This window comes from Thalassospira sp. A40-3 (assembly GCF_015871485.1).
In the GTDB taxonomy this organism is placed as follows: domain Bacteria; phylum Pseudomonadota; class Alphaproteobacteria; order Rhodospirillales; family Thalassospiraceae; genus Thalassospira; species Thalassospira tepidiphila.
Window position 1 is genome coordinate 2,657,402 of the sequence record NZ_CP065428.1, and the last position, 230,686, is coordinate 2,888,087.

Consider the following 230,686-nt stretch of genomic DNA (forward strand, 5'->3'; position numbering starts at 1 on the left):
CCGGACCCTCTCGAAGTCAATTTAGGCTTATTCTGCGGATTCTGCAGCAGCGACCGGAGCAAGAACCTTGACCGAACCACCAGCTTTCTCGACAGCTTCGACAGCTGCTTTGGAAGCACCGGAGATTTCGATGTTCAGTTTCGCTTTCAGTTCGCCTTTGGCAAGAAGACGCAGACCGTCTTTCTGCGGACGAGCCAGACCTTTTTCCGCAAGAACAGCGACGGTGACATTTGCACCTTCTTCAAGAACGCCGTTATCAACGGCAGTCTGAAGGGTACCAAGGTTCACAACGCCGAACTGTTTCTTGAACGGGTTTTTGAAGCCGCGTTTCGGAAGACGGCGATAGATAGGCATCTGCCCACCTTCGAAGCCATTGATGGCTACACCCGAACGGGACTTCTGACCCTTCTGACCTGCGCCAGAAGTTTTGCCTTTGCCCGAACCGATGCCGCGACCGACGCGGGTGCGCGCCTTGCGGGCACCCGGGTTATCGGCGAGTTCGTTGAGTTTCATCGTTCAACACCTTTTCGATCTGGGGTCAATCAAGCCTCGTCCACACGGACGAGGTGTTTGACCTTTGCGATCATACCGCGAACAGCCGGAGTATCTTCCAGCTCACGAGTCCGGTGCAGTTTGTTCAGGCCAAGACCAACGAGGGTCTGGCGCTGATCAGCCGGACGTCCGATCGGCGAACCCGTCTGGGTAACGCGTACGGTCGCTTTTTTCTTAGCAGCCATATCGAATTACTCCTTTTCGAGAACGGCGGCAGCAGCCGAACCGCTATCGCGACGGGCAACGACGTCACCGACTTTCAGGCCACGCTTAGCAGCGACCTGACGCGGGGAAGCACCGTTGACCAGAGCGTCAAGGGTTGCGCGGATCACGTTGTGCGGGTTGTTCGAACCGGTGCATTTGGACACAACGTCCTGAACGCCCATGGTTTCGAAAACCGCACGCATCGCACCGCCTGCGATGATACCGGTACCAGCCGGAGCGGAGCGAAGGATAACCTTGCCTGCGCCGAAATGGCCCTGCGTATCATGGTGAAGGGTACGGCCTTCACGCAGCGGAACGCGGATCATGTTACGTTTAGCAGCTTCGGTGGCCTTACGGATCGCTTCTGGAACTTCACGGGCTTTACCCGTGCCGTATCCGACGCGACCGCGCTGGTCACCGACAACTACCATTGCGGAGAAAGCAAAGCGACGGCCGCCCTTAACGACTTTCGCGACGCGGTTGATACCAACCAGCTTGTCGACGAGTTCGTTTTCTTCACGGGCTTTCGGCGCCTGCTGCTGTTGATTCTGGTTACGTGCCATGGTCGTGCTCCTTAGAAGTCCAGACCGCCCTCACGGGCGGCATCGGCCAGAGCTTTCACCCGGCCATGGAACAGATACCCGCCACGATCGAAAACGACCGTTTTCACACCAGCTTTGACTGCGCGCTCGGCAATTGCCTTGCCAACCAGAGCAGCGGCGTCGGCATTGCTGCCTTTCGCCTTCAGATCTTTCTCCATCGTCGAGGCAGCCACCAGGGTGGTGCCTTTGACGTCGTCGATGATCTGAGCATAGATGTGGGCGTTCGAACGGTGCACGCTGAGGCGCGGGCGACCGGCCGCTTTCTGGCGGATCGCAAAACGAACGCGACGCTTGCGGCGTTCGAATAGGCTTCTCACGTTTTTCATCGTGCCTGTCCTTACTTCTTCTTGCCTTCTTTGCGCAAGATATACTCGCCTTCGTAGCGGACACCCTTGCCTTTGTAAGGCTCCGGACCGCGCCAGCCGCGTGCATTCGCAGCGAACTGACCAACGAGTTGTTTATCTGCGCCAGAAATGGCGACGAGGGTCGGCTTTTCAGCAACGACGTTAAGACCCGCAGGGATCTCCATTTCTACGTCATGTGAGAAGCCAAGCTGCAGAACCAGGTTTTTGCCCTGAACCTGCGCACGGTAACCAACACCGGTGATTTCCAGTTTCTTGGTGAACCCTTCCGAAACCCCGGTAACGAGGTTCGCGATATTGGCACGGGTGGTACCCCAAAGGGCACGTGCGCGCTTGCTATCGTTTTTAGGTTTCACGAAGATCTGGTTATCTTCCTGAGTGACGGATACGTCCGAGGTCAAAGCCAGGTTAAGCTCACCGAGCTTGCCTTTTGCGCTGATCTGCTCTTCGGTCAAGGTGATGGTAACGCCGTTAGGCACGACCACCGGGTTTTTTCCTACTCGCGACATCGTTGGCCCTCCTTAGAATACCTTGCAGAGGATTTCGCCGCCGACATTCTGCTCGCGAGCCTCCTGATCCGATAGAACCCCTCGCGGAGTGGACAGGACTGCGATGCCCAGACCGTTATATACCTTCGGAAGATCTTTGATCTTCGAATATACACGACGACCCGGGGTCGAGACGCGGTCGATCTGCTTAATCACGCCATCACCCTCAAAATATTTGAGTTCGATGGTGATTTCGCTGACGCCCTTGCGAATTTCATTAACATTGTAACCGCGGATATAACCTTCGCGCTGGAGAACATCCAGCACACCGGTACGCAGTTTCGAAGCCGGCGAAACGACGCTGGATTTACCAACGCGCTGGCCGTTACGGATACGCGTGAGCATATCACCGACTGGATCAGTCATCGACATGTGATGTCCTCCTTACCAGCTCGACTTCACCATGCCCGGGATCTGACCACGTGAAGCAAGTTCACGAAGCGCGATACGGGACAGGCGGAATTTGCGATAGACACCACGCGGACGACCGGTGATCTGGCAGCGAATACGCTGACGGATACGAGCCGAGTTACGCGGCAGCTGGGCGAGTTTCATCACAGCAACGATACGATCCTCAGGGGTCGTCTCGCGATTTGCGATAACCGCTTTAAGGGCGGCACGCTTGGCAGCATATTTTTTTGCCAGGCGTTCACGTTTGAGTTCACGCTCTACAGCGCTTTTCTTGGCCATGGGCCAACCTCCGTTAGTTTCCGAACGGAAGATCAAAGCCCTTAAGAAGGGCGAGAGCTTCATCGTCGGACTTAGCCGTGGTACAAATGATGATATCCATCCCGCGAACAGAGTCGACTTTGTCGTACTCTACCTCAGGAAAGACGAACTGTTCTTTCAAGCCCATGGCAAAGTTGCCACGACCATCGAAAGATTTTTTGTTCAGGCCGCGGAAGTCACGAACGCGCGGCAGCGCGATGGTGACCAGGCGGTCCAAGAACTCAAACATACGGTCGCGACGCAAGGTCACTTTACAACCGATGTTCATACCTTCACGCAGCTTGAAAGCCGCAACGGACTTTTTCGCCTTGGTGAAGACAGGCTTCTGACCGGTGATAGCAGCGAGATCCGCAGCAGCACCTTCCAGCTTCTTACGATCCTGGGTGGCGTCGCCGACACCCATGTTGATCACGATTTTCTCGAGGCGCGGAATCTCCATGGTGTTCTCGTAGGAGAACTCCTTCTGGAGTGCGTCACGCACCACTTCTTTGTAATGTTCGCGCAGGCGCGTCATTTTTCCGTCCCTCAGTTGTCGATGACTTCGCCGCTGAGCTTCGCTACGCGAACCTTGCGACCATCATCGAGGGTCTTGAAACCGACGCGGGTCGGCTTGTTTTCTTTCGGGTCAACAATCGCGACGTTGGAAACAGCAATTTTTGCTTCCTTTTCGACGATGCCACCAGCATCAGCACCGGTCGGGCGCTGGTGACGTTTCACCAGGTTAATGCCCGAAACCAGAACTTTGTTCTCGGTCGGGAAAGCGGCGAGAACTTCGCCGGTTTTCCCTTTGTCTTTACCCGTCAGAACAACGACGCGATCGCCCTTTTTAATCTTGGCAGCCATTACAGCACCTCCGGAGCGAGCGAAATGATCTTCATGTAACCTTTAGAACGAAGTTCACGGGTTACCGGGCCAAAAATACGCGTGCCGATCGGCTCGCCGTTCGCATTAATGAGAACGGCAGCGTTGCGGTCAAAGCGGATCGCCGAGCCATCGGCACGACGAATTTCCTTTGCGGTGCGAACGATGACAGCTTTGTGAACTGCACCCTTCTTTACGCGACCGCGCGGAATGGCTTCCTTGACGGAAACCACGATAACATCACCAACGTTGGCGGTTTTGCGCTTCGAGCCGCCCAGCACCTTGATGCACTGGACGCGGCGAGCGCCGCTGTTGTCGGCGACGTCCAGATTGGACTGCATCTGGATCATGGGTTTACCCCTTGACTATGATTGGGCTGAGGACTCACTCCTCGACCACTACTTCCCAAGACTTCAACTTCGAGATCGGTTTGCATTCGCGAATGCGAACAACGTCACCCGTTTTGAAGCGGTTCTCTTCATCGTGCGCGTGGAATTTCTTCGACTTACGCACGTACTTTTTATACAGCGGGTGCATGACCTGGCGCTCCACTCGGACCACCACGGTCTTGTCGTTTTTGGTCGAAACGACTGTCCCCTGCAATACACGCCTCGGCATGTGTGTCTACTCCTCTGCGTGTCCAGTTAGGCCGCGGTTGCACCCTTCTCGTTACCGAGAAGGGTTTTAATGCGGGCAATATCACGACGGACCTGGCGGACCCGCGCAGTGTTCTCGAACTGCCCCGAAGCCTGCTGGAAACGCATATTGAACGATTCCTTACGCAGGTCCAGAAGCAGCTGCTTCAGTTCGTCAGCGCTTTTAGCGCGGAGATCAGCAATTTTCATCACTAATTACTCCCCTTCACCAAGACGGGTGACAAACTTGGTCTTGATCGGCAGTTTTGCCGACGCCAGCTCGAAAGCCCGGCGTGCAAGATCCAACGGAACACCGTCGAGTTCAAACATGATCCGACCCGGTTTAACGCGTGCCGCCCAATATTCAGGCGAGCCTTTACCTTTACCCTGACGGACTTCGGCAGGCTTCTGCGAGACCGGGAGATCCGGGAAAACGCGAATCCACACACGGCCTTGACGGCGCATGTGGCGGGTGATCGCGCGGCGAGCCGCTTCGATCTGACGCGCCGTTATACGCTCCGGCTCCATGGCTTTCAAGCCATAAGCGCCGAAATTAAGTTCAGTACCCCCTTTGGCTTCCCCTTTGAGGCGGCCTTTGTGGGCTTTACGGAACTTTGTACGTTTCGGAGAAAGCATATCAGGATCTCCTTACTTACGACCGGAACCAGCCGACTCGAGAGCGCGACGCTCAGAAGCCAACGGATCATGTGCCATGATTTCGCCCTTGAAGATCCAGACCTTCAGACCGCAAACACCGTAGGTGGTGTGTGCTTCCGAAGTGCCATAATCAACGTCCGCACGCAGGGTATGCAGCGGAACGCGACCTTCACGGTACCATTCGGTACGGGCGATTTCTGCGCCACCAAGACGACCAGCAGCATTAATACGAATGCCACCGGCACCGAGACGCATTGCGTTCTGAACCGAGCGCTTCATAGCGCGACGGAACGAAACACGGCGCTCAAGCTGCTGGGCGATGTTGTCAGCGACCAGCTTGGCATCGAGTTCCGGCTTGCGGATCTCGATGATGTTAACCTGCACTTCGGCATTTGCCAGTTTCTGCAGATCGTTCTTGAGCTTCTCGATGTCCTGGCCTTTTTTCCCGATCACAACGCCCGGACGAGCGGTGTGGATCGAAATGCGGGCTTTCTTCGCCGGACGTTCGATAATCACCTTCGATACACCCGCCTGTTTCAGACGGTCGAAGATGAAATTGCGGATCGCGAGATCTTCGTGAAGAAGACCAGCGAAATCGGCCTTGTTGGCGTACCAGCGGGAATCCCAGGTACGGTTAATGCCAACGCGCAGACCGATCGGATTAATTTTCTGACCCATTACTCGGCCTCCTCACGTTCGCAAACGACGATGCGCATGTTGGAGAACGGCTTAATGATTTTGCCAACACGACCGCGTGCACGGGCGCGCCAGCGCTTCATTACGAAGGCCTTACCAACAGATGCCTCTTTAATATAGAGACGGTCAACATCGAGCTGATGGTTGTTTTCGGCATTAGCAATTGCCGATTCCAGCAGCTTTTTGACGTCCTGCGAAATGCGTTTATTGGAGAAGGTCAGTTCTGCCAAAGCAGCTTCTGCCTTCATACCACGAATCGACTCGGCGACGAGGTTGAGCTTACGCGGGGAAATGCGTACTGCCCGGAGCGAAGCCGCGGCCTCGTTATCCGCCAGCCGACGGATGTCAGCTTTCTTACCCATCGTTACTTCCTCTTCGCCTTTTTGTCGGCCGCGTGACCATAGTAGGTACGGGTCGGCGAGAATTCACCGAACTTGTGACCAATCATATCTTCGGTCACGAGCACCGGCAGGAATTTCTGGCCATTGTAAACCCCAAAGGTGAGGCCTACGAATTGCGGCAGAATCGTCGAACGCCGCGACCAGGTCTTAATTACCTCATTCCGGCCTGAGGCACGGACAGTATCGGCTTTCTTAAGAAGGTATCCGTCAACAAACGGACCCTTCCAAACGGAACGCGCCATAGTCTAGCCTCCTCCGTTAGCTCTTGTGACGACGGCGCATGATGAGCGCGTCGGTCTTTTTGTTCGAGCGGGTACGTTTGCCCTTGGTAGGCTTGCCCCACGGCGTAACCGGGTGACGACCACCCGACGTACGACCTTCACCACCACCATGCGGGTGATCGATCGGGTTCATGGCAACGCCACGAACCGAAGGACGCTTGCCAAGCCAGCGATTACGGCCGGCTTTACCAAGGTTCGAGTTCTGATGGTCCGGGTTGGACACGGCACCGATGGTAGCCATGCATTCACCACGAACCAAACGTACCTCACCGGAGGACAGCTTAAGCTGGGCGTAACCCTGGTCCTTACCAACAAGCTGTACATACGAGCCTGCTGAACGTGCGACCTGACCACCTTTACCGGCTTTCAGTTCGACGTTATGGACAATGGTACCGACCGGAATATTCTTCAGCGGTGCGGCGTTACCCGGCTTAATGTCTACGCGTTCAGCGGCAACAACGTTGTCGCCGACAGCGAGACGCTGCGGTGCGAGGATGTAGGCCAGCTCGTCGTCGGAATAGCGAACCAGTGCGATAAACGCGGTACGGTTCGGATCATATTCCAAACGCTCGACGGTACCGACGACGTCAAACTTGGTACGTTTGAAGTCGATGAGACGGTAACGACGTTTGTGACCACCACCAATACGGCGGGCGGTGATACGACCAGTGTTGTTACGGCCACCTTTCTTGCGAAGACCTTCGGTCAACGCTTTGATCGGCTTGCCCTTGTGGAGATCAGAACGATCCACGAGAACCAGCTGACGGCGACCAGGAGAGGTTGGTTTAAACTTCTTCAAAGCCATTGTCTTAGATTCCCGTAGTCACATCGATGGACTGGCCCTCTTCGAGGGTCACCATCGCTTTCTTGAAATCGCTCCGACGACCGGAAATACCGCGAAAACGCTTGGTCTTTCCTTTTACCACAGAGGTATTGACCGCCTTGACCTTCACCCCGAACAGACCTTCCACAGCAGCCTTAATCTCCGGCTTGGTGGCGTCGATCGCAACTTTGAACGCAACTGCGTTGTGTTCAGAAATCAGCGTCGACTTTTCAGTGATATGCGGGGCGCGGATGACTTCGTACATCCGCTCTTTGCTGATGATCGTCATTTGAGACGTGCCTCCAACGCTTCGACCGCACCCTTGGTCAGCACCAGGGTGTCACGGCGCAGGATGTCATAGACGTTAGCACCAATCTGCGGGAGCACATCAACCTGCGGGATGTTGCGCGCTGCGCGTGCAAAACCTTCGTTGACCTGCGCACCGTCGATGATCAGTGCAGACTTCCAGCCGAGTTTATTGAAAACTGCGACCAGATTCTTGGTTTTGGCGTCCGAGAATTCCGCATTATCAAGAACGATAAGCTTACCGTCTTTTGCCTTGGCCGACAGAGCGGTTTTCAGCGCGAGTTTACGGAACTTCTTGGTCAGATCGTGTGCGTGGTCGCGAACGCGCGGACCGTGCACGGTACCACCACCACGGAACTGTGCGGCTTTACGGGAACCGTGACGTGCACCGCCACTACCCTTCTGACGCACGAATTTTTTCGTGGTTGCGGAAACTTCGGACTTTTCCTTTACCTTGTGGGTACCGGCACGGCGTTTTGCCAGCTGCCAGTTCACCATGCGGTGCAGGACGTCACGACGTACTTCCAGACCAAAGATGTCTTCTGCAAGATCAATCTTACCGGACTTGGAAGCGTCAAGTTTGAGAATGTCGAGCTTCATGATGCTTATTCCTTATCCTCGGCGACAGCTTCTTCAGCGGCCGGGGCAGCACCCTTGAGCGCGGCCGGGAACGGCAGACCTTCCGGTGCAGCACGCTTCACGGCATCCTTGACAAGGACATAGGCACCCTTGTGACCCGGAACGGCACCATGCACCAGGATCAGGCCTTTGTCGGCGTCCGAAGACACGACTTTAAGGGACTGAACGGTTACACGTGCGGCACCGAGGTGACCAGCCATCTTCTTACCTTTGAAGACGCGGCCCGGGTCCTGGCACTGACCGGTGGAACCATGCGAACGGTGCGATACAGACACACCGTGCGACGCACGCAGACCACCGAAGTTGTGACGCTTCATCGCACCGGCAAAACCTTTACCGATGGACGTGCCGATTACGTCAACGTATTGGCCTTCGACGAAATGGGTTGCAGCAAGTTCTGCACCAACTTCGATCAGGCCATCTTCGCTCACGCGGAATTCAGCAAGTTTGGCTTTCGGCTCAACCTTGGCTTTGGCGAAGTGGCCACGCATCGGCTTGGATACGTTTTTCACTTTCGCTTTGCCATAACCAAGCTGAACAGCGACGTAGCCGTCGGTGTCGTTGGTACGGTTGGCGACAACCTGAAGATCTTCGACCTTCAGAACGGTTACAGGAAGGTGGGAACCGTCGTCGTTGAAGACGCGGGTCATACCGACCTTCTGGGTAATAAGTCCACTACGCATTGCGGCTTACTCCCGATTAAAGTTTGATCTCGACATCGACACCGGACGCAAGGTCGAGCTTCATAAGAGCATCGACGGTTTGCGGGGTCGGGTCGACAATGTCGAGAAGACGCTTGTGCGTACGGATTTCAAGCTGTTCGCGTGACTTTTTGTTCACGTGCGGAGACCGCAGAACAGTGTACTTTTCAATGCGGGTCGGCAGCGGAATCGGGCCGCGGACCTCTGCGCCAGTGCGCTTCGCCGTATTGACGATCTCACGCGTGGACTGATCCAGCACGCGATGGTCAAACGCCTTCAGGCGAATGCGAATGTTCTGACTATCCATGTAATTATGTACCGGAGCCCTCAAAAGGACACCGGCCCCTCAACTGGAGTTGACGATTGCCGCAAAAGTGTTGCGGGCGGCTTACATAGCCGCCCGCTCCACAAAGATCAAGAGAAAAAATTATTCGATGATCTTGGCAACAACGCCCGCGCCGACGGTACGACCGCCTTCACGGATTGCGAAACGCAGACCTTCGTCCATTGCGATCGGTGCAATGAGAGTTGCGGTCATCTGAACGTTGTCGCCCGGCATAACCATTTCGGTGCCAGCCGGCAGCTCGATCGAACCGGTTACGTCAGTCGTACGGAAGTAGAACTGCGGACGGTAGTTCGAGAAGAACGGCGTATGACGGCCACCTTCATCCTTGGTCAGGATGTAGGCTTCTGCTTCGAATTTGGTGTGCGGGGTGATCGAGCCAACGTGTGCCAGAACCTGGCCACGTTCGACGTCTTCACGTTTGGTACCACGCAGCAGCGCGCCAATGTTGTCGCCAGCTTCGCCCTGGTCGAGCAGCTTGCGGAACATTTCAACGCCGGTAACGGTGGTTTTAACGGTGTCTTTAATGCCGACGATTTCAATCTCTTCGCCAACTTTAACACGCCGTTTCACACGACCGGTCCAACCGTACCACGACCCGAGATCGAGAATACGTCTTCGATCGGCATCAGGAACGGCTTGTCTTTCGGACGCTCAGGAGCCGGGATGTAGTCGTCAACCGCTTTCATCAGTTCGAGGATAGCGTTTTTGCCGATTTCATCATCGCGACCTTCCAGAGCAGCAAGAGCAGAGCCCTTGACGATCGGAATATCGTCGCCCGGGAAGTCGTAGGACGACAGAAGTTCACGGATTTCCATTTCGACGAGCTCGAGAAGCTCTTCGTCGTCGACCTGGTCAACTTTGTTCATGAAGACAACGAGAGCGGAAACCTGAACACCAACCTGACGTGCGAGCAGGATGTGCTCACGGTCTGCGGCATCGGGCCATCAGCAGCCGAAACGACGAGGATACCGCCGTCCATCTGTGCCGCACCAGTGATCATGTTTTTAACATAGTCAGCGTGGCCCGGGCAGTCGACGTGTGCGTAGTGACGGTTCTCGGTCTCATACTCAACGTGCGCGGTCGAGATCGTGATACCACGAGCTTTCTCTTCCGGTGCTTTGTCGATCATGCTGTAGTCCTGGAACGAAGCGCCACCGGCTTCTGCCAGAACTTTGGTGATTGCTGCGGTCAGCGTGGTTTTACCGTGGTCAACGTGGCCGATAGTGCCAACGTTAACGTGCGGTTTTGTACGCTCAAACTTTTCTTTAGCCATTTCTAACTCCGTTTATTCTAGCTGGCCCTTAGCCGGCCGATTTGGCTTTGACTTCGTCCGCAACTGCCTGCGGGACGTCGGCATAATGATCGAACTGCATCACGAACTGGGCACGGCCCTGGGACATGGAGCGCAGCGTATTGACGTAACCGAACATGTTCGCCAGCGGTACGAACGCGTTAACAACGCGTGCAATACCACGGGAGTCCATGTCACGGACCTGGCCACGACGGCTGTTCAGGTCGCCAATGATATCGCCCATGTATTCTTCCGGGGTCACAACCTCGACCTTCATGATCGGCTCGAGCAGCTTCGGAGAAGCTTTTGCCAAACCTTCGCGGAATGCTGCGCGAGCAGCGATTTCGAAGGCCATGACGCTCGAGTCAACGTCGTGGTATGCACCGTCCGTCAACTTGATAGAGAAGTCGGTTACAGGGAAGCCTGCGATCACACCGCTCTGCAGCGAGCTTTCGAGACCTTTCTGTACGCCCGGGATGTATTCCTTCGGAACGTTACCGCCAACAACGGTATCGGAGAAGGAGAAGCCCGAACCCGGTTCACCCGGGGTGAAGGTCAACTTGATACGTGCGAACTGACCCGAACCACCCGACTGTTTTTTGTGGGTGTAGTCGATATCGACTTCTTTCGAGATCGTCTCACGGTAAGCAACCTGCGGCGCGCCGACGTTTGCTTCGACTTTGAATTCACGCTTCATACGATCGACAAGAATGTCGAGGTGAAGTTCGCCCATACCCGAAATGATGGTCTGGCCGGATTCGTGGTCGGATTTAACGCGGAACGACGGATCTTCCTGTGCAAGACGTGCAAGGGCGAGACCCATTTTTTCCTGGTCGGCTTTCGATTTCGGCTCAACAGCGATTTCGATAACCGGATCCGGGAATTCCATACGCTCGAGAATGATCGGCTTGGCCGGGTCACAAAGGGTATCACCAGTGGTGGTGTCCTTCATGCCAACCAGAGCAACGATGTCGCCCGAGCATGCGTATTTGATTTCTTCGCGGTTGTTTGAATGCATAAGAAGCATACGGCCGATACGTTCTTTTTTCTCTTTAACAGAGTTGAGAACATACGAACCGGCATCCAGAACACCGGAATAGATACGAATGAAGGTCAAGGAACCGACGAACGGGTCGGACATGATCTTAAACGCAAGAGCCGAGAACGGTGCTTCGTCGGTCAGCGGACGGGTATCCGGCTCGTCTTCGGTGTTCGGCTTAACGCCACGAACATCGTCGATGTCATCCGGAGCCGGCATGTAGTCGACAACAGCATCAAGAAGCGGCTGAACGCCTTTGTTCTTGAACGCGGTACCCAGAAGGACCGGAACAAGGTTACCAGCGATCGTACCTTTGCGGATGCACTTCTTGATAACTTCCTCGGTCGGCATTTCGCCTTCGAGGTAAGCTTCCATTGCTGCTTCGTCGCACTCGACAGCCTGTTCGATCAGGGCTTCGCGGTATTCCGCAGCCTGGTCAGCAAGCGAGTCACGGATGTCGCGATATTCGAATTCTGCACCAAGGCTTTCGTCTTTCCAGACGATTTCCTTGTTGCGAACGAGATCGACAACACCTTCGAATTCGCCTTCGGAACCAATCGGCAGCTGCATAACAGCAACATTGGCACCGAGACGTTCTTTCATCATCTCAACGCAACGGAAGAAGTCCGCACCGGTACGGTCCATTTTGTTGACAAAGCACATACGCGGTACGTGGTATTTGTCAGCCTGGCGCCAAACGGTTTCGGTCTGCGGTTCAACACCGGAAACGGCATCGAATACCGCGCAAGCACCATCGAGCACGCGGAGCGAACGTTCAACTTCAATCGTGAAGTCAACGTGGCCCGGGGTGTCAATGATGTTAACACGGTGATCGTTCCAGAAGCAGGTAGTTGCAGCAGACGTAATCGTGATGCCGCGTTCCTGTTCCTGTTCCATCCAGTCCATGGTCGCGGCGCCGTCGTGGACTTCGCCGATCTTGTAGGACTTGCCGGTGTAGAAAAGAATTCGCTCGGTTGTCGTGGTTTTACCAGCATCGATGTGTGCCATGATGCCAATATTGCGATACCGAGAGATCGGAGTACGTTGTACCATAATCGACTCTTGATCCTGAGGTCTGGGTTACCAGCGATAATGAGCGAAAGCCTTGTTGGCTTCGGCCATACGGTGGGTATCTTCGCGTTTCTTGACGGCCGAGCCACGGTTATTGGCTGCGTCCATCAGTTCGCCTGCAAGACGACCAACCATGGTGGTCTCGGAACGTTTGCGCGCAGCGTCAACCAGCCAACGAATGGCCAGAGCCTGACGACGCTCGGAACGAACTTCAACCGGAACCTGGTAGGTAGCACCACCAACACGGCGCGAACGAACTTCGACGTTCGGCTTCACGTTATCCATGGCTTCGTGGAACTGGGCAACAGGGTCTGCACCCTTGCCTTCCATAACTTCCAGGGCACCATAAACGATCTTTTCAGCTGCGGATTTTTTACCATCCAGCATCAGACCGTTCATGAACTTGGTCAGAACCTTATCGCCATATTTGGCGTCAGGCAGAACTTCGCGCTTTTCAGCAGCGTGACGACGTGACATCTGAGCTGCTCCTTATTTCGGACGCTTCGCGCCGTATTTCGAACGACGCTGTTTACGGTCTTTGACACCCTGCGTATCGAGGGTACCGCGAATGATGTGGTAACGGACACCCGGCAAATCTTTTACACGGCCGCCGCGGATCATTACGACGGAGTGTTCTTGCAGGTTGTGGCCTTCACCCGGGATGTAAGAGGTAACTTCGTAGCCGTTGGTCAAACGAACACGAGCAACCTTACGAAGTGCCGAGTTCGGCTTCTTCGGAGTAGTGGTATAGACACGGGTGCAAACGCCGCGTTTCTGCGGGCATGCTTCCAGTGCCGGAACCATATCGCGCTGGGTGCGCGGAGTCCGCTTTTTGCGGATCAACTGGTTAATAGTGGGCATTAACTTTCCCTTTTACTTTAACGGACGCCACTAGGGCGTTGCTCTTATCGACGCACGACGAGCGACCACGCGTCTTTGTACAAGTACAAAAACACGCGCGGACGCCCATAAAAGCAGGAGTTCCTGCCTCGACGGCCGTCAGAGTCGCACTCAAGCGATGGGGGGCGAAAACCGCCCGCTACCGCACAAAACGGCACCGGCACAGTTGCACCCCCCTAGATTCGGTGGGCGCATACTAGTGACGGGCCCCTTTTGCGTCAAGCAAAACCCTCTGGGCCTTCGAGTTGGCGCTTCAAACGCCGAAACGAGCCGGTGCGTCGATAAGATTCCGGCTCGTTTCTGATTCTTTTTAACTGTCTGACGCGACGAACTTATTCGCCTGCCGGCAGTGAAGCAGTATCGGATTGCGGACCAAAGTTGTCGCCGATTTCCTCTTCTGCTTCGATCTGTACATTTTTGTCGCGTTCGGCAGCCAGTGCACGGAAGCGGTTCATCACCGCACCGGTACCAGCCGGGATCAGACGACCCACGATGACGTTCTCTTTCAGACCGATAAGAGTATCGGTTTTGCCCGAGACAGCAGCCTCGGTAAGAACGCGCGTGGTTTCCTGGAACGACGCGGCCGAAATGAAGGAGTGCGTCTGAAGCGAGGCTTTGGTGATCCCCTGGAGGACCGGTGCGCCTTCGGCCAGTTCGCCGCCTTCTTTAAGAGCACGTTCGTTTTCGGCATCAAAATCAACGCGGTCAATGATTTCGCCAACCAGAAGCGTGGTGTCACCCGGTTTGGTGATTTCCACTTTCTGCAGCATCTGACGAACGATGACTTCGATGTGCTTGTCGTTAATCTTCACGCCCTGCAGACGGTAGACTTCCTGGATCTCGTTGACCAAGTAGTCTGCCAGTGCCGGGACGCCCATAACACGCAGAATGTCGTGCGGAACCGGTGAACCATCGAGAAGCTGATCACCCTGCTCGACGAAGTCGCCTTCCTGAACGGCAAGGTGCTTGCCTTTCGGGATCAGGTATTCGACCGGTTCGGTCAGACCCGAGTCTTCGAGCGGATGAACCACGACGCGACGCTTGTTCTTGTAGTCCTTGCCAAATTCTACGCGACCCGGGATATCCGAGATAATCGCGTGTTCTTTCGGTTTACGGGCTTCGAACAGCTCGGCAACGCGCGGCAGACCACCGGTAATGTCACGGGTTTTCGAACCTTCACGCGGGATACGCGCAAGCACGTCACCAGCGGCGACCTTCTGACCGTTCTCGACCGAGAGAATAGCATCAACCGAGAGGAAGTAACGGGCTTCGAGACCGTTATCCAGGTTGATGACCTCGCCGTTTTCGTTACGCAGGGTAACGCGCGGCTTAAGGTCGGATGCCTTCGGCATGCTCTTCCAGTCGATAACCGTCTTCGAGGCGATACCGGTCGCTTCGTCATAGACTTCGCGAATGGTTACGTTCTCGAGAAGGTCAACATAGTTCACGTAACCTTCTTTCTCGGTGATGATCGGCAGGGTGTACGGATCCCATTCAGCCAGTTTCTGGCCACGGGTAACCTGCGCGCCTTCATCGGTCAGAAGTTTCGCACCATACGGAACACGATATTTCGCACGTTCACGACCGGTCTTGTCGATCAACAGGATCTCGAGGTTACGCGCCATGACGATGTTCACGCCCGACGAGTTCTCAACAACCGCGCGGTTTTTCAGTTTCACGGTGGCATCGAAGTTTGCTTCGACACCGGAAACTTCCGCACCACGCTGCGCGGCACCACCAATGTGGAACGTACGCATGGTCAGCTGGGTACCCGGCTCACCGATCGACTGTGCGGCGATAACACCGACAGCTTCACCGATGTTGACCGTGGTACCGCGGGCCAGGTCACGACCATAGCAATGGCCGCAAACACCGGTTTCGGCGTCACAGGTCAGAACCGAACGGATACGCGCCATTTCGACGCCAGCCTTTTCGATCAGATCAAGGTGATCTTCTTCGACCATTTCGTTCTTCGGTACGATGATTTCACCGGTCGACGGATTGACAATCTCGTCAGCGGTGAAACGACCGAGGATACGATCGGAAAGGGTTTCGATAACCTCACCGGAGTCGACGACGGCTGCGATGTCGAGACCACGATCGGTACCGCAATCATGCTGAGTGATGATGCAGTCCTGGGCCACGTCAACGAGACGACGGGTCAGATAACCCGAGTTCGCCGTTTTCAGTGCGGTATCAGCCAGACCTTTACGAGCACCGTGAGTGGAGTTGAAGTACTCCTGCACGGTCAGGCCTTCTTTAAAGTTCGAAATAATCGGCGTCTCGATGATCGAGCCATCCGGTTTCGCCATCAGGCCACGCATAGCAGCCAGCTGACGCATCTGGGCGGCAGAACCACGAGCACCGGAGTGCGCCATCATGTAAACCGAGTTCACATTGTCACCTTCAGCCGTTGCCGAGATGACTTTCATCATCGCTTCGGAAACGTCGTCGGTGCACTGTGCCCAGGCGTCAACAACCTTGTTGTATTTCTCACCACGGGTGATGAGACCATCCTGGTACTGCTGCTCGTATTCCTTGACCTTTTCATGGGTCTCGCCAACCAGCTTTTCCTTGGCGTCCGGAATGATCATGTCATCCTTACCAAACGAAATACCGGCTTTACATGCCCAGTTGAAACCAAGGCCCATCATGCGGTCAGCAAAGATAACGGTCTCTTTCTGGCCACAGTGACGATAGACGACGTCGATAACGTTCGAGACGTCTTTCTTGGTCAGCAGCTTGTTGATGGTCGAGAACGGAATGCGCGGATGACGCGGCAGAAGTTCCGACAGCAACATGCGGCCCGGGGTGGTGGCAACACGAACAGTGATCGGTTCATTGTTTTCATCAACCGTGTGGTAACGGGCATTGACCTTGGAATGCAGGTTTACAACACCTTCATCCAGTGCCTGCTCGATCTCGGCGATGTTGACAAACGACATGCCCTCGCCCGGCTGACCATCACGCTCCATGGAGATGTAGTACAGACCAAGGACGATGTCCTGCGACGGCACGATGATCGGTTTACCCGATGCCGGCGACAGGATGTTGTTGGTCGACATCATCAGGGTACGTGCTTCAAGCTGGGCTTCAAGCGACAGCGGTACGTGAACAGCCATCTGGTCACCGTCGAAGTCCGCGTTAAACGCAGTACAAACGAGCGGGTGCAGCTGGATGGCCTTACCTTCGATCAGGGTAGGCTCGAACGCCTGAATACCAAGACGGTGCAGCGTCGGTGCGCGGTTAAGCATGACCGGGTGTTCACGGATAACCTGTTCAAGGATATCCCAAACTTCGGCACGCTCTTTTTCCACCATGCGCTTTGCAGCCTTGATGGTGGTCGCCATCCCGTACAGTTCCAGCTTCGCGTAAACGAACGGCTTGAACAGTTCGAGCGCCATTTTCTTCGGCAGACCGCACTGGTGCAGTTTCAGGTTCGGACCCACGGTAATAACCGAACGACCGGAATAGTCGACGCGTTTACCCAGAAGGTTCTGGCGGAAACGACCCTGCTTACCTTTAAGCATGTCCGACATCGATTTGAGCGGACGCTTGTTGGCACCGGTGATCGGACGACCGCGACGGCCGTTATCAAACAGCGCGTCAACCGATTCCTGAAGCATACGTTTTTCGTTACGCACGATGATATCAGGCGCACGAAGCTCGATCAGGCGCTTCAGACGGTTGTTACGGTTGATCACACGACGGTAAAGGTCGTTGAGATCCGAGGTCGCGAAACGGCCGCCATCCAGCGGAACCAGCGGGCGCAGTTCCGGCGGGATAACCGGGATCACTTCAAGGATCATCCATTCCGGGCGTGCGCCAGATTCCTGGAACGCCTCAATCAGCTTGAGACGCTTGACCAGCTTCTTGCGCTTGGCTTCGGAATTGGTTTCCTTGAGGTCGATTTTCGCGGTTTCGCGTTCTTCATCAAGGTCGATCGCCGCAAGCATATCGCGGATGGCCTCTGCACCGATGCCGGCGCGGAAGCTGTCTTCGCCATATTCTTCCTGGGCGGTCATATACTGGTCTTCGGACAGGAGCTCACCCATTTTAAGCGGGGTAAGGCCCGGTTCGATAACCACATAGTTTTCGAAGTACAGAATGCGCTCAAGATCCTTGAGCGTCATGTCCAGCAGCAGACCCAGACGGCTCGGCAGCGACTTCATGAACCAGATGTGGGCAACAGGTGCCGCCAGTTCGATATGGCCCATACGTTCACGACGTACTTTGGCCAGAGTCACTTCGACGCCGCATTTCTCACAGATAATGCCGCGATACTTCATACGCTTGTACTTGCCGCACAAGCATTCGTAGTCCTTCACCGGACCAAAAATGCGCGCACAGAACAGGCCGTCGCGCTCCGGTTTGAAGGTCCGGTAGTTGATGGTTTCCGGTTTCTTGATCTCGCCGAACGACCAGGAGCGGATACGCTCCGGGCTGGCAATCTGAATCCGGATCTGATCGAAGCTCTGGGTGCCCTGCGGCTGCCCGAAGATCTTCATCAACTCGTTCATAAAGGCTCTCCCGCTATGCCCGGTCTCGCCGGGTTTCGCCAATTTCAGGCCGAAAGATGCGATTTGGCGACCGGGATGCCCGGATGGGCACCCCTGTCAGCCAAACACTTAGAAATCGTTCTGCTCAAGCTCGACATTGAGGCCAAGCGAACGGAGTTCTTTAACGAGAACGTTAAAGGATTCCGGAATGCCGGCTTCGAAGGTGTCTTCGCCGCGAACAATGGCTTCGTAGACCTTGGTACGGCCCGAAACGTCATCCGACTTGACCGTAAGCATTTCCTGGAGGGTGTATGCAGCACCGTAAGCTTCGAGTGCCCACACTTCCATCTCCCCGAAACGCTGGCCACCGAACTGCGCCTTACCACCCAGCGGCTGCTGGGTAACAAGAGAGTACGGACCAATCGAACGTGCGTGGATCTTGTCGTCGACCAAGTGGTGCAGTTTGAGCATGTAGATATAGCCCACTGTCACCTTGCGATGGAATTTCTCACCGGTACGACCGTCATAGAGGTCGACCTGGCCAGAACCATCAAGGCCTGCTTTTTCAAGCATACGAACAACATCCGGCTCACGGGCACCGTCGAAGACCGGGGTGGCCATCGGGACGCCGCGACGCAGGTTGTTACCAAGTTCAATGACTTCGCCATCAGAAAGCTCTTTGATGCCGGCGATGTATTCTTCGCCTTCATAGACATCATTAAGCTTGCTGCGCAGGTCATCCATCTCGCCACGACCATCTGCAACAGCATCGACGAGTTCGCCGATCTGTTCACCCAGACCACGAGATGCCCAACCAAGGTGGGTTTCAAGGATCTGGCCGACGTTCATACGCGACGGAACACCCAGCGGGTTCAAAACGATATCGACCGGCGTACCGTCTTCGAGGTGCGGCATGTCTTCAACCGGCATAATGCGCGATACGACACCCTTGTTCCCGTGACGGCCGGCCATTTTATCACCCGGCTGCATTTTACGTTTAACTGCGACGAAGACTTTGACCATCTTCATCACGCCCGGCGGCAGTTCGTCACCGGCCTGCAGTTTGTCGACCTTGTCATCGAAGCGGGCCTGAAGAACAGCAATCGATTCCTCGAACTGTTTTTTCAGAGCTTCGATGTCAGACATGACATTGTCATCTGCAACAGCGATCTGGCGCCAAAGACCACGGGCAACACCCGACAGGCTTTCTTCGGTCAACTCGCCGGTCAGGCCCTTCGGACCATCGACCAGTTTCTGACCAACCAGAAGGTTCTGCAAACGACCATAGAAGTTACGCTCGAGGATCGCGCGTTCGTCGTCGCGGTCCTGAGCGAGACGTTCGATTTCTGCGCGTTCGATCGCCAGAGCACGTTCGTCCTTGTCAACGCCACGACGTGAGAACACGCGGACTTCAACAATGGTACCGAACTGTCCCGGCGGGACACGAAGCGAGGTATCGCGAACGTCAGATGCTTTTTCACCGAAGATGGCGCGCAGAAGTTTTTCTTCCGGCGTCATCGGGCTTTCGCCCTTCGGCGTTACCTTACCGACGAGGATATCGCCCGGTTTGATTTCCGCACCGATGTAGACAATGCCCGCCTCGTCGAGGTTTTTGAGCGCTTCTTCACCGACGTTCGGAATATCACGGGTGATTTCTTCCTGACCGAGCTTGGTATCGCGGGCCATGACTTCGAATTCCTCGATGTGGATCGAGGTATAGACGTCATCGCGGGCAATACGTTCGGACAGAAGGATGGAGTCCTCGAAGTTGTAACCGTTCCACGGCATGAACGCGACGAGCACGTTACGGCCGAGAGCCAGTTCACCCATATCGGTACACGGACCATCCGAAATGATGTCACCCTTCTGGACAACATCGCCAACTTTCACCAGCGGACGCTGGTTGATGCAGCTGCCCTGGTTGGAACGCTGATATTTCAGCAGGGTGTAAATATCGACACCCGATTCCGAAGCAGCAATGTCACCAGTTGCGCGAATGACCATACGGGTCGCGTCAACGGATTCAACAACACCATCACGGCGTGCGATCAGGGTTGCACCCGAATCACGTGCCACCGGAACTTCCATACCGGTCCCGACATACGGAGCCTCGGAGCGGATCAACGGAACCGCCTGACGCTGCATGTTCGAGCCCATCAGTGCGCGGTTCGCGTCATCGTTCTCGAGGAACGGAATGAGCGCGGATGCGACCGATACCAGCTGCTTCGGCGAGACGTCCATCAGGTCGATCTCTTCGGAGCGGGCCATGTAGTGGTCACCGGCCTTACGGGTGTTGATCAGTTCGTTGGTGAAGCTGAAGTCAGCGTTAAGCGGTTCGTTTGCCTGCGCGATGACATAACGGCCTTCTTCGATCGCCGAGAGGTAAATAACCTCTGCGGTGACGTTGCCGTCGACAACCTTACGATACGGGCTTTCGATGAAGCCGTACTGGTTGACGCGGGCAAAGGTCGCCAGCGAGTTGATCAGACCAATGTTCGGACCTTCCGGCGTTTCAACCGGGCAGATACGACCATAGTGGGTCGGATGAACGTCACGCACTTCAAAGCCTGCACGCTCACGGGTCAAACCACCCGGGCCAAGCGCCGAAAGACGACGTTTGTGGGTAATTTCCGAAAGCGGGTTGGTCTGGTCCATGAACTGCGACAGCTGCGAGGAGCCGAAGAATTCACGTACAGCAGCCGCAACCGGCTTGGCATTGATCAGGTCATGCGGCATGACGTTGTCGATCTCGACCGAGCTCATACGCTCGCGGATCGCACGTTCCATACGCAGCAGACCAACGCGGAACTGGTTTTCCATCAGCTCGCCAACCGAACGCAGACGACGGTTACCGAGGTGGTCAATATCGTCAATCTCGCCACGACCGTCTTTCAGGTCGATCAGAACACGGACGACTTCCAGAATGTCTTCGCGACGCAGGATACGAACGGTGTCTGCACATTCGAGGTTCAGACGCGCATTCATTTTCACGCGGCCAACCGCGGAAAGGTCATAACGCTCTGAATCGAAGAACAGGCCCTTGAACATGGCTTCCGCACCCTCGAGGGTCGGCGGTTCGCCCGGGCGCATCACGCGATAGATGTCCACAAGGGCTTCTTCGCGGTTGCTGTTCTTGTCCAGCGCCATGGTGTTGCGCAGATACGGACCAACCTGGTTGTGGTCGATCATCAGCAGACGAACGGAATCAACACCCCATTCTTTCAGCTGCTCGAACACTTCCTCGGTCAGTTCGTGGCCGGCTTCTGCCAGGATCTCGCCGGTTTCACCATCGATGAGGTCATCAGCCATGAACCAGCCGTTAAGCTGCTCTTCGGGCACGAGGATCTCGGTGACACCCTGTTCGGCGATTTTACCAGCAGAACGCTTGGTGATCTTGGAACCAGCCGCAGCAACAACTTCGCCGCTTTTGGCATCGATCAGATCGAAGACAAGCTTCTGGCCAATGTAACGCTCGACGCTGAAATCGGTAACCCAACCATCCTTGGTGCGGCGGTATTCAGCCGACTCATAGTAATAGTTGAGGATTTCTTCCGGGGTCAGACCTTCGATTTCCGACGGATCGACAGAACGGCCTTCTTCGGCACGCTGTGCACGCAGCTGTTCGGACTCTTCGTTTTCAAGAGCCATAAGCAGCGTGGTCGCCGGCAGTTTGCGGCGACGGTCGATACGGACGTAAAGAATGTCTTTGGCATCGAATTCGAAATCGAGCCAGGAACCACGATACGGAATGACACGTGCGGCAAACAGATATTTGCCCGAGCTGTGGCTCTTGCCCTTGTCATGGTCGAAGAAGACGCCCGGCGAACGGTGCATCTGGGAAACAATCACACGCTCGGTGCCGTTCACGATAAAGGTACCGTGTTCGGTCATGAGCGGCATGTCGCCCATGTAAACGTCTTGTTCCTTGATATCGCGGATCGAACGGGCACCCGTGTCCTCGTCGATATCCCAGACAACCAGACGCAGGGTAACGCGCAGCGGTGCGGCAAAGGTCATACCACGCTGGCGGCACTCTTCGGTATCGTATTTGGGCTGCTCAAGCTCATAGGAAACAAATTCAAGAGTTGCGCGTTCCGAAAAATCTTTAATCGGAAAGACGCTCTTGAATACTTCCTGAAGACCTGCATCGTCTCGCTGCTCCTGCGAGATTCCGGTCTGCAAAAACTTATCGTAGGAATTCTTTTGAACCTCGATGAGATTCGGGAGCGGAGCGACTTCGCTGATCCGTCCAAAGCTTTTGCGGATGCGCTTTCGACCAGTAAAGGACTTATCCATCATCGTTCCTTTAATCGCGCCTCCCCACACCGTCCGAACTCGTTCGTCCCTGCTCTGTCACGTTTGCGAGTCGCGCAAAACGCATACAGCACAACGACGCCCGAGCCCCGTACGGGGCGGGCGTTCACTTGATTATGACTGTGGATGTTATTTGACATCCAACTTGATTGAGATCACTGATCCCTCGGCTGTCGACGCCGTCAAAGATAACCTCTGACCTAAACGGCCTTACGTTATGTACGATTACCTTTGGCAGCGTCAACCGTTAAATTCCTGTTCGCGCCTCTGCACGGGCTCGGCACGATTGCCGTAGTGCACAGAGACGGAAGGGCCGGCGCCCGAAGGACGCCGACCCAGACCTTGGCAAGAAGCCGTCGATTATTTGAGTTCGACGGTTGCGCCGGCTTCTTCCAGCTTCTTCTTGATTTCTTCGGCTTCGTCCTTAGCAACGCCTTCTTTGACGGCTTTCGGAGCGCCTTCAACCAGGTCTTTGGCTTCTTTGAGGCCAAGACCGGTGATGCCGCGTACTTCTTTAATGACGTTGATTTTCTTGTCGCCAGCAGAAGCGAGGATAACGTCGAATTCGGTTTTTTCTTCAGCAGCAGCACCACCGGCAGCAGCGCCACCAGCAGCAGCAACAGCTACCGGAGCAGCGGCGGAAACGCCCCACTCTTCTTCGAGCATTTTGGAAAGTTCTGCAGCTTCAAGAACGGTGAGCTTGGAAAGCTCGTCAACGAGTGCCTTAAGATCGGCCATTTTACTATACTCCTAGGCTTGAACTTAGATATCTGAGATATCTGATTACTTTGGTTTACGCGGCTTCGCCTTTGTCGGCATATGCCTTCAGCACCTGGGCGATCTGGCCCGCCGGCTTGGAGGTCAGCGTAGCGATACGCTGTGCCGGGGTCTGGATCATACCAACCAGTTTCGCACGAAGTTCGTCCAGCGACGGCAGTTCTGCCAGAGCTTTGATGCCCTGTTCATCGAGAACCTGTTCGCCGATGGCACCAGCAACAAGAACCAGCTTGTCGTTGGATTTCGCGAACTCGGAGGCTACTTTTGCGACCGAAGCCGGATCAGCTGAATAGCCAATCGCGGTCGGACCGGTGAAGTAGTCTGCAAGACCAGCAAATTTGGTGCCTTCCAGAGCAAGTCGCGTAAGCCGGTTTTTGGTGACCTTGAAGCCCGCACCAGAATCACGCATCTGTGCACGAAGAGCGGTGATTTCAGCAACCGTCAGACCCTTATACTGGGTGATGACGACGCCTTCCGCACCTTCGAACACTTCGCGCATTTCTGCTACGAACTGTTGTTTTTCATCGCGGTTCACTTTTAGTCTCCGACATTGCTTATTGCCCTGAACCCCACAAGGAGGTTCACAGACGCGACCAGTCCTTTCGAACTGGTCTGTGACGCCCGTCCGTTTGCCAGATGTTCAAGCCTTGTGTGAATCCCCGATGGGGAAAACTAAGAACCGGAACCTCTGCCTATGCAGGGAATTAAGAGTGGCAAATCCCACTCACCTGCAGTCTGGGACAGACAGGTAGAGAGGGCACTGAGCCCTCTCCGGTCCTGACCGATCCGAAGACCGGTCAGAATTCGAAATTTCTTACTTCGACGCGATGTCAGCAATCGACAGTTTCACGCCAGCACCCATGGTGGAGCTGATCGCAGCGCGCTGCAGGTAAACACCTTTTGCGCCTGTCGGTTTTGCTTTAACGATCGCATCGACGAATGCTTTTGCATTCTCAAGGATCTGCTCTTCGCTGAACGATGCCTTGCCGATACCTGCATGAACGATACCGTTTTTCTCGGCGCGGAACTGGACCTGGCCAGCTTTTGCGTCGGAAACAGCGGTCGCAACATCCATGGTTACGGTGCCGAGTTTCGGGTTCGGCATCAGGCCGCGCGGGCCGAGTACCTTACCGAGACGGCCGACAACAGCCATCATGTCCGGGGTTGCAATAACGCGATCATAGTTCAGATCGCCTTTCTGCATCGCTTCCATCAGGTCTTCGGCGCCAACAGCGTCTGCACCAGCTTTCTGGGCTTCTTCTGCTTTGGCTTCTTTTGCGAAGACAGCAACGCGCATGGTTTTACCGGTACCATGCGGCAGGGAAACAACACCACGGACCATCTGGTCAGCGTGACGCGGATCAACACCAAGGTTCATGGCCATTTCGATGGTTTCATCGAATTTGGCTTTTGCACCTTCTTTGACGAGCTTTACAGCAGCTGCAAGTTCGTACTGGGTGTTACGGTCGATGCCCTCATAGGCCTGGGCAAGGCGTTTACCAGTCTTGGCCATCGTCTTACTCCACAACCTCGAGACCCATCGCACGGGCAGAGCCCTCGATCATTGCCATCGCGCCATCAACGTCAAACGCGTTGAGGTCAGCCATTTTGGCTTCTGCGATTTCTTTGACCTGTGCTTTGGTTACTTTACCAACATAACCTTTACCGGTGGTGCCGGAGCCCTTGGCAATGCCTGCTGCCTTTTTCAGGAAGTAGGATGCCGGCGGGGTTTTGGTTACGAAAGAGAAGGAACGGTCGGAATAAACGGTGATGACGACCGGAATCGGCATACCAGGTTCCATCTGCTGGGTCGCTGCGTTGAACGCCTTGCAGAATTCCATGATGTTCACGCCGCGCTGACCAAGAGCCGGGCCGACAGGCGGCGACGGGTTGGCTTTGCCGGCGGGAATCTGCAGCTTAAGATAGCCGTCGATTTTCTTCGCCATTAGGGTACCTCTTAAAGAAGCGCGCGGTACGGCCATGGCTGACCTCCCGCGCCTTGATTGCTGCCTGCGTATACAAGCAGCGACTTAAATTTTCAAGATCGTTTTTTTTAAAGCTTCTCGACCTGGGTGTATTCCAGCTCGACCGGAGTTGAACGACCGAAGATCGAAACAGACACCTTCAGGCGCGCACGTTCTTCATCAACCCCTTCGACAATCCCGTTAAACGATGCAAACGGACCGTCGGAAACACGTACTTCCTCGCCGATATCGAATGCGATGGTCGGCTTCGGACGATCAACACCTTCCTGCACCTGATGCAGAATGTGCTGAGCTTCCTTTTCGGAAATCGGCATCGGCTTGCCACGGCTGCCGAGGAAATCGGTAACCTTGGCGGTGTTTTTCACCAGATGCCAGCTTTCGTCAGTGAGATCCATCTTCAGCAGGACATAGCCCGGGAAAAACTTCCGCTCGGCATTGACCTTTGCGCCGCGACGCACCTCGACAGTTTCTTCGGTCGGCACCAGAACTTCTTCGATCTCGCCTTCCAGACCTTTCTTGATGGCCTGTTCGCGGATCGACTGGGCGACCTTTTTCTCAAAACCGGAGTGAACGTGCAAAACGTACCAGCGATGCGCCATAATCAACCCCCAACACCAAAGACCAGCTTAACACCCCATGCGAGGAGCTGATCGACAACAAAGAAGAAAACAGACGCAAGAGCAACCATCACAAAAACCATGATGGTCGAAACAGTCGTTTCCTTACGGGACGGCCACGAAACTTTTTTCGCTTCGGAGCGGACCTGCTGTACGAATTGTGCTGGCGACGTTTTAGCCATTGTCGGGGTTACACCGCTTTCTAATGCTTTATTTCACAACCCGGAAAAAGTGGCAGGAGAGGAGGGACTCGAACCCCCGACACTCGGTTTTGGAGACCGATGCTCTACCAACTGAGCTACACTCCTACAAGACATCAGAAAGTTGAAAAGCTTATCTTCTTCCTGACTAAATCCCGCCCGGGTGGCGGGGTGTGCGGGCGGGTTATAGCCGCCCGCACATCCAAGATCAAGCACTCAATCGTGCAAAATCTCAAAAATTATTCGATGATTTTCGCAACAACACCCGCACCGACGGTACGACCGCCTTCACGGATTGCGAAACGCAGACCTTCGTCCATTGCAATCGGTGCAATGAGAGTTGCGGTCATCTGAACGTTGTCGCCCGGCATAACCATTTCGGTGCCAGCCGGCAGCTCGATCGAACCGGTTACGTCAGTCGTACGGAAGTAGAACTGCGGACGGTAGTTCGAGAAGAACGGCGTGTGACGGCCACCTTCATCCTTGGTCAGGATGTAGGCTTCTGCTTCGAATTTGGTGTGCGGGGTGATCGAGCCAACGTGTGCCAGAACCTGGCCACGCTCGACGTCTTCACGTTTGGTACCACGCAGCAGCGCGCCAATGTTGTCGCCAGCTTCGCCCTGGTCGAGCAGCTTGCGGAACATTTCAACGCCGGTAACGGTGGTTTTAACGGTGTCTTTAATGCCGACGATTTCAATCTCTTCGCCAACTTTAACAACGCCGGTTTCAACACGACCGGTTACAACCGTACCACGACCCGAGATCGAGAACACGTCTTCGATCGGCATCAGGAACGGCTTGTCTTTCGGACGCTCAGGAGCCGGGATGTAGTCGTCAACCGCTTTCATCAGTTCGAGGATAGCGTTTTTGCCGATTTCATCATCGCGACCTTCCAGAGCAGCAAGAGCAGAGCCCTTGACGATCGGAATATCGTCGCCCGGGAAGTCATAGGACGACAGAAGTTCACGGATTTCCATTTCGACGAGCTCGAGAAGCTCTTCGTCGTCGACCTGGTCAACTTTGTTCATGAAGACGACGAGAGCCGGAACACCAACCTGACGTGCGAGCAGGATGTGCTCACGGGTCTGCGGCATCGGGCCATCAGCAGCCGAAACGACGAGGATACCGCCGTCCATCTGTGCCGCACCAGTGATCATGTTTTTAACATAGTCAGCGTGGCCCGGGCAGTCGACGTGTGCGTAGTGACGGTTCTCGGTCTCATACTCAACGTGCGCGGTCGAGATCGTGATACCACGAGCTTTCTCTTCCGGTGCTTTGTCGATCATGCTGTAGTCCTGGAACGAAGCGCCACCGGCTTCTGCCAGAACTTTGGTGATTGCTGCGGTCAGCGTGGTTTTACCGTGGTCAACGTGGCCGATAGTGCCAACGTTAACGTGCGGTTTTGTACGCTCAAACTTTTCCTTGGCCATTGCCCTCAGATCCTATTATCCGAACCAAAAAAACACGTAGTAACCCACCGCACGAGCCGACGGGTTGCATCATAAGAATATTGGAGCGGGTGAAGGGAATCGAACCCTCGTCGTAAGCTTGGAAGGCTTCTGCTCTACCATTGAGCTACACCCGCATATTTATGCTGCGAGCTCTCGCGAGGGCGAGAGAGTGGTGGAGGGGGCAGGATTCGAACCTGCGTAGACTAAGTCGGCGGATTTACAGTCCGCTGCATTTGACCGCTCTGCCACCCCTCCATCAGGGTCGTAACGCCATCCGGGTTTGACCCCGGCCTCGTTGCGGCGAGGGAGGGAATACGGCGAAGGCACCTACCCTGTCAACAGCAAAAAAAGCACGAAATCGTATTTCCTTTCCTATATGTTCGCCAAGTTTCGCCGATCAAACGAAGCAAACTGCATTCAGTCCCCTACGGCCCGGAGGTTTCCGCCATATGTCGCGTCGCAATAAATCCCGTTCAGGAAATCGTCATCAAGGTGACGGGGCACCCGATGCCCTCCCGCAAGGCGATGAAAACCGTGAAGGCAATTCGCGCCGCGGACGAAAACGCGGCCGTGACGGTGGCGGATCGGGCGGCAATTCGCGCCTGATTCTATTTGGGCGTCACCCGGTAATGATGGCAATTGCCAATCCGCAGCGCACGATTCACAAAATCTGGGCCACCGAAAACACCCGTGATGAAGTCATGGCAGCCCTTGCCGACGCCGAGCGCGATGACATCGCAGTAGATTCGGCCGGACGCACCGACCTTGATGAAATGCTGCCGCCCGGCACGGTGCATCAGGGCATGGCCATGCATTGCGCCCCCCTGCCCCAGCTTTCCGTCGAAGAACTGATTGCCGATCATCGCGATTCTGAACAATGCACGGTTCTGATCCTTGATCAGGTGACCGACCCGCATAACGTTGGTGCGATCCTGCGCAGTGCGGCGGCATTTGGCGCATCTGCGGTTATCGTGCCCGACCGTCATGCGCCGCCTGAGACCGGTGTGCTTGCAAAATCGGCCAGCGGTGCGCTCGAAACCGTTCCCTATATCCATGCCGGCAACTTAAACCAGACGCTCGATAAGCTTAAGGGCGCGCATTTCTGGCTGGCAGGTATGGATGGCTATGCCGAACAGACATTGGCCGAAGCCAAACTGCATGGTCGTGTGGGTATTGTGATGGGATCAGAGGGTGAAGGGCTGCGTCGTTTGACGCGTGAAAGCTGTGACTTCCTGGTCAAGCTTCCGATGTCGGATCGCATCGAAAGCCTCAATGTTTCAAACGCAGCCGCCGTCGCGCTTTACGAGCTGTATCGCAAGTAGGCAACAGCGCGCCAACACGGGCGTTTGAAGGGTTTTCACGGGATGTAAATTTCCGTGCTTCAAACTCTTGCAATCATCAGCGGCCCGGATTATGTTCGCGCCGCTCACGCCGGCATAGCTATAATTGGTAGAGCAGCTGATTTGTAATCAGAAGGTTGGGAGTTCGAGTCTCTCTGCCGGCACCATTAAAGAAAACCCCGCAAGCCATCGGCTGCGGGGTTTTCTTTTGGCGTTACATCGAAATGCTATTTGGGCATGCCTTCAAGGCGCACGATTTCATCAAGCCCGTCCTCCCAGCTCGCCTTGCTGGCCAGCATGATATGGGCGTTCGGCTTTATCACGATGGGGGTTTCAAGGCTGCCTGCGGGCACCACCAACAACTTGCCATCCATCTGCGTGTAGGGAACGGCCGCGCCGCATGTTTTGCAAAACGCCTTTTGATGGCGCGTTTCGGGAACGGTGTAGGACTGGATGTGGTCCTGGCCGTCAATCCAAGACAGCGTTGCCTTGGTTGAGAACAGATTGGCCGCATGAGCCGAGCCAGTGTCCTTTTGGCAATATTTGCAGTGACACAGGAAGAACGCATCAAAGTCACCCGTGACTTCGTAGCGCACAGCCCCACACAGACAGCCGCCGTGATGTTTATCAGCCATGACCATTCCCCTGCCCTAGCCGTCGCGTCTGGATGATGCGTAGCGTTCCGAAACGTCGTAGTAGTCATCAAAGCCAATGCGTTGGCGCAGGTCAGCCCAGCTCATCAGTTTATCATCCCGCGGCTGGCCGACCTTCATGGTTTGGAGGCATTCGACCATCGCCTTCATGGCAGCCGCCATCAGCGAAAGTGGATAGGCCGCGATCTGATAGCCGATCTGTTTGAGTTCTTCGGGCGACAGATCCGGTGTTTCGCCGCCTTCGACGATATTGGCCATCTTGGGACCGGGAAGTTCGGCACAAAGGGTGCGCATTTCATCGACCGATTTGGGGGCCTCGACAAACAGGATGTCGGCACCGAGTTCCTTGAACTTCGCGGCACGGTCAATCGCCTCGGAAAGGCCATGTTGATGACGGGCATCGGTGCGGGCCAGGATCAGGATGTCTGCCCCGGCTTCGCGGGCATCGACGGCGGCCCTGATACGGTCAAACGCCTCGTCACGGCCGACGACTTCCTTGCCCTTGGTATGGCCACAACGTTTGGGCGCCAGTTGATCTTCGATCATGACGGCTGCACAGCCCGCCTTGGCAAAGCCCGCCACGGTCCGCCTGACATTCATCGCATTGCCATAGCCGGTATCGCCATCACCGATCACCGGGATCGATACCGCATCGGTGATATTACGGGCCTGATCAAGGACCTCGCCATAGGACATCAGGCCCAGATCAGGTTCGCCAATCCGTGCGGCAGAGGTCGCAAAGCCCGACATAAAGGTCAGACCAAATCCTTCCTGTTCGATCAGTTTGGCAGAAAGCGCATCAAAGCAGCAGGGCATCGTGATCAGATCACCGGTGGCAAGCAGTGCGCGCAGGGTATCGGCAGGTGATTTTACGTTACTCATCGGTCTTTACAGCTTGAAGGGAATATAAAGGGCGAGATCGTGCCACACATACAAAAGGGCGGCACAAGCAAACATCAGCAGCAGGAACGGTGCAACACCGCGGGCAACCTCGCCCAGTCTGGCCTTTGCCACCGACTGGATCACATAAAGGTTAAGCCCGACGGGCGGTGTAATCAGGGCACATTCGACCATGATCACCATATAAACACCAAACCAGATCGGATCGAATCCAAGGGCAAGGGCGGCCGGCAACAGCACTGGTGTCATGATCAGCACCATCGAAAGCGCTTCGAACACCAAGCCCATCACCAGCAGAACTGCCGTTACGATCAGGATGAAGCCAAGTTCGGTATCCACCCCTTGGGTGATCATCACCGAGATGTCCTGCGGGATGCGATAAAGCGTGATCGCCTTGCCAAAGACTTTGGCCCCGGCAATGATCAGAATGATCGCAACCGTGGTCGCCATGGAATCGAACACCGCCTTTTTCAGCGCATCCCAGGTCAGAACCCGCATGATCGGGCCGGTGATGATCAGGGCGGCGGCAAAGCCGATGGCCGCGGCCTCGGTCGGGGTGAAGGCCCCGGAATAGATGCCCGATATGATCAGCACGGCCAGAACAACCGATGGCAGGGCGCGGATGGTGGCACGTTTGCGTTCGGCCCAGTCTTTTTTCGGTTCAAGTTCCTGTCCGCCCATGCGGGCATAAATCATCGAGAAGATGATAAAGAACACCAGAAGTGCTATGCCTGGACCGATACCGGCCAGAAACAGTGAGATCACCGATTCTTCGGTGACAAATCCATAAATGATCATCGGGATTGATGGCGGGATCAGAATGCCAAGCGTGCCGCCCGCGGCCAGCAATCCATAAACAAACCGCTTGTTATAGCCACGGTTAATCATTTCCGGGATGGCAACCGTCCCGATGGTGGCCGCCGTCGCAACCGAGGACCCGGAAATGGCGGCAAACACACCACAAGACAGGATGGTCGCCACCGCAAGCCCGCCCGGCCAATGGCCGACCCAGGCACTGACAGCGGCAAACAGGTCATTGCCGACACCGGCACGCAGCAGGATGTTTGACATCAAAAGAAACAGCGGTACGGCCAGCAGGATAAAGCCATCAAGCGTAGACAGAACCGCCTGTGGTGCCATCAACGGCGAAAAGCCACCAAGGATCAGCATGGCAAGGCCAAGCCCGCCGAGTGCGAAGGCAACCGGAACACGCATCAAAAGCAATGCGAACATCGCAGCAAGGGTCAGGACGATGGTCATTCGTGCGCCCCTTTCGGAATATCCTTGCCGCGTGCAAGACCGATAATCTCGATCACCGCCTGAATGCCAAGCAGCGCAAAGCCGATGGCGACAGGCAGTTCAGCAACCCACGCCGGAAGATCAAGCATGGTGCCGCTGGTGCGGCCACGCTCGAAGCTTTCATAAAAGATTTCCCAGCCCTTGATCGTCACCATCACCGAAAAGGCCAGAATGCAGGCCATGGCGATGATTTCGACAAGGCGCTGGACCTTGGGGGCGAGAAGACGGGTGATGGCATCCACCGAAATATGGCGGCGTGCGGCCAGTGCCCAGGGCATCCCCAAAAGCGATCCCCAGATCAGACAGAGTTGGGAAAGCTCGGCCGCCCAGATGGTCGGGCGCACGAAGAAATACCGTGCCAGCACTTCGTAGGTCAGCATGCAGCCAGCAAGCACAAACAGGATGGCCGCGACCCACGCAAGAATAAGCGTCAATCGATCAAACATGATTTAAACAGTGCATGTTGAAAAACGGGGCGCCATCACCGCACAGTATGGGCATCGGCCCAAACATGCGCGGTGATGACAACAAATCAAAATACGCCCCGGTCGGCGTCCATGGGCGATCATGCAGCGCATGGCACATGGCACCCGACCGGTGACGTCAAATCCTTAGAACTTCTGGGCGGCCTCGAAGACCTGTTTGCCAAGATCACCGGTATTGGCCAGGAATGCCTCGTAAACCGGTTTGGCCGCTTCGCGCCATGCAGCCATTTCTTCGGCCGTCGGGGTGTAAATGGTCATGCCGTTGGCTTTGGCTTCGTCAAAGGCCTCTGCCTCGATCGTCGACATGCGGTCACGCACATCGTTCTCGGCATTGATGGCCGCAGTTGAAATGATGTCACGCTGCGCATCGGTCAGGCCGTTCCAGAAGTCGGTATTCACGACCACGATGAATTCGATATCGGCATCGTTGGTGGTGGTGACGGTGTCCATGACTTCCCAAAGCTGACGGGATTTCACACCCGACATGCCGGTCATGCCGACATCAACCGTGCCACGCTGATAGGCGATATACTGCTCGGAGCCTGAAATCAGGGTCGGTGCCCCACCGGCAGCGGAGATGAAATCACCCTGGGTTTTCGAGAACACGCGAACTTTCTGGCCTTTCAGACCATCCGGGCCTTTGATCGGGCCACCGTTCGACAGCATGATCGACCCGCCATAAGCCTGCCACCACAGAACCGTCGAACCGGTTTCAGCAATGGCTTCATCCAGCGGCGCACGTACCGGGGAATCCGGGGAAACGGCCTTGCGGACCTTTTCTTCGGTATCGAGCAGGAACGGCTGATAGAAGATATCAACCGCCGGGACATCACCGACATAACGGGTCAATGACGCGACACCCATTTCAATCGCACCTGATCCCACGGCGGCAGGAACTTCCTTGTCCTTATAGAGCTGGGCTGAATCGTAGATCTGGACTTCGATATCGCCGTTTGATTTTTCCTCGACCTCGTTCTTGAACATCAGAAGGTTCTGACCGAGGTGGCTTTTCATCGGCAATTGCAGGGAAATACGCAATGTCAGGTCTGCGGCCTGAACCGTGCCGGAAAATCCGACGGCTGCCATCAGTGCGGCAGCAAAGGCAAATTTTTTCATGATGGACGTCCTCCGAGAACTTTTATTCTGTTTCTTTATTCAGGACGGCAAGGATGCGCCCATTTTTCGGCGGTGTTCAACATGTTTTGACTACGGCGAAACCCTGACCGGGCGGCTCACAGTGCGGCGCACATAAGACCAGAACTCAGCGACGAGAACGCATACAGAAGACAATCTCAGCTTTGACAACGGCACTGCGGCATTGAAATAATTTGCGATGGAAATATCCATGCACCCGATCTGGCATGCCAGAATGATCGTTCTGAATACAAAACCGGGAATCGCAAGCCGTTTCAAAACACTATCTGATAATGCGCTTATACATCACAGTGGTGCCGCTGAGCTTTTCGGAGTCCGGATCACGGGCAAAGTCCGGGATGACACCGGTGGTCTCGAACCCGAGCGAGGTATAAAGAATCTCGGCACTGTCGCCGGTTCGGGTATCAAGGGTCAGCAAGGTTCGCCCAAGTTCACGTGCACGGTTTTCGGCCGCCTGCATCAACAGCCGGGCAATCCCGCGCCTGCGACAATCGGGGCGCACCATCAGTTTGCTGATATCGCCGCGATGGGCCTGATTGGGCATGGTGTCATAATCAAGCTGGACCGTACCAACCACGCGATCCTGATCAAGGGCAGCAAACAGGACCCGTTTTCCGCCCTTAAGTGCCGGGATGGTTTTATCGCGCCAAAAGGCTTCGGCCTCGTGCACCGGGAAGGGTTCGATAAAGCCGATGCTGGCCCCGTCGTGGACACAGGCGTGAAGCATGTCGGCGAACTGATCGAGGCGTTCTGCAACGCCATCAGCATCAAGGCTGACGATATCGAGATCGGGGGCGGTGTGAGTCGTTGATGGCATAACGGTTCTTTCGCTTAGTCGATGATAAACAGGTGATATTTCGCACCCTGATCACCGGGCGTTTGAAACACATTGCCCCCGCGCAACAGATAGCGCAGGCAATCACCCGCCTTCAGGTGATGGGTTTGACCATCGACGTCCATCAAAAGCGCGCCAGACAGCATCACCAGATGATGTTCAAGCCCGTCACGCGGTGATCCATCATATTCAATGCGCTGGTTCGGGCCGATTTCGACTTCAATCACCTCGCCCGATAATTGTTTGGATGTCGGGGAGACCAGCCGTCTTTGATAGCCAGTATCGGGATCAGTCCAGACTTCCTGATCGGCACGCGCGACAAGTGGCACAAAGTCGTCTTCAACCATCTGCATCAGGCGTGACAGGGTGACACCAAAAGCAACACACAGCTTTCCCAGCACAGTGGCGGTCGGGCTGACCTCGCCCTTTTCGATCCGCGACAAGCTGGCGCGACTGACCGCACTTTTTTGTGCAAGCTCATCAAGCGACCACCCGCGTTCGGCGCGCAAAGCGGCCAACCGTTGGGCCAGTCTTGTTTCAATCTCATCCATGGCAACACCCTTTAATCTCACATTTGGGATATTTTTCCATTTATGAGAAATCGTCAAGATGAAAAAACCGACCCCGCTTTCTTTGCAGGGCCGGTTCGTCATGAGTTCGAAGCATTACACCGGATCAGGCAATGCTTGCCGGGATGCGGGCGACAACCTTGATTTCGAAATCAAAACCGGAAAGCCAGGTAACCCCGACTGCTGTCCAGTTCGGGTAAGGCGCCTGATCAAAGATCGCGTCCTTCACTTCCATGATGTCTTCAAACTGGTTTTCCGGATCGGTGTGGAAGGTCGTCACGTCAATGATGTCATCAAAGCTGCATCCGGCGGCCGCAAGGATCGCCTTGAGGTTATCGAATGCGCGTTCGACCTGCGTTTTGAATTCAGGTTCCGGGGATCCGTCTTCGCGACTGCCCACCTGGCCAGACACAAATAACAGATCTCCGGATTTGATGGCCGGGGAATAACCGTGCGCGTCATAAAGCGCATGGCGGTTTGGCGGAAAGACGGCTTGGTTTGCGAGGGCCATGAAGACCTCCTTGTTCGGGTAAAATTCGGTATCTGTGGTATTTCGAATTGAGTTCAGATACGCTGCGTATGTGAAGCAGATATATTCACATACGCAGCGTATGTCAATTCGCATACGTCACGTATGTTAAATTGGAGTGCCCGATGGCTGCCAAAACGCGCGCTGAAAAAATGGAAGAAACCCGCATCAAATTGATCAAAGCGGGACGCAAGGCCTTTGCCGAAAAGGGATATGCAGAAGCGTCAATGGATGAACTGACCGCAAGTGCGGGGCTGACGCGCGGGGCGCTGTATCATAATTTTGGTGACAAGCGCGGGCTGCTGGCCGCTGTGGTCGATGAAATAGACTCCGCCATGGCGCAACAGGCCAAGGATGCGGGGGATGCCGCAGGCGGCGGCTGGAACGGCTTGATGGCCGAGGGCAGGACATATATCGAACTGGCCCTTGATCCCGAAATACAGCGGATCGTTCTGCGCGATGGTCCGGCCTTTCTGGGCGATCCATCACAGTGGCCGAGCCAAAACCGCTGCTTGCAGGCGACAATCACAACTTTAAGGGCGCTGGCCGATCAGGGGGCAATCAAACCGGTCGATATCGAAGCCCTGGCAAGGTTGCTAAACGGGGTCGCGTTGAATGCCGCCCTTTGGGTCGCGGCAAGCGATGATCCGAAAGATACCCTTGGCAAGGCAATTGCCGCATTTGAATGCCTTGCGGCTGGAGTACTGGTAACGCCCGATGCCAAATGATGGTGGCGTGAATTCGACCACCGCGCGCAGTCGAACGCCCGATCACATTCCGGCCCCTACCCCGTCAAAGAAGGTCGGGATTATTTGCCATTTTCAAGGTCAAAGCCCGCACGGGTCCAGCTTTGAATGCCGCCTTTAAGGTTACTAACGGAGCAATCGACGTGGGGCAGAACAGCATTGGCTGCCCCAAAGGAACGCTGACCGACGGCACAGACAAAGACCAGGTCGGTATCGCTTTCATCGGTCAGGTCGACCAACGCCGGGATATCGAAGTTCGAGGTCGGGATATTGATCGCGGTTTCAATATGGCCGGTTGCGAATTCCTCGGCTTCGCGGACATCAATAATGGTGACGGCTTCTTCGCCGATCAGTCGATCAAGTTCATGTGGTTCGATAAACTGTACGGTTTCGTCGCTCATTGTGAAGTCCTTTGGTGGCTTTTGCGGCCCGATCCTGCCCACCTGTGATAGCTGTCGGCTTGCGGATTTTGCAAATGCAAAATATTTTTGTGCAAGGCTGTGGGAATGAAAGCGGCATCAAAGCTGGACGAGCGGTCACTTACATGTGAACATGAACACACGATTTTACGATGTTCGACAGAAGTATCGTCTTGCGAAATCAGTTCGTTATTCCCACGTCTGAATAACAGGGCAAATTGCCTCGGCAGGCTCAAAGGTCACTTTGAAATTCATTCGACAGAAGCCTGCCCCGACACATTGATGGTCGGTTTGTTGGTCGCCGCAACGGGACCCAAAAAGAGTCTGATCAAGACTGCACTACGGCGCTGACGCCGCAACTGCACAATCGAATTTTCACACGTTTGGCATGATCCGCCAGAGATTAACCGCGAACGCCATTTGTTAATTCATGACCGTCTGGCGGAGTCCCTTCACAGGAGACCTGCCGACGCCACCAGATCAGGATCGGGTTCGTCCCATCCGTGCAAAAGCAAAACGCAAAAATTGCGCAAAAACAGGATTGAGACAGGAAACGTAAGTTTGACAGTGCGATAACGTTTGAAAGGAGACCGCGCCATGGCTGAGAAGGATATCTTCGAGCTGTATGCGGAAGGCTATGACGGAAAGCAGGAAACTGAACTGACCATCCGCGATTACCTTAATTTGTGTCGCGAAGACCCAAGTGCCTATGCCTCTGCCGCTGAACGCATGATCAAAGCGATTGGCGAGCCGGAACTGATCGACACCTCGACAGACTCCCGACTTGGCCGCATTTTCCTGAACCGAACCATCAAACGTTATCCCGCCTTTGAAGATTTCTTTGGCATGGAAGAAACCATCGAACGCATTGTCGGTTTCTTCAAATATGCCGCCCAGGGTTTGGAAGAACGCAAACAGGTTCTTTATCTTCTCGGCCCGGTTGGCGGGGGTAAAAGTTCCCTTGCCGAACGGCTGAAAGAGCTGATGGAACGTGAACCGATTTACGTTCTGAAGGCCGGCGATGAAATCAGCCCGGTGTTTGAAAGCCCGCTTGGCCTGTTTAACCCGGCAAAGATGGGCGATGCGATCGAAGACAAATACGGCATTCCCAAACGCCGCCTGACGGGGCTTATGTCGCCATGGGCGGTCAAGCGCCTTGACGAGTTTGGCGGGGATCTTACCAAGTTTTCGGTCGTTAAACTGATCCCGTCGCGCCTGCGCCAGATCGCGATTGCCAAGACCGAACCAGGTGATGAGAACAACCAGGATATCTCGTCGCTTGTTGGTAAGGTCGATATCCGCAAGCTAGAATATTTCAGCCAGAACGACCCGGATGCGTATAGCTATTCGGGTGGCCTGAACCGCGCCAACCAGGGCATTCTTGAATTTGTCGAGATGTTCAAGGCACCGATCAAGATGCTGCACCCGTTGCTGACCGCCACACAGGAAAGCAACTATATCGGCACGGAAAACCTTGGTGCCATTCCGTTCCAGGGTTTGATCCTTGCCCACTCGAACGAGGCAGAGTGGCAGACATTCAAGGCCAACAAAAACAACGAGGCCTTCATTGACCGAATTTCCGTGATCAAGGTGCCCTATTGCCTGCGCGTCACCGAAGAAACCATGATTTACGACAAGCTGTTGCAGGGATCAGAGCTTGAACACGGGTCCTGCGCGCCGGGCACCCTTAAAATGCTGGCACAGTTTTCCGTACTCTCGCGTCTGCAGGAACATGAGAACTCCAACCTGTATTCCAAGATGCGGGTCTATGACGGCGAGACATTGAAGGATGTCGATCCCAAGGCGAAATCCATGCAGGAATACCGCGATACTGCCGGTGTTGACGAAGGCATGGACGGTATTTCAACCCGCTTTGCGTTCAAGGTGCTGTCAGAAACCTTTAACCACGACACCCACGAGGTCGCGGCGGATCCGGTGCATCTGATGTATGTCCTTGAACAGGCCATCCGGCGCGAACAATATCCGGAAGAACGCGAAAAGGCCTATATGGACTTCATCAAGTCCGAACTGGCCCCGCGCTATGCCGAGTTTATCGGGGCGGAAATCCAAAAGGCGTATCTGGAAAGCTATTCCGATTACGGTCAGAACCTGTTTGATCGTTACGTTGCCTATGCCGATGCCTGGATCGAGGATCAGGACTTCAAGGATCCCGATACCGGTCAGCTTCTGGACCGCAAGATCATTGATCAGGAACTGTCGAAAATCGAAAAACCGGCGGGTATCGCCAATCCCAAGGATTTCCGTAACGAGGTCGTTAAGTTCGCCCTGCGTGCACGTGCCAATAACAAGGGAAAGAACCCGTCCTGGACGTCCTATGAGAAACTGCGCGATGTGATCGAGAAACGCATGTTCAGTCAGGTCGAGGACCTGCTGCCGGTGATTTCGTTCGGCTCGAAGAAAGACAGCGAGACCGAGAAGAAACACAACGAGTTCGTCAAACGCATGATCGATCGCAAATATACCGAACGCCAGACGCGTCGTCTGGTCGAATGGTACATGCGCGTCAATAAGGCCGGTTAAGCTCCCCCCTGTCTTTCCCGGCCCAACCGGGCGGCTTCGTCCCTTGTCCGCCCGGTTACCTCTTCGCCGCAGGATGTGGCCACGGCCCGTTTTATCCGGGTCACATCCTGCGGAACTTCAAGGCGCAAGCGACCTGCACAACGCGCTTTTGAACCGTGCAAGGATGTGACTGCCCATGCTTTATATCGTTGACCGCCGCAAGAACCCGACCGGCAAAAGCCTTGGCAACCGGCAACGTTTCATGCGTCGCGCAAAGGCCCAGATCAAAAAGGCGGTTGAAAGCACCATCCGGTCGCGTGGCATTACCGACATCTCCAGCGGCGACCAGATCACCATTCCCGGCAAAACGTTAAAGGAGCCGGGCTTTCACCACATGGGACGTGGTGGCAACCGCAATTATGTCCTGCCCGGCAACAAGAAATTCGTTCAGGGTGATCGCATTGCCCGCCCGCAAGGCGGCGATAGTGGTTCTGGCGGATCACAAGCCAGCCCCGATGGCGAGGGCGAAGACGAATTCCAGTTCACCCTGACCCGCGACGAGTTCCTTGATATCTTCTTTGAAGATCTTGAACTGCCGGACCTTTTGAAAAAAAGCCTGAAGCAAACCACCGCATTTCGAAATGCGCGTGCGGGCTTTTCGGTTGAAGGCACGCCATCAAACCTTAGCCTTGTGCGCACCATGCGCAATTCACTGGCCCGGCGCATCGGGCTGCGTCGCCCGAAAACGGCCGAAGTCCGCGAACTTGAAGAAAAGATCTCAGCCCTTCAGGCCAAGGCGGAAAAACGCCCGAATGGCAAACTGACCAAAACTGACGAGGATACGCTTCATACCCTGCTGGCTGATCTTGAAGAAGCCAAACGGCGGATGAAGGCGATCCCGTTCATTGATCCGATTGATACCCGGTTTAACCAGTTTCAACAGATCCCCGATCCCAATACACAGGCAGTGATGTTCTGTTTGATGGATGTGTCGGGATCGATGTCCGAACAGATGAAGGAACTGGCCAAGCGGTTCTTCATGTTGCTTCACCTGTTCCTGCACCGCAAATACGAACATGTCGAGGTGGTTTTTATCCGCCATACATCGCGCGCAGCCGAGGTGGACGAGGAAACCTTTTTCTATTCACGTGAAACCGGCGGCACGATTGTTTCCACCGCACTCGAGGAAATGAAAAAGGTGCTGGTGGATCGTTATCCCACTGATCAATGGAACATCTATGCCGCACAGGCTTCCGATGGCGACAACTATTCCAATGACGGGGCAAAGTGCACCGCCCTTCTGGCCCAGGATCTTTTGCCCAAGTGCCAGTATTACGCCTATATCGAAATCACTGACGAGCGCGAGGCCGAGATTTTTGCCGCCGCCGAAGGCGAAACCGCCCTTTGGAAATCCTACGCCCCGCTTGCCAGAGACAATCCGCGCTTTGCGCTTAAACGGGTAACCAAGGCAGCTGACATCTTCCCGGTATTCCGGGAACTGTTTGCCAAAAACCGTGCGGAGGCAGGCCGATGAGCTCCAAGACCAAATCCGCAGACAAATTGCTTTTCACCAGTGCCGACTGGGACTTCGAGACGTTAAAAGCCACCTATGACGCGATTGAGGATATCGCGCTGAATGAGCTTAAGCTTGATGTCTATCCCAATCAGGTCGAGGTGATCACGTCCGAGCAGATGCTGGATGCCTATTCATCGATCGGCATGCCGTTGATGTATCACCACTGGTCGTTTGGCAAACGCTTCGTGCGCGATGATGTCATGTATCGCAAGGGCTATCAGGGGCTGGCTTATGAGATCGTGATCAATTCCAACCCTTGCATTTCCTATGTGATGGAAGAAAACACCATCGTTATGCAGGCGCTGGTGATCGCGCATGCGGCGTTTGGCCATAACCATTTCTTCAAGAACAATTATCTGTTCAAGCAATGGACGGATGCCGACGGCATTCTGGATTATCTGCAATTTGCCAAAAGCTATATCGCCAAGTGCGAGGACCGATACGGCTTTGACGCGGTTGAACGCATTCTGGATGCCGCGCACGCCCTGATGGATCAGGGGGTGAACCGTTATTCCCGGCCGGAAAAACCCAACTTGGCGGCCGAGCTAAAGCGTGAACGTGAACGCGCCAAGTATGAAGACGAGACATACAACGATCTGTGGCGCACCCTGCCCCAGCCTGATCAGGGCGATCAGGATATGGACGAGCTTAAACGCAAGATGCGGGTCGAGGAACGCCGCGCCCAATTCGGCTTGCCGGAAGAAAACCTGCTTTATTTCCTCGAAAAGAATGCCCCGACCTTGCAAGCCTGGGAGCGTGAGATTTTGCGCATAGTGCGCAATATCGGGCAGTATTTCTATCCGCAGAAACAGACCAAGATGATGAATGAAGGCTGCGCGTGTTATGTGCATTACGCCATCATGAACAGTCTTTATGACAAGGGTCTGATTTCCGAAGGGGCGATGATGGAGTTCATCGACTACCATTCGCGCGTGGTGTTTCAGGCCGAATATGACGATCAACGCTATTCGGGTTTCAACCCCTATGCGCTTGGCTTTGCGATGATGCAGGACATCCACCGCATCTGTGTTGATCCGACCGATGAAGACCATAAATGGTTCCCCGATATTGCCGGGAACAATGAGCCGGTCGAGACCCTTAAGGAAGCGTGTGCGCATTACCGGGATGAAAGCTTTATCCTGCAATTCCTGTCGCCCAAGGTGATGCGCGACATGCGGATGTTCATGATCGATGATCTCAGTTCATCACCGCATCTCGAAGTTGCCGCCATCCATGACGACAATGGCTATCGCAAGGTGCGTCGATCCTTGGCGCGCATGCATGACATTTCAGTGCGTGAGCCCGACATGCAGGTGGTCGATGTCGATATCCGTGGCAACCGGCAGCTTTACATCCAGCATACCGAACATGAAGGCATCCGCCTTGAAAAGTCGGAAGCGGAAATGACGCTGGGCTATATCGGGCAGCTGTGGGGCTATGGCGTTACCTTGCAGGCCGTCGACTATGAAAGCGGCGAAATCCTGCATGAGGTGAATTACACACCGGATGATCTGGTCGGCAACTAGCCACGACCTTCCGACACAAAACAAAACCTTTGAAATCTGCGCCCGAAATGGGTGCGGATTTTTTATTTGGGGTTTGGAAAAGGCCGAACCGATCAGGTGATGGATAATGATTTCATTACGTTGCCTGTTATTACCACTGCCGGGACTTCCGTCTTCATTGAACCGTCATGCATTATCGAGCAACTCCGAATTGATAGATCGGTCAATTGCGGTACAATAGCATCACGGGAGTTTGAAAGAATAATCGTTCCAAATCAGGCGTCTGTGACGATTGGCACATCGCTTTGGCGGCCAAGCTTTTATCTTTCCGATGTAATCAGCCCCACCCTAATGGGGTACAAGAATAATACTGAGCATCTGCCGCGCCGGGGGACCGCATTCCGGCACGTTGAGGGAGACCACATTATGATCACGCGTCGCGGACTCTTGAAAGGGTCGGCTGCAGCGACCGTTGCTGCAGGCATTGCGCCAATGCCCTGGCTTGTCTCGCCATCGAATGCGATGGAAACAATCGCAAGCCAATCCCCCATCGGCATCAACGACGATTTGCCCAACCCGATGGAAATCCATTCGGTTGATGGGCGCCTGAAAGCCGATTTTTTCATGGATGCCAGCGACTATTCGCTGCCAAGCGGGCCTGCCAAGCTTCGCATTTTCAACGCATCCATTCCCGGCCCGACCATTCGCATGAAGCCCGGCGACACATTGGAACTGGCATTTGAAAACCGCATGCCACCCAACAAGGATGCCGGTGAGGACGTGGTCACCAATGTGCCCAACCGGTTTAACACCACCAACGTCCATTATCACGGCTTCCATGTCAGCCCGCGCGGCAACAGCGATAACGTCTATTTGCAGATCGAACCGGGGCAGAGCTTTAACTATGTCGTGAAGTTGCCGGTTGACCACCCGGCGGGTAACTACTGGTATCACCCCCATCGCCACGGATCGGTTTCGGCACAGGTCGCATCGGGTGCAGCGGGCATGGCGATCATTGGCGGCACGCTTGACGAAGTCCCAGAAATCGCTGCTGCACTTGAACGCGTTCTTGTGCTTCAGGCACCGATCCCGGGCATTGACGGGTTGCTGGAAAGTGAAAAGCCGATCTGGCCGCTGGATGCCGAACGCGACTTCCTTGTGAATGGTCAATACCGCCCGAAAATCTATATCCGCGAAGGCGAAGTTCAACATTGGCGATTGCTGAATGCGGGCGATGCGCAGTTCATCCCGTTGCGCGCAGATGGCATGGAAATGCACCTGATTGGTCTGGATGGTAATCCGTTGCCCAAGGCCGAAGAAACCGAAGAATTCCTGCTGGCACCGGGCAACCGCGCGAACCTTTTGATCAAGGGTGTTAAAACCGGCACCTATGCATTGCGCCGCCCTGCCTTCATGCAGGGCAAGGCCAGCCTGCCCGAAGAACATCTTGCCGATATCATCGTGATTGCGGCCGATGATCCGCGTGTTGGCAAGGATGTCAAATTCGGCAAATCAATTCCGACAGGTGATTTGCCCAAGAACGAGATCCTGACCGATATCACCGATGATGAAGTCACCAACAGGCGCAAGTTCGTTCTGGGTGTGAAGGATGTGTCAGGCTTCTTTGACGACACCGAATTTACCATCAACGGTCAGGGGTTTGATCCAAGGCGTGATGACGTGGTCGCCAAACTGGGCGCGGTCGAGGAATGGACGCTGATCAACACCACACCCTTCCCCCATCCGTTGCATATCCACGTGAACCCGTTTCAGGTCGTCTCGATCAATGGCGAACCGGATGAACGCAAACCCTGGATGGACACCATTGCCGTTCCGGCGGCGGGAACCGTGACATTCCGCACCCGCTTTGTCGATTTCACCGGCCGCTACGTTATGCATTGCCACATCCTGCCGCATGAAGACACCGGCATGATGATCAACGTCAATATCGAGGTATGATGATGCGATCCTTTGCACACACCGCCAGCTTCACCGCGGCCATCATGATCGCATGGTCCGCCTTTTCCGTGACAGACGCCAAGGCCGATGATGCCAAACCCGATGCGATGCCAACCGCGGCTTCGCAATGCCTTTCGTGCCACGGCACCAACGGCAACCCGGCCCTTAAGGATGTTCCGATCTTGTTGGGGCAACAGCCGCTTTATCTTGAAAACGCCATTCGCGCCTATCAGGAAGGTCGCCGCACCGGTGGTCAGGCGCTTGTCATGCATGAAATCGTCAAAGACCTGAGCGATGTAGATATCAAAGCCATCGCCACCTGGTTCGGAGGAACACAATAATGAAACGTCTTATGCTTCCTGCACTTGCCGGTCTGATGATGGCCGCCCCGTTGATGCACGCGTCGGCAGATGAGTTGATTTATCTGACCGATGACAAGGGCACCGAGATTTTCATGGATGCCGAATTTACCGGTCCCTATTTCGAACTGGCGAGCTATCTTGAAAGCGAACACATCCTGACGTTCTGTGGCCCGGCCAGTATTGCCGCGACCATGAACAGTCTGGGTGTCGAACGCCCGCAGCCCTATCGCCTGTATCCGTGGGGCCTGTTTACCCAGGAAACGGTGTTCACCCCGGAAAACCAGAAGGTCAAATCCTATGCCATGGTGGAGCATGACGGCCTGATCCTGAGCCAGATTGCCACCTTCTTTGAAAATCTGGGTGTGAAGGCCAAATACCATCACGCCAACAACTTTGATGAAGCATGGCTTCGCGACACCATCAAGGCCGCACTTGCCGACCCGAACATGCGACTGGTGGCAAACTATTCGCGCAAGCCGATCGGTCAGGTCGGTGGCGGGCATGTTTCGCCAATTGCCGCCTATGACGAGGATACCGACCGCGTACTCGTTCTTGATGTTGCCAAATACAAATACCCGCCGGTCTGGATGACCATCGAAGACCTGCGCACCGCCATGGCAATGATTGATAGCGGATCGAACAAGGCGCGCGGCCTTGTCGTGGTAAGCAAATGAAGATTTCACGACGCGCCCTTTTAGGGACAATCTCATTATTGCCACTGGCCCCCGCAGCCACCCGTGCGCAGGCACTGGGCAGCAATGCGGTGTTCTATGACATTGTGCGTCAGATTGGCGGTATTCCCGATATTTCGGATCATCTTCTTGATGCCGCCAATGACGAGTTCCTTGCGACCTACGGTGCGGCGGCCCAGCGTGAATTCGTTTATGCGCTGCGTACCGGTGCGATTGCCGAACGCATCAAACAAGCCAGCCCGGCAATTCAGGAACAGGCCGCCTTCGTTGCCCGTCTGCTTTATACCGGCGAAGTGATGCGTGATGGTGCCTATAAGGCGATCTATTACCCCTGGTGCCTGGGGTGGAAATCCCTGACATTTGCCACCGCACCGGGAACCTGTGGCGGGCCGGCCTTTGGTCACTGGGCGCACCATCCGGTCACGGGGGATATGTGATGGAAGCAACCGTCGTCATCATCGGATCGGGCATGGCCGGATCGCATCTGGCCTATAGCCTTGTGCAAAAGGGCATCGATGTCATCATGCTCGAAGCAGGGCCGAAACGCTCCCGTGCTGAGAACCTGAAAACCTTCTATGAAAACCCGGTCAAGGGACCACAGTCGCCGTATCCGTCAGAGCCCTATGCGCCGCACCCCGAAGACGGGAAGTATAACGACTTCTATGTTCAGGGCGGCCCCGATCAGTTTATCGGTGCGTATCTGCGTTTGTTTGGTGGTACGACCTGGCACTGGACCGGCTTTGCCGACCGGTTGCGCCCGCATGACTTCACCATGAAGTCGACCTATGGCGTTTCACGCGATTGGCCGATCAATTATGACCTTCTGGTGCCCTATTACATCGAAGCTGAAAAACGCTGGGGTGTTGCGGGGGATCCGAATTATCCGTGGGGCGCGCCGCGCGATGGCGCCCCTTATCAGATGCCGCCGATCCCGATGAGCTATATGGATCAGAAGGTCACCGAGGCACTGGATAAACTGGGTCTGCATTCAGCCCCGTTTTCCCATGCCCGCAATTCCGAGATTTACGACAAGCGCCCGGTATGTTGTGACAACAATACCTGTGTGCCGATCTGCCCGATTGGCGCGAAATATGACGCATCGGTTCATGCCCAAAAGGCCGAGGACCTTGGTGTGCGGGTTGAGACCGAAGCATTGGTCACCTTTGTCGAGGTTGGTGACGATCAAAAGATCAGCCGTGTGAAGGTTCGCAAACCGGACGGGTCGGAATTCTGGGTAACGGGGAGGTACTTTGCCGTTTGCTGCCATGCGATTGAAAACCCGCGTCTACTTTTGAACTCGGCACAGGACAATGCCCCCAAGGGTGTTGCCAACAGTTCCGATGCCGTCGGACGTAATCTTTTGACACAGGCCAACCAGGACAGCTGGGGCATGCTTGATGAGCAAATCTTCCCTTATCGCGGCCCACAGCAGACCGGTGGTCTGGTGGAACTGCGCGACGGTGAATTCCGATCCGATTATGCAGCCGTGGGCACCAGCTTCATGAATGACGGCTGGTCGGGGAATTCCGATGCGACCAATCTGGCGAAGGATCTGATTAAAAAGGGCATGGTTGGTCAGGAACTGGCCAATGCCATCAATGATCAGATTTCCCGGCATCTGCGGTTAAACAGCTCGGCCGAGGTTTTGGCGAACTGGAACAACCGGGTCGAGCTTGCCGATGAAAAGGACAGCTCGGGCATTCCGCGCCCGAAGGTGACCTTTACCCTTGATGACTACACAAAAAAGGGGTTGGCAAATGCGCTTGAGGTCAATCGCAAGATCTTTGCCAACCTTGGTGTGGCAGACATGCAAACCGATAAACCGTATCTGTCGAATGCGATTATTGGTGGAACCACCATCATGGGCTCGGACCCGAAAACATCGGTCGTGAACGCGGATCTTGTCGCGCATGATCACAGCAATCTTTATATTCTGGGATCAAGTTCGCATGTAACAACACCGGTCAATGCCCCGTCCTTGACCATTGCCGCACTGGCGATCCGTGCGGCTGATCATATGGCCGATGCATTGACCAAATGAATACACCACTCAAACAACTGATCCTGATCGAAACAGGGCTTCTTGCCCTGTTCGTTCTTCTCGGCAACGGAATGCGGTCTGTCGCAACCATGACCGTTTCCGTCTCCCAGGGTGAATTTGCAAGCTTCCTGAACATCTCGGTCGAACGCACCGATATCCTGATTGAAGTCCTGATTGGCGGTGCTGTCATGGCACTCGCCATCGCGCCCTTTGTGATCAACAGTCACACGGCGCGCAAGGTCTGCCTTGCCACCGCCATCCTTGCCAGTGCCAGCTATGCCGCTGTCGGGCTGACCATGCACTGGGACCCGGCTCTTTCCGTGCGCGAGATCATCGTTCTGGCCAGTTTCTGCATGGGTGGCTTTGCGATTTCGTTCTTTGCCCCGCTGGCACAGCTTGCGATTAGCCAGGCCAAGACGGATCGCGAAAAATCGATGCTGACGACGGTGTGGACCGCCGCCCAGCCGATGGCGTTTCTGATTGCGCCACAACTGGTTAAATATGTCGCCTTTGATGTCGGCACCGGGAATTACTTCCTGATCCTGGCCGTGATGCCTTTGCTTTTCTTGTTGATCATGCCGATGGTGATGGGCACCGCCGATGGGGCTGCCGCGTCAACAACCACTGGCAATAGCGGCACAAAACAGGCGCCGAACTGGAAACTGATCGGTCTGTTTCTTTCGGTTGTCATCATTTTTGAAGCATGGACAACCGCCAACAGCTTCCTTGGCGTGGAAAGCCTGACAGGGCTTGGCCTGATGTCGGTTTTCCTGGTTCTGTCGGCCGTTTTGTATTTCAGTGTGAAATCGGCACTGCCGCACGACACCAAATCGCCGTCTGATGCGATTTTCCTGTTGGTGGTGTTATTCATCCTCGAAATCCCGACCACCGGTGTTTACGACACCGCATATCTTGTGCGGCATCTGTGCTCGTCAGAATTGATTGATGATCGCGCGACCCTTGGCGCGGCCAGCCAGGTGATCATGGTGTTTGCCGCCGGGGCCCTGATTGCACGTAATCCGATCTGGCGCGAACGACTTTGGCTGCTTGCCATTCCGTGTCTGATCGTTGCATCGGTTGCGACGATATTTTACCCCTACCCCGCAACGGATGCCGCCCTGTTCTATTGGACCAAGATGCTTTCAAGCATCGGGATCGGGATTGCCACGACAATTGTGGTTAGTGCTGTGATCGCATCGGCCAATGGTAACAAGCTGATCACCCTGGCCCCGGCCTTCGTCATCATGTTTGGTACAGAAGTCGGGATCGAGATCCTTGAAATCACGTTCCAGATTTCAAAATTGGCGGGGCTTGGCGTCACAGCCGCCTATCAGATGGTTTTTGTCGTGCAGGTAAGTGCTGTGTTGTTGGCCACCACGCTCATGGCGTGGCGCTGGCTTGCACCGAAAACACAAAAAACTTCTGCCGCCTGACGCAGGGATTCCATCGTCATTGCTACGCGTGACGCCCGATAACGTACTTGCCGGGAATTCAGCCATTACAAAACTTTGCTAATTGAAGCCAAGCCCGAGTTTGTTCGCAATCCGGCACCCGTGACCCTTTCAAAGGCATCGGCAAGACACAATATCAATTGATGGTCGCCATGCTTATTTCTCCGGGGGCTCTAGGAGCAACAGATTGCAAAACCGCTTTTGGGTATTGCTGATATCTGCCGTCATGTTTTCATTTACCGCCCCACCCGCAAGGGGCGAAGAAATCGTGCGCATGGCCTTCCCGACCGGTGCGGTTGAGTTTTTCAAATACGAGTTCGGTGTTATCGAGCTTGCCCTTGACCATGCCGACGGCGATTTTCGGCTTGTGATCGAAGAATTCGAGGGCATGACGCAGGCGCGCATCGGCTCGATGATGCAAGAGGAAAAGGTGGATGTGATGTTCACCGGTTACAGCCTCGAGCGAGAAGCAATGTTCTTGCAAGTTGACGTTCCGATGACGCGAGGCTTGCTGGGATATCGTGCTTTCATCACGCATAAGGAAAACATCCCGGCTCTTAGTCAGGCAGCTTCTCTGGAACAATTGAAAAAATTCTGCATTGGCACCGGGTCAGATTGGCCGGATGCCAGCATCATGGAAAAAAGCGGCTTTTGCGTTGATCGCGCACCACGTGATCAGCTTTGGCCGATGGTCGCCAATAAAAGATTTGATCTTCTCAGCCGTGCGGTGCACGAGGGCTATCGCGAAATTGATGTTATCAGCCGGGAATATCCCAACGTCGTTCTCAGCCCGTCACCGGTTCTGGCGTATCCGTTTGATCTGTTCATTTACGTGAACCGCAATAATGAACGACTGCATGCGATTTTGACGCAGGGACTTTCGCGGGCCTATAGCACTGGCGACTTCATGCGACACTTCTTGTCGAACCTGCATATTCGTCAGGCGCTCGAAACACTGAAGGATCCTGACACCCAGATTATCCAGATTGAAAATCCGGATATGAGCCAAAAGTCGCGCGACATTGACCCCGCACTTTGGGAAAATATCGTGCGCCGCAATTATGATGATGACTTTGGCTATGAACCCAGAGATGAGATGTAAATCCGATATTTATCAATACGATATCTGATTTACTGCATATGCAGATTTTTCGTTCTCAAAACGGAATAATCTTATTTGGATCAGGCAATGATCCTTAATTGGCTTAATGTTCCAGCCAGTATCGGTGAATGTCGGCGCTGTTATTCTCTGTCATTTCCGGGTTACCAAGATCAATTATCCGCAAATCTGGATGGTCTTGCAGGAACCGGGTTGCATAGGCAATTCCGGGATGTGCCTGAAAATATTTGTCGATCGCGCCGTTTTCTGTCGCCGCCTGAAACCCTTGTTCGATCAGGTCATGAAGGGGTTTGCTGTCGCGGCGAACATAAAAATAGAAATCATACGGATAGCGCACCAACAGGTTCTGATAAACCATCAGGCCATGTTGACTGAGCAAGTTCATGACGCTCTCTGTTCTGAGCTCATGAAGTGCCAAGTGCATGACATCGAACCGCCCGTTTTCAAGCATGGTATAAAGATTGTGCCCCGGCCCACCAACCACACACAGACCAGCATGTTCGAGAATGAGGGTATCAACCCAGGAGTTCCCGGACCCGATGCAGACACTTTTCAAATCATCATGGCTTGCCACGTCATCAAGCGTTTCAAATGTGTCCTCACGAGTGATGAATAACCGATATCCTTGCAAACCCTTGGTGAGCGGATAATCGATTTGCAGCAAATCAGCCTCGGCTTCGCGGCTATACCCGGCAAGGAGAACATTAACCTGACCATCATCAAGCATGTTGAACATCCGCTTTTGCGACAGACCTTCCAGGGAAATAATTTCAAGGCTGTGATCACCGGGCGCGTATTGCAATGCCAGTTCAAGCAAACCGGACTCAAAGGCAAAATGCGTTTCGCGACCAGCCGGCAAGGGCAGTGTAAGTGTTTCGGCGGCAACGGGCCGAAACAGCATCACGGGAAGGACAACCAACCCGCACAAACATCTGAAAAATGAAACCATTCCGCCTACAACTATTCCCCGAAGTATCAGAAGCTTACCCTTGTTGTTTCAGGTGGGGATTGCTGCGTCTGGAAACACCCCTTCTGGTATGGAAACACCTGAATCAGAATTGAGTTTCATAGAAACCGCTGATCAGCAGCGTTCATTTTGTCGGTCCCGGTCGTTTCCTCTTGACGATTTGTTATGTTATATCATAACAATGCATATCGAATATCAAACCCATTGCAAACCGGATCACCCACATGCCTTCCTTGCGCCGAGCCCTCCGTCACGTTCTTTTTGCCGCCCCGATCCTTGTTGCCGCCCCGCTGACCGCGGCCGCCCATGGCGACGATGCCCCGAAAGTCGTGACCTCGATCAAGCCGATCCACGGCATCACGAGTGCTATCATGAAAGACATCGGGGAGCCGGTTTTGCTGATCGATGGCGCATCTTCACCACATACCTATTCTTTGCGGCCGAGTGAGGCGCGTGCGCTAAACGATGCCGATCTGGTGATCTATGTTTCGCATGCGCTGGAAGGCTTCCTTGAAAAGCCGCTTGAAAGTCTTTCGGGCCATAGCCATCAGCTTGAACTGGTTTCCCTGTCGCAACTGTCACTGCGCAATATGCGCGAAGGCGGCACGTGGGAAGGTCACATGCATGATCATGAGGAGCATGACAATCACGACGACCATGCCCGAGATGATGACCATGATCACGACCACGAAGCCGAACACGATCAGGCGGCACATGATGATCATGATCACGACCATGTGGCCGAACATGAAAAACATGACGATGACGACCACCATGATGGCGTCGAACATCATGAACATGACGGTATCGACACGCATATCTGGATGGATCCGGCCAATGGCGCGGCCATCGCGATTGCCATCGCCGATGAACTGGCCGAGATTGACCCCGAACATGCCGACGACTATCGCGCAAACCTGCAGACACTACTTGCAAGCCTGACCAACCTTGGTAATGATCTCCGGGCAAAAGTTGCACCGGTCCAGGACAAGCCCTATGTGGTATTCCATGATGCCTACCAGTATCTCGAAGCCGGCCTTGGCCTGAACGCGGTCGGATCGATTACAGTTTCGCCAGATCAAAAGCCCGGAGCCAAACGCCTTCATGAAATCGAAGACAAAATCCATGATACCGGCGCTGTCTGCATATTTGCCGAACCGCAATTCCGCCCGGCAATCGTTCAGGCCGTCGTGTCTGACACTGGCATCCGGACCGGCACGCTTGACCCGCTTGGCTTTGACATTGCTGCGGGACCGACTGCCTATCAGGAAATTCTCGCACAAAATGTCGACGCACTTGTCGATTGCCTTGGCGACGCTTCGTAAGCGCACCGCAATGATTTTGGTTGCCGGCATGACGATGCTGGCAACCGCCCCTTCGGCATTTGCGCATCCACATGTCTGGATCGACGCGAATGCCGAATTCGTTTTTGAGAACGACAAGATTACCGCCATTCGCGTGCGCTGGCTGTTTGACGATCTGTTTAGCATGACCATGATCGACGAGTTCGACAAAAACCACGACACCCGGTTCTTTGACGAAGAAAACACCGCTGTGCATGACAATGCCTTTGCAGCCCTTTCCGAGTTTTCCTGGCTGACCCATCTGCGCAAGGACGAAGAACTGGTATCCTTTGCCGGTGCGACTGATTTTGTTGCCGATATCACCGATGACCGCCGGGTCAGCTATGACTTCAAGCTGATGCTCGAAACACCACTTGATCCGATCAAGGATGCCATCAGCCTGTCGGTCTATGATGCCGAATACTATATCGATGTCGCCTACACACAGGTCGATCCCGTCCTGTTTGCAGGGGCCAAAAACCTGTCCTGCCATTTCGAGATGAGCGAAGATGAAAAGAACCGCATCTATTTTGACCTGGTCGCGCCAATCCGTGCCGATGTTGTTTGCGCGGCCAAGGTGGCAGATGGCAGCAGTTCTGGCGGCCTTGCTCCTGGCGATTTCGTTCTCGTCGAATAATCCGGCAGCCGCACAATCATCAAACCTTCTGGGTCGCGGGGCAGCTGATAACCCCCAAAGCAGTCCTGCTCCCAATCCCGATGCCGACAACGTCGAAGACAGCCTGATTGCCCTGCCCGACTGGCTTTCAGACCTTATTGGCCAAACGGTGATCATTCAGACCAAACTCAATCGTGAAATCACCGCGACGCTGCGCGAAGCCAAGGACGGTGACAGCTTCTGGCCGGGCCTTGTCATTATTGCCCTGTCGTTTGGCTATGGCGTCTTTCACGCGGCGGGCCCCGGTCATGGCAAGATGATCACCACCACCTATTTCCTGTCGCGCGATGCGGGATGGAAACAGGGTGTGGCGATGGGTAGCCTGATTGCCGCCGTTCAGGCAGTTTCGGCCATCGTCATGGTCGGGGGACTGACCCTGATCCTTAACCTCGGCCCGGCAGCGGTCACCAAGAACGGCCTGATCATGGAGGCAGTTTCATACGCCCTGATTGCCGCGTTGGGCGCAGTGATGGCGCTTCGTATCCTGCTAGGCCGTGATGATTGTTGCGATCACCACGGACCGGGCGAGCATCATCACCATCATGTACATTATCATAGTCACGACCATGACCACAGCCACCACCTCACCCATCACGATGCCCCGGCTGTTCAATCCAACTGGCAGATGATCTCAACCGGTGTTGTCGCAGGATTGCGCCCCTGTACCGGATCGATCCTTGTTCTGCTGTTTACCTTGGCCAATGGCATGTTTCTGATTGGTATCGGGGCTGCCTTTGCCATGGCGCTTGGGGTTGCGATTACCATCAGCCTGATCGGACTGGCCGCCATCGGCATTCGCACAGGCACTCAGTATCTGTTCAGCGTTTCGGAAACATCGTCGGGTATCATTCGCCGCACGGTCGGCTTTACCGGGGCTGCAATCATTACCCTGTTTGGTGTGATGCTGTTGCTGGCGTCGGCCCGCCAACTGGGCTGGTTGTAATCAGGATTTATAGGCCGCCGGGATGCTGTCTGACGCCTTGATCAGGGCATCCATCACCATGCGGACACCGGGCGAACGCCGCATATCAGGATGCACCACCAACCAGACCGGCTTGCTGAGTTCGGCCAGGCTGTCATCCGCCACCACTTCCAGTCGGTCATCTTCATCTGCCATATATCTCGGCAACAAACCCAGTCCGTGACCGGCGGCAACAAAGGCCTGCACCGTTGCGGTATCATCGGCCTTTATGCGTACTGGCAATTCTTTATCCAGCGTATCCCAAACCCAGCCTTGCTGATAATCACCGAATGTGTTGCGACCATCAGCACAAAATTCCCATTTTTCCTTGGGGACACGCTCTGTATAGCCCTTTGCCGCGTAAACCGCATAACGTAACTCGACCAGCTTTCTGACAATCAGGCCACTTTGATCAGGACGTACCATGCGCACAGCAACGTCCGCTTCACGCCGGGCCAGATTGGCAACGACGCTTGATCCCAGGATTTCATATTCAAGATTTTTCTGATCGCGCAGCAGTTCTGCCAAGCGCGGGGCAAACAGCAATCGTCCGGCACTTGGCGGGACCGCGATCTTGACAACACCATGAGCGGTTTCATCGCCGTGCGCCTGACGTTCGAACACCAAAACATCGTCTTCGATCCGCAACGCGGCAGGCATAAGATTTTCGCCAGCCTCGGTCAGTTTCCAGCCTGTTGCCAGCCGATCAAAAAGATGTGCACCAAGATCTGCTTCAAGGGCCTCGATCCTTCGCGAAACCGTTGTGTGGTCCTTGCCAAGACACCTTGCCGCACCGGACAAGGTTCCTTCCTTTGCCACCGCAACAAAGAAACGCAAATCATTCCAGTTCATTGGCTCCATCCCGGCACGGCTTTTAGAAATAGATAGCCTGCGCAACGCCGAAAACGATGCTTCGCCATTGCGCAAATCTGCACAACTGTAGCGCATTTTATCGGAATTCATTTGTGTTTTTGCGCATGGCAACCTTGTCGACATCACAAAGCCCACACGATCAAGGAGCATCAAAATGGCTGTCTTAAACCATATCAAATGTCATCCCGTCGTTGGTCCCCTGTCGAACACGTCATCGTCGGAGATACGCGCACAAAACCCCAGTTTCCCTGCCTCGCGCCGCCACACCACAGAGGGTTTGCATGCGATCATCCCGACGATCCTCGATACACTGATTACCGCATACAAGCACTATCAGGGTCGGAATGCGCTAAATAAGCTCAGCAATGATCAACTGCGTGACATCGGTCTTGAACGCACACGTGACGGATACGCAACACGCGACTGGTATTGATTTTCTTCAATACCGCCCCCCGAACATCAAAGCGGCCCCGGCTCCAAACAGAACCGTTGGCAATCGACACGCTTTGATGCTGCTAACTTGGGAATACGACTATTGCCAAGTTGGTCAATGCCTCCCTCAAGGCAGACAAAGGCCCCTGCAATGCGGGGGCCTTTTGTTCATAGTTCGAAATTGCTCGGACTTGAGTTTGTCGATAACGGTATTAGCTGTTTCTGCCAATAGGACGCCGGACATGAAAACAGCCCGCAAGGGGACACTTGCGGGCTGAAAACGATCTCGTCTATTTGGGCAAGATGGTCGTCTCTGCCCTACTGAGCAGATACAACTTTCATCACCAGTTTTCCGTCCTGCTTGATCGGGCCGTCTTCCTTGGCGCCCAGGGTGTATTCGAAGACGCCCGTTTTCATGCCACCGGCTTCGGAATGCACCATCAGCATCAACATTTCGCCGGACTTTACCGGTTCCTGCAGGATGGCGGATACATCCGTGTTTTCACCCTTTTTAAGCGGTGCATAGCCAACGACCGGTCCCGGCTTCATATCGCTGTTGGTGCGATGGACAACCAGCCAGCCGTTTTCGCCAGCCATGATTTTCGATGCGGTTACCACACCAGCCGAAACATCCTGATCCATGGCTTCGACCATCGGACCCATTGCGTTTGCCGCACCCGCACCACCGAATACAAAGCCGGCACTCAGCATCATTGCCGTGATTACGCCGGTTGCTTTTGCGGTTGCTTTGGCTTTGAAGGTCATGTGAAGTCTCCTTTGCTTTTGATCTGGAACGCGCTGTTTTCTGCGCTCGCTCATGTCGTGCGTTTCATCGCACACACAGAAGCTACGCAGCCAAATCAATCGGGTTTCAGCAAAGGTGATTTTTTTTACTGAGCAACGGAAATAAGGCGCCCATGGATCGCAGGACCGGTTGGCTGACCAGTTGGTGAACCGCCTTCGGGCTCAAGGCTGATGCCAAACGTTGCATTGCGCAACATGGCCGGATCAAACCCGCCAAGCTGCTTGGTTGTCGGATTGGCGATGTTTTCAAGCAGGCCAAGCGATTTCGGTTTCGGCCCGGTTTCCTCGGTCACAATCCAGAGCTGATAGGTCTTGCCTTCGGGTACGGTCGCCTCGACCGGTCGAATGGTGACTTCGCGGGTTTCAAGATCAACACTCATGACAAAGGCCGGTTGGGTGTCATCCCGGTGGAAGACGGCAACAAACTGCCCGTTCTGGACCGGGGAATTCAGATCACTTGAAAGCACAACCACAATCAGACTAGCCGCAATCGCCGCAGCCCCCAGCGCACCGGCACGCCAAACGGCCAGTCGACGTTTGAGTTTGGCGAATTCCACCACACCCGGCACGTGCTGGCTGGCGGCTTGGCGCGTGGCCTGTGCGGCACCTTCGATCCGGGCACGAATACCGGCAAACAGATCGCGCGACGGGGAAACCGCATCATAATGGGCATTCAACGGCGACAGGCGCGCTTCCCAGTCGGAAATCGCGCGATCAAGTTCGGGTTCCTGGCTGCGACGTGTTTCAACGGATTGGCGTTGTGCGGGCTCAAGAGTCCCCAACACATATTCCGCCGCCAACATGTCAATATCATCCCGGTCCGTCATGTTCCCAGGCATTCCTTTAATTGTCTCAGGCTGCGATGCAGCCATGTCTTGATCGTTCCGACCGGTTGGGCAAAGCGCTCTGCCAGTTCGGCGCGCGACCAGCCTTCGAGATAGGCCAGCTTTACAATTTGCTGGCGGTCGTCTTCGAGATCGTTCAGGCAATGGTCAAGCTGACGCATCTCGTCTGCAACCGCCATCTGGTCAAATGCAGAGTCCGACGATATCAGCGTTTCAATATCTGCATCCTCGATATCGGCTTCCGGGCGTTGCCGCCGGACGATATCAATCGCCCGGTTGCGGGCAATGGTTGCCATCCATGTGATGATCGAGGCACGACCGGGTTCGAAATCCCCCGCCTTTTGCCAGATACGCACATAGATGTCCTGAAGGGCGTCCTCGCTCTCGGCGCGATTTCTCAAGATACGCAGGACGATGCCGAAAAGTTTCGCTGATGTTGCATTATAAAGCTGTTCGAAGGCATCCGTATTGCCTTCGATCGACTGCCTCAGCAGGTTTTCCAAATCCCGGGTCGATGTCATACCCACCGCCACATGCATACAGCCCGCCAGACGTGCCGCTGTATGAAAGAAACAAATACGGGATCGCGCATGATCCCGAGCCATAAGTCATTACGCAGCCAAGTAGCAACCTGATCAATTTTATTTCAAAGAAAACAACGCGTAGGGTTGCCTTCCGGCATGTCAGGTTTGCCGCTCAGACCTGATATTCCTCGGCGATATTGTTAGCCGCCTTGATCAGGGCATCCATCACAAGACGCACGCCCGGCGATCGGCGCATATCCGGGTGCACCACCATCCACACACTTTCACGGCTGCGGCCTTCGACATCTGCGTGGATCAGTTCGAGTTCATCATCCCGATCACCAAAATAGCGCGGCAAAACGCCGACACCATGCCCGGCCGCAATGAACTGACGCACGGTTTCGGTGTCATCAGCGCGGAACCGACAGGGCAATTCACGATCAAGCACCGTGCGTACCCATTCCCGTTTGGACGCGCCATATGTGGTGTCCTCATAACCACAGAATTCCCAATCCATTTCCGGCACGCGATCCTTGTAACCAACCCCGCCATACAGCCCCACGCCCAGCTCAACCAGTTTGCGGGTTATCAGGCCCGGTTCACGCGGCGTGATCATGCGTACGGCGACATCGGCTTCGCGTCGCGCCAGATTGACGATATTGGCCGCGCCAATGATTTCGAATTCGAGTCCCTTATGCGCCTTGAGCAATCGGGCAAGGCGCGGCGCGAACAATACGCGCCCGGCAACCGGGGGCACGGAAATGCGCACAACCCCGTGGGCGGCTTCATCGCCCTTTGCCTGTCGCTCGAATGTCAGGGCTTCTTCTTCGACTCGTTCGGCCACAGGAACAAGGTTTCGACCCGCTGATGTCAGCTGCCACCCACGTGGCAATCGGTCAAAAAGTTTTGTGCCAAGATCACTTTCGAGCGCCTCGATCCGTCTCGCAACGGTGGTATGTTCTTTACGCAAACGTCGCGCTGCACCGGACAGGCTATTTTCTTCCGCAAGAACAAGGAAGTAGCGTAAATCATTCCAATTCATAGGCGTTATTTGGTCCCTTGGAATCTGTCAAAATCGTCGTGCATTTTTGCACAGTAGCTATGCAAAACAAAGTAGTTCCCGTTTTATTTCGCATATGACATTTTCCGCCCATCGAAAGGCAAATCAACCGTAGATCACAGGAGGCCATCATGGCACACACGGTTTCCGCTGCACCGCAATTCAATGCTGCTACCGACCCGTTCGCGAAACGCATGCCGTTCGGATCGCTTCTGAGCAAGATCGCCAACAAGATCGGTAAGGCACGTGCACCCAAAGCCGCGAGCTACGGTTGGGATTCACTGAGCCATGCTGAACTTGCCGACCTTGGTCTGCAGCGCAAATTCAACGGTTCGACCTGGTATGTTGACCGCATTTCGCGCTAAGGCGTGATCGGGCGCGGCACCGGTATCGCCGCATGGACGACCCTGATAGAAAAAGGGACCCAACCGGGTCCCTTTTTCGCATTTCGGCTTTGGCTACTGAGCCCAAAAATCTCAGCCGCGCAGCGCCTTGACCTTATCGGTGGCTTCCTGCGCAAGTTTGGTGATCTTGCCCCAGTCGCCTGCCTTGACCGCATCCTTGGGCGCAATCCACGAACCACCGACGGTGATGATGTTTGGCAGGGCCAGATAGTCGGCCAGATTGGACAGCGACACACCACCGGTCGGACAGAATGATACCTGCGGGATCGGACCGGAAATCGCTTTGAGCATCGAAACACCACCCTGCTGTTCAGCCGGGAAGAATTTCAGTGTGTCATAACCGTGATCAATCAGGTTCATGATTTCCGACGGCGTTCCGGCACCTGGAAGCAACGGGCACCCGGTATCCTTGGCCGCTTTCAGCAAACCTTCGGTATGGCCGGGCGACACGGCGAAGGCACAGCCGATCTCGGCCATGCGTTCCATCTGTTTGGCATTGATCACAGTGCCGGCACCGGTAATCGCATCGGGCACCTCGGCGATGATGCGCTTGATGCTTTCTTCGGCTGCGGACGAGCGCAGGGTGATTTCAAGTACCGGCAGACCGCCAGCGACAAGCGCCTTGGCCAGCGGCACGGCATCGTTGGCGTCTTCGATCACCAGAACCGGAACGACCGGTGCCTTGGACAGAATTTCACGCGATGAAAGGCTCATTAACTTTCCTCCAGGTTTCGATTACGCCGTTAAAATCTTGGCGCAACCGATCAGGGCCGGGTACTTCGCCGTCATCAGGCGCACCGGCACATCATTCATCAAATCACGGAACCGCCCCTTGGCGATCATGCGCTCCTTAAGCGCGCTTTTCTTCATGTAATCGGTAATGCGCGGGCCAATGCCGCCACCGATAAACACCCCGTCGAAGGCCCCAAGCGTCAAAACCAGATCCCCGGCGACACCGCCAAGGAACATGCAAAACCGTTCCAGCACCTTAAGACACAGGGCATCCCCATCCTTAAGGGCACCATCAACAACCTCGGCCGCTGTTTTGGGTGCGACTTCAAGCCCCTCAATCGCGGCAAGCGCCCGATAGAGGTTTTCAAGCCCCATGCCCGAAAGCACACGTTCGGCAGATACACGATCAAGTTCGCGGCCCAGGAATTTGACGATCTCGTAATCCAGATCATCAATCGCGGGCAGCGACACATGCCCGCCTTCACCCTGTATGGGCAACCATTTGCCTTCGTGTGGTAGCAGCCCCGATACACCAAGCCCGGTCCCTGCCCCGACCACAGCCAATGGCAAACCCGGACGCCCCGGACCATCAAACAGCGTGATCAGGTCTTCCTCGCCCAGATAGGGCACAGACATGGCAAGACCGGTAAAGTCATTGACCACCACCAGCCGATCGAGATTGAATTCGGCCTTGAGTGCCTCCTTGGAGAACACCCACGGATTATTGGTGAACTTGACCGTATCGGCCATGGCGGGGCATGCCACCGCCACAGCAAATTCACGCAAATCCGTGCAGTCGGTTTTCGCCATGAAGTCCCGCATGGCATCGCCGATGGTGGCATAGTCACGCACCGGCAATGTCATGGGTGTATAGGGATCGCCAGCCTCATCCAGCCAGGCAAAGCGGGCATTGGTCCCGCCAATATCACCAACCAGCTGCATTACGCGACTTCAGCCTCCCCCGGGAAGGCCGCAGAGGCGCCAAGTTCAGCCAGACCAACATGTTCGCGGAAGACACCAAACATCTCGCGGCCAAAGCCATCCTGATGTTCGGCCTTATGATCAAAGGTCGCAAAGTCACGCTTGGCCAATTCGGCGTCGGTGACATTGAGCAACAGCTCGCCAGTTTCGGCATCAAGACGGATGATATCGCCATCCTGAACCTTGGCGATCGGGCCGTTCATCATACCTTCCGGCGTCACGTGAATGGCGGCCGGGACCTTGCCCGATGCACCCGACATACGGCCATCGGTGACAAGGGCAACCTTGTAGCCAAGGTCTTGCAGAACACCTAGTGGCGGGGTCAGTTTGTGCAGTTCCGGCATGCCGTTGGCTTTCGGGCCCTGGAAGCGGACAACGCAAACCACATCACGATGCAGTTTGCCTTCCTTGAAGGCATCCATCATTTCTTCCTGCGATGTAAACACCGCCGCCGGTGCTTCGATCACGCGGTTTTCCGGCTTAACAGCCGAAACCTTGATCACGGAACGGCCAAGGTTGCCCGAAAGCATACGCAAACCACCATCGGCACTGAATGCCTTTTCGGTCGGACGCAGGATTTCTTCGTCATGGCTGGTTTCCGGCGCATCACGCCAGGAAAGCTTGCCATTATCCAGATACGGCTCGGTGCCATAGGCCGCCATGCCACCGGTATGAATCGTTTCAAGATCCGGGTGCAAAATACCGTTCTTGAGCAAATCGGAAATCACAAAGCCCATGCCGCCAGCCGCATGGAAGTGGTTCACATCGGCCTGCCCGTTCGGATAAACGCGGCAAAGCAACGGCACAATGCGCGACAGTTCATCGAAATCATCCCAGCGAAGCTCAATCCCAGCCGCACGTGCCATGGCTGGCAGATGCAGGGTATGGTTGGTCGAGCCACCGGTGGCGAGCAAGCCAACAATCCCGTTCACAAACGCCTTTTCATCAAGGATTTTGCCAATCGGGCGATAGTCATTGCCAAGCTTGGTGATGGCAAGCGCACGACGTGCGGCTTCTTCGGTCAGCGCATCGCGCAGATCGGTGTTCGGGTTAACGAACGCCGCCCCCGGAAGATGCAAGCCCATGACTTCCATCAGCATCTGATTGGAGTTTGCCGTGCCATAGAAGGTGCAGGTCCCCGGGCTGTGATAGGACGCGGTTTCGGCTTCAAGCAGTTCCTTGCGGCCAACTTTGCCCTGGGCATAAAGCTGACGGATGCGCGCCTTTTCATTATTCGGCAAGCCTGATGGCATCGGCCCGGCCGGGACAAACACCGCCGGGATATGGCCATAGGAAAGCGCGCCCATGACAAGACCCGGAACGATTTTATCGCAAACACCAAGGTAAAGGGCCGCATCAAACACATCATGCGACAGCGACACGGCTGTGGACATGGCAATGACATCGCGTGAGAAAAGCGACAGCTCCATACCCGGACGGCCTTGCGTCACGCCATCACACATGGCTGGAACACCGCCAGCAACCTGTGCGGTACCACCGGCCTCAAACACGGCCTTTTTGATACGGTCGGGATAAACACCCAACGGCTGATGGGCCGACAGCATATCGTTATAGGACGTGACGATACCAAGGTTCGCGCCGTCTTCGCCGTTAATGCGCTGCTTTTCCGCAGCCCCGCAACCGGCCGAGGCATGGGCAAGGTTGCCACATGACAGGGCGGAGCGATGCGGACGATCAGAGGCCGCTGCCTCGATCTTGGCAAGGTAGGCTTCGCGGGTTGGTTTGGAACGCTCGATAATGCGTTTTGTAATCTGTTCTATTTCACGTTTCATGGGGTTCAGCCTTTCGGGTTCTCGGCGCTCCACCACAGATCGACGGGGACATCGTTCTGTTGCAAGATTGCGCGAACCGGCATCTCTTCGATTTCCGTGCCGTTTTTCGCGGTTTCATAGGTCGACCATTTGGATTGTCCGGTAATATGGATGGCAATGTACCGGGAATTCAGGATGGCGGGCAAAGTCATGCTGATGCGCGGGACCGGGGATACGGTCGGGCGGGCAGCGGCGACCAGTTCGCCATGCTTGGGATAAAGCCCATTACCCAGGGCTTCGGGGGTTGAGGACGGGAAAAGCGATGCAGTATGACCATCATCCCCCATCCCCAAAAATACGATATCAAGCGGCCAGTGCATTTCCGTTCGCAAACGCGCGCTGACGGTTTCAACCGCGTCTTCCGGGCTGTTATCAGATGTCTTCAGCGACACAAAGCGGGCGTTCTGCGCTTCGTTGATAAACAGGTTATCGCGCACCAGCTTCTCATTGGACTGATCATCATCAAGCCCGACCCAGCGATCATCGCCAAGGGTGACAATCACCTTTGACCAGTCAAGGCGCGCCTGTGAAAGGGTTTGAAACAGCGGCTTTGGAAAGCGCCCACCGGCAACCGCAATGCTGGCGTGGCCGCGGGTTGCGATGGCAAATTCCAGACGATCAACGGTTTCCTTGACCATTGCCGCAAGCATTTCATCGCCGCTTTTGAATGTGCGTTCGTTTGTCATGTCTTCTTCCCGAAGTTGGGGTCATGGCGAGTTTGCGCAAGGCCCCGGCACATAAGTACCGGGGTGCACAATGCTAGAACCCGGCCTCTTCGTTCCAGGTCCGGCCATCGCGTTCGATCAGGGCGATGGCAGCAGACGGGCCCCACGTTCCGGCGGTGTATCCCTTGGGCGTGACATGATTGTTCTGCCACGCATCCTGAATGGCGTCGACCCACTGCCAGGCAATATCCTGTTCATCGCGGCGGACAAACAGGGTGTTGTTGCCATCAATCGCATCCAGCAAAAGACGCTCATAGGCATCCGGGCTGCGGCCGCCAAAGGCCTCGGCAAAGGACAGGTTCAATGCCGTCGGGCGCAGACGGACAAGCCCCGGCCCCGGGTTCTTGTTATTGAGCACAAGATGGATACCGTCATCCGGCTGCAGGCGCAGGACCAACTTGTTGGCCTGATAGTTGGTCATGGATTTTGCCAACGGGAAAATCTGGTGCGGGACGTCACGGAACTGAATGACGATTTCCGAATGACGTTTGGGCAACCGTTTGCCCGTACGCAGATAGAACGGAACGCCAGACCAGCGCCAGTTATCAAGTTCGGCCCGGATCGCAACAAAGGTTTCCGTGGTGCTGTCGGTGTTGGCACCTTCCTCTTCGAGGTAACCCGGCACTTCCTTGCCACCCACAGCGCCCTTGCGGTACTGGCCGCGCACGGTGGAGCTATCGATGTTGCTATCATTGATCGGCTGAAGCGCTTTGAGCACTTTGACCTTTTCATCGCGGACCGCGTCCTGATCAAGGACATAGGGCGGTTCCATCGCGACAAGGCACAAAAGCTGCAACATATGGTTCTGCACCATATCGCGCATGGCACCGGCATCGTCATAATAGGACCAGCGCCCCTCAACCCCGACTTCCTCGCCGACCGTGATCTGGACGTGATCGATATGCGCGCTGTTCCACAGCGGCTCGAACATCGCATTGGCAAAGCGCAGGATCATCAGGTTCTGCACCGTTTCCTTGCCAAGATAGTGGTCGATACGGAAAATCTGGTTTTCCTCGAACACTTCACCGATCTGGCCGTTGATTTCGCGGCAACTGTCAAGATCATGACCCAGCGGCTTTTCAAGCACGACACGGGAATTCGGCGTTACCAGACCGGCCTTTTTCAGATTAAAGGCCATGTCGGCAAACAGCGACGGACTGGTCGAGAAATAAAAGACGCGGTCGCGATCAGGCTGATCGGACAGCTTTTCATACAGGACCTTGAACCCGCTTTCATCACCGGCAGAAACCTGCACATAGGCGATGCGGCTGGCGAACTTCGCCCAGGTCTCGGGTTCGAATTCGCCTTTGGGAATGAATTTCTTCCCGGCTTCTTCCAGCTTGGCCCGGAAATCTTCGTCGCTATGTTCGCTGCGCGATGCGCCAAAGATGCGGGTCTCATCATCGAAACGCCCGGTGCGTTCCATTTCATACAGTGCGGGAAAAAGTTTACGTAACGCCAGATCTCCGGTCCCACCGAAAATCACGATATCCGCGATACGATGCTTAAGCCTTTGCCTTTGTTTCATTATGCCCTTAGCCTTCCAACGTTTCCTTCCCGTCGCCAAGGTGGGACCCTGGATCTTGCGATCCTGGCAGACAATCGGGGCACGGCCGATGCCGTGATGCAGAACCGGATTTTCCGATCCCGCCTGTTATTTGTCACCTGACAGGAATATGACACCCGTCTTGATGACCGATGGTCTGTCGCCAAACACCTGACGACCGGAGCATGACGTCCGGCCCTGCTGTGTCCTGATCAGCAAGGCTAATTCGCCACGATCCTTACGCGCACTGTTACACGATCCATGGGGGCAAGACCACTGCGATCACGCGCGATAGAAGACGTTTTACCGAAATCCGGTTTAACCGTAACAGTTTGTTGCAAAACCACTGCAATTACAGCCGGATTTCCTGCATTTTAGGACAGTTGAAACATCGTGCAACAATTTGATTCTGCCGACGCACCCGCCCGCACGATTGAAACAGTTTGGACGATTTGCATTTGGCGCACGGTTTGTTCCAAAAAACGATCTCTTGGACCGGTCCAATCGGCGTTTAATTCCCATCAACCAACGGGAACACAAAAGAACATTGAAACAAGACTCGCGCGGAATCGCTGTTTTCTGCGCCTTTGCGATCTCATTGGCACAAGAAAACCCGTTCTCGTTCCTGTTCTTACCACAACAATGAGAACATTTGTGAACGACATTTAATTTATATATATCATATACTTAATCTAAATTATCCTCGTTTGTTCCAATTTTGTTCTTGCGAGAACAAAATCAGAACAGTATGGTTTCCTCAGACAGATTGAGGAGGACACACCATGCTGAAACTGATCGAGAACCCGACCCGCTTAAACGAGCTTTGCAGCACAGTCGCTGTTGTCGGCAGCACAGGATTTTTCCTGTTTGTGATCGGACTTGGCATGGCACAGACCCTTCGCGGTCTTGTCTAGGAATTCCCAACACACGTTATTTGTGTTTCTGAGGCCCGGACCATAAGCCACCCAGCTTTTGTCCATCACGGGCGTCTGACCGGCAGGCAACCCCGCACCCAAACCCTGTCCCGCCTGTCGGTCAGACCTTCCCTACGCCCGGTCTTCCCCATGGGGCCTCATGGACCGCAATAATGCTTTCCGCATACTCCGCCTACTGGCGCCGCTATTTCCCCAATAGCGGCGCTTTTTTTGATTTGCCCGTACCCGGTACCAGATTTACCCCAACAGAAAACATGAGCCTTCCTCACATTCACTCCATCAGTCGCCCGCCAAGATCCAACGATACATGTCAAAAATTTTTTATTGCATCGCAACAGTTTACGCTGCATTGCAAAATTTCACTCGACAAACCGGCAAAATTTCGTTTGAATCAGGGTGAAAAAAGATAATTCGTCATTTCCTCATACTTTATGGCTATTGCTTGTCGGCGGAACTCAAGTAGGCTTTGAAGCAACAATTGGATTTCAGAACGCTGATCCCCAGATATTGAGCAACGGGCGTCAGTTCGGCCAACGGAAATTATTCGTCCCGACCGGAATTCTGAAAAAAGCCAGATTACGCGCGCGGGTACGCTGTGCGCGGATAAAACAGGGTGAAATGCCGTAAACCAGGTCGGTGACCACTTAAACCTTTGTCGGTCACCCGGGAGTGAGAATAAATGCTGTATCACCTTTATGAATTGCAGCACGCCACAATAAGCCCGCTTCGCATGGCCGCTGATGCCAGCAAGAAGTGGCTGCGCAATCCGGCCAATCCAATGTCCTATACCCATCAGGGTCGGGCAGCGGCCGCGGCGTGTGACGTGTTCACGCATATTACCCATCGTTACGGCAAACCGGAATTCGGTCTGGACACGACGGTGATCAACGGTGAAACCGTGCCGGTCACCGAAGAAATCGTCCACAGCGAAGCTTTTTGCAACCTGTTGCATTTCAAGCGCGAAACCGACCATCTGAAAACGCAGCCCGATGACCCGCGCCTGTTGATTGTGGCACCGCTTTCCGGGCACTTTTCAACGCTTCTGCGCGGCACGGTCGAAGCACTTCTGCCCGATCATGATGTCTATATCACCGACTGGATTGACGCCCGCCTGGTGCCTGTCCATCTCGGCCACTTCGATCTGGATAGCTATATCGATTATCTGATGCGCTTCCTGCGCAAGCTTGGCCCGAACACGCATATGATGGCCGTTTGCCAGCCGTCCGTGCCGGTGGTTGCCGCAGCATCCCTGATGGCAGCAGGCAACGAAGCCTGCCAGCCAGCATCGATGACGCTGATGGGGGGCCCGATTGATACCCGCGAAAACCCGACCGAGGTCAACAAGTTCGCCAAGCAACATACCCTTGACTGGTTTGAGCAACATGTGATTTCCCACGTGCCCCTGCCGCATGCGGGTGTGATGCGCCGGGTGTACCCGGGCTTTATGCAGCTTGCCGGTTTCATGAGCATGAATTGGGATCGTCACGTTTCCGCCCATCACGACATGTTCAATCACCTAGTCGAAGGTGACGGCGAAAGTGCTGATGCCAAGCGTCATTTCTATCAGGAATATCTGGCGGTCATGGATATGACGGCCGAGTTTTATCTGCAGACGCTGAAGGTCGTATTCCACGAACACAGCCTGCCCGAAGGTACGATGCGCTGGCAGGGTGTTCCGGTTGATCCATCCGCCATCACCAAAACGGCCCTTCTGACGGTCGAAGGTGAACGTGATGACATTACCGGCATGGGTCAGACCCGCGCGGCCCATAAACTGACCACCAATCTGCCTGACAATATGCGCATGCATCATCTTCAGCAGGGTGTCGGCCATTACGGTGTCTTTAACGGGCGTCGCTGGCGTGAACAGATCAGCCCGCGGATCAAGGAATTCATCCGCCGCCACGATCACGAAGGCAAAGGTGCGCGAAGCGCCCCCAATGTCACGCATATCAACGCGGCCGAATAACGTTTAGCCGCAACCATATCAAAAGCCGCCTGCATAAAAACAGGCGGCTTTTTTGGTTTGATCGCAGTACTGCCAATGACAAGAAGACGCAGGTGAACCGCCCTTCACGGCAACGCGTAAAGTTTTAAACAGCAAAACAACGACTGAGCCCACCACCATGACCAGTTTGACGACATTTGACACTTTTCCAAAAGACAGCCTTGCCGTGGTCTGCGGCGCGACGGGTGGGATCGGAAAAGCCTTTGTCGATCATTTGCAGGCCAGCGGGCGGTTTTCCGGGGTGATCGCGCTTTCGCGATCCAGCAGTCCTGCCCTTGATTTTGATCGCCCGGAAACCGTTGCCGAATGCGCGGATTATGTCAAAACGCTTGGTGGCGAAGTGCGTCTGATCATTGATGCCACTGGCTATCTGCATGATGAAACCTTCCAGCCGGAAAAATCCCTGCGCCACATTGATGCCAACTACATGGCCAAGCAGTTTCAGATTAACGCGATTGGCCCGGCGCTTTTGATGAAGCATTTCTGCCCTCTGTTGCCGCGTTCAGGCAAATCGGTGTTTGCCACTCTGTCGGCTAAGGTTGGAAGTATCGGGGATAATCGCATGGGGGGCTGGTATGGGTACCGTGCGGCCAAGGCAGCGCTTAATCAGTTGGTCAAATGCACCGCGATTGAAATCGGGCGGAACAAACGTGATTGCGTTTGCGTGGCCCTTCATCCCGGCACGGTCGATACCGGGCTTTCCGGTCCGTTTACCAAATCCGGACTGAAAGTACAAAGCCCGGTCGAGGCGACGGCCAATATGCTGAACGTCATTGATCAGCTTGATGCCCAGCAATCGGGCGGGTTCTTTGCCTATGACGGCACGGAACTGCCTTGGTGAGGCGGGCTTAATCAAACAGCTTGGTCAGAAGGGCGTGCTGTAACAGGATTACGGTCTTGGCATCGCGGATGCGTCCATCGGCCATCATCGGAATGATGTCGTCAAAGCCGATCTCAAGCACATGGATATCCTCGCCCTCTTCGTGCAGACCGCCACCATCGCCTTCGCGGTGATCGCGGGTGACTTCGGCAACAAACAGATGCAGACGTTCGGTGACGGATCCCGGGCTCATGAACAGATCAAAGACCTGGTGGGGCTTTCCGATCTTATAGCCGGTTTCTTCTTCGACCTCGGCAATGATGGCTGCGGCCGGATCACGATCATCAAGCACACCTGCGGGCACTTCGATCAACATGCCGTCTTCGTTGCCATTGACAAAGCTTGGCAGGCGAAACTGACGGGTGAGGATAACGGTACGGTCCGCACGGTTATAAAGCAGGATGCCCGCGCCATTGCCACGTTCATAAGCTTCGCGCGTCTGGCTTTGCCACGATCCATCTGATCGTTTCAGATCAAAGCTGACGCGATAAAGCCGATACCAGTTGTCCGACAGACATTCGACATCACTGACACGGACGTGATCCTGATCGGGAATAGACCAACCTTTGGGCAGATCGAACATGATGGCGTCACCGGACTAGCGTTTCAGGAAGGCAGACAGGGTCAAAAGGACCGCGTCGGGTTTCTCGGCATGCACCCAGTGGCCTGCGCCCTTGATGCTGGTAAAGGCCGCCTTGGGGAAAAGCGACTTGATGTGATCGCGGTCCTTGGGATCGACATAGTGCGAGTTCGCACCCGAAATAAACAGGACATCGCCATCATACTGATCGGCAAGCCCGTCCGTTGGCCAGCCGATGATATCGTCAAGATGATTGGCCATGGCATCAATATTGACCTGCCATGACATAGCACCCGTTTCCTTGTCTGTCGCGACATTCTGGGCAAGGAATTGACGCACGCCCTTTTCCGAAACACCGGAGGACAGGGCGTCTTCGACCTCGGCGCGGCGCGAAATAGCGGAAAAGTCGACATCGCGCATGGCGCTGATATAGCCGCTATAATCATGGTCATAGGAAACCGGGGCAATATCGACCACGACCAGATCGGCAACCAAACCGGCATCAGCCGACAGGGCAAGCACCATGGATGCCTTGCCGCCCATCGAATGCCCGACCAGATGCACCGGTTTATCGGATACCTCGCCGATCAGTTCGGCCAGGTCGGCCGCCATGGCCGGATAGGTCATTTCCGCGTCCCAGTCGGAGCGTCCGTGATTTCGCAAATCAGCGGTGACAACGTGATACTTTTCCGCCAGTCGCCGTGCGATGGCCGTCCAGTTTCGGGCCTGACCAAACAGGCCATGGACAATCACGATGGTGCCGTTGTCACGGTTTTCTTCGCCAAAGGCGTAATGGGCTAGTTTCATAAAGGCCAACTTCTGCGCAATTCGAACGGGGTCGATCCCCCTTAATAGCGGTGCAAACTGCGAAGGTGAAGTGCCCAAACAAAAACACCTCCGCAACAACGAGATGCGGAGGCGTTTTTAAGCGTACCGGTTGAACGGTCGCAGGGTGTGGTCAGCCGCGCAATTACGCGCCAGCAGCAACACCACCGTGGGGTTTGTTGTGTGCGCCAAACAGGGCACCAACTTTGCGTACCAGTGCAACAAGCATCTGACGCATAGCCTGTGCACGGAGGTGTTCAGCTTCGCGCTGCAGGGCAACCAGGTCATAATCACGATACATTTTCATGTCCGTTTCCTCTTAAAAGCATCCGGCGTTGTTCCCGCCGGGGTTTCGCTGTGTGTTTCGTTAAACCCGGTGTACGCCTGTTTGATCATACCGACGAGAAGAGTTTTATCACCCCAAACATGCACTCAACGCATACCTATGATCAGCAATGAGATAATTCCGTCATGCATATTTCACATATTTGTATCATGACAAATAAGGCGTTCGTTTTGCTCACATTTTCAGATCTGGAAACCCTCAACACCCCGCCAAATCTATGATGATCCTAATATGAAGATGCTCTGCCCGACGGTATTTCAAGTCCTGCGCAGAAGAAAAATCATCGAAAAATACTTGGTGCAGATCGATTTTTCGCCAAATGCGGTCAAAATTGCAGATATTTTCGCCAGAGTCACACCGCACAATTTTGCATAGCTCATCCAAAAGCAGAAAACGGCAATACCCGATCAGGATATTGCCGTTTTACGATCCGCCTATTCGCGTGTTCTTTACACGCCGTCAGTTGCCCGACTTAAGGGCGTAATTGAGGTATTTGGGCTCAAGATATTCCTCAAGCCCCCAATGACCGCCTTCGCGGCCCTGACCACTTTCCTTGACCCCGCCAAACGGCGCACCTTCGTGGCTGGTGGTACCATCATTGATGCCGACCACCCCGACTTCCAGACGATCGGCAAGCCGTTGGATACGCCCGATATCGCGACTGTAGATATAAGAAGACAGTCCCGTGCGCACCCGATTGGCAAGTGTGATCACGTCATCTTCGGTGCCAAACCGATAGATCGGGGCCACCGGGGCAAACAGCTCTTCGTCAAAGCAATCCGCATCATCGGGCACATCGGTCATCACAAGTGGCCGGGTGAAAAAGCCTTCGTCGGGCAAGGCCGCGCCATAGATCAGGTTTGCACCGCGCTTTTGGGCATCGGCGACAAGGCGTTCGACCTTCGCCACCGCCTGACGGTTGATCAGTGGCCCCAATTCCGTGCCGGGCACAAATCCATTGCCAATGATCTGTGCCTTGCTGGCCGCAACAAACTTTTCGACAAAGGCATCATAGACACCGTCCTGGACGAAAATGCGGTTGGCACAAACGCAGGTCTGGCCGCTGTTGCGGAACTTTGAAATCATCGCGCCCGCAACGGCCGCATCAAGATCAGCGTCATCCATGACGATAAAGGGCGCATTGCCGCCGAGCTCCAGCGACAGCTTTTTCATCGTCGGCGCGCACTGTTCCATCAACCGTTTGCCCACCGAGGTTGAACCGGTGAAGGACAACATCCGAACACGCTGATCGCCCGTCAGGGCCTCGCCTATCGGGTGGGGCAAACCGGTCACGACGTTAAACACACCCGGCGGGAAACCGGCCTTTTCGGCAAGCTTGGCGGCGGCCAATGCCGAAAGCGGGGTATCCTCGGCCGGTTTGACAATCACGGTACAGCCCGCCGCCAAGGCAGGCGCACATTTGCGCACCACCATGGTCAGCGGGAAGTTCCAGGGCGTAATCGCCGCGACCACACCTACGGGATGTTTTTGCACAACAACGCGACGATCGCGCTGGGTTGCGGGCATGGTCTGGCCATAGGCGCGCTTGGCTTCTTCGCCATACCATTCGGCATAGGCAATTGCACCGACCACTTCGCGAAGCGCCTGATCAAGCGGTTTTCCCTGTTCAAGGGTGATCAGGGCAGCCAGGTCTTCTTGATGGGTTTCAAGCAAGTCACGCCAGCGGCGCAAGATATCTGCCCGTTCGCGTGCCAGCATGCGCGACCATGACGGAAAGGCCGCGTGGGCAGCATCAATCGCCTGCCGGGCCTCCGATGTGCGCATAAATGGCACTGTGCCAATCACGTCCCCCTTGGCCGGGTCGATCACGTCCAGCGTTTCACGGCTGTCGGCCGCCCGCCATTCCCCGTTGATATAGGCATGTTTAAGGTTCCAGTCCCGGATAAGGGCGCGTGCACGCGCGCGTCCCTCGCGAATGAGGGCCTCATTAGCCTGCGGATCCGGGGCGGATGATGCGGAGGGTGAATTATTCCGGGTGGCAGCGGACATGGGCGGAACTTCCTTGGCACGCGATAACAAAAACTTTGGTGATCACGCGCTTGTGATTACAGTTTCGGGGGCACTGCTGGGACACTAAGCCTTGCGGCGGGCTAATGGCAATAACGTGCTTACATCTCAATATAAAAAACTAAACTGAACGCTGCACTCAGAGAGACACTTTAACGCGTTTTGGAGAGAGAACCCAAGATGAAGAAGCTCCTTTTTGCCGGTCTCCTCGGCACGATCATAACTGCAGGTGCCGCATTCCCGATGATGGCACAGGCCGATGAAGCATCCGACAACGCCGCGGTTGAAAACCGCAAGATGCTGATGGATGGCATCGGCGGCGCGATGGGCACACTTGGCTGCTATATGAAAGGCGAATGCACCCTGCCCGATCCGGTTCTGGCCAATCTGGCCAAGGGCATTGCGTTTTCGGCGGGTGCCGTCCCGGCGGCGTTTGAGCCGCAAACCCCGGATGCGTCCGTCAAGACAACGGCAAGTGCCGATATCTGGACCAACTGGGATGATTTCTCTGGTCGCTTCCCGGAAATGCAGCAGGCTGCGCTTGCGCTGGCCGATGCGGTTGGTGACAAGGGTGCGATGGGCGCTGCGATGGGTAATCTTGGCAAGTCCTGCAAAGGTTGCCACGACGAGTTCCGCACCAAGTAAAATTTGATCTTGCGGCCCCACCCGATCATGGGGTTTGCAGGCAATTCAAAAAGGCCAACGTTCCATCAAGGGAACGTTGGCCTTTATTATTATCCGCAGCCCCGAACTAACCGCGCGCCAGCGTCACACCGCCCCAAACCACAAGCGCACAGACAATCAGGATCACAATCCCCAGCACGGGTGAGGCAAACCGGATGTTTGCAAAGCGCCCTGCCAGTTCGGCGGGCACGCGGCGGGTGCCTATCACAATCGCCCGGATCAGGTTTTCGCGCTTTACGACCAGATAAAACAGCGCGGCAAAGACGTGCAGCCCGACGGCGGCATAGATCAGGTTGATGTTGGTGTGGTGGATCCAGTTCATGGTGTTGGCCACATCGGAACTGACATAGGCCACAAGCGGCCCATCAAAGAACAGGAAGGTATCTTCGCTGGCAAACAGGCCAGATACCGCTTGCACCCCGACCAGCAAAATCATGACCAAAACCATCCAGCCCCCGGCCGGGTTATGCCCGGTATATGTCAGTTCAGAGATCGAACCGTTAGGCAATTTTCCGAGATAACCGATCACATGGCTTGGACCGGTCAGGAAATCGGCAAAGCGGGCGTTTGAGCTTCCGACAAAGCCCCAGATGATACGAAAGATCATAAGAGCAAGCACGCTGTAACCGGCGATAGCATGGATATCAATCATCACCTGACGATTGCTCCACCAGGCCGTCACAATGGCAACGACAAGAGCCCAATGAAACAGGCGAACCGGGAAATCCCAAAGTTTGACTTTCTTCTCGTCTGCGGACGGGGTGCTCATCGGGTCTCTCTCTTTGCACGAACAGGGGTTATTCAATTGCGGAAAATATCGCACAGCAGTTTCCGTCAAGAAACTTAAAGACAGATCAATTTTCCATACCAGGACAAATTGCCCGCGGATGCCGGGTCAACCAACGGTTATCACATTACCGAAACCTAAAACTTTGCGAATTGGCAATTCTTTAATTGAAAATCATTCTCACAAGCAGTATCAATTGGCGGAAGCAAAGTGATCAGGGTCACAGTTCCTGTGCGCGTTCAGTTTTGAGCGTGACGGATTTTCACCTTGATCGACGGGGCTTTTGCCCTTGGCTCACCATTCAGGGATAGATGGGAACTCCTATGAAGATCGCAAAGATTCTGGGTACGGCCGCACTGGTCACTACCCTTGGCGCGCAGGCATATGCCGCACCGGCCGCCAAAGACGTGCTGACCACTTATGCCGATATCGCGCATGCCGGTTACGAAGATTCACTGATCACCGCCAAGGAACTGCAGGCGGCGATTGATGAACTGGTCGCAAATCCGTCGGCCACGACCTTTGATGCCGCGAAGTCCGCATGGCTGGCGTCGCGCGCCCCCTATCAGCAGACCGAAGTTTACCGTTTCGGCAACGCGATTGTTGATGACTGGGAAGGCAAGGTTAATGCCTGGCCGCTTGATGAAGGTCTGATCGACTATGTCGAAACCGGCCTTTACGGCGAAGAAAGCGAAGAAAACCCGGCTTATACAGCCAATGTTATTGCCAACCCGACCCTGACCATCTCGGGCGAAACCATTGATGCCTCGACCATTGATGCAGCTTTGCTTGAAAGCCTGCATGAAATTGACGACGTCGAAGCCAACGTTGCCACCGGCTACCACGCGATTGAATTCCTGCTTTGGGGTCAGGACCTCAATGGAACCGATGCCGGTGCCGGCGAACGCAAATGGACCGACTATGCATCGGGTGATGCCTGCACCAATGGCAATTGCGACCGTCGTGGTGAATACCTTCAGGCGGCAGTTGATCTGATGGTGTCTGATCTTGAATGGATGACCGCGCAGTGGGCCGAAGGCGGCGAAGCACGCGAAACCGTTCTTGAAGGTGATGGCGTTCCGGGCCTGACCGCGATTGTGACCGGCATGGGTTCGCTTTCTTATGGCGAACTGGGCGGCGAGCGGACCAAGCTTGGCCTGCTGCTGCATGATCCGGAAGAAGAGCATGACTGCTTCTCGGACAACACTCACAACAGCCACTTCTATGACGCGCTGGGCATCCAGAACGTTTACCTTGGCCGTTACACCCGTGTTGATGGTTCGGTTGTTGAAGGTCCGTCGCTTTCTGATCTGGTTGCGGCCAACGACGCGGCACTGGACACCGAACTGCGCGCCAAGCTGGCGGCATCGGTTGTTGCCGGCAAAGTCATGGTCACCCGCGCACAGGGCGGCGAAGCCTTTGATCAGCTGATTGCCATGGGCAACGAAGATGGCAATGCCGTCGTTCAGTCCTTCGTTGATGCGCTTGTCGATCAGACCAAATCGATCGAACAGATCATTGCCGCGGTCGGCATTGATGGTATCGAGTTCGAAGGTTCCGACAGCCTCGACAACCCGGCTGCTGTCAACTAATCCTGATCATCAGGCACCTGCCTGACTGACTGTGAACGGCGGGGGATGAATTCTCCCGCCGTTTTGCTTTGACCCCGAATTAGAAGACTTCCATGAACCGTCCCGCACGCACGCCGCTGTTTTCATTCCCGTTCTGGCTGGCATCCATTGGCCTTGCTATTGCGCCAATCGTCGTTAATGCACAGACCACAGGTGACCCTGCCCTGGCCGGCGGCGAAACAAGCTCGACCGGGACAAAGGGCCGCAATGCCTTCCTGCACCAATCCGCCAATATGAGCTTTGAAAAGCGGCTTGATTTCAAGCTGGGTGAAGCCCTTTTTCAAAGATTATGGGTCACTGCCCCGACCCGCACCAAGGCGGCAGATGGTTTGGGTCCGCTGTTTAATTCACGCGCCTGTAGCGGATGCCATATCCGCAATGGCCGCGGTCATCCTGTCGATGAAAATGATAGCGAGGCCGGGGCAACATCAATGTTGCTGCGCCTGTCCATCCCGCCACAAACCGCCGCACAACTCCGCGACCATCTGGATGGCAAACTGGCCACCCTTCCCGACCCGGTTTACGGCGGCCAGTTTCAGGATTTCTCGATCCCGGGCATTCAGGCCGAGGGGCGGGTCAAGGTGACCTATACAACAACCGACATTCTTTTGGCCGGGGGTGAGACGGTTACCTTGCGCAACCCAAGCTATGAAATGACCGATCTGGCCTATGGGCCGCTGCATCGCGATGTCATGGTGTCCCCGCGCCTTGCCCCACCGATGATCGGGCTTGGGCTGCTGGAAGCCATTCCTGACAGCACCCTGATCGCGGCAAGTGATCCGCAGGATAAAGATGGCGATGGCATTTCGGGGCGGTTTAATCAGGTCTGGGACATTGCCAAATCAGAAATGGCGATTGGTCGATTTGGCTGGAAGGCTGGCATGCCGACCCTTGATCAGCAAAACCAGAATGCATTCCAGTTTGATATCGGCCTTTCCACCCCGCTTTATCCAAATGCCAGCGGCGATTGCACGACTGCGCAAACGGACTGCATCACTGCGCCCGATGGCAATGACGAAGAATTCGAGGGGCTGGAAGTCCATTCGGTGATGACCGATCTGGTGCTGTATTACGCGCGTAACATTGCCCCGCCGGCCCGCCCGAACGCCAATGATGCGGATGTTTTAGCGGGCGAAAAGATCTTTGACGCAATCGGCTGTGCATCCTGCCACACACCGCGCTACGACTTGCCCGAACGTGCTGACCTGCCCGAACAATCCGGGCAGGTGATCTGGCCTTACACGGATCTGTTGTTACACGACATGGGCGACGGCCTTGCCGATCATCGGCCAGAGGCACAGGCATCGGGCACTGAATGGCGCACGCCACCGCTTTGGGGGATTGGCCGCGCGCAAGAGATTGATCCACGTGCCCGCTTCCTGCATGACGGGCGGGCACGAACCATTCTTGAAGCGATCCTGTGGCATGGGGGCGAGGCCGAAAACGCCCGCGAAGCAGTCACAAAGCTGCCACCATCGGAACGCAGTCAATTGTTGGCATTTCTAAAGTCATTGTGACGCGGTATATGTCGCAAGACCGAATACCAAACCAGACACCAAATCACGTGAATATCGGGATAAGTCATATGTTCTGCAAACCGAGCTGGCGCACCTTGTTGCTTTCGACCACCACCGTTCTTGCTGTTGGTGTGACCAGTCCCGCTGCCCGTGCCGATATTCCCGATGAAAATTATCAGCCGGTTCTGGCGCACTTGCTGGGCACCGTAATGCCGCCCAAGCTTGATGACTTCCATGCTGCGACGGAAAATCTGACCAGCGAGTTCAAGGATTTCTGTTCAGATCCGGATAAGGGCGGACTTGAAGACACCCAAGCGGCCTTTCACGCGGCGATGGATATCTGGCAGGAAATACAACCCTGGCGCATGGGGCCGCTGGTTGCCAATGGCCGTGATCAGCATATCGAATACTGGCCGGACAAACATGGCACGGCTGCGCGCCAGTTTCGCAAGCTGATGTTTGATAAACCGGCCGCCTATACCGATCCCGAAAAGCTCTCCGGTGCCAGTGCAGCACTTCAGGGTTTCCCGGCACTCGAGGAAGTCCTGTTTGCCGATGATCACGGTGATCAGATGATTGCGGCCAATGAAGATGGCGTGTTCCTGTGCCAGTACGGCACGGCAATTGCCACCAACCTTGGTACGCTTTCTGGCGAATTGCAGGACGAATGGCCGGCATTTGCCACCGCCATGGAAAATGCCGGACCGGACAGCATGGATTATCCCACTGCCAAGTTTGCCGCGACCGATCTGTATCGTGCCCTGCATGAAGGCCTTTTGATCATCTCAAGCCAGAAGCTTGCCCGTCCGCTTGGCGATGGCGAGGAGGACGCCAGTGCAAGCCGCGCGGAAAGCCCGATCTCGGAACGATCGCTTCGCAATATCGAACATAACCTGATTGGTCTGTTTGCCATCTATGACGGAACCTGGGGGGATGTTGGTGAAGAAGGTAAAGGCCTGGCCGCCCTGATTGATAACAGCCTGCTGGATCGGTCGTTCAAGCTTAACTGGCAGACTGTTGGCGACACAGTGGCAGAGCTACCGCCCTCTATTGCCGAGGTACTGGAACAGCCCGATGGTTATGCAATACTGACAGACCTTAAGGGGCAGATTGATTTCCTGACCACGCTTGTTGAAAACGATGTCGGCGGCAATACCCAGCTTGGTGGCGGCTTTAACGCGCTGGATGGAGACTAGGGCTCAGACGGCAGGAGATCAAAGATGGCATATCAACGTCGCAGTTTCCTGAAACTCATGGGTGTTGGCGGGGCCTTCACCCTGTTGCCGATGGGCCTTGCCCGTGCGGCAACCGCGCCAAAGCCCGAAGACCGCGCGGTTTATATCTCCGCCAGTGCCGGGGATAATGGCGATTATTATGTCACCGCATTTAATGCTTCGGGCAAGATCCTGTTTGAACAGCCCCTGCCCGGCCGAGGTCATGATATCGGCCTGCGCCCCAACCATGTTGATGTCGCAGCGGTTGAACGCCGTCCGGGACTTTATGGCCTGATCCTGGATCGCCATACCGGGGATGTGCGCGCCAAACTGCATTGTCCGGAAGACCGCCGGTTTTATGGCCATGCGATCTATTCCAATGATGGGCGTTATCTTTACATCACTGAAAACGATTTTGATCATGCGCGCGGGGTTGTTTCCGTGTGGGATGCCGAGGATGGCTATCGCCGGGTGGCGGAATTCGACAGCTTTGGCACCGGCCCGCATGAATTGCATCTGATGCCGGATGGCGAACATCTGGTGATTGCCAATGGCGGGCTGCACACCCATCCCGATCAGGACGGGCGCACACCACTTAATATCAGCTCGATGCAACCCAATCTGTCGATCATTGATCTCAGCAACGGCAAGCTTGTTCACCAGGCAGCGCTGAAACATGACTGGCACAAACTTTCGATCCGCCATCTCGATGTCGCATCGAATGGCACGATTGCCGCTGGCTTCCAGTATCAGGGCGATCTGACCGATCAGGTGCCGCTTGTCGGCATTTGGCACCCGGGATCAGACATCCGCCCGCTTGAGGCCCCGGATACGGTTCAGTACCGCATGCGGCAATATTGCGGGTCGGTGCGGTTTGATGCATCGGGCCAGGTATTTGGCATTTCCTGCCCACGCGGCGGGCTTGTGACCTTTTGGGATGCGCAAACCAATGACTTCCTGACCCATATCGCCGCCCCGGATGGCTGCGGCCTTGCCGCGACGGATCGGGCCGGTGAATTTGTTGGCACCAGTGGCCTTGGCAATGGCTGGCGGATGGATGCGATTCGCCGTAAGCGGGTAGAACTGCCCGACGATTCTTTGAAATCGCAGCATTGGGACAATCATTTACGCCGGATCATTACCTGAACAAAGCCGACGATAAAATCATTCAAAACCCGCACAAACGCTGCGGGTTTTTCTATTTACGTCATCTGAATATCGCGGAAATCCGGGCATAAGCACCACGATTAACCAACCAGTTTTGTCGGGATATTTATATCAGAAAGGCATCAACCAAAAGTTTTTCGCAAATGAGAACGATTTTCACTTGCGTCGGTGTTTTTTCTTACCTATAACGGGTCTCGACACAGCCCGCGAATGAAACCCATTCGCACTTGTCCCCAAGCGGCTTGTCTCTCAGACCTATGGGTCCTCTCTCCCCATAGGCCTCTCAAGGTGGAAAAGCGGTGGTTATCGATGCGGGAAACGATAACCGCCGCTTTCTCTTTTCCGGCCAAATTCCACAACAACACCAACACGCAAAAACAAAAACACCCGGACGATTGATCCGGGTGATGTGGTTATTGACCGGTGCCTTATTGGATCAGACGGTTTTGGAAAGCTTGTCACCCGCCGTTTGAAGCACGTTTTTATAGAGATCATAGTTTTTACGTGCGTCGTCCTTGGGGGCGACGATACACAGCGTGGCAGAACAGATACCGCTTTGATTATAGACCGGGGCGGCAAAGCAATGGGTGAAGGTATCCACAATGCTGTCGAACGAGAAAAAGCGTTCGTCATGCGCACGGCGGATTTCGGCGATATAGGCTGCAATATCCATTTGACGCCCGTCGGGCAGGATAAAGTCCTCAGCCGGGATCAGTTCGCGGATTTCCTGATCACTCAGGTGCCCCAGCAAAAGCCGACCCGACGCTGTCCACGGAATGGCAGTCCGTTCCCCGACATCAGCAGAAATGCGAAACGGGCGGCTGCCTTCACGTTGCAAGGCGACGGTGTATTTGTTGCCATCAAGCATACAAAACTGGGAGGTTTCCTTGGTGCTTGCCGTGATTTCATCAAGAACCCCGGCCGCTTGCCGGGTCAGATCGAAATAATCACGATAAGCAAGGCCAAGGAAATAAACCCGCCGCCCCAAAAAGACCGAGCCATTGGCATCGGTCACTTCAAGCATGCCATGATCAATCAGCGTGCCGATCAGATCGTAAACCGTCGAGGTTGGCGCGCCCAAAGCCTGGGCGATTTCGGCAGGACGCTGAGAGGTTCTGACATCACGCAGATGGTCCAGAATATCGAACGCACGATCAATGCCGCGCGCACGCTTTCGTATCTGCTGTTCCGTCATAAACCCCTCATGTAACGTCTTAGCGCAATAATTGCAGACTGTTATGCCTTACGAAAGGCGATGCAGTCGACCTCTACTTTGCAATCAACAACCATCGAGGACTGCACGCAGGCACGTGCCGGGGGATTTTCGCTGAAATATTCCTCGAACACGCCATTGAACGACCAGAAATCGCGCGCATCATCAAGCCAGACACCAATGCGCATGATGTCAGCCGCAGTATAACCGGCATCTTCAACGATTTTGAGCATATTCTCAATCGCGATCCGGGACTGTTCGACAATGCCGTTGCCAACAACTTCACCGTCACGCATCGGGGTCTGGCCGGACACATAAAGCCAGCCATCCGCCTCGGTTGCCTTGGCAAATGGCAATGCCTTCTGACCGTTGCCCTTACCTTCGCCAACACCGTGTCTTTTAATGCTCATAAAAAATATCTCCTGGTTCTTAAAATTCAGAATTTGCAAGGAAGCCCTGCAAACGTTCAGTTTTCGGCGCACCGAAAATTTGTTCGGGGGCGCCTTCTTCGTGAATACGCCCCTGATGCATGAACACGACCTTGCTTGAAACATCGCGCGCAAACCGCATCTCGTGCGTCACAAGCAACATGGTCATGCCTTCATTTGCCAGATCACGAACAACTGCCAGCACCTCGGCCACCAGTTCCGGATCAAGTGCGGAAGTCACTTCGTCAAACAGCATGATCTGCGGGTTCATCGCGATGGCACGCGCAATCGCGACGCGCTGTTGCTGGCCACCGGAAAGCTGGCCGGGATAGTGATCGCGACGCTGGCCCATACCGACGCGCTCAAGCCATTTTTCGGCAATCGCCCGTGCTTCGTCCTTCGGCATTTTCTTGGTCTTGATCAAACCAAGCATGACGTTGCGAATGGCCGTCATATGCGGGAAAAGATTGAACTGCTGAAAAGCCATGCCGGTCATGGCACGTTGACGGGCAATTTCACGTTCCGACAGCCGGCGACGCTGTCCGCCGTCCTGTTTATAGCCGATAGACTGACCTGCCAGTTCAATCGAGCCCTGCTCAAAATCTTCCAGAAGGTTCACACAACGCAAAAGCGTGGTCTTGCCCGAACCGGACGATCCGATCAGCGAAACCACATCGCCCTGCTGCATGGTCAGGTCGATGCCCTTAAGCACTTCAACCTTGCCAAAGCTTTTGTGAAGGCCGGAAATAGTCAAAATTGGGGACATGATTGCCTCTTTATGGGATCGAAATGCGGCGTTCGACGGCACGACCAGCCTGTTCGATCACGAAGTTCAAAAGGAAATAGACAAAGCCCGCAAAGAGATAGAACTCAAGGCTGAGATAGGTGCGCGAGATAACCTGCTGGGTCGCAAGCAGAAGCTCCACCACGCCAATGATCGAAAGCAGCGTCGATGCCTTGACGATCTCGGTCGCGGTATTGACCCAGGTTGGCAGGATCTGGCGCAAAGCCTGGGGTAACAGCACATAAACAAAGGTTTGCCCAAATGTCAGACCGACCGATTTGGCAGCTTCGGTCTGGCCTTGCGGAATGGCGGACAAAGCCCCGCGGACGATTTCGCCAACATGGGATGAACAAAACAGCGTCAGTGCCAAAACACCGGCCTGAAACGCCGTCAGGTCAAGACCGACAACCGAAAGGATGTAGAAGCAGGCCAAAATCAGAACGAAGACCGGCGTTCCGCGCAGAAAGTCGATATACAACCGGACAACAAAGCGAAGCCACTTCGCGCCATATGTCATCGCCAAACCAACGAACACACCAAGGACTGATCCCAGAATAACCGAGGCAACCGAAATCAGGATTGTGTCACCCAGTCCCGAAAGCAGGCTTAGCCGCGCGTTCCACAATTCTGTCAGGAAAAGAGAGAAATTCATCTGATACCCCTTTAGCGTGGAACTGCAAGGCGCAGTTCGAGACGGCGCAGCAGAGCCGCAATCACATAACAGGCAACCACATAGATCATTGACGCGACCATCCATGTTTCAATCACACGGAAGCTCTCGACATTGATCTTGCGCGCATAAAAGGTCAGTTCCGGCACCGCGATGGCCGCGGCAAGGGAAGTGTCCTTGAACAGCGAAATGAAGTTGTTTGAAAGTGACGGCAGGACATTTCGAAACATCACCGGAATGATGATGTTGGTCTTGATCTTGAATTCCGTCAGACCAATCGCAAGGCCGGCTTCGCGCAGTCCCTTGGGCAACGCAACCAGACCGGATCGGAATACTTCGGCCAAATAGGCCCCGGCATAGATCGACAGCGTAAAGACAAAGGACGATATTTTGTCCAACGCGATACCCAGTTGCGGAAGCGCGAAATAGCAAAACAGAATAAGAACAAGGATCGGGGTATTGCGGATCGCGGAGACATAAGCCACCGCGATCCAGCGCAAGGTTCTGTGGCGCGAAAGCATCCCGAACGCCGCCAGAAGGCCGATCCCGCATCCAATCGCAATCGAGACAATGGCCAGAAACAGACCCAGCCCAAGCCCCTCTGCGAGGAGATCCCAGTTACGCCAGATGACGTCAAAGTTGAAATCGTAATTCAAAGCGGAATTCCCGAATGCTTGCGTTGATTACTTGTACTCGACAGGGAAGCCGATTTTCGGCGTTTCGAGCTCTTCACCAAACCAGGTTTTGAAGCTTTCAGCATAGAACGGGAATTCAACACCGGTCATGCCTTCATGCAGGACGGTATTGACGAAGTTCAACCAACGCTGATCGCCCGGTTTTACACCGCACGAATAGCTTTGCGGGTTCCAGGCATAGCCAGCATCCGTGTAACGATCCGGGTTCTGAACCATGAACCAACGAAGTGCAGACTGATCGGTTGCGGCGGCTTCGGCACGACCGGAATTAAGCGCCTGATACATCAGATCAACGCTGTCATACTGATCAACTTCCGCTTCTGGCAGGGCCGCGTGTACCATTTCTTCGGCATAGACGTTCTGCAGAACTGCGACGGTGACATCATCACCACCTTCTTTCAGCGCGTCATAATCGGCGTAGTCACCATTGGCCATCAGCAACAGACCAACACCTTCGCGATAGTAGGGAATGGTGAATTCGATCTGCTGGGCACGTTCAGCCGTGACCGTCATGAACTGGCAGGCCATATCGACCTTGTCGGTGACGAGGTTCGGAATACGAGCGTCGCCCGACTGCTGGACATACTCGATCTTGTCCGGGTCGCCAAACAGGGCCTTGGCCACAAGGCGGCCCATATCAACGTCAAAACCTTTGAGCTTGTTGTCTGAATCAACAAAGTGCCACGGCGGGTTGGTCGACCCGGTCCCAAGGACCAGATAGCCGCGATCAAGGACCTGCTGAAGTTTGCTTGTTTCCTGGGCGGATGCAGTGCCGAGTGCCGAAGCCGCCGTCGCGGTCATGACAGTTGCGACCGCCAGAGTTTTAAGAAATGCCATTTTTGTCTCCACTTTCAAATGAGCCACACATTCCTGGATCGTTTTTTGCTTTTCCGTTATAGCGGAATTAATACCGTTATTTCGGATTTACCCTAGCAGCGGCGTTCAAGATATGTCAATTTCGTTTTGCAAAAAGCTGAGAGCGCCAACCTCAAACCAATCAGGAACCAGCATGTTTGATACCCCTTGCCTTGTGATTGACCTCCCCGTCGTTGACGAAAACATTGCGCGTTTCCAAAACCTTGCCGATGCGGCGGGCCTTAAAACACGCCCGCATATCAAGACGCACAAACTGCCGTTTTTTGCCAAACGACAGATTGAGGCCGGGGCGATCGGCATCACCTGCCAGAAGACTGGTGAGGCCGAGGTTATGGTTGAGGGCGGACTCCGCGATATATTGCTGACCTACAACGTCATCGGTGATGCCAAACTTGATCGTCTGGCGGCACTGGCGCGCAAATGCACCCTGTCGGTCACCTGTGACAATCTGACCGTTGCCAAGGGGCTATCGGCGCGCTTTGCGGATGAAGAAACCGAGTTGACCGTTCTTGTGGAATGCGACACCGGTGCAGGACGGTGTGGTGTGCAAAGCCCGACTGATGCTGCCGAATTGGCATCAAGGATCAATGAGTTGCCCGGACTTCGATTTGGCGGGCTGATGACCTATCCGCCAATGGATCATGCAGAAAACGTCGACAAATGGTTGAGTGATGCCAAACAACGTCTCGAGGACGCCGGGCTACCTTGCCCGGTTGTTTCGACCGGTGGCACGCCAAATCTGGACGCCCTGCCCGCATTTGATCACGCAACTGAACACCGCGCCGGGACCTATATTTACAATGACCGTTCCCTGATTGCGCGCGGTGCATGTGGCGTTGAAAACTGTGCTGCGGTTGTTAAGACCACCGTGGTTTCCCGCCCGACGAAAACCCGTGCCATCATCGATGCAGGATCAAAGGCGCTGAGTTCCGACCTGCTGGGCCTTGAGGGCTTTGGCATGGTCCGCGAGGCACCGGATGCATCAATTGTTGGCCTGTCCGAAGAACACGGCATCATTGAGCTTGGTGACAGCGATTGGGACCCGGCAGTTGGTGACGTGATTTCGATTATCCCCAATCACATCTGCGTCGTGACCAATCTGTTTCCGACCGTCTGGATCAAGGATCAGAACGGCGAAATGATGGAAATGCCGGTCGCCGCACGCGGGATGCTGCGTTAATCCGCATCAGGGAGTTTTTTTTGATGTCTGTTGATGTCATTTGCATTGGCGAAGCCATGGGCGAGATTTCGTTCGACCCGGCAGGAAACGCCAGCGTCAAGGTTGGCGGTGATACGTTTAATACTGCGGTCTATCTTGGTCGCCTTGGGATCAAATGCGCCTTTGCCTCTGCCGTCGGCGAAGACCCGTTTGGTGAGCAGATCCGGTCCGTGCTGAAAGACAACCGGGTCAGTGATGCGTTCCTGATCAGCACGGATCAGGCAAATACCGGACTTTATTCCATCACCAACCGGGCGGACGGCGAACGATTTTTCCACTACTGGCGCAATCAGTCAGCCGCACGCCAAACCATGTCACTTGCTGACCAGGCATACCTGCAGGCGCTTGAAGATGCGCCGTGGCTGTATCTTTCAGGGATTAGCCTGCATGTGCTGGAAGACGACACCACGTGTCTGTTTCAGACCCTTCAGTCCCACAAAGACAAGGGTGGCAAGATCGCCTTTGATGGCAATTTCCGCCCCAAGCTTTGGTCTGGAAAGGAAGAACAGGCGCGCGAGACATACGCCCGCATCACCGCCCTTGCCGATGTCATGATGCCGACATTCGATGACGAACAGCTTCTTTGGGGTGATGAAACGGCGCAAGACACCGTGAACCGGATTGCCAAGCTGAGCCCTGCCCTGATTGTCGTCAAACAGGGGCAGCAAGGTTGCCTGCTTTATGAAGGTGGGGAAACTCACCATGTCCCGATCCCGGAACCGGTCACCCCGATTGACACGACGGCCGCCGGTGACAGCTTTAACGCGGGCTTCATGGCAGGCTTGCTCAAGGAACAGGACGGCGTGACAGCAACGCTTACCGGACACAAGCTTGCCAGCAAGGTCATCACCCATCGCGGAGCAATCATTCCAGCCGAGATGATGGCAGACCTTTAAGCAGCGAAACAAACCACTATCACAACACAAAGCCCGGCATCATGCCGGGCTTTGTTCATTATGGCCGATGTTCACCGTGTTCTATGCCTTGCGCAAGGCAATCAACAATCTTAGCGAGTTGATCGTCACCAGAACCGTCGCCCCGGTGTCGGCCAGAACAGCAAGCCAAAGACCGGTTAGACCGGTGATGGACGTAACCAGAAAGACCGCCTTAAGCCCCAATGCAATCGTGATGTTTTCACGGATCACCCGGCGTGCCGCACGCGACAGCTTCACCAGATTAACCACATCACCCAGCCGGTCCTTGACCGCCACCGCATCGGCGGCCTCAAGGGCGATATCCGTACCCCCGCCAATCGCGATACCAACATCGGCGGATTTCAGTGCCGGGGCATCGTTGATGCCATCCCCGACCATCGCCACCGGACCGGACCGTTTCGGATCAGCACGCAGTTCTGACAAGGCATTCAGTTTGTCTTCGGGCATCAGTTCGGCGCGATATTCCATGCCAAGCTCTGCGGCCATGCGCTTGGCAACCCGATCCGCATCGCCTGTTAACATCACAGGCGTGATGTTAAGCCTGTTAAGTTCGCCAAGTGCGTTCATCGCGTCACTGCGTGCAACGTCGCGCAAGGCCAGGGCACCGATTACCTGCCCGTCTTTCAGGATCACGACGGCAGTACTGCCTTCATCTTCTTGCGCGGTCAGCCAATCGCCAATTACGCCATCCGGCACGCCGTTCAGACGTTTGGCAGCCCCCACCTGATACAGTGCCCCGTCAATGCGTCCTTCGACACCGGCACCGGCAATGGTTCTGGCCTGTTCAACCACAGGCAGATCAAGATTGCGGTTTTCGGCGGCCGTGACGACAGCACGCGCAAGCGGGTGCGATGTGACGGCCTCAAGGGCTGCGGCAATCGTCAGAACACCATTCTCGCCATAGCCATCGGCTGTTTTGATTGCGCTTAGTTTCGGCTTGCCTTCGGTCAGCGTACCGGTTTTGTCAAATGCCATGGTGCGCACAGCCCCGATCAGCTCCAGCGCAGCCCCACCCTTGACCAGAAGACCGATCCTGGTCGCGCGTGCCAGGGCCGAGGTGACCGCCGCCGGTGTCGAGATCACCAGCGCACAAGGGCAGCCAATCAGAAGCAGGGCCAGACCGCGATAAATCCACTCTTCCCATGCCTGCCCGAACACCACCGGCGGGATCACGACCGTGGCGAGTGCGAGACCCATGATGATCGGGGTATAGATGCGGGCAAACTTGGCAACAAAGCGTTCGACAGGCGCCTTGTGCTTTTCGCTTTGCTCGACCAGCTCAATCACGCGGTCCAGCATGGTTTGGCCCGACGCACGGGTCACGCGAATGCGGACCGGACTGTCGGTGACAATCGCACCGGCAAAAACATCTGTGCCGGCGTCGCTATAGACCGGGACCGATTCACCCGTCAGGTGGCTGTTGTCGATCTCGGCCACACCACTTTCAATCACGCCATCAGATGGCACCCGTTCGCCCGGGCGGACTTCGATGATGTCGTCAATAACCAGATCACGCGGGGTCACGGTCTCAAAACCGGCATCTACAACACGCCGTGCCTGCTCCGGGGTAAGCTTCATCAAGGCCTGTACGCCGCTTCTGGCCCGTCCGGCCGCCACACCCTCAAGCCGCTCGCCAATGGCAAACAGCAAGACCACCATCCCGGCCTCAAGGCTTTCACCAATCGCCACTGCACCGATCACGGCAACCGACATCAGAAGCTCGATCGAAAACACCGCCCCGCTTTGCGCCAACCGCGCCGCCTTTTTCATCACAGGCAGCGCTGCCAACAGGGACGCCACCGACATGGCGTAAGGTGACGTCACCGGGAAAGTCGTACCAATCAGCCCGCCGAGTGCAAGGCAAATGGCGGCAAAGGCAATTTCGTCATTTTCCGACGACCATGGCGCGAAACGACGCAGAAGGCTCTGTTTAGATGCATTTTGCGCGTCATCTGCGGAATTCGATACCCCATCATTGGCGGTACTCGAGCCGCAACTGTTGCCAGCACAGCAAGACGATCCGCTTGCCTTTGCAGCCCCCGGGGCGTTCTTTTCCTGCGCCGGATATCCGAGCTTATTTAGGGTTTTGGTGATGTCTGAACGGGTTTCATCGTGGGCAGCATCAATGCCAAGCGTCACGGTTTCGCGCATCATCGATACATCGATGCATGAAACCCCCTCAAACTTGCCAAGGGCGGTTTCGATCTTGGCAACACATGACCCACAATCCATGCCAGTGACATGCCATTGGTAATGAACAATGTCCGTTTCATGGTTCTTGAGGATTTCCTGAAAGATGGAGGCATCATCTCCTTCGAGTGGCATCGGGGTAGAAATGCCTTGACCGTCATCGGAAAAACTTTGATGTGGTATTGCCTTAGCAAGAGCATTGACTAACGCTTCCCGGCATTGAGCACAGGAACCTACCGTCGGCATATCCGCCCATTTCGCGATGAAAGACATCCACAATCCCAAACAATCAAATTTCTATTCATATGTTAAGGTAAACGTATTTTGCAGGGTTGTCTCTGTCAAGAACATTCAAACAGGAATTTGAATGTTCTTGTTTCCAAACATCATATATTGAGGTCGTCAGGCATAGTCGTGGCGTGCCATCCATGCCTTCAGGTCTTCGGATATTGCGGCCTGTATATCACGATCACTCTCAGAGCGCCCGATATGCGCGGCATCACTCTTGACAAGCTGCGAATTGAATTCATTGGAAACATTGAGAAATTCGGCAAGCGTTTCCAGAGTTTTTTCTGGTTGCTCCACCAAATCCTCCATCCGCACCGTCAAGGTCAAATGCTCAGGCAAAGCCTCCATCAGCTTTTCAGCTGCCAGCAAGTTGGAACAGATATACTGCTCAGCTAATTTGACATCATTTGGGAACCAGACTTGCTTTACATAGGAGCTGATCGTATCGGCCGGTGACCGGATCATGTTGACAAACCGCATTTCCGGGAACAGTTCGGCAAGGAAATCTACCGCCAGAGAGTTCGATGGCGTATCATCGACCCAGCGCAGTTGCGATATAGTGCCGTAAAGATCGCACAGGAAGCCCCGTGCAATATCCAACAATTCTGCTCGCTCAAACTGCTTCGTCACAAAAAACGGTTTCAGTAGTCCATCTGTATCAACAATCCCGTTCTGATCGATATGCACAGCCAGTTTTTTGACGAGCTCGTTCACGCACTTGTCATAGTTGTTAATCCCAAAGCCCTGCGCTATCGCATGGACGGACCCACTTGCCTGAGGATTTTGTCGTTGCACATACTCAAACGCCTGATGAAATGATGCACCATGCTCGTTCATACGGTTTTGCACCTGCTGGTTTAACGCTACGTCGCGAAAAGCCAGATTACGAAGCTTTTGGGCCCGCGCGTAAAAATGCAGGATTGCGAAATGACGCCTCATCAAATCGGGTATGCCGGACAGGTCACGTATAAGATCGCGCAATCCCGCACGTTCGACAATGAGCTTGTTCTCGTGGACAGGCAGATTAAATGCGGGATGCGACCCGACTAAATCCCCCATGAGCGAGGTACCACTTCTACCGCTACCACCAACGAAAACAGGCAACGTCAATTGACTTTGGCTCATAATTTTCCTGCATGCTTGTTTTGAGGTGGCGCGAGACAAGAGTCATAGCATCCTCAATCATGTGTGACATGGGCAAAGGTATCGCGTACTACCCGCGAAATATGATCATCATCAATCTGATAAAGGATATGTCGCCCTCTACGCTCGGACGCGAGAATACGTTGGTCGCGCAAATGTCGCAAATGATGACTGCAAAGCGATTGCGACATATTCGTTGCCGCAGCCAACTCCGAAACAGTCTGGGGCTTTTCCATGCAGCGCAGGACAAGCTGAAGCCGCCCGGCATCCCCCAATAGGGAAAAGATTTTCGCTGCCGCCTCGACATCAGGCAAAGCCAAATCCGCGCCAACGGCCCGCGATGCGTCGCGTGTGACGGCCTCGCCCTGTTCCGTGCTCAGACCAAGTCGGGCAGCTGCATCACATTCCTGGCAATCATCAGGATCAGTTGCGGGAACGGGCGTGCGGGGTTTGGTTTTGCTTTCTGACATGGGGACTATTTTCCACGCCTGCCCGCACAAGGCAAGCGACACATAAAAATTCGCCTAAATCGCCGTCGCTCTCGGCAGGCCAGAAACAAACCGGATTGACTCATTTCGATAAATTATTCATGTTTTACATGAATTTTATAACTTGATTCGGAATTCCCCTATTCAGGAGCCCCACAGATGTCCTCCACCCAACACACTGATACGCTTAAGAATGTGCGCACCATCAGCACCCTTCTTTACTGGGCCTGCGCGATTGCCATCATTTTTCAGATCCTGGTCGTGCCACTGGTCTGGTACGCGCCAGGCTGGGTTGAAGCCAGCACAAGTCAAATGACCGTCAGCCTTGCCGATCTGCACGCGCTCTCGGGTTGGCAGAAATACGTCACCATGGCGGTGATGATGATCCCGTCACTTGTTTTGGCCTATGGCCTGTATCGCTTGCGCAAGATGTTTGGTGCCTTCGCTCATAACGCCATTTTCCAGACGGGCCCGATCCGCCACCTCAAGGCATTTGGTATTGCCCTTCTGGCGCAAACCCTGATCAAACCGCTAACCGGTGCTGCCACCTCGGTCCTTGCGACTTTCCACCGTCCGGCCGGTGAACGGGTTCTGTCGATCGGGTTGAGCAATGCCGAGGCCAGCACGCTGTTTCTCGGCGGGCTGATCATTGTCATTGCCTGGGTGCTTGGCGAAGCCGCCCGCATTCATGACGAAAATCGGAGTTTCGTCTGATGACCATTATCGTTCGGCTGGACGTCATGCTGGCCACCCGCAAGATGAAGTCCAAAGACCTCGCCGCCCGGATCGGGATTAGCGAACAAAACCTCTCGCTTTTGAAGTCCGGCAAAGTGCGAGGCGTGCGGTTTGAAACGCTATCGGCCATTTGCAAGGAGCTTGATTGTCAACCCGGCGACCTTTTGGAATTTCAACCCGATTAGTGACCGGCCAATGCAAGCGAGCAGAGCACGAGAACCATGGCATTTCGCCCGCTTTTACGACTTCATCCGATCCCCGGACGGGTCGCAGAACGGGTGTAGAGACGCCTGAGCACCAACCACTGTTCCAGCGACATCAATGCTGTAACTTGATGCCAGAATGTCGCCGGACGTCTCACCCGCGCATCCGATATAGCCCATCCCGACAGCAGCACCAAGATGATGGCCATAGGCCCCCGATGTCAGATGACCGACGATCTTGCCATCGCGCAGGATCGGTTCGTTATGGAACAAGAGTGGTTCCGGATCATTCAGGCGGAATTGCACTATCCGACGCGTCAAACCACTTTCACGCTTGGCAAGCACGGCATCCCGGCCAAAGAAATCCGACTTGTCGGTTTTAACAGCAAAACCAAGCCCGGCCTCAAGCACATGATCCTCACAGGTGATGTCATGACCAAAGTGACGAAAGCCCTTTTCGATCCGGCACCCATCCATCATATGCAAGCCACATAATTTCAGGCCATGGCCTTCGCCAGCCGCTAGCAGCGTTTCAAACACATGGGCAGCCATGTCGGTACTGACATAGATTTCCCAGCCCAGTTCCCCGACATAGGAAACACGATGGGCACGCGCGATCCCCATGCCGATTTCGATTTCCTGTGCCGTGCCAAACGGATTGGCCGCGTTTGAGAAATCGTTGGGCGATACGGAAGCCAACAGATCACGCGACTTCGGCCCCATAACGGCCAGAACCGCCTCACCCGCCGTGACATCAGTGATGACAACCATATGATCGTCAACATGGCGACGCATCCATGTCTCATCGGCCAGCCGCGTTGCCGCCGGTGTCACCACCAGATAAGCAAGCTCCGAAAGGCGTGTAATGGTTACGTCCGCCTCGATCCCGCCCCGCGCATTGAGGAACTGGGTATAGACGATCTTGCCAACCGGCACGTCCATCTCCCCACCGCTGACATGGTTCAGGAAGGCCGTCGCATCCGGGCCTTCAACCCGGATTTTGCCAAAGGACGACATGTCATAAAGGCCCACACCGGTTCGGATTGCCAGATGCTCTGCCTTGGCATTGTCAAACCAGTTGGGGCGTTTCCAGCTATATTCATATTCCGGTTTCTGACCGTCATTGGCGAACCAGTTTGCACGCTCCCAGCCTGCGAGCTCACCGAACACGGCGCCGTTCCTCGCCAGATGTTCATGCAGGGGCGAGCGACGAATGCCGCGTGATGTTGCTTTTTGCCGGAACGGATAATGATCGGCATACAGCAAGCCCAATGTTTCTGAAACACGTTCCGTCAGATAGGTCTTGTTGCCCTGAAATGGCTGCATGCGTGCGATATCGACATCGCCAAGATCGAACGGCTTTTCGCCGTCTTCCATCCATTGCGCCAACGCCATCCCGGCCCCACCGGCCGATTGAATACCGATGGAATTGAACCCGGCCGCGACCCAAACATTATCCATACCAGGCGCCAGACCAAGGTGATAGGCGTCATCGGGCGTAAAGCTTTCCGGGCCATTGAAAAAGGTATGAATACCGGTTTGGCCCAAAAGTGGCAGGCGATTGATCGCCATTTCAAGGATCGGTTCGAAATGCTCGAAATCGGGTGGCAGCTCATCAAACTCGAAGCTGTCGGGAATGCCCTCCATGCCCCATGGCTTGGCCTTGGGCTCGAACATTCCCAATAGGATCTTACCGGCATCTTCCTTGTAATAGGCGCACTCATCAGGCACGCGCAGAACCGGCAAATCACCCAGCTGTGGCACACTATCGGTGACGATATAATAATGCTCACAAGCATGTAACGGCACATTCACACCGGCCATCTTGCCAACATCGCGCGCCCACATGCCCGCACAGTTGACCACCATATCGCAGGCAATTTCGCCTTGATCACCATCCTCGGATTGCCAGGAAACGGCTGTAATACGCGATCCCTGTTTGCGCATACCGGTGACTTTGGTGCGGCTATGGATTTTCGCACCACGTTTGGTTGCACCGCGCGCCAGCGAAAGCGCGATATTCCCCGGATCACCCTGCCCATCCTTGGGCAAATACACGCCTGCTGTCACGCCATCCAGATTGACATGCGGATAGCGTTCCCCGATCTCGGCAGGTGAGATTTCTTCGATCTCCACCCCGAAGGCACGTGCCATCGCGGATTGGCGGAACAATTCTTCCTTCCGATCCTCCGTCAGGGCGACGGTGATGGCACCAACGCGCTTGAAACCTGTGGCGACCCCGGTTTCATCTTCAAGCGTGCCGTATAGTTCCTGGGAGTACTTGGCAAGACGGGTCATGTTGGCGGTTGCGCGCAACTGGGCAATCAGACCCGCCGCATGCCATGTCGTGCCGGATGTCAGTTCCTTGCGTTCGAGCAAGACAACATCTTTCCAGCCCAATTTGGTCAGATGATAGGCGACCGAACAGCCAATCACGCCACCGCCGATAATGACTACACGGGCCTTGTCCTGAATGTTTGCCAACGCCATAGCCCCTTATTCGAAATGCACTGAACTTCCCGGGACGGTCTCCTGATATGGTGGCATACCTGCTTACAACAACTGGATGCTCATATTGTTGTGCTGACGCTAGACAACAAGCTTGACGGCGACAAGGGGAGATGGAGCCAAAAGGTACTTTGGCTCCATAAAATCATACGATCTGGCACCACGAAATCGTTTACCACTCAGGGCTTAAAGGTCACCATGAATGATCTATTGCCTGTCCATAGAACGTAGATCATATAGTCCCATCAGACATCCGGTTTCCCAATGACTTACGAATTAACCATTCTGGTTCTCAACGCGCTGCTCTGCCTGGCTTTCCCATGGGCCTATAATTATGCCTACGCCAAGCAGCCCGGTGTTGGGGACAAACGCCTCATGGGCAACCGCGACGCCCTGCCCGAACGGACCGGCATGGCCGCACGCGGGGTACGCGCCCATCAGAACCATCTGGAAAACCTTGTTCCCTTTGCGATTATCGTACTGACTGCACATGTCATCGGTGTGTCCAATAGTGTGACCGTTGCCTGTGCGACCATTTTTCTCGCGGCGCGCATTGCACATGGCGGGCTTTATCTTGCGGGCATCACGCGCGTTCCGGGGATCAATGGCGTCCGCTCGATCGCCTATTTCGTCAGCCTGTTTTCGATGCTGGTTTACGCGTCCCAACTGTTTTTGGCCTAGGTCTAAGCGATGATTTACATCCTTGATTGATCGTGTGCTTGCCGGGCACTGCGAGTTTTGCCTTAATGAACGCCAATAATGCCGCGCACAAAGCAGCGGCAACAGGGAATGGTTCAGGAAAGGACGTTTTACATGACGCAGAAAGTCGCACTGGTCACCGGGGCCGCACGCGGGATCGGACTTGCTACCACCAAACTATTTATCGATCAGGGCTGGAAAGTCGCCATGATTGATCGCGACGGACCGGAACTTGATTCTGCGTCAAAAACCGTGTCGGATGTGGCCTCGGCCTTTGAATATGATGTCTCGGACGCCGCGCAGGTTGATCAGATGGTCAATGCTGTGCTTTCGGCCTTTGGACGGATCGATGCCGTCGTCAACAATGCCGGTGTTGCCGACTTCCTGCCGGTCGAGGAAACAAGCTTCGCGACCTGGCGCCGCATCATGGAAACCAACCTTGATGGTGTCTTTCTTGTCTCACAGGCGACCATACCAGCACTCAAGGAAACCAGAGGCGCGATTGTCAATATCGGCTCGATCTCCGGCCTTCGCGCATCAACGCTTCGTGTCGCCTATGGCACATCAAAAGCTGCGGTCATTCACATGACCAAACAACAGGCCGCCGAACTGGGGGAATATGGCATCCGCGCCAATTGCGTCTGCCCCGGCCCGGTCAAAACCAAACTCGCCATGGCCGTGCATTCGCCAGAAATTATCTCGGCCTATCTCGACGCGATGCCGCTGGGCCGCTATGGCACAGAAAACGAAATTGCCGAAGTCATCCATTTCCTGTGCTCCGACAAGGCAAGCTTTGTTACCGGCCAGATCGTTGCCGCCGATGGCGGGTTCGAAACAACCGGCGTTGGCCTACCCGCCCTTCGCAGAGAGTAAAGGTAATGATCCCATGCGCCCGCTTCGCCTGATCATCGCATTGACCGCCATATTGGCCCTGTCGTCATGCCTGACATTTAACTGGCAGCGCAGCGTGCAGCAGGCTTTGTCAAATGCGTGTAACTCCTCAGGCGATTGCGGGTCGGAGGGGCCGGGCTCGAACTAGCTCAAATGCAAAACGGCGCGCCCAGTGGACGCGCCGTTTGTTGGTTCCGGTATCCGAAAACCTATTCCCACTCAATCGTTCCCGGTGGCTTCGAAGTAAAGTCATAGGTCACACGGTTAATGCCGTTGACTTCATTGATGATCCGGTTGGCGATGCGGCCAAGCAGTTCCGGCGGGAACGGGAAGAAATCGGCGGTCATGCCGTCGGTTGAGGTCACGGCACGCAAGGCGCATGCATAGTCGTAGGTACGACCATCGCCCATCACGCCGACGGTACGCACCGGCAGCAGCACGGCAAAAGCCTGCCAGATGGCGTCATAAAGACCGGCATTGCGGATTTCTTCGAGATAGATCGCATCAGCCTTGCGCAGCACATCGAGCTTTTCGCGCGTGATTGGCTGGCCCGGGATGCGGATGGCAAGGCCCGGTCCAGGGAACGGGTGACGGCCAACAAAGCTGTCGGGCAGCCCCAGTTCACGGCCAAGGTCGCGGACTTCGTCCTTGAACAGCTCACGAAGCGGTTCGACCAGCTTCATGTTCATGCGTTCCGGAAGGCCACCAACGTTGTGGTGTGACTTGATGGTGACCGAAGGACCACCGGTGAAGGACACACTTTCGATCACGTCGGGATAAAGCGTTCCCTGTGCCAGGAAGTCTGCACCACCGATTTTCTTGGCTTCTTCTTCAAACACTTCGATGAACAGACGGCCAATGGTTTTGCGTTTTACTTCCGGGTCGGTTTCGCCTTCGATGGCACCAATAAAGGTGTCAGACGCATCAACATGCACAAGCGGGATGTTGTAGTGATCGCGGAACAGGGTGACGACCTGATCGGCCTCGCCCGAACGCATGAAGCCATGATCAACGAACACGCAGGTCAGCTGATCGCCAATCGCTTCGTGGATCAGAACCGCGGTGACGGAACTGTCAACACCACCCGAAAGACCACAGATGACCTTGCCATCGCCGACCTGTTTGCGGATCTTGTCGATCGCATCGTCTTTATAGGCATTCATGGTCCAGTCGCCAGAGCACCCGGCAACACCATGGGTGAAGTTCTTGAGAAGCTGGGCACCATGCGGGGTGTGGACCACTTCCGGGTGGAACTGCACGGCATAGAATTTTTTGTCGTCATTGGCGATGGCGGCAAACGGTGCGCCTTCGGATTTACCAACAACGCGGAAACCATCAGGCAGCGCATCAACGCGATCGCCGTGGCTCATCCAGACCTGTTCGCGGGCACCTTCGGCCCAGACACCTTTGAAAAGATCGCAATCCTCGATCACATCGACAAAGGCACGACCGAATTCACGATGATCAGAGGTCGCAACCTTGCCGCCCAATTGATTGACCATGGTCTGCTGACCATAGCAAATGCCCAGAACCGGCACGCCGAGCTCAAACACCTTTGCCGGTGCCGAAGGGGCCTTGTCCCAATGCACAGACGCCGGGCCACCCGAAAGGATCACGGCCTTGGGGGCATATTCATCCAGGAACACGTCCGAGATGTTGTTAAAAGGATGGATCTCGCTATAGACACCGCTTTCGCGCACGCGACGTGCGATCAGCTGGGTGACCTGGGATCCGAAATCAATAATCAGCACGCGATCAGTCATCGGGCCGTATCTCCGTCGAAGATTGGGTTGCGCCGTACATACGCCAAACCATCGTGATGGGCAACCCGGCGCAGATGGTCCCCCAACGATGCATTCAAAAAACTTGTCTTGTTGTTACGAGTGTCGCGGTGCAATTGCGGCGGATTTACGCGCAGAGCACCCCGAAAACCCCACAATTGGTCCCTTTTTTCCGCGCAATGGGCGCGCAGTATCTGAGCTAACGGAACGCGGGAAACACCGCGTCCAAGCACGAGCATCAAACGATTGATCAACGCAAGGGACACATCATCATGAGCACTTCCACCGGTAGCAAAATCGCCATGGCCGTCGCAGGCCTTATTCTGATTGCCGGCACGGCAACCGCAATCGCCATGACCCAGAAAGACGGCGGCACCAGCCTGCCGATCATTGGCACCGAGGAAACCGCACCTGCGCAAAACGGCAAAGACCTGATCCCTGATAGCGCCGAAGAAATCGTTCCGGGCATGAAAAACCTTGAGAACGGCGACGCGTCCAAAGGAAGCGACGGTAGCGCAACTGGCACCGGCACCATCTTTGACGAGCCGGTACAGACCACCGAGTAACGCGCAAACGCGTTGACGGTTAAACAAAATCGGCCCTGCGAGCATCACTCGCAGGGCCTTTTGATTTGCAGGCAGAACAAGGGCGGTGTGAGGCTGGGACTGGTTTCCATATGCCATTACCGCCAATGTCATTACTTTACCTTGCCTTTTGCAGTGCGCTCGAACACCGCAACAAAGAAACCATCCGTTCCATGCACATTCGGCGACAAACGCAGCCACGGCTTGTCCTTACCGCCCGGTACAGGCACTGATTTTGGCGCATCCGGCCAGATTTCATTGACCGGCACCGGTTTGAAATCCTTGCGATCACGCATGAAGGTTTCGATCAGACGTTCGTTTTCCTCGGGCATGATCGAACAGGTCGCATAAATCAGGCGCCCGCCCTTGGTCACCTTGGCGGCACCGGCCTTAAGGATTTTGCTTTGTTCCGCCATCAGGCCGCGCAAGTCACGCTGCCCAATCCGCCAGCGCAGTGCCGGGTTACGACGAAGCGTCCCAAGGCCCGAGCACGGCACATCAAGCAACACCCGGTCAAAAAAGCCCGACTTGTTACGAAGCCAGCTGTCACGTTCATCGGCGATGATGCGTTGCTGGATGCAATCGCCTGCCCCGGCACGGCGTGCACGTTTGCGCGCATTGTCGAGACGACCGCCATGGGTGTCACAGGCAAGAATACGGCCCTTGCCGCGCATGTCCGCCGCAAGGCCAAGCGTCTTGCCGCCACCGCCCGCACACATATCCAAAATCGTCATGCCCGGCTTGGCATCGACCAGATGCACGCAAATCTGCGATGCTTCGTCCTGGATTTCGATCAGGCCGTCTTTATAGGCCGCCGTAACCAGCATGTTCAAACCAAGCGGCAAACGAAGGCCATTGGGGGCATAGGGCGTGCGTTCGATATCCTTGATGCCATCAGCCTTCAGCGACTTGATCGCATCTTCAACACTACCGCGCAGGCGGTTCACGCGCAGATCAAGTTTGGCCGGCTGGTTATACGCCGCCATTTCGGCGGCAAGGTTTTCGTGATGCAGCTTCATCAGTTCGGTATAAAGCCATTTCGGCAATTCGGCCTTTACCGCACCGGGCTGCGCATCATGATCAAGTGTTGTGCCCGAAAGCTTGTTGATCAGATGCTTTTCATTGGGACGCAAAATGTCGGGGCAGAATTGTTCACCACAGAAACGGTCTTCGATCTCGCTGGTGGTCAAACCGTCATGCAACACCAGATCGGCGATCATGCGCGCACGACCGTCCTGGAACTGATAATCACATTCCGCCAGCCACCAACCCAGACGAGCCTGATGACGGATCAGGTTATAGAAACGTTCGCTGATTTCACGACGATCCCCGCCGCCGATATACCGGCGTGATCCGAAATAGCCTGACACAACGCGGTCGGCGTCATCTCGGTTATGGGTCCAGCCATCGTAAAGTTCGATAACGGCTGCTATGCGGGCACCGGGTTTCAAAGCGTAAAATCCAACCTGTTTGCGGGTGAAAGACTGCTTCGCATATGGGAAGCGCGCCAACACCTTACGATAAAAAAGCTGATGACGGCAGGAAGGCCTGCCGTCATCGAAATTTGAATGCGCCTCATATCATGGCAAGGACCATTCGCCAACAGCGTCAAACGCAAGGCTGGTCAGCCAATCAGCAGGCGCAAGTCCATCAGCCGCCCGGACGATAGTTCGGTGCTTCGCGGGTGATGGTCACGTCGTGCGCATGGCTTTCGCGCAGGCCCGCATTGGTAATGCGAACAAATTCCGCACGTTCGCGGAAGTCCGCAAGCGTTGCCGAACCGGTATAGCCCATGGATGCCTTAAGACCACCAACCAGCTGATGGATGATCTGACCTGCCGGGCCTTTGTAAGGAACGCGGCCTTCGATGCCTTCGGGAACCAGTTTGAGGTTGTCCTGAACATCCTGCTGGAAATAACGGTCGGCCGAGCCACGTGCCATCGCACCGACCGAACCCATACCACGGTAGGATTTGTATGAACGGCCCTGATACAGGATGACTTCGCCAGGGGCTTCGTCAGTACCGGCCAGAAGCGATCCAACCATGCAGGTGCTTGCACCGGCTGCCATCGCCTTGGCAATGTCGCCAGAAAACTTGATACCGCCATCAGCGATGATCGGAATATCAAGCTTGTGCGCCATTTCACCACATTCAAGAACAGCAGTCAGCTGCGGCACGCCAACACCGGCAACGATACGGGTCGTACAGATCGAGCCTGGGCCGATACCGACCTTGACCGCATCTGCACCGGCCTCTGCCAGCGCCTTGACGGCGTCTGCGGTGGCGACGTTACCGGCAATGATCTGGGTGTCGCCAACCTGGGCCTTGATTTGTTCGACCGCCTTGATCACGCCGGCCGAATGGCCGTGTGCGGTATCAATGACCAAAACGTCCACACCTGCCTCAATCAGGGCTGCGGCGCGTTCAAAGCCAGCCTCGCCCACGCCAGTTGCCGCGGCAACGCGCAGGCGACCGCTTTCATCCTTGCAGGCGTTCGGGTGGAGTTTGGCTTTTTCGATGTCCTTGACCGTGATCAGGCCTGTGCAACGATAGGCTTCATCCACAACAAGCAGCTTTTCGATGCGGTGCTGGTGAAGGAGTTTCTTGGCTTCGGTGGTATCGACATTCTCGGTGACCGTGACCAGACCTTCGTGGGTCATCAGTTCGGAAACCGGCTGTGCGCGGTTGGATGCGAAACGGACATCGCGGTTGGTCAGAATGCCGACCAGCTTGTTCGAACCACGTTCGACAACCGGGATGCCGGAAATGTGGTTGGCATCCATCAGGTCGAGCGCATCGGCAAGCGTTTGATCAGGATGAATGGTGATCGGGTTGACGACCATACCCGATTCGAACTTTTTCACGCGGCGAACTTCTTCGGCCTGCTGTGCGATATCGAGGTTCTTGTGAATGACCCCCATGCCGCCATGCTGTGCCATGACAATCGCCATTGCGCTTTCGGTAACGGTATCCATTGCCGAGGAAAGCAGCGGGATTCTGAGTTCAATATTCTTGGTAATGCGGGTGTTGGTCTGCACCTGAGCAGGCAGCACTTCTGATGCTGCGGGTTTGATCAATACGTCGTCAAACGTCAGGGCTTCGGCAATGCGGGTCATCTGGCCACCTCGTTAATCTGAGTTGGCGCGGAATTTATACACGTTATGCCCCAAATGCCAAGTTTTGTGCGCCCATAACAGCCCTGTGATTTTATTGATGCTTTATTTTGCGCATTCCGTTAGAAACTGGTCGATGGGGCTGCCGTCAGGCGAGCCCCTTTTTCATTTCCGCAAATGCAAGCCTTGGAAACGCAGACCTAAAGGCTAAAGACAAACTGGTCGTAATCCATACCAGCGTCATTCAACAGGTCAGTGACCATCTTGATCCCGCGCGCCATGCCTTCCTTGCGGTTGGCTTCCTTGGCCTCTTCTTCACACAGCGCCTTATAAAGCGGGATGACCTTTTCGACCGCATCACGACGCGGCACGCGGCGGTTGGAATGATATCCGATGATCTTGCCATCCGGACCGAAGCTCGGCGTGACATTGGCCAAGACCCAGTAATGGTCGCCATTGGCACTGCGATTGATCACATAGGCGAAAATCTCGCGCCCGGCCTCAATGGTTTGCCACAGAAGGGCAAAGACCGACCTTGGCATATCAGGATGGCGGATGATGCTGTGTGGCTGACCAAGGATATCGCGTTCACGGTATCCGGCGACACGCAGGAACGTGTCATTGGCATATGTAATCCTGCCCTTGAGATCGGTCTTTGAGACGATGATCTCATGCTCGTCAAAATGACGTTCCACCCCTGTCAGGCTAAGATTGTCCTGTTTCATCAGATAAACCCCACAAGCAATGGCCACCCCACATGGCCCGTTCCACCCGGAATGCAAGACTAACTTCTTGCCACCTTGATCATTAACGCCTTGGGCGCGATCAGGGTTTGATGTAACGCAACAATGCCTGAAGAATTATAACTATTCCAGTCTATCCCATTGTGGATATTGGATTAATTTATTGATGCCTATTCGATCGGTGACCAGTTGTCGTCTTCGCGGATTTCGGCATTCCTGATGTCGTCCTCGGCGTTGTTCTGGCCGCGGAAGCCGGTTGCGATCAGATAGGCCTCGGGACTTTCGGGGCGGGATGCTGGCGGTTTGGCGTGCTTGGTCACGCGGAAGTTCTTTTTGACACGGTCAAGAAGCTCGTTCTCGGTACCGCCCTTGAACACCTTGGCAATGAAAATGCCGCCCGGTGCCAGAACTTCCTCGGCAAACAGCAAGGCATGTTCGACCAGATCAATAATACGAATGTGGTCGGTCTGACGGTGACCGGTGGTTTCCGGTGACATATCGGAAATTACGGCATCAACCGCGCCCTGCAATTCGTGCTTGATCATATCCGGCGCCTTAGGATCAAGGAAATCGGCCTGCAAACAGGTCGCACCCGAAATGCCTTCCCATTCAAGGATATCAAGGCCGACAACCTGACCCTTGCCATGTTTGGAGCCGACCATATCCACCGCCACCTGCGTCCAGCCGCCAGGGGCCGCACCAAGGTCAACGATGCGCATGCCCGGTTGCAGCAGATCAAACTGGTTGTTGATTTCAATCAGCTTGAAGGCCGCACGCGAACGATAGCCAAGACGCTTGGCTTCCTGCACATACGGGTCATTAAGTTGGCGATCAAGCCAGCGGGTCGACGAAATCTTGCGCCCCTTGGCACTTTTTACACGCGTACGCAGGCCACGGCGTGCGCCGGTGTCGATGGCTGCAATGGCCGAACCCTTGCGGCGGCGCTGCCCGCCTTTTCCGCTGCGATTGTCGCTCATGATTTATCCTGAACTGAATTCTGTTTTGGCCAGACCTGCCGGGACATGGATGTCAACCGATCAGGAGGAAGCCGGAATATGCGACACTGTATGACGGCGTGCGTCGCATGGGTCAATAGCGTGGCCATCTGCGCGCATCAAATCGACCAGAATACCTTCGCGAAGCCCACGGTCGGCGACCTTAAGCGTCGCCAAAGGCCAGATATCACGAATCGCGGCAAAGATCGCCGCCCCGGCATCCATCAGTTCGGCGCGCTGATTGCCAATGCACGGATGACCCTTGCGTTTGTCCGATCCCATGCGCAGCAAAAGCTCGGTCACGCGTTCTGCGTCATCAAACCGCAGATCAGACCCATCGACCTTGTGACGTTCATACCGTTCAAGACCAAGTGCAATGCCACAGAATGTGGTGACGGTGCCCGATGTGCCAACCATCTGGACCTTGTCATCATCGAGCATGTCCGAGCAGCAATTGCGCTTGGCAAATTCTTCAAGACGCTGGCGGATTTCGGTGCGCATGGCTTCAAACCGTTCGCGGCGTTCCTCGACCGTGGCATAACGTTCGGTCAGGCACAGAACACCGCACGGCATGGACAGGGTTTCAATGCACTGGGTCTTGCCGGTCTTGTCGACCTTGATCCAGCAGATCTCCGTACTGCCACCACCGATATCAAACACCACCGCATAGGGACGTTCATCCAGAAGGGCCGAGCAGGCCTGAAGCGCCAGACGGCTTTCCTCATCCGGATTGATGATATCAAGCGAGATACCGGTTTCATCGAAAACGCGACGAACGAATTCATCACGATTGTTGGCAGTGCGGCAGGCCTCGGTCGCAACGGCACGAAGCTTTGCCCCCGGATGACGGCGCAGTTTTTTGGCACAGACCCGAAGCGCATCAATCGCCCGGTCCATCGCCGCCTCACACAGATAGCCCTTTTCACGCACGCCTTCGCCGAGGCGCACGACACGTGAAAAGGCATCAATCACCTTGAAGCCATCATTGCACGGGCGCGCGACCAGAAGCCGGCAGTTTGAACTGCCCAAATCAATCGCGGCATAAAGCGGGGCTGTAATGCAATCAACGATGCGCGATGATTTCGCGCCACCGTCGGGGACCTGAACGGCGGTTCCCGGTTGCGGCATGCCCGGTTTATCGGGGCCATCAAGCACGGCATGCCCGCCCATTGCAGCGCCGCCTGCCGGGCTGCTGCCCCTGTGCGAGTTGCTATGGGGGGATTGGTGCTTCACCGTTCGAAAACCTGCCTTCTGTTACGCGCATAATTTCTATATTGCGGATCATCATGATATTTATGTGACGATCTCGCGAATCAACTATATGAGTGTAACGACAATCCCCGGCAAGGCAAATCCCGTATGCGGTAATCGCATGGTTGACCAGATGGAAACAAAAAAGGGGTTGCCAAAACCGGGCGGGTTTTATACATAGCGGCCCACACCGCGCCGCACGTCGCGCACGGTGGACCAAGTTTTGTTGGGGAATAGGTTAACGGTAGACCTACGGACTCTGACTCCGTCAGTCCTGGTTCGAATCCAGGTTCCCCAGCCAGCCTTCGCCTACTAAAGTAGGCTACGGCTTGGCATGCCAAGTAGTCGCCCCACATTCATAAGCGGCGAAGGCTGACACGCCGAAGCTAAGCGGAGGCGGTCAATGGCGGACATGCAATATGTCTATATTCTTCAGAGTTTAAAGTTTCCCGAACGCTACTATATCGGCTGCACGCGAGATGTCGCAAAGCGTTTGTATCGCCATAACAACGAACCAAACAGCTCAGGCTCCAAGCATACAGCAAACTTTGGTCCATGGAAGATCATAAACACCTTTGGATTCGAAGACGCGAACAAGGCATTTGCTTTCGAGAAATACCTCAAAACAGGCTCTGGTAGAGCGTTCTGCAAAAGGCACTTTTAGGAATGGACCAGTTGCCGACAGAGTTTAAAGCATTCCGAGTTGAATGTATCTGGCTGAAACAATGCCATTTTACATTCGAACAAATGTTTGAAAGCGACCAACACACAGCTCAGCTATTACATGATACTGCGCCCTTGTTTTTCAACGACCTTAATCACATTCTGATTGAGTATATTTTTCTCCAAGTTTGCAAAATAACGGACCCTGCAACTGCAGGAAAAAGAAGCAATGTTACCTTGCCTTATCTCAATCAAAAACTGGAGCAACATCATTTATTCACAAACGAGATCAAAGAGTATTCCGATGAAATTCTGAGATACAGATCTCTTGTACAAACCGCACGTAATCGGCTTGTGTCTCATTTGGACATGGAAAGTGTTTTAGCCGCAGAAAGCCTCGGGCTACATCAGCCAGAAGACGTCGTTAATTTCTTTGAATGTCTGCAGAAATATTGTGATGCAGTGGGCAGAAATATCGGAGTTGGTCCTTTAGACTTTAGTCATCCTGGGTGTTCTGGTGATGTACTTGATCTGATACAGAAGCTTAAATTTGCCAAACAAAACTGCTAATGCTGGCAAAAATCTGAAGCTGCCCAGTACAGCTTGACAAGCGTATCCTGATCCATTACCAAACGGCTCCGCCACGTCTAGTACGCGCGAAACAAAGTTCTGTTGGGGAATAGGTTAACGGTAGACCTACGGACTCTGACTCCGTCAGTCCTGGTTCGAATCCAGGTTCCCCAGCCACTTTGCCCCAACCCTTCCACGACACTTTTCGACCAACCGCAATGTCGCTGAATTGCAGCGCGAACAGGTTCGATTTAAAGTGCCTGATCATTGATGGCATCTATTTTGGACGGGGACGTAGCATGAAAAAGGTTTCTGGTGGCTGCCTGTGCGGTAAAATCCGCTTTGAGACAGTAAGTGAACCGCTTCGGGTCGGGCTCTGTCACTGTATGGATTGCCGCAAGCATCACGGGGCGTTGTTTCATGCCTCGGCGATTTTCCCGGAAACGGCGGTCGAGATCACTGGAAAGACCCAAAGTTATCAGGGGCGGCATTTCTGTCCTGATTGCGGATCGTCGGTGTTTTCATGCAGCGATGACGAGATCGAGCTTCATCTGGGCGCGATGGATGCCCCGGATCAGTTCATCCCGACCTATGAGCTCTGGACGATCCGGCGTGAAAAGTGGCTGCCGGAATTTCCTGTCAAACACCTTTACGATCGCGACTGAACCATCAATCGCCGCAACGCTGCCTAGTCACTTAAATGGCAAGGCGGTGATGTTTGATCGGGCTTGTCCGCATCAGCTGTGGCCTGCCCGTCAATATAGCGCGTCCCGTGTTCGGTGATCAGCACATCGACAGGCACGTCATATTGATGCGGAAGAATGTCATCAAGCCGGGTGGCTTCAAATCCGACCCCAACCACCAACGGCTTTCGCGTAAGCGTCGCCAATGTCCGGTCAAAGAAACCACCGCCATATCCCAGACGATACCCTGCTAGGTCGAACCCGACCAACGGGGCCAGTAGCACATTTACAGCGACTTCCTTGCTATTGGCCGGCTCGGGGATCCGCGCAAAGCCCGGCACCATTTCGGTGTCGGGCGTCCAGTCATGAAAGATCATCGCCTGATCCTTGCCTGGAACCACTGGAAGGGCAGCGTTCCCGCCAGATTTGACATGGGCCGTGATCACCGGACGCAGATCAATTTCGTTCTGGATCGGCCAATAAAAACCAATTGTTGCGGCGGGACGATCCTTTAGGAAGGTCGCGAAATGACCACGGATTTCATCGGAAAGTTTTTGGTGGGTTTGCGTATCAAGTCCGGCGCGCCAGCCAAGCAAAACCCGCCTGACCGCGTGGCGCCATTCCGACTGTGTGGTTGCGTCACCGCCAACAGGTGCGGCAGGAAGATCAAGGATCATGAATGCCCGGAAAGTTTGCTGGTTTTATAAAAGTCACGCGTTCAGGCAACACCACCAAGCGGGCCCCAAAAACGCATAACGCGCCGGAAGGCCGGCGCGTTAACGGTTGTCAGCAAAGAAAGCTGCAAGCCAGATAGAAATTTAGAGAATGGCGAGTTCTTCTGCCGACATGCGGCCGTTGCGACCTTCAATCAGCTCAAACTGAATTTTCTGCCCTTCATCAAGTCCCTGCAGACCAGCACGCTGAACAGCGGTGATGTGCACGAATGCATCTTTGCCGCCCTCGTCCGGGGTGATGAAGCCATAACCCTTGGTCGCATTGAACCACTTAACCGTTCCGGTAGCCATATCCGTAGTCGTCCTTAGTTTAGTATGCGCATCCCCAAAGTCAGGAATGCATGAAAACAGTCCCTGCATACACCGACCAAAAGCGCAACCACCATCAACCAGAGAGCGACCACACACTTGAAAGATGCACTGCATCGTTTCAATAATTACCCAATTTTCGGCTTAGTGCAATGGATTCATGCATGAAGTTCTTTTTTCGCTACCACGCGTAATCGACCATGTGACGCAGGTCACCATGCGGCACCTGCCCGGAACCAGACACACCCATAGATGAATCAAATGCCGAAACGAATTCCCGTAAGGGTTCTGTATCGCGGCAGATCAGCGAGATGTCGACGGTGATCACAGGGGGTAGCTCGGCCTCGATGATATCGGTTCGGCCAAACATGCGGATATTGGTGCTGTCACCTATGATCCCGGTCAGTCGCCCGGCCGCAAGCAGCTCGACAGCCTGCTCGAGACTTCCGAGATCATGCCAGACGATCTCACCACGCAGCGACAGACTCGGCCTTGGCAGATTGGCAAGAATTCCGATATCGACCTGCGGCAGGGTGCGGATATCGGCACCGATACGCTGGAACACGCGAAGTTCGAAGCGAACCTTGCTTTTTGAGGCAATGGTGTCCTCAAAACGTGCCGGGTGGGATGCAAGAATACAGTCGGTCAGCCCCGCATCAAGCGCATCGCGAAAACGGTTATAGGGAAAAACATCAAAGGCAACCGGACGCTGTTGCGCGCCAAGCAGGGTAATGAACCGCCGCTGACCGGGAAGAGCATATTGGCTCCATTTGGTGTCAAACACGATATTGCTGGCAACACGCACCGCGTCAGCCGCGTTCGCACCAAAAAAACCAAGACAACAGACAACAAAAAGCCCGACAAACAAGGCTGCTCGCATCGCTATTCTGCTGGTAACAAGGATCAATTAAACGCCCTGCCCTAGTGGTTATTACAGATGCCGTCAGGCGCAAGCCGTTCCCGGGCAACATTCGACTAATAGCCATATAAGGTCGCCCGATCTGAATACCAGATAGTGGTAATAGAAAGACTGCCCCGCTCACTGTCAGGAAGGATGAAATGAAGTTCTTGCGCCAAATTGGGGCAGAAGGCCAGACAGCCTGAAAATGGATAAAATCAGCAGATTTTCATGGCAGGCAGAGTGATCATTCTACGATCCGGCGTCGTATATGCCAGTATCGACTTTTCGGGCGTCAAGCGCAAGACGCCGTTGTCACCTGACAATTAGAAAGCCATTTATTCGGGATGTCTGAATTTGTCATTGTCTGAGGGGTAGAAGTGCGTGACAAAGCCCCTTGCTTTAGACGATGATAGAGCAAGCCTAATATAAAAAGTATATCTTGCACCCAAATGTGCACGAGCACCCTAGAGCATCGGTTAGTAGCGATGCAGGGTCTAAGTTGGGACACGCTTGACTGAATGGATATGATATTCGGATCGGATAACAGGAAGTGACAGCGACAACCAAGATCGCAAACCCACGCGACATTGCGCATAACGTTATGGCGCTCGTCAACGAGCTCAACTTGCAGCCGACGCCACAGGTTTACCATGTTTTCTACAGCTACCTGACAGACGAGGTGCCCGAACTCAGTCAGTTGATCAAGGTCTTGATCCGCAATACGCAGGATCTTGATGAAGAGACTGTTTTCCGGATTTACCACAAGTACCTCGGCACCCACGCGATGCAACAGCATCTGAAGCAAGGGGTCGAGGGGCTGCAGTCTGCTGTCGAACGTGTCGAAATGGCGGTAACGTCGGTCATGCGGGAGACGGATACTTTCTGTGGCGATATCGAGGTCGCATCACAGCAGTTGCAGGCCTCGGACATCACATTGGAGGACGCACGGTCTGTCAGCCGTGGCTTGTCGGAAAGATCCAGCAAGGCGCGTGATACATACAGCTCCTTTAACGGCAGCCTTGAGGAATATCACAAGGAGGTTCTCAGGGTCCGTACCGAGCTTGAGCTTGTCCGCCGGGATGCCCTGACCGACACCTTGACCGGGATTGCCAACCGCAAGAATTTTGACACGTCGCTGCGCGACGCGGTGACGACAACGATGGAGTCCGGCGCGCCATTATCGCTTTTGATGATCGATATCGATCACTTCAAGGAGTTCAACGATAATTTCGGGCACCGTGCCGGTGACGGGGTCCTGAAGGCTGTGGCGCGGGTGCTGGTCAGTTCGACAAAGGGTGCAGACACCGTTGCCCGTTATGGTGGCGAAGAGTTTGCGATCATCCTGCCTGATACCGAGCTGGAGAACGCGGCAAAACTCGCCAACAAGCTGAGACAAAACGTGTCAAACCAACATATTATAAACAAAAAAACCGGCAAGGATTTCGGCAAGTTAACCGTTTCAATTGGCTTGACGGCTTATAATCTTGGAGAGAATATATTGGAGTTTGTGGACCGGGCGGACAAAGCTCTTTATATGGCAAAGCAGGAAGGTAGAAACACCTGCGTGATGCAATAGACAGGGCCCTAATGGAAAACACCAAATCAGGGCATCAATAAATGCATCTCTGAAAAAGAGATTTCGACGATAGAACCAAGATCCAACCAAGACACCGAGCTAACACACATGTCCGAATAGGCCAAAAGAGCAGAACCGATGACCTAACAATCGGACCTGCGATGTACAACATAGTAATGTGTTGCACCGGCTTTGCAGGGCGGAGAAGCAGATGAAGACACCCAATAGCGAACGTAAAATCGAGCTAGAACACAAGATTTTCAAAACGTTCGAAGAATGCCACTTTCAGAAGTCTGATATCTCAGACGAAGCTCTTTTTGTCCTGAAAATGGCAGAAGGATCGGTTGTGTCTTTGCCGCTTAAGGCGATTTGCCGTGAATTCGATATTGATCCGGAATCCAAGGATGGCGATCTGATCAGCCTGATCGACAAGTCGCTTAACTTTGTCAATGTCCTGCGCCCGGGCGACAACCTGCCGCTTGAAGTTCTGACCGGTGAAGCATCATGGGCTGTTGACGAAGATCACAAGGCGATTGCCTATAACCGTATTACCATGCAGTTGGTAACCTGGATGTCGGGGAGTGAAGAACTCATCACCGACCCGGACCAACTGATGCAGATCGCCGAGGATCCGAACACCAAAAAGAAGATCAACCAGGCTTTTGACGAAGTTGCCGAAAAGCTTGGGTTTGGCAAAGAAAACCGCGAAGAAGTCGTCAATCTTGTGCATCAGGTCGCTGATGAGTTGTCCTATATCGAGACGCTCCGCGTGAAGTATCGCAAGATCCTGATGGTGGACCGCAAGTTGCAGGACCTTCGCCGCATCTATGCACATGAAAAAGGTGTTCTGGAAACCGTTACCCAGGCCATCCGACTGCTTGACGACGCCAAAAAGAAATTCGAAACGACGTTTGACGAACTTGATGCCAATACCGGCGAAATCATGTCAGTTCTGCGTAACTTCACTTCGCAGCGCCAATATATCCGAAGCCAGCGTGATGACCTTTATAAACGTCTGCGCGCGTGGGAACCGCTGATCGAACAGTGGGAAGAACTTGAACTGGAGCGCGGTCCCAAGGCTGTCAATCTGGTCAAACAGACCTACCAGTTCCTAGCCCCGCGCTTCATGAAGGTCAAGCAATGGCTGCTGATGACCAAGGTGCAAGACGGTGTTTCCGAACAACACAGCTTCAAGAACGAAGACGAACGCATGGGCAAGCTCAAAGGCAAGATGATGCAGTGGTAGCCCTGCCCGCCGTGTTAGGGAATAGAAAAAAGGCGCGCTGTTCAAGCGCGCCTTTTGTGTTTCTAAGCTGCCTTGTCGACCTGACTTAGCGGGCCTTTTCACCGGTCATGGTGATTTTAAGCGCCACATGGTCATCCAGAACTGCAATCGACTTGGATGCATTTGCCGGCACCGGGACCTTGCGATCAATGCAATAGGCAATCATCGCAGCCGCAAGTTCTGCGCCTGCGGTTGGAACAATCAGCTTTTGACCTTCATCAGAAGTAACCGTCATACGCGCGATGACTTCCGGTTTGCGTTCCACCTCAAAGCTGCTGATCTGACCGGGCGGAAGCGCTTTGCCGGTGCGTCGACCATGGGCCAGAATTGCCTTGATCAGTTCGCCGTCCTCGAAAACGATACAGCGTATCTCGCGCATGGTCGGAAATCCTCAAAACAGTTGTTTGATTACATATTGTTATGATGAAACAACAAAACAAACATCAAATTCAGGCAACGCGTTGAAATAATGCCCAAAGCACGACCAAACGCCGCGAACGGCCACCAGATCAGCTACTTGCCAACCAGACGCCCACGCCGATCATCAATGTTCCGGCGACACGGTTGAGGATGCGCACGTTACCGCTTTTTTCAAGGAAGCGACGCAACGACCGCCCACCGGTGGCATACATCGTCATGCAGATCAGCTCGGTCACCAGAATGATCGCAACCAGCACCGAAAGCTGTGGCGCGATGGGATGCTGCAAACTGATAAATGGCGGAAGCAGGGAAATCATAAAGGCCCAGCCCTTGGGGTTGGCAATCGCGGTAACAAAGCCCTGTGCTGCCAGCCCGGCGGCTGTTGCTGTCTTGGCACCTTCGACTTCGCCGGAAATTGCCATGCGCCCGCGCGAACGCCACAACTGAATGCCGAGCCACGCCAGATAGGCCCCGCCGATATACTTAAACACCGCGAACACGGCCGGATACTGCAACATGATCGCCGCCACGCCTAGTGCCGAGGCAACCACAACAATGCCCACACCGATCAGTTCACCCACCATCATCCAGAGTGTGCGTTTCAGACCGATTGTCATGCCAAGGGTCAGCGCAAGTGTCATGCACATACCCGGCGTAATGGAGACAAAGAAGGCCGTGGGGATAAAGGCCCCGATCAACGACAAACTCAGCATAATGGTTCCTGTGGCTTGGATGGCGTTCCGCCCTGACCGTCACCATTGGGGGCGTGACGTCATCAGGGACGAAATCACTACCCGATTAGTCAAATTCCGACCAGTATCTTTTTGGTATGGCCGAAATGACATTTCGGCTGCTGTGTCGGACAGCACGAAAACAGCACAATGGCCCGAATATCGTAACAGAAACGCACATGCCAAACCCGGCCCCGCTAAATTCCACTCAAAAAACAGACCAAAAGGTACAAAAATTACTTGACCTGAAGGGGCCCGCCGACGAAATTGGGGACGTCGCCAGCAACAGCTGGCATTCAAAGCCAATTGATGAAGACCGATGACCGCAGACATTTGCAACATTGATGCATATGCCGACCGTGCCGAAGCCACCGCTTTGCGCGCGCTTGCGCTGTCTGCCCTCAACCTAATTTCCGGTCTCCTTGGTCTAGCAGAGCTAGGCGCTCTACGACTTACTCGCCCCTGAGCGAATCATGCCGGTCCGGATCACACGAATAGCTTGTCGATCCATTTACCGCAGCTCAGGGGAAAAAGTCGCGCCAGACGGCCCGCACTCCTTCCAGACAGAATTTACATACCGGGCAAAGACCCGTTTGATCAGGAAACAAGATAATGGCTAGTGCAAACGACAATCGCGTCATCATTTTCGACACCACTTTGCGTGATGGGGAACAGTCCCCGGGTGCATCGATGACGCTTGATGAAAAGCTGCGCGTGGCGCACGCACTGGCGGAACTGAAGGTTGATGTCATCGAAGCAGGCTTTGCCATCGCATCGAACGGCGACTTCCAGTCCGTCCATGAAATCGCCAAGCAGGTCAAAGGACCGACCATCTGTTCGCTGGCACGTGCCGCCAAGGGCGACATCGAACGCGCGGCAGAGGCATTGGAACCGGCTGAGAACAAGCGTATCCACACCTTCATCTCCACAAGCCCGCTGCATATGAAATACAAATTGCAGATGGAACCGGAACGCGTTCTGGAAAAGGTGATTGAAAGTGTGACACTGGCGCGCAAGTTCACCGACGATGTTGAATGGTCGGCAGAAGACGGTTCGCGTACCGAACATGACTTCCTGTGCCGTTGCGTCGAAGCGGCCATTGATGCCGGTGCGACCACCATCAACATCCCCGATACGGTTGGATACACCACGCCGACCGAATATGCCGAACTGATGACCATGCTGTTTAACCGCGTGCCGAACATCGACAAGGCGATCCTGTCGGTTCACTGCCACAACGATTTGGGCATGGCGGTTGCCAACTCGATCTCGGCGGTCAATGCAGGGGCGCGTCAGATCGAATGCACGATCAATGGCCTCGGCGAACGTGCCGGTAACGCCGCACTCGAAGAAATCGTGATGGCGATCAACACCCGTAACGATGCCTTCCCGTTCACCACGGGCATTGATACCACCAAGATCATGAACGCATCGCGTCTGGTTTCCGCTGTTTCCGGCTTTGTCGTACAGCCAAACAAGGCCATCGTTGGCGCCAATGCGTTTGCCCATGAAAGCGGCATCCATCAGGACGGCTTCCTGAAGAATTCCGAAACCTATGAAATCATGAAGCCGGAATCGATTGGCTTGAACAAATCAAGCCTGGTCATGGGCAAGCACTCTGGTCGTCACGCGTTCAAGGAAAAGCTCAAGGAACTGGGCTTTACCGATTTGGGTGACAACGCGATTGAAGATGCGTTTGCACGCTTCAAGGACTTGGCCGACAAGAAAAAAGAAGTCTATGACGACGACATCGTCGCTCTGGTCGATGACGGCATGCGCGACAACGAACATATCAAGTTCGTTGGCCTGACCGTTACCTGTGGCTCCAAAGGCCCGCAGACTGCGGAACTGGAACTGACCGTCGACGGTGAAACCCGCACGGCCAAGACCACCGGCGATGGCCCGATTGATGCGACCTTTAACGCGATCAAGGAGATCTATCCGCATGACTGGCGCCTGAAGCTTTATCAGGTGCACGCCGTAACCGAGGGCACCGATGCCCAGGGAACGGTCACAGTCAAACTCGACGGCGAAGATCGCACGGTTGTCGGCAACGCATCGGATACCGATACCGTGGTTGCATCCTGCCTTGCCTATGTTACGGCAGTGAACAAGCTGATCGAAAAAAGCAAGAAAACCGCACCGGATGCGATGGCATCCTAAGCAAGGCTTATTGGTTTACATCTAAAGGGCGGCACCTATGCCGCCCTTTTCTTATGTGTGAATGGTGGCATGGCCAACGGTGTGATAGAATTTGGCACCCGTGAATGGAGTTGCCGATGGCCCCGCCAAGCAAAGCTCTGCGTGCGTTTCCATATGTTCTGATCGTTACGATTGCTGTGGCCCTGTCTGTTGGCACGGTCATAACTTCCACAAACGCGTTCGCACAAACGCCGACAATGCAGTCGGGTCAGCATGTCACCGTACCGTCACTGCCCTACCCCAAAAGCGGTTTGAGGCAACGCCTGATCGCCGCCGGGAAAGCCATACCTAGCGTTGATGAAAGCCTGCAAGCAGGTATTCCAGCAGTTTATTTCGAACCGGCTGCGGCCAATGGAAACGCAAAGCCACCTTATCCTGCCATCGTCGCCCTGCCCGACTGTGACAACCATTTTCCCGAAAAGTGGATCAAGATCCTGCGACAAAGCGGATACGCCGTACTTTTGATCTCACCACCTAACGCCCATCCGACGCAGGATTACTGTGGTGGCGGGGAACTTCAAACGCCGAAACACGGTCTGTCCTACTGGGCGTTCGATGCCATCAGCGCGCTTCATTACCTTGCCGGGGCAAAATCCATTGCGCCAGCAAACATTGCCGTCTTCGGTTATGGCTATGGTGCCGGCGCAGCTCAGCTAGCGATTTATCGCGATGGCCATGCCAAACACTACCAACACCGATTTAAGGCGCTCGTCGGGCTAAGACCGCAATGTATGTCGGAAATGGACAACTTTGTGCCCAGCCTGCTTGTGGCTGTCAAAAATGATCCATTTAACCCACCGGCATGGTGTGAATGGCGTATGGATCGCGACCTTTACAACGGGCGCGAACTCGTTCGGTTTGAAGTCGTTGAAAGCAGCGAAATGATTGAAAAACAAACGACTCGCACAACGTTGCAAATAGAAAACAGTCCGCTTGTAGTCTCACTGGTGACAGATTTCCTTTCTGCAATGGGCATCTCAGAAAATATAGGACGAAATTGAATTTCTCCGCCAAGACCATATTACTGATCATGTTTTTGATGCCTTATTTCAGGAAAATTACGCGCCTTAATTATTCCTCAATCCCCTGAGCAGATTATTCGTGCATCGGCTTATTCCTTACGCTATCAAAGCCGGTACATTCGCTTTTGAGATTTTACTTTTAACCGGGGCATAGGGCAGGAATGTTTTCCAAGCTTCTTGGGGTTTTATCCTCCGACATGGCGGTGGATCTGGGCACCGCGAACACACTGGTTTACGTTAAGGGACGAGGCATCGTTCTGAACGAACCATCCGTGGTGGCCATTACCGACGAAAAAGGCAAGAAACAGGTCCTTGCAGTTGGTGAAGAAGCCAAACAGATGCTCGGTCGTACCCCGGGGTATATTCAGGCGATCCGCCCGTTGCGAGACGGCGTTATTGCGGAATTCCACATCGCCGAGGAAATGATCAAGCACTTTATCCGCAAGGTCCATAACCGTCGCAACTTTGCCAGCCCGGAAGTCATCATCTGCGTACCGTCGGGTTCGACCGCAGTTGAACGCCGCGCCATTCAGGAAAGTGCAGAAAGTGCTGGCGCGCGTAAAGTCTGGCTGATTGACGAGCCGATGGCGGCTGCCATTGGTGCCGGCCTTCCGGTGACGGAACCGACCGGCTCCATGGTTGTCGATATCGGCGGTGGCACCACCGAGGTTGCCGTTCTCTCGCTGGGCGGTATCGTCTATGCGCGTTCGGTACGTGTCGGTGGTGACAAAATGGATGAAGCGATCATTGCTTACATCCGTCGCACTCATAACCTTCTGGTCGGCGAGAGCACCGCCGAACGCATCAAGAAGGAAATCGGTTCTGCCTGTGCACCGGATGACGGTGATGGCGCAACCGTTGAAATCCGCGGTCGTGACCTGATGAACGGCGTTCCGAAGGAACTGCTGATTTCTGAACGCCAGATCGCAGAAAGCCTTGCAGAGCCTGTTTCGGCAATCATCGAGGCGGTGAAAGTCGCCCTCGAACAGACCCCGCCGGAACTTGCTGCTGACATCGTGGACAAGGGTATTGTCCTGACCGGTGGCGGCGCGATGCTGGGCAACCTTGATTACGTTCTGCGCCACGCAACCGGTCTTCCGGTTTCGATTGCAGATGATCCGCTTTCCTGCGTTGCACTGGGTACCGGTCGCGCGCTGGAAGAGAAAAAGATGCTGCGCAACGTCCTGCACACAGCATACTGATAAAAAAGCGGCCTTGAATATCATCACCGGGTCGTATCCTTACTGGACGCGACTCGGTGATTTCGTTATGGTTGAATATCCCGCACGGGATGAAGAACAACCTTTTGGGAATTCGCGGGGAATACATTGGCACAGCATGGTGGTCCGCAGCAGCGTATCTTTTCGCCGTTACGCACGGCCCTTCACCGCTTCGCTTTCATACTGCTGATTTTATCGGCCTTTGGCCTGATGCTTCTGGGCAAGGCCGATACTGTTCTGATCGAGCGGATCCGCGCCGCGTCGGCTGATCTGGTGTCGCCGGTGATGAACGTCATTTCGCGCCCTGCGGCCAGCATCAACGAGCTGACCGACAAGATTTACAACCTCGCCCATCTTTACGAAGAAAACGAGCGCCTGCGCCGCGAAAACCAGCAATTGCTGGCCTGGCAGCAAGCCGCACGCAATCTGTCACATGAGAATGCCCGTCTTCGCGATCTGGCAAGCTACACCTCCCCGCCTGCCCTGCATCTGGTAACCTCCCGCGTGATTGCCGATATGGGCGGTGCCTATGCCCACAGTGTGATGATTTCCGCCGGATCGCGCGATGGCGTTGCCAAGGGGCAAGCCGTGATTTCGGACGAAGGCCTGATTGGCCGCGTTGCCGAGGCGGGGTATCAGGCGTCACGTGTTCTTCTGATCACCGATATCAACTCTCGTGTTCCGGTTGTTGTGGAAAATTCCCGCGACCGTGCATTTCTTTCCGGTGACAACACCAACCGCCCGCTCCTGACCTTCCTGACTGCGGATGCGGCCGTTGCACCGGGTGACCGTATTTTGACATCGGGCCATGGTGGTGCGTTCCCACCGGGCATTCCGATCGGGGTTGTCTCATCGGTTTCCGAAAATGCCGTTCGCGTCGCTCCGATGTTCCGCCGCCATCAACTGGAATATCTGCGGGTTGCTGATTACGGCCTTCAGGGCATCCTGAGCGATGACCGCATTCGCCAAAGCCAACCGTCCAACGATACAAACATAACTGAAGTATCGCCGGACCTGCCTGACGGCGTCGGCATTGTTCCTGCAGGCCCGACCGGTAATGACGGCACATCCCCCTCCACCAACGCGGCAGGGGAAGCCCAGTGAAACCCGGCGTCTGGCATCGACTGGACATTATTGCCCGCGGCCTTTTTCCTGCCTTCAGTGTTTTCGCTCTGTTGCTGATTAATCTTCTGCCGCTCAGCGTGCCGTTGTTATCAACCGCCTCACCGGCACTGGCACTGATGGCTGTGTTTTACTGGTCGGTGAACCGCCCTGACCTGCTGACGGCCGTTACAGCCTTCCTGCTGGGCCTGTTGCAGGATCTGTTGATGGGCTTGCCGCTTGGCGTCAGTTCGCTTGTGCTCGTGCTGGTGCAGACCGGATCGGCAAGTCAGGGGCGCTTTTTCCATAACAAGCCGTTCAGCGTGATGTGGTGGGGCTTTGCATTGGTGGCCATTCCGGCACTTTTGGTTCAGTGGCTGCTGAGTTCGGCCCTGATCGGTGCATTGTTGCCCTTCAAGGCAACCATGATCAGCTATGTGTTGACGGCTGCCTTGTTCCCGATTGTTGCCTGGGTTCTGGCGCGCGCACAAAATACCCTTTTGCGTTATGTCTAGGCTGCCATGCGCGATTGATGAACTGCGCAATATTGATGTTTTGGCAACGGCTACTAGCTATGATGGGGAAAGGCTGTTTTAATCCCCGATCAACCGGGATAAAACGGGCCAGAAATTGAACACTCGGCCTTGCGGCTACTGACGAAATACAGGTATCCAACGCCCATGTGGCATCGTGACTCAGACCGGTTCAGACTGTTTACCCGACGCGCCCTGATGCTGGGTGCGGGCAAGGGTGTATTGCTGACTGGTCTTGCCGCGCGGATGTACTACCTGCAGGTGCTTGAAAGCGACCGCTACCAGACGCTGGCCGATGAAAACCGCATTTCACACCGCCTGCTGCCGCCACCGCGTGGACTGGTCACCGACCGTTTCGGTGCACCGCTTGCCGTAAACCGGCAGAACTATCACATCATGATCGTGCGCGAACAAACCCCCGATGTCCGCCGCACGCTTGAAATCCTGGACCAGATCATCGAGCTTGGCCCCGACACCATCGAGCGCGTTGAACGCGATGCAGCCCGTCGGCGTTCCTTTGTTCCGGTCACAGTGCGCGATAACCTGACATGGGATGAGGTCGCACGCGTCGGCGTCAATGCACCCGACCTTCCCGGACTGATCATTGATGCCGGACGATCGCGCGACTATCCCGAAGGACCGCACCTTGCCCATACACTGGGTTATGTTGCTGCAGTATCCGAAAAGGAACTGACAGGCGATCCGCTTTTGGAATTGCCGGGCTTTACCATTGGCAAAAGCGGCGTTGAAAAGGTTTATGACTTGGCACTGCGTGGCACGGCCGGCACCAGCCAGGTCGAAGTCAACGCACTGGGCCGCGTTATTCGCGAACTTGAACGCGAAGAAGGTGACAGCGGCAACACTGTCGTCATGACGCTTGATCTTGAATTGCAGCGCTACACCAATCAGCGACTGTCGGATCAGGAAAGTGCGGCCGCTGTGGTTATGGACATCCATAATGGTGAAGTACTCGCCCTTTCGTCGCATCCGGCCTATGACCCGAATGCCTTTACCAATGGTATTTCGCACAAGCTTTGGAACAGTCTGGTCAACAACCCGTATGCACCGCTTTCCAACAAGGCTGTGAACGGCACCTATGCGCCGGGTTCAACCTTCAAGATGTGCGTCGCACTTGCCGGACTGGAAGCAGGCATTATTTCGCCCAACCAGAAATTCTTCTGCAACGGGCATCTTGATCTTGGGAATGCACGTTTCCACTGCTGGAAACGCGGCGGTCATGGCTGGATGAACATGCATGACTCAATCAAGCATTCCTGTGACGTCTATTACTATGAAATTTCCCAGAAAATCGGGATCGACCGCATTGCGGCCATGGCAAACAAGCTGGGCCTTGGCGAAGATACCGGCATTGACCTTCCCAACGAACGTAGCGGCCTTATCCCGACCAAGGACTGGAAGGAAATCCAGCTTGGCAAACGCTGGCAGGGCGGCGAAACGCTGATTGCTTCTATCGGGCAGGGTTACGTTCTGACAACGCCTTTGCAACTTTGCACGATGACGGCCCGTCTGGCCTCTGGAAAAGCCGTGCGCCCGCACCTGACGCGTGACAACGTCACCCCCGAAGGTGTCACCAGCCGCCAGGCCGAAGAATTCCCGGAACTTCAGGTCAGCCGCGCCAACCTGGCCCGAATTCGTGATGCGATGAACGGCGTGACCAACGAATTGCGTGGCACAGGCCATGGCGCACGGATCGCGATCAAGGGCATGGAAATGGCTGGCAAAAGTGGTACCAGTCAGGTTCGCCGCATCACCATGCGTGAACGCCAGACAACCGGGGTGCTCGATAACAATGACTTGCCGTGGAAATACCGTGACCACGCCCTGTTTGTTGCCTTTGCGCCGGTCGATAACCCGCGTTACGCCTGCTCTGTGGTCGTCGAACATGGCGGCGGTGGTTCGAGTGTTGCGGGCCCGATTGTTCGTGACCTGCTGCTAAAAGCGCAGGAACTGCAATCTGCGCGTCAGGGTATCTCGGCCGCCGACCAGCCCAATAGTGCAAATCTCCGGCGCAATCCGGCCCACACCGATCAGGACGAGGGTTAAGCCATGGCAGGAAGCAGATTTCGCATTGGTGAAGACCCGGATTATGTGCCGATCGGCCGCCGGTTGTTATTGCTGAACTGGACGCTTGTTCTTTTGATCGCAGCACTGTCTGGCATCGGCTTTGCCATGCTCTATTCAGCGGCCAACGGATCACTGCAACCCTGGGCCGAACGCCAGATGATGCGTTTTGCCGTGGGTGCGGCACTGATGATCATTATTGCAGTAACCGATATACGTGTCTGGCTGAAGCTTGCCTATTTCTCGTATTTTGTTGCGCTCATTTTACTGGTAGCGGTCGAAATCAAGGGCGATATCGGTATGGGTGCACAACGCTGGATCAATCTGGGTTTCTTCCAGTTGCAGCCGTCCGAACTGATGAAAATCTCTTTGGTTCTTGCACTTGCACGCTATTTCCATGGTTTGACGACCGAGGATGTCGGTCGTATCCCGCTTTTGGTTCCGCCGATATTGATGGTTCTTGCGCCCTCTGCCCTCGTATTACGCCAACCTGACCTTGGCACCACGTTGCTTCTGATTGCCGGGGGTGGTGTGATTTTCTGGCTGGCTGGGGTGCGCATCTGGAAGTTCGCGCTTGTTCTCGGCACGGCACTTGCGGCCATTCCGATTGGCTGGCAGTTCCTGCGCGAGTATCAAAAGAACCGCGTTCTGACCTTCCTGAACCCGGAAAATGACCCGCTGGGTGCGGGCTATCACATTACGCAATCAAAGATCGCGCTTGGGTCTGGCGGGCTGTTTGGCAAAGGGTTCATGTTGGGTTCGCAAAGCCATCTGAACTTCTTGCCGGAAAAACAGACCGACTTTATCTTCACCATGCTGGGCGAAGAATTCGGCTTGGTCGGCGGCATGGCGTTGCTGGGCCTTTATGCGCTGGTGATCACCTATGGCTATGTCATCGCCCTGCGCTGTCAGAACCAGTTTGGGCGCCTTGTCGCCATCGGTGTGACCTCGACCTTCTTCCTTTATGTCTTTATCAACATCGCCATGGTAATGGGGCTGATCCCGGTGGTTGGCGTACCGTTGCCGCTTGTGTCTTATGGCGGCACGGTGATGATGACCATTCTGGTCAGTTTCGGGCTTTTGATGAGCGTATCAATCCACCGCGACATCCGGATTTCCCGGCAGGGCAATGACGACGGCCGCAATTAAAGACGCGCATTCCTGATGCACATGCATCCGGCGTCGCGCAGGAACTATCCGATCAATCAAATGTCAGACGGCAGCTGATCTTTGAATTCCGAAAGCGTGCTAAAGTCAGCCTGCTTGCATCGGTTGCGCCCGGTTGCCTTGACATCATAAAGTGCGTGATCCGCCAACGAGTACAATATCCCAGGAATATCAGTGTTTTCCGAGTTCCTCAGAACATCAAATTGCGCGGCAACGTCCTGATCAAACTCAGCCAAACCCTTTGCAGACGGCAAGCCCGACACCCCAAAGCTTGAGGTAAAGGAAAGCTTGCTACCGCCATACTCGACACTGTTCTGCTCCAGGCCCTTACGCAAACGTTCGGCAAGGATCATCGCACCCTGCAACTCCTCCCCCGGCAGCAAGACAGCGAACTCTTCACCGCCCATGCGCGCAGGAATATCGATGGAGCGCAGTGTTGTTCTAAGTGTGTCTGCCAAGGCAACCAGAACAGCGTCACCGGCCTGATGGCCATAGGTATCGTTCAGCGCCTTGAAACGGTCGATATCAAGAAGAATGAAGGATACAGGCGTATCCCTGCGCCGCCAGACGGCAACAGCGTCTTCCAACCTGCCCAGAAAGGCACGGCGGTTAGGCAACCCGGTCAGTGGATCCGTTGACGCAAGCACTTCAAGCTTTTGCATCGCGGAATTGAGTTCTTCTGTACGCTGCGCGACACGCTCTTCCAAAGTGATGTTCGCATTCTGCAGTTCGTCGCGGGCTCTGCGCAATTCCCCGACTTGCTTGCGGATCATTCCGAAAAGCCCGACCGTCACCGAACCAAGCAACTGAACTTCGTCGTCATGACGATGTTCCGGCGGCATCTGAAGCGGGCGACTATCGTCTGTCGGGTTCGCGTTAACGATATAGTTTCCAAGCCGTATCACGGGTCGTGAGAAAACGAAGTAGCTCATTGCCGCAAAACAAAGGGCCATCACCGCCGCCAAAATCATGGTCGCAAGGAAAGACCACGAAAGACGCGTCATGTAGGCGTTCACATAAACCTGTGGATTAAGCTCAATCACCATCTCGCCAATGGTGGCGACAGGTTTGCGTTCGGGGTCGCGCACCGGAACTGTGATGGTTTGCAGCCCGCCAAACATCTTCTCGGCCCAGCGCGAGACCGGTATTTCGCCTGCGGGTCGTTTTAACTCAAAAAAGATACCGTCATCGGCGTTGGTAAGAATAACGCGTGCAATGGACCGATTGTTGAGCATCCCGCGCACCATAATATTGGCCAGTTCGCGGTCGCGCTTGATCATGACTTCAGTCGCGACAGGTGCACTGGAGGAAAAGATACGCTGGTTGCTCTGCTGATAGACACCTTCGAGCCAGAGATAATCCTGATATCCGCGAATGGCGACGATGACGAGGCCAAGAGCAACGGCCAGAAAAAGAGAGTACTTTAACTGACGAGCCGCAATTGTGCTGCCCAATCGCATCCCGGCAAGATCATCAAAATGCTTTTCGTCTGGTTCTCGTGCCAAGCGTCTCGACCTTGTCTTTCTAAAGAGTTACCGGATGATGGCTTTTGCTATTCACGCATGCCATCGCCGGGATGTAACACAAAGTTATACTCTGTGCCGAATGGGGAATTGGCAATACTAAAATCCTTGAAATCCAAGCTGTTCCAATCCCTGCTGCCCAGGACATCGACAAAGTGAGATATGTTTTCGCGTGTGATCGCCTCCATCCTGAAAGAGATTTCGGGATGATGGGAAAGAAATTCAACGCCATGTATGTAATCATGAAGCAATACCATGACCCATGCGCCAGCAAAGAAGTGCCCCCCGTGGGTCATGGTCATCTTGCCGTCTGCGACGTTGCGCAACCCCGCAGGTGACCAGTTCAGTCCACCGACAAAGACGTCCTTACCCGGCTTCCGCCCTGCTTTCTCCAGAGCCGCAATTGCACCCAGCGCAATATCATCATTGGCAGCCCAGATTGCATCGACGCACCCGCCCCGTCTAAGCCAGTTTTCTGTCTGACGGTATGCCTCATCGTATGACCAATTTGCCACCAGACGACGCTGTTCGCGAAGAAGCGGAAAACGACTAAGCGCATGATCAAGCCCCTGCAGTCGCTGAAGCGAGGCTGGTGTCTTGCTGTCCCCGGCGATGGATAACAGGCATAGCGGCGCTGGTTGCCGATTTTCGGCTTGAAGACGTGCACTATCTATCAAGGACTTGGCGATGTCGTAACCGGCTCGCTCGTTGTCCGGCGTCAGGGAGAATATCCAGTGATCAAAGTCCCTGCCCGGATAGCCATATGCGTTCTTTTGCTCTTTTGTCAGGTCATTGAGCAACATGATGACCGGGATGCCCCGTTCTTCTGCTTCCAGAACGATGCGCGTTCCCTGCTGATGTTCGTTAACGGCAATGATGTAATCAGGCGCGGGTTCAAGGGCAAAAACCTTCTGCGCACTTTCGATCATCATCTTGCTGTCGCGGTTGCTATCGAAAACGATCAGTTCATAGCCAAACTGATCTGAAGCCGCCTGCATGGTGTCGCGCACATCTTTCCAGAAACCGCGATCCCCATAGCCCGGATTGATAAAGGCGACGCGTGTTGGAACGTCAGTGACGTCATGCTCCGTCGCTTGTGTGGTTGCCAGTGGCAGGCACGAAATCATAAGCACGAAAAGCAAAACCACCGCGCACGACTTCAAACCAATTTTCTGTTCTTGCTCTTTTTGCTGCGGGCTACAGCGTCGGACTAAACAACCCACTTAGGCATACCTCGATTTACAATACATCGCTTAAAACCGGCAACGCCGTGCATGCTCGGGCCACGCCACAGTTGCAAACGGTGGCGGAAGCAACAGGCGCCCTCCACCCCGACCGGTTAGTTACAATATACGATGGTATACAAACTTGATGTCAGGATGGGAACCGGTTCTTTGCAAAATCGAGGTAAAATAAACGCAACATCAGCCGCCGGTTGATTGCGTACGCTTCAACGCTTCGACCAATTCCTTGTTCGACATGTTGGCCCGGTTCTGTATGCCTTTTTGCGCGGCCAAATGATACAGATCATCTCGACGCCACTTGTCGTAACTTGGCGCGCCGTGAAGACGCTGTGCAGAAGTTTCCTGATCTGTTTGCCCAGAAATTTTATTAAAGCTCGCCACTGTTGCCTCCATGTTGGGACGGTCACAAGCAGTCTTGGCACTGTGTACAGTGCTGGTGGATGAAAATCCGTTCTAGATTTCATGTAGGGGGAATTGCCTGATTTTCTATTCCCCGGAACGCATTTTTCATCGCCAAACGGCGTAACAAACTGAGTAATCTTGCAAAAATAATGAAAAAGGCAGATCCAATTGATCTGCCTTTGGGGTCACTCACACCACTGAAGCAACAGATAACAGCTTATGGCGCGGCCAGGAACGCACGCATGGCGTCCACTGTCTGTTGTGTTATCTCGTCAAGTTCCTTGATCTTGTCATCAAGCGCAGGGTCGAAATCACCTTCGAAACGTTCAAACGCCAATGCAGCTTCTGCAAGTTCGGGCGCCGCCATGTTTCTGGCCATCCCCTTGATGGCGTGTCCGGACCGCTTGATACCATCAGGGTCCTTTGTCGTTGCGGCTTCAATCAGTCCGGCGCGCTCTTCGTCGTAGGAGGCCGGGAGCAAATTCACCAACAGCAATACCTGATCTTTGCCAAGGACCTGGCACAACTCGTCAAAACGGGCGTTATCAATCAATTCCATCGACAAACCTTTCTGTGCAGCCCTCGGCAGTATCACCTCTGGCACAACACCACTCAACCCGTACCAATGTCGGGGGCATTCCGGCTTTTACTGCATATGGTTAATCGTAGCACAGGCGTCCACAACGTCATTTGCCCATTTTAGGGTTTCGGCATCCATTGATTGCATATGACGGTATTTTTCAAACTGCTTGGCAATCAAGGCCAGACGTTCCAAAAACACCGGAGGATGATCAAGCCCCAACAATTGATCGGCAAGCGGATCAAAGGCGGCATTCTGAAATTCAAGTGACAGGCTGATCCTGGGTTCGCTGGCATACGGGCTTGCCCGTCCCCCCCAATGATAAAGATCCTGTCGCCAGCCCATTACCGCACCAGGCTTGGCCGGAAGGGCGCGAATGTCTTGAAGGCGGACCTCCCCCGGTTCTGAAACCGGTGCCGGGTAACCTTTCTCGAAATTGCGGGGCAAAACATGCATACAGCCATTTTCAGGCGTGGCATTGCTTAGCGGCACCCAAAGAGAAAGGCTGATCAACATCTCATCGCCAATCGTACTTTCCCCTTGATAATCGCGATGCGGTGGCCAACCACTTCCACCAACATCGGAACCGACATGCCACGCCCAGAAGTGCGGCAAAAGCGCAATCCGATCGCCCAGGAAATGGGTCAAAAGCGGACGTAACCGACGAAACACATCCCAAGCTTCATCGTAAAGATATATCAGCGCGGGTGACAGGCCATTGGCAACAAGCACCTCAATCCCGCCACGAAGTTTTTCAAGCTCGCCTGCCGGCAAAACATCGTGGATCAGGAAATATCCCTCATCCCAAAACCGTTCAGAAAGCGCGCCCCCATCAAAACCACCTTTATCGGCACCAATTTCCGCGACATCGGTGCCTGGACTTACACCGTTGGAAATCGACAGTTGCGGGTTAAGCTTCTGCCATACCTGAATGTTGGTGGCATTTTGGGCTGTGATCATGGGAAAATGTCCGGTATTGAGGATGGCCGGACGATACGCAGCACTTTCCGCAATGGCAAGCGCGGAAACTTGATCCAAACCACAGACAGTTCACTTTCGATCAGGCTTGGCCCCATCATGACAAACAGCCATATCACGCCAAAAGAACAGCCGCCGATCAATCACGGTGGCGCAGTTGATCGGGCGGCAAACCGATATGGCATTCCAACAAGCGACTGGTTGGATTTATCGACCGGTATCAATCCAATAGCCTACCCGGTTCCCGATATTGAAAATGCGCACTGGCAACGCCTGCCACTCACCTCGGAGCTTGATGGTCTGAAAGCAGCGGCCAAACAGTATTACACCCTGCCGACGACAGATCATCTTGTTTGCGCCCCGGGCACACAGGCCCTGATCCAGATGATCCCGTTCTGGCTGAAAGACCGGATGGCAGATCAGGCAACCAAAAACGTCCATGTCATGGGGCCGACATACGGCGAACATGAACGGTGCTGGCGACGTGCCGGGTACCACTGCCAAACCCACCAAACCGATCCGGCTGACAGGATTGCCAAGGCCACGGATATTCTGAGCACTGCCGAAACGGGAACCGTCGTTATCTTGGTCAATCCCAACAACCCGGACGGGGCCATGTTTGCCCCTGACGATATCTTCAAGCTGGGCAAACGTGCAGATGCACGTAATTGCTGGCTTATGGTCGATGAGGCCTTTATGGATTGCCAACCGGACCAATCGGTTTGTTCGCGCATTGATCAGTTGCAAAACACCATTGTGTTGCGTTCATTTGGCAAGTTTTTCGGCCTAGCTGGGGCGCGACTTGGCTGTGCCGTCATGGATTGCAACCTTGCAACTGATCTTGAAAGCCGCATTGGCCCATGGGCCATTCCCGGCCCGACGATGGTCGTGGGCGCGCAAGCTTTTTCCGATACGGCATGGCAGCAGCAAAGCCGAACACGTCTGACGGCAGACGCAGCGCGGCTTGATGAGCTCATCACCAAGAACAGCAGACTGGCTCTATTTGGCGGCACCGATCTTTTCCGCTATTACGACGGCGAGGATTGCGTTGCCTTGGCAGACCACCTTGGACACCGGGGTATTCTGGTCCGGCTATTTGATCATGATGCACACAAGGTTCGGTTTGGCCTGCCCGGAACTGATATAGACTGGAAACGCCTTGAAGACGCGATGGCAGATTGGCACAGCGCAGACCGGTAAAATGACCTAAAGGCCGCTTTCTTCCCAGGATTGCTTTTTACGATAGATTGTCGACGGGCTAACCCCCAGGGCATCGGCTGCACGCGGGATGGATCCGCCACAACGCTCAATCGCCTCTTCGATCGCCTGTTTTTCAACTTGCCAAAGCGGCTTGATCTCGCCAAATCCGAGCCTTCCCGAACCAGATGCTGACGGCGACAATGCAGTTTGATCTTCGTCCCCAAAGTTGCCGCCCGCACCAGCACCAAGCAGTTGGTTGCTGCGCCCGGAATTATGGTTTTCGACAACCTTGCGCATTTGCCGGGCACCGGCAAGAAAGGCCAGCGCCTCCGGATCACCGGCCCAATGACGCCCGGGACCGCCCGGCTCGTTTGAAACAACCGGATGGGGTGGCGGGGCCTCGATCGTCCCCGATCCGAACTGGTCACCGTCAGTGCCGCTATTGACCGGCCTTGGCACCATTGAAAGCGCCACCTCGGTCCCGTTATTGAGCACAACAATGTTACGGATGATATTTTGCAACTGGCGAATATTGCCCGGCCAGGAATACCGTGCAAACAGGGCGGAAACTTCGGGACTGAACCGTTCGAAATCGCGGCCTTCCTCGCGCGTGAAGCGTTGCAGGTAGAAATTGGCAATTTGCAGGATATCGTTATCGCGATCACGCAGAGGCGGCATGTGCAGCGGAATAACGTGCAAACGGTAATAAAGGTCTTCGCGGAACCGCCCGGAACGCACTTCTTCAAGTGGGTCGCGGTTGGTCGCACAGACAAAGCGCACATCAACCTTTTCGATAGAACTGCCGCCAACTTTCTGGAATGACCCGGTCTGGATAAAGCGCAGAAGCTTGGTCTGCAGGTCCAGATCCATTTCGCAAATTTCATCCAGAAACAGCGTGCCGCCATCCGCACGATGTGCTGCCCCTTCGCGGTCGGAAACAGCACCTGTAAACGCCCCTTTGACGTGACCGAAAATCTCGCTTTCCATAAGGTCTTTGGGAATGGCACCACAGTTCAGCGGAATGAACGGATCCTTTGCCCGTTCCGAACGACGATGGATTGCCTCGGCGGCGAGTTCCTTACCCGTACCGGACTCACCGGTGATAAAGACAGTCGCACGGCTGGGGGCAGCATTTTCGATAATGCGATAGATATCACGCATGTTTTCCGACCCGCCGATGATGTCGAAATACATCTCGTCGGCGTCGGGACTTTCCAGATCAATATCCGGGGCACTTTGAAGGGCGGGCGCACCTTTGATCGCCTTGGTCACGGTGTCGCGCAACTTGTCAGCAGTGAAGGGTTTTAACAGGAAATCCCATGCCCCTTCGCGCATCGCCTCGACCGCGACATTGATTGATCCGTGGGCCGTGATAACAACAATTTTGCAATCCGGTGCGATTTGCGCGGCAGCACGAAGAACCTCGCGCCCGTCCATATCGGGCAAAATAAGATCAAGAACAAGGACATCCGGCGGATCATGGCGCAATCGTTCTATGGCGTTTGTGCCACTGACGACGTGATCAACAACGTGACCGTCGGCACGCAAGTAATCCTGATACACGCGCGCCAGCGACAGCGTATCTTCCACAATTACAATGCGTGCCTGCTCTGGCATTTTCTTGTTCGTATCCCGATATACCAATGTAGGTCAGCATACCGATAGTGTTGCTCATCTAACAACTACTAACATGTATTGCAGTCACTACCCAAACCATACACAATCAGATTAACGTTAAGAAAAGCATAGTCTTGGCCGGGTTTCCGCCACCGGCCAAACGCTTCAAGGAGAGTCCAGACTTGAATTACAAGACAGATTTCGCCAATGGAACAACCACAGTCGAAGTGACCGGTCGCTTCACATTCGGCGATCATTCGAGCTTCCGCAAACTGATCGAAGAAGTTCGCGGACATGGCTCATCCACGCTTGTTCTGGACATTTCCGGTGTCGATTTCATTGATTCCGCCGGTCTTGGCATGTTGCTGCTTGCCCGCGACGAGGGCGAAAAATCCAACACAAACGTCATCCTGCGTGGCGCACAGGGACAGGTCAAGCGCATGCTTGAAGTTGCCCGCTTTGATACCTTGTTCCAGCTGGAAAACTAATCAATGCCTGTTGGCCGAGACTCACGTGCAAAGTACTTGGTTGCCGTGCCGCACTCCGTCGCGCAACAGGACCTCTCAAAGCTTGTCGCGGGCATAAACCTGTGGGACGCGACCGAAGCTGGAGCCAAATACATATCCGGGCAATCGCCCGAGGATTTTTCCAGCCAACGGCGTTTTTCATTTTGTATCTTGCCATCACAGGTCGGTCGCGACTGGCTTGGCAGCCTGATCCGTCTGAATTGCGACACCTTTGTTGAATGTTTCCCGGAACTCGACCTTGGCGACTTGGCACCGCTGGTCGGTAAGAAATCACTGCCAAAACATGACCTGCTGGTCTGTCTTTCAACACGCAGCGCCTATCATTTGCCGGTGGCGCGCAAATTTGTGACCAGCCTTCGGCATCGCGGTCTGATTGGTGATGGCGTCGCGTCCTCGGTTGAAATGGCCGTGCAGGAAGCATTCGCCAACTCGCTCATACATGGCAATCTCGAACTTGCAACCGGCGGCCATCTATCGATGGATCGCTTCAAGGAGCTCGGCGAAGAAACCGAACGCCGCCTTGCATCCGGCCACCATGGCGCCCGTGCGATTATCCTGACAGCACGTCGGCGCAAAAATGGCCAAGTCGTTATCACCATCAATGATCAGGGCAACGGATTTTCACCGCCTGATGCAAACGCAACCGCCCCGATTTCGCGTAAGGACACGACCTTTGGCCGCGGCCTCCCCCTGATCAGAAGCCTGTGTCACTCTGTGAATTTCCTGCGGAATGGCCGCACGATCGAACTGACTTTTGATGACAGTCAAAGCACGACGGCGTTAGGCGACACGGCATACCTCAATGATCTTGAAACGCGCCTGACGACGTCGCCCGATGCACTGCGCATTGCGCAGAACGCAACCATCCTGATTGCCGACGACACTCTGTTGTCGCGTGAAATCATTGCGTCCTACCTTCGGGCTGACGGGTTTACCAATCTGGTTTTTGCCAAGGATGGCGAAGATGCAATTGCCCAGATCAAGGCGCATAATCCCGATCTGATCATTCTTGATATCATCATGCCGAAACTGGATGGTTATGCCGTGTGCAAGGCCGTCCGTGCTGATCCTGCCTTTGCAAAAACACCGATCATCGCCCAAACCGCCCTTGAAGAAAACGAAGGACGCACGCGCATTTTCGATGACGGGGCAACCGACCTTATCCTCAAACCGCTCAACAAGGCAGAACTGATCGCCCGCACCAAGATCCATCTCGAAAATCGTCTGCTGGTGCAGCAACTTCAAGCCTATCAGGCACGCACCCAGTCAGAACTGGAACTTGCGCGCAACATGCAGGAAAACCTGAACCCGACACCGGAACACTATCGTGGGGTCGGCATGGATTACGGCTTGCGGATCAGTGCGACATTCCAGATGTCCTCGGAACTCGGTGGCGATATGTGGGGGTTAGTACCAATTGATGCCCATCGGCTTGGCGTTTATATCGTTGATTTCGCCGGCCACGGGCTTGGTGCGGCACTCAACACATTCCGCCTGCATTCCCTGATATGGTCAGAACAAGTCGACGATCAGACGCCGGATGTGTATTTGCAGCGGCTTAATCGCCACCTCAAGGGGCTTTTGCCTGTCGGGCAATATGCGACAATGCTGTATGGCATCGTTGATCGACAGAACAACACCTTTGCCTATGCCAGTGCTGCCTGCACGTCACCTGTTCTGGGCAACACTGCGACTGGCGAGGCACGCTATCTTGATGGTTCCGGGGTCCCACTTGGCGTTATCAGGGACGCCCGCTATGAAACCCGCGAAGTGCCTTTCGACAAGGACAGTTTCCTGCTGCTTTACAGCGACGCACTGATCGAAACAACCTTGGACAATGGTCAGTTTCTCTGTGAGGCAGGCTTGCTCAAGATGTTGCAAGACACCGTTCTGGAAGGCGGTCGTGACATTGACCTTGCCGCACAGATTGCCGATCAGTTCATGGACCGTGCACCGGCAAAGCTTGATGATGATTTCACGATCGTTTCCCTGCAAGCCGCAAATATCCCGTCTGCTGGCTAGAAACCTGCCGGATCAGGAAACGCGGCACCCACGACCGATGGTGGACTGGATCAGGTCGCCAAACGGCTCGACATCACCCCAAATGACCTGTGTATGATCGAATGTCGGTTGCGGTCGGGTCTCGCGGTCATCATGCGAAACGGTATGCATACGGCTTGCAACCACGGTACGTATCAGGTTGGCAAGTCCCTTGCGTGCGCCGGCATGATCGGGTTCGGCGGCAAGAACAGCACCAAGCTGATCAAGTGCACGCATCTTGTCCCGGCATCCCAGCAAATCAGCGGCAAGCACGCGCAACTCCCGCGCATCGGGGCGCAGGCTGATGGCGATTTCAAGATGTTCAAGCCCAAGATCACGGCGGCCGGTCTGGATATAAACCCGTGTCAGGCCCAGATGCGTCGCCCCATCAAGATCATCAATCAGCAAAGCCCGGCCAAACGCATTCAGCGCAAGATCACAAAGACCAAGATCAAGCAGAACGTGGCCCAGCACACGAAGGCGGGCGGGCTGGTCGGGAAGACTGTCGATCAGACCGCGCAGACGGGTACGGATTTCCGGGGCAAGCTCGATATCGCCCGTAATCGCCATTGCGGATGTTTGCAAAATCTCTGTCTGCGACGACATGGTCAACGGCCTCGTTCCCGCCAAAAATCGGGACCGGTGGTTGTGTCATTTCACAAAGTACCGTTCCCGCTTTGGACAGAGTAGCGCCATCTGGTTGCAGGAAGATTAACCGAGTCGCAGCTTATCGCATCCAAGGGCCGAGGTTTTCGGCACTTGGCCCGACGTCACTTGCCAACACCTTCGGCCAACGCATCAAGTTTGACTTCGCGAACCGGGCGGGCAAAGAAATACCCCTGCATCAGCCGCCCTCCCAACGTGATGATCACATCGCGCTGGCTGTCGTTTTCGATCCCTTCCAGCACGCAATCAATGCCAAGGTTCTGGCACATATCAATCACCGTCTTGACGATACGGCGGCTGCGTTCGTTATGCGACAGCGGGGCGACAAAGCTGCGATCAACCTTGAGCACATCAAATTCAAGTTCGTGGACATAGCGCAGGCTGGAATAACCGATGCCGAAATCATCAAGGGCAATGCGCGCGCCATGATCGCGCAGATAGCGGATGCTGGTCCGGGCGGCCTCAAAATCACGCAAGAACGCCGTTTCCGTGACTTCAAAGGTCAATCTTCCCGGGTCGATGCGATGCTTTTTGATCTCGTCGATCAGCCACTCTACCGTATCGGACAGAACAATATCGCGCGCCGAAAGGTTAAACGATACAGGCAGGTTTTCCGGCCAGTCCTGCATATCGACCATCAGCTTTTCGAACAGAACCCGTGTCAGAAAACCGACCTGGCCGGTCTTTTCTGCCACCGGAAAGAACGTGCCTGGCGAAACCGCCCCCATCTGCGCACTTTCCCAACGCGCAAGCGCCTCAAGCGAGCTTACCTGCCCGGATCGAATATCAAATACCGGTTGGTAATGCAGTCTGAGCTCGGTCGATAAATCCGCCTTGCGCAGCGCCTGTTCGATCTGGGAGTCATGGCGGATCAATGTTTCGTGGTGGGCGGCAAACAAAACCGCCTCGCCACGTGCATTCTTTTTCGCATGATAAAGTGCAAAGTCAGCCCGCTCGAACAGGCCGTTCGGGCTGCGCGCCACTGTGGGATAGGTCGCAAACCCCAGTGATGCCGAAACCTGCACGGTCACACCATTTAGGACAAACGGGCGATTGAGCGCGTCACAAAGCTCCTTGCCAAGAGCAATCAGTTCGAGTGCATCGTCATAGCCCTTAAGCAGCAATCCGAACTCATCGCCGCCCAAGCGCGCCAGAAGCGTATCGTGACCAAGGACTTTGCGAAGCCGCCTGCCCGCCTGCTGCAACAGCTCATCGCCCGAGGGGTGACCATGCACGTCATTGACAGGCTTGAAACCGTCCAGATCAATCATCGCCACCGCGAATGTTTCATTCTCGGCGGCAGCATTCACCGTATCTTCCAGCACGGAAAAAAAGGCCCGGCGGTTGGATAAACCGGTCAACGGATCAATCAGCGCCAATGCCTCGTTCTGGCGCGACAGTTCAATCATCGTCTGGTGCTGTGCTTCAAGATCGTTCTGGGTCTGGATCAGGCCAGAAAAATTGGCATAAAAGCTTCGGATGATCTGAATAATCATCAACGACACAAGCGCCATATTGACCGCGATCGCAACATAGACTTCGTTGCCGCTGGTGCCGAAGAAGAACACGAAGGTGCCCAGCACAATCGCCACAACCAGCAATGCCGCAGGCGGGAAATTCACCAGACAGAAAATACAGCCAACAACGGTGATCGATATGAAATAGGCAACGTGGCCGCGCTGATAGGCGTCGCCATAATCAAACATCGTGATCGCCCAAAGGGTGAACAGGACGGATATCACCACCGCCAGCACCCTGATGCGCTTAAGATGTTTGATACAGACATCAACGTCATCAATATCAACGCGGGCCCGGTTCCAGGCAACCGCACGAAAAATACAAATGACACCGAGAACAATCACTGCATGGACTGTCATCCAGTCGGGTGCTGTTCCGTAATGGGTATAGGCAAGAGCCACCGCGTTGGCCAGCAGCAGCATATAAAGGACAGGTATCTGACGCGAAAGAGCACCAACCTGCGCGCGCAACAGTTCCGGCTTGTCTGTCCGAATTTTTAACGTGTCGGCAAAACCTTGCCAGAAACTACCGGCTGCCACTTGTCCCAGACCTAACGCGTTCTTTATCCCGAAAAAATACTATACAGGAAAAGTGCGACCGAACATCACTGATTGCAAGCGGCGTCTAAATACCCCTGCCCCGAATATCCCGGGATCTGTTTGCTTTGGCCAAGGCCTGGTTACGTCTTGGCAGTTCGGCCCTTTTGTGCCTGTGAACGGCGCGCAGCCCCAAGCGCCAACGTGGCAAATTCAAGAATTTGTTCTTCGTTATCAAGCCATTCACCGGGTACTTCGAAATAAGACAGGGTCACCGGCCTTCCCGACGGCACCGCAAATGGCTGCATCTCCATCGCATCAAACCGGTCCTTGGTCTGCGCGTCTCCTTTGAGATACAGGACATCATCGGAAATGATCGCAAAGAAGGCGCCGTCACAATAAAGCCCGACGGCGCCAAACATCCGTCTGGGCCTGATATGCCCCAAAGGTGCCAGCAGCTCTGACACCAGCATAACGAACTCGCTATCGACCGATGCCATTAAGGATCTCGCCTTCAACACCTTCGGAAATCAGATAATCACGCAATGACCGCCCCGGAACCGGGCGAAAGCGCGATGTCGATATTTCCATATGGGCAATCCGGTCGGCCCGAAAAACGCGAAAGGCCTCGCGCAATTCGCACCAACTGGCCAAAAGCCACGTACTGCCAAAAAACAACATGCCAAGCGGCCAGACACGGCGGCGGGTATTGTCGCCCTTTGCATCGGTGTAATCGATATCAATCAGAAACCGTTCGCGGATGGCGCGCCTGAGGTCCGGCATCGAAATGGCAATCGGTTCCTGTGCAATTTCGGCAATCGCAATCGGAACACCCCCGACCAGACCACGGATTTTTTCGGGCAACACCGCCTCGATCTTGGTCAGGGCATCACCGGCGGCACGTGCCATTTGCGGATCGGTCCAGCTTTGAACCATGCGGGCCGCAACAACAAGCGCCTCGATCTCGTCAGCATCAAACATAAGCGGCGGCAAGTCATACCCATCGCGCAGGATATAGCCCACGCCTGCCTCCCCCTCGACCGGAACACCCGATGCGGCAAGGTCGCGAATGTCGCGGTAAATGGTGCGTTCGGAAACTTCAAGTTCCTCGGCCAGGTCACATGCGCGGCACAGTTTGCGGCGGCGCAAGATTTGAACAAGGCGAAATAATCGGTCAGCCCGTCTCATGATCACTCCTTTGTCATCCTGCCCCAAAAATTATCATACCGCTCCTGACAGGCTCCTGTCAGGAGGGATGTGCAACCATTGACAAATCGGGACAGGATTTACCCCCAACGTCAGGAGCATGACGATGAAAGTCACCAACGCCTATCAGATCATCATCACCGAAAAATTCACCCAAAGCCGCGCCTTTTACAAAAAGCTTGGCTTCACACCGGTCTTTGACGGTGACTGGTATTGCCAGCTTGTCTGGCCGTCCGCACCATCCGTTCAGCTTGGCCTGATGAAACAGGGACACGAAACCCAGCCGCCCATGTTCCAGGCAGCCACCGTCGGTGAAGGAACGGTTCTTACGCTGGAAGTCGAAGAAGCCCGCGATGCGGCGGACGAATTGCGCGAAGCCGGGTTTGAATTTGCCCTTGATCTTCGCGATGAACCGTGGGGCCAGCGCCATTTTGCCCTTCTTGATCCCAATGGCGTACGCATCGACATCGCAAGTGCCACCGCCGAACTTTCGCCTGAATATGCCCAGCAGTTCAAGGAGACCGGCGAAGGCGTACTTGCCTGACCTCCCTCGCGCACCAAGCCCCGCAAACTTTCTGCCAACGGCCTGCCCACGTGGCGGGCCGTTTCTTTTAACCGAGCATCTTTGCAAACCGGGATATCGCCGTCGCGGCATCGGCAATGTTCTGACTTTGGGTACGTCCGGAACTTTTGCGAGGCTTGAAGTCATGTTCGCCGTCTTCAACCCAGTGAAGCGCAATACGATCCGAAAGCCCGTAACCCGCAATCTCGTCCGGACTGCCAAACGGATCGCGCGTGCCATGACAAATCAGGCTTGGCGTTTTCATGGTTTTAAGATGTTCTGTACGCAGGTTTTCAGGCTTGCCCGGTGGATGGAACGGATAACCAAGGCAAACAAGACCGGCGACACCAAGATCATCTGCCACCATGCTGGCGATCCGTCCGCCCATGGATTTTCCACCGATGATCAACTTCTCTGGCCCGCCGAGTGCGCGAACAGCTTCCCCGTAATAGTCGATCAAAACCGGTGCCCGATCCGGTCCGCGCTTTTTGCCATCAATCCGGCGTTTGGCCATATAGGGGAACTCAAAGCGTGCAACGCGCAGGCCCGCCTTGGCCAGTTCGCCCGCCATTTCGTTCATGAACGGGCTATCCATAGCGGCCCCTGCCCCATGGGCCAGAACAATCGTTCGGGCAGCATCTTCATCGCCATCAAACTGAAACTGGATCGGATCGGTGCTCAAAACAGGTTCCCCACAGACTGCCGCATATTGATTAACGTCATACAGAACCCGCCGATATTCTCCAAGTCCGACATGGCCTTCATCCGGCGGGATCACGCAAATACTCGCATCCATCGCACAAGCTGGCTATAATTGTGATCCCCACCTTGACGCCCCCCACAGGCGCCAGCACGCCATCACATCGCGCCACCCGCGATCAGATGCCTTCAATCCATGACAAAGGCCGCATCGTGTCATCCGAACCAACGTCACCGATCATAAATCCCCCCAAAGAACGGCTTGGCCGTCTGCCGAAACCGGTCCAGTGGTTATTACTGATTTCGACCTCCGTCGTGTTTTCGGTTCTGCTCCATCATTGGAAAGTGCCTGCCTCCCTTCTGGTAGGTCCGATGATCATCGGCATTCTGATGGGCACCAACGGCGCAACCATTGCCGCCCCCAAGCAACTTTATCTTGGCGCACAATCGGTGTTGGGCGTGATGATCGGTGGTTCGATGACCATCGGGATTTTGACATCCTTTGCAACGGACTGGCCGATGATCCTTGGCGTTACCGGCATCACTTTGCTTGCCAGCAGTTTTTTGGGCTGGATCCTGTGTGTCAAACAGGTCCTGCCCGGAACCGCAGGCATCTGGGGATCAACGCCGGGTGCGGCATCGGCCATGGTGATCATGGCAGACGCCTTTGGCGCGGATGCAAGGCTTGTCGCCTTCATGCAATATGTGCGGGTGGTGATCGTTGTCGGTGTCGCGTCCAGTGTCGCCAATTTCTGGGTTGATCCGGAAACGCTGGCTGCCATGGGGCCCCATGACTGGTTCCCGGCTTTTGACCCGGTCGGTTTTGCGCTGACACTCAGTCTGGTGGTTGCCTGCTGCTTTGTCGGCCAAAAAGTACGTTTGCCATCCGGTCCGCTTCTGGTGCCGATCATTGTGACCATGATCCTGCATGTCAGCGGTTTTTTCGATGTCGTCCTGCCGGAATGGTTTCTGGGCCTGACCTACGCCATGATCGGCTGGGTGATCGGTTTGAAATTCACCCCGCCGGTCCTGCGCCACGCAGCACACGCACTTCCCAAAATCCTGTTATCGATCTTTGTTTTGATCAGCTTCTGTGCCGGGATTTCGGGGCTTTTGGTGTATTTCATGGATATTGATCCACTGACCGCCTATCTCGCGACCAGCCCGGGCGGCCTTGATTCTGTTGCGATTATCGCGGCCAGCACGAATGTCGACCTGTCCTTCATCCTCGTGCTCCAGGCAACACGCTTTTTCATGGTGCTGGCCTTTGGGCCGCCACTGGCACGGCTGGTCGCCCGGCGCACCCCCATCACGTCAAAAATCGGATGAACGGATCAACCTAGGTCACTAGGCGATACGTATCTTGCCAACAAACCCTTCGACGCGGGCGCTTAACTCTGCACCCTGTTTTTCAAGGTCATGGGCAGCGTTACCAAGCTCGCTTGATACGTGCTCACTGTGTTTTATCGCTGCGGTAATTTCCGAGACACCCTCACCAACCAAACGGGAGTCTGCGACCGCGGCATCGACACATGATGCAACCGAAACGCAGGTTTCTGTTTGCTGATCGGCTTGTGTCGCTGTCGCCTCTGCCCGGTTCTGAAGATTATCCATCGCCAAGGCAATCTGTTCGATATCGTTACCCGCTTTAGAAATCGCATTGAGTATTTCACTCATCCAGCGGGCGATATCCTCGGTCGCACTGGCAGACTGGCCCGCAAGCGCCTTGACCTCCTTGGCGACAATCGCAAACCCCTTGCCTGCCTCACCGACGCGCGCCGCCTCAATCGAAGCGTTCAGGCCCAGCATCTTGGTCTGCGCGGCGATGGCAGAAATGGAAGCCAGCATCTTCTCAGCATCAGCGGCACGATCTTGCAGTGCGACAAATCCGGCGCGCATTTCGCGGGCCTGACTGCCCATATCATAGGTAATCTTGACGGTTTCGGACGCATCCGTACCAACGACGGCCAACGCATCTTTAAGGCTTTCCATCTGGTCTGCGACGTCTTCAATCCGTGAAATGGCCCGCCCTGTCGCATCATCAATGCCGCTACTGCATTTCCGGGTTTGATCTGTGCTCTCGGCCAAAACGTCAAGCGCACCGCGCATTTGACTGACAGCCGCCGCCACCATGCCAACAGTTCCCTGAACTTGCGACTCAAAGCTTGATGCCAGGGCCTCACGCGACCGAATGACGCGTTCACGTTCCAGCACACGCGCAACCTGCCCGCCAATAAACCCAAGAAGCTCAAGCATTTCATCATCAAGCTGTGCGACGCCCGGGCTAAAGAATTCAATGACGGCCTCTGTCTGCCCCTCCAGCTTGACTGGCAGGGCAAAACAGCCACGCAGCCCGTTTCTGGACGCCGCCGCTGCACGCAAAAAGCCGTCTTTCACGGTGACATCGGCGATACACACAGGCGAACCGGTTGCCGCGACAGCGCCAATAAGGCCCTGCCCGATCGCAAACACAGTCTGTTCGGACTGGGTGCGAAATTCGGCAATGTCACCTGCCGCAATCGAAGAACTGATTGACCAGATACCTGCAGACGAAAGTTTGTCATCCACACGCAGATACGCATGCCCAACCGGCCACTGACAATAATTGCAGACTGCCGAAAGGATTTGGGTAACCGCCGTTTCCTTGTCTGCGGCCTCATCGGCGATAGCACTGACCGTCCGCAACAGCCGCAGGATATCAGTCATGCTGGTTTTGCGATTGGGGCCGTTAAATTCAGGATCGTTTTCAGGGGAAATAGAGCGAATAAAACCAGCAAGCATTTGACTAACTCCGAGGCATAACCGTCGAGCGTCACCAAAAGACGCTGACAAAGTTGCGCAAGCCTCGTTGCCTGCCGATAAATCATTGGGTGAGTGGCGCCGTTGCCATCACGTGCATTACAATAACCTAAAGCTGCACACGCGAAAAGAATATTTCGCACGTGCAGCACACTTAATTGATGTTCATCAGATGGTGAAAATGCCCTGATTGAAAAACAGTCAGTTCGCGGGCCTAAATTCGTACGCGGCGAAACACACCAGACGCCGTCATCACGCCAAGGATCACCAGAACCACTGCCAGAACCAGTGCCAGGTTGCCGGGTTCCCCCAACAGGATCACACCGCCAAGTGCTGTCAGGGCCGGGGTCATTGCGCCAAAGGCCGATGCCCCGGTCGATCCGATATGGCGCACGGCAAGGCCATAGGTAATCACGGCAACACACCCGGCCAGGAGCCCCTGGGCAGTCAGCAACATCATGATATCCCCCATCGGGGCATCGCCAATGGTGGTGCCGGTAAACAGCGCGATAATCGCCATCACGACAAACGACCAGAACCCGACAAAGGACGCGGCTTCAAGCGCGCCCAGGCCGCTTTGACGCATGGCATGGGTGTAGCACGCCCACATAAACGCCCCGGCCGACACAAGGCCATAGCCCATCAGCATGTCATCACTGATCACACCGGCCGGTTTGAGCGCCACCAGGGAGGCCACACCAATCACCACGGCGGCATAGCCAACAATGCGGACCTTGCCCGGACGTTCACCAAACAAAAGCATGGCAATCAGAACCGCCCAGACCGCCATGACACCGGGCAAAAGAATGCCAACATGGCTTGCCGGGACAAACTCAAGGGCGCTAGCAACCATCAGGGTATAAAACGCGCCGGAACCAACGATCATCAAAAGCCCGTTGGTCATGGAAAGGCCCTTGGGCCAGATGCCTTTTCTTATCCAGATCGGGGCAAGCAGGACAAAAGGCACAACAAAGCGCATCAGGCCAATATCAACAGCGGTAAAGCTTGACGTCATGGCATAGCGGGTGGCAATCAGCCAACCGGCCCAGATGCAAACCGTCGCAAGTGCGGCGGTCACACCAACCAGTCGGCTTTCCGTCGCACCGGTGGCAGAGAGCGCGGAAGTTTCAGACATAACAGGTTATCCAGTAAGGGGTTGATTTTGCCCAAATCAGAGCATTTCTTGCGCACCGCAGCAACCCCTTTGACCTGAGGTCAGCTATGCAAGATAAAAAACGGCGCAAGGTTTCCCCCGCGCCGTTTGCATATTCAGAGAACTGATTTCTGATCAGATGCCGAATTCGGCGAAGAAGTCGTTGCCCTTGTCATCAATGACGATGAAGGCCGGGAAGTCTTCGACTTCGATCTTCCAGACGGCTTCCATGCCAAGTTCCGGATATTCGTGAACATCGACCTTCTTGATGCAATCCTGCGCCAGACGGGCAGCCGGACCACCGATAGAGCCAAGATAGAACCCGCCATACTTGGCACAGGCATCCTTGACCGCTTTTGACCGGTTACCCTTGGCCAGCATCACGAAAGAACCGCCTGCGGCCTGGAACTGTTCGACATAGGCATCCATACGCCCGGCCGTGGTCGGACCGAATGAACCCGAAGGCATGCCTTCTGGCGTTTTGGCCGGACCCGCATAATAAACCGGATGATTTTTAAGGTATTCCGGCATCTCTTCGCCGGCATCAAGGCGTTCCTTGATTTTGGCATGCGCGATGTCACGGGCCACAATCACGGTCCCGGTCAGCGACAGACGGGTTTTGACCGGATATTGCGACAGCTGCTTGCGGATTTCATCCATCGGACGGTTCAGGTCAACCTTGACCACTTCGTCATCAAGATGCTCGTCGGTGACCTGCGGCAGGTACTTCGCCGGATCATGTTCGAGATCCTCGATAAAGATACCGTCCTTGGTGATTTTACCCAGGATCTGACGGTCGGCAGAGCACGACACGCCCAGACCAACCGGGCAGCTTGCACCATGACGCGGCAGACGGATCACACGCACATCGTGGCAGAAATACTTGCCACCGAACTGCGCGCCGATACCCATTTCGCGGGTCATCTCAAGGATCTTCTGTTCCCATTCCAGATCGCGATAGGCCTGACCATGATCGCCACCTTCGGTCGGAAGGTTATCGTAATAACGGGCTGACGCCATTTTCACGGTCTTAAGGCACGCCTCGGCAGAGGTACCGCCAATGACGACCGCCAGATGGTAAGGCGGGCAGGCAGAGGTCCCCAGCGTACGGATTTTTTCATCGAGAAACTTGCGCAGGCTTTCCGGGTTCAGAAGCGCCTTGGTCTGCTGGAACAGGAAGGTCTTGTTGGCAGACCCGCCGCCCTTGGCCATGAACATGAATTTGTATTCATCGCCCTTGGTCGCATAGAGATCAATCTGCGCCGGAAGGTTCGAGCCGGTATTCTTTTCCTCGAACATGTTTTTCGGCGATACCTGCGAAAAGCGCAGATTGTGTTTCTGATAGGCCTGCCAGATGCCCTTGGACAGGGCTTCTTCATCGGAACCATCGGTGATGACCTTGCCACCGCGCTTGCCCATGACAATGGCCGTACCGGTATCCTGACACATCGGCAAAACGCCGCCCGATGCGATGGAGGCGTTTTTTAAAAGATCCATCGCCACGAACTTGTCATTGGCGGTGGCTTCTTCGTCATCAAGGATTTTGCGCAACTGTTCGAGGTGCCCCGGACGCAAAAGGTGCGAGCAATCAAAGAAAGCCTGAAGGGTCAGTTTCTCGATCGCCTCGGGTTCGACTTTCAAATAGGTCTCGCCATTGACGTCAACGGTCGAAACACCCTCGTCCCCGATCTTGCGGTAAGGGGTGGTGTCCTTCCCCTGCTCAAACATGGGTTTATAGACAAAATCACTCATCGGAAGGTTCTCGTCTCTCTCAAAAACAAGGTGGGTTTGTTCTATGTGTGGCTGGTTTTAGCGCCAAATGGATCAAATTGCCACGATACATTAGCGTAATACGCCCTGCCCCGGACGCGGGAAACATCAACGGGGATCAGGCAAAGAAAAAGGGCGGATCAAGCCCGCCCTGTAAATCTTCTATTTCTTGCGGAACGCATCAAGTGCGATGACCTCGCCGGTTTCATTGGCATCCGGCTTGGGTTTTTTGCGCGATTTGGATGGCTCGGTCACGAGCGTCGGCGCACCGTCTTCGCCTTCAATCAGATCGGCATCAAGATCATCATCTTCGTCATAGTCGAAATCTGCGTCATCCATTTCTTCTTCGACACTGAATGTCAGCATGAAGTTGGCGGACGGATCGACAAAGGCCAGCATCGCGTCATAGGGCACGACAACCGTGGTCGGCATGCCATCAAAGCTCATTCCGACCGAGAAGTGATCATCTTCGGATTTCAGATCCCAGAACCGGTGTTGCAAGACAACCGTGATGTTGTCTGGATGCGCCTTGCGCTGGCTTTCAGGCAGGGCCACACCGGGATGGTTGGTCTGGAACGTGATGTAATAGTGATGCTCTCCGAAAAGGCCCTCTTCGGCCACACGCGCGAGGATATCTTTCACCACACCGCGCAGCGCCTGGTCGACCATAAGATCGTAGCGGAATTCTTCCGGTTCTTGCATCAGTAATCCTGTATCTGGCGGAACCACCGGCAATGTCCAGCGCGTCCCGTCATTGTCATATAGCATCTCTGCACGCCAATTACATCTTGGCGTGTTTGATAATCACTCTATTCATAACGAAGCGGGAAAGAAATACAAGAGTGGGGCGTTCTGTTGCTAGGTGCCCCGTCCCCCACCAAATTACCGCTCCCGGCAATCGGAATTTCGCTTTGGTGCTAGTACCGCTTAGGCGGCAACAGCAACCGGAGCATTGTTGTCGTTTGCATTTACAAACATTGGCCCGATGCGGTGGTACCATGCCGAGCGCCCACATTGACTTTTACTGCTCACGTCGATCCTATTTCGGCCCCACGAAGATTGTCTGAGTCGGACAACCGATAAATTTGGTGGAGCCGCCGGGTACCGCCCCCGGGTCCGTAAAGCCTATTCTGTCACGCAGTTTAGCGCCGTAGTCGGGTTGCCCCGACAGCCCCTATATAGGGCAAATGCCCCCCTTTTCACAAGGGGAATCGGGAAATCTTTTTTTGATTTTTGCGGGAACATTTCGGGCTCCGGCAAAGTCCGATTGCCCGTTTTACGCGATATCACACTCGGCGGAAGGTATCGGGATAATCAATCACAAGCCCCGCATCATCGATCTCAAGCTCTGCTGAGAAATTGCGAAAAAGCCCCTCATAGCGGTAGCGACGATCCGGGATCAGACAGGTGTAACGTTATGGCGCACTACGTGGCAGGAAATCGCCCTCTATCTGGCTTGGAAGCGGCACATAGGCCGCCGAGATTTCCCGCGCTTCGCCCTCGGCCAGTTTTAATCGTTTGATCGGAAGCATGTTTGTCGCGGGCGTTATGCCGATATCGACATCAAAGCACCCCGCCAAAGACGGCAACTCCCGCTTTGCAATGCAGTCAAACCAGTTTCCCTTGCCGTCCGAGGTCACATGCATCTGCGCCCCGCCGACATAACTTACCTTGACCTCGCGTGTCGCGAAAGCAGCATCCGTCACCACAAGGTAAGACCCGCCATAATTACCATGCCGCGTCCCGACCACGACTCCTTCAAGCTCTATCCCGTCCGGATCAGAACGACAGACACAGTGCTCAAGCCCCTTTCCATCCCAATCAACCCACTGAACAGTTTCTTGCAAGATCAACACTCCCATACGCCAAACGCGCCCAAAATTCAGATAGTTGAGTATATCCACTGTTCCCAAGTTTACCTGACCACTCCTGACACCTCCTGTCAGCAGAAACAGTTCAAATAACGGTCCGGCAAAGATCGGATGGCGTCGCTTGCCCGTGACCATCGACCTGACTATGCTGCGACAAAAGTGATTCTTAAAATGCAGGACTGAGCATGCAGCAATATCTTGATCTGATGCGTCTGGTGCGTGACACCGGCACGCGCAAGGAAGACCGGACGGGTACTGGCACGGTTTCGATCTTTGGTCACCAGATGCGCTTTGACCTTTCCAAGGGTTTCCCGCTGGTGACGACCAAAAAGCTGCATCTGAAATCGATCATTCATGAATTGCTGTGGTTCCTTGATGGCGACACCAACGTCAAATATCTGCAGGATAATGGTGTGCGCATCTGGAACGAATGGGCCGATGAGAATGGCGACCTTGGCCCGGTTTATGGTGGCCAGTGGCGTTTGTGGCAAGGCGCGAACGGTGAAACCATCGACCAGATCACCGGCCTGATTGACCAGATCAAAAATAATCCCGATTCCCGCCGCCTGATCGTCTCGGCCTGGAACGTTGCGGACGTGCCCAACATGGCCTTGCCGCCATGTCACTGCCTGTTCCAGTTCTATGTCGCCGATGGCAAATTGTCCTGTCAGCTCTATCAGCGCAGTGCGGATATTTTCCTGGGTGTGCCATTCAACATCGCATCCTATGCGCTGCTGACCATGATGATTGCGCAGGTCTGTGACCTGGACGTCGGTGATTTTGTCCATACCCTTGGCGATGCACATCTTTACACCAACCATCTTGATCAGGTCGAAGAACAGCTGTCGCGCGATACCCGACCGCTTCCGACTATGAAGATCAATCCCGCCGTCAAATCGATCTTTGATTTCAAGTATGATGATTTCGAACTGACCGGCTATGACCCCCATCCCCATATTGCCGGAAAGGTTGCTGTTTGATGGGCGGTCAAAAGATTAAACGGGTTGCCGTGGTTGCGGCGGCCGCCAATGGCGCGATTGGCAAGGATGGCTGGATGCCGTGGGAACTGCCCGAAGACCTCAAACGGTTCAAGGCACTCACCCTTGGCAAACCGATGATCATCGGGCGCGTAACGTTCGAGGCGATCGGCCGTCCCCTTCCCAAACGCACATCGATTGTTGTCACACGCGACACTGACTGGTCCTTTGACCACGAAAATGTGAGGGTTTGTCACAATATCGAAGAAGCCATTGAATTGGCAGACGAAATCGCCGTGCGCGATGGAGTCAATGAAGTGATCATTGGCGGCGGTGCGCAGATCTATCACCTCGCCCTGCCCTTTACGACACGCTATGAGCTGACCGAAGTCCATGCCGAGATCGAAGGCGACACCTTCCTTGATCCGCTGCCCGCTGATCAATGGCGCGAAACCAAGCGCCAGAAAATCGATAATCCTAACGGCCCGGATTACAGCTTTGTAACCCTGGATCGGATCGCGTCGTAAACCCAAGATTACGGGCAAATCACAAGCTGTTATTGATTTTGCGGCGCAGTCGGCCCATCTTCAAAGCAATTACAGAACATTCGTTCCAAAGTACGGATCTGATCGAAGGAACTGCCAATGCCACGGCCACGTGCGTTTGATGAAGAAAGCGTTCTTGATAACGCCATGAACATCTTCTGGAGCAAGGGGTTTGAAGCGACCTCTATTCAGGATCTGGTCAATGAAACCGGCCTGAACCGGGCGAGCATGTATGCAAGCTTTGGCGACAAGAAGGCACTGTTCCTGCGCGTCCTTGATCATTACAGCCAGAAAATCAGCACTGAACGCTTTGCCGATCTGCGCAACATCGAAGATGGTCGCGCTGCGATTGAAAAGACATTCCGTGACGCGGCCAAAACCGGCACCGCAGAGGGACGACACAAAGGCTGCCTGATGGTGAATTCGGGCATGGAGCTTGCCCCGCACGATCCGGAAACCGCCGCCATCGCCCATCAGGCATTCCGCCGGGCCGAGGATACCTTTGCCGCCGCACTGAACCGCGCAATTGGTCAGGGCAAAATTGCCAAAGGCAAGAATGTCCGGGCCCTTGCACGCTTTTTGGCTGGCTCTTTCCAGGGCGTACAGCTGATGTCGCGCCGTGGTGCGGATCAGGAAACCTTGAACGACTATTGCGAAACCATTCTGGCCGCACTCGACTAAACCTGCGCGATTTTTCGTAACCGTTTCTGGTTGCGCATTGTCCTGCACTCCTTGATAGTCACGCGCTTGTTTCAATGTCCGCACATCGGGTGCAAAAGCCGGATATATCATGATACGCAGCGACACTTTCTGGGACTCTGCCGCCGATAAATACGCCCGCAAACCGATCGGCAACGAGGCCGCCTACGCGCAAACCCTTGATCGCACGCGCGCCTATCTTTCCCCGGATCAGAACGTGCTTGAAATCGGGTGTGGGACCGGCACCACGGCCCTGAAACTTGCCCATGGTGTCGGGCACCTGACCGCCACCGATATATCCGCACGCATGATCGAAATTGCCCAAGGCAAGGCCAAAGATCAGGCGACCAACAATGTCACCTTTGCCCAAAAGACGATTGATGACATCGCCCAAGGGTCAGAGCGCTTTGACGTGGTGCTTGGCTTTAACATCCTGCATCTGCTTGATCAGCCCGAAGACGCCATTACCGCGCTACATAAGGTCATCAAGCCGGGTGGCATGTTTATTACCAAAACACCCTGCCTTGGTGAAAAGCTTTGGTATCTCAAGCCCCTGATCTGGGTCATGCAAAAACTTGGCAAGGCGCCGCGCGTTCATTTTCTGAATTATGCCCGCCTTGAGGGCATGATCCACACTGCCGGGTTTGAGGTGATCGAAACCGGCTCATATCCAGCCAGCACCGGATCACGTTTCATCGTCGCCAAGCGGGTATAACAGCACTTCCCGAGACAACATCCGCCATCACGGTTCAGTGATGACGGTTCTTTGTTGTTGATTTATAGAATGATCGTTCCATAATCATCTTCAAGTAAACCTGACCCAAGTCATGAGGAACGAAATGTCTGCAATTACCCCGCTGATGCCGCGCCAGAAGGTGCCATCCCTGTCCGTCCCGCTTGTCGGTGGCGGCACATGGTCGCTTGCCGACCAAAGCCCGGAAAACTTCACCATGGTCGTTTTCTATCGCGGCCTGCATTGCCCGATCTGTGGCAAATACCTCAAGGACCTCGATACCAAGCTTGCAGACTTTGCCAAGCGCGGCGTGAACGTAGTTGTCGTTTCGTCCGATGGCGAAGATCGCGCGACCGAAGCCAAGGCGAAGTGGGAGCTTGAGAACGTTGATCTTGGCTATGGCCTTGATCTTGATAACGCGCGCGAATGGGGTCTTTATATCTCGACCTCCAACGGTGTGACCTCAAGCGGTTATGAAGAACCTGCTGTTTTCTCGGAACCTGGTCTGTTTTTGGTGCGTCCGGATGGCACGCTTTATTTCGGGACTGTTCAGACCATGCCGTTTGCCCGTCCGGCGTTTGATCAGATCCTTGGCGCGCTTGATTTCGTCATTGCCAAAAACTATCCGGCACGCGGCGAAGTGATTGATCATACCAATCCCTAAGCACACCTTTTAAAGCCGATAAAATACCAAAGGGCCGGCTCCAAAGCGCAGGAACCGGCCCTTTTATTCTTCATACAATTGGATCGGTACGATCAACCCGCCATCGCAGCGGCAAAATGCGGTGCATCCAGTTCCTGTGCGCGCTGATAGGCCGGGCGGGCATCAATCCGGGCGATGTAGGCCTCGAATTCCGGATATTTCGGAAGAATGCCAAACATGCAGCCAAACCGAATGGTCGAACCAAACACCACATCAACAGTGGTGAAGTTCTTCCCCATCAGCCACGGGTCGGCCTTGCCAACAAAATCGACCAGAATGGGCACCAGCGTTTCCCAGTCGCGATAGGAATTCTGGCTGCTGTCTTCTGCCGTGTACTGGCGCACGCGGTCGATCATGGCCGGTTCGATGGTAGACGGTGAAAAGAACAACCAGCGCAGATATTCACCACGTTTCGGATCATCCAATGCCGGGGCCAGGCCGGCCTCTGGATGCAGATCGGCCAGATAGCAGCAAATGGCGGCAGCCTCGGTTACGACCGTGTCGCCATGCACAATGGATGGCACCTTGCCGAGCGGATTGAGGGCCAGGAGTTCCGGCGTTTGCCCCTCCCCACCCCGGATGTCGATGAGTTTGACATCAAACGGAATGCCCAGTTCCTGCAACATCCAATGTACGGTACCGCTGCGTGATGGTACCGCGTGATAAAAGGTCAAGTTCCGCTGTGATGGCATTCTTAAGGCTCCTGCGTTTGCGCGTGTGATTATGTTTGAAATCCGGCGGCAATTTCCCCTTGTTTCCCAACAATGTAAACCACACGACAGACAGGTTCCTGACAGCTGTATGTCAGTAGGATATCCACCCTCGAATTGACCACGACATCACATCAGCAGCATTTTATTATATTTAATATCCCTTAATAAAATCATCCCTGAGTTGTATAGTAGCACCCAAGACGATCCAAAGAAGATCGCCCGGCATCACATCACACAGGGGACTTCACATGGCCAAACGCAGACTGATTGTATTTTTCGACGGCACCTGGCAGGAACCCGCCAACACACCCGAACCGACCAACGTCGTTAAACTTCTGCGCGCGGTGCCGAGCAGCGACAAGGATGTTTCGCAGATCGTGTTCTATGATCGCGGGGTCGGGACGGGCGATGTGATCGATAAAATTCGCGGTGGTGCGTTTGGCAACGGGTTGCTTGAAAACGTCGTTGATGGCTATCGCTTTCTTGGCAACAACTATCAACCCGGTGACGAGATCTTTATCTTTGGATTTTCGCGTGGCGCCTTTACCGCGCGCAGTCTGGCGGGATTGATCGGGCTCTGTGGTCTTTTAAAGCCACCCTATCTTGGCCATCCGCTTCAGACCGATATCGCGAAAATTGTCAGCTCCGATCTATCGCCAGAGGCAAAACGTACCAAGATCTCGACCCTCGATATCGAAACCCAACTGGATGTGCCAATTGAATGCGTTGGCGTTTGGGATACGGTCGGGTCGCTTGGCATTCCGGGTGACCTTGGACGCCGCCTGATCCCCGCCAAGTATCATTTTTACGATGTGCAGCTTGGCGGGCACGTTCGGGTTGCCCTGCATGCAATGGCGATTGACGAGAAACGCAGTGCCTTTTCACCAACGCTGTGGGTCAAGGAAAAGGGCACCAAATTGCCGGACAAACAAATTGTCGAACAAGTCTGGTTCCCCGGCGTGCACAGCAATGTTGGCGGATCTTACCATGATTGCAGGTTGTCTGACATCACGCTCGACTGGATGATCAAGCGGGTCAAGAAACACACCAAGCTCAAGCTTGATGAGTCGCACCTTAAGACCAAACTGGCCCCGTCAGTCGACGGGCGCGGGTATGAAAGCCGCACCATGCTTTATTCGAGCTCCCGCCTTTACCCCTATCAGCGCCTGATCGAACAGATTGCACCGGAAACCAGAAACTTCTGGGACAAACTGCGCATCAAATGCCCGAACTTTGACCGTCGGAACATCATCCCGGATGGGCTTGAGACGATCAATGAAGCCATCCATGTCAGCGCACTGGTACGTTGGAATATCTCTACCGGAGTCTTGCATGACAATTCGCATGAAGGGTCACTCGAACGCGTGCTGTATCGCCCGTCTAACCTGAATGCGGTACTTAAGGCCCATTATGCCGGTAAACGCACGCCCAACATCATCAACTGGACCGGTGCGACCATGCGCAAGGACATTCCGTGGCCCGATCAATCGACCCTGGAATAATTGGCAGATCAATCGTCGCTATCTGATCTCCTGCGCGGGCGCAGTACAATCCACGCCGCGACAAGTGTCAGCAATGCCAAGCCAAACCATGTCAGCGCATAGGTCAGGTGGTTGTTGGGGAAGCTAATTTTGGTCAGGCCACCCAGTGGCAACTTGGCCGGGTTTTCTGCCCCATCACCGTCAATGAAATACGGCGCGACATTGGTGGCATCCAGTCCCCGCTTGGTCGCCATCGCCTTTACATCGCGTGAGTACCAGCGTTCTTCGGACGGCACGTTATCACGTATGAAAGTTCCGACCGGTTCGTTGATGCGAAGCAGGCCGGTGACAGTAACCTCACCCTCGACCATGCCCTCAGCCCGCGTATCGGGATCACGCTTTTCGGTTGGCACGAAACCGCGGTTGATCATGATAATCGTGCCGTCATCCCGCATCAGCGGTGTCAGAACCCAGTAACCTGCCCCGTAATCGGTTGCAGTATAGACCTGCGTTTCAAGATCGTTGCGATAGGTGCCTGTCACACTGACCTTGCGATATTCATCGCGTGCGCGGGTTACATTTTCCCAGTCATCACGCGTGGGTGCGGCAACCGCATCGCCATGCACACGCGCATCGACCCGTTCGATCAGATCAAGCTTCCAGGCCCGACGTTCCACCTGCCAATATCCAAGGGCACAAAACCCGGAAAACAGGATAGCGGCCAGCATCAGGACAACAATTCGGGTTGTCATCGAGGGGCCCTTTTTCGGGTTATCGGTCGCTTGGGCAGAAACGTGGTCGTCGGACATGCCGGGTTCTTTCAAAAGGCAATCTGGTGAAACAAAAAGGGCGCGATCCCCCAAAGGTATCGCGCCCCCTTCAAATATCAAGCAGTCCCTAGCCGAAGCTCGGGATCATGTCGTGATCCATCTGCGGCATCATGTTGGTGTTGAGGTGATACATAACCCACAGTGAACCGGCGATGGCGATTGCCACGATCACAAGGGTAAAGATCAGCGCCAGGAAGTTCCAGCCACCTTCGGATTTGGTGTTCATGTGCAGGAAATAGACCATATGCACAATGATCTGGATAACACCAAGCCCCATCACCCAAAGGGCAGTTGCGACCTTGCTGTCCAGAACACCGTCCATGACAAGCCAGAACGGGATCGCGGTCAGAATGACCGACAGGACAAACCCGATCACATAGCTTTTATAGGTGCCATGTGAGGCCCCACCATCATTATGGTCATCATGTGCGTGTGAATGTGCGCTCATCCCAGAACTCCCAGCAGATAAACAACGGAGAAGACACCGATCCAGACGACGTCAAGGAAGTGCCAGAACATCGACAGGCACATCAGACGACGCTTGTTCTCGACGATCAGGCCGCGCTGGGCCACCTGAACCATCAGGGTCACAAGCCAGATGATGCCAAACGTCACGTGCAGACCGTGGGTCGCCACCAGCGTGTAGAACGCCGACAGAAAACCACTGCGCATCGGGGTCGCACCCAGGCTCCAGAGGTGATGGAATTCATAAATTTCCAGCCCCACGAAGGCGATACCAAACAGACCGGTAATCGCCAGCCACAGTTGCGTGCCTGCGACATTGCCCTTTTCCATCGCCAGCATGGCAAAGCCATAGGTGATGGACGAGAACAGCAGCATGGACGTGTTGATCGCGACCAGTTCAAGGTCGAACAGATCCGCCGGTGCAGGACCAGCAGCATAGTTCTGACCAAGAACAGCATAGGTTGCAAACAGGATCGCAAAGATGAGGCAATCGCTCATCAGGTAGATCCAGAAGCCGAGCATCGTCCCCGTTTCCGGGTGATGCTCTTCTTTCAGGTAGAAGACCGGCGCTTCGGTCTGAGAGGCAGTTGTATTCGCCATTGTCATTCCTTTACGCCTGCTGTTTTGCCAGAAGGGCGGTACGTTCTTCTTCGGTCTTCACAACTTCGGACGCCGGGATGTGATAATCGCGGTCATAGTTGAAGGTGTGGGCAACGGAACCGGCAATCAGAACGATGAAGCTTGCCGCAACAAGCCACCAGATGTGCCAGACCAGAGCAAAACCAAGAACGAGCGAGATCGCAGCCAGGATAAAGCCAGCGCCGGTATTTTTCGGCATGTGGATATCCAGGAAGCCCGACGTCGGACGGACGTAACCACGTTTCTTCATATCTGCCCAGGCGTCCAGATCATGGACAACCGGGGTGAAGGCGAAGTTGTAGGCCGGGGGCGGCGAGGACGTCGACCATTCCAGCGTACGACCACCCCACGGGTCACCGGTTTCATCACGCAGCTTGTCGCGTTTGATCACCGCAACAACGATCGACATGATGAACGAACCGATACCACCGGCAATCAGAAGCGCACCAAAGGCCGCAATGATGAACCAGATCTGCAGCGACGGATCGTCAAACTGGCTCATACGGCGGGTGACGCCCATCAGGCCGAGAACATAAAGCGGCATGAAGGCAAAGTAGAAACCAATGGTCCACAGCCAGAAGGACATCTTGCCCCAGAACTCGTCGAGCTTGAAGCCGAAGGCTTTCGGGAACCAGTAAACGATACCGGCAAACATCCCGAAGACCACACCACCGATAATCACGTTATGGAAGTGGGCAATCAGGAACAGGCTGTTATGGAGCACGAAGTCCGCAGGCGGAACAGCAAGCATAACACCGGTCATGCCACCGATCACAAACGTCAGCATGAAACCAATGGTCCACAGCATCGGGACATCAAAGCTGATGCGGCCCTTATACATGGTGAACAGCCAGTTGAAGACCTTGGCCCCCGTCGGGATCGAAATGATCATGGTGGTGATGCCAAAGAAGGCGTTCACACTTGCACCCGACCCCATGGTGAAGAAGTGGTGCAGCCAGACGATGTAGGACAGGATGGTAATAACCACGGTGGCATAAACCATCGAGCTATAACCAAACAGACGCTTGCGGCAGAAGGTCGACACAACTTCGGAAAACACACCAAACGCCGGCAGGATCAGGATGTACACTTCCGGGTGACCCCAGATCCAGATCAGGTTGATGTACATCATGGCGTTACCGCCAAGATCGTTGGTGAAGAAGTTGGTGTCTGCGTAACGGTCAAGACCGAGCAGAACCAGAACCGCGGTCAGAACCGGGAAGGCTGCAACAATTAGGATGTTGGTGCAAAGCGCTGTCCAGGTAAAGACCGGCATCTTCATCATCGACATGCCCGGTGCGCGCATCTTTACGATGGTCACAATCAGGTTCACACCCGAAAGAAGCGTACCGACACCGGCAATCTGCAAGGCCCAGATATAGTAATCAACCCCGACCCCCGGACTGTAGACAATGTCAGACAGCGGCGGATAGGCCAGCCAACCGGTCATTGCGAATTCGCCGACGAACAGCGACGCCATGATCAGCGCGGCACCACAGGTGGTCATCCAGAAGCTGAAATTGTTGAGGAACGGGAAGGCAACGTCGCGCGCACCGATCTGCAGCGGCACAACGAAGTTCATCAGACCGGTCACCAGTGGCATCGCAACGAAGAAGATCATGATCACGCCATGGGCGGTAAAGATCTGGTCGTAGTGGTGCGGCGGAAGGAAACCTTCGGCACCGTTGAATGCGATGGCTTGCTGGGCACGCATCATGAGGGCATCGGCAAAGCCACGCAGAAGCATGATAATTGCCAGAATGATGTACATGATGCCGATCTTTTTATGGTCGATCGACGTGATCCACTCGCGCCAGAGGTATCCCCACAGACGGAAGTAGGTCAGACCACCGACAACGGCGATGCCACCCACAACCACACCCAGAAACGTCACAAGAATGATCGGATCATGGAGAAACGGGAAGGAGTCGAGGGACAGCCGGCCAAATATAAAATGTAAAAGGTCCGGATTGGAGAACATCGGATTACTCTTCTTTCAAATGCAGAATGGCACCGCAACCGATGCCGAAACTGCGAAGGGCCGGTTGGCATTCACCAACCGGCACTGCTTTTAGAACCCTGTCGAAACACCTGCGGGTGCAACACTCATCGCGCGCGAGACCGGCCCGTTGTCAAACAACGGAAGGTTCGCGATTTCGCCAGACAAGCCACCCTCCGGGGTGTTGCACAGCGTCGCAACGAACGACTTGCTATCAGGCAACGGCTGGCTGCCGCGCATCTGCGGAACGTCATAGGTCAGTGACATGACGTTGTAGACACCGGCAAGACCGCCACCGCCATTTTCGTCAATGTGCATCATCTCGTTCATGCACATTTTCGACTGGTCAACGCACATGTTGAGAATGGCCTGATAGAGTTCCGGGTCCACAGAGCTGTAATAGCGGACCGGTTCCTTGACACTCGGCTTTTCAAGTTCGAGATATTGCGAACGGCCCAGGAAGTTCTCGTCGGACTTCACATCATTGACCCAGGCATCAAAGCCGTCCTGGCTCAGACCATGGAACTTGAAGCGCATGTGAGAGAAGCCCTCACCGCTATAGTTCCCGGAGAACCCGTCATACACGCCTTCTTCGTTGATCACGGCATGGAGCTTGGTTTCCATACCCGCCATCGAATAGATCTGCCCTGCAAGGGCCGGAATGAAGAACGAGTTCATGATGCCCGAAGATGTAATCTTGAACTGGATCGGCGTATCAACAGGAGCTGCAAGCTCGTTGACCGTCGCAATGCCCTGTTCCGGGTAGATGAACAGCCATTTCCAATCGAGGGAAACGACTTCAACCACCATCGGCTCATGATCTTTGGGCAATGGACGTTCAGCATCAATACGGTCGAGCGGACGATACGGATCAAGCGTATGGGTCGTGACCCAGGTAATCGCCCCAAGAGCAATAATGATCACCAGCGGCGCGGACCAGATGACAACTTCCAGCTTGGTGGAATGGTGCCATTCGGGATCGTATTCTGCATCCTTGTTACCCTGGCGGTATTTCCAGGCAAAGAATACCGTCAGTGCCATGACCGGAACGATGATCAGCAGCATCAGGATGGTCGAAACGATAATGAGGTCGGCCTGCTGGGACGCAATATCACCCGACGGATCGATCACAACCAGGTTGCAACCGGCCAGAAGCGAGAACATCGAGGTCAAGGCGACGCCACGTACAAGTTTTGAAAGCATGCGCTTCATACTTCCTCAGTCTCTGGAAGATGTTCTCACAGACAACCATATGCCTGCGAGCCGCATAGCGACCCACCAAAGATCGCCACGCGTCGTACCCTGCCGCACACGCATATAGGAATTATAATTCCAGACATCCACGGAAAGGGCACAAAGAAAGCAATTTTTTTTCAAAAAAATGCCAAATCGGAAATTCGCAGGAATTGCTATAGCTGCGTTGCAGCAATGTCAAGCTACCCGCGGCGCATAGCAGGGTCGTAATGACAATTATCATTCGGATGTAAACCACGCGTTGTGCGGTGCATCACAATAATTGACACTGACGTTTGCAATTCACATGTCTATAATTAGACTCGATCCAAAGTCGTATCGTCCTTTGATCCGAATTTGTGATCCAATCAAAAGCAGTTAGGGCCAAAAGGCCCGACCAGTGAATAAGGGAGAACGGCGTGACCCAAACAACAGAACACTACGCGACCGCCACCTCTTCGGGTTTGGAACGCGATGCGCGGCATCACAATGCCGACGCCACCAATGATCCGGGACAAATCGCGCTTGGCGTGATCATCGGCCGGACATCAGAGTTTTTTGACTTCTTCGTCTATTGCATCGCATCGGTACTGGTTTTCCCACAATTGCTGTTTCCGGGTGAAACTGCACTCATGGGCACTATGTATTCGTTTGCCATCTTCTCTCTGGCCTTTATCGCCCGCCCTGTCGGGTCGCTTGTCTTTATGACCGTTGACCGGCAATACGGACGCGGCGTGAAACTGACGATTGCCATGTTCCTGCTGGGCGGTTCAACCGCTGCGATGGCATTCCTGCCAAGTACGGCTTCGGCAGGGATCCTTGCGATTTACCTTCTGTGTGCCTTCCGCTTCCTGCAGGGTCTTGCATGGGGTGGCGCATGGGATGGTCTGGCGTCGCTTCTGGCACTTAACGCACCCGATAACCGCAAGGGCTGGTACGCGATGATCCCGCAGCTGGGCGCGCCGCTTGGCTTCATGCTGGCATCTTCGCTGTTTGCTTATTTGCTGCTGACACTTCACCCCGACGACTTCCTGGCCTTTGGCTGGCGCTATGCGTTCTTCGTTGCCTTTGCAATCAACGTTGTTGCGCTGTTTGCCCGCCTGCGTCTGGTGGCAACGTCCGAATTCGGCCATCTGCTTGACAAGAACGAGCTTGAGGCAGCCCGTGTCATCGACACGCTCAAACATAATGGTCGTACCGTTGTGCTGGGTGCGCTGGTCCCGATGGTCAGCTACGCGCTGTTCCATCTGGTAACGGTCTTTGCGCTGACTTGGGTCTATCTTTATGCCAATGGCAATCCGGGGCAGTTCCTTCTGACCCAGGGTGTTGGCGCAGTGTTGTGTGCCTTTGGCATCATTGCATCGGGCTTCATTGCCGATCAGCTCGGCCGTCGTCGCCTGCTTGGTTACAGTGCGGGTATCATCCTTCTGGGTGCGATCCTGACACCGCTGCTTTACACCTATAACATCATCAATGAAGGCATGATTGTTCTGGGTGGCTTTGCGGTTCTGGGCCTGTGCTTTGGTCAGGCGGCCGGGACGCTGGCATCGAACTTCAAGCGTGAATACCGCTACACCGGATCGGCCCTGACATCCGACCTTGCATGGTTGCTGGGCGCAGGTTTCGCACCGCTGATCGCACTTTATCTGTGTGACAAGTTCGGTCTGGCCGGTGTTGGTGCCTACCTGCTTTCGGGCGCGGTTGTCACCTTGCTCGTGCTGCAATTCAACAAGCAGTTCGGGGCAAAAACCACCGACTGATTGCCAAGACATATACGTCAAAGCAAACACCCCGGCCAATCTGGCCGGGGTGTTTTCGTTTGCAGAGCCGTTTCGTCGGCTTATGCGTAGTTCGACGGGAACATGGCGCGTTTTGCGTCTTCGTCCATTTCCGTCTTAAAGGTGTGGTCCTTGCCAACCTCGCGCGCACTGACCGCTGCCGGCAGGCGATTGATCGCATCAAACCAGCGTTTGATGTTGGGATACTTGTCCCAGACATCCGGGTTCTTGTGCACGAACGGGGCCTTGTCGATCCAGCCCCAGGCCGAGATATCAACAATCGTCATTTCATCGCCGACGATGAATTGGCGACCTTCCATATGGTCTTCCAGTACCTGATAGTGGCGCGCGATCTCATTGCGATAGCGGTTGACGCCATAGTCACTGCCCTCAGGGGCGACATGCTGGAAATGCACCGCCTGCCCAGAAAACGGACCCAGACCCGTGGCAATAAACATCAACCACGACAGGAATTCACCGCGATCTTCCGGCTTACCCAGGAACTTGCCGGACTTTTCAGCGAGATACAGCAGGATCGCGTTTGAATCAAACACGCGCACTTCCTTGCCCCCCGGCCCGTCGGTATCGACGATTGCCGGGACCTTGCCATTCGGATTGATGGCACGGAAGGCCGGGTCATGCTGCTGACCTTTACGGGTATCAACCGGCAGGACCTCATAAGGCAAACCACATGCCTCAAGCATCATCGAGATTTTCTGCGGGTTTGGGGTCGGATGGTAATAGAAGCGGATCATGACACGTCTCCTTGCCTGGTATCGCCGTTACACAATGGCGTGACCGGCTCTTGCATTTTGGAATGATCGTTTTAAATTGACCGATAACAACCTGATTGGCAAGCTTCGATTATCGAATTCGCCATCACGAATAGTTTAAAGGAGCCTTTGGCCCATGATTGATCTGTATTACTGGCCGACACCCAACGGCCATAAAATCACGCTGTTCCTTGAAGAAGCCGGACTGGATTACAAAATCGTGCCGGTCAATATCGGCACAGGCGATCAGTTCAAACCTGAATTCCTGGCCTTTTCACCCAACAACCGTATGCCGGCGATCATCGATCACGATCCGGCCGATGGTGGCGACGCCATCACGGTGTTTGAATCCGGTGCCATCTTGCAATATCTGGCCGAGAAAACCGGAAAGTTCATCCCGACCGATGTGCGCGGACGCAAGACCGTGATGGAATGGCTGTTCTGGCAGATGGGTGGCCTTGGCCCGATGGCCGGTCAGAACCATCATTTCGGCACCTACGCGCCGGAAAAGATCCCGTATGCGATTACCCGTTATGTCAACGAGACCAACCGTCTTTATGGTGTACTGAACAAGCGTCTTGAGGGCCGAAAATTCATTGCCGGTGATGACTACACGATTGCGGATATGGCCTGCTATCCATGGATTGTCAGCCACGAAAAACAGCAGCAGGACCTCAATGAGTTCCCGAACCTGAAACGCTGGTTCGAAGCCATACAATCCCGTCCGGCAACGATTGCCGCCTATAAGGCGGGCGAAGGTCTGCGTGCTGGCGAGATGAGTGAAGAAGACAAAAAGATCCTGTTTGGTCAGACGGCAAAAAGCACCCAGAAATCCTGACCAGATGGACCAAACCACAAGATCATGAAAAAACCGCCAGCCCTGTTACAGGACTGGCGGTTCTGTTTTGCGCGATCGTCTCAGGCTTAGGCGTTACGCACTTCGGCAAGGAACGATTCAACTGCTTCGTTCAGAACAGCTGCCTGACGTCCAAGACCCTCGGCAAGGCCAAGCACCTCGCCCGAAAGCTTTTCGGCGTCATTTGCTGCCGTCGACACGCCCGAGATATTTTCAGATACATCGCGGCTGCCGTGTGATGCCTGTTCAACGTTGCGCGCGATTTCCTGGGTTGCGGCCCCCTGCTCTTCAACAGCGGACGCGATTGTCGTCGTCGCCCCGTCAAGGCTTCGGATGGTTTCGGCAATTTCGGCAATCGCATTAACTGCATTGGATGTGGCGACCTGAATGTCGCTGACCTGGGAGCGGATATCCTCGGTTGCCTTTGCCGTCTGGTTTGCAAGGTTCTTGACCTCGTTGGCAACCACAGCAAAGCCCTTGCCGGCATCACCGGCACGCGCGGCTTCGATCGTTGCGTTCAGGGCCAGAAGGTTCGTCTGTTCGGCAATGTCGGTGATCAGCGAAACAACTTCACCAATCTGGTTTGCCGCCTCTGCCAGCAATTCGATTTTCTGGTGCGTTTCTTCTGAGGTTTGAACCGCACCTTTGGCGATGGTTGCGGACTGTGCGACCTGATTGCTGATTTCGGCAATAGACGTGCTCAGTTCCTCAGCCGCCGAGGCAACCGTTTCCACGTTGGTCGACATTTCCTGCGATGCTGCCGAAACAACCGTTGAACGTTCACCGACCTGCTTGGAGGTATCGGTCATCGCATTGGCAGAGCTTTGCATATTGCCCGATGCCTCGATCACCTGGGCGACAACCTGCCCGACACTGGCTTCGAAACTGTCGGCCATTTTGCGAAGGGCCGCACGCTTGTCTTCTTCGGCGATGCGTTCCTGCTCTTCACGCTGGGTGCGCATTTCTTCCATTTCGATGGTTTTCGATTTGAAGATATCCATCGCCCGCGCCAGATCGCCGATCTCGCTTTTCTGGTGGGTGTAATTGACTTCGATATTGTGATCACCCTGCGACAGACGCAGCATATTTTCCGAAATATCGAAAAGCGGTCGGGTAATACCGCGACTGATCATCAGCGAGACACCAACAACCGCAACCAGGATCGCCAAGGCAACACCACCCATCACCAGCATGATTTGCATGAAAACAGCGTTTACATCATCGATGTAAATACCGGTGGCGACGATCCAGCCCCACGGTTTGAAATCCTTGACGAATGAAAGCTTCGGACGAAGATCATCCGAATTCGGCACCTTGTAGGTATAATCGACAAAACCCTCGCCCTTTTCTTCGGCGACGCGCACGAACTCGCGATAAAGGAATTTGCCCGATCCATCGACATTGTCGGTCAAGTTCTTGCCGACAAGGTCCTTCTTGATGTCATGGATCAGAAGAACCGGCGTGTGATCAAATACAAAGAAATAGTTCTTCTCATCATAACGAAGGGCTGCAACAGCGCCTTTGGCCGCATTTTGCGCCTCTTCGGTGGTCATTTCGCCGGACTGTTCCAGCGCATGATAATGACCAATCAAATTGATTGTGGATTCAACAAGGTTTTTCGTTTTTGTCTTGCGATCTTCAAGCATGTTTTGGCGCAATTCGGTCAGACCGAACGCCCCGACCAGCAACACCGCAAGAACCGCGCCCGCGACAATAATCAGCATACGTGTGCCGATTTTCACCGAACTCAGTGACAACATGGCATTCCCCTTCCCCTTGGATATTCCTTGCCAAGGTAGCGGCAAGGTTTTCTTGTTTTAGAACCACTTCACAAACACTGAAGTCGCCAGCCCGTGACCATGTCACAAATCATCATACCAATTAAATCGCATATATTATGCATTATCTCTTTGCTGTGACGGCCATCACAGCTGCTTGCCATTTCAGCTTGGCATCCGATAATCTTCCTATCGCTATCCGGGCACACCAACGCACGATAAGACGCCCCAAACAAGTGATCTGCAGTGCGCCGTTTGACGTAGTCATTTCAGTTATTTACATCAAAACGAAACAGTTTCTCAGCATCATGGCCAAAGGACATCTCATGCGCCCACATCGCACAATCCTGTTGGCCCTGATCCCGGCAAGCCTGCTTGCGGCCTGTGCATTCCCGCCAGAAAACGCGCTTTATGATCAGTCACCCGGTATCCAGCCCTACATGCAGGATAATTTCGAGGATTACGTATCTGAAACGCGTGACTGGGTCGCAACCCATCGTGTTTTTCTGACCGATGACCACGAAATGGAAATTGCGCGCAACATTCCATTTGAAGTTCGGCCAGAACCAATGGACGCAAATAAGCCCCGCCGGGGGGTTCTGTTTGTTCACGGTCTGGGATCAAGTCCTTGGTACTTCCACGATATTGCAGTGGCAATGGCAAAGGATGGCTGGCTAGCACGGTCGATGTTGCTGCCCGGCCACGGCACGCGCCCGGGGGATCTCAGCCTGCCCGATTATGATGACTGGACTGGATCGGTCGCCCATCAGGTTGCGCTTCTGGAGCGCGAGGTGGATGAAGTCTGGCTGGGTGGCTTTTCAACCGGTGGCAACCTTGTCACCAGTTACGCTGCCCGGAACCCGGACATTGACGGCTTGTTGCTGTTTTCGCCGGGCATCGAGCCGGGCAGTGATCTGTTATTCCTGACACCACTGGTCCAGTATCTGTGGGATTGGGTCGATGCCGATCCGGAAGACAATGTGATCAACTATCAATCCCTGTCGACCAAGGCATCGGCACTTTATTACCGCAGCGTCACCGACGTTGATGATGCGCTTGACGCAAAGCCGTTTGACCGCCCCGCCCTTGTTACCATGAGCGCGGATGACAGTGTGCTTGATCCGTTGGCAATGCTTCGTCGCTTTGAGACGCATTTCACCAACCCGGCTTCACGCCTGGTCTGGTATGATGAAGTCAACGCACCAAGCAACGACAGCCGGATTGAGAACCTCAACAGCAATCTGCCCGATCAACAGATCAGTAGTTTCTCACATCTGAGTGCGCTGTTCTCGCCCGACAATCCGTATTACGGTGCAAAGGGAAGCTTTGTCTTCATCGAGAACGGTCAGGAAGACATCGAACGACCAGCGGATCGGGCACTGCTCTGGCGCAGTGCATGGGGATATATGGAACCGGGCAAGTATCATGCCCGCCTGACATGGAACCCCTATTTCGATGCGTTGATCGACGCAATCGGCGACGTCACCAACTAGGCCAAAGGACCCGTCAACACCATGACCAGCAGCGAACAGGAAACGATGAGTACAGGGCGCATTCATCACCCCAACCATCGCACCCGTGTCTTTGCCCTGATTGCGTTTATGGTGTTGTGTCTGATCATATCGGCATTTGGCGGCGCGGTGACAGCCACCAGCGTCAATGACTGGTATGCGGCACTGAACAAGCCGTTCTTCCGCCCGCCCAACTGGGTTTTCGGGCCGGTATGGACCGTCATTTATTTCATGATCGCCTTTAGCGGCTGGCGCGCCTGGCTTAAGGTGGGCATTGCCAATGCCAAAGGCGCCTTTGGCCTTTATGCAGGTCAGTTGACGCTTAACCTTGCATGGTCGTTTTTGTTCTTTGGCGCGCAGTCGCCCCTATTGGGCCTGATCGATATCGTCATCCTGCTTGGCCTGATCATCGCCAACATGGTTGCGTTCTGGAAGATTGACCGTCTGGCCGGGATGCTGTTGGTGCCCTACGCCCTTTGGGTGGCATTTGCCACCCTGCTCAATGCCGCGATCTGGCAGCTTAATTAACTGCTTGGTTCTGCGACGACATCAATTGGGGTTTCCTTGGCCGCACGATCACTCTTGGGCTCCGCAGCTTCCGTTGTTTGCGCAACACTATCCATGCCCAAGCGACCGATCGAGGGCAGACGCAGTGCCGGACGGTTGAAATCAATCCCGAAGTTCAGACCCAGCAGGTTAAGCTCGATCCCCTCTTCCAGACCAAGCGACATGCCAAGAACGCCCAACAGGTTGGCCTGTACGCCCTGCCCGCTGGATGACAGCCCAACCGGATTGGTGATCGGGCGATAATCCTTGCCGATCGCGTTGGCCGGCATATCAAGGTTAAGCCCCGGCACTTCGCGGCCGATATGGGCGATGAAGGTGTTGCTGTTCGGGCCCGGATAACTGCGATATTCGCGCGGGAACGGATAGGATTTGATCGCCTGTTCGATCTCGGGGATCAGCTTTTCGGCCGCCTCGCCCCGATGAGCCGCCAGAAGTTCCGGCTCCGAGCCATACCAAAGACCATCCGGGATTGCGTAATTCTGGCGCACGACATTGCCACTGCCCCACCCCACCACGTCATAGCGGGTGTATCGGGTTTCACCCGCACGCTTATAGATGATCCATGGATGAACCGCGAAATAGGCGCGCCAGCCAAATGTTTCGGCCGCCATCACCATGACAATCGCCTGATCTTTATGGGCCTCTGCATCAGGCGCCACACCCGAAGAATGGCGCGGCGCATTGCGCCATGTATAGCGTTCCTTGGCTTTTTCGCCCGGCGGGTCTTCTGCCAGGCTGATGCCGAATGGCAGGACAAGAACGGCCAAAAGACCAAGAAACAGGGTTTTGCCTTTACGCAAGGTCGATCCAATCAAACTAGAAGGTCATGACTTTATTGTTACGGTTAAAGCAGACAAGTAGGATCAAAAAAAGGCAACGCAACCTTCTATCCTGAGGCGAATCCATCTGTATTCCGCCTGAAGTGGCGAAACCGGGCCTAAGGCCAGGCAGCAAAAGTGTCATCTCGCACACGCTCATGCGCGCGCCGCAACCGGCGATAGGCGCCGGGCGCCTCGCCCATATAACGTTTGAAGAACCGGCTGAAATAAGCCGGATCGCGAAAGCCCAAACCATAGGCGATCTGCGCCACACCAAGCGGGGATTGTTCCAGACGCATGCAGGCCTCGCGCAGGACACGTTCATGGATAATCGTTAAGGGCGGCTTGCCGGTTGCGCGCAACACAGCAGATCCCAGACGCCGTTCACTGACGCCAAGGGCCTTTGCATAATCAGCAACATTCCAATGTTCGCGAAAATGCAGCTCCAGCACCTGCAAAAATCGCTGAAAGGTGATTGAGCCCGGACCGTGCTGGTTGCGTTGCGCCATCACGCCTTCTGCCAGACGCAGAACCATGGTCAGAATAATCTGTAAATGCGCGCCAACCACAAGACTGGCACCAAGTGCATTGCCCATCAGCTCAGACCGGATGGCTTCAAAGCTGCGCTCAAGCAACACCAGATTGCCACGGCCCTCTTGCAGCGTAACATTATGGACGGTGTCCGCAGCAAAGCGCAAAGGCAAGCCACCGCCAGCAGAATTACCACCGGCGATCCCGCTGCCATCACCGCAATGACGCGCCACCAGATCATCCGCAACCGACAGCAAATAGCCATTGCTGCCTGCACTCACGCCAAAGCGCTGCGTTTCGCCCAACGGCAACCAAACGAGAGCTGGGGCCTTGCAGGTAATCGTTCCTTTGCGCAAACCAACCTCGGCACGACCACCAAGCAACAATATGGCATGGCAACGGTCCCGACGTGCCTGATCATTCATGACCCAGGTCTGGGTCGATAATGGATGATCAAAACGGTCCATAACCGCATGAGTGGTTACGGGAAGCAGGTCTTCGAACGGGTTATCGGTAAGTTCAACGGCGCTTGAGACCGGAATCTGACGGGGAGTTTGATCGGTCATGCCTTTTTGTCACACATCTATTCCAAATGGTTATATGTAAAAATGTACAATTTTTCGTCCTAAATTGTCAATTTCAGCATCTTTACATTAGAAACGTTCCATCGCTTACTAGAAACACGGTCAAAGAAACCGTCACAAGCAACAATACATACAAAGAATGCGTTCCTATTATTTTGCATCTGCGAACTAATAGGCGGGAGGTTACGCCGGAGATTTACTTCACACCGTGAAGTAAGTAACACTAACTCTTTGCCTAAACTCCTGAAACTACGCGCAAACGGGAAAACCGTCTCTGCAAAAGAGATCAGGAGGAAAAGCATGCAAATTTCAGCAAAACTGCGCTTCGCGACCATTGCAGCGGCCACAGCCGCCGTCATGAGTACCGCGACGCTGTTTGGGGCTAATGCCCAGGAAACATATCGTATTGGCTATGCCATTTCGAAAACCGGTCCGGGTGCACCGGGCGCGGCCACCAGCACCATTCCGAACTACGAAATGTGGGTTAAGGAAATCAATGATGCCGGTGGCCTTAAAGTCGGCGACAAGCAGCTTCCGATTGAAGTTGTCGAATATGATGACCGATCCAGCTCGGAAGAAGCGGTACGCGCGATTGAACGCCTGATCAACCAGGACAAGGTTGATTTCATCCTCTCCCCCTGGGGCACGGGTATCAACCTTGCAGTAGCACCAATCCTTGACCGCGCGGGTTACGCACACCTTGCGGGCACGGCCGTGACCGACAAGGCACCCCAACTCTCGCAGCGCTGGAAAAACTCCTATTGGCTGCTGGGCACGGGAGAACAATATGCCGTTGGACTGGCCGAATTCCTTAAGGGGCTTAAGGACGAAGGCAAAATCAACGACAAGGTTGCCATGATCGCCGTTGCTGACGGATTTGGCATCGAACTTTCCAAGGCTGGTCGCGAAGCCCTTGAAGATCGTGATTTCGATCTCGTCTATGACAAGACTTATCCGCTGGGTTCCCAGGATCTGGCAACCATCGTCAATGATATCAAATCGCTTGGCGCGGACACCTTTGTTGCCTTCTCTTACCCGCCCGGCACGCTTGGCTTGACCGAACAGTCTCGCGTTCTGGGCTTTAATCCCAAGGTATTCTATGCCGGTGTTGGTACCGCCTTCCCGCTTTACAAAAACCGCTTTGGCGATAATGCCGAAGGTGTCGTCAGCCTTGGCGGCGCAAGCGAGGACGATCCCAAAATTGCCGATTACATCAAACGCCATGTCGCCTTTGCCGAGCGTGAGCCGGATCGTTGGGCATCGATCGTGAACTGGGCAACACTGCAGTCCTTGCAGCAGGCCATCGAGCGTGCCGGCACGACCGACCGCGAAGCGATCAATGCCGAACTGGCCAAAGGCGGCTTTGACACCATTCTTGGCACCTACAAGCCGGGCGATCAGACCTTCTGGCAGGTTGGTCAGTGGCAGGGTGGCAAGTTTGTCGGCCTCGCACCGACCAGCATGGAGGGCGCTGCAGAACTTGTCTTCCCGAAACCTGAGTGGAAAGCCGCGCAGTAAGCGCGCCACATAAGGACGTCGGGGTTCCTAAGCCAACAGAACTCCCGGGAATCCCGACGCCCCTTTTGGATGGAATTAATGTTTAGCTACGCAATTTTTTCCGGGATTACACTTGGCGGGATGTACGCCCTTGTTGCCATGGGGCTGACCCTGCAATATGGCGTTTCGCGCATCATGAACCTCGCCTATGGCGAGTTGGTGATTGTCGCGTCATTTATTGCCTTTGTTTTCATGACCTCGCTTGGTGTCAATCCGATTGCTGGTCTGTTGATCATCATTCCGGCAAGCTTTGCCCTGAACTGGGTGATTTATCGCATCCTGCTGACCCCGCTGGTCGCGCGCGCAAAGAACCGCGGCATGCTTGAAGTCGACAGCATCCTCGCCACCTTTGGCCTGCTGTTTATCGTTCAGGGCGTGCTGCTGGTCTGGTTTGGTGGCAATTATTACAGCTATGATTTCCTCAACAACGCCGTTGACATCTTTGGGGCAACGATTGCAGCAAACCGGCTTGTCGCACTTGGTTTCGCAGTTGTCATCGGACTTGGTTTCTATCTGATCCTGACCCGCACCCGGATGGGCACGGCCCTTCGTGCGGTCGCCGTTGATCCGACCTCGGCGCGCCTGGTGGCGATTGATGTCAATTTTGCATCCTGCTTTGCTTTCGCCCTTGGTGGTGCTATGGCCGCTGTCGGTGGTGTTCTGGTCAGCATGTTTCTGACTTTCTCCACCTCGATGGGTGTTGTCTTTACCATGAAGGCATTGATCGTTGTGATCATGGGCGGGGTTGGCAATATGTTGGGCGCGCTGATTGCGGGCCTCATCCTTGGTGTCGCGGAAAGCCTGGTCGCGACCTATATCGATCCGGGCCTGACCATCGCCGTGACCTATGTGATCTTCCTGCTGGTCTTGCTGATCAAGCCTTCCGGCCTGTTCGGGAGGGCCGCGTCATGAGCATCCTCAAACCTGATTTCATAAAGCCCGTTGGTATCGGTGCAGTGATCTTTGCTGCCCTTGCCTTCCTGCCGTCACTCGTCGACAGCTATTACATGTCGCTTGCCATCAGCATCGTGAGCTTTGCGGTTCTGGCAACCGCATGGTCAATGTTCTCTGGACCGACACGATATATATCACTTGCCACAGTGGTGTTCTTTGGCATGGGTGCCTATACGGTGGCAGTTCTGGGTGAAGTCCTGCCCTTCCCGCTGGTGCTGGTTTGCGCCGGGCTTGCCGGCACAGTCATCGCCCTTCTGGTTGGCTTTTCCACCCTGCGTCTGGCGGGTGTGTATTTCGTGATCTTTACCTTTGGCCTGACCGAACTGGTGCGCCAGGTCGTCAGTTGGTACGAGGTCAATGTCACCCGCGAAATGGGCCGCTATGTATTTCTTGATATCACCCAGAACGACATTTACTGGCAATTGCTCGCCCTGTTTGCGGTTCTTCTGCTGACCGGCTTCATTCTGGGCCGTTCGCGCCTTGGCTTTGCGCTGCGCATCATTGGCGAGGACGAAACCGTTGCCAAACATTGCGGCATTGATGTCACGCGCGTGAAAGTCGCGCTGTTTGTTCTGTCTGCCCTGTTCATGACCCTGACCGGGGCCATCATGGCACCGCGCTGGACCTATATTGATCCGGTCATTGCCTTTAACCCGATGCTGTCATTCCAGGTTGTCATCATGGCACTGCTTGGCGGACCACGTCGCCTGCTGGGCCCTCTGCTTGGCGTTGTCCCATTGACCCTTCTGTTTGAAATCCTGACCGCGAACTTCCCGAACCATTTCAGCATCCTGCTTGGCTGCGTGTTCTTGGTAATTGTCTATCTTCTGCCCGGCGGGGTTGTCGGTTTGTATGAAAAATACAGCGCCCCCAAAAAGCGCGTACTTGCAACCGAACAAAACGCCAAACCCGGGGGGAACGCAGCATGACTAATGAAATCCTTTTGTCGATTTCAGGCCTGCAGAAGGCCTTTGGCGGCCTGATTGCCGTCAATCAGATGCAGTTCGATGTCCATCAAGGCGAAATCCTTGGCTTGCTTGGCCCCAACGGATCGGGCAAGACCACGGTGATGAACCTGATTTCAGGTGCTCTTCAGGCGAATGAAGGCAAGATTGTCATCAGCGGCAAGGATATCACCAATCTTCCTGCCCACAAAATCAGCCATTCCGGCATTGCGCGGACTTTCCAGTTGGTGCGTGTTTTACCCGATCTTGATTGCGTGGAAAATATCGAAGCGGGTCTTGCCTACCGGACCAAGCCGCTCTGGGGTGATGCCGCGCATGCCGCTGCACTCGAATTGCTTGAACGGATCGGGCTTGCCAAACAGGCCCACACGCCCGCAGGCGATCTGACCTATATCGATCAGAAACGCCTTGAACTGGGACGGGCACTTGCCCTGCAACCGAAACTTCTGTTGCTTGACGAATGGCTGGCCGGATTGAACCCGTCCGAACTGCAGGATGGTATCGCCCTCGTGCGCAAGCTCAAGAACGAAGGGCTTACGATCATCATGGTCGAACATGTCATGGATGCGATCAGAAGCCTGTGTGATCGTTGTGTGGTAATGAATGCCGGGGCCAAGATTGCCGATGGCACCCCCGACGAAGTTCTTTCCGACCCCGAAGTCGTCCGCGCCTATCTGGGAGACAGCCATGCTTGATATCAAAAAACTGTCTGTGTCCTATGGCAAGCACACAGCCCTTCGCGAAGTCGACCTTACTGTCGACCGTGGCGAAATCGTTGTCATGCTGGGCGCCAATGGCGCAGGTAAAAGCAGCCTGCTTAAGGCCTGTGCCGGTCTGGTGCCGGCCCACGATAACACGCGTATCACCCTATCTGGCAGTGAGCTGACCGAACTTTCGGCCCACAAGATTGTCGAAGCCGGACTTGCACTTGTCCCGGAAGGGCGCGGCATTTTCGGCGAACTGACGGTTCGTGAGAACCTGGCACTTGGTGCCTTTGCCAAACGTGCAAGGGCAGCTGAACAGCAAAATCTTGATCGCGTGATTGATTTGTTCCCCAAACTTGCTGAACGACTTAATCAGGCGGCCCGTACGATGAGTGGTGGCGAACAGCAGATGGTGGCCATCGGCCGTGCGCTTATGTCCAATCCCGATATTCTTTTGCTTGATGAACCGTCTTTGGGGTTGTCACCAATCATGACAGGGGAATTATTCAAGGCCCTTGCGGCCATTCGCAAAACAGGCGTTGGTGTGCTTCTGGTCGAACAGAATGCCCACCAGTCCCTCGCCATATCAGATCGAGGTTATCTGATCGAAAACGGGGCCATTACCGGGCAAAATACTGCCAAGGCTCTGCAATCCGACCCAGCTGTGCAGAAGGCATTTCTTGGCCTTGGGGCCGCGTGATGCAGTCTTTCGCCAAGGCACAGCAACCCACAAGAAAGTCAGGAGAAACGTCATGAACGACACCAAATTGTTGATCAATAATCAGGACGTCAATGCGTCCAACAACCGCACTTTTGAACGCAAGAACCCGGTCACCGGCGAAGTCGCGACCGTGGCGGCGGCCGCCAATGCCGCCGATGCCCGCAAGGCGGCTGATGCAGCAGCCGCGGCCTTCCCGGAATGGTCAAAAATGGGGCCCGGCGCACGGCGCAAGATCCTGCTTAAGGCTGCCGACATCATGGAAGCCAAGGGCGATCAGTTCGGTCAGCTGGTCCTTGATGAAACCGGCAGCACGCGCATGTGGGGTGGCTTTAACGCCCATCTTGCCGCCAATATGCTGCGCGAATCCGGTGGCATGACGACGCAAATTCAGGGTGATGTCATTCCGTCCGACACGCCGGGCCTGATGGCCATGGGCATTCGTCAACCGGTTGGCGTGGTTCTGGGCATTGCGCCCTGGAACGCCCCCGTGATCCTTGGTACGCGTGCCATCGCCATGCCGCTGGCCTGTGGCAATACCGTCATCCTCAAGGCGTCCGAACTTTGCCCGGCCCTGCATCGCCTGATCGGCGATTGCCTGGTTGAAGCCGGTGCGCCTGAAGGCGTGGTTAACGTTGTCACCAATGCCCCGGAAGATGCCCCGGAAATCGTCGAAACCCTGATTGCCCATCCGGCCGTGCGCCGCATCAACTTTACCGGCTCGACCCGAGTTGGGCGCATCATCGCCAAGCTTGCGGCTGAACACCTTAAACCGGTTCTGCTTGAACTGGGCGGCAAGGCGCCGTTCCTCGTCCTTGATGACGCCGACCTTGATGAGGCGGTTAATGGTGCGGCCTTTGGCGCTTATATGAACCAGGGCCAGATTTGCATGTCGACCGAACGCCTGATCGTTGACAATGCGGTTGCTGATGACTTTGTTGCCAAACTGTCCGCCAAGGCCAAAACGCTTACCTCCGGCGATCCGGCCAAGGCCGAAAACATCCTTGGCGGTGTTGTCAGTGTCGAGGCGGTCAATCGCATCGAGGAACTGGTCGAAGACGCGGTTTCCAAGGGTGCGAAACTGGTTGCCGGTTCGGGCAAAGCCAAGGACGGCGTTCTGATGGATGCCACCCTCCTTGATCACGTGACCCCGGCAATGAAAATCTATTCCGAGGAAAGCTTTGGCCCGATCTGTGTCGTCATTCGCGCAGGCGACGAGGACGAGGCCGTTCGCATCGCCAATGACAGCGAGTATGGCCTGTCTTCTGCGGTCTTCTCGACCAACATCCCGCGTGCGATGGAAGTTGCCAAACGCATCGAAAGCGGCATCTGCCACATCAACAGCCCAACCGTTCAGGACGAAGCACAGATGCCGTTTGGCGGTGTGAAATCATCGGGTTATGGCCGTTTCGGTTCACAGGCATCGATTGATGAATTCACCGAAATGCGCTGGATCACGATCCAGAGCGGCAAGCGCCACTATCCGTTCTAAGCCTTGCCGTTCATGAAGATACGCAGGGGGGAAGCCTGCTTTCGTGGGAACTGTTCCCTCACCAAATCAGGACCTGTGTGCGGGCCGTCAGATGCATCATCTGGCGGCCCGTGTTTTTTGGGGATGTCGATCAGCCGCGCAGAACGGCCTGCACCAAAACTTCCAACGCGCTTGAAAACTTCGATCGGTCTTTCTGGGTAAAGGCGGCATTCCGCCCCTGCTCGCCCGTGACTTCGCGCATGTGGGCGGCAATTTCACGGCCCGCTAAGGCATTGCCAATATTGGCCTCGGTAAATTCCTGACCGTTGGCTTTGAGAACCCGGGCACCGATTTCAATCCCGCGCGATGCCAGCGGAATATCATTGGTAATGATCACATCGCGCGCGCGCGCGTTTTCCGCAATCCAGTCATCGGCGGCATCGGGTTCCGGGGGGACAATGACGATCTTGATCAACGGATTGCGTGACGGGCGAATGCCGCCGTTTGATACCATGATCATTTCGATCCGGTGGCGTTCGGCCACACGTTCGCACTCTGCCTTGACCGGGCAGGCATCGGCATCAACAAACAAACGTGGACGGGTGTTTTCAGTATTTTCGTTCATGGCGCGATAATCGCCGGGACGCGATCAAAGTCAAGCCATCATGAACCCTGCCCGACCGGCGTAGAATGCTGTGCATCGCGCATGACCGCCAAAACCAATGCCCCGACAAAGGCAAACGCACAGGCCATCAAAACGGTTGTCTGGAAATCAAAGGCGCTGGCAACCACCCCTGTCAAAAGATTGCCGATCAAACCACCGACAAACAGCGTACTGACATAGTAACTGGTCGCAACACCGGGCTGATCGGTGGCGAAATTTTGAACGAATGTCATGCTGATCCCGGCAAAAATACCGTAATAAAGCCCATCAATCGCGGCGAGTGCCAGCACATCGACAAGCGTCGTCGCCTGATAGATCAGGCCAAAGAACACCGCACCCAAAAGAGCCGCGATCAGCATGCCCTTACGCTCACCCACCCGTTTGATCAGCGTTGCGCAGAAATAGATCACCACCACTTCAACAAAGCACTTCACCGTTAAGGCAAAACCCGCCGAGGACGCGACCAGCCCCAACTCGGTTGAGAAATAAAGCGGCATTGCCGAAACAAACACCACATTGGCCGCCGCGATGAAAAATACCGGCACACAGGCAGACAACAGGCCAAAGTTAAAGGGGACTTTCTGCCCGGTTTTCAGGCTGTTGGGATGATGGGTTTTGAATGCACCTGGCACAATCACCAAACAGGTCACACACCAGATCGCGGCAAGTCCGGCAATTGCGTAATAGGTTGGGGCAAAACCATAGACGCCATAAAATGACAAGGACGCCGCCGGCCCCACCATCCAGCCAAGCGATGTCTGCATGCGAAGGAAGCCATTGAACTTGACGACATCGCGCCCGGTCTGTTCGGCAAACAGGCGCCCGAATGAATACATCACCGAAAGCGCACCGGACCCAATTCCCAGAAGGATCGATGCAATGCCAAGATAAATCCAGTAGATCTGAAACAGACCCAGCAGGGTCACGCCAATACCAAAGCACAGAATACTGGTCACCAGCAGGAACTTGATCGGCACAGCCCGGTCAATCGCGCGGCCAAATGTGCGGTTCACAATCAGGGTGACGCACACCTGGACAATCGCCAAGAGGCTAAGCTTCCAGGGGGCTTGCCCCAATCCTTCGACAACATAAAGCCCGGCCAGGGGTGCAGCACTCGACGAGGCAAAAGCCCCAACGAGGAGCAAACCAAGCACAAGAAACGGATAGCGATCGAGAACCGCCATGATTGGCGACAGCCCGGCTTTTTGGCCAGCCCCAACATCGCTTACACCATCACCTGCCCCATCACCCTGCATCGAAACCGTCCCCTAACCTGTCATGGCATCACGGGAACCGTTCTAGCGCCTTGTTGCGAATTTACTAAGCCTTTCGGACTATTGGACAAAAGATGTCACAAAAGCATCATCACAAATGACATCCGCAAAACAAAACCCCCACCCGGTTTCCCGGATGGGGGTTTCGTTAATACGGTGCCCTTCGCAAGGAAGGACAAGCCGAATTAGGCAGCGGTCAGATCATCTGCCGAAACGCGGCCCGAACGTGAGTCGGTGCGCAGTTCGTAGTTGATTTTGTCGCCTTCCTGCGGGTGGCCCATGCCAGCGCGTTCAACGGCGCTGATGTGCAGGAATACGTCATTTCCGCCTTCGTCCGGCTGAATGAAACCAAAACCTTTAGTTGCGTTGAACCATTTAACGGTACCAGTTGCCATCTTTAGATCTCCTATCGAGTATTGATTGGCGTTTCGACACACCCCGCGTGGGTGCGCCTATAGGGGTTTGAAAAACAATCAGGCGCGTTCACGCCTCGGCTGTTTTCCAGAAGTGTTTTCGCGGCCCGCACCACCCGGCTGCCCGCCGGACTGTGCGCCACGATGATTGCGATTGCGGTTTACACCGCCGCGCTTGCCTTGCGGTCCGGTATTTCGGGCACTATTGCTCCCGTTACCAGTCGCGCGGCGTTCCTCGGCACTGCCCATAAAGGACAAACCGGAAGAAATTGAATTGTCAGCTTTTGCCCCGTCGCGACGATTTCCATTGGAATCAACGCGTTTCGTCGGGCGCTTGCCACCATCATTCTGACGGGGGCCATTTTCAGGGTTACCACCACGACCATTGGCAGGTTTCGACTTCAGGCCACCCTTGTAACGGCTTTTGGATTTCTCCAGTGCCGGGTTCGAAGGGGCCTTGTCAGCCGATGCTCTTGAAGCATTGTCTGCACCATCGCGGCTTTGGGTCGTTTGTTTGCGGGCATCATCACGATCACGACGCGGCGCAGAAGCGCGCGCATCACTGCGATCCGAACGATCATTGCGGGCATTTCGGCCATTAGCCGGACGACCACCGCGACCATTGCCGCCCGATGCACCACGTCCGCCATTTCCGCGCGACTGACCGCCACCATTGCCACCACTAGTGCGGCGGCCACGGTTGCTTTCACGCGCTTCGTCGGAAAGTGCTTCCTGCTCGGCTGCGGCCTTTGCATCACGGCGATCAATCACCGGAATGCTTTGGCGGGTGGTTTTTTCGATATCGCGCAGCAGACCACGTTCTTCTTCATCACAAAACGCAATTGCCGATCCGCTGGCACCACCGCGGGCCGTACGGCCGATACGGTGAACATAGCTTTCCGGCACGTTCGGGAGTTCGAAGTTCACAACGTGGGTCACGCTATCGACGTCGATACCGCGTGCGGCGATATCGGTTGCGACAAGCACGTTGATCTGACCATCCTTGAAGGCGTTCAGAGCACGTTCACGCTGGTTCTGGCTTTTGTTGCCATGAATGGCAGCCGCGCTGATTTTATTGGCTTCAAGATGGCGCGCAACACGGTCGGCACCGCGCTTGGTCCGGGTAAAGACCAGCGTACGCTTGAAAGCCGGATTATCAAGAAGCTCTGCCAGCAGCTGACGCTTGCGCGTGCGTTCGATTAAATAGACCGACTGCTCGACGCGTTCCTGGGTGGTGGCAACCGGGGTTACCGACACCTTGACCGGGTCAGACAGCATGTCCCCTGCCAGCTGACCAATCTGGGTCGGCATGGTGGCAGAGAAAAACAGGTTCTGGCGATCACGCGGCAACATCTTGATGATGCGCTTGATCGGCGGCAAGAAGCCAAGATCAAGCATGTGGTCGGCTTCATCAAGCACCACCACTTCAACATGTTTAAGGCTGAGCTTGCCGCTGTCGACATGGTCAAGCAAACGACCAGGTGTTGCGACAAGAACCTCCACACCGGGGGTTATTGCCTTGATCTGCGGACCAGGGGCAACACCACCAACAACGACAGCCGTGCGCACATTGAGAAAGCGGCCATAGGCACGGAAACTTTCGCCAATCTGGGCGGCAAGTTCACGCGTCGGCGCAAGAACAAGTACACGGCATGCCCCTTTGGGCGTGCGGGTTTGGGATTTGGAAAGGCGGTCAAGGATCGGCAATGCGAACGCTGCCGTCTTGCCGGTACCGGTCTGTGCGATACCAAGCAGGTCCTTACCGTCTAGAAGAGAGGGAATGGATTGTGCCTGGATCGGGGTCGGCGCGTCGTAGCCTTCTTGGGCAAGCGCGCGAAGGACCGGCTCGGCGAGGCCGAGTTCGGAAAACTGGGTCAAATAAGGGTAACTCGTAAATTGGAGGCTGCAGACAGCTGGGACTTCGCCCGGTGAAAATTAGTAATCAGGTCTGCGCCTTGCAGTTCTGGAAGCACCCGCGTAGCTGGATACTTCAATGCGTTCTTGGGTTAACCACTCGACAGTAGGGGCGTTAATTCCCCTCTACGCTTCTGGAGCGATCAAATAACAGCCACACCATGCGCAGAGTTTTATCCCCTTGTCAAACAGCTTATTTTTGACAGCCCCGCGTTTTACGCACAACGGCATGGCAGAATTGCGCTGCCGTGCCGTTGTAAATTCAAATACATGCTGCCTTTGCCGACATCAATACGCCGCACACGGGTTCCCTGCCCCGCAGGGATTATGGGCCGCACACGGATTGCTGGCGGCACATGGGTTACTTGCCGCTGGCGCGCACGGAGACGCAGCACAGGGCGACGCAGCACACGGGTTATAAGCGGCACACGGATTTCCTGCCGCACATGGGTTGGAAGCAGCGCACGGATTGAATGCGGCGCAGGGATTGGCGCTGCATGGCGAAGCCGCGCATGGGTTAGCTGATCGCACACCACAGGGGTTAAAGCCACCGCACGGACTGGAAGAACTGCAAGGGTTTCCTGCCGCACACGGGTTGTAGGCTGCGCACGGATTGGCACCACACGGGCTTGCCGCACAAGGATTATAGCCCGCACCACATGGATTCGCACCGCACGGGCTATAGCCAGCCGCGCACGGGTTGGCTGAACACGGGTTTGCCGCACATGGGTTCGCGGCACACGGGTTGGCCCCGCAGGGATTTGCGGCACAAGGATTGGCAGCGCACGGGTTACTGCCCGCTGCCGGAAGTTTGGCCGGGGCCGGATTGGCAACGGCCGGGATGTTTGCGGTGTGGCTGTAGTGATCCAACGCAACGGCACCGGTTGCCGCAAGGAAGACCGCACCAAACAGGAGTGTGTTTTTCTCGCTCATTTCCGGAAACCATCCATTCCAAAGACAGGACGCAATGCTATGCCGATCCAGCTGCCGGCAAAGGCCAGCACAAACCACAGCCAACCATGCACACTGCCCGAGGCGATCCCGCTAAAGAACGCGCCGATATTGCAGCCAAACGCCAGACGCGCACCATAACCCATCAAAAGCCCGCCAATAGCAGCCGCGATAAGGGATGCAACCGGAACAGAAACCTTGGGTGCGAACTTGCCGGCAAGGGCTGCGGCAAATGCTGCCCCGATCACGATGCCGAAATTCATCACCGACGTATTATCCTGCAGAACCGAATTGCCAAGCGCACGCGCCGGGCCAGCCCAGTTCCAGAATTCCCAGGTTTCAACCGGAACACCAATGACCTGCGCGATCTTTGCGCCCCAAAGGCCAAAGCCAAAGGTAATCGACCACGGATGGCCCGCAATCAGAAGCGTCGCAACATTAAGCCCGGCCAAAAGCAGGCCGGTCCAGATCATCGGCCATGGGCCATGGATGAAACGTGCCACACCTTCGCGCGGTGCCGTTGAAACAACTTCAAGGCCGCCATGGGCACGCTTTTCAACGAATACGGTCAGCAACGCCACCAGCGCCAGACCCCCGAACGTCACGGCAAGCCCGCCGCCAATGCCATATTCACGACCAAGGCTCATCGGCGGCAAGGAGGGCAGCTCAAGCCACATCGGCAGATGGGCCGTGCCGATCACCGCACCGATAATAAAGAAGACAAGCGTGACCAGCATGCGCGCACTGCCGCCGCCAACCGTGAACAACGTGCCGGAGCCACAGCCCCCGCCAAGCTGCATACCAAGCCCAAACAGAAACGCCCCGATCAGGACAGACATGCCGACGGGTGCAACCGCCCCAACGACCGATCCGCCAAACGGATTGCCAAGCGACAGCAACGGGATAAAGGCCGCCGCCGCAACACCGATCATCAAAAGCTGTGCACGCAAGGCACGGCCGCGCTTTTCAACAGAAAAGCGGCGCCACCCGCCGGTGAACCCAAAGGACGCATGATAAAGCGCAATGCCAAGCAATCCGCCAAGGCCATACAGCACGGCCTGTTTAAGATCGACCGCCTGTGAAATTGCGATACCGACAAGGACAAACAGGACGGCGGTGATGGCAGCCGGTCCTTTGTCAAAGGTGAAACCCGGTGTTGCCGGATTTGCTTTTAGGGTCGTTTCAGACATGGTGAGGCTCAATAACCTGAAATCAGATATCTAAATGAAAACGGAACCGGCTGCCCGGTTCCGTCCAGAATGTTCGCGGCTTGGTGGAAGCCGTATGGTTATCCGGTTATTCCGGGATCACCATTTCACGGTTCGGATCCGCCGCCCATTCGGTCATGGAGCCATCATACATCGCCGTGTTCTTGTTGCCCATCACTTCGGAAAGGCCAAACCATGCGACCGACGCCCAATGACCGGTGTTGCAATAGGTGATTTCCTTGCTGTCCTTGGAAACACCCGCATCTACCACAAGGTTTTCGATCACGTCAGCCGCGACAAAGGCGCCATCCTGATCGTTGTAAAACTTTGACTGCGGAATGTTTTTCGCACCCGGAACGGCACCCGGACGGGCGACAACACCGCTTTTTGCTTCGCCCTTGAACTGCGAAACCGGACGGGCATCGACAAGTGCAACACCCTCTGCGCGCGCCTTGGCAACATCATCGGCGGTCGCAACAAGTTCAGGACGGAAATTGGCATTGAACGCAACGGCCTTTGGCACGACCGGATCGGTCGAGACTTCCTTGCCAGCCGCCAGCCAAGCGCGCTGACCACCATCAAGGATGGTAACCGCGTCATGACCAAGCACCTTAAAAGTCCAGTAAACGCGGGTGGCAGAACCGAAGTCCGAGCTGTTCTGGCCGGCCGGAACGACGACAACCTGTTTGTCATTGTCGATGCCAAGTGCACCAATGCGGTTGGAAATCACATCAACCGGCGGCAGCATGCCAACCACATCATTGACCTTGGCCCGCCAGCCAAACTTGCCATAGGGCGCAAAGACGGCACCCGGAATGTGGCCAGCTTCATAAGGGCTGCCGTCCTTGGTAAGCGAGCGGATATCAACAACAACCATCGACGGGTTATCAAGATTGTCCGCAACCCAGTTGGCATCAACCAGCGGCTTTTCGGTAAGACGTTCCGCCTGCGCAGCACTGCCCGCAAAGGCAAAAGTGACCGCCGCAACGGCAGAAAGGATAAGGGAACGCATGGGGCTGTCTCCAATGATCAATTCATCATGATTTTGTGCAATATACCTAATTCATCACAAATAAATGTCAATACAATCCATATTACATTTATGGTTTGTATTAATGGCTGACAGCACAATAATCTACGTGCCGCGCAATTCAGAACGAAGGGCTTTAGCGATTAAGTCTGATCAAGGCCGAAGATTATTGAGATAGCGGGCAAATTCGCGCGCAAATGAATCCTGGGTTTCCAGATTGCGCAAGGCGGGCGGGCGGGTCAGGAACCCGTGCAGGGCGGCAATGATGAATTCCGCAACGGCCGAGGGTTCGATATCGGTACGGACGGTTTTGTCGAACTGCGCCTTGCCGATGCGGGACGCAAGCCCGCGCCGCCAATAACGGTAAACACCATCAATACGTTTGCGCAGGCTTTCATCAAGTTCACCGGCACCGGATGCCAGACGCGCCAGGGGGCATCCGCCGGCCAGCATTGCCGGTGCATTTTCGCTACCCAACCGATCCACCTGCCCCATCAACACGGGCAATATATCTTCTGCCCCTTCAAGGTCGTCCAACCAGACCTCGTCAACATAGCCCGGCAGGCATTCCTCGATGACGGCGTTGATCAGGTTGGCCTTGCCGGAAAAGTGGTGATAAAGCGCACCTTTCGTACAGCCGCTTTGTTCAAGGATGTTGCTGATTGACGCCCCGCCGAACCCGGCCCGGCGGATTTCACCAAACGCCGCGTCCAGAAGCTTCTGACGGGTGGCATCCGGATTGCGGATCCGTTTGGGAACGAGTGCTGTTTCGGACGCACCATCAAGCTCCATGCTTTCGCCGACTTCAAGCACATCATCGTCATGACCTTCATCAGGACGTGAAATGCGGGAAAGGGCGGCAGAGAAGCTGAATGGTTCTTTTGACATCGCGCCGTTCTGTTTTTTTGATTTGAACCGGGGATCGGAACCCGTAACTTTCAGGTTCCACTGTTTTTTTCGTGCCGTCAATCATACTGGTGTTTAGTCAAAACATCTGCATGGGGACGAACATCACGCAGCCCCTTGCAATTCAGTGCAAAGCGTACTCTATTGTTCGGCCATGCCCTTTCGGGCGAGCCCCAAACATCCGTTGGATCGAAGATGCAGCTTGATTCCATCGCCTTCGTTGCAGCCGAAACCAAAATCGCACAGGATGCGATGTATCGGCTAAAACACAGATACGGCCACATTGCGCCCGACAAGGCCGACGTGATCGTAGCCCTTGGCGGCGACGGGTTCATGCTCGAAACCCTGCACCGCTATATGGGCCGCAAGGTGCCGATCTATGGCATGAACCGGGGCACGGTCGGATTTCTGATGAATGAATTCCGCGAAATGAATTTGACCGACCGCATCGCAGAGGCCCAGACGGTCGAGCTTCACCCGCTTCAGATGGAAGCCCACACTGTTTCGGGCGAAAGCCTGTGTGCGCTGGCGATCAACGAAGTGTCGCTATTGCGTGAAACCCGTCAGGCCGCCAAATTGCGCATCAAGGTCGATGGCGTCGAACGCTTGGCCGAACTGGTTTGCGATGGCGCGCTTGTCTGTACGCCGGCCGGCAGTACGGCCTATAACCTGTCGGCACATGGTCCGATCCTGCCGATGGGAAGCGGATTGCTCGCGCTCACACCGATCAGTCCGTTTCGCCCGCGTCGCTGGCGTGGCGCGCTTTTGCCCCATGGCGCAGAAGTCGTTTTCCAGATCGAGAACCCCGAAAAGCGCCCGGTATCCGCCGTTGCCGACTATACCGAGGTTCGCGATGTCTCGAGCGTGAAAATCCGCGAAGACCGCAGTATGAAAATCAAGCTGCTGTTTGATCCGGAACACAATCTTGAAGAACGTATCCTCAAGGAACAATTCGTCGAATGACCACCGCCGCACTTGCCCCGTCAGAAAATACCATTGAATGGTGCCGCAAACTGATCCGCCACCAATCCGTCAGCATGACGCCCAATCTGGCACTGATTGACGAGGTGAAGGCATTCCTGGACGGTTTGGGCTATGACACGCTGGTTGTGCGCGACCCGACCGATACCAAGGCCAATCTTTATGCCACCATCGGCCCGGACGTTGCGGGTGGCGTGATCCTGTCAGGCCACAGTGACGTGGTCCCGACAGAGGGCCAGAACTGGGCATCCGATCCGTACGAGATTGATATCCGCGACGACAAGCTTTATGGCCGCGGATCGTGCGACATGAAGGGTTTTCTCGCCTGCCTTCTGGCCAAGGCGGAAACCTTTAAGAACGCCAACCTTCGGGTGCCAATCCATCTGGCTTTCACCTATGACGAGGAAGTCGGCTGTCTGGGTGTGCCAAGCCTGGTCGAGGCGATCAACAATCTGCCACACAAACCGGCCATGTGCATCGTCGGTGAGCCGACTGAAATGAAGGTCATCACCCAGCACAAGGGCAAGTTTTCCGCGCGCGCACATTTCACCGGTCGTTCCGGGCACTCGTCGTTGCCGCGCGAAGGGGTCAATGCGGTTGAATTTGCCGCCGAACTGGTGGTGTTCCTGCGTAAGCTTGGCCACGAATGCCGCGAAAACGGCCCGCATGATGACGAGTTTGAGCCAAACCACACCACCTTCCATACCGGTGTGATCAAGGGCGGTACGCAGCTCAACATCATTCCGCAGAATTGCTTTGTCGATTTCGAATTCCGCAATCTGCCCAACGATGACCGCGAAGCGCTTAAAGCCAAGATTTACGATTACATCGAAAATACCCTTCAGCCCGAAATGCGCGAGATTTACGACGATGTCGGCATCGAGGTTGAAGTGATTTCCGATATGCCGGGCCTTGCCACCGGCGATGACGAAGAAGTAACCAAACTTGTCATGGCGCTCACGGGTGCCAACACCACCGGCAAGGTCAGCTTCGGCACAGAGGCCGGCGCATTTTCGGCCCTTGGCGATATCCCGACCGTGGTCTGTGGCCCGGGCAGTATCGAACAGGCCCACAAGCCCGACGAATTCATCGAGCTTGATCAGTTGGGCCGTTGCGAAGTGTTCCTCGACAAACTTCTGGCTGTATTGGTCAAGTAACCGAACGCGCGAAAATCCCACTTTTTGGCCGGTACTTCATCCCGGTACTTTATGAAGTAGATCGTTTGAATGCCGTGGCACCGGCATCAAGGATCAATTCGCGCGTTACGACATCATCGACAAGCCGGGCCAAGGTTATTGTACCGACAAGCAAGGCAAGTTTTTCGTATCCTTCCTGCTTGTCATCCCCATCCGCAAGCAATGCCGCAACCCGATCAACGCTGGCTGCGGCCTCTTTCTTTGCCGCGCCATCGCCACGTCCAAGCTCCGCACCCAGTGCGGCAATCGGACAGCCTGTCCCCCTGCTTTCAACATGCTCCTGTGACAGGTATGTCGCGACGTACCTTTTGCGCGCCTCTTCCCGAGCGCCTTCGGTTTCAGGAACGTCCATTGCCCCAACCGATCTGTCGACCGCTTCCAGAAACGCGGCGCGAACCAGTTCGTCCTTGTTGGCGAAATGGCGATAGAACCCGCCATGAGTCATCCCGGCTGCTGTCATGACATCTGCCACACTGGTTGCTTCAACACCGTTCTCACGGATAAGGCGTGCGGCCGCATCAAGAATGCGTTTGCGGGATTTCTTTTTTTCCGCTTCGGAAACACGCGGCATAGCGAACTCTCAAATTCGGGATTGACATTATAGATTTCGTATATCATCTAAATAAAAAGATGACAATCATCATCTATAATGGCGCGTGATAGCAAACGTAACCGTTGCGGCACCAAGACAGACAGCGCGCAACGGTTTCTGACGTTCGGAATAATTTGCTGGCATGCACCACAACAAAACGGAGTTACCAAAACCATGTTCGGTTTTTATGAGTTCTATGTGCATGCATTCGGGATCGGCATTCCACTTCTTGCTGTCGCGATTGCCAGCATGGGTGCATTTCGCGCTTCCCTGACAGCCAATCAAATCGCTGTATTTGTGACTGCCTCTGCAGTTGTCCTTGGGGCGTGGTTTGCTGTTGCCCTCCCGTTCTCTCGGTCGGGGGTTTTCAATGTCCCCGCCGAAATTGGCGACCCGCCCTATGTCCTGATGTTTCTGTTCGGCGGCGCGACCCTGATCTGGGGCCTTGCGTGGCTGACACCGCTTGGCAGACGCATCACCGAAGCCACACCCCTGAGTGCAATCGCCGCGTTTCAAATCCCGCGCATCATGGGTGGACTGTTCCTGATCGGATGGATCGTCGGGGATATTCCAGCACTGTTTGCTTTGCCTGCGGGACTGGGGGACATTCTTGCCGGGATTGCCGGATGGCAAGCAAGTCGGGCACTTGCCAAAGGGGAACCGAATGCAAGATCCCTTCTGGCGCGCGCGATCTTCATCGGGATCGCCGATTTCTTCTTTGCTGTCCTGTTTGGGATTATTACGTCACCGGGATTTGCCCATCTTTATGCACTGGATGCACCAAACATCATCAATGCCTATCCGCTTGCAATGTTCCCGGCGTTTTTCGTTCCGATTTTTCTTGGCTTCCATTTCATCGCAATCTCCCGACTACGTCAGGAATCTGCAACGGAATCAAAAGCGCACGCCTGACCGCGCGCAAATAAATTGATCACACCACAAACGGGCGGAGCACTTAAATGCTCCGCCCCTACCGTGTTTTGTTTGAACCGAAACGCCGATGAACGAACACACCCCCGCGATGTCCATTCAAGGGTGGCAGAACTCTGCGGCCATATGTTGCAATTCATCCCACAGGGTGCTCGCAAAGCTGCGCAAAACAATAAGCTCGAAACTGTCATCCGCAGTACGGGTGATCATTGCGCCGATATGCCCGATCTGGGTCATGGCCGACCTACCAATTGCAAACATCTCTGGCGATAGATCAACCATGGTGCCCTTGGCCAACACGATCCGCGATGAAGCGCCGGAAAGCACCATGCGTAATCGCCCATGCGTCTGATCGGCCAGTGCAAATTCGCTGGGTAACCCCGCCTGAATTTCTGTCAGCCGGTCAGAAGAAACATCCGCATCCCCCACCCATAACCACTGATTTGGCGCGGATTTGCGCAAATCGGTGCCGAGATCCGGAGCGTTTTTTGTGATTGCCTTGCTTAAGGCAGCTTCATCGCTTTTGGCATCGCCCAGCACATGGATCACAAAGCCACCTGTCACCGGGACGAGATTGATCGATGCACCCGCGCCCGTCGCGACGTGGGGCGGAAATGCGCTACGGATTTCGATTGGATAATCACGCATGGAGCTTCTCATTTTCCGGGTCGACAAAGGCAGGATTGCACAGGATGCCGGTGACAGTTGTTCCGGCCAGTCCATTCCAGATGACCACTTCCTCACCAACGCGGCTCGGGCCGTTTTTCACCAGCGCCAAGCCAATCGCATGACCCAATGTCGGTGAATGACACATCGAGGTGACATAACCCTGATCATTGGCAAGACTGACGTCATCCCCGGGATTAAGAATGTGCGATCCGGTGGCGAACTTGTCAGACGGTGATTTCGGTTTGATGCCAACAAGTGCTGGGCGATCTGGATCGACCAGCCCTTCGCGCAGGTTCATGACCCGGCCGATGAAATCATCCTTCCTGGCTGACACCATCCTGCCCATGCCCAGATCGGCTGCCGTCACCGTACCGTTGATTTCTGCGTGGGTGACATGGCCCTTTTCGATCCGCATGACGCCAAGCGCCTCGGTCCCGTATGGCGTGATACCGAATTCTTCCCCGGCAACCATGATCGCATCAGCAACGCTTTCGCCATATCCGGCTGGCACCGCGATTTCATAGGCGAGCTCGCCCGAGAACGAAATTCGGAACAACCGGCCCTTCAGACGTCCACCAAACATCGATACTTCGCGCGCCGCCAAAAACGGGAAGGCCTCGTTCGAAATATCGTCATCAATGATTTTGGACAGAACATCACGTGATTTGGGTCCGGCAATTGCCATCTGCGCCCACTGATCGGTTGCCGATGCCATACGCACATCCAATTCCGGCCACAGCACCTGCGCACAGAATTCCAGATGGGTCAAAACCCCGGCGGCAAGCGCGGTTGTCGTCGTCATGAAGTAATGATTTCCGCCAAGGCAACTGGTCGTGCCGTCATCATACACAAAGCCATCCTCGCGCAGCATGATGCCATAGCGCGCCTTGCCCACCGGCAGCTTCAGGAAAGCATTGCAATAAACCCGGTTCAGGAATTCTGCCGCATCGGCGCCAAAAACCTCGATCTTGCCAAGGGTCGACACATCACAGATACCGACCTTGGTTCGCACGGTATTGACTTCACGATCCACGCTATCACGCCAAAAGGTCTCGCCATCCTTGGGGAACCAGCTGGATCGGTACCAAAGCCCGGTTTCTACGAACTTTGCACCATTGCGCTCTGCCCAACCATGCAGCGGTGATTTGCGCACCGGCTGAAAATCCATTCCCTTGGATGCGCCGACCAGCGCACCAAACGATACCGGCGTGTAGAACGGGCGGAAGGTGGTGGTGCCGATTTCACCGGGCGAAACACCTTTATTCTCGGCCAGAATGCCAATGGCATTCACATTCGATGTCTTGCCCTGATCGGTCGCCATGCCGTTGGTGGTATAGCGTTTGGCAAGTTCGACATGATCATAGCCTTCGCGCATGGCGAGCGTGATGTCAGACGCCGCAACGTCATTCTGAAAATCGACAAAGGCCTTACCCTTACTTGATGCCACCCGCCAGACCGGCTGAATAGGGTCGACTTTTTCCTCGCTCTGTTCGACACCCGGAAGTGATGCGGCCTCGCCCATCACACCAAGTTCCGCCAACGCCTTGACCGCGGCAACACCGCCGTCGGCGAAACAGGTCGCAATACCGGCTTTTCCGGTAACCGCCCCGCACGGCGTCATGCCATCGGTATTTTCCGGAGGCATGAAACCGACATGCGCGTCTGACCAGACAGGTTTGCCACCGCGATGACAGGCCAGATGCACAATCGGGCTATACCCGCCTGATACGCCAAGGGCATCCACCTCGATAACTTCATCACGGCCATCATCATGGCGCACCGTGATCGACTTGATCGCCTTGCGACCCGCAGTATCGCGCACCATCGCACCGGCAATCAGGCGTGCCTTACCGTCATAATCAATATTTGGGCAGGTGCGCGGATCAATAATCGCGGCGACCTCGATACCACGTGCCTCAAGATCAATCGCGGTTTGATAGGCCTGACTGTTATTGGCAAACAATGCCACCCGTTTGCCCGGTGCCACGCCATAGGCATTCAAATAGGTGCGCATGGCACCCGCCATCATGACACCCGGGCGGTCATTGCCACCAAAGACAATCGGGCGTTCTTCCGCCCCGGTCGCCAGCACCACCTGTCGGGCGACAATCCGCCACAGGCGTTCCATGGCGCGATGGGGGTTGATCTCGTTCTCTGGCAGATGCTTCTGCACCCGTTCGACCGCGCCAAATACCTGATCGTCATAGGCGGCAAAAACGGTGGTGCGTTTCTTGATCTCGACATTGGGAAGGGCGTGCAATTCGCCAATGATATCGGCAAGCACCGCGTCGGCCGGCTTCCCACCCACCGGGCTTCCCTCGGCGATTAAACCGCCGCCAAGTTGCGCCCCTTCATCGGCAATGATCACGCGCGCCCCGGCCCGACCAGCTGTAAGCGCCGCCGCAAGCCCAGCTGGCCCCGCCCCGATCACCAAAAGATCACAATGCGCCCAGCATTTTTCGTAATAGCCGGGATCGGGATCATAGCTTGCCCGCCCCAAACCGGCAGCCTTGCGGATCAGTGGCTCATAGACCTTTTCCCAGAAGGCAGCCGGCCACATGAAGGTCTTGTAATAGAACCCGGCCCCCAAAAGCGGCCCAAGCAACCCATTGGCCGCCCCGATATCAAATTTGACATTCGGCCAGCAGTTCTGCGATCGCGCCTCAAGCCCGTCAAATAGTTCTGCCATGGTCGCACGGGTATTGGGATCGCGCCGCCCGTCCCGCCCGATGGTCAGGAGCGCGTTGGGTTCCGCCGCCCCGGCGGTCAGGATGCCGCGCGGGCGGTGATACTTGAAACTGCGCCCGACCAGTTGCTTGCCATTGGCCAACAGGCTTGATGCAACCGTATCGCCACCAAAACCACTGAGCGCCTCGCCATTAAAGGTAAAGCGGCGCACATCATTGCGATCAATCAGGGTGCCGCCATCAATCCGGAAACTGGTCATGCCCCGGCCTCCGTTTTGAGGGTACTTGCATCAACCACATCAGACGTTTCGTGGGTAAGGGTATTGCGCGTCAACACCAGCCAGCGACGACACCCGCCCGCATGATGCCAGTATTCGCGATGTTCACCGCGCGGGTTATCGCGCAGGTAAACATGATCAAACCAAAGGGCTTCATCCGCACCGGCATTTGGGCGCGGGGTGGCGACTTCGCCGCGGATTGTGAATTCCTCGCGTGGGCGCAAACCGCAATGAGGACATTTGACAAGACTACTCATTTCCAAATTTCCTCAATGCAGGTTGGCCTGGGCGCCAACGCCCTTTTCATCCAGAAGATACCCGCGTGCAAAGCGGTCCATACGAAACGCGGTTGCGGTTTCATGCGGCGCATCGGTCGCCAGCAAATGGGCAAAGCAATATCCCGATGCCGGGGTCGCCTTGAACCCGCCATAACACCAGCCGCCATTGAAATAGAGATTGCCAAGATGGGTGCGATCCATGATCGGCGATCCATCCATGCTCATATCCATGATCCCGCCCCAACTGCGCAGGATCCGCACCCGCGACAGTGCGGGGATCATCGCCATGCCGGCCTCGGCCACATGTTCCACGCACGCTAGGTTTCCGCGCTGGGCGTAGGAGTTATAACCTTCGATATCCCCGCCAAACACCAGCCCGCCCTTATCGGATTGCGACACATAAAAATGCCCCGCACCAAAGGTGACCACGGTATCGATGAACGGTTTCAATCCTTCGGACACAAAGGCCTGCAAGGCGTGGCTTTCAATCGGCAGGCGCATATCGACCATTTTCGCGACATGGCTTGAACTGCCGGCCACCGCCATGGCGAGCTTGTTACACGTGATCGCGCCCCGTGTGGTTTGAACCCCGGTGATTTGATCACCATCGCGGTCAATGCCGGTGACTTCGCAATTCTGGATGATATCAACGCCGTTCTGATCGGCCCCGCGCGCAAAGCCCCACGCAACAGCATCATGGCGTACCGTGCCGCCGCGCGCCTGCATCAGGCCGCCCATAATCGGGAAGCGGGCATTTTCATAATCCAGAAATGGCAGCTTTTCACGCAGCTGATCACGGTTAAGAAGTTCCGCATCCACCCCGTGCAGGCGCATGGCATTGCCCCTGCGCGTGTAGGCATCGCGCTGGGCATCGGAATGAAACAGATTGATCACGCCACGCTGGGACACCATGGCGTTGAAATTGAAATCCTGTTCAAGGCCTTCCCACAGCTTCATCGAAAATTCGTAGAACGGGTTGTTGCCTTCAAGCAGGTAGTTGGATCGAATGATTGTCGTATTCCGCCCGATATTTCCCGATCCAAGATAGCCCTTTTCAAGCACGGCAACATTGCGCACGCCAAAGACCTTGGAAAGGTAATAGGCGGTTGCCAATCCATGCCCGCCACCGCCGATGATGATGACATCGTAATGCGGTTTCGGGTCCGGGTTGCGCCAGGCCGGCTTCCAGTTCTTGTTCTTGGAAAACGCATTGCCAAGCAATGACAGGGCTGAATAACGCATCATCGATCTTTCGCTGTTGCCCACATCGGGTACCTAGCAATCTTGACAGAGGTGCGAATTGCAGCTTGTCTATTAAAGACATCCAATAACACAAATGCGACATCGCGATATTATTGTCGCCCAACGCAGGATACCGGCGTCATGAGCTCAGACACCCAAAACAGAACAACACGCACCCCGCGTACCGGGCAACTTGACGCCAAACCGGTTCCGGCCACCCAGCATATCGGTTTCATGTTGCTGCCCGATTTTGCGTTGATGTCTTATGCCTCGGCGATTGAGCCCCTGCGCGCCGCCAACCTTCTGGCGGGTCAGCCGATCTACAAGGTTTTGAATTATTCGGCGGCAGGCGGAAACGTTTTGTCGTCTTCCGGCACCATGGTTCCGACCACCCCGCTGTCGCAGGCCCCGACCAGTTTGCACACCCTGTTTATCTGTGCCGGTGGACATCCGTCGCAATGGCAGGCACCGGGCATGCTTGGCAATTTGCGCAAACTGGCACGCTGGGGTGTGCGCATGGGCGGTATATCCAGTGGGGCTTATGTTCTGGCCGCCGCCGGGCTTCTGGGGCAGCGTCAATTCACCATTCACTGGGAACATGCCCCTGCCCTGATCGAAGCCTTTCCGGATCTGGAACCCCAACGCGCACGGTTTGTCATTGACGGGGATCGCATCACCTGCGGCGGCGGGGTGGCACCGCTTGACATGATGCATGCCATGATCGCCGAAAACCTTGGGGCGGATTTCGCAACCCGGGTGTCGGACTGGTACCTGCATACGCAAGTCGGACAATCGGGCGGCCCACAGCGGGCATCGCTTGCCGAACGCTATAACGTGCATCATGCCGGATTGCTTCGGGTTCTGGAAAAGATGGAAACCACCATCGAAGATCCGAAAAGCCGCGACGAAATGGCGCGCTTTGCCAGGCTTTCAACCCGGCAGCTTGATCGCCTGTTTGACCAGCATCTTGGCAAGTCGTTTCTTGAAACCTATCGCCAGGTCCGGCTTGAACATGCCCGCAAGCTTTTGACGCAAAGTGCCCTGACCATTTCCGAGATCGCCTTTGCCACCGGCTTTTCCAACAGCAGCCATTTTTCACGCAGCTACAAAGATGCTTATGGCGTGAAGCCAAGCGAAGCGCGCGGTCTCTGACCCGAACCCTCTCCACATCAAAAACCCAACCCAAAGATGCATTTCCCACCCCGGGAAATAGACGGAATCGGCACGACTCCGACGATCTGCATATTTGATATGCATTGAATTTTAGCGTCTATTTTTTGTTCAAATTTTCTCTTGATCGATTCTATATTTTTTTAGATCATTGATTTTCCTGTAATTTTTGCGACGCACAATAAAAACACATTTGCGCTTGTTCACTACAGGGAATTGAATTTTAATAAAAGGAATGTCCATCGGGGGGCATTTTGTGATGGAGAGACTAAAATGGAACAATCCGTACCAGAGTTGATGGCGAGGCTGGACAGCCTTGAAGCATCGCTCAGCATGGCAACGACCATCAATTCCGAAGTATTCTATTGGTGGTGTACTGCACTGATGCTTGCAATTCACGCAGGCTTCCTTGCGTATGAAATGGGTGCATCGCGTGCGAAGAACGCACTGGCATCCGGTATGAAAAACCTGATCGCTTTCGCATTCCTGATCCCGGCCTTCTATTATATCGGCTGGTGGATCTATCTTGCGTTCCCGACCGGCTTCACCATTTCCGACGGTTCCGAGGCAGGACTGCCCTGGAGCGAATATATGGGTCCGAACTTGACGGATAACGCGTCGGGTATTTTCTATGCGGCCTTCACGCTGTTTGCAGCAACCACCGCCTCGATCATGTCGGGCTCGGTGATCGAACGTATCCGTATTTCCGGCTTCACCATCCTCGCCCTGTTCCTCGGCGCTGTTGTCTGGGTCTTCGGCGCATCCTGGGGCTGGCACCCGGATGGTTGGCTCACCACCGAGTGGGGCCTGCATGACGTTGGTGCGGCGGGTGCCGTTCACACTATCGCTGGCTTCTTCACCCTTGGTGTTCTGATCAACCTCGGCCCGCGTATCGGTCGCTTCAATGCCGATGGTTCGGTCAACAACATCGACGGTCACAACATGCCGATGTCGCTGATTGGCCTGATGCTCATTGTTATGGGCTTCTTCGGCTTCCTTGGCGGCTGCATCATCTATACCGGCGATACCTGGATGACCATTTACAACACCCCGGCAACCCTGTCGGCATTCGCATTCAACACCCTGATGGGCGTTGCAGGCGGCATGATCGGTGCGTATCTCGTCACCCGTGATCCGTTCTGGATGATGTCTGGTGCCCTGATCGGTGTTATTTCGTCTGCACCGGCACTTGACCTTTACTATCCGGGTCTTGCCTTCCTCGTCAGCTTCGGCGGCGGTTGCGTCATGCCGAAACTCAACGACATCCTTGTCGAGAAATTCAAGATCGACGATGCGGTCGGCGCGGTTGCCGTCCACGGCTTTGGCGGTGTCTGGGGTCTGGTCATGGCCGGTATCTTTGCGTCTGGCTACCAGAACGTTGCCGGTCCGGAGATCTCGTTTGTTGGTCAGCTTTCAAGTGCTGTCGTCTTCATGATCCTTGGCTTCGCACCGGGTTACGTTCTGTCCCTGGTGCTGAAGCTTGTTGGTCTGCTGCGTGTGTCTGAACAGGCAGAAGTGACTGGCCTTGACAAGGCAGAAGTACCGGTCCGCGCATATCCGGAAAGCACCGTTCCGGCAGCGTTTACCAACGATCCGACTTCGCCGACCCCGGCTGAGTAAGATCGTTCTGACACATCGAAACAAGGAAACTGAAACATGAACACAGCTCCGATTACCAGTTGGGAAGGTGCAGAGGCTTACTTCACCTTTGCTGACAAACCGGCTCTGCTCGTGGCGCTTACGCTTGTTGGTGTTGGCGTGTGCATCTGGACCATCGCCTCGATGGCCATTCACGAGAACAAAGCATACAAAGACATGTAATCTGATTGATGCAACGCAATACAATGACGCCCTGAACCCTTGGGTTATTGCTTTGCTCAACCGACACAGCGAGAGGCCAGTGTCAAAACTGGCCTCTCTGCCTTTTCCCGATAAAGTAAAAACACCAAATACCCCTCAGGCCCGCCGCTTTCAGATCATTCACCGCACACGAGGCCACAATGATCGACCTTGCCCGAACACCGGAAACCTATCCGCACGCTGTCCGCGCTGCTCGTCCCAGTCGCATCATCAATGCCGGACGCACCGCGATGGCGCGCAATCGCGAACGCTATGAAATTCCCGGACGGGCCGCGATCATGATTTCGGTGCGCGAGGGCGATCAACTCGCACTGCGCAATTGTGAAGGCATGCAATCGGTCGAGCTGATCGGCCTGACACCATCTGGCGCCGCACGGCCCGAAATTTTTGAACCTTTGGCACATGGCGCGCCAAAAGGTCTGATGGATCTACTGTCTGATCCGTTTGATGACAGCCTGACGCGCTTTGCCAAGACCTTGCGCAAACGCGATATCAAACTTGAAACCTGTCTTGCCCACAGGCTTTTTGGCAATGCCAGCCCACCCGGTGATACGGTCGAACTGACCATCCAGCTTGACGGGTTTGCCATCATTGCCACCCCGGCACCGCTGATGCGGATCGATGCGCATAATACCGCAACACCGATCACAGCCCTGATCAAACGCGCCCATCATTCTGATACCTACAGCTTCGCCCTGCCCGATCCGTTGGCAGATCCGGTTGTGGATTTACGCGTGCATTCCGCCACTGCCGAGGCTTATGAAATCAAGGCAGGCGACTACATCCAGATTCTCGATGTTGATGGACGGCAATGCACCGATTTTCAGTGTTTTGATGCGCGCAAACTTGATCGCGGCATTCAGAACCCGCTGGATGTGACCACCACACGCACATTGATGGGCCATGCCTATCCGATGCCGGGCCTGCACGGAAAATACTATGATCAGGACATGGATCCACTGGTCGAGGTCATTCAGGACACCTGCGGGCGTCATGATGCCTTTGCCATGGCCTGTGCGGCAAAATATTACGATGATATCGGCTATCCCGGTCATGTGAACTGCACGGACAATTTCAACGCGGCCCTTGCCAAACATGGCGTTGATCCGCGGGCGGGCTGGATGGCGATCAATTTCTTTTTCAATACCGGCATTGATGATCACGGTGTGATGTATGCCGATCAGCCATGGTCGCGTCCGGGCGATTACGTTTTGTTGCGCGCGATGACCGACCTGGTCTGTGTATCATCGGCCTGCCCGGATGATACGTCCGCGGCCAATGCCTGGAAACCGACCGACATCCATATCCGAAGTTACGACGGTGCTGAAAAATTCAGCCACGCCGTTGCCTGGCGCCCGACTGCAGAGGCCGAAGCAAAAATGACCAAAGAAACTGCCTTCCACCCGCGTTTAAGCGAACTGACCCGCAACTTCGTCGAATATAAGGGTTTCTGGCTGGCCCATGAATATACCGGCCACGGCATGATCGAAGAATATTATGCCTGCCGGGAAAAGGCCGTGGTGATCGATTTGTCAGCCTTGCGGAAGTTCGAAATCACCGGCCCGGACAGCGAAGCGCTGATGCAATATTGCCTGACGCGCAATGTCAAAAAACTTGGCATCGGGCAGGTCGTCTATTCCGCGATGTGCTATCCGCACGGCGGTATGATTGATGACGGCACGTTGTTGCGTCTGGGGCAGGATAATTTCCGCTGGATTTGCGGCGATGATTACAGCGGTGTCTGGCTGCGTGAACAGGCCGAAAAACTTGGCCTGCATGTCCTGATCCGCTCATCGACCGATCAGATGCACAACATCGCCGTTCAGGGTCCTAAAAGCCGCGATATCCTGCGCGAAGTCATCTGGACTCCGCCGCATCAGCCATCCATGGATGAAGTCGAATGGTTCAAATTCACCGTTGGCCGGATCGGTGATGCCAAAGGCGCACCTGTTGTCGTCTCCCGCACCGGCTACACCGGCGAACTTGGATACGAAGTTTGGTGCCACCCCAAGGATGCCATTACCGTCTTTGACGCCATCTGGGCGGCAGGCAAACCACACGGCCTGACCCCGATGGGATTGGGAGCCCTTGATATGGTTCGGATCGAGGCGGGCTTGATCTTTGCCGATTATGAATTTTCCGATCAGACAGACCCGTTCGAAGCCGGTATCGGCTTTACCGTGCCGCTTAAATCCAAGGAAGATGACTTTATCGGCCGTGATGCCCTGATCCGGCGCAAGGAACATCCATCGCACAAACTGGTCGGGATCGAGATTGATGGCAACGTCACCGTCGGTCATGGTGATTGCGTTCATATCGGACGTGCGCAGATCGGTGTAATCACCAGTGCTGTGCGATCCCCTATTCTCGGCAAAAATATCGCGCTGGCGCGGGTTGATATCGCGCACGCCGATATCGGCACCGAGGTCGAGATTGGCAAGCTTGACGGCCATATGGTCCGCCTGCCCGCCATCATCACCGCCTTCCCGCATTATGACCCCAAAAAGGAAAAGCCGCGGTCCTGAAACCCGCGGCTTATAACCCCAAAAGAAACCCCGCAGCCATATCGACTGTGGGGGTGACTGCGAGTTTGGTTAAGGGAGACGGCGGACTTGCGCCCGCTTCTTTGAAAGTCCTGAAAGTTCGGCTGCCTATTCGGCAGCCGTTTTCTTTTCAACCTGCAAATAGGCTTCAAGGCTGTCATCAAGTTCATCCAGCCACGGCGTGTGATGGGCCGGTGACATATTGCCTGTCATCAGCGAGCGATAGGACTTGTTGCGATAGCCCATGATGTCGTCGGCCTTGTCATGTTCCCATTCTTCGAAAGTCTTGTTCACCCCTTCGATATCGAACATCGGATAGTCCGTCATTTCGATCAGATGGGCGGTGTAATCGCCTTGGAACCAGATCATGTCGTGATCGTCCTTAAGACCTTCTTCGCGATCCCGCCAGGCTTTGCTGTCGGCCTTCATCTCCTCCCTGGATGGCAAGGGAATGCGGCCCATGATCACATCACGGGTAAACCAGGCCTGCGCATCAAACATGTTGAAGGTATAGAACTGGTCCTGCATGCCAAGATACATCATCTTCGGATTTTCTTCCCAGACGACACCCTTATAAAGACCAAGCGGCCAAAGGCGGTTATCGGTCTTGAGACGCAGATCATCGGTCAGGAACGGGAAGTGATGCTGATAGCCGGTGCACAGAATGATCGCATCGACGTCGCGTGATGAGCCATCCTTGAAATAGGCCGTATTGCCATCAACCTTGGTCAGAAGCGGGACCTCTGCCCAGTTATCTGGCCAGTCAAACCCAATCGGATTGGTGCGGTGACTGACCGTGACCGACTTGCAGCCATATTTATAGCATTGCGATCCGATATCCTCGGCCGAATAGGACGTGCCGATGATCAGGATATCCTTGCCCTTGAATTCCAGTGCATCACGGAAATCATGGGCATGCAAAACACGCCCGCCAAAGGTGGCAAATCCGGGGAACTCCGGCACATTCGGGGTGGAGAAATGACCATTGGCAACAATGACATGATCAAATTCCTCGGTCGAAACCACATCATTTTTCAGATCGTGCGCGGTCACCAAAAATGTTTGGCTTTCTTCATCAAACTCAACACTGCGCACCGGGGTTCTGAAACGCACCCACGGGCGGACATTGGCCTTTTCAACGCGGCCCTTGATGTAATCCCAAATCACCGCACGCGGCGGATAGGATGCGATAGGTTTGCCGAAATGTTCCTCAAACGTGTAATCGGCGAATTCCAGGCATTCCTTGGGGCCGTTTGACCACAGATAGCGATACATCGATCCATGGATCGGTTCGCCATATTCATCAAGACCAGTGCGCCAGGTGTAGTTCCACAAACCACCCCAGTCTTCCTGACGTTCAAAACACACAATCTCGGGGATTTCGGCCCCTTTGGCGGCAGCAGATTGAAATGCACGCATCTGCGCCATGCCTGACGGACCGGCGCCAATAATTGCAACACGAAGTGTCATAGCCTTAAATCCCCAATAAAAGCGTTGTGCCGTTTATGCGTCTCCTCTGCCCGGCTTGTGCCGGTTCGTTCTTTGTTAATCGGGGAAGATCCCCGGTGACGTCGGCGCCCCGTCGTCAAATTGTGAAAGCCACTCGACCAGGATCGGGTGGTAGCGCGACAGCCCCTTGTAATCGACAAGTTCGGGCCGCAAATCGCGCATGACACGATGCAGGCGACGCCCCCATTTCGGCTGGGTCACCACTTCGTTCATCGCCATCAAATAAGTCCGGATCGGAAACAGGATCGCGTTGGATCGCGGCAGACGCCAAAACGTCTGAAGCTCCACACGCAGATGGACCTTTTCACCGATATTTTCCGGTGTCACGGTCATGCGGTCCGGGCCCCATTTGGGATAATTTTCCGGGCTGGTATCGAGACGCGGATTGACCGTCAACGTCCAGTTCAGGCGCCGCGATGGTTGCCCCTGAGGCAGGGTCAAAAGGAATTTCAGCGCACGCTGGAACACACCCAGTTCGTGGGCCAGCGGCACGGGTGCATGCCATTCAAAGAAATTCATGCCAATGTCGAAATCAAGCGACCAGTCGGCCTGTGCGGTAATGATCCCGGCATCCATCCAAAGGTTGCCATCGCGCTGATCAAGGATGGCGTGATCGCCTTGTACCTGTCGCCCGATATATTCCATCGGATGGCAGGGCAGTGTCGAACTGTCGCCAAAGGTAAAGGTATCGTCGATCTGAAGCGGTTTGTTGATCCAGTGCCAGCGATCGCCATCCATGGTCAGTTTGAACAGATCAGGATAATCGCGCGCCTTGGACACCATCACGAGTTCAAGGAAATCCCACCCCGCCGTTTCCATATGCGGCAGGGCCTGACACCGACCGGGGTCGTCTGCCAGAACAAGGGCACGGTCCTTCATTTCCGCGACATAGTGTTCATCAACATCGAACGCATTTTCAAACGGGCTGCCGGCACGCGCAGCGTGATGCGGTTCGATATTGGTCGAATACATGTATTCGTCTTCCGGGAACGGGAACGGAAAACGCGGAATGTTTGACGGGCTGTTGGCGTAGGTGAAATCACCGCGGAAGCTCTCGTCCTTAAACTGGATGGTCATGACTGAAATCCCCCTTACAGATCAAGTTCAAGGCGTTTGCCACGGAACCGCGAAACACACGGCATGATCCGTTGCTTGGACGCACGCTGTTCTTCATCAAGCCAGTGGTCGTTGTGCATGATCTCGCCGTCGCAGGCGACAACCACTGTTTCGCACTGACCACACGCCCCGCCCCGGCACATGCAATTGATCGGGGTTCCGGATGCCTCGACCGCCTCAAGCAGGCTTTGCTCCGCACCCACCGTGATATCAATCCCGGCCTTGGACAGATGCACTTCAAAGGGCTCACCAACTGGTGGGGCCAGGAAGTGTTCGAAATGAACGTGTGCGGCGGGCCAGCCAAGACTGGTGGCAGTTTCAACCACCCGTTCGATCATGCCCTTTGGGCCGCAGACATAGACATGCGTGCCAAGGGGCTGACTGGATAAAAGCGTTTCCAAATCAACGCTTTCGCCCTGATCATCGCAATAGCACGACACGTGATCGCCAAAACGATCAGCAAGGCTGTCCATATAAGCTGCCTGCGATACGGAGCGCGCGGCATAGTGCAGTTCAAACGGCACGCCGAGCTTATCGGCCTGGGCCATTTGTGCGATAAACGGCGTGATCCCAATGCCGCCCGCAATCATCAGGTGCTTTCGCGCCCGCAGATCCAATGCGAAGAGATTGACCGGGGCAGAGATTTTCATCTGCATGCCAGGTCGCACCTGTTCATGCATGAATTTCGATCCGCCGCGCCCGGTATCGTCACGGCGCACCGAAATCGCATATTGGTCGCGCTCGAACGGGGAACTCATCAGCGAATAGGGATTTTTGCGTTTCGTGCCGTCATCAAGCATCTCGACGACGATATGTGCCCCACCCGAAAAGGCGGGCAGTTCATCACCATTCACATGTTTGAATTCGAACCGTTTGATGATCGGGTTGACCTCGACCACGTTGCTGACAACCACCGGAATCAAATGATCGGACGCACTCATTTGAACACCTCCTTGATTTCGATTTCTTCAGACGGGTCTTCGGCATTGATGCAGACACCCTGAAACGCCGCCAGTCGACGGGAATAGTGATCACGCACGAGCAACAGCAAATCGCAGGACGGGCATTTGACCGGCTGGGTGGTGACGTCCTCGATCATGGTTTTGCAGTGAACGCATTGAACGCGCCGCGCCAGACTGCCGCGATGCTCACATTGCACCGCTGTATGATCGAGGCCGCATGCCTCGCCCTTGGCAACGCCCTGCCCGACCAGCCCTTCGGTCCCGGCGAGATATAGCTGACTGCCCATCTTGGCGTCCGATAACCAGTCGCCGAGTTTTGCGACGGCTTCTTCGATGGTCGGGAAATGTTCGAACCGCTTGGCACCCAAGGCATAAAGTGACGTGATAAGCGCGGCTTCACCCGGGGTCGGCACATAAAGGATATGTACCTTTTCCATCATGTCGCGCGGCAGTTCCTGCATGACCCGGATAACGCATTCGGCACCGGATGCATCGGCCAGAAAATAATGCGCCAGACCCGGCACGATTTTCAACGTGCCATAGGTCGGACGGGAAAGAATGCTTTCTTCGATAAGACTCTCAGACATGGTAGCGGGTCCCATTCTGTCAGAAACCTCAAGGATCAGGCGCTTGATCCGGGGGCCTCTGACAGCCCCCGGTCAGTTTGCTTAACCCTTGGCTGTTCTTTTCAATTTTTTGGGGTCGTCAAATGGCATGGTATGGGCCATTCCGCCGAGCATGCCTTTTTCACCGGTTACTTCGAGTTTCACACCCTGTTCGGCGCACTCCACCGCCAGACGGGCGATGGCCATCGTCTGATCCTTAAGCGGTGAATACATCGCACAGGTCACAACGCCGACCTTGGCCCCGTCCTTGAACACTTCGGCCCCTTCGGCCGGGACTTCCTTGCCATCAAACAGAATGCCAAAGATCTTGAAGCGTTCTTTGCCCTTGAGGCGGTAGTGTTCCTCGGCACCGCGGAAGCCGGTCTTGCCCGGGCTGACGGTGAAATCAAGTCCAAGCTCCCACAGGGTATCGCCCGGTCCTTCGTTTTCGAACGGGTACATCTGCGAGTTATCGTAAGGATAAAACAGCAGGTAGCTTTCAACACGCAGCATATCAAGCGTGGTAAAGCGGGTCGGGATGATGCCCATATCCTTGCCCTCGGCAACGATCCGATCCCAGATCATCCCGGCATCCTGACCACGACAGAAAATCTCATAGCCGCGCTCCCCGGTATAGCCGGTGCGCGAAATCATCACAGGTGCGCCAAACAACTGCGTCTGAGTGTGATGGAAATAGGGCAGATCGCGAATGCCCGGCACATATTCCGCCAGATAATCGACCGCAAGCGGCCCTTGCAGCGACAAATCATGAAGGTTGTCATCAAAACGAACCGATACATCACGGCCCATGGCCGCCTTGGTCAGTTCTTCATGCCCGGTACCCGATCCGTGCACCACCATCCATGAATTCGGCCCCATGCGATAAATCACGCAATCATCGGTAAACTTGCCCTGGTCATTAAGCATGCAGGCATAGACAGACTTGCCCGGATAGATCTTTTCGACATTGCGCGTGGTGGCATAGTCGATCACGTGGGATGCATGCGCGCCGGTGATATGAACCTTTTTCAGGCCCGAAACATCCATGATCCCGGCCTTGGTCCGGATCGCGATATATTCCTCGTCCCAATCCTTGTCATAGGTCCAGGCGGTACCCATACCGCTCCAGTCTTCAAGATTGGAACCAAGCGCGCGATGCCGATCGGCAAGGGCTGAAAATCTCCAGCTTGCAGTCATAGTGATGGCCTCCTGATATGATCGCCTTTGCGCACAATCAGCGCGCTATTATCGGCTTATTTTGTTCCATATTTTGGCGGCATCTTGTTCGCGAACGCAATAATTATTTTTCATATTATTCAATTTTTATTCCTTAAAGGCTATTTTCTACGGCATTGCAGCAACTTCCATCCCCACCCCTCATATCGCCTTTGCGGAAATTTATTTTCCCTGGAGTTGATAAATATTTCCTGCCAGTGTAAGTCATGCCTATGGCGTATGGCCGACCAATAAGGGCAAAAGCCCGGGCGCATACGACCGATAAAAAAGCAGGCCGCATCAAGTGGCCGTTCGAGGAAACCAGAAACGAGCGGACCCGCACCGGGACAAAACCGGTGACGGAGGACAAGCCAGCATGGCAAATAGCAAAACAACACAAGCACCGCAGACCACCGCCAATATCGAGCAAGGATCAGGCATGGACACCAAGAGCAAACCCGCCGCCCTCACCCAGGACCCGCACGCGCTCCGTGAACCCAAGGAAAACAATCTGGAAATTGCCATCGGCCATGAAGTCCGAGCGCTCCGCAAGAAGCTGGGCATTACGATTTCCGATCTGGCGTCGGCAACGGGGATTTCGATGGGGATGCTTTCCAAGATCGAAAACGGCGTGACCTCGCCGTCGCTGACCTCGCTTCAGGCACTGGCAAGTGCGCTGGGTGTGCCGGTGACCGATTTCTTCCGCCGTTATGAAGAACCGCGCAACGCGGTGTTCGTGAAATCCGGCGAAGGTGTTGCGATTGAACGCCGCGGCACACGCGCAGGCCATGAATATAACCTGCTGGGTCATATTGATAACAACACAAGCGGCGTGGTGGTCGAACCCTATTTGCTGACCTTGACCCAGGAGTCGAGCAGCTTCCCCGCGTTCCAGCATGAAGGCATGGAATTCATCTATATGCTTGAGGGTGAAGTTCGTTACCGCCATGGCGATCAACTTTACTACATGAAAGAAGGCGACAGCCTGTTCTTTGATGCCGATGCCCGTCACGGACCGGAAGAACTTCTTTCATTTCCAATACGTTACCTATCGATCATCTGCTATCCCGCCCGGGGATAAGCATTCACTCCGGTGAAAACATCAATTCACTGAGAAGAAATTTTTATTCTTCATAGTTGATTCCGCATTCGCGAACAGGTAGTCTCCGTTTCAGAAACAGAATGGAGACTGTCCTGCCATGTGCGGCATTGTTGGTTTATTCCTTAAAGATAAAAGTCTGGAACCACAGCTCGGCGCGTTGTTGTCTGAAATGCTGGTGACCATGACCGACCGTGGTCCCGATAGTGCGGGCATCGCAATTTATGGCGCAGATCAGAATGATCTGGTCAAACTCACGATCCAGTCTCCGGAACCGGAAACAGATTTTGCCGGCCTGACCGAAGACCTGCGCAAAGCCGGGATCAAAAACGCATCCATCCTGCCCAAAAACACCCATGCGGTGATTACGGTTTCAAGCGATCAGATCGATGCGACCCGGACAGCACTTGAAGAACTCCGCCCGAATGTCCGCGTCATGGGGACGGGTACGGCGATGGAGATTTACAAGGAAGTTGGCCTGCCCAAGGACGTGCTTGAACGCTTCAAGATTTCCGACATGAGCGGGACCCACGGGATCGGCCATACCCGTATGGCGACCGAAAGTGCGGTGACCACCCTTGGTGCCCACCCGTTTTCGACCGGTTCGGACCAATGCCTTGTGCATAACGGTTCGCTGTCGAACCACAACAACCTTAGGCGCGAACTGACCCGCGAAGGCATTCGCCTTGAAACCCAAAACGATTCAGAGGTCGCAGCCGCCTATCTGACCGGCGAAATGGCCAAGGGCAAAAACCTGGGCGAAGCCCTGACAAGTGCGCTTGATGACCTTGATGGCTTTTTCACCTTTGTGGTTGGCACCAAATCGGGCTTTGGCGTTGTGCGTGATCCGATTGCCTGCAAACCGGCCGTGATGGCGGAAACCGATGCCTACGTCGCATTCGGCTCCGAATACCGTGCACTGGTCAACCTGCCGGGCATCGAAGACGCCCGCGTGTGGGAGCCGGAACCGGCCACGGTCTATTTCTGGGAACACTGATTAACACGAACCCTGTCGGCTGCTGCCACGTGCGCGCCGACCCGACTGCACTCACCCTGCGGTCCTATGAGGAAGGAACACAAATGCCAGTGTTTGATCTTGCAACCACCGAACTGCGCGCGCTCAATCAGGCGCTTCATGCGCTTGATAAAAGTGGTGTGCCTGAGGATTTCGAAATCACCAATCCGCGCGGTGCACATGCCGTGGCGGTCGGCATCGACGCACCGGTCAATGTCACCATCAATGGTAGCGTCGGTTATTACTGTGCGGGCATGAACGAACAGGCCACTGTCACGGTCAATGGCAATGCCGGTCCGGGTGTTGCCGAAAACATGATGTCGGGCAAAGTCGTGATCAAAGGCGATGCCAGCCAGTATGCCGGGGCCACCGCCCACGGCGGGTTGCTGGTGATTGAAGGCAATGCGTCGTCACGCTGCGGCATTTCGATGAAGGGTGTCGATATCGTCGTTAAGGGCAATATCGGTCATATGTCGGCCTTCATGGCGCAGTCGGGCAACCTTGTTGTTCTGGGCGATGCCGGCGATGCGCTGGGTGATTCGCTTTATGAAGCGCGCCTTTTCGTGCGCGGCACGGTCAAAAGCCTTGGTGCCGATTGCGAGAAAAAGGAAATGCGGGCCGAACATATCGAATTGCTATCCAAGCTTCTTGCAGATGCAGGCATCACGGATGTGAAGCCCGAGGAATTCACGCGATATGGGTCGGCCAGAACCCTTTACAACTTCAGTGTCGATAATTTCGACGCCTATTGATGCGGCACGCTGAACGCCGCGCGGATCAAAACGCCGAGCGCGTCAGCCCAAAGACAGGATCAGACCATGACCTACAAAAATCCCGTTACGACGCCGCGTAAATCGGCAACCTTTGATGATTACACCCTTTCGGAAATCCGCCGCGCAGCCGCGACAGGCATTTATGACATCCGCGGTGGTGGTGCGAAACGACGGGTCCCGCATTTCGATGACTTGCTATTTCTTGGCGCATCCATGTCGCGTTACCCGCTCGAAGGTTACCGCGAGAAATGCGAAACCGCCGTCGCGCTGGGCACCCGCTTTGCCAAGAAACCGATCGAGCTTAAAATTCCGATTACCATTGCTGGCATGAGCTTTGGCTCGCTCTCCGGTCCGGCCAAGGAGGCGCTTGGACGCGGTGCATCGGCGGCGGGCACATCGACCACGACAGGCGATGGCGGCATGACCGAGGAAGAGCGCGGCCATTCCACACAGCTTGTTTATCAATACTTGCCGTCACGTTACGGCATGAACCCGCGCGATCTGAAACGTGCCGATGCGATTGAAATCGTTATTGGTCAGGGCGCGAAACCGGGCGGCGGCGGCATGCTGCTGGGTCAAAAGATCTCGGACCGTGTGGCCGAAATGCGCAACCTGCCGATGGGCATTGATCAGCGATCCGCCTGCCGTCATCCGGACTGGACCGGCCCGGATGATCTTGAGATCAAAATTCAGGAAATCCGCGAAATCACCGATTGGGAAAAGCCGATCTTTATCAAGGTCGGTGGCGCACGCCCCTATTATGACGTTGCCCTTGCGGTCAAGGCCGGTGCCGATGTCATCGTGCTCGATGGTATGCAGGGTGGCACGGCCGCAACGCAGGAAGTCTTTATCGAACATGTCGGCCAGCCGACCCTTGCCTGCATCCGCCCGGCGGTAAAAGCATTGCAAGACATGGGCATGCACCGCAAAGTACAACTGATCGTTTCGGGCGGTATCCGCAACGGTGCCGACGTTGCCAAGGCGCTTGCCCTTGGTGCGGATGCCGTTTCCATCGGGACTGCGGCCCTGGTCGCCATCGGGGATAACGACCCGAAATGGGAAGCAGAATATAACGAACTTGGCACCACGGCTGGTGCCTATGATGACTGGCATGAAGGTCGTGATCCCGCAGGCATCACGACACAGGATGCCGACCTGATGAAACGGGTTGACCCGATTGCCGCCGGGCGGCGACTGGCCAACTATCTGAAGGTCATGACCCTTGAAGCGCAAACAATTGCGCGCGCCTGCGGCAAAAATCATGTGCACAACCTCGAACCCGAGGATCTCTGCGCACTGAATATCGAAGCGGCCGCCATGGCTGGTGTACCGCTTGCCGGAACCAACTGGGTTCCGGGTCAGGGAGGATTCTAGAACAGCTAACCTACCACCGGACCGGGTGCGCCCCAAGGCGTGCCCGGGGAACCGATGGTTATTGATAAAATTCGTCAGGGGACTTCGATGACCAAGGATCTATCAGCCTTTGCCCGGGAACGCGGCATCAAATACTTCATGATCAGCTTTACCGACCTGTTTGGCGGTCAGCGCGCCAAACTTGTCCCGACCCAGGCAATTGCCGACATGCAGGAAGAAGGTGCGGGCTTTGCAGGCTTCGCCACCTGGCTTGACCTGAGCCCGGCCCACCCCGACATGTTCGCCATTCCTGATCCTAGCTCTGTCATCCAGTTGCCCTGGAAACCGGAAGTCGCATGGGTTGCCGCCGATTGCATCATGGAAGGCACACCGGTCGAACAGGCCCCGCGCAACGTTTTGAAAGCACAGATCGCCAAGGCCGCCGAGCTTGGCCTCAATGTCAAAACCGGGGTCGAGGCGGAGTTTTTCCTTGTCACCACCGATGGGTCGGAAATTTCTGATCCGGCCGATACGGCGGAAAAACCCTGTTACGACCAACAAGCCGTCATGCGCCGTTATGACGTGATTGCCGAGATTTGCGACTACATGCTTGAGCTCGGTTGGGGTGCGTATCAGAACGACCATGAAGACGCCAATGGCCAGTTTGAAATGAACTGGGAATTCGATGACGCGCTTAAAACCGCCGACAAGCATTCCTTCTTCAAGTTCATGGTCAAATCAATCGCCGAAAAGCACGGCCTTCGCGCGACCTTCATGCCAAAGCCCTTCCCGGGCCTGACCGGCAATGGCTGCCACTGCCACGTGTCGGTGTGGGATAATGATGGTGCCAACGCCTTTGCCGATAATGACATGCCATTTGGTCTGTCGGCCAAGGGCAAGCATTTCCTTGGCGGCATCATGAAGCATGCCTCTGCCATGGCGGTGATCACCAACCCGACAGTCAATTCCTATAAGCGTATCAATGCGCCGCGCACCATGTCGGGTGCAACCTGGGCCCCAAACACCGTGACCTGGACCGGCAACAACCGCACGCACATGGTCCGCGTTCCGGGGCCGGGGCGTTTTGAACTGCGCCTGCCAGACGGGGCAACCAACCCGTATCTTCTTCAGGCCGTGATCATTGCGGCCGGTCTTGATGGCATGGCAACCAATGCCGATCCGGGACCGCATTATGATATCGACATGTACAAGGAAGGGCATTCGATCAAGGATGCACCGCGTCTGCCACTGAACCTGCTCGATGCCCTGCGTGAAATGGGCTCTAACGAAGAGCTCCAGCTTGCGATGGGCAAGGAATTCTCAAGTGCCTATCTCAAACTCAAACAAACCGAGTGGAATTCTTACGTTTCTCACTTTTCCCGCTGGGAACGTGAGAACACACTTGATATTTAATGCTTCTGCCCGGCCTTATCTCATTCCCCGATGGACGGGGTCGGGCAATTTTTGATTATTCCAAACGAGAAAGCCAGACGCGATGAAAAGCTACGTTCTGACTGTTTCCTGCGATTCTCAGCGCGGGGTGGTTGCTGCTATTTCGACCTATTTGGCAGATAACGGCTGCAACATTACCGATAGCTCCCAGTTTGACGACCAAGAAACCGGCCTGTTCTTTATGCGGGTTGCCTTCGTCAGCGAAGAAGGTGTTGATCAGGAAACCCTGATAGCAGGCTTTGAGGGGCCGGCAGCAGAACTTGGCATGAAGTACGAAATCCATGACAGCTCCGAGAAGATGAAGGTTCTTCTGATGGTGTCGCGGTTTGGTCATTGCCTGAACGATCTGCTGTATCGTTGGAAAATCGGGGCGCTTCCGATTGATATCGTCGGCGTGGTGTCAAACCATCTTGATTATCAGAAGGTTGTCGTTAATCACGATATTCCCTTCCACCACATCCCGGTCACCAAGGAAAACAAGCCCGAAGCCGAGAAAAAGCTTCTTGATGTTGTTTCTGACTATAACGTCGAGCTGATCGTTCTGGCCCGCTACATGCAGGTCCTGTCAGACAGCCTGTGCAAGAAAATGAGTGGCAAGATCATCAATATCCACCATTCCTTCCTGCCAAGCTTCAAGGGGGCCAACCCGTATCAACAGGCCTACGTGCGCGGGGTCAAACTGATTGGCGCAACGGCGCATTATGTCACCGCCGACCTTGATGAAGGCCCGATCATCGAACAGGACATTGCGCGTATTACCCACGCCCAGAACTCGGCCGACTATGTGTCAATTGGCCGCGATGTCGAAAGCCAGGTGCTGGCGCGTGCGGTCCACGCCCATATCCATCACCGTTCGTTCATCAACGGCAACCGCACCATCGTCTTCCCGCCAAGCCCGGGAAGCTACGCATCGGAACGCATGGGCTAAGCCCAGCACCTGCGACACTCAAAAACGCCCCGGCCAGATATGGCACGGGGCGGTTTGCATTTTGTTGTGTGAAACCCTTGCGGTTTAACGCCAAGATTTGATTGCGCGACGATCGACGGCACGGGGCACAATACCGCGTGCGGCATTGCCAATCCCGTCAAGCACGTTGCTTGCGGCGATATCACACTGGCGATCGGCCATGCGTTTGAACCGTGCATCAAAGACCGGCTTGCGATCCGCAATGTCGCGGGGATCGGATGCGACCTCTTCCCCACGTTTGAATGCCTCGGGATCGAGCCAATCCAGCGTTAGCCCGGTCAGATCAAGACGCAGCACATCGCCATCCTTAAGATAACCGATTGCACCACCTGTAAAGGCCTCCGGCACCATATGACCGATACAGGCCCCCTTGGTGACCCCGGAATAACGTCCATCGGTGATCAGCATGGATGATGCTTCGAGAATGCGGTGATGGCGCAAGTTCTGCGACGGCGAAAACATTTCCGGCATGCCATAGGCTTCCGGTCCCTGCCCGCCGATGACAAACGCAAAGGACAGATGACCCTGTTCGAACATGTCCTTTGGCGTATCCATATCGACACGATTTCCGCCATTGCGACGCACGACTGCGGCAATCAGTTCCTCGTCAACGCCATCGGTTTCAATCAGACGCGTAATCAAATCGGGCGAAGCAAAGTCGGCATTACAGACATGTTCATTTTCGTAATAGCGCACGATGAAGACATGATCATCAAAGTGCGACAATAACCGGTCGCTCATACCCGATGTCTTGACCGCACAATTTTCAAAGAAACTGCCGGTGATGACATCAACGCCTGAACGCTGTCTGACCGGGTTGGCACGAATGACCGATGCATCGCCCAGCGACAGATCAACCGGATTTTCAAGATTGGCAATGCGTTCCGCCCAGGTTTTTCCGAGGATGGTTGGCGCATCAAGATCCATCGCCACGCCGAGATCGGCCAGAATGCGATAGATGCTTTCCATACCGCGGTTTTTGCCTTCGGCCATTTGCTGAGCCAAGACAAAAGTGTCGCGGTTTTCCGTCAGGCTGTGGGCGAAAATTTCCGGCACCGGGGTTTTGGTGCGCACATCCTGATAATCATCAATCGAGATATCAAAACCGGCATAGCGCATCATGAATGGCAAATGCAAAAGCATGTTGCTGCTCGATCCCGTGGCATTATGAACACGCACGAAATTGGCGAAGTTGGCCTTCAGCAAATTGCCAATCGCATATTCCGGCTTGTTGAAAACGCCAAACAGGGCATCGATCCCGGCGGCCACGGCCTCGAACGGCGGAACATCGGTCAGCAATTCCAGTTCCGGCGGGGTCAGGCCGAAGGCCGCCAACATGGTGCGCGATGAATTGCCCGTGCCGTTAAAGGCACAAATGCCGCCCTTGGAATCACAGGTCGCTGTTGCGAGCTCATCCAGAACCCGACGTTCAAGCGCCCCGTCGATAATCCCCAGAAGGCGGGCACGTTCGAGCAATCCTGCAAATGCCTCGTCCGAGGTGCATTGCAGGATATAGCGCATGTTTTCGCGGATATCGGCGCCCAGGTCATCATGCCCCGCGGCATCGGAGTCAGCGGCGATTTTATCCAGCAGACGACGCGTGCCTTCGGGAATTTCGCCGCCTTTTAGAACATGCGACGGTGCAAAGACTGCCCAGACCGGCGCCTGATCGCCGCGCCAGGCGCGTGCATGATCGGCCGCTGCCAGCCCCGCCACCACAGCGGCAGGCGACTTGTCGCAGCCGGCAATCACATAGGCCGCATGATAACTGTGGCCTTCAAAGGTGATATTGACTGCCGCCGCCGTATGGTTGCGCGACGCCAGTGAATAGCTTTGCCCGATATTGTTTTGCGCCGTGCCATCGCAAATCACCGGCACATGGAACAGGAACGGAACCCCGCCCATTTCCCAAATGCGCAGTGCCGCCATCAGCGCCTGCGGACGATCCAGAAGATGGGCCGGATGATCAGGTGCGCCGGCAATGATTGCGATGCGCGGGCGGTTTTCCACCAGACGCCCGACCACGTCCTTGATTTCGGGAACGGCAAAATTGCGACCACTGGCAACGACCGGGTTTTCGTTCACAGCATCACGCAGCAACCGGACGACTGTGATCGGCTGGTTGGCGAGACCCTGGATGCAGTCGCGATACGGGTTGGCTTTTTCATCGATGATGATTGGCTGATCAGAGAGATTTGCAGGCGACATATACTGTTTTTTCCAAGTTCGAGCAGTGGTCTCGGGGCGAGCAGCGGTCTTGGCACCCGTCGAAACACACGATCAGACGATGCCGCCATCCACGATGAAGTTCTGTGATGAACAGGCCGACGAAACATCAGATGCCAGGAAAAGAACCATCTGTGCAACATCATCCCCCACCAGCCGGCGTTTGACGCATTGCTGCTCCTGAATGCGTTCTTCATCCTCGGGAGAAATCCAAAGATCAAGCTGGCGCTGTGTCATGATGCAGCCCGGCGTCACCGCATTGACGCGAATGCCATATTCACCCCAGTCCCGGGCAAGCGCGCGCGTCAGTCCGATAATACCGGCCTTTGCGGTCTCGTACGTTACCAGATCCGGCAGGCCCATCATATAACTCACAGAACTGAAATTGATAATACTTCCGCACCGTTTTTCCTTCATGCCCGGTGCGACTGCCTGGGCACAAAAGAAATGATGGTTCAGGTTCACATCCAGACCATCACGCCATTTGTCAGGACTGATATCTTCGGGCGAATGCCGATCATCGCGCGCTGCATTGTTTACCAGAACGTCAATCGGACCAATCGCAACCGACATGTCGCGAACCGCATCGGAAATGGATGATTGGTTGCGCAAATCAAGCGATTTGTAGACCGGGGTTACGCCGTGCTCTTCCTTTATGGAGGCGATCAGTTTTTGCGCGGCGGCATCATCGATATCGAAGAACCCGACCCGCGCCCCCTGCGCACAGAACGCGCGCACGATCGAGGCGCCAATCCCGGATGCACCGCCGGTTACAAGCACGGATTTACCGTCAATGTCGTGATAACTCGCTGTCATAACGTTCCCTGTCTCTTTTCATATTATTTTAGATGAACAAATTAATTGCTGCAGCGCACCACGCTATACACACCGCCAATTCAACCCTTAATCGCAAACTGCGATATAAAAATGCGTAAAAAGCGATGAATTTAATTTATTCACTAAAAAATATTTGACAGGACGCCTTCTTCACGTCAACATTTTTTCGATAACAAAAATAAATGTCACCAGAAGACACATTTATTCAGGGAAGAAACCGATGAAAAAACTCCTATCAACGGCCATGTTGGCCGGAACCGTTCTGCTGTCTGCAAATGCCTTTGCTGCTGATCTGACTGTTGGTGTCAGCTGGTCGAACTTCCAGGAAGAACGCTGGAAAACCGATGAAGCCGCAATCAAGGCTGCTCTGGATGCTGCGGGTGCTGAATACATCAGCGCAGATGCCCAAAGCAATCCGTCCAAACAGCTTTCCGATATCGAAAGCCTGATCGCACGTGGTGCCGATGCCCTGATCGTCCTGGCACAGGACTCAGCGTCAATTGGCCCGGCTGTCGAGAAGGCCCTGAACGAGGGCATTCCGGTCGTCGGCTATGACCGCCTGATCGAAGACTCGAACGCCTATTACATTACGTTCAACAACAAGGAAGTCGGCCGCCTTCAGGCCGAGGCCGTTTTTGCCGAACAACCGAAAGGCAACTACGTCTTCATCAAGGGCGCACCGACCGACCCGAACGCCAACATTCTGCACGAAGGACAGCTTGAAATCCTGCAGAAGGCAATTGACGCGGGCGACATCAAAGTTGTTGGCGAAGCCTATACCGACAGCTGGCAGCCAGCGATTGCACAGCGGAACATGGAACAGTTCCTGACGGCTGCGGACAACAAGGTTGATGCCGTTGTCGCATCCAATGATGGCACCGCCGGTGGTGTTGTTGCAGCATTGTCTGCTCAGGGCATGCAGGGCATTCCTGTATCGGGTCAGGACGGCGATCACGCTGCACTGAACCGTGTTGCACTTGGCACCCAGACGGTTTCGGTCTGGAAAGATGCCCGTCTTCTTGGCAAGCGCGCGGCTGAGATCGCCGTTGAACTTGCCAAGGGCACCAAGCTTGACGAGGTTGACGGTACCGAAGATTGGCAGAGCCCGAATGGTGTGACCATGAAGTCTTACTTCCTTGATCCGGTTGCGATCACCCAGAACAAACTTGATCTGGTGATTGATGCTGGCTGGGTATCGAAAGACGTGGTTTGCCAGGGCGTAACCAACAGCAAGGTTGCGGCCTGCAACTAGGCCAACCTGTTTCCTCCGACCTTGCATAAACCCGGGGCCGACTGCATTCCACATATCGTGCAGATATCGCAGTTCGGCCCCGCTGCTTTACGAGCTTTTTCATGTCACGACTACTTTCGAAAATGGAAGTCGACCGTCGTCTGGTTGGCCTCGCCGTTGTCCTGCTGATTATCTGGGTGGGTTTTGACATTGCCTCGGGCGGTCGCTTTATCACGCCCCGAAACATCTTTAACCTGTCGGTTCAGACTGCCTCTGTGGCGGTGATGGCGTGCGGCATGGTCCTGATCATTGTCACCCGCCATATCGACCTTTCGGTCGGGGCAGTCCTGGGTGTTCTGGCCATGATCATGGGGGTCGTTCAGACCGATGTCCTGCCACAGTTTCTTGATTACAATCATCCCCTGACCTGGGTGCTGACGCTGTTGGTCGGCATTGTTGTCGGCGGTCTGATCGGTTCCATTCAAGGTGTGGCCGTCGGCTATCTTGGCGTCCCGGCATTCATCGTGACACTTGGCGGGCTTTTGGTCTGGCGCGGATCGGCGTGGTGGGTCACACAAGGGCGCACGGTTGCCCCGCTTGATCAGAATTACATTCTGCTGGGCGGCGGCATCGAAGGAACGATTGGCGCCACCTGGAGCTGGATCGTTGCCCTGATCGCCATTCTTGCGATCATTTACGCCGCGATCATGGAACGCCGTCGTCGCCTTTCCTTCGAATTTCCGGTCAAACCAATCTGGGCCGAATACACCAACACGATTATCAAGGCCGGTTTGGTCCTGATTGTTGTCGCGACACTGAATGCCTATCACCTGCCAACGCGTGCAGCAGAACGCCTTTTGGAAAACAAGGGCATTCCGGTCACGCCAGAAAACCTTGAAATTTCGCATGGCATTCCGATCCCGCTTCTGATTGTTGCGCTTGTCGCGATCATCCTCACCATTGCGGTTAAACGCACCCGTTTCGGTCGCTATGTCTTTGCGATTGGCGGCAACCCGCAGGCGGCCGAACTGGCCGGGATCAACGTCAAACGCATGACGGTGGCAGTCTTTGCCCTGATGGGTGTGCTTTGCGCGATCAGTGCGGCGATTTCATCGGCCCGCCTGCAATCAGCGGGCAACGATTTGGGCACGCTTGACGAACTTCGCGTGATTGCAGCCGTGGTCATTGGCGGCACGTCGCTTGCCGGTGGGCTTGGGACGATCTATGGCGCGCTGATTGGTGCGCTGGTGATGCAAAGCCTGCAAAGCGGCATGGCGCTTTTGGGGGTGGATACCTCGTTGCAAAGCATCGTCATCGGCCTGGTTCTTGTCGTCGCCGTCTTTAGCGACAAGTATTTCCATCGCCGCTACAGCGACCCGACCGCGTAAGGAGACCCGTGATGACTGATCCAAACATGACCAAAGATCCGCTGGTCGAAATGCAAGATATCCACATCAGCTTTGGCGGTGTGAAGGCTGTTGATGGCGTATCCATTGATCTTTATCCCGGCGAGGTGGTTGGCGTGCTGGGCCATAACGGTGCGGGCAAATCAACGCTGATCAAAATTCTTTCCGGTGCCTATCAGGCCGACAGTGGCGAGATCATTGTGGATGGCAAGGAAGCCAAGATCGAGAACGCGCGTGACGCACGCGACAACAATATCGAAACGATTTATCAGAACCTGGCACTTGCCGACAATCTTGACGCCGCCCAGAACCTGTTTCTCGGACGTGAAATCACCGACAAGTTCGGGTTTCTTGATGATGCCGCCATGGAACACAAGGCGCGTGAAGTTCTTCATCGCCTGAACCCGAACTTCAAAAAGTTCACCTCCCCCGTGTCTGCCCTTTCGGGCGGGCAGCGCCAGTCGGTCGCGATTGCACGTGCCTTGCTGTTTGAGGCACGCGTGTTGATCATGGATGAACCCTGTGCGGCCCTTGGCGTTCATGAAACAAAGATGGTCGGCGAACTGATTGACCAATTAAAGCGTGACGGTTTGGGTATTTTGTTGATTAGCCACGATCTTCATGATGTGTTTGACCTTTCTGACCGGTTGCATGTCATGAAGAACGGAAAACTGGTTGGCAGCGTTAGAACCGAAGATGTCACACATGACGACGTACTTGGGATGATCATTCTGGGCAAAATGCCCGAGCACCTTCTGCATCTGGCTGGCCCCGGCGCGACCAATGCAACGGGTGCCGCGAATGGCACCACCCACAGATAAACAAGCGAGACACCGAGATGACCACAGGCTTCCCCATCAACGCCCAAGACATCCTGCCCGATGACGCAAGTAATGCCGTCCTGATCGGGCGCATCTGGGACCCGCGCGTTTCCGGACCAACACCGGTGCTTCTTGATGGTGAAACGCTGCGCGATATCAGCAGTGTCGCACCGACCGTCAGCGAAATCCTTGAACTTGATGACGTTCTGGCAAAGCTTTCAAATCCGGCAAGCTTCCCGACTGTCGCCACACTCAGTGATATTCTGGACCAGTCCCGTCCGGGGGCTGATGAAAACACCCCGCACCTTCTGTCCCCCAATGATCTGCAGGCGATCAAGGCAAGTGGCGTGACCTTTGTGGCAAGCCTTCTTGAACGCGTGATCGAGGAACAAGCACGCGGTGACTCAAGCAAAGCCGATCAGATCCGCACCGAAATCACCGGCATTATCGGCGATGACCTCTCACAGATCGAACCGGGCTCGCAAAAGGCCGCCGATATCAAAACCGTGCTGCTCGAAAAAGGCGCCTGGTCGCAATATCTTGAAGTCGGCATTGGCCCGGATGCGGAGATCTTTACCAAGGCACCGGTCATGTCGGCTGTCGGGCATGGCGCGCATGTCGGTCTGCACCCGATTTCAACCTGGAACAACCCGGAACCCGAAGTGGTTCTGACCGTGACGTCAAAGGGCAAGATCGTCGGCGCCACACTTGGCAATGACGTCAACCTGCGCGATGTCGAGGGGCGCTCTGCCCTGTTGCTCGGCAAGGCAAAGGACAATAACGCATCCTGTGCGATTGGCCCGTTCATCCGCTTGTTTGACGGCAAGTTCACGCTGGAGACTGTCAAATCGGCAGATATCGCCATGGCTGTTGATGGGCCCGAGGGCTATCACCTTGATGCGGTCAGCTCCATGAGCCAGATCAGCCGCACGCCCGAAAGCCTTGTTTCACAGGCGATCGGCAAACATCATCAATATCCGGATGGCATCATGCTGTTCCTGGGAACGATGTTTGCCCCGACCGACGACCGGGGTGGTGCCGGCAAGGGCTTTACCCATGAAATGGGCGACCTTGTCAGCATCTCGACGCCAAGCCTTGGCAAACTGGTCAATCAGGTCGACCGATCAGATGCCATTAAACCCTGGACGTTCGGGATCAGCGCGTTGATGAACAACCTTGCGCGTCGCGGATTGCTCTGAGCGCGGGCACAATTAAATTGCCCGAACGGGCATGCTAACAAGGATACTGATCAACCACATGATGCGCCGTACAGAAAGCGAAACACCGCGCCAGCCCTCTCAGACGGCGATCTTGCGCTATCTGCGCATGCATGGCCCCGCTGCGCGCATTGATATCGGTACGGCAACCGGACTAAGCCCTGCGACTGTCACGTCGCTAACCGCAGACTTGATGGCGCAGGGTTTGGTAAAGGAAAGCGAAGGGAGTAACAATAACGGCACCGCGAACGGCAATGGGACTGGCAACGGTACTGGCACCACGCGCGGCCGTCCCAAGGTCTTGCTGGATCTGGTGCCAAATGCGGCCTGCGTCATCGGGGTCAAAATCACCATCAATCTGATCGAAATTGCGCTGGGCAATTTCAAGGGCGAGATTGAACGCAGCATAGAACACTGCATCAATACCCGCGACCTTGGCGCAGAAGAACTCACCAGAACCCTGATTGCGTTGATTGACCGGTTTCTTGAAAAGAACCGCGATTTCTGCGTCCATCCGCCCGCGGGCATCAGCATCGCCATTCAAGGGGTGACTGATAGCAACAGCGGCGAGATCATCTGGTCGCCAGCGCTCCGTCATCGCCATATTCCCTTGGTCAAATCACTCAGCGAACGATATGGCAGCGCTGTTCAGATGTCGAACGATGCAAACTGCATCGCAACGGCGATCTCGCAAAATACCAACCTGCATAATGATGGCGACTTTGCCGTGATCATGCTGGGCTACGGGATCGGTATGGGATTGGTTCTGAATGGCAAGGTCTATAACGGTGATTTTGGGACTGCTGCGGAATTCGGCCATACCAAATACCAACCTGACGGGCCGCTGTGCAATTGCGGCCGACGTGGATGTCTTGAGGCTTATATCGGGGACTATGCCATTCTGCGTGATGCACGCGGCGTGATTGACCTGCCCGATACCAATAACCTGCATCCCAGCGAAGACCAGATGATGGATCTGGTGGCCCGCGCCCGCCGCGGCGATACCGGTCTTGCCGAACTTTTCCGTCACGCTGGCAAGGTTCTGGGATATGGCATCGCCAACCTGATTGCCCTTCTGGGGCCCAAGCAGATTTTCATTACCGGATCGGGTGCCAGGGCATTCGACATGATGGAACCGGAACTCAGGCGCGGTCTGGACGAGGCACAGGTCCCGGAACTCAGCCGAAATCCGACCATCACCTATCTTCCGTGGGACAAGGATCTGGCCCTTCAAGGCGCAATTGGCCAAAGCCTGCTCAGGCATGATGAAAACATGTTTCAGGCCACCGCAACGGCCCGGGACTAACAAATCCGCGACTGACAAATCCGCGACTAACAAAAAAAGCCGCCCAAATGGGCGGCTTTTTCTTTTCAGCAAAGCTGTCGCGAAGAGATATCGCTTAGGCGATGTCTTTGGGCAGAACATCGGTCGGGATGTTCTGATAGCAAACCGGACGCAGGAAGCGACGGATCGCCATGGTCCCGACAGAGGTTGCCCCGAAGTTGGTCGATGCCGGGTATGGTCCGCCATGGACCATGGTGTCGGATACTTCCACACCGGTCGGGAAACCGTTGGCCAGAACGCGGCCAGCCTTGTGTTCAAGGATCGGCAGAAGCGAACGAGCATCTGCCGCGTCGGCTGCATCAAGATGCAGGGTGCAGGTCAACTGACCTTCAAGCGATTTGGCAATCTTGCGCATTTCGGCAACGTCCTTGACGCGAACGACAAGGCCGAGCGGACCAAAGACTTCTTCGCCAAGCTCATGGTTGGCAAGCCAGTTTTCACCGGTGGTCTCAAACAGATACGGCGTTGCATTGCGCAGGTCACAAGACGTGGTCAGAACTTCTTTGACACCCGAAGTCGCCGCCACACGCTTTGCACCGGCGCGATAGGTTTCTGCCATGCCATCGGTCAGCATGGTTTGCGGACCAACACCCGAAAGACCTTCCTTGGCGGCGGCAACAAATGCATCCGCATCCGGACCTTCGATCACAACTGCGATCCCCGGATTGGTACAGAACTGGCCGGCACCCATGGTCAGCGACCCTGCCCAGCCTTTACCGATTTCTGCACCGCGCGCCTTGACAGCAGCCGGCAGCAGGAACATCGGGTTGACCGAACCAAGTTCGCCAAAGAACGGGATCGGTTCCGGACGGGCAGCACACAGATCGTAAAGTGCACGACCACCGCCAAGCGATCCGGTAAAGCCAACCGCCTTGATCAGCGGGTGCTGCACCAGGCTTTGGCCAACATCGCGTTTGCCGCCCTGGATCAGGCTGAACACACCCGGATGAACACCGCATTTCTTGATGGCAGCGTCAATTGCCTGGGCAACAATTTCACCGGTACCCGGATGGGCCGAGTGGCCCTTGACCACGACCGGGCAACCCGCAGCCAGTGCCGATGCGGTATCACCACCTGCGACCGAGAAGGCCAGTGGGAAGTTGGACGCACCAAATACGGCCACCGGACCAATCGGACGCTGCATCAAACGCAGGTCAGGACGCGGCAACGGTGCACGATCCGGAAGGGCTTCGTCATAACGACGATCCAGATATTCGCCATCAAGGATGTGGCTGGCAAACAGGCGAAGCTGACCAACGGTACGGCCGCGCTCACCCTGAAGGCGTGCTTCGGGCAGGCCGGTTTCCTGGGTACCGATTTCGGTGATTTCATCGCCACGCGCGTCGATTTCATCCGCAATGGTGTTGATGAATTTCGCGCGCTCTTCGCGGGTTGAATAGCCGTAAGTCCAAAAGGCTTCTTCGGCGGCCTTTGCGGCCTGATCAACCAGGGCGGGTGTACCAACCGGGAAGGTGTTGGCCGGGCCGTGGGCCGGCTCGGACTGGAAGGTCGTCTCGCCAGCGACCCATTCACCGGCAATCAGATGTTTTCCTGTCAGGGTATAAGACATTTCAATCGATCCTCTGGAATGCGTGGATAGGGGTAAATTGATTACATGAAGGTCAACGTAACCGCGATTTTACTGACTTGCCAGCCATTCCTCATACTTTTTCTGATTCTCTTCTTTGGTGCAGGGATAAAGTCCGATAATTGACGCCCCATTGGCCACTTGTTCAATCACAAAGGCCTCGTAACTTTCCATGCCTGCACAGGCATCGGCGATCTCGTCTGCCAGATGTGCGGGGATCACCATGACCCCGTCCGTATCGCCAACAAGAACGTCGCCCGGGAAGACGGCAACATCGCCGCACGCGATCGGAACGTTGATATCAAGCGCTTCGTGCTTGGTCAGGTTGGTCGGGGCTGACGGACCGGCACAATAGGCTGGCATGTCAAGTTCGCCGATCCCCTCGGCATCGCGGAAACCGGCATCTGACACGATCCCGGCACCACCGCGCACAGCCAGACGTGTAACGAGGATCGACCCGGCCGATGCCGCAGACGCATCCTTGCGACCATCCATCACCAGAACATGGCCCGGCGGGCAGGTTTCAATCGCAACACGTTGCGGATGGTCTTCGTTGCGGAACACCTCGATCGGGTTGCGGTCTTCACGTGCGGGGATATAGCGCAGCGTAAAGGCCTGCCCGACCATGTTTTTCTTTTTCGGTGCCACGGGCCGGACACCCTGAATGAACTGGTTGCGCAGGCCCCGCTTGTAAAGCTGGGTGGCAACAGACGCCGTCGAGGTGCGCATCAGTTTTTCGCGCGTGGCATCAGACAATACATATTCCGTCATGGTCGGTGTCCTTAGAAAATGTCAGGTTCGCCGGCAGTTTTGCCGAAATCGGTTTCAAGGAAGTCAAAATCGCAGCCCTGATCGGCCTGGGTCACATGGCGCGAGAACATGTAGCCATACCCGCGTTCGAAACGCGGTTCTGGCGGTGTTAGGGCCTTGCGTCGCGCTTCAAGCTCTTCTTCGGGGACGAGCATATCAAGCGAGCGATTTGGCAGATCAAGGCGGACAGTATCGCCATTTTTCAGAAGTGCGAGTGGCCCACCGATGTAGCTTTCCGGGCTGACATGCAAAACACACGCGCCGTAAGACGTGCCAGACATGCGGGCATCGGAAATCCGCAACATGTCACGATGGCCCTGTTTGATCAGCGCCTTGGGGATCGGCAGCATGCCCCATTCCGGGAAGCCGGGGCCGCCTTGCGGACCGGCATTGCGCAGAACCATCACATGATCCGGCGTGATATCAAGGTTCTCGTCATCAACGGCCTTTTTCATTTCCGGATAGCTGTCAAACACCAATGCCGGGCCTTCATGAACATGGTATTTCGGATCGCATGCAGCCGGCTTGATCACCGCACCGTTCGGGCACAGATTGCCCTTAAGCACGGCAAGGGAGCCTTCCTTATAGACCGGGTTATCGAGCGGGCGGATGACATCGTCATTATAAACCACCGCGCCTTCAAGGTTTTCACCAAGGGTCTTGCCGGTCACCGTCATGCAACTGGTATCCAGACGATCTTCCATCTGCTTCATCAGGGCGCGCAAACCGCCCGCATAGAAGAAATCCTCCATCAGGTAATCCTTGCCCGATGGCCGGACATTGGCGATCAGCGGTGTGGTGCGGCCAAGCTCATCAAGGTCTTCAAGCTTAAGACCCACACCGGCACGTTTGGCCATTGCAATCAGATGAACCACGGCGTTGGTGGAACAACCGGTTGCCATGGCGACAATGGCAGCGTTTCGGCAGGATGCATCGGTGATGATCTGATCGGGTGTCAGGTCTTCCCAGACCATCTCAACAATGCGGCGCCCACAATCGGCCGACATGCGCTGATGGCCGCTATCGACCGCCGGGATCGAAGAGGCACCGGGCAAAGTCAGGCCCATTGAGTCGGCAATCGCCGTCATGGTCGATGCGGTTCCCATGGTCATGCAGGTCCCGGCAGAACGGGCAATCCCGCCCTGAATGCCAAGCCATTCTTCATCGCTGATATTACCCGCGCGACGTTCATCCCAATATTTCCAGGCATCAGAGCCCGATCCAAGGATTTTGCCCGCGTAATTACCACGCAACATTGGCCCGGCAGGCAGATAGATCATCGGCACACCGGCCGAAATCGCGCCCATCACGAGACCCGGTGTCGTCTTGTCACAGCCGCCCATCAGAACCACACCGTCCAGCGGGTGGGACCGGATCATTTCCTCGGTCTCCATGGCAAGCAGGTTGCGATAAAGCATCGAGGTCGGCTTGGTGAAGCTTTCATCAACGGAAAGCGACGGTAGTTCGACGGCAAAACCACCAGCCTGTGCAACACCACGTTTCACATCAACAACACGTTCGCGGAAATGCGAATGACAGGTATTGAGTTCCGACCAGGTATTCAGGACACCGATGATTGGCTTGTCGCGAAAATCGTCTTCGGAATAGCCAAGCTGCATCATCCGTGATCGATGGCCAAATGTCCGCAGATCGTCGGGGGCGAACCAGCGTGCCGATCTCAGGTCCTGAGGCTGTTTCTTACTCATTGTCTTATCCTCGGAATGTAAAACGCGACCATGCTTGCAACGGGCGGCACTCAGAAAGGCGATCTCCGGTCTTGAACGCAAACGCCGTGGCCTGAGGATTTCCGCCGCCGCTGACAGGCACAGAAAGATATTCACTTTTGACTGTTTGATATAGTAATATATTAGTGCATGTCGAGCAAGACGCCTGTATACAAATTGTGTGACCAGAAATGAATTGCGGGAACATCATGGTCGAAAACCTGTTCAAAGACGCACCGATCGCCAAAAAGCGCCTGCCCAAACTCAAGCGGGGCTCGGCAAGTACGCAGCTCCATGATTCTTTGCGCAAGCGCATCATCAATCTGGAACTTGCGCCGGGCCAATACCTGTCGCGGGCCGAAATCGCCGAAGAATACGGGGTCAGCCAGACACCGGTACGTGATGCGTTGCTCAAGCTTGAAGAAGAAGGCCTTGTTGACACCTTCCCGCAGTCCAAGACAGAGGTCTCGCGGATTGATGTCGAGCAAGCGCTGGAAACCCAGTTCCTGCGTCTGTCGGTCGAGCTTGAGGTCACCCGCCGTCTCGCCAATGCCAAAGACCCTGCCCTGACTGTCAAAGCGCACTCCATTCTTGCTCAGCAAAATGCGGTCAGTGCCGCAAACGATCTTGATACCTTTGGCAAGCTTGATCGCGATTTCCATTACGCGCTTTATGAGGCTGCCGGTGTCGCCCAACTCTATGGCGTGGTTGAAGCCAGGTCGGGCCATATTGACCGCCTTCGCAAGCTCAACCTACCCGACCCGGGAAAATCGGCATCCATCCTTGATTGTCACGCGCGCATTCTGGCCGCGATTGACAAGGGTGACGCCGATACCGCCTGCGAAGTCGTTCGCGAACATCTGATGGGAACCCTTGCCACCGTCGATGCCATCCGCGAACGCCATCCGTCCTTCTTCTAGGACGGCGCGGTTACCCAAAGTCGACCTAGCCGATCAGGCCGTTTCCTTTCATGAAGCTTGAAAGCTTTTCCTGCTGGGCCTCGGTCAACGGCCAGGCTGATGGCGGGCGCGTAGGACCGCAATCATCACCCAGTAACTTCAGGGCTGCCTTCACACCCGTCACGTTGGTGCCGTTCATTTCCTCGGCCCGGACTTCTTCAAAGGCCTTCATTTCGGCGATCAACTGGCGGGCTTTGGCAAAGTCGCCGGCTTCAAGGGCGGCGTGAATGGCCACGGAACGTTCCGGCCAGACATTGATCAGGCCCGAGGTAAATCCACGTGCGCCAACGGCATAGAATGCCGGTGCCCATGTTTCAGCAAGACCACCGACCCAGACGATATCCGGATCGCAGGCATGGATCGCCTCGGCCAGCTTCATCGGATTTGGCGTTGCCCATTTAACGCCAACAACACCCTCGACGGCACACAATTCCGTAATGGCCTTGGTGCCAATGGCATCGTTACGCAGATACAGCATCATCGGCAAACCACCGGACGCATCGGCAATCCGTTTGATGTAGTCGACAACACCGCGCGGGGCGACAAACGGGTCTGGCGGCTGATGGATCATTAATGCCTCTGCCCCGGCCTCGGCCGATGCCTTGGCAAGCGCACAGGCATCGCGCACACCGCGGCCAATCCCGGCCAGCATCGGCGCACGACCATCGAGCATTTCGGCAACCGACTTCGCCATCAAGATCGCCTCGTCGGTGGTCAGGGCATAAAATTCGCCGGTATTGCCATTCACAACCGGGAAATGGACCCCCGCGGCCAGCGCACGATCAATCACCGGCACAAGTTTATTGGGCGCGACATCGCCATTGTCATCATAGGGCGTGACAAGAATGCCCGAAATCCCCGACAAAACGGCGCGCAATTCAGTTTTTGAAAGTGCCATGGTTTCCTTATCCCCGTGCCGTGGCCCGCGCGCAGCAGATCAAATATCCGACTGACCGGCGGGACCATCTTGTAATATTTAATTACATCTTGAATAACAAGTATGCGGGGATATGGCAATTCCAATTATGCGCTTAAGACGCCGTAAAGCGCTGTTCAGGCAGACGTGTACAATTACACCTGTGCTGCAAACAGGTGATCATCAGAAAGTTACAAGTTGAAAAAGCCGCTTACAGGTCAGGCAAAGCGACGAAACAGACCACGCCGTTCGCGGCAGATCATGGTCAAACCGGCCTTGCGCGCAAGGTTCACCGCCGTCAATGTCGGGCCCGAAAGGGTTACAAGCCCGCCCACCCCGAATTGCACGGTCTTGGTGACAATTTCATAGGAACAGCGGCTGGTCATCAGAATGAACCCGCCGGTCGGATCGATCCCCTGTCGCGCCACCGCACCAAGCACCTTATCAAGCGCGTTGTGGCGTCCGATATCTTCACGGACCAGAACGATGTTACCGCTACCATCGACAAAGGCGCTGGCATGTAGCAACCCACCGCCTTCGCGGTTGCGGGTCTGATATTCCGGAAGTGCGTCAATCGCCCGCAAGACAACATCTTGCGTCATGTTGGATGGCGTGACCGTCCCGATCTTGTCCATCGCAACGGCTTCAAGCGATTGGACGCCACACAAGCCACAACCTGATCGGCCTTCAAGTGTGCGTTGCCGATCGGCAAGACGATCAAAGACATCTTCATGCAGGTCTGCTTCGATCACATACCCCTGCAGGGTCTTGCGCACGTCGCGCAGCGTGATCTGGGAAATGTCATCGGCAATGCCTTCGGAAAGGGCAAAGCCGACCATGAAATCTTCAAGGTCATGCGGTGAAACCATCATCACCGCGTGCGATTGACCATTGAATGTCAAAGCAGCCGGGACTTCCGGCTGCAACATGATCGGTGCGTCATCATTACCATCATCGCCTGACACGGCACGCGCAAGATCGACGTCGCGCCCGTCCAGAATGCGATTTTCCGATGGCTTAGCCATCATGCGGTTTCCTTGACCTTCCGGATTTTCGGCGCGGCCTTGATCACCAAAGGATGGAAGTCGGCCTTGCCTTCGGCGATCATGTCAAACAGCTGCTTGCGCATGCGCGGTTCCCAGAAATCGCTGATATGGTTGGCAACACCATCAACGCCCTCGCCCTCGGGCTGGGATTTGAAGAAGGTCGCGATCTGATTGGCCATATAGACAAGTTTGTCGGGTGCCATTGCGGTTCACTCTTTGACTGTAAACTTTGTATTCAAGCAGGAAGTGCTAGACATCATGCCAAGGGAGTATAGCACAATGTCTGGCTCGTTATCCTATTCGGCGGCATCGACGCGCGGTTTGATCCGACGCGACTGTTCGGCCTGACGATCATATTCGACCTGCCATTCGGTCGGGCCATTGGAGGACGAAACCTGAACCGCGGTAACCTTGTATTCCGGGCAGTTTGTTGCCCAGTCGGTATAGTCGGTGGTGATCACGTTGGCCTGTGTGCCCGGATGGTGGAAGGTTGTGTAAACCACACCCGGTGCGACGCGATCGGTAATGGTGGCACGAAGGGATGTTTCGCCCGACCGGGATGCCAGACGGATCCAGTCGCCTTCGCGAATGCCACGTTGTTCGGCATCGTGCGGGTGGATTTCCAGCAAGTCTTCCTTATGCCAGGTCGTGTTTTCCGTACGCCTGGTCTGTGCGCCGACATTGTACTGGCTGAGTATTCGTCCCGTCGTCAGCAGAAGCGGGAAGCGCGGGCCTGTACGTTCGTCGGTTGCGACATATTCGGTGACAACAAACTTGCCCTTGCCACGAACAAAGCCATCGATATGCATGACCGGGGTCCCTTCGGGGGCCTTGTCATTGCACGGCCACTGGACCGAGCCCTTTTCTTCCAGCAGGTCATAGCTGACTTTGGCAAAGCTTGGCGTGGTCTTGGCAATTTCATCCATGACCTGAGACGGATGGGTGTAGTTCCAGTCAAGCCCCATCGCACGGGCCAGGTTCTGGGTAACTTCCCAATCGGCAAAGCCGTTCAGCGGTGTCATCACCTTGCGCACGCGGTTAATACGGCGTTCGGCGTTGGTAAAGGTCCCGTCCTTTTCAAGGAAGGTCGACCCCGGCAGGAAGACATGCGCGTAGTTCGCGGTTTCATTGAGGAACAGGTCATGGACGACCACACATTCCATTGCTGCCAGACCGGCCGCGACATGTTTCGTATCCGGGTCAGATTGAAGAATATCTTCGCCCTGAATATAGATGCCCTTGAACGTGCCTTCGACAGCCGCATCTAGCATATTGGGGATACGAAGACCCGGCTCGTCATCCAGTTTGACACCCCAGATATCCTCAAAAATATCGCGGGTGGCACTGTCCTGAATATGGCGATAGCCCGGAAGTTCGTGCGGGAACGACCCCATATCACACGAACCTTGCACGTTGTTCTGACCACGCAGCGGGTTCACACCCACACCCGGACGCCCGATATTGCCGGTCGCCATGGCAAGGTTGGCAATCGCCATCACGGTGGTGGAACCCTGGCTGTGTTCTGTGACACCCAGACCATAATAGATCGCGCCATTGCCGCCGGTGGCAAAGGTGCGTGCGGCCTTGCGCATGGTTTCGCCGTCAACACCGATCATCTCGGCGATGGCTTCGGGGCTGTGTTTCGGATCGGACACAAAGGTTGCCCAATCCTGGAATTCGTCCCAGTCGCAACGTTCACGCACGAATGCCTCGTCAAACAGGCCTTCGGTGACAATAACATGGGCAAGTGACGTCAGAACCGCGACGTTTGTACCCGGACGCAGCGGGATATGGGCGACCGCCTCGATATGCGGGGAACGGACAAGGTCGATCCGGCGCGGATCGATGACGATCAGTTTCGCCCCCTGACGCAGGCGCTTTTTCAGGCGCGAGGCAAAGACAGGATGGCCATCGGTCGGATTGGCGCCAATCAGGATGACAACATCGGTATGTTCGACAGAATCAAAATCCTGCGTCCCGGCCGAGGTACCAAACGTGGTTTTAAGGCCATAACCCGTCGGCGAGTGGCAAACACGGGCACAGGTATCGACGTTGTTATTGCCAAACCCGGCACGGATCAGTTTTTGAACAAGGAAAGTTTCCTCGTTCGTGCAACGTGACGAGGTAATACCGCCCAGCGCACCCTTACCGTATTTGGCCTGAATGCCCTTGAACTTTTCTGCGGTAAAGCGAAGGGCTTCTTCCCAGCTGACTTCCTGCCAGGGTTCATCGACACTTTCGCGGATCATCGGGTTGAGGATGCGGTCCTTGTGATTGGCATAGCCATAGGCAAACCGGCCCTTCACACAGGAATGACCACGGTTGGCCTTGCCATCCTTATAGGGGACCATGCGGACAAGTTCTTCGCCGCGCATTTCCGCCTTGAACGAGCAGCCCACCCCGCAATAGGCACAGGTGGTGACAACGGAGTGTTCCGGCTGACCGATTTCAATGACCGATTTTTCCTGAAGCGTTGCGGTCGGGCAGGCCTGCACACAGGCACCGCAAGATACGCATTCGGAATCGAGGAAGTTTTCATGCATGCCCGGTGACACGCGGGATTCAAAGCCACGGCCTTCGATGGTCAGCGCAAAGGTGCCCTGCACTTCTTCGCAGGCCCGCACACAGCGCGAACAGACAATGCATTTCGACGGGTCGTAGGTGAAATACGGGTTGGTTTCATCCTTGGCCATATAGCGCGGGTTTTCTTCGCCGTTCTGGCGGACCTGAACGTGGTTTTCACCCTCATAGCCATAACGCACGTCGCGCAGGCCAACCGCACCGGCCATATCCTGCAATTCGCAGTCGCCATTGGCGGCACAGGTCAGGCAATCGAGCGGATGGTCAGAGATATAAAGCTCCATCACGCCTTTGCGGATTTTCTTAAGCCGTTCGGTCTGGGTATGGACAACCATGCCGTCAGCGGCCGGCGTCGTGCAGGATGCCGGGGTGCCGTTGCGGCCTTCGACCTCAACCAGACACAGGCGGCATGACCCGAATGCATCGACCATGTCGGTTGCGCAAAGTTTCGGGACCTGAATGCCTGCCTCCATCGAGGCGCGCATCACAGAGGTGCCTTCAGGCACGGTAATGTCCTTGCCATCAATGGTCAGGGTTACCGTCTTTTCGGATTTCTTGGCGGGGGTTCCGTAGTCAACTTCTTTGATCAAGGACATCGTTTCACTCCGCAGCTATATCAAGCGCGCGTGGCTTGAAGTCATCAGGGAAATGGGTCAGTGCACTTAGGACCGGATACGGCGTAAAGCCGCCCAGTGCGCACAGCGATCCGAACTTCATGGTTTCACATAGATCACGCAACAGCTCGATCTGCAATTCAGGCTGTTCACCGCGTTCAAGCTTGTCGACGACTTCGGTGCCACGGATCGAACCAATGCGGCATGGCGTACATTTGCCGCATGATTCAATTGCACAGAATTCCATGGCAAAGCGGGCCTGCTTCATCATATCGACCGTGTCATCAAACACGACAACACCGGCATGGCCGATCAGACCATCACGCTTGGCGAATTCTTCGTAGGCAAACGGCGTATCAAACAGTTCCTTGGGGAAATAAGCGCCCAACGGACCACCGACCTGAACTGCCTTGACCGGACGACCCGTGGCTGTCCCACCGCCGATCTGTTCGACGATTTCACCAAGGGTCAGACCAAAGCCGACTTCATAAAGCCCGCCATGTTTGACGTTCCCGGCAATCTGGATCGGGATGGTGCCGCGTGACCGGCCCATGCCGTAATCGCGGTAATATTCCGCACCCTTTTCCAGAATGACCGGCACAGAGCACAGCGAAATCACGTTATTGACGACAGTCGGTCGACCAAGGAAGCCTTCAAGGGCGGGCAATGGCGGCTTGGCACGGACAACACCGCGCTTGCCTTCCATGCTGTTGAGAAGCGATGTTTCTTCGCCACAGACATAGGCGCCTGCCCCCATGCGGACTTCCATATCGAACGCCTTGCCAGATCCAAGGACGTTATCGCCCAGAACACCGGCGGCGCGGGCGACCTTGATCGCCTCGTTCATGACATCAATCGCGGTCGGGTATTCCGAACGGGTATAGACGTATCCCTTGGTCGCGCCAGTGGCGAGGCCGGCAATGATCATGCCTTCGATCAGAACAAACGGTTCACCTTCCATGATCATGCGATCGGCAAAGGTACCACTGTCACCTTCGTCGGCATTACAGACGATGTATTTCTGGTCGCCTTTGGCTTCGCGGACGGTGTTCCATTTGAGTCCCGTCGGGAAACCGGCACCACCGCGCCCGCGCAGTCCGCTGTCGGTGACGGCCTTGACGATTTCCTCGTCCGTCATCTTAAGCGCGTTTTCAAGCCCCGTAAGGCCATCGTTAGCGCGATAATCGTCAAGCGATACCGGATCAACAATGCCGCAGCGCTGGAATGTCAGGCGCGACTGGCTTTTAAGAAACGGGATATCCTGGGTGCGGCCGAGATACAGCTTGTGTGGGCCGCCAGTCAGGAAGTCGGCCTCAAACAATGCGTCGATGTCATCGGTACTGACCGGGCCATAGGCGACCCGCCCGCGCGGGGTTTCGACCTCGACCATGGGTTCCAGCCAATACATGCCAAACGAGCCGTTGCGCACGATCTTGACATCCGAACCGGCCTTCGATGCCTTGGCGGCAATCGCGGCTGCGACGTCATCAGCACCCAATGCGACAGAACCGGAATCAAGTGGAACGTAAACCTTGATGCTCATGACCCCACCTTTTGAAGAATGCGATCCGCACTAACGCGGCCAACAACCTTGCCATCAATCATTGCGGCTGGCGCACAGGCACAGAGGCCAAGGCAAAAGACAGGTTCCAGCGTGATTTTGCGATCGGCAGTGGTTTGCGACCAGTCGACTTTCAAATGACGACGGATCTGATCGCCAAGCGCATCAGCCCCCATGGCCTGACAGGCTTCGGCCCGGCAGATCTTGATGACATGCTTGCCAGCTTTTTCTTCACGGAAGTCATGATAGAAGCTTGCCACCCCGTGGACTTCCGCCCGGCTGAGGTTCAGCTTCTTTGCAATTGTCTGAAGCGCGCCATCGGGGATATAGCCAAATTCTTCCTGCACCTCGTGCAGAATTGGCAATAACGGTCCTTCCAAAGTGATCAGTTGATCACAAATGGCAGCGACGCGGACATTCTGGTCCTCGGTCGTTTCCGACATGCAAGCCTCTCTCTCAAGCATGTTATCAAATTCTTGTTTATTATGAACATTGTCGGGCATTGTCCCGACCTGTTCAATAAAGCCATCCCGTTACGCGATAGCGAAAACCTATCAAGCGGTTTGCAGCTCCGATATTCGGGCGGCTTCTTTCAAAAGTGCCGAAACCACAGGGGTCGCAGGTTCGCGTTTTGCCGCGATCAGGCCAACCGTGTGGGTCGCATCCGGCTCAATAATCGGGATCGATTTGACCCGGTCGCGCATCCCGAAACTTTCGACCATTTTTTCCGGCATGATGCTGGCCCAGTTGCCCGTTTGCACATGGGTGAACAGCGCAATCATGGAATCGCTTTCAAGCGTCGCACTGACCTTTGCGCCAACAGCATCAAGATGCTGATCAATGATGCGGCGGTTCTGCATATCAGGTGTCAGCAGGCAAAGCGGCAGTTTGGCGGCCTCGCGCCATGTAATGCTGTCGCGCCCGGCCAGATCATCCATGTTGGACGTCACCAGATGATAGCGTTCGCGATACAGCGGAATAGCGGTGACACGCCCCAAGGGTTCATTGTCAAGATAGGTAATCCCGGCATCAATGCGAAGATCATCCAGCAATGCCTGAATTTCGACCGAGGTTCGCGACAGGATGGCAAAGCTGACATCGGGGTGCTTTTCGCGAAACGGCGTGGTCAGTTCATGGACCATTGCAAGGGCGGTCGGAATGACGGCAATCTGAACTTGCCCGGTCAGGCCAAAGCGCATGGCGCGCATTTCATCGCGCATGGAACGGGTACTGCCGACGATATGGCGCGCCCATTCAAGAACCCGTTCGCCTTCCGGTGTCAGTCCCTGATAGCGCGACCCGCGTTTGACCAGCACGACGCCAAGATGATCTTCAAGCTGGCGCAAGGCGCTTGAAAGGGTTGGCTGGGTCACGCCGCAATGTTCGGCAGCATGGCCAAAATGCTGCTCGCGGGCGAGAACCATAAACATTTCGAGTTTATCAATCATGGCGTATCCGGCATCGCAAGGCGGATGCTTTTTATGACGGTGATCGCAGTCCCGTTTTCGGGTCGCGGTATTATTGACTGAACACTCTATGTCGCGGGGAAGTGTTCTGGTTGCAGGATAACCGATTACCCCTTCGGGCATAAAGGTTATTCCTGCAACAGAACGCAGATCCGGGCCGGATGAACAGAGCCCGGATCTGCCCCTGACGCTTTGGCATGATGTCCCACTCATGCCCGGTTTTGCTGGAAAGTGGCACCGGCAAAACGGGCGCTGGCCATGGGTATGTTGGCCAGCGCCCCTGGTCAGGTTAGGCCTTGGACGGAGCCTCGCTTCCGCCAGCTTGCTGCGTTTCCATGTGATGCTTTTCATGGATCGGGCTGACCAGTTTGTTGGCGACCAGCGCAATCGCAAGCAAAGCCGCCATGGCATACATGGTGGTGTTATAGAGGCTTGAGGTCGGATCGACCGTCCCTGCCGGTGCGATTTCCATCAGACGCCCGATGGTCACCGTTTTGGCCGCAACCAGTTGGTCAAGCTGGGCAATACCGGCACCGAACTTTTCCTGGAAGGCCGCCGGATCCACCTTTGAGGCCAGATCCTTGATCGAACTTGTGACCGAGGCCTGACGCAACTGGGTGATGGCAAGCGGACCAAGAACACCGGCCGTGCTCCATGCGGTCAGAAGACGACCGTGGATGCCACCGACATATTTAGTGCCAAAGATATCGGCAAGATAGGCCGGAATGGTTGCAAAGCCACCGCCATACATCGTGAAGATGATCATGGTTGCGGCATAGAACATGACAAGCCATGTCACAGCCGGATTGATGCTGACCTGTTCTGCGGCAAACGGGATCGAAAGATATAGCGCGATGCCCAGAATAAAGAAGCAGTAATAGGTGTTCTTGCGCCCGATATAATCAGACATCGACGCCCAGAAGAAACGACCGCACATGTTAAAGACCGAAATCATGAACACATAGGTCGCTGCAAAGGCAGAGTTCACAACCAGAGGCAAGGTCGTGCCAAAAATTTCCGTCATCATGGTTTTGGCAACGCCAATCACCCCGATGCCCGCCGTCACGTTAAAGCACAGCACAATCCACAACAGATAGAATTGCGGGGTTTTAAGCGCCTGATCGATGTGAACGTTGGCATGCGTGATCATGCGTTTGGATGCGGCATCCGCAGTCGGCGGCGTCCAGCCAGCCGGAAGCCAACCTTCGCGCGGCACGCGATAGGAAAAGGCCGCGATGACCATCACGATGAAATAGGCAACACCAAGTGTAAAGAAGGTCGCAGCAGCACCGGTGTTACCGGTTCCGACAACATAAACGCCCTCTTCGATCGGCACCGGGGCCGAGGCAACCTGTGCGGCGCCTGCAACCACGACTTCAACCATCTGGCCACCAACTTCGGCCATCCGTTTGCCGCCCTCGGTCACGAGGTTTACGGCACTTTCCGGGCCAAGATATTCCGGCACCTTATAGAATGCCGATAGCAGGCCTTCCTTAATCGGGGTTGCGATCATCGCACCACCGCCAAAGCCCATGATCGCCATGCCGGTCGCCATACCACGGCGGTCCGGGAACCAGCGAATAAGCGTTGATACCGGCGAAACATAGCCAAGACCAAGACCACAGCCGCCAAGCGCGCCATAGCCGAGATACACCAGCCAAAGCTGATGGGTCATGATGCCAAGGCCACCGATGATGAAACCACCACCCCAGCAAAAGGCGGCAACGACACCAACCATGCGCGGGCCGACTTCTTCAAGCCATTTGCCGCCAAATGCGGCCGCAAGGCCAAGAAAGACGATGGCAACAGAGAAAATCCAGACAACGGATTGCAGTCCCCAGTCGCCGGAGCTTGCGCTGACCACGCCAAATTCCTTGATCAGTGGCGGGTTGAAGATGCTCCAGGCATAGACGGAGCCAATACACAAATGAATAGCAATAGATGCTGGTGGCACTTTCCAGCGATTGAAATCGTCACCAGCGACGATGTGTTCTTTTTTGAGCTTGTCAAACATAGCGATGTTGTCCTCCCGGTCTTTGGATTTTCCTTGCCCTTCCCCGTCGCACGATGGTCATGGTGCAGGGCAAACACGGTTAAATCCGGAACTCTCAACATCGCAATCGCCATGCCATTGCATAACAAGCGCCGTTTTCTGTCATTCTTCCAAACTGAAATGGACTGCTGCAGCGCACACGCATGGACAAAATGTCCACATCTTTTTTCGCGCATAACGTGCAAATGGACAAAATGTCCACTCGCAACCGCAGCAATTTCAATGCGATGCCCCAACGCGCGTTCCGGGTTTGGACAGGATTTTGGGGGATTGAAAAATCACGCTGCGATAACCCTTTTCATTGCGCGTACCGCTTTAGTAAGAAAGGGCGATGAGCCTGTTACCATCCGCTTACCCGCGAAGGACGCATATGAGCGACATCATCACAGACAGATTGATCATCAGACCCTTTGTTGAAGCTGATGCCGCAGAACTATTCGAGTACATTTCCAACCCGCGCGTAAACTGCTTTATGGATGACAAAGTCACAACGCTGGAACAAGCGAAGGCAAAGGCCCGGAAACGTGCAAAGGATAAGACGTATCTTGCGGTCTGCCTGAAAGAAACAGGAGCCTTAATTGGTGAGCTGTTGCTTCATCACGATGGCCCGGAACAAGCAGACACCTATTCCGTCGGCTGGAACTTCAACGAAAAGGTTGAAGGCAAGGGATATGCCAGTGAAAGCGCACAAGCCTTGTTTGAGCATCTGTTCACACAGCGCGACGCAAGAAGGCTTTATGCCTATGTCGAGGACAACAATTTCAAATCGCAGAAGCTTTGCGAAAAACTTGGCATGCGCAAAGAGGCTTGCTTTGAGGAGTTTATTTCGTTTGTTAACAACCCGGACGGCACACCCAAATACGAAAATACTTTTTTTGTATGCCATTCTGAAAAAAGAATGGCTGCAATAACCCGTGCTACTCATCAGCTTCGGGCAGCCAGATCATGAATGTGGTGCCCTTTCCGGGTTTGCTTTCCACTTCAAGCCCGCCACCCTGTCGATCAATCAGGGTCTTCGTAATCGACAGACCAAGCCCCGTCCCTTCGCGCCGTTTGGTGGTATAGAACGGATCAAAGATACGGTTCAGCACCTCGGCATCCATACCCGATCCGGTATCGCGCACCGTGATCAGAATACCCGGCAGGCCATCGCGGTCCTGATCAATATCGGTCAGGGTCAGTGTCCCGCGCTCGGACATGGCATGCAGGGCATTGACCATCAGATTGACCAGAACCTGTTGCAACTCGGTCCGGTTCATCAGAACCAGCCGGGTTGAATGATGTTCGCGCACAACATTGATATCGGCCCGGCTAAGCAGATGGGCGACCAGCGGCATGCAATCGTCTATCACCTCGGCCACGCTGTGGCGTTCGACATA

Annotated in this window: 220 protein-coding genes, 6 tRNA genes, 1 other RNA gene and 2 pseudogenes (1 of these 229 only partly in view); 88 read left to right on the plus strand and 141 right to left on the minus strand. The window is 55.1% G+C overall.

All coding sequences use genetic code 11. From position 1 onward, the window contains the following. Positions 1-27: 27 nt before the first annotated feature. From rplO to IT893_RS12375, 37 genes and pseudogenes are all read right to left on the minus strand, one after another. Positions 28-513, minus strand: coding sequence for a 50S ribosomal protein L15 (gene rplO / locus IT893_RS12195; protein ID WP_008892192.1), 486 nt, complete (start codon positions 511-513; stop codon positions 28-30). 29 nt (positions 514-542) lie between these two features. Continuing rightward, on the minus strand, positions 543-737 hold the full coding sequence (gene rpmD, locus IT893_RS12200; protein WP_007091489.1) for a 50S ribosomal protein L30: 195 nt from the start codon (positions 735-737) through the stop codon (positions 543-545). A 6-nt stretch (positions 738-743) separates the two neighbouring features. After that, positions 744-1,319 (minus strand): 30S ribosomal protein S5, encoded by a 576-nt coding sequence (rpsE, locus tag IT893_RS12205; RefSeq protein ID WP_008892191.1) that lies wholly within the window; start codon positions 1,317-1,319, stop codon positions 744-746. Positions 1,320-1,330: 11 nt separating this feature from the next. After that, entirely contained in the window at positions 1,331-1,684 is a 354-nt protein-coding gene (rplR, locus tag IT893_RS12210) for a 50S ribosomal protein L18 (protein WP_008892190.1), read from the minus strand. Positions 1,685-1,695: 11 nt separating this feature from the next. Further along, positions 1,696-2,229: a 50S ribosomal protein L6 gene (gene rplF, locus IT893_RS12215; RefSeq protein WP_008892189.1), complete on the minus strand. Its 534-nt coding sequence runs from the start codon at positions 2,227-2,229 to the stop codon at positions 1,696-1,698. Between the two features lie 12 nt (positions 2,230-2,241). Further along, the gene (gene rpsH, locus IT893_RS12220) at positions 2,242-2,640 is read right to left on the minus strand and encodes a 30S ribosomal protein S8 (protein WP_008892188.1); all 399 of its coding nucleotides are present in this window, start codon (positions 2,638-2,640) and stop codon (positions 2,242-2,244) included. A 12-nt stretch (positions 2,641-2,652) separates the two neighbouring features. Further along, positions 2,653-2,958, minus strand: coding sequence for a 30S ribosomal protein S14 (rpsN, locus tag IT893_RS12225; RefSeq protein ID WP_008892187.1), 306 nt, complete (start codon positions 2,956-2,958; stop codon positions 2,653-2,655). Positions 2,959-2,971: 13 nt separating this feature from the next. Then, on the minus strand, positions 2,972-3,511 hold the full coding sequence (gene rplE, locus IT893_RS12230; RefSeq protein WP_008892186.1) for a 50S ribosomal protein L5: 540 nt from the start codon (positions 3,509-3,511) through the stop codon (positions 2,972-2,974). An 11-nt stretch (positions 3,512-3,522) separates the two neighbouring features. Next, positions 3,523-3,840, minus strand: a complete 318-nt coding sequence (rplX, locus tag IT893_RS12235) for a 50S ribosomal protein L24 (RefSeq protein ID WP_008892185.1) — start codon at positions 3,838-3,840, stop codon at positions 3,523-3,525. Beyond that, positions 3,840-4,208 carry a 50S ribosomal protein L14 gene (gene rplN, locus IT893_RS12240; protein WP_008892184.1) on the minus strand — a complete coding sequence of 123 codons (369 nt, stop codon included), beginning with the start codon at positions 4,206-4,208 and terminating at the stop codon, positions 3,840-3,842. Before rplN ends, rplX begins: the two co-directional genes overlap by 1 nt. 34 nt (positions 4,209-4,242) lie before the next feature. Beyond that, the gene (rpsQ, locus tag IT893_RS12245) at positions 4,243-4,476 is read right to left on the minus strand and encodes a 30S ribosomal protein S17 (protein WP_008892183.1); all 234 of its coding nucleotides are present in this window, start codon (positions 4,474-4,476) and stop codon (positions 4,243-4,245) included. Between the two features lie 26 nt (positions 4,477-4,502). Next, positions 4,503-4,703, minus strand: a complete 201-nt coding sequence (rpmC, locus tag IT893_RS12250) for a 50S ribosomal protein L29 (protein ID WP_008892182.1) — start codon at positions 4,701-4,703, stop codon at positions 4,503-4,505. Positions 4,704-4,709: 6 nt separating this feature from the next. Further along, positions 4,710-5,129, minus strand: a complete 420-nt coding sequence (gene rplP / locus IT893_RS12255) for a 50S ribosomal protein L16 (RefSeq protein ID WP_063087034.1) — start codon at positions 5,127-5,129, stop codon at positions 4,710-4,712. A 12-nt stretch (positions 5,130-5,141) separates the two neighbouring features. Then, complete coding sequence (rpsC, locus tag IT893_RS12260) at positions 5,142-5,828, minus strand: 30S ribosomal protein S3 (protein WP_008892180.1); 687 nt, start codon at positions 5,826-5,828, stop codon at positions 5,142-5,144. Further along, positions 5,828-6,208, minus strand: coding sequence for a 50S ribosomal protein L22 (gene rplV, locus IT893_RS12265; RefSeq protein ID WP_008892179.1), 381 nt, complete (start codon positions 6,206-6,208; stop codon positions 5,828-5,830). The genes rpsC and rplV overlap by 1 nt, the downstream gene beginning before the upstream one ends. A gap of 2 nt (positions 6,209-6,210) precedes the next feature. After that, a complete protein-coding gene (rpsS, locus tag IT893_RS12270; RefSeq protein WP_008892178.1) occupies positions 6,211-6,489 on the minus strand; it encodes a 30S ribosomal protein S19 in 279 nt (92 codons plus the stop codon). 16 nt (positions 6,490-6,505) lie between these two features. Beyond that, complete coding sequence (gene rplB, locus IT893_RS12275; RefSeq protein ID WP_008892177.1) at positions 6,506-7,333, minus strand: 50S ribosomal protein L2; 828 nt, start codon at positions 7,331-7,333, stop codon at positions 6,506-6,508. Positions 7,334-7,337: 4 nt separating this feature from the next. After that, entirely contained in the window at positions 7,338-7,640 is a 303-nt protein-coding gene (locus tag IT893_RS12280; protein ID WP_008892176.1) for a 50S ribosomal protein L23, read from the minus strand. Continuing rightward, entirely contained in the window at positions 7,637-8,257 is a 621-nt protein-coding gene (gene rplD, locus IT893_RS12285) for a 50S ribosomal protein L4 (RefSeq protein ID WP_008892175.1), read from the minus strand. The genes IT893_RS12280 and rplD overlap by 4 nt, the downstream gene beginning before the upstream one ends. Positions 8,258-8,262: 5 nt before the next feature. Next, complete coding sequence (gene rplC, locus IT893_RS12290) at positions 8,263-8,979, minus strand: 50S ribosomal protein L3 (RefSeq protein WP_008892174.1); 717 nt, start codon at positions 8,977-8,979, stop codon at positions 8,263-8,265. Positions 8,980-8,995: 16 nt separating this feature from the next. Then, entirely contained in the window at positions 8,996-9,304 is a 309-nt protein-coding gene (rpsJ, locus tag IT893_RS12295) for a 30S ribosomal protein S10 (protein ID WP_008892173.1), read from the minus strand. A 120-nt stretch (positions 9,305-9,424) separates the two neighbouring features. Continuing rightward, positions 9,425-10,616 (minus strand): annotated as a pseudogene (gene tuf, locus IT893_RS12300) (elongation factor Tu). 28 nt (positions 10,617-10,644) lie between these two features. Continuing rightward, positions 10,645-12,726, minus strand: a complete 2,082-nt coding sequence (gene fusA, locus IT893_RS12305; RefSeq protein ID WP_008892340.1) for an elongation factor G — start codon at positions 12,724-12,726, stop codon at positions 10,645-10,647. Between the two features lie 27 nt (positions 12,727-12,753). Then, positions 12,754-13,221, minus strand: a complete 468-nt coding sequence (rpsG, locus tag IT893_RS12310; RefSeq protein ID WP_007092426.1) for a 30S ribosomal protein S7 — start codon at positions 13,219-13,221, stop codon at positions 12,754-12,756. Between the two features lie 12 nt (positions 13,222-13,233). Beyond that, the gene (rpsL, locus tag IT893_RS12315; protein ID WP_008892339.1) at positions 13,234-13,605 is read right to left on the minus strand and encodes a 30S ribosomal protein S12; all 372 of its coding nucleotides are present in this window, start codon (positions 13,603-13,605) and stop codon (positions 13,234-13,236) included. A 371-nt stretch (positions 13,606-13,976) separates the two neighbouring features. Further along, positions 13,977-18,164, minus strand: a complete 4,188-nt coding sequence (rpoC, locus tag IT893_RS12320; RefSeq protein ID WP_008892338.1) for a DNA-directed RNA polymerase subunit beta' — start codon at positions 18,162-18,164, stop codon at positions 13,977-13,979. Between the two features lie 108 nt (positions 18,165-18,272). Next, complete coding sequence (rpoB, locus tag IT893_RS12325) at positions 18,273-22,439, minus strand: DNA-directed RNA polymerase subunit beta (RefSeq protein WP_063087030.1); 4,167 nt, start codon at positions 22,437-22,439, stop codon at positions 18,273-18,275. Positions 22,440-22,817: 378 nt separating this feature from the next. Then, positions 22,818-23,195, minus strand: a complete 378-nt coding sequence (gene rplL / locus IT893_RS12330; protein WP_063087031.1) for a 50S ribosomal protein L7/L12 — start codon at positions 23,193-23,195, stop codon at positions 22,818-22,820. Between the two features lie 55 nt (positions 23,196-23,250). Beyond that, complete coding sequence (rplJ, locus tag IT893_RS12335; protein WP_008892334.1) at positions 23,251-23,769, minus strand: 50S ribosomal protein L10; 519 nt, start codon at positions 23,767-23,769, stop codon at positions 23,251-23,253. Between the two features lie 279 nt (positions 23,770-24,048). Then, positions 24,049-24,747: a 50S ribosomal protein L1 gene (gene rplA / locus IT893_RS12340; RefSeq protein ID WP_063087032.1), complete on the minus strand. Its 699-nt coding sequence runs from the start codon at positions 24,745-24,747 to the stop codon at positions 24,049-24,051. Positions 24,748-24,751: 4 nt separating this feature from the next. Then, a complete protein-coding gene (rplK, locus tag IT893_RS12345) occupies positions 24,752-25,180 on the minus strand; it encodes a 50S ribosomal protein L11 (RefSeq protein WP_008892332.1) in 429 nt (142 codons plus the stop codon). 107 nt (positions 25,181-25,287) lie between these two features. Further along, complete coding sequence (gene nusG / locus IT893_RS12350; RefSeq protein WP_008892331.1) at positions 25,288-25,818, minus strand: transcription termination/antitermination protein NusG; 531 nt, start codon at positions 25,816-25,818, stop codon at positions 25,288-25,290. A 2-nt stretch (positions 25,819-25,820) separates the two neighbouring features. After that, positions 25,821-26,018 (minus strand): preprotein translocase subunit SecE, encoded by a 198-nt coding sequence (gene secE / locus IT893_RS12355; protein ID WP_040824880.1) that lies wholly within the window; start codon positions 26,016-26,018, stop codon positions 25,821-25,823. 50 nt (positions 26,019-26,068) lie between these two features. Then, positions 26,069-26,144: transfer RNA gene (locus IT893_RS12360), tRNA-Trp, on the minus strand. Between the two features lie 131 nt (positions 26,145-26,275). Further along, positions 26,276-27,466: an elongation factor Tu gene (tuf, locus tag IT893_RS12365; protein ID WP_120225142.1), complete on the minus strand. Its 1,191-nt coding sequence runs from the start codon at positions 27,464-27,466 to the stop codon at positions 26,276-26,278. A gap of 81 nt (positions 27,467-27,547) precedes the next feature. Further along, positions 27,548-27,621: transfer RNA gene (locus IT893_RS12370), tRNA-Gly, on the minus strand. Between the two features lie 36 nt (positions 27,622-27,657). After that, positions 27,658-27,742: transfer RNA gene (locus IT893_RS12375), tRNA-Tyr, on the minus strand. Positions 27,743-27,936: 194 nt separating this feature from the next. Between IT893_RS12375 and rlmB the strand changes: the two genes are divergently transcribed. Both rlmB and IT893_RS12385 read left to right on the plus strand, forming a co-directional pair. After that, positions 27,937-28,809 carry a 23S rRNA (guanosine(2251)-2'-O)-methyltransferase RlmB gene (gene rlmB / locus IT893_RS12380; protein WP_008892100.1) on the plus strand — a complete coding sequence of 291 codons (873 nt, stop codon included), beginning with the start codon at positions 27,937-27,939 and terminating at the stop codon, positions 28,807-28,809. 108 nt (positions 28,810-28,917) lie between these two features. Continuing rightward, a tRNA-Thr gene (locus IT893_RS12385) sits at positions 28,918-28,994 on the plus strand. A 60-nt stretch (positions 28,995-29,054) separates the two neighbouring features. Here IT893_RS12385 and IT893_RS12390 read toward each other — a convergent pair. From IT893_RS12390 to IT893_RS12425, 8 genes are all read right to left on the minus strand, one after another. Then, complete coding sequence (locus IT893_RS12390) at positions 29,055-29,462, minus strand: GFA family protein (protein WP_197145340.1); 408 nt, start codon at positions 29,460-29,462, stop codon at positions 29,055-29,057. A 15-nt stretch (positions 29,463-29,477) separates the two neighbouring features. Beyond that, a complete protein-coding gene (locus IT893_RS12395; RefSeq protein WP_197145341.1) occupies positions 29,478-30,362 on the minus strand; it encodes an oxaloacetate decarboxylase in 885 nt (294 codons plus the stop codon). A gap of 6 nt (positions 30,363-30,368) precedes the next feature. Next, positions 30,369-31,640: a TRAP transporter large permease gene (locus IT893_RS12400; RefSeq protein WP_008892103.1), complete on the minus strand. Its 1,272-nt coding sequence runs from the start codon at positions 31,638-31,640 to the stop codon at positions 30,369-30,371. After that, positions 31,637-32,125 carry a TRAP transporter small permease gene (locus tag IT893_RS12405; RefSeq protein WP_197145342.1) on the minus strand — a complete coding sequence of 163 codons (489 nt, stop codon included), beginning with the start codon at positions 32,123-32,125 and terminating at the stop codon, positions 31,637-31,639. The genes IT893_RS12400 and IT893_RS12405 overlap by 4 nt, the downstream gene beginning before the upstream one ends. A 165-nt stretch (positions 32,126-32,290) precedes the next feature. Next, complete coding sequence (gene dctP / locus IT893_RS12410) at positions 32,291-33,280, minus strand: TRAP transporter substrate-binding protein DctP (protein ID WP_197145343.1); 990 nt, start codon at positions 33,278-33,280, stop codon at positions 32,291-32,293. A 301-nt stretch (positions 33,281-33,581) separates the two neighbouring features. Beyond that, entirely contained in the window at positions 33,582-34,136 is a 555-nt protein-coding gene (locus IT893_RS12415; RefSeq protein WP_197145344.1) for a GNAT family N-acetyltransferase, read from the minus strand. 14 nt (positions 34,137-34,150) lie between these two features. Beyond that, on the minus strand, positions 34,151-34,705 hold the full coding sequence (locus IT893_RS12420) for a helix-turn-helix domain-containing protein (RefSeq protein WP_197145345.1): 555 nt from the start codon (positions 34,703-34,705) through the stop codon (positions 34,151-34,153). A 124-nt stretch (positions 34,706-34,829) separates the two neighbouring features. Then, entirely contained in the window at positions 34,830-35,234 is a 405-nt protein-coding gene (locus tag IT893_RS12425) for a RidA family protein (protein ID WP_063090179.1), read from the minus strand. Between the two features lie 143 nt (positions 35,235-35,377). Here IT893_RS12425 and IT893_RS12430 point away from each other — a divergent pair, with 143 nt between their 5' ends. Continuing rightward, positions 35,378-35,980 (plus strand): TetR/AcrR family transcriptional regulator, encoded by a 603-nt coding sequence (locus tag IT893_RS12430; protein ID WP_063090181.1) that lies wholly within the window; start codon positions 35,378-35,380, stop codon positions 35,978-35,980. An 80-nt stretch (positions 35,981-36,060) separates the two neighbouring features. Here IT893_RS12430 and IT893_RS12435 read toward each other — a convergent pair whose 3' ends face one another. Further along, positions 36,061-36,399 carry a rhodanese-like domain-containing protein gene (locus IT893_RS12435; protein ID WP_008892110.1) on the minus strand — a complete coding sequence of 113 codons (339 nt, stop codon included), beginning with the start codon at positions 36,397-36,399 and terminating at the stop codon, positions 36,061-36,063. A 615-nt stretch (positions 36,400-37,014) separates the two neighbouring features. Between IT893_RS12435 and IT893_RS12440 the strand changes: the two genes are divergently transcribed. The 10 genes from IT893_RS12440 (at position 37,015) to IT893_RS12485 (ending at position 49,625) form a co-directional block, all read left to right on the plus strand. After that, positions 37,015-38,958 carry a PrkA family serine protein kinase gene (locus tag IT893_RS12440; RefSeq protein WP_008892111.1) on the plus strand — a complete coding sequence of 648 codons (1,944 nt, stop codon included), beginning with the start codon at positions 37,015-37,017 and terminating at the stop codon, positions 38,956-38,958. A 175-nt stretch (positions 38,959-39,133) separates the two neighbouring features. Beyond that, positions 39,134-40,471, plus strand: a complete 1,338-nt coding sequence (locus IT893_RS12445) for a YeaH/YhbH family protein (protein WP_008892112.1) — start codon at positions 39,134-39,136, stop codon at positions 40,469-40,471. Continuing rightward, on the plus strand, positions 40,468-42,039 hold the full coding sequence (locus tag IT893_RS12450; RefSeq protein WP_197145346.1) for a SpoVR family protein: 1,572 nt from the start codon (positions 40,468-40,470) through the stop codon (positions 42,037-42,039). The genes IT893_RS12445 and IT893_RS12450 overlap by 4 nt, the downstream gene beginning before the upstream one ends. 405 nt (positions 42,040-42,444) lie before the next feature. Then, the gene (locus tag IT893_RS12455) at positions 42,445-43,977 is read left to right on the plus strand and encodes a multicopper oxidase family protein (protein WP_120225220.1); all 1,533 of its coding nucleotides are present in this window, start codon (positions 42,445-42,447) and stop codon (positions 43,975-43,977) included. A 44-nt stretch (positions 43,978-44,021) separates the two neighbouring features. Continuing rightward, positions 44,022-44,318, plus strand: a complete 297-nt coding sequence (locus tag IT893_RS12460) for a c-type cytochrome (protein ID WP_252723938.1) — start codon at positions 44,022-44,024, stop codon at positions 44,316-44,318. After that, positions 44,318-45,013, plus strand: coding sequence for a phytochelatin synthase family protein (locus IT893_RS12465; RefSeq protein ID WP_197145348.1), 696 nt, complete (start codon positions 44,318-44,320; stop codon positions 45,011-45,013). Before IT893_RS12460 ends, IT893_RS12465 begins: the two co-directional genes overlap by 1 nt. 38 nt (positions 45,014-45,051) lie before the next feature. After that, positions 45,052-45,468, plus strand: a complete 417-nt coding sequence (locus IT893_RS12470) for a hypothetical protein (RefSeq protein WP_197145349.1) — start codon at positions 45,052-45,054, stop codon at positions 45,466-45,468. Next, positions 45,468-47,072 carry a GMC oxidoreductase gene (locus IT893_RS12475; protein WP_197145350.1) on the plus strand — a complete coding sequence of 535 codons (1,605 nt, stop codon included), beginning with the start codon at positions 45,468-45,470 and terminating at the stop codon, positions 47,070-47,072. The genes IT893_RS12470 and IT893_RS12475 overlap by 1 nt, the downstream gene beginning before the upstream one ends. Beyond that, positions 47,069-48,505 carry a hypothetical protein gene (locus IT893_RS12480; RefSeq protein ID WP_197145351.1) on the plus strand — a complete coding sequence of 479 codons (1,437 nt, stop codon included), beginning with the start codon at positions 47,069-47,071 and terminating at the stop codon, positions 48,503-48,505. Before IT893_RS12475 ends, IT893_RS12480 begins: the two co-directional genes overlap by 4 nt. Positions 48,506-48,749: 244 nt before the next feature. Further along, positions 48,750-49,625 carry a hypothetical protein gene (locus tag IT893_RS12485; RefSeq protein WP_252723939.1) on the plus strand — a complete coding sequence of 292 codons (876 nt, stop codon included), beginning with the start codon at positions 48,750-48,752 and terminating at the stop codon, positions 49,623-49,625. 103 nt (positions 49,626-49,728) lie between these two features. Here the strand turns inward: IT893_RS12485 and IT893_RS12490 are convergent, their stop codons facing one another. Further along, positions 49,729-50,544: a hypothetical protein gene (locus tag IT893_RS12490; RefSeq protein ID WP_197145353.1), complete on the minus strand. Its 816-nt coding sequence runs from the start codon at positions 50,542-50,544 to the stop codon at positions 49,729-49,731. Positions 50,545-50,834: 290 nt separating this feature from the next. On the opposite strand from IT893_RS12490, the gene IT893_RS12495 reads away from it, so the two are divergent. Genes IT893_RS12495 through IT893_RS12505 form a run of 3 tightly spaced genes read left to right on the plus strand, consistent with a single transcriptional unit; the run spans position 50,835 to position 53,572 of the window. Next, on the plus strand, positions 50,835-51,935 hold the full coding sequence (locus IT893_RS12495) for a zinc ABC transporter substrate-binding protein (RefSeq protein WP_197145354.1): 1,101 nt from the start codon (positions 50,835-50,837) through the stop codon (positions 51,933-51,935). Continuing rightward, the gene (locus tag IT893_RS12500) at positions 51,895-52,590 is read left to right on the plus strand and encodes a DUF1007 family protein (RefSeq protein WP_064782264.1); all 696 of its coding nucleotides are present in this window, start codon (positions 51,895-51,897) and stop codon (positions 52,588-52,590) included. The genes IT893_RS12495 and IT893_RS12500 overlap by 41 nt, the downstream gene beginning before the upstream one ends. Continuing rightward, entirely contained in the window at positions 52,538-53,572 is a 1,035-nt protein-coding gene (locus IT893_RS12505) for a nickel/cobalt transporter (protein WP_252723940.1), read from the plus strand. Before IT893_RS12500 ends, IT893_RS12505 begins: the two co-directional genes overlap by 53 nt. On the opposite strand, the gene IT893_RS12510 is transcribed toward IT893_RS12505, so the two are convergent. Continuing rightward, the gene (locus IT893_RS12510; RefSeq protein WP_252723941.1) at positions 53,573-54,553 is read right to left on the minus strand and encodes a LysR family transcriptional regulator; all 981 of its coding nucleotides are present in this window, start codon (positions 54,551-54,553) and stop codon (positions 53,573-53,575) included. A 64-nt stretch (positions 54,554-54,617) separates the two neighbouring features. On the opposite strand from IT893_RS12510, the gene IT893_RS12515 reads away from it, so the two are divergent. After that, on the plus strand, positions 54,618-54,896 hold the full coding sequence (locus IT893_RS12515; protein ID WP_197145355.1) for a DUF1127 domain-containing protein: 279 nt from the start codon (positions 54,618-54,620) through the stop codon (positions 54,894-54,896). Positions 54,897-55,213: 317 nt separating this feature from the next. Here the strand turns inward: IT893_RS12515 and IT893_RS12520 are convergent, their stop codons facing one another. The 4 genes from IT893_RS12520 to IT893_RS12535 all read right to left on the minus strand — a co-directional run bounded on the left by IT893_RS12520 (position 55,214) and on the right by IT893_RS12535 (position 58,110). After that, positions 55,214-55,660 carry a hypothetical protein gene (locus IT893_RS12520; protein WP_197145356.1) on the minus strand — a complete coding sequence of 149 codons (447 nt, stop codon included), beginning with the start codon at positions 55,658-55,660 and terminating at the stop codon, positions 55,214-55,216. Positions 55,661-55,785: 125 nt separating this feature from the next. Beyond that, positions 55,786-56,526 (minus strand): anti-sigma factor domain-containing protein, encoded by a 741-nt coding sequence (locus IT893_RS12525; protein ID WP_197145357.1) that lies wholly within the window; start codon positions 56,524-56,526, stop codon positions 55,786-55,788. After that, the gene (locus IT893_RS12530) at positions 56,523-57,065 is read right to left on the minus strand and encodes a sigma-70 family RNA polymerase sigma factor (RefSeq protein WP_252723942.1); all 543 of its coding nucleotides are present in this window, start codon (positions 57,063-57,065) and stop codon (positions 56,523-56,525) included. The genes IT893_RS12525 and IT893_RS12530 overlap by 4 nt, the downstream gene beginning before the upstream one ends. A 175-nt stretch (positions 57,066-57,240) precedes the next feature. Next, positions 57,241-58,110, minus strand: a complete 870-nt coding sequence (locus tag IT893_RS12535; protein ID WP_008892128.1) for a LysR family transcriptional regulator — start codon at positions 58,108-58,110, stop codon at positions 57,241-57,243. Positions 58,111-58,259: 149 nt separating this feature from the next. Here IT893_RS12535 and IT893_RS12540 point away from each other — a divergent pair, with 149 nt between their 5' ends. After that, complete coding sequence (locus tag IT893_RS12540) at positions 58,260-58,493, plus strand: hypothetical protein (RefSeq protein ID WP_063090204.1); 234 nt, start codon at positions 58,260-58,262, stop codon at positions 58,491-58,493. A gap of 111 nt (positions 58,494-58,604) precedes the next feature. On the opposite strand, the gene IT893_RS12545 is transcribed toward IT893_RS12540, so the two are convergent. The 5 genes from IT893_RS12545 to zwf form a co-directional block, all read right to left on the minus strand. Next, positions 58,605-59,246, minus strand: a complete 642-nt coding sequence (locus IT893_RS12545; protein ID WP_120225233.1) for a bifunctional 4-hydroxy-2-oxoglutarate aldolase/2-dehydro-3-deoxy-phosphogluconate aldolase — start codon at positions 59,244-59,246, stop codon at positions 58,605-58,607. 21 nt (positions 59,247-59,267) lie between these two features. Beyond that, entirely contained in the window at positions 59,268-60,206 is a 939-nt protein-coding gene (glk, locus tag IT893_RS12550) for a glucokinase (RefSeq protein ID WP_197145359.1), read from the minus strand. Then, a complete protein-coding gene (gene edd, locus IT893_RS12555) occupies positions 60,206-62,038 on the minus strand; it encodes a phosphogluconate dehydratase (protein WP_008892135.1) in 1,833 nt (610 codons plus the stop codon). Before edd ends, glk begins: the two co-directional genes overlap by 1 nt. Before the next feature lie 5 nt (positions 62,039-62,043). Beyond that, on the minus strand, positions 62,044-62,763 hold the full coding sequence (gene pgl, locus IT893_RS12560) for a 6-phosphogluconolactonase (RefSeq protein WP_197145360.1): 720 nt from the start codon (positions 62,761-62,763) through the stop codon (positions 62,044-62,046). A 73-nt stretch (positions 62,764-62,836) separates the two neighbouring features. Then, entirely contained in the window at positions 62,837-64,330 is a 1,494-nt protein-coding gene (zwf, locus tag IT893_RS12565) for a glucose-6-phosphate dehydrogenase (protein ID WP_063090213.1), read from the minus strand. Between the two features lie 800 nt (positions 64,331-65,130). Between zwf and IT893_RS20245 the strand changes: the two genes are divergently transcribed. The 3 genes from IT893_RS20245 (at position 65,131) to IT893_RS12575 (ending at position 68,132) form a co-directional block, all read left to right on the plus strand. After that, positions 65,131-65,262, plus strand: a complete 132-nt coding sequence (locus tag IT893_RS20245; protein ID WP_255356223.1) for a hypothetical protein — start codon at positions 65,131-65,133, stop codon at positions 65,260-65,262. Positions 65,263-65,962: 700 nt separating this feature from the next. Further along, entirely contained in the window at positions 65,963-67,252 is a 1,290-nt protein-coding gene (locus IT893_RS12570) for a polyhydroxyalkanoate depolymerase (protein WP_008892138.1), read from the plus strand. A gap of 157 nt (positions 67,253-67,409) precedes the next feature. Continuing rightward, positions 67,410-68,132, plus strand: coding sequence for an SDR family oxidoreductase (locus IT893_RS12575; protein ID WP_197145361.1), 723 nt, complete (start codon positions 67,410-67,412; stop codon positions 68,130-68,132). Positions 68,133-68,139: 7 nt separating this feature from the next. On the opposite strand, the gene IT893_RS12580 is transcribed toward IT893_RS12575, so the two are convergent. From IT893_RS12580 to IT893_RS12595, 4 genes are all read right to left on the minus strand, one after another. Then, positions 68,140-68,754: an NUDIX domain-containing protein gene (locus IT893_RS12580; protein WP_197145362.1), complete on the minus strand. Its 615-nt coding sequence runs from the start codon at positions 68,752-68,754 to the stop codon at positions 68,140-68,142. Positions 68,755-68,769: 15 nt separating this feature from the next. Next, on the minus strand, positions 68,770-69,558 hold the full coding sequence (locus tag IT893_RS12585; RefSeq protein ID WP_197145363.1) for an alpha/beta fold hydrolase: 789 nt from the start codon (positions 69,556-69,558) through the stop codon (positions 68,770-68,772). Between the two features lie 163 nt (positions 69,559-69,721). After that, positions 69,722-69,883 carry an RSP_7527 family protein gene (locus tag IT893_RS12590; RefSeq protein ID WP_157088485.1) on the minus strand — a complete coding sequence of 54 codons (162 nt, stop codon included), beginning with the start codon at positions 69,881-69,883 and terminating at the stop codon, positions 69,722-69,724. Positions 69,884-70,381: 498 nt separating this feature from the next. Then, entirely contained in the window at positions 70,382-71,932 is a 1,551-nt protein-coding gene (locus tag IT893_RS12595; protein ID WP_252723943.1) for an NAD-dependent succinate-semialdehyde dehydrogenase, read from the minus strand. 198 nt (positions 71,933-72,130) lie between these two features. On the opposite strand from IT893_RS12595, the gene IT893_RS12600 reads away from it, so the two are divergent. Next, on the plus strand, positions 72,131-72,595 hold the full coding sequence (locus tag IT893_RS12600) for a cytochrome c (protein WP_197145364.1): 465 nt from the start codon (positions 72,131-72,133) through the stop codon (positions 72,593-72,595). A 106-nt stretch (positions 72,596-72,701) separates the two neighbouring features. Here the strand turns inward: IT893_RS12600 and IT893_RS12605 are convergent, their stop codons facing one another. After that, positions 72,702-73,403 carry a cytochrome b/b6 domain-containing protein gene (locus IT893_RS12605; protein WP_197145365.1) on the minus strand — a complete coding sequence of 234 codons (702 nt, stop codon included), beginning with the start codon at positions 73,401-73,403 and terminating at the stop codon, positions 72,702-72,704. Between the two features lie 341 nt (positions 73,404-73,744). Between IT893_RS12605 and IT893_RS12610 the strand changes: the two genes are divergently transcribed. From IT893_RS12610 to IT893_RS12625, 4 genes are all read left to right on the plus strand, one after another. Then, positions 73,745-75,013, plus strand: a complete 1,269-nt coding sequence (locus IT893_RS12610; RefSeq protein ID WP_197145366.1) for an imelysin family protein — start codon at positions 73,745-73,747, stop codon at positions 75,011-75,013. 92 nt (positions 75,014-75,105) lie between these two features. After that, positions 75,106-76,569 (plus strand): di-heme oxidoredictase family protein, encoded by a 1,464-nt coding sequence (locus tag IT893_RS12615; RefSeq protein WP_197145367.1) that lies wholly within the window; start codon positions 75,106-75,108, stop codon positions 76,567-76,569. Between the two features lie 68 nt (positions 76,570-76,637). Then, positions 76,638-77,765: an imelysin family protein gene (locus IT893_RS12620; protein ID WP_197145368.1), complete on the plus strand. Its 1,128-nt coding sequence runs from the start codon at positions 76,638-76,640 to the stop codon at positions 77,763-77,765. Positions 77,766-77,789: 24 nt separating this feature from the next. Next, positions 77,790-78,929 carry a DUF1513 domain-containing protein gene (locus IT893_RS12625; protein ID WP_197145369.1) on the plus strand — a complete coding sequence of 380 codons (1,140 nt, stop codon included), beginning with the start codon at positions 77,790-77,792 and terminating at the stop codon, positions 78,927-78,929. Between the two features lie 457 nt (positions 78,930-79,386). On the opposite strand, the gene IT893_RS12630 is transcribed toward IT893_RS12625, so the two are convergent. From IT893_RS12630 to IT893_RS12655, 6 genes are read right to left on the minus strand one after another with little or no spacing between them, the layout of a single operon-like run. Then, a complete protein-coding gene (locus tag IT893_RS12630) occupies positions 79,387-80,145 on the minus strand; it encodes an IclR family transcriptional regulator (RefSeq protein ID WP_197145370.1) in 759 nt (252 codons plus the stop codon). A 41-nt stretch (positions 80,146-80,186) separates the two neighbouring features. Then, the gene (locus IT893_RS12635) at positions 80,187-80,573 is read right to left on the minus strand and encodes a RidA family protein (protein ID WP_064782279.1); all 387 of its coding nucleotides are present in this window, start codon (positions 80,571-80,573) and stop codon (positions 80,187-80,189) included. 19 nt (positions 80,574-80,592) lie between these two features. Then, on the minus strand, positions 80,593-81,357 hold the full coding sequence (locus IT893_RS12640; RefSeq protein WP_305791403.1) for an amino acid ABC transporter ATP-binding protein: 765 nt from the start codon (positions 81,355-81,357) through the stop codon (positions 80,593-80,595). Between the two features lie 10 nt (positions 81,358-81,367). Continuing rightward, entirely contained in the window at positions 81,368-82,027 is a 660-nt protein-coding gene (locus IT893_RS12645; protein WP_064782281.1) for an amino acid ABC transporter permease, read from the minus strand. Positions 82,028-82,038: 11 nt separating this feature from the next. Continuing rightward, complete coding sequence (locus IT893_RS12650) at positions 82,039-82,701, minus strand: amino acid ABC transporter permease (RefSeq protein WP_064782282.1); 663 nt, start codon at positions 82,699-82,701, stop codon at positions 82,039-82,041. Between the two features lie 27 nt (positions 82,702-82,728). Next, positions 82,729-83,577, minus strand: a complete 849-nt coding sequence (locus IT893_RS12655; protein ID WP_064782283.1) for a transporter substrate-binding domain-containing protein — start codon at positions 83,575-83,577, stop codon at positions 82,729-82,731. A 172-nt stretch (positions 83,578-83,749) separates the two neighbouring features. On the opposite strand from IT893_RS12655, the gene IT893_RS12660 reads away from it, so the two are divergent. Continuing rightward, positions 83,750-84,796, plus strand: a complete 1,047-nt coding sequence (locus IT893_RS12660) for a D-TA family PLP-dependent enzyme (RefSeq protein WP_197145371.1) — start codon at positions 83,750-83,752, stop codon at positions 84,794-84,796. Positions 84,797-84,819: 23 nt separating this feature from the next. Continuing rightward, entirely contained in the window at positions 84,820-85,731 is a 912-nt protein-coding gene (locus IT893_RS12665) for a sugar kinase (RefSeq protein WP_197145372.1), read from the plus strand. 81 nt (positions 85,732-85,812) lie between these two features. On the opposite strand, the gene IT893_RS12670 is transcribed toward IT893_RS12665, so the two are convergent. The 3 genes from IT893_RS12670 to IT893_RS12680 form a co-directional block, all read right to left on the minus strand. Further along, positions 85,813-88,095, minus strand: a complete 2,283-nt coding sequence (locus IT893_RS12670; protein WP_252723944.1) for a heavy metal translocating P-type ATPase — start codon at positions 88,093-88,095, stop codon at positions 85,813-85,815. A 267-nt stretch (positions 88,096-88,362) separates the two neighbouring features. Beyond that, positions 88,363-89,412 carry a sulfotransferase gene (locus tag IT893_RS12675; RefSeq protein WP_157097799.1) on the minus strand — a complete coding sequence of 350 codons (1,050 nt, stop codon included), beginning with the start codon at positions 89,410-89,412 and terminating at the stop codon, positions 88,363-88,365. 14 nt (positions 89,413-89,426) lie between these two features. Further along, a complete protein-coding gene (locus tag IT893_RS12680) occupies positions 89,427-89,861 on the minus strand; it encodes a helix-turn-helix transcriptional regulator (protein ID WP_064782288.1) in 435 nt (144 codons plus the stop codon). Positions 89,862-90,038: 177 nt separating this feature from the next. Here IT893_RS12680 and IT893_RS12685 point away from each other — a divergent pair, with 177 nt between their 5' ends. Further along, positions 90,039-90,593 (plus strand): DUF2975 domain-containing protein, encoded by a 555-nt coding sequence (locus tag IT893_RS12685; RefSeq protein ID WP_197145374.1) that lies wholly within the window; start codon positions 90,039-90,041, stop codon positions 90,591-90,593. Continuing rightward, positions 90,593-90,799 carry a helix-turn-helix transcriptional regulator gene (locus IT893_RS12690; RefSeq protein WP_197145375.1) on the plus strand — a complete coding sequence of 69 codons (207 nt, stop codon included), beginning with the start codon at positions 90,593-90,595 and terminating at the stop codon, positions 90,797-90,799. Before IT893_RS12685 ends, IT893_RS12690 begins: the two co-directional genes overlap by 1 nt. 54 nt (positions 90,800-90,853) lie before the next feature. On the opposite strand, the gene IT893_RS12695 is transcribed toward IT893_RS12690, so the two are convergent. Continuing rightward, complete coding sequence (locus IT893_RS12695) at positions 90,854-93,307, minus strand: FAD-dependent oxidoreductase (protein WP_197145376.1); 2,454 nt, start codon at positions 93,305-93,307, stop codon at positions 90,854-90,856. A 282-nt stretch (positions 93,308-93,589) separates the two neighbouring features. Between IT893_RS12695 and IT893_RS12700 the strand changes: the two genes are divergently transcribed. Then, positions 93,590-94,006, plus strand: coding sequence for an MAPEG family protein (locus tag IT893_RS12700; RefSeq protein ID WP_197145377.1), 417 nt, complete (start codon positions 93,590-93,592; stop codon positions 94,004-94,006). Between the two features lie 132 nt (positions 94,007-94,138). Further along, a complete protein-coding gene (locus IT893_RS12705) occupies positions 94,139-94,897 on the plus strand; it encodes an SDR family NAD(P)-dependent oxidoreductase (RefSeq protein ID WP_197145378.1) in 759 nt (252 codons plus the stop codon). 227 nt (positions 94,898-95,124) lie between these two features. Here the strand turns inward: IT893_RS12705 and guaA are convergent, their stop codons facing one another. Further along, the gene (gene guaA, locus IT893_RS12710) at positions 95,125-96,678 is read right to left on the minus strand and encodes a glutamine-hydrolyzing GMP synthase (protein WP_197145379.1); all 1,554 of its coding nucleotides are present in this window, start codon (positions 96,676-96,678) and stop codon (positions 95,125-95,127) included. Between the two features lie 290 nt (positions 96,679-96,968). Between guaA and IT893_RS12715 the strand changes: the two genes are divergently transcribed. Continuing rightward, positions 96,969-97,262, plus strand: coding sequence for a hypothetical protein (locus tag IT893_RS12715; RefSeq protein WP_008892166.1), 294 nt, complete (start codon positions 96,969-96,971; stop codon positions 97,260-97,262). Positions 97,263-97,393: 131 nt separating this feature from the next. Here IT893_RS12715 and IT893_RS12720 read toward each other — a convergent pair whose 3' ends face one another. The 5 genes from IT893_RS12720 to IT893_RS12740 all read right to left on the minus strand — a co-directional run bounded on the left by IT893_RS12720 (position 97,394) and on the right by IT893_RS12740 (position 103,365). Further along, on the minus strand, positions 97,394-98,731 hold the full coding sequence (locus IT893_RS12720; protein WP_197145380.1) for an RsmB/NOP family class I SAM-dependent RNA methyltransferase: 1,338 nt from the start codon (positions 98,729-98,731) through the stop codon (positions 97,394-97,396). A 199-nt stretch (positions 98,732-98,930) separates the two neighbouring features. Beyond that, on the minus strand, positions 98,931-100,397 hold the full coding sequence (gene guaB, locus IT893_RS12725; RefSeq protein ID WP_197145381.1) for an IMP dehydrogenase: 1,467 nt from the start codon (positions 100,395-100,397) through the stop codon (positions 98,931-98,933). Between the two features lie 197 nt (positions 100,398-100,594). Then, positions 100,595-101,119, minus strand: a complete 525-nt coding sequence (locus tag IT893_RS12730; protein ID WP_040824713.1) for a PAS domain-containing protein — start codon at positions 101,117-101,119, stop codon at positions 100,595-100,597. A 188-nt stretch (positions 101,120-101,307) separates the two neighbouring features. Continuing rightward, positions 101,308-102,114, minus strand: coding sequence for an RlmE family RNA methyltransferase (locus IT893_RS12735; RefSeq protein ID WP_082923611.1), 807 nt, complete (start codon positions 102,112-102,114; stop codon positions 101,308-101,310). 60 nt (positions 102,115-102,174) lie between these two features. Next, entirely contained in the window at positions 102,175-103,365 is a 1,191-nt protein-coding gene (locus tag IT893_RS12740; RefSeq protein WP_232308479.1) for a Ppx/GppA phosphatase family protein, read from the minus strand. Between the two features lie 245 nt (positions 103,366-103,610). Here IT893_RS12740 and IT893_RS12745 point away from each other — a divergent pair. From IT893_RS12745 to IT893_RS12765, 5 genes are all read left to right on the plus strand, one after another. Beyond that, positions 103,611-103,684, plus strand: a tRNA-Gln gene (locus tag IT893_RS12745). Between the two features lie 111 nt (positions 103,685-103,795). Further along, on the plus strand, positions 103,796-104,047 hold the full coding sequence (locus tag IT893_RS20305) for a GIY-YIG nuclease family protein (RefSeq protein ID WP_040824898.1): 252 nt from the start codon (positions 103,796-103,798) through the stop codon (positions 104,045-104,047). Between the two features lie 2 nt (positions 104,048-104,049). Then, positions 104,050-104,616, plus strand: coding sequence for a hypothetical protein (locus tag IT893_RS12755; protein ID WP_197145382.1), 567 nt, complete (start codon positions 104,050-104,052; stop codon positions 104,614-104,616). A gap of 103 nt (positions 104,617-104,719) precedes the next feature. After that, positions 104,720-104,793, plus strand: a tRNA-Gln gene (locus tag IT893_RS12760). A 122-nt stretch (positions 104,794-104,915) separates the two neighbouring features. Further along, a complete protein-coding gene (locus IT893_RS12765; protein WP_197145383.1) occupies positions 104,916-105,281 on the plus strand; it encodes a GFA family protein in 366 nt (121 codons plus the stop codon). A 23-nt stretch (positions 105,282-105,304) separates the two neighbouring features. On the opposite strand, the gene IT893_RS12770 is transcribed toward IT893_RS12765, so the two are convergent. The 3 genes from IT893_RS12770 to IT893_RS12780 all read right to left on the minus strand — a co-directional run bounded on the left by IT893_RS12770 (position 105,305) and on the right by IT893_RS12780 (position 107,222). Further along, the gene (locus IT893_RS12770) at positions 105,305-105,976 is read right to left on the minus strand and encodes a 5-formyltetrahydrofolate cyclo-ligase (protein ID WP_197145384.1); all 672 of its coding nucleotides are present in this window, start codon (positions 105,974-105,976) and stop codon (positions 105,305-105,307) included. A 141-nt stretch (positions 105,977-106,117) separates the two neighbouring features. Beyond that, on the minus strand, positions 106,118-106,324 hold the full coding sequence (locus tag IT893_RS12775; protein WP_008892097.1) for a cold-shock protein: 207 nt from the start codon (positions 106,322-106,324) through the stop codon (positions 106,118-106,120). Positions 106,325-106,523: 199 nt separating this feature from the next. Next, on the minus strand, positions 106,524-107,222 hold the full coding sequence (locus IT893_RS12780; RefSeq protein ID WP_063090272.1) for a hypothetical protein: 699 nt from the start codon (positions 107,220-107,222) through the stop codon (positions 106,524-106,526). Between the two features lie 622 nt (positions 107,223-107,844). Here IT893_RS12780 and IT893_RS12785 point away from each other — a divergent pair. Then, a complete protein-coding gene (locus IT893_RS12785; protein WP_232308480.1) occupies positions 107,845-108,819 on the plus strand; it encodes a GGDEF domain-containing protein in 975 nt (324 codons plus the stop codon). 211 nt (positions 108,820-109,030) lie between these two features. Then, positions 109,031-110,065 carry a hypothetical protein gene (locus IT893_RS12790; RefSeq protein ID WP_063090275.1) on the plus strand — a complete coding sequence of 345 codons (1,035 nt, stop codon included), beginning with the start codon at positions 109,031-109,033 and terminating at the stop codon, positions 110,063-110,065. A gap of 85 nt (positions 110,066-110,150) precedes the next feature. Here IT893_RS12790 and IT893_RS12795 read toward each other — a convergent pair whose 3' ends face one another. Further along, a complete protein-coding gene (locus tag IT893_RS12795; protein WP_008892093.1) occupies positions 110,151-110,483 on the minus strand; it encodes a hypothetical protein in 333 nt (110 codons plus the stop codon). A gap of 130 nt (positions 110,484-110,613) precedes the next feature. Continuing rightward, positions 110,614-111,237 carry a LysE family translocator gene (locus tag IT893_RS12800; protein ID WP_008892092.1) on the minus strand — a complete coding sequence of 208 codons (624 nt, stop codon included), beginning with the start codon at positions 111,235-111,237 and terminating at the stop codon, positions 110,614-110,616. A 630-nt stretch (positions 111,238-111,867) separates the two neighbouring features. Between IT893_RS12800 and IT893_RS12805 the strand changes: the two genes are divergently transcribed. From IT893_RS12805 to rodA, 7 genes are all read left to right on the plus strand, one after another. Then, positions 111,868-113,418 (plus strand): 2-isopropylmalate synthase, encoded by a 1,551-nt coding sequence (locus tag IT893_RS12805; protein ID WP_008892090.1) that lies wholly within the window; start codon positions 111,868-111,870, stop codon positions 113,416-113,418. A gap of 236 nt (positions 113,419-113,654) precedes the next feature. Beyond that, positions 113,655-114,458 (plus strand): S9 family peptidase, encoded by an 804-nt coding sequence (locus tag IT893_RS12810; protein WP_252723945.1) that lies wholly within the window; start codon positions 113,655-113,657, stop codon positions 114,456-114,458. Positions 114,459-114,640: 182 nt separating this feature from the next. Continuing rightward, the gene (locus IT893_RS12815; protein WP_008892088.1) at positions 114,641-115,681 is read left to right on the plus strand and encodes a rod shape-determining protein; all 1,041 of its coding nucleotides are present in this window, start codon (positions 114,641-114,643) and stop codon (positions 115,679-115,681) included. Between the two features lie 126 nt (positions 115,682-115,807). Next, positions 115,808-116,803 carry a rod shape-determining protein MreC gene (gene mreC / locus IT893_RS12820; protein ID WP_197145385.1) on the plus strand — a complete coding sequence of 332 codons (996 nt, stop codon included), beginning with the start codon at positions 115,808-115,810 and terminating at the stop codon, positions 116,801-116,803. After that, a complete protein-coding gene (gene mreD / locus IT893_RS12825) occupies positions 116,800-117,315 on the plus strand; it encodes a rod shape-determining protein MreD (protein WP_008892086.1) in 516 nt (171 codons plus the stop codon). The genes mreC and mreD overlap by 4 nt, the downstream gene beginning before the upstream one ends. Positions 117,316-117,480: 165 nt before the next feature. After that, positions 117,481-119,397 carry a penicillin-binding protein 2 gene (gene mrdA / locus IT893_RS12830; RefSeq protein ID WP_197145386.1) on the plus strand — a complete coding sequence of 639 codons (1,917 nt, stop codon included), beginning with the start codon at positions 117,481-117,483 and terminating at the stop codon, positions 119,395-119,397. Positions 119,398-119,400: 3 nt separating this feature from the next. After that, a complete protein-coding gene (gene rodA / locus IT893_RS12835) occupies positions 119,401-120,564 on the plus strand; it encodes a rod shape-determining protein RodA (protein WP_197145387.1) in 1,164 nt (387 codons plus the stop codon). A 56-nt stretch (positions 120,565-120,620) separates the two neighbouring features. On the opposite strand, the gene IT893_RS12840 is transcribed toward rodA, so the two are convergent. The 5 genes from IT893_RS12840 to IT893_RS12860 all read right to left on the minus strand — a co-directional run bounded on the left by IT893_RS12840 (position 120,621) and on the right by IT893_RS12860 (position 125,291). Beyond that, positions 120,621-122,087 carry a GGDEF domain-containing protein gene (locus tag IT893_RS12840; RefSeq protein WP_197145388.1) on the minus strand — a complete coding sequence of 489 codons (1,467 nt, stop codon included), beginning with the start codon at positions 122,085-122,087 and terminating at the stop codon, positions 120,621-120,623. Between the two features lie 47 nt (positions 122,088-122,134). After that, the gene (locus IT893_RS12845; RefSeq protein WP_252724139.1) at positions 122,135-123,232 is read right to left on the minus strand and encodes an ABC transporter substrate-binding protein; all 1,098 of its coding nucleotides are present in this window, start codon (positions 123,230-123,232) and stop codon (positions 122,135-122,137) included. Positions 123,233-123,529: 297 nt separating this feature from the next. Beyond that, entirely contained in the window at positions 123,530-123,730 is a 201-nt protein-coding gene (locus IT893_RS12850) for a hypothetical protein (RefSeq protein ID WP_008892081.1), read from the minus strand. A gap of 238 nt (positions 123,731-123,968) precedes the next feature. Beyond that, positions 123,969-124,310, minus strand: coding sequence for an Hpt domain-containing protein (locus IT893_RS12855; RefSeq protein ID WP_197145390.1), 342 nt, complete (start codon positions 124,308-124,310; stop codon positions 123,969-123,971). A gap of 87 nt (positions 124,311-124,397) precedes the next feature. Further along, positions 124,398-125,291 carry a phytanoyl-CoA dioxygenase family protein gene (locus IT893_RS12860; RefSeq protein WP_252723946.1) on the minus strand — a complete coding sequence of 298 codons (894 nt, stop codon included), beginning with the start codon at positions 125,289-125,291 and terminating at the stop codon, positions 124,398-124,400. A gap of 117 nt (positions 125,292-125,408) precedes the next feature. Here IT893_RS12860 and cobD point away from each other — a divergent pair, with 117 nt between their 5' ends. Beyond that, a complete protein-coding gene (gene cobD / locus IT893_RS12865) occupies positions 125,409-126,509 on the plus strand; it encodes a threonine-phosphate decarboxylase CobD (protein ID WP_252723947.1) in 1,101 nt (366 codons plus the stop codon). Between the two features lie 6 nt (positions 126,510-126,515). Here cobD and IT893_RS12870 read toward each other — a convergent pair whose 3' ends face one another. After that, positions 126,516-128,126, minus strand: a complete 1,611-nt coding sequence (locus tag IT893_RS12870) for a sigma-54 dependent transcriptional regulator (protein WP_197145392.1) — start codon at positions 128,124-128,126, stop codon at positions 126,516-126,518. Between the two features lie 182 nt (positions 128,127-128,308). Here IT893_RS12870 and IT893_RS12875 point away from each other — a divergent pair, with 182 nt between their 5' ends. Further along, a complete protein-coding gene (locus IT893_RS12875; RefSeq protein ID WP_063090454.1) occupies positions 128,309-128,614 on the plus strand; it encodes an STAS domain-containing protein in 306 nt (101 codons plus the stop codon). A gap of 3 nt (positions 128,615-128,617) precedes the next feature. Beyond that, positions 128,618-130,675, plus strand: coding sequence for a SpoIIE family protein phosphatase (locus tag IT893_RS12880; protein ID WP_197145393.1), 2,058 nt, complete (start codon positions 128,618-128,620; stop codon positions 130,673-130,675). Between the two features lie 12 nt (positions 130,676-130,687). Here the strand turns inward: IT893_RS12880 and IT893_RS12885 are convergent, their stop codons facing one another. The 4 genes from IT893_RS12885 to IT893_RS12900 form a co-directional block, all read right to left on the minus strand. Then, positions 130,688-131,299 (minus strand): hypothetical protein, encoded by a 612-nt coding sequence (locus tag IT893_RS12885; RefSeq protein WP_197145394.1) that lies wholly within the window; start codon positions 131,297-131,299, stop codon positions 130,688-130,690. Positions 131,300-131,463: 164 nt separating this feature from the next. Then, positions 131,464-133,416, minus strand: coding sequence for a bifunctional diguanylate cyclase/phosphodiesterase (locus IT893_RS12890; protein WP_197145395.1), 1,953 nt, complete (start codon positions 133,414-133,416; stop codon positions 131,464-131,466). Positions 133,417-133,556: 140 nt separating this feature from the next. Further along, on the minus strand, positions 133,557-133,913 hold the full coding sequence (locus IT893_RS12895) for a TfoX/Sxy family protein (RefSeq protein WP_197145396.1): 357 nt from the start codon (positions 133,911-133,913) through the stop codon (positions 133,557-133,559). After that, a complete protein-coding gene (locus IT893_RS12900) occupies positions 133,897-134,601 on the minus strand; it encodes a YafY family protein (protein WP_008892071.1) in 705 nt (234 codons plus the stop codon). Before IT893_RS12900 ends, IT893_RS12895 begins: the two co-directional genes overlap by 17 nt. 124 nt (positions 134,602-134,725) lie before the next feature. Between IT893_RS12900 and IT893_RS12905 the strand changes: the two genes are divergently transcribed. After that, on the plus strand, positions 134,726-135,163 hold the full coding sequence (locus tag IT893_RS12905) for a VOC family protein (RefSeq protein WP_197145397.1): 438 nt from the start codon (positions 134,726-134,728) through the stop codon (positions 135,161-135,163). Positions 135,164-135,230: 67 nt separating this feature from the next. Here the strand turns inward: IT893_RS12905 and IT893_RS12910 are convergent, their stop codons facing one another. Then, positions 135,231-135,977, minus strand: coding sequence for an alpha/beta family hydrolase (locus IT893_RS12910; protein WP_252723948.1), 747 nt, complete (start codon positions 135,975-135,977; stop codon positions 135,231-135,233). 32 nt (positions 135,978-136,009) lie between these two features. Between IT893_RS12910 and IT893_RS12915 the strand changes: the two genes are divergently transcribed. Then, the gene (locus IT893_RS12915; protein WP_252723949.1) at positions 136,010-137,209 is read left to right on the plus strand and encodes an AbrB family transcriptional regulator; all 1,200 of its coding nucleotides are present in this window, start codon (positions 136,010-136,012) and stop codon (positions 137,207-137,209) included. Positions 137,210-137,227: 18 nt separating this feature from the next. Here the strand turns inward: IT893_RS12915 and IT893_RS12920 are convergent, their stop codons facing one another. The 6 genes and pseudogenes from IT893_RS12920 to IT893_RS12950 form a co-directional block, all read right to left on the minus strand. Then, on the minus strand, positions 137,228-138,661 hold the full coding sequence (locus IT893_RS12920) for a methyl-accepting chemotaxis protein (protein ID WP_197145398.1): 1,434 nt from the start codon (positions 138,659-138,661) through the stop codon (positions 137,228-137,230). A gap of 232 nt (positions 138,662-138,893) precedes the next feature. Beyond that, positions 138,894-139,814 carry a DMT family transporter gene (locus tag IT893_RS12925; RefSeq protein WP_197145399.1) on the minus strand — a complete coding sequence of 307 codons (921 nt, stop codon included), beginning with the start codon at positions 139,812-139,814 and terminating at the stop codon, positions 138,894-138,896. A gap of 153 nt (positions 139,815-139,967) precedes the next feature. Next, a complete protein-coding gene (locus tag IT893_RS12930) occupies positions 139,968-141,584 on the minus strand; it encodes a fumarate hydratase (protein ID WP_197145400.1) in 1,617 nt (538 codons plus the stop codon). A gap of 180 nt (positions 141,585-141,764) precedes the next feature. Continuing rightward, a complete protein-coding gene (locus IT893_RS12935) occupies positions 141,765-142,304 on the minus strand; it encodes an SspB family protein (protein WP_008892065.1) in 540 nt (179 codons plus the stop codon). 139 nt (positions 142,305-142,443) lie between these two features. Next, positions 142,444-142,811, minus strand: a transfer-messenger RNA (tmRNA) gene (gene ssrA, locus IT893_RS12940). 77 nt (positions 142,812-142,888) lie between these two features. After that, positions 142,889-143,608: pseudogene (locus IT893_RS12950) on the minus strand (putative glycolipid-binding domain-containing protein). A 50-nt stretch (positions 143,609-143,658) separates the two neighbouring features. Between IT893_RS12950 and IT893_RS12955 the strand changes: the two are divergent. The 5 genes from IT893_RS12955 to IT893_RS12975 all read left to right on the plus strand — a co-directional run bounded on the left by IT893_RS12955 (position 143,659) and on the right by IT893_RS12975 (position 147,091). After that, entirely contained in the window at positions 143,659-144,453 is a 795-nt protein-coding gene (locus IT893_RS12955) for a thymidylate synthase (RefSeq protein WP_197145402.1), read from the plus strand. Further along, entirely contained in the window at positions 144,453-144,977 is a 525-nt protein-coding gene (locus tag IT893_RS12960) for a dihydrofolate reductase (protein WP_197145403.1), read from the plus strand. Before IT893_RS12955 ends, IT893_RS12960 begins: the two co-directional genes overlap by 1 nt. Before the next feature lie 117 nt (positions 144,978-145,094). Then, the gene (locus IT893_RS12965) at positions 145,095-145,676 is read left to right on the plus strand and encodes a TetR/AcrR family transcriptional regulator (RefSeq protein WP_197145404.1); all 582 of its coding nucleotides are present in this window, start codon (positions 145,095-145,097) and stop codon (positions 145,674-145,676) included. Positions 145,677-145,785: 109 nt separating this feature from the next. After that, positions 145,786-146,409, plus strand: a complete 624-nt coding sequence (locus IT893_RS12970) for a bifunctional 2-polyprenyl-6-hydroxyphenol methylase/3-demethylubiquinol 3-O-methyltransferase UbiG (protein WP_197145405.1) — start codon at positions 145,786-145,788, stop codon at positions 146,407-146,409. Positions 146,410-146,533: 124 nt separating this feature from the next. After that, positions 146,534-147,091 (plus strand): peroxiredoxin-like family protein, encoded by a 558-nt coding sequence (locus IT893_RS12975; protein WP_062957986.1) that lies wholly within the window; start codon positions 146,534-146,536, stop codon positions 147,089-147,091. 92 nt (positions 147,092-147,183) lie between these two features. Here the strand turns inward: IT893_RS12975 and IT893_RS12980 are convergent, their stop codons facing one another. Beyond that, the gene (locus IT893_RS12980; RefSeq protein ID WP_197145406.1) at positions 147,184-147,822 is read right to left on the minus strand and encodes a glutathione S-transferase family protein; all 639 of its coding nucleotides are present in this window, start codon (positions 147,820-147,822) and stop codon (positions 147,184-147,186) included. Positions 147,823-148,091: 269 nt separating this feature from the next. On the opposite strand from IT893_RS12980, the gene IT893_RS12985 reads away from it, so the two are divergent. Continuing rightward, positions 148,092-149,345: a DUF2235 domain-containing protein gene (locus IT893_RS12985; protein WP_197145407.1), complete on the plus strand. Its 1,254-nt coding sequence runs from the start codon at positions 148,092-148,094 to the stop codon at positions 149,343-149,345. 8 nt (positions 149,346-149,353) lie between these two features. Here IT893_RS12985 and IT893_RS12990 read toward each other — a convergent pair whose 3' ends face one another. From IT893_RS12990 to cyoA, 5 genes are all read right to left on the minus strand, one after another. Beyond that, a complete protein-coding gene (locus tag IT893_RS12990) occupies positions 149,354-150,133 on the minus strand; it encodes an SURF1 family protein (RefSeq protein WP_252723950.1) in 780 nt (259 codons plus the stop codon). A gap of 88 nt (positions 150,134-150,221) precedes the next feature. Next, positions 150,222-150,602 (minus strand): cytochrome o ubiquinol oxidase subunit IV, encoded by a 381-nt coding sequence (locus IT893_RS12995; RefSeq protein WP_197145408.1) that lies wholly within the window; start codon positions 150,600-150,602, stop codon positions 150,222-150,224. Continuing rightward, on the minus strand, positions 150,599-151,219 hold the full coding sequence (cyoC, locus tag IT893_RS13000) for a cytochrome o ubiquinol oxidase subunit III (protein ID WP_197145409.1): 621 nt from the start codon (positions 151,217-151,219) through the stop codon (positions 150,599-150,601). The genes IT893_RS12995 and cyoC overlap by 4 nt, the downstream gene beginning before the upstream one ends. Before the next feature lie 10 nt (positions 151,220-151,229). Next, positions 151,230-153,239: a cytochrome o ubiquinol oxidase subunit I gene (gene cyoB, locus IT893_RS13005; protein ID WP_197145410.1), complete on the minus strand. Its 2,010-nt coding sequence runs from the start codon at positions 153,237-153,239 to the stop codon at positions 151,230-151,232. A gap of 90 nt (positions 153,240-153,329) precedes the next feature. Beyond that, positions 153,330-154,460: a ubiquinol oxidase subunit II gene (gene cyoA, locus IT893_RS13010; RefSeq protein ID WP_252723951.1), complete on the minus strand. Its 1,131-nt coding sequence runs from the start codon at positions 154,458-154,460 to the stop codon at positions 153,330-153,332. A gap of 449 nt (positions 154,461-154,909) precedes the next feature. Between cyoA and IT893_RS13015 the strand changes: the two genes are divergently transcribed. Further along, positions 154,910-156,250 carry an MFS transporter gene (locus IT893_RS13015; RefSeq protein ID WP_063090329.1) on the plus strand — a complete coding sequence of 447 codons (1,341 nt, stop codon included), beginning with the start codon at positions 154,910-154,912 and terminating at the stop codon, positions 156,248-156,250. 80 nt (positions 156,251-156,330) lie between these two features. Here the strand turns inward: IT893_RS13015 and IT893_RS13020 are convergent, their stop codons facing one another. Next, complete coding sequence (locus tag IT893_RS13020) at positions 156,331-157,023, minus strand: glutathione S-transferase family protein (protein ID WP_064781919.1); 693 nt, start codon at positions 157,021-157,023, stop codon at positions 156,331-156,333. A 154-nt stretch (positions 157,024-157,177) separates the two neighbouring features. Here IT893_RS13020 and IT893_RS13025 point away from each other — a divergent pair, with 154 nt between their 5' ends. Continuing rightward, a complete protein-coding gene (locus IT893_RS13025; RefSeq protein ID WP_197145412.1) occupies positions 157,178-157,879 on the plus strand; it encodes a glutathione binding-like protein in 702 nt (233 codons plus the stop codon). Positions 157,880-157,965: 86 nt separating this feature from the next. Here the strand turns inward: IT893_RS13025 and IT893_RS13030 are convergent, their stop codons facing one another. Continuing rightward, positions 157,966-159,657, minus strand: coding sequence for a methyl-accepting chemotaxis protein (locus tag IT893_RS13030; protein ID WP_008892047.1), 1,692 nt, complete (start codon positions 159,655-159,657; stop codon positions 157,966-157,968). 344 nt (positions 159,658-160,001) lie between these two features. Here IT893_RS13030 and IT893_RS13035 point away from each other — a divergent pair, with 344 nt between their 5' ends. Both IT893_RS13035 and IT893_RS13040 read left to right on the plus strand, forming a co-directional pair. Next, a complete protein-coding gene (locus IT893_RS13035; RefSeq protein WP_197145413.1) occupies positions 160,002-161,168 on the plus strand; it encodes a carboxylesterase in 1,167 nt (388 codons plus the stop codon). 21 nt (positions 161,169-161,189) lie between these two features. Further along, positions 161,190-161,714, plus strand: a complete 525-nt coding sequence (locus IT893_RS13040) for a TspO/MBR family protein (protein WP_197145414.1) — start codon at positions 161,190-161,192, stop codon at positions 161,712-161,714. On the opposite strand, the gene IT893_RS13045 is transcribed toward IT893_RS13040, so the two are convergent. Further along, positions 161,711-162,553, minus strand: coding sequence for a DUF3750 domain-containing protein (locus IT893_RS13045; protein ID WP_252723952.1), 843 nt, complete (start codon positions 162,551-162,553; stop codon positions 161,711-161,713). The genes IT893_RS13040 and IT893_RS13045 overlap by 4 nt on opposite strands. Positions 162,554-162,690: 137 nt before the next feature. Further along, the gene (locus IT893_RS13050; RefSeq protein WP_197145416.1) at positions 162,691-163,668 is read right to left on the minus strand and encodes a helix-turn-helix domain-containing protein; all 978 of its coding nucleotides are present in this window, start codon (positions 163,666-163,668) and stop codon (positions 162,691-162,693) included. Between the two features lie 318 nt (positions 163,669-163,986). Here IT893_RS13050 and IT893_RS13055 point away from each other — a divergent pair, with 318 nt between their 5' ends. The 6 genes from IT893_RS13055 (at position 163,987) to IT893_RS13080 (ending at position 170,076) form a co-directional block, all read left to right on the plus strand. Continuing rightward, positions 163,987-165,204 carry an amino acid ABC transporter substrate-binding protein gene (locus tag IT893_RS13055; RefSeq protein ID WP_197145417.1) on the plus strand — a complete coding sequence of 406 codons (1,218 nt, stop codon included), beginning with the start codon at positions 163,987-163,989 and terminating at the stop codon, positions 165,202-165,204. A 78-nt stretch (positions 165,205-165,282) separates the two neighbouring features. Beyond that, on the plus strand, positions 165,283-166,155 hold the full coding sequence (locus IT893_RS13060; RefSeq protein ID WP_197145418.1) for a branched-chain amino acid ABC transporter permease: 873 nt from the start codon (positions 165,283-165,285) through the stop codon (positions 166,153-166,155). Then, the gene (locus IT893_RS13065; RefSeq protein ID WP_197145419.1) at positions 166,152-167,126 is read left to right on the plus strand and encodes a branched-chain amino acid ABC transporter permease; all 975 of its coding nucleotides are present in this window, start codon (positions 166,152-166,154) and stop codon (positions 167,124-167,126) included. The genes IT893_RS13060 and IT893_RS13065 overlap by 4 nt, the downstream gene beginning before the upstream one ends. Then, positions 167,123-167,857 carry an ABC transporter ATP-binding protein gene (locus IT893_RS13070; protein ID WP_197145420.1) on the plus strand — a complete coding sequence of 245 codons (735 nt, stop codon included), beginning with the start codon at positions 167,123-167,125 and terminating at the stop codon, positions 167,855-167,857. The genes IT893_RS13065 and IT893_RS13070 overlap by 4 nt, the downstream gene beginning before the upstream one ends. Next, positions 167,850-168,566, plus strand: coding sequence for an ABC transporter ATP-binding protein (locus IT893_RS13075; RefSeq protein WP_197145421.1), 717 nt, complete (start codon positions 167,850-167,852; stop codon positions 168,564-168,566). The genes IT893_RS13070 and IT893_RS13075 overlap by 8 nt, the downstream gene beginning before the upstream one ends. A 52-nt stretch (positions 168,567-168,618) precedes the next feature. Beyond that, positions 168,619-170,076, plus strand: a complete 1,458-nt coding sequence (locus IT893_RS13080; RefSeq protein ID WP_197145422.1) for an aldehyde dehydrogenase — start codon at positions 168,619-168,621, stop codon at positions 170,074-170,076. Between the two features lie 130 nt (positions 170,077-170,206). Here IT893_RS13080 and IT893_RS13085 read toward each other — a convergent pair whose 3' ends face one another. The 7 genes from IT893_RS13085 to IT893_RS13115 form a co-directional block, all read right to left on the minus strand. Further along, positions 170,207-170,680 (minus strand): YaiI/YqxD family protein, encoded by a 474-nt coding sequence (locus IT893_RS13085; protein ID WP_008892041.1) that lies wholly within the window; start codon positions 170,678-170,680, stop codon positions 170,207-170,209. A gap of 38 nt (positions 170,681-170,718) precedes the next feature. Continuing rightward, the gene (locus IT893_RS13090; protein WP_197145423.1) at positions 170,719-171,975 is read right to left on the minus strand and encodes an MFS transporter; all 1,257 of its coding nucleotides are present in this window, start codon (positions 171,973-171,975) and stop codon (positions 170,719-170,721) included. Positions 171,976-172,178: 203 nt separating this feature from the next. Further along, positions 172,179-172,388 (minus strand): cold-shock protein, encoded by a 210-nt coding sequence (locus IT893_RS13095; protein WP_008892034.1) that lies wholly within the window; start codon positions 172,386-172,388, stop codon positions 172,179-172,181. A gap of 78 nt (positions 172,389-172,466) precedes the next feature. Continuing rightward, positions 172,467-174,284 (minus strand): DEAD/DEAH box helicase, encoded by a 1,818-nt coding sequence (locus tag IT893_RS13100; protein ID WP_063090351.1) that lies wholly within the window; start codon positions 174,282-174,284, stop codon positions 172,467-172,469. Between the two features lie 965 nt (positions 174,285-175,249). Further along, the gene (locus tag IT893_RS13105; RefSeq protein WP_197145424.1) at positions 175,250-176,461 is read right to left on the minus strand and encodes a YeeE/YedE family protein; all 1,212 of its coding nucleotides are present in this window, start codon (positions 176,459-176,461) and stop codon (positions 175,250-175,252) included. Between the two features lie 106 nt (positions 176,462-176,567). Continuing rightward, complete coding sequence (locus IT893_RS13110; RefSeq protein WP_197145425.1) at positions 176,568-177,491, minus strand: sulfurtransferase; 924 nt, start codon at positions 177,489-177,491, stop codon at positions 176,568-176,570. Positions 177,492-177,662: 171 nt separating this feature from the next. Next, positions 177,663-178,397 carry a TetR/AcrR family transcriptional regulator gene (locus tag IT893_RS13115; RefSeq protein ID WP_197145426.1) on the minus strand — a complete coding sequence of 245 codons (735 nt, stop codon included), beginning with the start codon at positions 178,395-178,397 and terminating at the stop codon, positions 177,663-177,665. Positions 178,398-178,610: 213 nt separating this feature from the next. Between IT893_RS13115 and IT893_RS13120 the strand changes: the two genes are divergently transcribed. Next, entirely contained in the window at positions 178,611-179,378 is a 768-nt protein-coding gene (locus IT893_RS13120) for an NAD kinase (protein WP_040824675.1), read from the plus strand. Then, positions 179,375-180,553: an acetylornithine deacetylase gene (gene argE, locus IT893_RS13125; RefSeq protein ID WP_197145427.1), complete on the plus strand. Its 1,179-nt coding sequence runs from the start codon at positions 179,375-179,377 to the stop codon at positions 180,551-180,553. Before IT893_RS13120 ends, argE begins: the two co-directional genes overlap by 4 nt. Positions 180,554-180,602: 49 nt before the next feature. Here argE and IT893_RS13130 read toward each other — a convergent pair whose 3' ends face one another. Beyond that, entirely contained in the window at positions 180,603-181,163 is a 561-nt protein-coding gene (locus IT893_RS13130; RefSeq protein WP_197145428.1) for a TetR/AcrR family transcriptional regulator, read from the minus strand. Positions 181,164-181,358: 195 nt separating this feature from the next. On the opposite strand from IT893_RS13130, the gene IT893_RS13135 reads away from it, so the two are divergent. Then, the gene (locus IT893_RS13135; RefSeq protein WP_197145429.1) at positions 181,359-182,096 is read left to right on the plus strand and encodes a hypothetical protein; all 738 of its coding nucleotides are present in this window, start codon (positions 181,359-181,361) and stop codon (positions 182,094-182,096) included. Positions 182,097-182,213: 117 nt separating this feature from the next. Here the strand turns inward: IT893_RS13135 and IT893_RS13140 are convergent, their stop codons facing one another. Genes IT893_RS13140 through IT893_RS13155 form a run of 4 tightly spaced genes read right to left on the minus strand, consistent with a single transcriptional unit; the run spans position 182,214 to position 187,268 of the window. Continuing rightward, on the minus strand, positions 182,214-182,762 hold the full coding sequence (locus IT893_RS13140; protein WP_197145430.1) for a sarcosine oxidase subunit gamma: 549 nt from the start codon (positions 182,760-182,762) through the stop codon (positions 182,214-182,216). Beyond that, positions 182,755-185,730, minus strand: coding sequence for a sarcosine oxidase subunit alpha family protein (locus IT893_RS13145; RefSeq protein WP_197145431.1), 2,976 nt, complete (start codon positions 185,728-185,730; stop codon positions 182,755-182,757). Before IT893_RS13145 ends, IT893_RS13140 begins: the two co-directional genes overlap by 8 nt. Continuing rightward, a complete protein-coding gene (locus tag IT893_RS13150; protein WP_197145432.1) occupies positions 185,727-186,005 on the minus strand; it encodes a sarcosine oxidase subunit delta in 279 nt (92 codons plus the stop codon). Before IT893_RS13150 ends, IT893_RS13145 begins: the two co-directional genes overlap by 4 nt. A gap of 12 nt (positions 186,006-186,017) precedes the next feature. Then, positions 186,018-187,268, minus strand: coding sequence for a sarcosine oxidase subunit beta family protein (locus IT893_RS13155; RefSeq protein WP_197147713.1), 1,251 nt, complete (start codon positions 187,266-187,268; stop codon positions 186,018-186,020). 141 nt (positions 187,269-187,409) lie between these two features. On the opposite strand from IT893_RS13155, the gene IT893_RS13160 reads away from it, so the two are divergent. The 4 genes from IT893_RS13160 (at position 187,410) to IT893_RS13175 (ending at position 192,823) form a co-directional block, all read left to right on the plus strand. Beyond that, positions 187,410-188,420, plus strand: coding sequence for a GlxA family transcriptional regulator (locus IT893_RS13160; protein WP_197145433.1), 1,011 nt, complete (start codon positions 187,410-187,412; stop codon positions 188,418-188,420). Positions 188,421-188,711: 291 nt separating this feature from the next. Further along, positions 188,712-190,058: an ammonium transporter gene (locus IT893_RS13165; RefSeq protein WP_197145434.1), complete on the plus strand. Its 1,347-nt coding sequence runs from the start codon at positions 188,712-188,714 to the stop codon at positions 190,056-190,058. A gap of 36 nt (positions 190,059-190,094) precedes the next feature. Continuing rightward, the gene (locus IT893_RS13170) at positions 190,095-190,259 is read left to right on the plus strand and encodes a hypothetical protein (RefSeq protein ID WP_167351229.1); all 165 of its coding nucleotides are present in this window, start codon (positions 190,095-190,097) and stop codon (positions 190,257-190,259) included. Between the two features lie 179 nt (positions 190,260-190,438). Then, a complete protein-coding gene (locus IT893_RS13175) occupies positions 190,439-192,823 on the plus strand; it encodes a DUF1989 domain-containing protein (protein ID WP_197145435.1) in 2,385 nt (794 codons plus the stop codon). A gap of 126 nt (positions 192,824-192,949) precedes the next feature. Here IT893_RS13175 and IT893_RS13180 read toward each other — a convergent pair whose 3' ends face one another. From IT893_RS13180 to IT893_RS13200, 5 genes are all read right to left on the minus strand, one after another. Further along, complete coding sequence (locus IT893_RS13180) at positions 192,950-194,311, minus strand: NAD(P)-binding domain-containing protein (RefSeq protein ID WP_197145436.1); 1,362 nt, start codon at positions 194,309-194,311, stop codon at positions 192,950-192,952. Between the two features lie 75 nt (positions 194,312-194,386). After that, positions 194,387-195,427: a DUF3445 domain-containing protein gene (locus IT893_RS13185; RefSeq protein ID WP_064781942.1), complete on the minus strand. Its 1,041-nt coding sequence runs from the start codon at positions 195,425-195,427 to the stop codon at positions 194,387-194,389. 14 nt (positions 195,428-195,441) lie between these two features. Next, positions 195,442-196,407, minus strand: a complete 966-nt coding sequence (locus IT893_RS13190) for a PDR/VanB family oxidoreductase (protein WP_197145437.1) — start codon at positions 196,405-196,407, stop codon at positions 195,442-195,444. Next, a complete protein-coding gene (locus IT893_RS13195; RefSeq protein ID WP_197145438.1) occupies positions 196,404-197,015 on the minus strand; it encodes a dimethylamine monooxygenase subunit DmmA family protein in 612 nt (203 codons plus the stop codon). Before IT893_RS13195 ends, IT893_RS13190 begins: the two co-directional genes overlap by 4 nt. An 81-nt stretch (positions 197,016-197,096) precedes the next feature. Next, the gene (locus IT893_RS13200) at positions 197,097-198,230 is read right to left on the minus strand and encodes an aminomethyltransferase family protein (RefSeq protein ID WP_197145439.1); all 1,134 of its coding nucleotides are present in this window, start codon (positions 198,228-198,230) and stop codon (positions 197,097-197,099) included. A gap of 394 nt (positions 198,231-198,624) precedes the next feature. On the opposite strand from IT893_RS13200, the gene IT893_RS13205 reads away from it, so the two are divergent. The 6 genes from IT893_RS13205 (at position 198,625) to purU (ending at position 204,868) form a co-directional block, all read left to right on the plus strand. Continuing rightward, positions 198,625-199,329, plus strand: coding sequence for an XRE family transcriptional regulator (locus tag IT893_RS13205; protein ID WP_197145440.1), 705 nt, complete (start codon positions 198,625-198,627; stop codon positions 199,327-199,329). A gap of 118 nt (positions 199,330-199,447) precedes the next feature. Next, positions 199,448-200,344, plus strand: a complete 897-nt coding sequence (locus tag IT893_RS13210) for a glutamine amidotransferase family protein (RefSeq protein ID WP_063090376.1) — start codon at positions 199,448-199,450, stop codon at positions 200,342-200,344. Between the two features lie 83 nt (positions 200,345-200,427). Beyond that, positions 200,428-201,114 (plus strand): GXGXG domain-containing protein, encoded by a 687-nt coding sequence (locus tag IT893_RS13215; RefSeq protein WP_120225317.1) that lies wholly within the window; start codon positions 200,428-200,430, stop codon positions 201,112-201,114. A 66-nt stretch (positions 201,115-201,180) separates the two neighbouring features. After that, complete coding sequence (locus IT893_RS13220; RefSeq protein ID WP_197145441.1) at positions 201,181-202,509, plus strand: FMN-binding glutamate synthase family protein; 1,329 nt, start codon at positions 201,181-201,183, stop codon at positions 202,507-202,509. Between the two features lie 87 nt (positions 202,510-202,596). Beyond that, entirely contained in the window at positions 202,597-203,901 is a 1,305-nt protein-coding gene (gene glnT, locus IT893_RS13225) for a type III glutamate--ammonia ligase (protein WP_063090381.1), read from the plus strand. 82 nt (positions 203,902-203,983) lie between these two features. Then, positions 203,984-204,868, plus strand: a complete 885-nt coding sequence (gene purU, locus IT893_RS13230) for a formyltetrahydrofolate deformylase (protein WP_008892009.1) — start codon at positions 203,984-203,986, stop codon at positions 204,866-204,868. A gap of 84 nt (positions 204,869-204,952) precedes the next feature. Here the strand turns inward: purU and IT893_RS13235 are convergent, their stop codons facing one another. Then, a complete protein-coding gene (locus IT893_RS13235; RefSeq protein ID WP_197145442.1) occupies positions 204,953-207,115 on the minus strand; it encodes a dihydroxy-acid dehydratase in 2,163 nt (720 codons plus the stop codon). Positions 207,116-207,187: 72 nt separating this feature from the next. Then, a complete protein-coding gene (locus tag IT893_RS13240; protein WP_008892007.1) occupies positions 207,188-207,949 on the minus strand; it encodes an SDR family NAD(P)-dependent oxidoreductase in 762 nt (253 codons plus the stop codon). A 241-nt stretch (positions 207,950-208,190) separates the two neighbouring features. On the opposite strand from IT893_RS13240, the gene xylF reads away from it, so the two are divergent. The 5 genes from xylF (at position 208,191) to IT893_RS13265 (ending at position 213,951) form a co-directional block, all read left to right on the plus strand. Continuing rightward, entirely contained in the window at positions 208,191-209,222 is a 1,032-nt protein-coding gene (gene xylF / locus IT893_RS13245; RefSeq protein ID WP_064781950.1) for a D-xylose ABC transporter substrate-binding protein, read from the plus strand. A 101-nt stretch (positions 209,223-209,323) separates the two neighbouring features. Next, a complete protein-coding gene (locus IT893_RS13250; protein ID WP_081579325.1) occupies positions 209,324-210,589 on the plus strand; it encodes a sugar ABC transporter permease in 1,266 nt (421 codons plus the stop codon). 11 nt (positions 210,590-210,600) lie between these two features. Next, positions 210,601-211,428, plus strand: coding sequence for an ATP-binding cassette domain-containing protein (locus IT893_RS13255; protein ID WP_197145443.1), 828 nt, complete (start codon positions 210,601-210,603; stop codon positions 211,426-211,428). A gap of 17 nt (positions 211,429-211,445) precedes the next feature. Next, complete coding sequence (locus IT893_RS13260) at positions 211,446-212,627, plus strand: fumarylacetoacetate hydrolase family protein (RefSeq protein WP_008892003.1); 1,182 nt, start codon at positions 211,446-211,448, stop codon at positions 212,625-212,627. A gap of 58 nt (positions 212,628-212,685) precedes the next feature. Continuing rightward, positions 212,686-213,951: an ROK family transcriptional regulator gene (locus IT893_RS13265; RefSeq protein ID WP_197145444.1), complete on the plus strand. Its 1,266-nt coding sequence runs from the start codon at positions 212,686-212,688 to the stop codon at positions 213,949-213,951. 94 nt (positions 213,952-214,045) lie between these two features. Here IT893_RS13265 and IT893_RS13270 read toward each other — a convergent pair whose 3' ends face one another. The 3 genes from IT893_RS13270 to araD form a co-directional block, all read right to left on the minus strand. Beyond that, positions 214,046-215,560: an aldehyde dehydrogenase (NADP(+)) gene (locus IT893_RS13270; RefSeq protein WP_120225326.1), complete on the minus strand. Its 1,515-nt coding sequence runs from the start codon at positions 215,558-215,560 to the stop codon at positions 214,046-214,048. A 69-nt stretch (positions 215,561-215,629) separates the two neighbouring features. After that, positions 215,630-216,349, minus strand: coding sequence for a ribonuclease activity regulator RraA (locus tag IT893_RS13275; RefSeq protein WP_008892000.1), 720 nt, complete (start codon positions 216,347-216,349; stop codon positions 215,630-215,632). Positions 216,350-216,360: 11 nt separating this feature from the next. Further along, the gene (gene araD, locus IT893_RS13280) at positions 216,361-218,094 is read right to left on the minus strand and encodes an L-arabinonate dehydratase (RefSeq protein ID WP_008891999.1); all 1,734 of its coding nucleotides are present in this window, start codon (positions 218,092-218,094) and stop codon (positions 216,361-216,363) included. A 227-nt stretch (positions 218,095-218,321) separates the two neighbouring features. On the opposite strand from araD, the gene IT893_RS13285 reads away from it, so the two are divergent. Then, a complete protein-coding gene (locus IT893_RS13285; protein ID WP_197145445.1) occupies positions 218,322-219,032 on the plus strand; it encodes a GntR family transcriptional regulator in 711 nt (236 codons plus the stop codon). Between the two features lie 25 nt (positions 219,033-219,057). Here the strand turns inward: IT893_RS13285 and IT893_RS13290 are convergent, their stop codons facing one another. The 8 genes from IT893_RS13290 to IT893_RS13325 all read right to left on the minus strand — a co-directional run bounded on the left by IT893_RS13290 (position 219,058) and on the right by IT893_RS13325 (position 229,268). Then, the gene (locus IT893_RS13290) at positions 219,058-219,969 is read right to left on the minus strand and encodes a dihydrodipicolinate synthase family protein (protein ID WP_197145446.1); all 912 of its coding nucleotides are present in this window, start codon (positions 219,967-219,969) and stop codon (positions 219,058-219,060) included. A gap of 236 nt (positions 219,970-220,205) precedes the next feature. After that, a complete protein-coding gene (gene fdhD / locus IT893_RS13295; RefSeq protein WP_252723953.1) occupies positions 220,206-221,015 on the minus strand; it encodes a formate dehydrogenase accessory sulfurtransferase FdhD in 810 nt (269 codons plus the stop codon). After that, complete coding sequence (locus IT893_RS13300; protein ID WP_063090392.1) at positions 221,012-221,236, minus strand: formate dehydrogenase subunit delta; 225 nt, start codon at positions 221,234-221,236, stop codon at positions 221,012-221,014. The genes fdhD and IT893_RS13300 overlap by 4 nt, the downstream gene beginning before the upstream one ends. A 93-nt stretch (positions 221,237-221,329) precedes the next feature. Next, on the minus strand, positions 221,330-224,209 hold the full coding sequence (gene fdhF / locus IT893_RS13305; protein ID WP_197145447.1) for a formate dehydrogenase subunit alpha: 2,880 nt from the start codon (positions 224,207-224,209) through the stop codon (positions 221,330-221,332). Positions 224,210-224,213: 4 nt separating this feature from the next. Beyond that, complete coding sequence (locus IT893_RS13310; protein WP_197145448.1) at positions 224,214-225,770, minus strand: NADH-quinone oxidoreductase subunit NuoF; 1,557 nt, start codon at positions 225,768-225,770, stop codon at positions 224,214-224,216. After that, positions 225,767-226,231, minus strand: coding sequence for a formate dehydrogenase subunit gamma (locus tag IT893_RS13315; RefSeq protein WP_064781958.1), 465 nt, complete (start codon positions 226,229-226,231; stop codon positions 225,767-225,769). The genes IT893_RS13310 and IT893_RS13315 overlap by 4 nt, the downstream gene beginning before the upstream one ends. A gap of 111 nt (positions 226,232-226,342) precedes the next feature. Next, the gene (locus IT893_RS13320; protein ID WP_197145449.1) at positions 226,343-227,236 is read right to left on the minus strand and encodes a LysR family transcriptional regulator; all 894 of its coding nucleotides are present in this window, start codon (positions 227,234-227,236) and stop codon (positions 226,343-226,345) included. Between the two features lie 307 nt (positions 227,237-227,543). After that, positions 227,544-229,268 (minus strand): OFA family MFS transporter, encoded by a 1,725-nt coding sequence (locus IT893_RS13325; protein ID WP_051007672.1) that lies wholly within the window; start codon positions 229,266-229,268, stop codon positions 227,544-227,546. Positions 229,269-229,677: 409 nt separating this feature from the next. On the opposite strand from IT893_RS13325, the gene IT893_RS13330 reads away from it, so the two are divergent. Then, positions 229,678-230,256, plus strand: coding sequence for a GNAT family N-acetyltransferase (locus IT893_RS13330; protein ID WP_252723954.1), 579 nt, complete (start codon positions 229,678-229,680; stop codon positions 230,254-230,256). Here the strand turns inward: IT893_RS13330 and IT893_RS13335 are convergent. Next, positions 230,225-230,686: the end of a cache domain-containing protein gene (locus tag IT893_RS13335; protein WP_197145450.1), read on the minus strand. It continues 1,554 nt past the right edge of the window; only the last 462 of its 2,016 coding nucleotides appear in the window; the start codon falls outside the window, past its right edge — the gene reads right to left on this strand; the stop codon is at positions 230,225-230,227. The genes IT893_RS13330 and IT893_RS13335 overlap by 32 nt on opposite strands.

Excerpts from the sequence above, each read along its gene's own strand:
- rplO (WP_008892192.1), bottom strand. The coding sequence starts at position 513 with ATGAAACTCAACGAACTCGCCGATAACCCGGGTGCCCGCAAGGCGCGC.
- rpmD (WP_007091489.1), bottom strand. The coding sequence starts at position 737 with ATGGCTGCTAAGAAAAAAGCGACCGTACGCGTTACCCAGACGGGTTCG.
- rpsE (WP_008892191.1), bottom strand. The coding sequence starts at position 1,319 with ATGGCACGTAACCAGAATCAACAGCAGCAGGCGCCGAAAGCCCGTGAA.
- rplR (WP_008892190.1), bottom strand. The coding sequence starts at position 1,684 with ATGAAAAACGTGAGAAGCCTATTCGAACGCCGCAAGCGTCGCGTTCGT.
- rplF (WP_008892189.1), bottom strand. The coding sequence starts at position 2,229 with ATGTCGCGAGTAGGAAAAAACCCGGTGGTCGTGCCTAACGGCGTTACC.
- rpsH (WP_008892188.1), bottom strand. The coding sequence starts at position 2,640 with ATGTCGATGACTGATCCAGTCGGTGATATGCTCACGCGTATCCGTAAC.
- rpsN (WP_008892187.1), bottom strand. The coding sequence starts at position 2,958 with ATGGCCAAGAAAAGCGCTGTAGAGCGTGAACTCAAACGTGAACGCCTG.
- rplE (WP_008892186.1), bottom strand. The coding sequence starts at position 3,511 with ATGACGCGCCTGCGCGAACATTACAAAGAAGTGGTGCGTGACGCACTC.
- rplX (WP_008892185.1), bottom strand. The coding sequence starts at position 3,840 with ATGGCTGCCAAGATTAAAAAGGGCGATCGCGTCGTTGTTCTGACGGGT.
- rplN (WP_008892184.1), bottom strand. The coding sequence starts at position 4,208 with ATGATCCAGATGCAGTCCAATCTGGACGTCGCCGACAACAGCGGCGCT.
- rpsQ (WP_008892183.1), bottom strand. The coding sequence starts at position 4,476 with ATGCCGAGGCGTGTATTGCAGGGGACAGTCGTTTCGACCAAAAACGAC.
- rpmC (WP_008892182.1), bottom strand. The coding sequence starts at position 4,703 with ATGAAAATTGCTGATCTCCGCGCTAAAAGCGCTGACGAACTGAAGCAG.
- rplP (WP_063087034.1), bottom strand. The coding sequence starts at position 5,129 with ATGCTTTCTCCGAAACGTACAAAGTTCCGTAAAGCCCACAAAGGCCGC.
- rpsC (WP_008892180.1), bottom strand. The coding sequence starts at position 5,828 with ATGGGTCAGAAAATTAATCCGATCGGTCTGCGCGTTGGCATTAACCGT.
- rplV (WP_008892179.1), bottom strand. The coding sequence starts at position 6,208 with ATGGGTAAGAAAGCTGACATCCGTCGGCTGGCGGATAACGAGGCCGCG.
- rpsS (WP_008892178.1), bottom strand. The coding sequence starts at position 6,489 with ATGGCGCGTTCCGTTTGGAAGGGTCCGTTTGTTGACGGATACCTTCTT.
- rplB (WP_008892177.1), bottom strand. The coding sequence starts at position 7,333 with ATGGCTTTGAAGAAGTTTAAACCAACCTCTCCTGGTCGCCGTCAGCTG.
- IT893_RS12280 (WP_008892176.1), bottom strand. The coding sequence starts at position 7,640 with ATGACGATCATCAGCAAAGAGCGGATGTACGAAGTCATCCGCGCCCCG.
- rplD (WP_008892175.1), bottom strand. The coding sequence starts at position 8,257 with ATGAAGCTCGACATTCTCAAACTTGACGCTTCCAAGTCCGGTAAGATT.
- rplC (WP_008892174.1), bottom strand. The coding sequence starts at position 8,979 with ATGCGTAGTGGACTTATTACCCAGAAGGTCGGTATGACCCGCGTCTTC.
- rpsJ (WP_008892173.1), bottom strand. The coding sequence starts at position 9,304 with ATGGATAGTCAGAACATTCGCATTCGCCTGAAGGCGTTTGACCATCGC.
- fusA (WP_008892340.1), bottom strand. The coding sequence starts at position 12,726 with ATGGTACAACGTACTCCGATCTCTCGGTATCGCAATATTGGCATCATG.
- rpsG (WP_007092426.1), bottom strand. The coding sequence starts at position 13,221 with ATGTCACGTCGTCACGCTGCTGAAAAGCGCGAAGTTCTGCCTGACGCC.
- rpsL (WP_008892339.1), bottom strand. The coding sequence starts at position 13,605 with ATGCCCACTATTAACCAGTTGATCCGCAAAAAGCGGACTCCGCGCACC.
- rpoC (WP_008892338.1), bottom strand. The coding sequence starts at position 18,164 with ATGAACGAGTTGATGAAGATCTTCGGGCAGCCGCAGGGCACCCAGAGC.
- rpoB (WP_063087030.1), bottom strand. The coding sequence starts at position 22,439 with ATGGATAAGTCCTTTACTGGTCGAAAGCGCATCCGCAAAAGCTTTGGA.
- rplL (WP_063087031.1), bottom strand. The coding sequence starts at position 23,195 with ATGGCCGATCTTAAGGCACTCGTTGACGAGCTTTCCAAGCTCACCGTT.
- rplA (WP_063087032.1), bottom strand. The coding sequence starts at position 24,747 with ATGGCCAAGACTGGTAAACGCCTTGCCCAGGCCTATGAGGGCATCGAC.
- rplK (WP_008892332.1), bottom strand. The coding sequence starts at position 25,180 with ATGGCGAAGAAAATCGACGGCTATCTTAAGCTGCAGATTCCCGCCGGC.
- nusG (WP_008892331.1), bottom strand. The coding sequence starts at position 25,818 with ATGGCGCATCGCTGGTACGTTTTGCACGTTCACTCCGGTTTTGAGAAA.
- secE (WP_040824880.1), bottom strand. The coding sequence starts at position 26,018 with ATGGCTAAAACGTCGCCAGCACAATTCGTACAGCAGGTCCGCTCCGAA.
- tuf (WP_120225142.1), bottom strand. The coding sequence starts at position 27,466 with ATGGCCAAGGAAAAGTTTGAGCGTACAAAACCGCACGTTAACGTTGGC.
- rlmB (WP_008892100.1), top strand. The coding sequence starts at position 27,937 with ATGTCGCGTCGCAATAAATCCCGTTCAGGAAATCGTCATCAAGGTGAC.
- IT893_RS12390 (WP_197145340.1), bottom strand. The coding sequence starts at position 29,462 with ATGGCTGATAAACATCACGGCGGCTGTCTGTGTGGGGCTGTGCGCTAC.
- IT893_RS12395 (WP_197145341.1), bottom strand. The coding sequence starts at position 30,362 with ATGAGTAACGTAAAATCACCTGCCGATACCCTGCGCGCACTGCTTGCC.
- IT893_RS12400 (WP_008892103.1), bottom strand. The coding sequence starts at position 31,640 with ATGACCATCGTCCTGACCCTTGCTGCGATGTTCGCATTGCTTTTGATG.
- IT893_RS12405 (WP_197145342.1), bottom strand. The coding sequence starts at position 32,125 with ATGTTTGATCGATTGACGCTTATTCTTGCGTGGGTCGCGGCCATCCTG.
- dctP (WP_197145343.1), bottom strand. The coding sequence starts at position 33,280 with ATGAAAAAATTTGCCTTTGCTGCCGCACTGATGGCAGCCGTCGGATTT.
- IT893_RS12415 (WP_197145344.1), bottom strand. The coding sequence starts at position 34,136 with ATGCCATCAACGACTCACACCGCCCCCGATCTCGATATCGTCAGCCTT.
- IT893_RS12420 (WP_197145345.1), bottom strand. The coding sequence starts at position 34,705 with ATGGATGAGATTGAAACAAGACTGGCCCAACGGTTGGCCGCTTTGCGC.
- IT893_RS12425 (WP_063090179.1), bottom strand. The coding sequence starts at position 35,234 with ATGGCCCTCGCAAACCAAGCCGTCTTTCCGCCAAACCGCCATGCGCTT.
- IT893_RS12430 (WP_063090181.1), top strand. The coding sequence starts at position 35,378 with ATGGCTGCCAAAACGCGCGCTGAAAAAATGGAAGAAACCCGCATCAAA.
- IT893_RS12435 (WP_008892110.1), bottom strand. The coding sequence starts at position 36,399 with ATGAGCGACGAAACCGTACAGTTTATCGAACCACATGAACTTGATCGA.
- IT893_RS12440 (WP_008892111.1), top strand. The coding sequence starts at position 37,015 with ATGGCTGAGAAGGATATCTTCGAGCTGTATGCGGAAGGCTATGACGGA.
- IT893_RS12445 (WP_008892112.1), top strand. The coding sequence starts at position 39,134 with ATGCTTTATATCGTTGACCGCCGCAAGAACCCGACCGGCAAAAGCCTT.
- IT893_RS12450 (WP_197145346.1), top strand. The coding sequence starts at position 40,468 with ATGAGCTCCAAGACCAAATCCGCAGACAAATTGCTTTTCACCAGTGCC.
- IT893_RS12455 (WP_120225220.1), top strand. The coding sequence starts at position 42,445 with ATGATCACGCGTCGCGGACTCTTGAAAGGGTCGGCTGCAGCGACCGTT.
- IT893_RS12460 (WP_252723938.1), top strand. The coding sequence starts at position 44,022 with ATGATCGCATGGTCCGCCTTTTCCGTGACAGACGCCAAGGCCGATGAT.
- IT893_RS12465 (WP_197145348.1), top strand. The coding sequence starts at position 44,318 with ATGAAACGTCTTATGCTTCCTGCACTTGCCGGTCTGATGATGGCCGCC.
- IT893_RS12475 (WP_197145350.1), top strand. The coding sequence starts at position 45,468 with ATGGAAGCAACCGTCGTCATCATCGGATCGGGCATGGCCGGATCGCAT.
- IT893_RS12480 (WP_197145351.1), top strand. The coding sequence starts at position 47,069 with ATGAATACACCACTCAAACAACTGATCCTGATCGAAACAGGGCTTCTT.
- IT893_RS12485 (WP_252723939.1), top strand. The coding sequence starts at position 48,750 with ATGTTTTCATTTACCGCCCCACCCGCAAGGGGCGAAGAAATCGTGCGC.
- IT893_RS12490 (WP_197145353.1), bottom strand. The coding sequence starts at position 50,544 with ATGCTGTTTCGGCCCGTTGCCGCCGAAACACTTACACTGCCCTTGCCG.
- IT893_RS12495 (WP_197145354.1), top strand. The coding sequence starts at position 50,835 with ATGCCTTCCTTGCGCCGAGCCCTCCGTCACGTTCTTTTTGCCGCCCCG.
- IT893_RS12500 (WP_064782264.1), top strand. The coding sequence starts at position 51,895 with ATGTCGACGCACTTGTCGATTGCCTTGGCGACGCTTCGTAAGCGCACC.
- IT893_RS12505 (WP_252723940.1), top strand. The coding sequence starts at position 52,538 with ATGGCAGCAGTTCTGGCGGCCTTGCTCCTGGCGATTTCGTTCTCGTCG.
- IT893_RS12510 (WP_252723941.1), bottom strand. The coding sequence starts at position 54,553 with ATGAATTCCGATAAAATGCGCTACAGTTGTGCAGATTTGCGCAATGGC.
- IT893_RS12515 (WP_197145355.1), top strand. The coding sequence starts at position 54,618 with ATGGCTGTCTTAAACCATATCAAATGTCATCCCGTCGTTGGTCCCCTG.
- IT893_RS12520 (WP_197145356.1), bottom strand. The coding sequence starts at position 55,660 with ATGACCTTCAAAGCCAAAGCAACCGCAAAAGCAACCGGCGTAATCACG.
- IT893_RS12525 (WP_197145357.1), bottom strand. The coding sequence starts at position 56,526 with ATGACGGACCGGGATGATATTGACATGTTGGCGGCGGAATATGTGTTG.
- IT893_RS12530 (WP_252723942.1), bottom strand. The coding sequence starts at position 57,065 with ATGACATCGACCCGGGATTTGGAAAACCTGCTGAGGCAGTCGATCGAA.
- IT893_RS12535 (WP_008892128.1), bottom strand. The coding sequence starts at position 58,110 with ATGAATTGGAATGATTTACGCTACTTCCTTGTTCTTGCGGAAGAAAAT.
- IT893_RS12540 (WP_063090204.1), top strand. The coding sequence starts at position 58,260 with ATGGCACACACGGTTTCCGCTGCACCGCAATTCAATGCTGCTACCGAC.
- IT893_RS12545 (WP_120225233.1), bottom strand. The coding sequence starts at position 59,246 with ATGAGCCTTTCATCGCGTGAAATTCTGTCCAAGGCACCGGTCGTTCCG.
- glk (WP_197145359.1), bottom strand. The coding sequence starts at position 60,206 with ATGCAGCTGGTTGGTGATATTGGCGGGACCAATGCCCGCTTTGCCTGG.
- edd (WP_008892135.1), bottom strand. The coding sequence starts at position 62,038 with ATGAAACGTGAAATAGAACAGATTACAAAACGCATTATCGAGCGTTCC.
- pgl (WP_197145360.1), bottom strand. The coding sequence starts at position 62,763 with ATGACAAACGAACGCACATTCAAAAGCGGCGATGAAATGCTTGCGGCA.
- zwf (WP_063090213.1), bottom strand. The coding sequence starts at position 64,330 with ATGAAACAAAGGCAAAGGCTTAAGCATCGTATCGCGGATATCGTGATT.
- IT893_RS20245 (WP_255356223.1), top strand. The coding sequence starts at position 65,131 with ATGCTGAAACTGATCGAGAACCCGACCCGCTTAAACGAGCTTTGCAGC.
- IT893_RS12570 (WP_008892138.1), top strand. The coding sequence starts at position 65,963 with ATGCTGTATCACCTTTATGAATTGCAGCACGCCACAATAAGCCCGCTT.
- IT893_RS12575 (WP_197145361.1), top strand. The coding sequence starts at position 67,410 with ATGACCAGTTTGACGACATTTGACACTTTTCCAAAAGACAGCCTTGCC.
- IT893_RS12580 (WP_197145362.1), bottom strand. The coding sequence starts at position 68,754 with ATGTTCGATCTGCCCAAAGGTTGGTCTATTCCCGATCAGGATCACGTC.
- IT893_RS12585 (WP_197145363.1), bottom strand. The coding sequence starts at position 69,558 with ATGAAACTAGCCCATTACGCCTTTGGCGAAGAAAACCGTGACAACGGC.
- IT893_RS12590 (WP_157088485.1), bottom strand. The coding sequence starts at position 69,883 with ATGAAAATGTATCGTGATTATGACCTGGTTGCCCTGCAGCGCGAAGCT.
- IT893_RS12595 (WP_252723943.1), bottom strand. The coding sequence starts at position 71,932 with ATGTCCGCTGCCACCCGGAATAATTCACCCTCCGCATCATCCGCCCCG.
- IT893_RS12600 (WP_197145364.1), top strand. The coding sequence starts at position 72,131 with ATGAAGAAGCTCCTTTTTGCCGGTCTCCTCGGCACGATCATAACTGCA.
- IT893_RS12605 (WP_197145365.1), bottom strand. The coding sequence starts at position 73,403 with ATGAGCACCCCGTCCGCAGACGAGAAGAAAGTCAAACTTTGGGATTTC.
- IT893_RS12610 (WP_197145366.1), top strand. The coding sequence starts at position 73,745 with ATGAAGATCGCAAAGATTCTGGGTACGGCCGCACTGGTCACTACCCTT.
- IT893_RS12615 (WP_197145367.1), top strand. The coding sequence starts at position 75,106 with ATGAACCGTCCCGCACGCACGCCGCTGTTTTCATTCCCGTTCTGGCTG.
- IT893_RS12620 (WP_197145368.1), top strand. The coding sequence starts at position 76,638 with ATGTTCTGCAAACCGAGCTGGCGCACCTTGTTGCTTTCGACCACCACC.
- IT893_RS12625 (WP_197145369.1), top strand. The coding sequence starts at position 77,790 with ATGGCATATCAACGTCGCAGTTTCCTGAAACTCATGGGTGTTGGCGGG.
- IT893_RS12630 (WP_197145370.1), bottom strand. The coding sequence starts at position 80,145 with ATGACGGAACAGCAGATACGAAAGCGTGCGCGCGGCATTGATCGTGCG.
- IT893_RS12635 (WP_064782279.1), bottom strand. The coding sequence starts at position 80,573 with ATGAGCATTAAAAGACACGGTGTTGGCGAAGGTAAGGGCAACGGTCAG.
- IT893_RS12640 (WP_305791403.1), bottom strand. The coding sequence starts at position 81,357 with ATGTCCCCAATTTTGACTATTTCCGGCCTTCACAAAAGCTTTGGCAAG.
- IT893_RS12645 (WP_064782281.1), bottom strand. The coding sequence starts at position 82,027 with ATGAATTTCTCTCTTTTCCTGACAGAATTGTGGAACGCGCGGCTAAGC.
- IT893_RS12655 (WP_064782283.1), bottom strand. The coding sequence starts at position 83,577 with ATGGCATTTCTTAAAACTCTGGCGGTCGCAACTGTCATGACCGCGACG.
- IT893_RS12660 (WP_197145371.1), top strand. The coding sequence starts at position 83,750 with ATGTTTGATACCCCTTGCCTTGTGATTGACCTCCCCGTCGTTGACGAA.
- IT893_RS12665 (WP_197145372.1), top strand. The coding sequence starts at position 84,820 with ATGTCTGTTGATGTCATTTGCATTGGCGAAGCCATGGGCGAGATTTCG.
- IT893_RS12670 (WP_252723944.1), bottom strand. The coding sequence starts at position 88,095 with ATGCCACTCGAAGGAGATGATGCCTCCATCTTTCAGGAAATCCTCAAG.
- IT893_RS12680 (WP_064782288.1), bottom strand. The coding sequence starts at position 89,861 with ATGTCAGAAAGCAAAACCAAACCCCGCACGCCCGTTCCCGCAACTGAT.
- IT893_RS12685 (WP_197145374.1), top strand. The coding sequence starts at position 90,039 with ATGTCCTCCACCCAACACACTGATACGCTTAAGAATGTGCGCACCATC.
- IT893_RS12690 (WP_197145375.1), top strand. The coding sequence starts at position 90,593 with ATGACCATTATCGTTCGGCTGGACGTCATGCTGGCCACCCGCAAGATG.
- IT893_RS12695 (WP_197145376.1), bottom strand. The coding sequence starts at position 93,307 with ATGGCGTTGGCAAACATTCAGGACAAGGCCCGTGTAGTCATTATCGGC.
- IT893_RS12700 (WP_197145377.1), top strand. The coding sequence starts at position 93,590 with ATGACTTACGAATTAACCATTCTGGTTCTCAACGCGCTGCTCTGCCTG.
- IT893_RS12705 (WP_197145378.1), top strand. The coding sequence starts at position 94,139 with ATGACGCAGAAAGTCGCACTGGTCACCGGGGCCGCACGCGGGATCGGA.
- guaA (WP_197145379.1), bottom strand. The coding sequence starts at position 96,678 with ATGACTGATCGCGTGCTGATTATTGATTTCGGATCCCAGGTCACCCAG.
- IT893_RS12715 (WP_008892166.1), top strand. The coding sequence starts at position 96,969 with ATGAGCACTTCCACCGGTAGCAAAATCGCCATGGCCGTCGCAGGCCTT.
- guaB (WP_197145381.1), bottom strand. The coding sequence starts at position 100,397 with ATGACCCGCATTGCCGAAGCCCTGACGTTTGACGACGTATTGATCAAA.
- IT893_RS12730 (WP_040824713.1), bottom strand. The coding sequence starts at position 101,119 with ATGAAACAGGACAATCTTAGCCTGACAGGGGTGGAACGTCATTTTGAC.
- IT893_RS12735 (WP_082923611.1), bottom strand. The coding sequence starts at position 102,114 with ATGAGCGACAATCGCAGCGGAAAAGGCGGGCAGCGCCGCCGCAAGGGT.
- IT893_RS20305 (WP_040824898.1), top strand. The coding sequence starts at position 103,796 with ATGCAATATGTCTATATTCTTCAGAGTTTAAAGTTTCCCGAACGCTAC.
- IT893_RS12755 (WP_197145382.1), top strand. The coding sequence starts at position 104,050 with ATGGACCAGTTGCCGACAGAGTTTAAAGCATTCCGAGTTGAATGTATC.
- IT893_RS12765 (WP_197145383.1), top strand. The coding sequence starts at position 104,916 with ATGAAAAAGGTTTCTGGTGGCTGCCTGTGCGGTAAAATCCGCTTTGAG.
- IT893_RS12770 (WP_197145384.1), bottom strand. The coding sequence starts at position 105,976 with ATGATCCTTGATCTTCCTGCCGCACCTGTTGGCGGTGACGCAACCACA.
- IT893_RS12775 (WP_008892097.1), bottom strand. The coding sequence starts at position 106,324 with ATGGCTACCGGAACGGTTAAGTGGTTCAATGCGACCAAGGGTTATGGC.
- IT893_RS12780 (WP_063090272.1), bottom strand. The coding sequence starts at position 107,222 with ATGCGAGCAGCCTTGTTTGTCGGGCTTTTTGTTGTCTGTTGTCTTGGT.
- IT893_RS12785 (WP_232308480.1), top strand. The coding sequence starts at position 107,845 with ATGGCGCTCGTCAACGAGCTCAACTTGCAGCCGACGCCACAGGTTTAC.
- IT893_RS12790 (WP_063090275.1), top strand. The coding sequence starts at position 109,031 with ATGAAGACACCCAATAGCGAACGTAAAATCGAGCTAGAACACAAGATT.
- IT893_RS12795 (WP_008892093.1), bottom strand. The coding sequence starts at position 110,483 with ATGCGCGAGATACGCTGTATCGTTTTCGAGGACGGCGAACTGATCAAG.
- IT893_RS12800 (WP_008892092.1), bottom strand. The coding sequence starts at position 111,237 with ATGCTGAGTTTGTCGTTGATCGGGGCCTTTATCCCCACGGCCTTCTTT.
- IT893_RS12805 (WP_008892090.1), top strand. The coding sequence starts at position 111,868 with ATGGCTAGTGCAAACGACAATCGCGTCATCATTTTCGACACCACTTTG.
- IT893_RS12810 (WP_252723945.1), top strand. The coding sequence starts at position 113,655 with ATGCAGTCGGGTCAGCATGTCACCGTACCGTCACTGCCCTACCCCAAA.
- IT893_RS12815 (WP_008892088.1), top strand. The coding sequence starts at position 114,641 with ATGTTTTCCAAGCTTCTTGGGGTTTTATCCTCCGACATGGCGGTGGAT.
- mrdA (WP_197145386.1), top strand. The coding sequence starts at position 117,481 with ATGTGGCATCGTGACTCAGACCGGTTCAGACTGTTTACCCGACGCGCC.
- rodA (WP_197145387.1), top strand. The coding sequence starts at position 119,401 with ATGGCAGGAAGCAGATTTCGCATTGGTGAAGACCCGGATTATGTGCCG.
- IT893_RS12845 (WP_252724139.1), bottom strand. The coding sequence starts at position 123,232 with ATGATTTCGTGCCTGCCACTGGCAACCACACAAGCGACGGAGCATGAC.
- IT893_RS12855 (WP_197145390.1), bottom strand. The coding sequence starts at position 124,310 with ATGGAATTGATTGATAACGCCCGTTTTGACGAGTTGTGCCAGGTCCTT.
- IT893_RS12860 (WP_252723946.1), bottom strand. The coding sequence starts at position 125,291 with ATGATCACAGCCCAAAATGCCACCAACATTCAGGTATGGCAGAAGCTT.
- cobD (WP_252723947.1), top strand. The coding sequence starts at position 125,409 with ATGACAAACAGCCATATCACGCCAAAAGAACAGCCGCCGATCAATCAC.
- IT893_RS12870 (WP_197145392.1), bottom strand. The coding sequence starts at position 128,126 with ATGCCAGAGCAGGCACGCATTGTAATTGTGGAAGATACGCTGTCGCTG.
- IT893_RS12880 (WP_197145393.1), top strand. The coding sequence starts at position 128,618 with ATGCCTGTTGGCCGAGACTCACGTGCAAAGTACTTGGTTGCCGTGCCG.
- IT893_RS12885 (WP_197145394.1), bottom strand. The coding sequence starts at position 131,299 with ATGTCGTCGCAGACAGAGATTTTGCAAACATCCGCAATGGCGATTACG.
- IT893_RS12895 (WP_197145396.1), bottom strand. The coding sequence starts at position 133,913 with ATGGCATCGGTCGATAGCGAGTTCGTTATGCTGGTGTCAGAGCTGCTG.
- IT893_RS12900 (WP_008892071.1), bottom strand. The coding sequence starts at position 134,601 with ATGAGACGGGCTGACCGATTATTTCGCCTTGTTCAAATCTTGCGCCGC.
- IT893_RS12905 (WP_197145397.1), top strand. The coding sequence starts at position 134,726 with ATGAAAGTCACCAACGCCTATCAGATCATCATCACCGAAAAATTCACC.
- IT893_RS12910 (WP_252723948.1), bottom strand. The coding sequence starts at position 135,977 with ATGGATGCGAGTATTTGCGTGATCCCGCCGGATGAAGGCCATGTCGGA.
- IT893_RS12920 (WP_197145398.1), bottom strand. The coding sequence starts at position 138,661 with ATGCTTGCTGGTTTTATTCGCTCTATTTCCCCTGAAAACGATCCTGAA.
- IT893_RS12925 (WP_197145399.1), bottom strand. The coding sequence starts at position 139,814 with ATGTCTGAAACTTCCGCGCTCTCTGCCACCGGTGCGACGGAAAGCCGA.
- IT893_RS12930 (WP_197145400.1), bottom strand. The coding sequence starts at position 141,584 with ATGAGTGATTTTGTCTATAAACCCATGTTTGAGCAGGGGAAGGACACC.
- IT893_RS12935 (WP_008892065.1), bottom strand. The coding sequence starts at position 142,304 with ATGCAAGAACCGGAAGAATTCCGCTACGATCTTATGGTCGACCAGGCG.
- IT893_RS12955 (WP_197145402.1), top strand. The coding sequence starts at position 143,659 with ATGCAGCAATATCTTGATCTGATGCGTCTGGTGCGTGACACCGGCACG.
- IT893_RS12960 (WP_197145403.1), top strand. The coding sequence starts at position 144,453 with ATGGGCGGTCAAAAGATTAAACGGGTTGCCGTGGTTGCGGCGGCCGCC.
- IT893_RS12965 (WP_197145404.1), top strand. The coding sequence starts at position 145,095 with ATGCCACGGCCACGTGCGTTTGATGAAGAAAGCGTTCTTGATAACGCC.
- IT893_RS12970 (WP_197145405.1), top strand. The coding sequence starts at position 145,786 with ATGATACGCAGCGACACTTTCTGGGACTCTGCCGCCGATAAATACGCC.
- IT893_RS12975 (WP_062957986.1), top strand. The coding sequence starts at position 146,534 with ATGTCTGCAATTACCCCGCTGATGCCGCGCCAGAAGGTGCCATCCCTG.
- IT893_RS12980 (WP_197145406.1), bottom strand. The coding sequence starts at position 147,822 with ATGCCATCACAGCGGAACTTGACCTTTTATCACGCGGTACCATCACGC.
- IT893_RS12985 (WP_197145407.1), top strand. The coding sequence starts at position 148,092 with ATGGCCAAACGCAGACTGATTGTATTTTTCGACGGCACCTGGCAGGAA.
- IT893_RS12990 (WP_252723950.1), bottom strand. The coding sequence starts at position 150,133 with ATGTCCGACGACCACGTTTCTGCCCAAGCGACCGATAACCCGAAAAAG.
- IT893_RS12995 (WP_197145408.1), bottom strand. The coding sequence starts at position 150,602 with ATGAGCGCACATTCACACGCACATGATGACCATAATGATGGTGGGGCC.
- cyoC (WP_197145409.1), bottom strand. The coding sequence starts at position 151,219 with ATGGCGAATACAACTGCCTCTCAGACCGAAGCGCCGGTCTTCTACCTG.
- cyoB (WP_197145410.1), bottom strand. The coding sequence starts at position 153,239 with ATGTTCTCCAATCCGGACCTTTTACATTTTATATTTGGCCGGCTGTCC.
- cyoA (WP_252723951.1), bottom strand. The coding sequence starts at position 154,460 with ATGCTTTCAAAACTTGTACGTGGCGTCGCCTTGACCTCGATGTTCTCG.
- IT893_RS13020 (WP_064781919.1), bottom strand. The coding sequence starts at position 157,023 with ATGATCCGCTTCTATTACCATCCGACCCCAAACCCGCAGAAAATCTCG.
- IT893_RS13025 (WP_197145412.1), top strand. The coding sequence starts at position 157,178 with ATGATTGATCTGTATTACTGGCCGACACCCAACGGCCATAAAATCACG.
- IT893_RS13030 (WP_008892047.1), bottom strand. The coding sequence starts at position 159,657 with ATGTTGTCACTGAGTTCGGTGAAAATCGGCACACGTATGCTGATTATT.
- IT893_RS13035 (WP_197145413.1), top strand. The coding sequence starts at position 160,002 with ATGCGCCCACATCGCACAATCCTGTTGGCCCTGATCCCGGCAAGCCTG.
- IT893_RS13040 (WP_197145414.1), top strand. The coding sequence starts at position 161,190 with ATGACCAGCAGCGAACAGGAAACGATGAGTACAGGGCGCATTCATCAC.
- IT893_RS13050 (WP_197145416.1), bottom strand. The coding sequence starts at position 163,668 with ATGACCGATCAAACTCCCCGTCAGATTCCGGTCTCAAGCGCCGTTGAA.
- IT893_RS13055 (WP_197145417.1), top strand. The coding sequence starts at position 163,987 with ATGCAAATTTCAGCAAAACTGCGCTTCGCGACCATTGCAGCGGCCACA.
- IT893_RS13060 (WP_197145418.1), top strand. The coding sequence starts at position 165,283 with ATGTTTAGCTACGCAATTTTTTCCGGGATTACACTTGGCGGGATGTAC.
- IT893_RS13065 (WP_197145419.1), top strand. The coding sequence starts at position 166,152 with ATGAGCATCCTCAAACCTGATTTCATAAAGCCCGTTGGTATCGGTGCA.
- IT893_RS13070 (WP_197145420.1), top strand. The coding sequence starts at position 167,123 with ATGACTAATGAAATCCTTTTGTCGATTTCAGGCCTGCAGAAGGCCTTT.
- IT893_RS13075 (WP_197145421.1), top strand. The coding sequence starts at position 167,850 with ATGCTTGATATCAAAAAACTGTCTGTGTCCTATGGCAAGCACACAGCC.
- IT893_RS13080 (WP_197145422.1), top strand. The coding sequence starts at position 168,619 with ATGAACGACACCAAATTGTTGATCAATAATCAGGACGTCAATGCGTCC.
- IT893_RS13085 (WP_008892041.1), bottom strand. The coding sequence starts at position 170,680 with ATGAACGAAAATACTGAAAACACCCGTCCACGTTTGTTTGTTGATGCC.
- IT893_RS13090 (WP_197145423.1), bottom strand. The coding sequence starts at position 171,975 with ATGCAGGGTGATGGGGCAGGTGATGGTGTAAGCGATGTTGGGGCTGGC.
- IT893_RS13095 (WP_008892034.1), bottom strand. The coding sequence starts at position 172,388 with ATGGCAACTGGTACCGTTAAATGGTTCAACGCAACTAAAGGTTTTGGT.
- IT893_RS13105 (WP_197145424.1), bottom strand. The coding sequence starts at position 176,461 with ATGTCTGAAACGACCCTAAAAGCAAATCCGGCAACACCGGGTTTCACC.
- IT893_RS13110 (WP_197145425.1), bottom strand. The coding sequence starts at position 177,491 with ATGCGTTCCCTTATCCTTTCTGCCGTTGCGGCGGTCACTTTTGCCTTT.
- IT893_RS13115 (WP_197145426.1), bottom strand. The coding sequence starts at position 178,397 with ATGTCAAAAGAACCATTCAGCTTCTCTGCCGCCCTTTCCCGCATTTCA.
- IT893_RS13120 (WP_040824675.1), top strand. The coding sequence starts at position 178,611 with ATGCAGCTTGATTCCATCGCCTTCGTTGCAGCCGAAACCAAAATCGCA.
- argE (WP_197145427.1), top strand. The coding sequence starts at position 179,375 with ATGACCACCGCCGCACTTGCCCCGTCAGAAAATACCATTGAATGGTGC.
- IT893_RS13130 (WP_197145428.1), bottom strand. The coding sequence starts at position 181,163 with ATGCCGCGTGTTTCCGAAGCGGAAAAAAAGAAATCCCGCAAACGCATT.
- IT893_RS13135 (WP_197145429.1), top strand. The coding sequence starts at position 181,359 with ATGTTCGGTTTTTATGAGTTCTATGTGCATGCATTCGGGATCGGCATT.
- IT893_RS13140 (WP_197145430.1), bottom strand. The coding sequence starts at position 182,762 with ATGCGTGATTATCCAATCGAAATCCGTAGCGCATTTCCGCCCCACGTC.
- IT893_RS13145 (WP_197145431.1), bottom strand. The coding sequence starts at position 185,730 with ATGACCAGTTTCCGGATTGATGGCGGCACCCTGATTGATCGCAATGAT.
- IT893_RS13150 (WP_197145432.1), bottom strand. The coding sequence starts at position 186,005 with ATGAGTAGTCTTGTCAAATGTCCTCATTGCGGTTTGCGCCCACGCGAG.
- IT893_RS13155 (WP_197147713.1), bottom strand. The coding sequence starts at position 187,268 with ATGCGTTATTCAGCCCTGTCATTGCTTGGCAATGCGTTTTCCAAGAAC.
- IT893_RS13160 (WP_197145433.1), top strand. The coding sequence starts at position 187,410 with ATGAGCTCAGACACCCAAAACAGAACAACACGCACCCCGCGTACCGGG.
- IT893_RS13165 (WP_197145434.1), top strand. The coding sequence starts at position 188,712 with ATGGAACAATCCGTACCAGAGTTGATGGCGAGGCTGGACAGCCTTGAA.
- IT893_RS13170 (WP_167351229.1), top strand. The coding sequence starts at position 190,095 with ATGAACACAGCTCCGATTACCAGTTGGGAAGGTGCAGAGGCTTACTTC.
- IT893_RS13175 (WP_197145435.1), top strand. The coding sequence starts at position 190,439 with ATGATCGACCTTGCCCGAACACCGGAAACCTATCCGCACGCTGTCCGC.
- IT893_RS13180 (WP_197145436.1), bottom strand. The coding sequence starts at position 194,311 with ATGACACTTCGTGTTGCAATTATTGGCGCCGGTCCGTCAGGCATGGCG.
- IT893_RS13185 (WP_064781942.1), bottom strand. The coding sequence starts at position 195,427 with ATGACCATCCAGTTTAAGGACGAGAGCTTCCGCGGTGATTTCACCTAC.
- IT893_RS13190 (WP_197145437.1), bottom strand. The coding sequence starts at position 196,407 with ATGAGTGCGTCCGATCATTTGATTCCGGTGGTTGTCAGCAACGTGGTC.
- IT893_RS13195 (WP_197145438.1), bottom strand. The coding sequence starts at position 197,015 with ATGTCTGAGAGTCTTATCGAAGAAAGCATTCTTTCCCGTCCGACCTAT.
- IT893_RS13200 (WP_197145439.1), bottom strand. The coding sequence starts at position 198,230 with ATGACTGCAAGCTGGAGATTTTCAGCCCTTGCCGATCGGCATCGCGCG.
- IT893_RS13205 (WP_197145440.1), top strand. The coding sequence starts at position 198,625 with ATGGCAAATAGCAAAACAACACAAGCACCGCAGACCACCGCCAATATC.
- IT893_RS13210 (WP_063090376.1), top strand. The coding sequence starts at position 199,448 with ATGTGCGGCATTGTTGGTTTATTCCTTAAAGATAAAAGTCTGGAACCA.
- IT893_RS13215 (WP_120225317.1), top strand. The coding sequence starts at position 200,428 with ATGCCAGTGTTTGATCTTGCAACCACCGAACTGCGCGCGCTCAATCAG.
- IT893_RS13220 (WP_197145441.1), top strand. The coding sequence starts at position 201,181 with ATGACCTACAAAAATCCCGTTACGACGCCGCGTAAATCGGCAACCTTT.
- glnT (WP_063090381.1), top strand. The coding sequence starts at position 202,597 with ATGACCAAGGATCTATCAGCCTTTGCCCGGGAACGCGGCATCAAATAC.
- purU (WP_008892009.1), top strand. The coding sequence starts at position 203,984 with ATGAAAAGCTACGTTCTGACTGTTTCCTGCGATTCTCAGCGCGGGGTG.
- IT893_RS13235 (WP_197145442.1), bottom strand. The coding sequence starts at position 207,115 with ATGTCGCCTGCAAATCTCTCTGATCAGCCAATCATCATCGATGAAAAA.
- IT893_RS13240 (WP_008892007.1), bottom strand. The coding sequence starts at position 207,949 with ATGACAGCGAGTTATCACGACATTGACGGTAAATCCGTGCTTGTAACC.
- xylF (WP_064781950.1), top strand. The coding sequence starts at position 208,191 with ATGAAAAAACTCCTATCAACGGCCATGTTGGCCGGAACCGTTCTGCTG.
- IT893_RS13250 (WP_081579325.1), top strand. The coding sequence starts at position 209,324 with ATGTCACGACTACTTTCGAAAATGGAAGTCGACCGTCGTCTGGTTGGC.
- IT893_RS13255 (WP_197145443.1), top strand. The coding sequence starts at position 210,601 with ATGACTGATCCAAACATGACCAAAGATCCGCTGGTCGAAATGCAAGAT.
- IT893_RS13260 (WP_008892003.1), top strand. The coding sequence starts at position 211,446 with ATGACCACAGGCTTCCCCATCAACGCCCAAGACATCCTGCCCGATGAC.
- IT893_RS13265 (WP_197145444.1), top strand. The coding sequence starts at position 212,686 with ATGATGCGCCGTACAGAAAGCGAAACACCGCGCCAGCCCTCTCAGACG.
- IT893_RS13270 (WP_120225326.1), bottom strand. The coding sequence starts at position 215,560 with ATGTCTTATACCCTGACAGGAAAACATCTGATTGCCGGTGAATGGGTC.
- IT893_RS13275 (WP_008892000.1), bottom strand. The coding sequence starts at position 216,349 with ATGACGGAATATGTATTGTCTGATGCCACGCGCGAAAAACTGATGCGC.
- araD (WP_008891999.1), bottom strand. The coding sequence starts at position 218,094 with ATGAGTAAGAAACAGCCTCAGGACCTGAGATCGGCACGCTGGTTCGCC.
- IT893_RS13285 (WP_197145445.1), top strand. The coding sequence starts at position 218,322 with ATGGTCGAAAACCTGTTCAAAGACGCACCGATCGCCAAAAAGCGCCTG.
- IT893_RS13290 (WP_197145446.1), bottom strand. The coding sequence starts at position 219,969 with ATGGCACTTTCAAAAACTGAATTGCGCGCCGTTTTGTCGGGGATTTCG.
- fdhD (WP_252723953.1), bottom strand. The coding sequence starts at position 221,015 with ATGATGGCTAAGCCATCGGAAAATCGCATTCTGGACGGGCGCGACGTC.
- IT893_RS13300 (WP_063090392.1), bottom strand. The coding sequence starts at position 221,236 with ATGGCACCCGACAAACTTGTCTATATGGCCAATCAGATCGCGACCTTC.
- fdhF (WP_197145447.1), bottom strand. The coding sequence starts at position 224,209 with ATGTCCTTGATCAAAGAAGTTGACTACGGAACCCCCGCCAAGAAATCC.
- IT893_RS13310 (WP_197145448.1), bottom strand. The coding sequence starts at position 225,770 with ATGAGCATCAAGGTTTACGTTCCACTTGATTCCGGTTCTGTCGCATTG.
- IT893_RS13315 (WP_064781958.1), bottom strand. The coding sequence starts at position 226,231 with ATGTCGGAAACGACCGAGGACCAGAATGTCCGCGTCGCTGCCATTTGT.
- IT893_RS13320 (WP_197145449.1), bottom strand. The coding sequence starts at position 227,236 with ATGATTGATAAACTCGAAATGTTTATGGTTCTCGCCCGCGAGCAGCAT.
- IT893_RS13325 (WP_051007672.1), bottom strand. The coding sequence starts at position 229,268 with ATGTTTGACAAGCTCAAAAAAGAACACATCGTCGCTGGTGACGATTTC.
- IT893_RS13330 (WP_252723954.1), top strand. The coding sequence starts at position 229,678 with ATGAGCGACATCATCACAGACAGATTGATCATCAGACCCTTTGTTGAA.